General features: G+C 45.6%; 202 protein-coding genes, 1 other RNA gene, 1 pseudogene and 1 other annotated feature (2 of these 205 only partly in view). Of the genes and pseudogenes, 26 read left to right on the top strand and 178 right to left on the bottom strand.

Going from position 1 to position 230,686, the window contains the following annotated elements; all coding sequences use genetic code 11:
• From KSP24_RS02550 to KSP24_RS02400, 31 genes are all read right to left on the bottom strand, one after another.
• Window positions 1-453 carry the 5' portion of a YggS family pyridoxal phosphate-dependent enzyme gene (locus KSP24_RS02550; RefSeq protein WP_058829867.1) on the bottom strand. 249 nt of this gene lie to the left of the window's left edge, so only the first 453 of its 702 coding nucleotides appear in the window; the start codon lies at window positions 451-453; its stop codon lies beyond the left edge, outside the window.
• Between the two features lie 8 nt (window positions 454-461).
• On the bottom strand, window positions 462-1,346 hold the full coding sequence (gene pgeF / locus KSP24_RS02545) for a peptidoglycan editing factor PgeF (protein WP_013372078.1): 885 nt from the start codon (window positions 1,344-1,346) through the stop codon (window positions 462-464).
• An 82-nt stretch (window positions 1,347-1,428) separates the two neighbouring features.
• On the bottom strand, window positions 1,429-1,773 hold the full coding sequence (locus tag KSP24_RS02540; protein WP_216974465.1) for a YlmC/YmxH family sporulation protein: 345 nt from the start codon (window positions 1,771-1,773) through the stop codon (window positions 1,429-1,431).
• Between the two features lie 117 nt (window positions 1,774-1,890).
• Entirely contained in the window at window positions 1,891-2,673 is a 783-nt protein-coding gene (gene sigG / locus KSP24_RS02535) for an RNA polymerase sporulation sigma factor SigG (RefSeq protein ID WP_013372080.1), read from the bottom strand.
• A 96-nt stretch (window positions 2,674-2,769) separates the two neighbouring features.
• Window positions 2,770-3,510, bottom strand: coding sequence for an RNA polymerase sporulation sigma factor SigE (sigE, locus tag KSP24_RS02530; RefSeq protein WP_013372081.1), 741 nt, complete (start codon window positions 3,508-3,510; stop codon window positions 2,770-2,772).
• 110 nt (window positions 3,511-3,620) lie between these two features.
• A complete protein-coding gene (spoIIGA, locus tag KSP24_RS02525; RefSeq protein ID WP_013372082.1) occupies window positions 3,621-4,607 on the bottom strand; it encodes a sigma-E processing peptidase SpoIIGA in 987 nt (328 codons plus the stop codon).
• 191 nt (window positions 4,608-4,798) lie between these two features.
• A complete protein-coding gene (gene ftsZ, locus KSP24_RS02520) occupies window positions 4,799-5,923 on the bottom strand; it encodes a cell division protein FtsZ (protein ID WP_013372084.1) in 1,125 nt (374 codons plus the stop codon).
• A gap of 67 nt (window positions 5,924-5,990) precedes the next feature.
• Complete coding sequence (ftsA, locus tag KSP24_RS02515; RefSeq protein WP_040103330.1) at window positions 5,991-7,262, bottom strand: cell division protein FtsA; 1,272 nt, start codon at window positions 7,260-7,262, stop codon at window positions 5,991-5,993.
• A 199-nt stretch (window positions 7,263-7,461) separates the two neighbouring features.
• Window positions 7,462-8,226, bottom strand: a complete 765-nt coding sequence (locus KSP24_RS02510; protein ID WP_216974375.1) for a cell division protein FtsQ/DivIB — start codon at window positions 8,224-8,226, stop codon at window positions 7,462-7,464.
• 56 nt (window positions 8,227-8,282) lie between these two features.
• A complete protein-coding gene (gene murA, locus KSP24_RS02505; protein ID WP_013372087.1) occupies window positions 8,283-9,593 on the bottom strand; it encodes a UDP-N-acetylglucosamine 1-carboxyvinyltransferase in 1,311 nt (436 codons plus the stop codon).
• Complete coding sequence (gene murB, locus KSP24_RS02500; RefSeq protein ID WP_013372088.1) at window positions 9,583-10,488, bottom strand: UDP-N-acetylmuramate dehydrogenase; 906 nt, start codon at window positions 10,486-10,488, stop codon at window positions 9,583-9,585. The genes murA and murB overlap by 11 nt, the downstream gene beginning before the upstream one ends.
• 146 nt (window positions 10,489-10,634) lie before the next feature.
• On the bottom strand, window positions 10,635-11,744 hold the full coding sequence (gene murG / locus KSP24_RS02495) for an undecaprenyldiphospho-muramoylpentapeptide beta-N-acetylglucosaminyltransferase (protein ID WP_165079597.1): 1,110 nt from the start codon (window positions 11,742-11,744) through the stop codon (window positions 10,635-10,637).
• 6 nt (window positions 11,745-11,750) lie between these two features.
• Window positions 11,751-12,848 carry a stage V sporulation protein E gene (spoVE, locus tag KSP24_RS02490; protein ID WP_013372090.1) on the bottom strand — a complete coding sequence of 366 codons (1,098 nt, stop codon included), beginning with the start codon at window positions 12,846-12,848 and terminating at the stop codon, window positions 11,751-11,753.
• Between the two features lie 49 nt (window positions 12,849-12,897).
• Window positions 12,898-14,319, bottom strand: coding sequence for a UDP-N-acetylmuramoyl-L-alanine--D-glutamate ligase (gene murD, locus KSP24_RS02485; RefSeq protein WP_216974374.1), 1,422 nt, complete (start codon window positions 14,317-14,319; stop codon window positions 12,898-12,900).
• Window positions 14,320-14,323: 4 nt separating this feature from the next.
• Window positions 14,324-15,292 (bottom strand): phospho-N-acetylmuramoyl-pentapeptide-transferase, encoded by a 969-nt coding sequence (gene mraY, locus KSP24_RS02480; protein WP_013372092.1) that lies wholly within the window; start codon window positions 15,290-15,292, stop codon window positions 14,324-14,326.
• Window positions 15,293-15,314: 22 nt separating this feature from the next.
• Window positions 15,315-16,718, bottom strand: coding sequence for a UDP-N-acetylmuramoyl-tripeptide--D-alanyl-D-alanine ligase (locus KSP24_RS02475; RefSeq protein ID WP_216974464.1), 1,404 nt, complete (start codon window positions 16,716-16,718; stop codon window positions 15,315-15,317).
• Entirely contained in the window at window positions 16,718-18,205 is a 1,488-nt protein-coding gene (locus KSP24_RS02470; RefSeq protein ID WP_064962134.1) for a UDP-N-acetylmuramoyl-L-alanyl-D-glutamate--2,6-diaminopimelate ligase, read from the bottom strand. Before KSP24_RS02470 ends, KSP24_RS02475 begins: the two co-directional genes overlap by 1 nt.
• Before the next feature lie 55 nt (window positions 18,206-18,260).
• Window positions 18,261-20,177: a stage V sporulation protein D gene (locus tag KSP24_RS02465; RefSeq protein WP_064962133.1), complete on the bottom strand. Its 1,917-nt coding sequence runs from the start codon at window positions 20,175-20,177 to the stop codon at window positions 18,261-18,263.
• Window positions 20,178-20,258: 81 nt separating this feature from the next.
• Window positions 20,259-22,613 carry a penicillin-binding transpeptidase domain-containing protein gene (locus KSP24_RS02460; protein WP_216974373.1) on the bottom strand — a complete coding sequence of 785 codons (2,355 nt, stop codon included), beginning with the start codon at window positions 22,611-22,613 and terminating at the stop codon, window positions 20,259-20,261.
• A 60-nt stretch (window positions 22,614-22,673) separates the two neighbouring features.
• Entirely contained in the window at window positions 22,674-23,054 is a 381-nt protein-coding gene (locus KSP24_RS02455; RefSeq protein ID WP_216974372.1) for a type VI secretion system membrane subunit TssM, read from the bottom strand.
• A 24-nt stretch (window positions 23,055-23,078) separates the two neighbouring features.
• A complete protein-coding gene (rsmH, locus tag KSP24_RS02450; RefSeq protein WP_013372098.1) occupies window positions 23,079-24,029 on the bottom strand; it encodes a 16S rRNA (cytosine(1402)-N(4))-methyltransferase RsmH in 951 nt (316 codons plus the stop codon).
• A 17-nt stretch (window positions 24,030-24,046) separates the two neighbouring features.
• Window positions 24,047-24,484 carry a division/cell wall cluster transcriptional repressor MraZ gene (gene mraZ / locus KSP24_RS02445; RefSeq protein WP_025677696.1) on the bottom strand — a complete coding sequence of 146 codons (438 nt, stop codon included), beginning with the start codon at window positions 24,482-24,484 and terminating at the stop codon, window positions 24,047-24,049.
• Between the two features lie 331 nt (window positions 24,485-24,815).
• A complete protein-coding gene (locus KSP24_RS02440) occupies window positions 24,816-26,081 on the bottom strand; it encodes an adenosylhomocysteinase (RefSeq protein ID WP_216974371.1) in 1,266 nt (421 codons plus the stop codon).
• A 43-nt stretch (window positions 26,082-26,124) separates the two neighbouring features.
• Window positions 26,125-27,756 (bottom strand): bacillithiol biosynthesis cysteine-adding enzyme BshC, encoded by a 1,632-nt coding sequence (gene bshC, locus KSP24_RS02435; protein WP_216974370.1) that lies wholly within the window; start codon window positions 27,754-27,756, stop codon window positions 26,125-26,127.
• Window positions 27,757-27,878: 122 nt separating this feature from the next.
• The gene (locus KSP24_RS02430; RefSeq protein ID WP_016821552.1) at window positions 27,879-28,817 is read right to left on the bottom strand and encodes an ABC transporter ATP-binding protein; all 939 of its coding nucleotides are present in this window, start codon (window positions 28,815-28,817) and stop codon (window positions 27,879-27,881) included.
• A gap of 11 nt (window positions 28,818-28,828) precedes the next feature.
• Window positions 28,829-29,779 carry an ABC transporter permease gene (locus KSP24_RS02425; RefSeq protein ID WP_013372102.1) on the bottom strand — a complete coding sequence of 317 codons (951 nt, stop codon included), beginning with the start codon at window positions 29,777-29,779 and terminating at the stop codon, window positions 28,829-28,831.
• A 4-nt stretch (window positions 29,780-29,783) separates the two neighbouring features.
• Window positions 29,784-30,716 (bottom strand): ABC transporter permease, encoded by a 933-nt coding sequence (locus tag KSP24_RS02420; RefSeq protein ID WP_013372103.1) that lies wholly within the window; start codon window positions 30,714-30,716, stop codon window positions 29,784-29,786.
• A gap of 201 nt (window positions 30,717-30,917) precedes the next feature.
• Complete coding sequence (locus KSP24_RS02415; RefSeq protein ID WP_013372104.1) at window positions 30,918-32,618, bottom strand: peptide ABC transporter substrate-binding protein; 1,701 nt, start codon at window positions 32,616-32,618, stop codon at window positions 30,918-30,920.
• A 153-nt stretch (window positions 32,619-32,771) separates the two neighbouring features.
• Window positions 32,772-33,161: a DUF3397 domain-containing protein gene (locus KSP24_RS02410; RefSeq protein ID WP_129549619.1), complete on the bottom strand. Its 390-nt coding sequence runs from the start codon at window positions 33,159-33,161 to the stop codon at window positions 32,772-32,774.
• A 4-nt stretch (window positions 33,162-33,165) separates the two neighbouring features.
• On the bottom strand, window positions 33,166-34,146 hold the full coding sequence (locus tag KSP24_RS02405) for a ketopantoate reductase family protein (RefSeq protein ID WP_216974369.1): 981 nt from the start codon (window positions 34,144-34,146) through the stop codon (window positions 33,166-33,168).
• A gap of 103 nt (window positions 34,147-34,249) precedes the next feature.
• Window positions 34,250-34,900, bottom strand: a complete 651-nt coding sequence (locus KSP24_RS02400; RefSeq protein WP_013372107.1) for an RsfA family transcriptional regulator — start codon at window positions 34,898-34,900, stop codon at window positions 34,250-34,252.
• A gap of 296 nt (window positions 34,901-35,196) precedes the next feature.
• Between KSP24_RS02400 and KSP24_RS02395 the strand changes: the two genes are divergently transcribed.
• Window positions 35,197-36,282 (top strand): coiled-coil domain-containing protein, encoded by a 1,086-nt coding sequence (locus KSP24_RS02395; RefSeq protein ID WP_216974368.1) that lies wholly within the window; start codon window positions 35,197-35,199, stop codon window positions 36,280-36,282.
• Between the two features lie 58 nt (window positions 36,283-36,340).
• Here KSP24_RS02395 and KSP24_RS02390 read toward each other — a convergent pair whose 3' ends face one another.
• From KSP24_RS02390 to KSP24_RS02370, 5 genes are all read right to left on the bottom strand, one after another.
• Window positions 36,341-37,672 carry a PhoH family protein gene (locus KSP24_RS02390; RefSeq protein WP_013372109.1) on the bottom strand — a complete coding sequence of 444 codons (1,332 nt, stop codon included), beginning with the start codon at window positions 37,670-37,672 and terminating at the stop codon, window positions 36,341-36,343.
• Between the two features lie 301 nt (window positions 37,673-37,973).
• Window positions 37,974-39,035, bottom strand: a complete 1,062-nt coding sequence (locus KSP24_RS02385; RefSeq protein ID WP_013372110.1) for an LCP family protein — start codon at window positions 39,033-39,035, stop codon at window positions 37,974-37,976.
• Window positions 39,036-39,160: 125 nt separating this feature from the next.
• A complete protein-coding gene (gene typA, locus KSP24_RS02380) occupies window positions 39,161-41,002 on the bottom strand; it encodes a translational GTPase TypA (protein ID WP_013372111.1) in 1,842 nt (613 codons plus the stop codon).
• Window positions 41,003-41,295: 293 nt separating this feature from the next.
• Complete coding sequence (locus KSP24_RS02375) at window positions 41,296-41,787, bottom strand: hypothetical protein (RefSeq protein WP_013372112.1); 492 nt, start codon at window positions 41,785-41,787, stop codon at window positions 41,296-41,298.
• Between the two features lie 162 nt (window positions 41,788-41,949).
• Window positions 41,950-42,609, bottom strand: a complete 660-nt coding sequence (locus tag KSP24_RS02370; RefSeq protein ID WP_016324552.1) for a TerC family protein — start codon at window positions 42,607-42,609, stop codon at window positions 41,950-41,952.
• A 216-nt stretch (window positions 42,610-42,825) separates the two neighbouring features.
• Between KSP24_RS02370 and KSP24_RS02365 the strand changes: the two genes are divergently transcribed.
• A complete protein-coding gene (locus tag KSP24_RS02365; RefSeq protein ID WP_216974367.1) occupies window positions 42,826-43,521 on the top strand; it encodes a TerC family protein in 696 nt (231 codons plus the stop codon).
• A gap of 71 nt (window positions 43,522-43,592) precedes the next feature.
• Here the strand turns inward: KSP24_RS02365 and thiI are convergent, their stop codons facing one another.
• The 6 genes from thiI to KSP24_RS02335 all read right to left on the bottom strand — a co-directional run bounded on the left by thiI (window position 43,593) and on the right by KSP24_RS02335 (window position 48,345).
• Window positions 43,593-44,819 (bottom strand): tRNA uracil 4-sulfurtransferase ThiI, encoded by a 1,227-nt coding sequence (gene thiI / locus KSP24_RS02360; RefSeq protein ID WP_216974366.1) that lies wholly within the window; start codon window positions 44,817-44,819, stop codon window positions 43,593-43,595.
• A gap of 1 nt (window position 44,820) precedes the next feature.
• A complete protein-coding gene (locus KSP24_RS02355; protein ID WP_013372117.1) occupies window positions 44,821-45,969 on the bottom strand; it encodes a cysteine desulfurase family protein in 1,149 nt (382 codons plus the stop codon).
• 155 nt (window positions 45,970-46,124) lie between these two features.
• Window positions 46,125-46,823, bottom strand: coding sequence for a lytic transglycosylase domain-containing protein (locus KSP24_RS02350; protein ID WP_129549624.1), 699 nt, complete (start codon window positions 46,821-46,823; stop codon window positions 46,125-46,127).
• 163 nt (window positions 46,824-46,986) lie between these two features.
• Window positions 46,987-47,382, bottom strand: a complete 396-nt coding sequence (locus tag KSP24_RS02345) for a hypothetical protein (protein WP_013372119.1) — start codon at window positions 47,380-47,382, stop codon at window positions 46,987-46,989.
• Between the two features lie 41 nt (window positions 47,383-47,423).
• Window positions 47,424-47,651 carry a DUF1540 domain-containing protein gene (locus tag KSP24_RS02340; protein ID WP_013372120.1) on the bottom strand — a complete coding sequence of 76 codons (228 nt, stop codon included), beginning with the start codon at window positions 47,649-47,651 and terminating at the stop codon, window positions 47,424-47,426.
• 187 nt (window positions 47,652-47,838) lie between these two features.
• Window positions 47,839-48,345, bottom strand: coding sequence for a YpuI family protein (locus tag KSP24_RS02335; RefSeq protein ID WP_025677687.1), 507 nt, complete (start codon window positions 48,343-48,345; stop codon window positions 47,839-47,841).
• A 186-nt stretch (window positions 48,346-48,531) separates the two neighbouring features.
• Between KSP24_RS02335 and KSP24_RS02330 the strand changes: the two genes are divergently transcribed.
• Entirely contained in the window at window positions 48,532-50,412 is a 1,881-nt protein-coding gene (locus KSP24_RS02330) for a S8 family peptidase (protein ID WP_216974365.1), read from the top strand.
• 56 nt (window positions 50,413-50,468) lie between these two features.
• On the opposite strand, the gene KSP24_RS02325 is transcribed toward KSP24_RS02330, so the two are convergent.
• Both KSP24_RS02325 and pdxR read right to left on the bottom strand, forming a co-directional pair.
• Window positions 50,469-50,699 carry a hypothetical protein gene (locus KSP24_RS02325; RefSeq protein ID WP_013372124.1) on the bottom strand — a complete coding sequence of 77 codons (231 nt, stop codon included), beginning with the start codon at window positions 50,697-50,699 and terminating at the stop codon, window positions 50,469-50,471.
• 88 nt (window positions 50,700-50,787) lie between these two features.
• Window positions 50,788-52,263 carry a MocR-like pyridoxine biosynthesis transcription factor PdxR gene (gene pdxR, locus KSP24_RS02320; protein WP_216974364.1) on the bottom strand — a complete coding sequence of 492 codons (1,476 nt, stop codon included), beginning with the start codon at window positions 52,261-52,263 and terminating at the stop codon, window positions 50,788-50,790.
• A gap of 116 nt (window positions 52,264-52,379) precedes the next feature.
• On the opposite strand from pdxR, the gene KSP24_RS02315 reads away from it, so the two are divergent.
• Window positions 52,380-53,600 carry an aminotransferase-like domain-containing protein gene (locus tag KSP24_RS02315; RefSeq protein WP_216974363.1) on the top strand — a complete coding sequence of 407 codons (1,221 nt, stop codon included), beginning with the start codon at window positions 52,380-52,382 and terminating at the stop codon, window positions 53,598-53,600.
• Window positions 53,601-53,886: 286 nt separating this feature from the next.
• Here the strand turns inward: KSP24_RS02315 and rnpB are convergent.
• The 33 genes from rnpB to KSP24_RS02150 all read right to left on the bottom strand — a co-directional run bounded on the left by rnpB (window position 53,887) and on the right by KSP24_RS02150 (window position 95,877).
• Window positions 53,887-54,285, bottom strand: an RNA gene (rnpB, locus tag KSP24_RS02310) — RNase P RNA component class A.
• 79 nt (window positions 54,286-54,364) lie between these two features.
• Complete coding sequence (locus KSP24_RS02305) at window positions 54,365-54,931, bottom strand: flavin reductase family protein (protein WP_129549626.1); 567 nt, start codon at window positions 54,929-54,931, stop codon at window positions 54,365-54,367.
• Window positions 54,932-54,993: 62 nt separating this feature from the next.
• On the bottom strand, window positions 54,994-56,109 hold the full coding sequence (locus tag KSP24_RS02300) for a Nif3-like dinuclear metal center hexameric protein (RefSeq protein ID WP_090738730.1): 1,116 nt from the start codon (window positions 56,107-56,109) through the stop codon (window positions 54,994-54,996).
• On the bottom strand, window positions 56,085-56,846 hold the full coding sequence (locus KSP24_RS02295; protein WP_090738729.1) for a tRNA (adenine(22)-N(1))-methyltransferase: 762 nt from the start codon (window positions 56,844-56,846) through the stop codon (window positions 56,085-56,087). The genes KSP24_RS02300 and KSP24_RS02295 overlap by 25 nt, the downstream gene beginning before the upstream one ends.
• Window positions 56,843-57,682: a hypothetical protein gene (locus tag KSP24_RS02290; protein WP_019688048.1), complete on the bottom strand. Its 840-nt coding sequence runs from the start codon at window positions 57,680-57,682 to the stop codon at window positions 56,843-56,845. The genes KSP24_RS02295 and KSP24_RS02290 overlap by 4 nt, the downstream gene beginning before the upstream one ends.
• An 87-nt stretch (window positions 57,683-57,769) precedes the next feature.
• Window positions 57,770-58,903, bottom strand: a complete 1,134-nt coding sequence (rpoD, locus tag KSP24_RS02285) for an RNA polymerase sigma factor RpoD (protein WP_007431230.1) — start codon at window positions 58,901-58,903, stop codon at window positions 57,770-57,772.
• A gap of 42 nt (window positions 58,904-58,945) precedes the next feature.
• Entirely contained in the window at window positions 58,946-60,820 is a 1,875-nt protein-coding gene (dnaG, locus tag KSP24_RS02280; RefSeq protein WP_016324556.1) for a DNA primase, read from the bottom strand.
• The gene (locus KSP24_RS02275; RefSeq protein WP_025679644.1) at window positions 60,813-61,289 is read right to left on the bottom strand and encodes a YaiI/YqxD family protein; all 477 of its coding nucleotides are present in this window, start codon (window positions 61,287-61,289) and stop codon (window positions 60,813-60,815) included. Before KSP24_RS02275 ends, dnaG begins: the two co-directional genes overlap by 8 nt.
• A 122-nt stretch (window positions 61,290-61,411) precedes the next feature.
• Window positions 61,412-63,487, bottom strand: a complete 2,076-nt coding sequence (gene glyS, locus KSP24_RS02270; RefSeq protein WP_216974362.1) for a glycine--tRNA ligase subunit beta — start codon at window positions 63,485-63,487, stop codon at window positions 61,412-61,414.
• Window positions 63,480-64,367, bottom strand: a complete 888-nt coding sequence (glyQ, locus tag KSP24_RS02265; RefSeq protein WP_013372135.1) for a glycine--tRNA ligase subunit alpha — start codon at window positions 64,365-64,367, stop codon at window positions 63,480-63,482. Before glyQ ends, glyS begins: the two co-directional genes overlap by 8 nt.
• A 403-nt stretch (window positions 64,368-64,770) precedes the next feature.
• The gene (recO, locus tag KSP24_RS02260; RefSeq protein WP_016324557.1) at window positions 64,771-65,523 is read right to left on the bottom strand and encodes a DNA repair protein RecO; all 753 of its coding nucleotides are present in this window, start codon (window positions 65,521-65,523) and stop codon (window positions 64,771-64,773) included.
• 42 nt (window positions 65,524-65,565) lie between these two features.
• Window positions 65,566-65,703 (bottom strand): YqzL family protein, encoded by a 138-nt coding sequence (locus tag KSP24_RS02255; protein ID WP_013372137.1) that lies wholly within the window; start codon window positions 65,701-65,703, stop codon window positions 65,566-65,568.
• A 515-nt stretch (window positions 65,704-66,218) separates the two neighbouring features.
• Entirely contained in the window at window positions 66,219-67,121 is a 903-nt protein-coding gene (gene era / locus KSP24_RS02250) for a GTPase Era (protein WP_064962117.1), read from the bottom strand.
• 44 nt (window positions 67,122-67,165) lie between these two features.
• A complete protein-coding gene (locus KSP24_RS02245; RefSeq protein WP_016324558.1) occupies window positions 67,166-67,540 on the bottom strand; it encodes a diacylglycerol kinase family protein in 375 nt (124 codons plus the stop codon).
• Window positions 67,540-68,037, bottom strand: coding sequence for an rRNA maturation RNase YbeY (gene ybeY, locus KSP24_RS02240; protein ID WP_013372141.1), 498 nt, complete (start codon window positions 68,035-68,037; stop codon window positions 67,540-67,542). Before ybeY ends, KSP24_RS02245 begins: the two co-directional genes overlap by 1 nt.
• Before the next feature lie 55 nt (window positions 68,038-68,092).
• A complete protein-coding gene (locus KSP24_RS02235) occupies window positions 68,093-70,339 on the bottom strand; it encodes an HD family phosphohydrolase (protein ID WP_058711711.1) in 2,247 nt (748 codons plus the stop codon).
• A 95-nt stretch (window positions 70,340-70,434) separates the two neighbouring features.
• On the bottom strand, window positions 70,435-71,406 hold the full coding sequence (locus KSP24_RS02230) for a PhoH family protein (RefSeq protein WP_064962116.1): 972 nt from the start codon (window positions 71,404-71,406) through the stop codon (window positions 70,435-70,437).
• A 6-nt stretch (window positions 71,407-71,412) separates the two neighbouring features.
• Window positions 71,413-72,606, bottom strand: coding sequence for a sporulation protein YqfD (gene yqfD, locus KSP24_RS02225; protein WP_058711710.1), 1,194 nt, complete (start codon window positions 72,604-72,606; stop codon window positions 71,413-71,415).
• Complete coding sequence (gene yqfC, locus KSP24_RS02220; RefSeq protein WP_025679631.1) at window positions 72,603-72,896, bottom strand: sporulation protein YqfC; 294 nt, start codon at window positions 72,894-72,896, stop codon at window positions 72,603-72,605. The genes yqfD and yqfC overlap by 4 nt, the downstream gene beginning before the upstream one ends.
• Before the next feature lie 339 nt (window positions 72,897-73,235).
• Window positions 73,236-74,645 (bottom strand): branched-chain amino acid transporter BcaP, encoded by a 1,410-nt coding sequence (gene bcaP, locus KSP24_RS02215; protein WP_064962115.1) that lies wholly within the window; start codon window positions 74,643-74,645, stop codon window positions 73,236-73,238.
• A gap of 422 nt (window positions 74,646-75,067) precedes the next feature.
• Window positions 75,068-75,646, bottom strand: coding sequence for a hypothetical protein (locus tag KSP24_RS02210; protein WP_216974361.1), 579 nt, complete (start codon window positions 75,644-75,646; stop codon window positions 75,068-75,070).
• A gap of 44 nt (window positions 75,647-75,690) precedes the next feature.
• Window positions 75,691-76,692 carry a flotillin-like protein FloA gene (gene floA, locus KSP24_RS02205; RefSeq protein WP_016324559.1) on the bottom strand — a complete coding sequence of 334 codons (1,002 nt, stop codon included), beginning with the start codon at window positions 76,690-76,692 and terminating at the stop codon, window positions 75,691-75,693.
• A gap of 43 nt (window positions 76,693-76,735) precedes the next feature.
• On the bottom strand, window positions 76,736-78,103 hold the full coding sequence (locus KSP24_RS02200) for an NfeD family protein (RefSeq protein WP_216974360.1): 1,368 nt from the start codon (window positions 78,101-78,103) through the stop codon (window positions 76,736-76,738).
• A gap of 277 nt (window positions 78,104-78,380) precedes the next feature.
• Window positions 78,381-78,824, bottom strand: coding sequence for a GatB/YqeY domain-containing protein (locus KSP24_RS02195; RefSeq protein ID WP_013372151.1), 444 nt, complete (start codon window positions 78,822-78,824; stop codon window positions 78,381-78,383).
• A 16-nt stretch (window positions 78,825-78,840) separates the two neighbouring features.
• Window positions 78,841-79,014 carry a 30S ribosomal protein S21 gene (rpsU, locus tag KSP24_RS02190; RefSeq protein ID WP_005547957.1) on the bottom strand — a complete coding sequence of 58 codons (174 nt, stop codon included), beginning with the start codon at window positions 79,012-79,014 and terminating at the stop codon, window positions 78,841-78,843.
• 170 nt (window positions 79,015-79,184) lie between these two features.
• On the bottom strand, window positions 79,185-79,544 hold the full coding sequence (locus KSP24_RS02185) for a histidine triad nucleotide-binding protein (RefSeq protein ID WP_013372152.1): 360 nt from the start codon (window positions 79,542-79,544) through the stop codon (window positions 79,185-79,187).
• Window positions 79,545-79,706: 162 nt separating this feature from the next.
• Complete coding sequence (locus KSP24_RS02180) at window positions 79,707-81,050, bottom strand: aminotransferase-like domain-containing protein (RefSeq protein WP_216974359.1); 1,344 nt, start codon at window positions 81,048-81,050, stop codon at window positions 79,707-79,709.
• A gap of 348 nt (window positions 81,051-81,398) precedes the next feature.
• Window positions 81,399-81,812: a hypothetical protein gene (locus tag KSP24_RS02175; protein WP_013372154.1), complete on the bottom strand. Its 414-nt coding sequence runs from the start codon at window positions 81,810-81,812 to the stop codon at window positions 81,399-81,401.
• A 261-nt stretch (window positions 81,813-82,073) separates the two neighbouring features.
• On the bottom strand, window positions 82,074-85,463 hold the full coding sequence (locus tag KSP24_RS02170) for an AAA family ATPase (RefSeq protein WP_216974358.1): 3,390 nt from the start codon (window positions 85,461-85,463) through the stop codon (window positions 82,074-82,076).
• On the bottom strand, window positions 85,460-86,644 hold the full coding sequence (locus KSP24_RS02165; protein WP_216974357.1) for an exonuclease SbcCD subunit D: 1,185 nt from the start codon (window positions 86,642-86,644) through the stop codon (window positions 85,460-85,462). The genes KSP24_RS02170 and KSP24_RS02165 overlap by 4 nt, the downstream gene beginning before the upstream one ends.
• A gap of 30 nt (window positions 86,645-86,674) precedes the next feature.
• Window positions 86,675-90,694, bottom strand: coding sequence for a helicase-exonuclease AddAB subunit AddA (gene addA / locus KSP24_RS02160; RefSeq protein ID WP_216974356.1), 4,020 nt, complete (start codon window positions 90,692-90,694; stop codon window positions 86,675-86,677).
• The gene (gene addB / locus KSP24_RS02155; RefSeq protein ID WP_216974355.1) at window positions 90,691-94,257 is read right to left on the bottom strand and encodes a helicase-exonuclease AddAB subunit AddB; all 3,567 of its coding nucleotides are present in this window, start codon (window positions 94,255-94,257) and stop codon (window positions 90,691-90,693) included. The genes addA and addB overlap by 4 nt, the downstream gene beginning before the upstream one ends.
• 240 nt (window positions 94,258-94,497) lie before the next feature.
• On the bottom strand, window positions 94,498-95,877 hold the full coding sequence (locus KSP24_RS02150) for a class I SAM-dependent rRNA methyltransferase (protein WP_216974354.1): 1,380 nt from the start codon (window positions 95,875-95,877) through the stop codon (window positions 94,498-94,500).
• Window positions 95,878-96,166: 289 nt separating this feature from the next.
• Here KSP24_RS02150 and KSP24_RS02145 point away from each other — a divergent pair, with 289 nt between their 5' ends.
• Complete coding sequence (locus KSP24_RS02145; protein WP_216974353.1) at window positions 96,167-97,189, top strand: Na/Pi cotransporter family protein; 1,023 nt, start codon at window positions 96,167-96,169, stop codon at window positions 97,187-97,189.
• On the opposite strand, the gene KSP24_RS02140 is transcribed toward KSP24_RS02145, so the two are convergent.
• From KSP24_RS02140 to gpr, 21 genes are all read right to left on the bottom strand, one after another.
• Window positions 97,179-97,613 carry an NUDIX hydrolase gene (locus KSP24_RS02140; RefSeq protein WP_058829904.1) on the bottom strand — a complete coding sequence of 145 codons (435 nt, stop codon included), beginning with the start codon at window positions 97,611-97,613 and terminating at the stop codon, window positions 97,179-97,181. The two genes, KSP24_RS02145 and KSP24_RS02140, sit on opposite strands and share 11 nt — an antisense overlap.
• 103 nt (window positions 97,614-97,716) lie before the next feature.
• Window positions 97,717-99,060 (bottom strand): tRNA (N(6)-L-threonylcarbamoyladenosine(37)-C(2))-methylthiotransferase MtaB, encoded by a 1,344-nt coding sequence (mtaB, locus tag KSP24_RS02135; RefSeq protein ID WP_216974352.1) that lies wholly within the window; start codon window positions 99,058-99,060, stop codon window positions 97,717-97,719.
• A 1-nt stretch (window position 99,061) separates the two neighbouring features.
• Window positions 99,062-99,826: a 16S rRNA (uracil(1498)-N(3))-methyltransferase gene (locus tag KSP24_RS02130; RefSeq protein ID WP_216974351.1), complete on the bottom strand. Its 765-nt coding sequence runs from the start codon at window positions 99,824-99,826 to the stop codon at window positions 99,062-99,064.
• Between the two features lie 158 nt (window positions 99,827-99,984).
• Window positions 99,985-100,677, bottom strand: coding sequence for a site-2 protease family protein (locus KSP24_RS02125; RefSeq protein ID WP_013372166.1), 693 nt, complete (start codon window positions 100,675-100,677; stop codon window positions 99,985-99,987).
• A gap of 2 nt (window positions 100,678-100,679) precedes the next feature.
• Window positions 100,680-101,645 carry a 50S ribosomal protein L11 methyltransferase gene (prmA, locus tag KSP24_RS02120; RefSeq protein WP_064962103.1) on the bottom strand — a complete coding sequence of 322 codons (966 nt, stop codon included), beginning with the start codon at window positions 101,643-101,645 and terminating at the stop codon, window positions 100,680-100,682.
• Between the two features lie 248 nt (window positions 101,646-101,893).
• Window positions 101,894-102,079: a YfhD family protein gene (locus KSP24_RS02115; RefSeq protein ID WP_016324562.1), complete on the bottom strand. Its 186-nt coding sequence runs from the start codon at window positions 102,077-102,079 to the stop codon at window positions 101,894-101,896.
• A gap of 24 nt (window positions 102,080-102,103) precedes the next feature.
• Entirely contained in the window at window positions 102,104-102,478 is a 375-nt protein-coding gene (locus tag KSP24_RS02110; protein WP_016821610.1) for a hypothetical protein, read from the bottom strand.
• Window positions 102,479-102,657: 179 nt separating this feature from the next.
• Window positions 102,658-103,854: an NAD(P)-dependent malic enzyme gene (locus KSP24_RS02105; RefSeq protein ID WP_216974350.1), complete on the bottom strand. Its 1,197-nt coding sequence runs from the start codon at window positions 103,852-103,854 to the stop codon at window positions 102,658-102,660.
• 63 nt (window positions 103,855-103,917) lie between these two features.
• Window positions 103,918-105,264 (bottom strand): 2-hydroxycarboxylate transporter family protein, encoded by a 1,347-nt coding sequence (locus KSP24_RS02100; RefSeq protein WP_064962101.1) that lies wholly within the window; start codon window positions 105,262-105,264, stop codon window positions 103,918-103,920.
• Between the two features lie 120 nt (window positions 105,265-105,384).
• Window positions 105,385-106,092 (bottom strand): two-component system response regulator DcuR, encoded by a 708-nt coding sequence (gene dcuR, locus KSP24_RS02095; protein WP_040103295.1) that lies wholly within the window; start codon window positions 106,090-106,092, stop codon window positions 105,385-105,387.
• Window positions 106,085-107,740 carry a DcuS/MalK family sensor histidine kinase gene (dcuS, locus tag KSP24_RS02090; protein WP_216974349.1) on the bottom strand — a complete coding sequence of 552 codons (1,656 nt, stop codon included), beginning with the start codon at window positions 107,738-107,740 and terminating at the stop codon, window positions 106,085-106,087. The genes dcuR and dcuS overlap by 8 nt, the downstream gene beginning before the upstream one ends.
• A gap of 153 nt (window positions 107,741-107,893) precedes the next feature.
• Complete coding sequence (gene dnaJ / locus KSP24_RS02085; protein WP_013372174.1) at window positions 107,894-109,018, bottom strand: molecular chaperone DnaJ; 1,125 nt, start codon at window positions 109,016-109,018, stop codon at window positions 107,894-107,896.
• Between the two features lie 246 nt (window positions 109,019-109,264).
• Window positions 109,265-111,100: a molecular chaperone DnaK gene (gene dnaK, locus KSP24_RS02080; protein ID WP_013372176.1), complete on the bottom strand. Its 1,836-nt coding sequence runs from the start codon at window positions 111,098-111,100 to the stop codon at window positions 109,265-109,267.
• 87 nt (window positions 111,101-111,187) lie between these two features.
• A complete protein-coding gene (gene grpE / locus KSP24_RS02075) occupies window positions 111,188-111,760 on the bottom strand; it encodes a nucleotide exchange factor GrpE (RefSeq protein WP_013372177.1) in 573 nt (190 codons plus the stop codon).
• Between the two features lie 121 nt (window positions 111,761-111,881).
• The gene (gene hrcA / locus KSP24_RS02070) at window positions 111,882-112,913 is read right to left on the bottom strand and encodes a heat-inducible transcriptional repressor HrcA (RefSeq protein ID WP_013372178.1); all 1,032 of its coding nucleotides are present in this window, start codon (window positions 112,911-112,913) and stop codon (window positions 111,882-111,884) included.
• 977 nt (window positions 112,914-113,890) lie between these two features.
• The gene (locus tag KSP24_RS02065; RefSeq protein WP_216974348.1) at window positions 113,891-114,367 is read right to left on the bottom strand and encodes an N-acetyltransferase; all 477 of its coding nucleotides are present in this window, start codon (window positions 114,365-114,367) and stop codon (window positions 113,891-113,893) included.
• A 156-nt stretch (window positions 114,368-114,523) separates the two neighbouring features.
• On the bottom strand, window positions 114,524-115,711 hold the full coding sequence (gene hemW, locus KSP24_RS02060; RefSeq protein WP_216974347.1) for a radical SAM family heme chaperone HemW: 1,188 nt from the start codon (window positions 115,709-115,711) through the stop codon (window positions 114,524-114,526).
• 417 nt (window positions 115,712-116,128) lie between these two features.
• A complete protein-coding gene (gene lepA / locus KSP24_RS02055; RefSeq protein ID WP_013372182.1) occupies window positions 116,129-117,943 on the bottom strand; it encodes a translation elongation factor 4 in 1,815 nt (604 codons plus the stop codon).
• 71 nt (window positions 117,944-118,014) lie between these two features.
• Complete coding sequence (locus KSP24_RS02050; RefSeq protein WP_025674277.1) at window positions 118,015-118,524, bottom strand: hypothetical protein; 510 nt, start codon at window positions 118,522-118,524, stop codon at window positions 118,015-118,017.
• Between the two features lie 27 nt (window positions 118,525-118,551).
• Window positions 118,552-119,811, bottom strand: a complete 1,260-nt coding sequence (locus KSP24_RS02045) for a stage II sporulation protein P (protein WP_216974346.1) — start codon at window positions 119,809-119,811, stop codon at window positions 118,552-118,554.
• Between the two features lie 223 nt (window positions 119,812-120,034).
• Window positions 120,035-121,036, bottom strand: coding sequence for a GPR endopeptidase (gene gpr, locus KSP24_RS02040; RefSeq protein ID WP_013372185.1), 1,002 nt, complete (start codon window positions 121,034-121,036; stop codon window positions 120,035-120,037).
• Window positions 121,037-121,233: 197 nt separating this feature from the next.
• Between gpr and rpsT the strand changes: the two genes are divergently transcribed.
• A complete protein-coding gene (rpsT, locus tag KSP24_RS02035; protein ID WP_013372187.1) occupies window positions 121,234-121,506 on the top strand; it encodes a 30S ribosomal protein S20 in 273 nt (90 codons plus the stop codon).
• An 83-nt stretch (window positions 121,507-121,589) separates the two neighbouring features.
• Here rpsT and holA read toward each other — a convergent pair whose 3' ends face one another.
• The 6 genes from holA to KSP24_RS02005 form a co-directional block, all read right to left on the bottom strand.
• Window positions 121,590-122,621 (bottom strand): DNA polymerase III subunit delta, encoded by a 1,032-nt coding sequence (gene holA, locus KSP24_RS02030; RefSeq protein WP_040103290.1) that lies wholly within the window; start codon window positions 122,619-122,621, stop codon window positions 121,590-121,592.
• 212 nt (window positions 122,622-122,833) lie between these two features.
• Entirely contained in the window at window positions 122,834-124,297 is a 1,464-nt protein-coding gene (locus KSP24_RS02025; RefSeq protein ID WP_040103289.1) for an anti-sigma factor family protein, read from the bottom strand.
• Window positions 124,294-124,842 (bottom strand): RNA polymerase sigma factor, encoded by a 549-nt coding sequence (locus tag KSP24_RS02020; RefSeq protein WP_013311184.1) that lies wholly within the window; start codon window positions 124,840-124,842, stop codon window positions 124,294-124,296. Before KSP24_RS02020 ends, KSP24_RS02025 begins: the two co-directional genes overlap by 4 nt.
• 394 nt (window positions 124,843-125,236) lie before the next feature.
• Window positions 125,237-127,969 carry a ComEC/Rec2 family competence protein gene (locus KSP24_RS02015; RefSeq protein WP_081317871.1) on the bottom strand — a complete coding sequence of 911 codons (2,733 nt, stop codon included), beginning with the start codon at window positions 127,967-127,969 and terminating at the stop codon, window positions 125,237-125,239.
• An 89-nt stretch (window positions 127,970-128,058) separates the two neighbouring features.
• On the bottom strand, window positions 128,059-128,577 hold the full coding sequence (locus KSP24_RS02010; protein WP_013372191.1) for a deoxycytidylate deaminase: 519 nt from the start codon (window positions 128,575-128,577) through the stop codon (window positions 128,059-128,061).
• Between the two features lie 85 nt (window positions 128,578-128,662).
• The gene (locus tag KSP24_RS02005; protein WP_216974345.1) at window positions 128,663-129,310 is read right to left on the bottom strand and encodes a ComEA family DNA-binding protein; all 648 of its coding nucleotides are present in this window, start codon (window positions 129,308-129,310) and stop codon (window positions 128,663-128,665) included.
• 287 nt (window positions 129,311-129,597) lie between these two features.
• Here KSP24_RS02005 and comER point away from each other — a divergent pair, with 287 nt between their 5' ends.
• Entirely contained in the window at window positions 129,598-130,443 is an 846-nt protein-coding gene (gene comER / locus KSP24_RS02000) for a late competence protein ComER (protein WP_216974344.1), read from the top strand.
• Here the strand turns inward: comER and leuS are convergent.
• Complete coding sequence (leuS, locus tag KSP24_RS01995) at window positions 130,424-132,862, bottom strand: leucine--tRNA ligase (protein ID WP_058710241.1); 2,439 nt, start codon at window positions 132,860-132,862, stop codon at window positions 130,424-130,426. The two genes, comER and leuS, sit on opposite strands and share 20 nt — an antisense overlap.
• A gap of 61 nt (window positions 132,863-132,923) precedes the next feature.
• Window positions 132,924-133,181: a binding site (T-box leader), on the bottom strand.
• 179 nt (window positions 133,182-133,360) lie between these two features.
• Here leuS and KSP24_RS01990 point away from each other — a divergent pair.
• The gene (locus KSP24_RS01990; RefSeq protein ID WP_013372196.1) at window positions 133,361-133,750 is read left to right on the top strand and encodes a tautomerase family protein; all 390 of its coding nucleotides are present in this window, start codon (window positions 133,361-133,363) and stop codon (window positions 133,748-133,750) included.
• A 72-nt stretch (window positions 133,751-133,822) separates the two neighbouring features.
• Here KSP24_RS01990 and KSP24_RS01985 read toward each other — a convergent pair whose 3' ends face one another.
• The 15 genes from KSP24_RS01985 to spoVAC all read right to left on the bottom strand — a co-directional run bounded on the left by KSP24_RS01985 (window position 133,823) and on the right by spoVAC (window position 146,719).
• Entirely contained in the window at window positions 133,823-134,596 is a 774-nt protein-coding gene (locus KSP24_RS01985) for a class I SAM-dependent DNA methyltransferase (RefSeq protein ID WP_064962090.1), read from the bottom strand.
• A 5-nt stretch (window positions 134,597-134,601) separates the two neighbouring features.
• On the bottom strand, window positions 134,602-135,510 hold the full coding sequence (locus KSP24_RS01980; protein WP_013372198.1) for a CvfB family protein: 909 nt from the start codon (window positions 135,508-135,510) through the stop codon (window positions 134,602-134,604).
• A complete protein-coding gene (gene rsfS, locus KSP24_RS01975; RefSeq protein WP_013372199.1) occupies window positions 135,507-135,854 on the bottom strand; it encodes a ribosome silencing factor in 348 nt (115 codons plus the stop codon). Before rsfS ends, KSP24_RS01980 begins: the two co-directional genes overlap by 4 nt.
• Window positions 135,851-136,447 carry a bis(5'-nucleosyl)-tetraphosphatase (symmetrical) YqeK gene (gene yqeK, locus KSP24_RS01970; RefSeq protein ID WP_013372200.1) on the bottom strand — a complete coding sequence of 199 codons (597 nt, stop codon included), beginning with the start codon at window positions 136,445-136,447 and terminating at the stop codon, window positions 135,851-135,853. Before yqeK ends, rsfS begins: the two co-directional genes overlap by 4 nt.
• Window positions 136,431-137,021 (bottom strand): nicotinate-nucleotide adenylyltransferase, encoded by a 591-nt coding sequence (gene nadD, locus KSP24_RS01965; RefSeq protein ID WP_013372201.1) that lies wholly within the window; start codon window positions 137,019-137,021, stop codon window positions 136,431-136,433. Before nadD ends, yqeK begins: the two co-directional genes overlap by 17 nt.
• Before the next feature lie 17 nt (window positions 137,022-137,038).
• Window positions 137,039-137,335, bottom strand: a complete 297-nt coding sequence (gene yhbY, locus KSP24_RS01960; protein ID WP_013372202.1) for a ribosome assembly RNA-binding protein YhbY — start codon at window positions 137,333-137,335, stop codon at window positions 137,039-137,041.
• A 68-nt stretch (window positions 137,336-137,403) separates the two neighbouring features.
• Window positions 137,404-138,273, bottom strand: a complete 870-nt coding sequence (aroE, locus tag KSP24_RS01955; RefSeq protein WP_058710245.1) for a shikimate dehydrogenase — start codon at window positions 138,271-138,273, stop codon at window positions 137,404-137,406.
• Window positions 138,274-138,378: 105 nt separating this feature from the next.
• Window positions 138,379-139,506, bottom strand: a complete 1,128-nt coding sequence (yqeH, locus tag KSP24_RS01950) for a ribosome biogenesis GTPase YqeH (RefSeq protein ID WP_013372204.1) — start codon at window positions 139,504-139,506, stop codon at window positions 138,379-138,381.
• Entirely contained in the window at window positions 139,499-140,029 is a 531-nt protein-coding gene (locus KSP24_RS01945; protein WP_013372205.1) for a YqeG family HAD IIIA-type phosphatase, read from the bottom strand. The genes yqeH and KSP24_RS01945 overlap by 8 nt, the downstream gene beginning before the upstream one ends.
• A 142-nt stretch (window positions 140,030-140,171) precedes the next feature.
• Entirely contained in the window at window positions 140,172-142,418 is a 2,247-nt protein-coding gene (locus tag KSP24_RS01940) for a transglutaminase domain-containing protein (RefSeq protein ID WP_216974343.1), read from the bottom strand.
• Window positions 142,415-143,662 (bottom strand): DUF58 domain-containing protein, encoded by a 1,248-nt coding sequence (locus tag KSP24_RS01935; protein ID WP_016324568.1) that lies wholly within the window; start codon window positions 143,660-143,662, stop codon window positions 142,415-142,417. Before KSP24_RS01935 ends, KSP24_RS01940 begins: the two co-directional genes overlap by 4 nt.
• A gap of 3 nt (window positions 143,663-143,665) precedes the next feature.
• Window positions 143,666-144,625 (bottom strand): AAA family ATPase, encoded by a 960-nt coding sequence (locus KSP24_RS01930; RefSeq protein ID WP_025675587.1) that lies wholly within the window; start codon window positions 144,623-144,625, stop codon window positions 143,666-143,668.
• Window positions 144,626-144,840: 215 nt separating this feature from the next.
• Window positions 144,841-145,197 (bottom strand): stage V sporulation protein AE, encoded by a 357-nt coding sequence (gene spoVAE / locus KSP24_RS01925; RefSeq protein ID WP_013372209.1) that lies wholly within the window; start codon window positions 145,195-145,197, stop codon window positions 144,841-144,843.
• Window positions 145,194-146,216, bottom strand: a complete 1,023-nt coding sequence (gene spoVAD / locus KSP24_RS01920) for a stage V sporulation protein AD (RefSeq protein WP_013372210.1) — start codon at window positions 146,214-146,216, stop codon at window positions 145,194-145,196. Before spoVAD ends, spoVAE begins: the two co-directional genes overlap by 4 nt.
• Window positions 146,213-146,719 (bottom strand): stage V sporulation protein AC, encoded by a 507-nt coding sequence (gene spoVAC / locus KSP24_RS01915; protein ID WP_016821646.1) that lies wholly within the window; start codon window positions 146,717-146,719, stop codon window positions 146,213-146,215. Before spoVAC ends, spoVAD begins: the two co-directional genes overlap by 4 nt.
• 184 nt (window positions 146,720-146,903) lie before the next feature.
• On the opposite strand from spoVAC, the gene KSP24_RS01910 reads away from it, so the two are divergent.
• The gene (locus KSP24_RS01910) at window positions 146,904-147,983 is read left to right on the top strand and encodes a M42 family metallopeptidase (protein WP_216974342.1); all 1,080 of its coding nucleotides are present in this window, start codon (window positions 146,904-146,906) and stop codon (window positions 147,981-147,983) included.
• A 94-nt stretch (window positions 147,984-148,077) separates the two neighbouring features.
• Here KSP24_RS01910 and KSP24_RS01905 read toward each other — a convergent pair whose 3' ends face one another.
• On the bottom strand, window positions 148,078-148,794 hold the full coding sequence (locus tag KSP24_RS01905; protein WP_216974341.1) for a metal-dependent hydrolase: 717 nt from the start codon (window positions 148,792-148,794) through the stop codon (window positions 148,078-148,080).
• Between the two features lie 350 nt (window positions 148,795-149,144).
• Here KSP24_RS01905 and exlX point away from each other — a divergent pair, with 350 nt between their 5' ends.
• Together exlX and KSP24_RS01895 are read left to right on the top strand one after the other, a co-directional pair.
• Complete coding sequence (gene exlX, locus KSP24_RS01900; protein WP_216974340.1) at window positions 149,145-149,858, top strand: expansin ExlX; 714 nt, start codon at window positions 149,145-149,147, stop codon at window positions 149,856-149,858.
• Between the two features lie 230 nt (window positions 149,859-150,088).
• Complete coding sequence (locus KSP24_RS01895; protein ID WP_216974339.1) at window positions 150,089-152,350, top strand: AraC family transcriptional regulator; 2,262 nt, start codon at window positions 150,089-150,091, stop codon at window positions 152,348-152,350.
• A gap of 72 nt (window positions 152,351-152,422) precedes the next feature.
• Here KSP24_RS01895 and KSP24_RS01890 read toward each other — a convergent pair whose 3' ends face one another.
• The 5 genes from KSP24_RS01890 to KSP24_RS01870 form a co-directional block, all read right to left on the bottom strand.
• Window positions 152,423-153,964, bottom strand: coding sequence for an extracellular solute-binding protein (locus KSP24_RS01890; protein WP_025675178.1), 1,542 nt, complete (start codon window positions 153,962-153,964; stop codon window positions 152,423-152,425).
• Window positions 153,965-154,075: 111 nt separating this feature from the next.
• A complete protein-coding gene (locus KSP24_RS01885) occupies window positions 154,076-154,969 on the bottom strand; it encodes a carbohydrate ABC transporter permease (RefSeq protein WP_013372217.1) in 894 nt (297 codons plus the stop codon).
• Between the two features lie 18 nt (window positions 154,970-154,987).
• Window positions 154,988-155,980 (bottom strand): ABC transporter permease, encoded by a 993-nt coding sequence (locus KSP24_RS01880; RefSeq protein WP_040103275.1) that lies wholly within the window; start codon window positions 155,978-155,980, stop codon window positions 154,988-154,990.
• Between the two features lie 232 nt (window positions 155,981-156,212).
• Entirely contained in the window at window positions 156,213-156,989 is a 777-nt protein-coding gene (locus KSP24_RS01875) for an NAD-dependent epimerase/dehydratase family protein (protein WP_025675177.1), read from the bottom strand.
• Window positions 156,990-157,156: 167 nt separating this feature from the next.
• Window positions 157,157-158,044, bottom strand: coding sequence for a DMT family transporter (locus KSP24_RS01870; protein ID WP_013372220.1), 888 nt, complete (start codon window positions 158,042-158,044; stop codon window positions 157,157-157,159).
• A gap of 147 nt (window positions 158,045-158,191) precedes the next feature.
• On the opposite strand from KSP24_RS01870, the gene KSP24_RS01865 reads away from it, so the two are divergent.
• Window positions 158,192-158,941: a YdcF family protein gene (locus KSP24_RS01865; RefSeq protein ID WP_216974338.1), complete on the top strand. Its 750-nt coding sequence runs from the start codon at window positions 158,192-158,194 to the stop codon at window positions 158,939-158,941.
• Window positions 158,942-159,046: 105 nt separating this feature from the next.
• Here KSP24_RS01865 and KSP24_RS01860 read toward each other — a convergent pair whose 3' ends face one another.
• A complete protein-coding gene (locus KSP24_RS01860) occupies window positions 159,047-159,508 on the bottom strand; it encodes a 2-thiouracil desulfurase family protein (protein WP_216974337.1) in 462 nt (153 codons plus the stop codon).
• Between the two features lie 385 nt (window positions 159,509-159,893).
• Between KSP24_RS01860 and sigK the strand changes: the two genes are divergently transcribed.
• Window positions 159,894-160,595 (top strand): RNA polymerase sporulation sigma factor SigK, encoded by a 702-nt coding sequence (gene sigK, locus KSP24_RS01855; RefSeq protein WP_013372224.1) that lies wholly within the window; start codon window positions 159,894-159,896, stop codon window positions 160,593-160,595.
• A 108-nt stretch (window positions 160,596-160,703) separates the two neighbouring features.
• Here the strand turns inward: sigK and KSP24_RS01850 are convergent, their stop codons facing one another.
• The 3 genes from KSP24_RS01850 to KSP24_RS01840 all read right to left on the bottom strand — a co-directional run bounded on the left by KSP24_RS01850 (window position 160,704) and on the right by KSP24_RS01840 (window position 162,043).
• Window positions 160,704-161,075: a hypothetical protein gene (locus KSP24_RS01850; RefSeq protein ID WP_040103272.1), complete on the bottom strand. Its 372-nt coding sequence runs from the start codon at window positions 161,073-161,075 to the stop codon at window positions 160,704-160,706.
• Window positions 161,076-161,329: 254 nt separating this feature from the next.
• Window positions 161,330-161,695: a hypothetical protein gene (locus KSP24_RS01845; RefSeq protein ID WP_225683670.1), complete on the bottom strand. Its 366-nt coding sequence runs from the start codon at window positions 161,693-161,695 to the stop codon at window positions 161,330-161,332.
• A gap of 144 nt (window positions 161,696-161,839) precedes the next feature.
• On the bottom strand, window positions 161,840-162,043 hold the full coding sequence (locus tag KSP24_RS01840) for a hypothetical protein (RefSeq protein WP_040103860.1): 204 nt from the start codon (window positions 162,041-162,043) through the stop codon (window positions 161,840-161,842).
• A gap of 208 nt (window positions 162,044-162,251) precedes the next feature.
• Between KSP24_RS01840 and aiiA the strand changes: the two genes are divergently transcribed.
• From aiiA to KSP24_RS01815, 5 genes are all read left to right on the top strand, one after another.
• On the top strand, window positions 162,252-163,010 hold the full coding sequence (gene aiiA, locus KSP24_RS01835; RefSeq protein WP_064962077.1) for a quorum-quenching N-acyl homoserine lactonase AiiA: 759 nt from the start codon (window positions 162,252-162,254) through the stop codon (window positions 163,008-163,010).
• Window positions 163,011-163,024: 14 nt separating this feature from the next.
• Complete coding sequence (locus KSP24_RS01830) at window positions 163,025-164,347, top strand: MFS transporter (protein WP_216974336.1); 1,323 nt, start codon at window positions 163,025-163,027, stop codon at window positions 164,345-164,347.
• Between the two features lie 45 nt (window positions 164,348-164,392).
• Window positions 164,393-165,781, top strand: a complete 1,389-nt coding sequence (locus KSP24_RS01825) for an amidase (RefSeq protein WP_216974335.1) — start codon at window positions 164,393-164,395, stop codon at window positions 165,779-165,781.
• Window positions 165,782-165,810: 29 nt separating this feature from the next.
• Complete coding sequence (locus KSP24_RS01820; RefSeq protein WP_216974334.1) at window positions 165,811-165,993, top strand: hypothetical protein; 183 nt, start codon at window positions 165,811-165,813, stop codon at window positions 165,991-165,993.
• Window positions 165,994-166,152: 159 nt separating this feature from the next.
• Window positions 166,153-166,764, top strand: a complete 612-nt coding sequence (locus KSP24_RS01815) for a TetR/AcrR family transcriptional regulator (RefSeq protein ID WP_013372237.1) — start codon at window positions 166,153-166,155, stop codon at window positions 166,762-166,764.
• 1,484 nt (window positions 166,765-168,248) lie between these two features.
• Here the strand turns inward: KSP24_RS01815 and KSP24_RS01810 are convergent.
• From KSP24_RS01810 to KSP24_RS01800, 3 genes are all read right to left on the bottom strand, one after another.
• Window positions 168,249-172,841: a fibronectin type III domain-containing protein gene (locus KSP24_RS01810; protein ID WP_216974333.1), complete on the bottom strand. Its 4,593-nt coding sequence runs from the start codon at window positions 172,839-172,841 to the stop codon at window positions 168,249-168,251.
• A 232-nt stretch (window positions 172,842-173,073) separates the two neighbouring features.
• Window positions 173,074-173,952 carry a hypothetical protein gene (locus KSP24_RS01805; RefSeq protein ID WP_216974332.1) on the bottom strand — a complete coding sequence of 293 codons (879 nt, stop codon included), beginning with the start codon at window positions 173,950-173,952 and terminating at the stop codon, window positions 173,074-173,076.
• A 211-nt stretch (window positions 173,953-174,163) separates the two neighbouring features.
• Window positions 174,164-175,630 carry an Ig-like domain-containing protein gene (locus tag KSP24_RS01800; RefSeq protein WP_216974331.1) on the bottom strand — a complete coding sequence of 489 codons (1,467 nt, stop codon included), beginning with the start codon at window positions 175,628-175,630 and terminating at the stop codon, window positions 174,164-174,166.
• Window positions 175,631-175,964: 334 nt separating this feature from the next.
• Between KSP24_RS01800 and KSP24_RS01795 the strand changes: the two genes are divergently transcribed.
• Window positions 175,965-176,453 carry a hypothetical protein gene (locus KSP24_RS01795; protein ID WP_013372241.1) on the top strand — a complete coding sequence of 163 codons (489 nt, stop codon included), beginning with the start codon at window positions 175,965-175,967 and terminating at the stop codon, window positions 176,451-176,453.
• A gap of 37 nt (window positions 176,454-176,490) precedes the next feature.
• Here the strand turns inward: KSP24_RS01795 and KSP24_RS01790 are convergent, their stop codons facing one another.
• The 11 genes from KSP24_RS01790 to moaA form a co-directional block, all read right to left on the bottom strand.
• Window positions 176,491-177,321: a siderophore biosynthesis protein gene (locus KSP24_RS01790; protein WP_216974330.1), complete on the bottom strand. Its 831-nt coding sequence runs from the start codon at window positions 177,319-177,321 to the stop codon at window positions 176,491-176,493.
• A 26-nt stretch (window positions 177,322-177,347) separates the two neighbouring features.
• Window positions 177,348-177,785 (bottom strand): AAA family ATPase, encoded by a 438-nt coding sequence (locus KSP24_RS01785; RefSeq protein WP_216974329.1) that lies wholly within the window; start codon window positions 177,783-177,785, stop codon window positions 177,348-177,350.
• Window positions 177,786-177,788: 3 nt separating this feature from the next.
• On the bottom strand, window positions 177,789-178,526 hold the full coding sequence (locus KSP24_RS01780; protein WP_216974328.1) for a tRNA(His) guanylyltransferase Thg1 family protein: 738 nt from the start codon (window positions 178,524-178,526) through the stop codon (window positions 177,789-177,791).
• Window positions 178,527-178,631: 105 nt separating this feature from the next.
• Window positions 178,632-178,979 carry a Na-translocating system protein MpsC family protein gene (locus KSP24_RS01775; RefSeq protein ID WP_013372245.1) on the bottom strand — a complete coding sequence of 116 codons (348 nt, stop codon included), beginning with the start codon at window positions 178,977-178,979 and terminating at the stop codon, window positions 178,632-178,634.
• A 184-nt stretch (window positions 178,980-179,163) separates the two neighbouring features.
• Window positions 179,164-179,829, bottom strand: a complete 666-nt coding sequence (gene modB, locus KSP24_RS01770) for a molybdate ABC transporter permease subunit (RefSeq protein ID WP_090738696.1) — start codon at window positions 179,827-179,829, stop codon at window positions 179,164-179,166.
• Window positions 179,830-179,856: 27 nt separating this feature from the next.
• Window positions 179,857-180,672 carry a molybdate ABC transporter substrate-binding protein gene (modA, locus tag KSP24_RS01765; RefSeq protein WP_064962067.1) on the bottom strand — a complete coding sequence of 272 codons (816 nt, stop codon included), beginning with the start codon at window positions 180,670-180,672 and terminating at the stop codon, window positions 179,857-179,859.
• Between the two features lie 74 nt (window positions 180,673-180,746).
• Window positions 180,747-181,826 carry a thiazole biosynthesis adenylyltransferase ThiF gene (locus tag KSP24_RS01760; RefSeq protein ID WP_446724829.1) on the bottom strand — a complete coding sequence of 360 codons (1,080 nt, stop codon included), beginning with the start codon at window positions 181,824-181,826 and terminating at the stop codon, window positions 180,747-180,749.
• An 89-nt stretch (window positions 181,827-181,915) separates the two neighbouring features.
• Window positions 181,916-182,620, bottom strand: coding sequence for a molybdenum cofactor biosynthesis protein (locus KSP24_RS01755; RefSeq protein WP_025675145.1), 705 nt, complete (start codon window positions 182,618-182,620; stop codon window positions 181,916-181,918).
• 62 nt (window positions 182,621-182,682) lie between these two features.
• On the bottom strand, window positions 182,683-182,931 hold the full coding sequence (gene moaD / locus KSP24_RS01750) for a molybdopterin converting factor subunit 1 (protein ID WP_025675143.1): 249 nt from the start codon (window positions 182,929-182,931) through the stop codon (window positions 182,683-182,685).
• A 135-nt stretch (window positions 182,932-183,066) separates the two neighbouring features.
• A complete protein-coding gene (fdhD, locus tag KSP24_RS01745; protein ID WP_164964496.1) occupies window positions 183,067-183,879 on the bottom strand; it encodes a formate dehydrogenase accessory sulfurtransferase FdhD in 813 nt (270 codons plus the stop codon).
• Between the two features lie 40 nt (window positions 183,880-183,919).
• Window positions 183,920-184,933: a GTP 3',8-cyclase MoaA gene (gene moaA / locus KSP24_RS01740; protein WP_016324579.1), complete on the bottom strand. Its 1,014-nt coding sequence runs from the start codon at window positions 184,931-184,933 to the stop codon at window positions 183,920-183,922.
• A 602-nt stretch (window positions 184,934-185,535) separates the two neighbouring features.
• On the opposite strand from moaA, the gene fdhF reads away from it, so the two are divergent.
• Entirely contained in the window at window positions 185,536-188,478 is a 2,943-nt protein-coding gene (fdhF, locus tag KSP24_RS01735) for a formate dehydrogenase subunit alpha (RefSeq protein ID WP_216974327.1), read from the top strand.
• Between the two features lie 12 nt (window positions 188,479-188,490).
• Window positions 188,491-188,973 (top strand): helical membrane plugin domain-containing protein, encoded by a 483-nt coding sequence (locus tag KSP24_RS01730; protein WP_137078933.1) that lies wholly within the window; start codon window positions 188,491-188,493, stop codon window positions 188,971-188,973.
• Between the two features lie 82 nt (window positions 188,974-189,055).
• Here the strand turns inward: KSP24_RS01730 and KSP24_RS01725 are convergent, their stop codons facing one another.
• The 6 genes from KSP24_RS01725 to KSP24_RS01700 form a co-directional block, all read right to left on the bottom strand.
• Window positions 189,056-189,409 carry a hypothetical protein gene (locus KSP24_RS01725; RefSeq protein ID WP_216974326.1) on the bottom strand — a complete coding sequence of 118 codons (354 nt, stop codon included), beginning with the start codon at window positions 189,407-189,409 and terminating at the stop codon, window positions 189,056-189,058.
• A 145-nt stretch (window positions 189,410-189,554) separates the two neighbouring features.
• Entirely contained in the window at window positions 189,555-190,556 is a 1,002-nt protein-coding gene (gene kdgT, locus KSP24_RS01720; RefSeq protein WP_013372256.1) for a 2-keto-3-deoxygluconate transporter, read from the bottom strand.
• Between the two features lie 48 nt (window positions 190,557-190,604).
• Window positions 190,605-191,612 carry a tripartite tricarboxylate transporter substrate binding protein gene (locus tag KSP24_RS01715; RefSeq protein WP_216974325.1) on the bottom strand — a complete coding sequence of 336 codons (1,008 nt, stop codon included), beginning with the start codon at window positions 191,610-191,612 and terminating at the stop codon, window positions 190,605-190,607.
• A gap of 129 nt (window positions 191,613-191,741) precedes the next feature.
• The gene (locus tag KSP24_RS01710) at window positions 191,742-194,183 is read right to left on the bottom strand and encodes a helix-turn-helix domain-containing protein (RefSeq protein WP_216974324.1); all 2,442 of its coding nucleotides are present in this window, start codon (window positions 194,181-194,183) and stop codon (window positions 191,742-191,744) included.
• A gap of 205 nt (window positions 194,184-194,388) precedes the next feature.
• Window positions 194,389-196,053, bottom strand: a complete 1,665-nt coding sequence (locus tag KSP24_RS01705) for a methyl-accepting chemotaxis protein (RefSeq protein WP_216974323.1) — start codon at window positions 196,051-196,053, stop codon at window positions 194,389-194,391.
• Between the two features lie 27 nt (window positions 196,054-196,080).
• Window positions 196,081-197,085, bottom strand: coding sequence for a BMP family lipoprotein (locus KSP24_RS01700; RefSeq protein ID WP_216974322.1), 1,005 nt, complete (start codon window positions 197,083-197,085; stop codon window positions 196,081-196,083).
• 296 nt (window positions 197,086-197,381) lie between these two features.
• On the opposite strand from KSP24_RS01700, the gene KSP24_RS01695 reads away from it, so the two are divergent.
• Window positions 197,382-200,558 carry a bifunctional cytochrome P450/NADPH--P450 reductase gene (locus KSP24_RS01695; RefSeq protein ID WP_216974321.1) on the top strand — a complete coding sequence of 1,059 codons (3,177 nt, stop codon included), beginning with the start codon at window positions 197,382-197,384 and terminating at the stop codon, window positions 200,556-200,558.
• A gap of 89 nt (window positions 200,559-200,647) precedes the next feature.
• Here KSP24_RS01695 and KSP24_RS01690 read toward each other — a convergent pair whose 3' ends face one another.
• From KSP24_RS01690 to KSP24_RS01675, 4 genes are all read right to left on the bottom strand, one after another.
• On the bottom strand, window positions 200,648-201,244 hold the full coding sequence (locus KSP24_RS01690) for a restriction endonuclease (protein WP_064962057.1): 597 nt from the start codon (window positions 201,242-201,244) through the stop codon (window positions 200,648-200,650).
• A gap of 166 nt (window positions 201,245-201,410) precedes the next feature.
• Window positions 201,411-202,820 carry an aspartate ammonia-lyase gene (gene aspA / locus KSP24_RS01685; RefSeq protein WP_013372264.1) on the bottom strand — a complete coding sequence of 470 codons (1,410 nt, stop codon included), beginning with the start codon at window positions 202,818-202,820 and terminating at the stop codon, window positions 201,411-201,413.
• 198 nt (window positions 202,821-203,018) lie between these two features.
• The gene (locus tag KSP24_RS01680) at window positions 203,019-203,549 is read right to left on the bottom strand and encodes a GNAT family N-acetyltransferase (protein ID WP_216974320.1); all 531 of its coding nucleotides are present in this window, start codon (window positions 203,547-203,549) and stop codon (window positions 203,019-203,021) included.
• A gap of 109 nt (window positions 203,550-203,658) precedes the next feature.
• Complete coding sequence (locus tag KSP24_RS01675) at window positions 203,659-204,060, bottom strand: VOC family protein (RefSeq protein WP_216974319.1); 402 nt, start codon at window positions 204,058-204,060, stop codon at window positions 203,659-203,661.
• A 450-nt stretch (window positions 204,061-204,510) separates the two neighbouring features.
• Here KSP24_RS01675 and KSP24_RS01670 point away from each other — a divergent pair, with 450 nt between their 5' ends.
• Entirely contained in the window at window positions 204,511-205,665 is a 1,155-nt protein-coding gene (locus KSP24_RS01670; RefSeq protein ID WP_216974318.1) for an aminotransferase A, read from the top strand.
• Window positions 205,666-206,184: 519 nt separating this feature from the next.
• Here the strand turns inward: KSP24_RS01670 and KSP24_RS01665 are convergent.
• The 7 genes from KSP24_RS01665 to KSP24_RS01635 all read right to left on the bottom strand — a co-directional run bounded on the left by KSP24_RS01665 (window position 206,185) and on the right by KSP24_RS01635 (window position 213,203).
• Complete coding sequence (locus tag KSP24_RS01665) at window positions 206,185-207,258, bottom strand: ABC transporter substrate-binding protein (RefSeq protein WP_013372268.1); 1,074 nt, start codon at window positions 207,256-207,258, stop codon at window positions 206,185-206,187.
• Window positions 207,255-208,076 (bottom strand): ABC transporter permease, encoded by an 822-nt coding sequence (locus KSP24_RS01660; RefSeq protein WP_216974317.1) that lies wholly within the window; start codon window positions 208,074-208,076, stop codon window positions 207,255-207,257. The genes KSP24_RS01665 and KSP24_RS01660 overlap by 4 nt, the downstream gene beginning before the upstream one ends.
• Window positions 208,066-208,878: an ABC transporter permease gene (locus KSP24_RS01655; RefSeq protein ID WP_216974316.1), complete on the bottom strand. Its 813-nt coding sequence runs from the start codon at window positions 208,876-208,878 to the stop codon at window positions 208,066-208,068. The genes KSP24_RS01660 and KSP24_RS01655 overlap by 11 nt, the downstream gene beginning before the upstream one ends.
• Window positions 208,868-209,977: an ABC transporter ATP-binding protein gene (locus KSP24_RS01650; protein ID WP_216974315.1), complete on the bottom strand. Its 1,110-nt coding sequence runs from the start codon at window positions 209,975-209,977 to the stop codon at window positions 208,868-208,870. Before KSP24_RS01650 ends, KSP24_RS01655 begins: the two co-directional genes overlap by 11 nt.
• A gap of 76 nt (window positions 209,978-210,053) precedes the next feature.
• Window positions 210,054-211,190 (bottom strand): N-acetyldiaminopimelate deacetylase, encoded by a 1,137-nt coding sequence (locus tag KSP24_RS01645; protein ID WP_216974314.1) that lies wholly within the window; start codon window positions 211,188-211,190, stop codon window positions 210,054-210,056.
• 181 nt (window positions 211,191-211,371) lie between these two features.
• Window positions 211,372-212,085 carry a 2,3,4,5-tetrahydropyridine-2,6-dicarboxylate N-acetyltransferase gene (dapD, locus tag KSP24_RS01640; RefSeq protein WP_013372273.1) on the bottom strand — a complete coding sequence of 238 codons (714 nt, stop codon included), beginning with the start codon at window positions 212,083-212,085 and terminating at the stop codon, window positions 211,372-211,374.
• A gap of 212 nt (window positions 212,086-212,297) precedes the next feature.
• The gene (locus KSP24_RS01635) at window positions 212,298-213,203 is read right to left on the bottom strand and encodes a hypothetical protein (RefSeq protein WP_216974313.1); all 906 of its coding nucleotides are present in this window, start codon (window positions 213,201-213,203) and stop codon (window positions 212,298-212,300) included.
• A 232-nt stretch (window positions 213,204-213,435) separates the two neighbouring features.
• Here KSP24_RS01635 and KSP24_RS01630 point away from each other — a divergent pair, with 232 nt between their 5' ends.
• On the top strand, window positions 213,436-214,380 hold the full coding sequence (locus KSP24_RS01630; protein ID WP_216974312.1) for a DMT family transporter: 945 nt from the start codon (window positions 213,436-213,438) through the stop codon (window positions 214,378-214,380).
• 74 nt (window positions 214,381-214,454) lie between these two features.
• Window positions 214,455-215,318, top strand: a complete 864-nt coding sequence (locus KSP24_RS01625) for a sulfurtransferase (protein WP_216974311.1) — start codon at window positions 214,455-214,457, stop codon at window positions 215,316-215,318.
• A 143-nt stretch (window positions 215,319-215,461) separates the two neighbouring features.
• On the opposite strand, the gene KSP24_RS01620 is transcribed toward KSP24_RS01625, so the two are convergent.
• From KSP24_RS01620 to KSP24_RS01580, 9 genes are all read right to left on the bottom strand, one after another.
• A complete protein-coding gene (locus KSP24_RS01620) occupies window positions 215,462-216,466 on the bottom strand; it encodes a phosphotransferase enzyme family protein (RefSeq protein ID WP_216974310.1) in 1,005 nt (334 codons plus the stop codon).
• Window positions 216,467-216,537: 71 nt separating this feature from the next.
• A complete protein-coding gene (locus KSP24_RS01615; RefSeq protein WP_216974309.1) occupies window positions 216,538-217,134 on the bottom strand; it encodes a YdeI/OmpD-associated family protein in 597 nt (198 codons plus the stop codon).
• A 92-nt stretch (window positions 217,135-217,226) separates the two neighbouring features.
• Window positions 217,227-217,595, bottom strand: coding sequence for a hypothetical protein (locus KSP24_RS01610; protein WP_216974308.1), 369 nt, complete (start codon window positions 217,593-217,595; stop codon window positions 217,227-217,229).
• 137 nt (window positions 217,596-217,732) lie between these two features.
• Entirely contained in the window at window positions 217,733-218,356 is a 624-nt protein-coding gene (locus tag KSP24_RS01605; protein ID WP_216974307.1) for a class I SAM-dependent methyltransferase, read from the bottom strand.
• Window positions 218,357-218,457: 101 nt separating this feature from the next.
• Complete coding sequence (locus tag KSP24_RS01600) at window positions 218,458-218,700, bottom strand: hypothetical protein (RefSeq protein ID WP_254207544.1); 243 nt, start codon at window positions 218,698-218,700, stop codon at window positions 218,458-218,460.
• 559 nt (window positions 218,701-219,259) lie between these two features.
• A complete protein-coding gene (locus tag KSP24_RS01595) occupies window positions 219,260-219,790 on the bottom strand; it encodes a hypothetical protein (protein WP_058829959.1) in 531 nt (176 codons plus the stop codon).
• A 765-nt stretch (window positions 219,791-220,555) separates the two neighbouring features.
• On the bottom strand, window positions 220,556-220,969 hold the full coding sequence (locus KSP24_RS01590; RefSeq protein WP_216974306.1) for a GNAT family N-acetyltransferase: 414 nt from the start codon (window positions 220,967-220,969) through the stop codon (window positions 220,556-220,558).
• A gap of 89 nt (window positions 220,970-221,058) precedes the next feature.
• On the bottom strand, window positions 221,059-221,508 hold the full coding sequence (locus KSP24_RS01585) for a GNAT family N-acetyltransferase (RefSeq protein WP_216974305.1): 450 nt from the start codon (window positions 221,506-221,508) through the stop codon (window positions 221,059-221,061).
• A 523-nt stretch (window positions 221,509-222,031) separates the two neighbouring features.
• Window positions 222,032-222,601: a TetR/AcrR family transcriptional regulator gene (locus tag KSP24_RS01580; RefSeq protein WP_064962036.1), complete on the bottom strand. Its 570-nt coding sequence runs from the start codon at window positions 222,599-222,601 to the stop codon at window positions 222,032-222,034.
• Window positions 222,602-222,840: 239 nt separating this feature from the next.
• On the opposite strand from KSP24_RS01580, the gene KSP24_RS01575 reads away from it, so the two are divergent.
• Window positions 222,841-223,590, top strand: a complete 750-nt coding sequence (locus KSP24_RS01575; RefSeq protein WP_064962035.1) for an SDR family oxidoreductase — start codon at window positions 222,841-222,843, stop codon at window positions 223,588-223,590.
• 234 nt (window positions 223,591-223,824) lie between these two features.
• Here the strand turns inward: KSP24_RS01575 and KSP24_RS01570 are convergent, their stop codons facing one another.
• The 8 genes and pseudogenes from KSP24_RS01570 to KSP24_RS01535 all read right to left on the bottom strand — a co-directional run.
• On the bottom strand, window positions 223,825-224,280 hold the full coding sequence (locus KSP24_RS01570) for an NUDIX hydrolase (RefSeq protein WP_064962034.1): 456 nt from the start codon (window positions 224,278-224,280) through the stop codon (window positions 223,825-223,827).
• Window positions 224,281-224,394: 114 nt separating this feature from the next.
• Window positions 224,395-224,788, bottom strand: a pseudogene (locus KSP24_RS25540) (GNAT family N-acetyltransferase).
• Window positions 224,789-225,238: 450 nt separating this feature from the next.
• Window positions 225,239-226,294, bottom strand: a complete 1,056-nt coding sequence (locus KSP24_RS01560) for an ankyrin repeat domain-containing protein (protein ID WP_064962033.1) — start codon at window positions 226,292-226,294, stop codon at window positions 225,239-225,241.
• A 164-nt stretch (window positions 226,295-226,458) separates the two neighbouring features.
• The gene (locus KSP24_RS01555; RefSeq protein WP_064962032.1) at window positions 226,459-226,719 is read right to left on the bottom strand and encodes a hypothetical protein; all 261 of its coding nucleotides are present in this window, start codon (window positions 226,717-226,719) and stop codon (window positions 226,459-226,461) included.
• Window positions 226,720-226,966: 247 nt separating this feature from the next.
• Window positions 226,967-227,335: a hypothetical protein gene (locus KSP24_RS01550; protein WP_064962031.1), complete on the bottom strand. Its 369-nt coding sequence runs from the start codon at window positions 227,333-227,335 to the stop codon at window positions 226,967-226,969.
• A gap of 220 nt (window positions 227,336-227,555) precedes the next feature.
• On the bottom strand, window positions 227,556-227,906 hold the full coding sequence (locus KSP24_RS01545; protein WP_064962030.1) for a hypothetical protein: 351 nt from the start codon (window positions 227,904-227,906) through the stop codon (window positions 227,556-227,558).
• A gap of 770 nt (window positions 227,907-228,676) precedes the next feature.
• Complete coding sequence (locus KSP24_RS01540) at window positions 228,677-230,401, bottom strand: helix-turn-helix domain-containing protein (protein WP_064962028.1); 1,725 nt, start codon at window positions 230,399-230,401, stop codon at window positions 228,677-228,679.
• Window positions 230,402-230,509: 108 nt separating this feature from the next.
• Window positions 230,510-230,686, bottom strand: the 3' end of a protein-coding gene (locus tag KSP24_RS01535; RefSeq protein ID WP_064962027.1) for a (2Fe-2S)-binding protein. The gene runs 600 nt beyond the window's last position; 177 of the gene's 777 nt are visible here — the last part of the coding sequence; its start codon lies beyond the right edge, outside the window; it ends in the stop codon at window positions 230,510-230,512.

The following is a 230,686-nucleotide window of genomic DNA, read 5'->3' as shown; positions in this document are numbered from 1 at the left end:
TTCCAACTCGCGAATTTGTTCCAAGAAAGGGGCAACCGCCTCGGGGGATAAGCCGTATTTTGAAATTTCCCCAGAAATATTGACTTGCACAAAAGCTTTGACTCGCAGTCCCAAAGCGGCTGCCTTCTTGTCCAATTCCTGAGCGAGCGATAAGCGATCAAGCGAATGTATAAATTTAAATTTTCCAATTACATCTTTAACCTTATTCGTTTGGAGATGACCAATAAAATGCCACGTTCCCCGGTCACCCAACTTGCTCCATTTATCTGCAGCATCCTGCCAGCGATTTTCGCCCACATGCTCCAAGTCGTTATCCAATACGGATGCCATTGCCGCCGCCGAAACATATTTCGTGACAGCGATCACATTTACTTCATCACGCGAACGTCCGCTACGGGCACATGCCGCTTCGATACGGGCGTTAACTTCTTTAATTCGTTCCTCCAAAGACACGGGAGGACTCACCTCTCTTCCAGACCAATCCAACTCGCCATTCTTCCTGTAACGCCGCCTTCCTTACGATATGAAAAGAACAAATCGCTACGGCTACTCGTGCACAAGGTAGTACATTCGATATGGCTCGGCAATATTCCTGCTTTCATCATAATGTGTCGATTGCATTGTTTCAAGTCAAGTAGTGTTTTTCCGCCCGTTAAGGGGAAATAAACAGAACCTTCCCATTTATCATTACCCGGGCAATCATGCTCTAAAACCCGAATTTGGCTCATCACATGCTCATCTACCTCATAGGATTCAGGACCAATGGAAGGACCAATAGCTGCTAGTATATCGGACGGCTGAGATCCATATTCAGTTTGCATGGTCTGTACCATTTTCAACGCAATCTCCGCCACTGTTCCCTTCCAGCCTGCATGCGCCAACCCAATCACACGATGCACGGGATCACAAAAATATAGGGGTACACAGTCCGCATAAAAGGACGTCAGCAAAATGCCTGGTATATTCGTCAAAAGTCCATCTGTGTCCTGAAAAGCTGATGCACGATCCATAAAGCCTCGCCCACGATCAGCAGCCTGGACAACAGCAACATGATTACCGTGGACCTGCTCGCCGCACGTCCACGCTTCAGCAGCAAAACCAAGCTGCTCAGCAATTAATCGGCGGTTGCGAATGACTTTCTCGGGGTCATCCCCTACATGAAACGCACAGTTCAGACTATCGTATGGCGCTTCACTGACACCGCCATGACGCCCTGTAAACCCTGCTGTTAATCCCTGAACCTGTCGCTCCCAAGATTGAATATATAACAACTCCGGCACGGGACGTCTGCCATCTTGCATGGGCGTAGTCCCTGTAGCCTCGGTATTCACTATAAACGGTTCCATTTTGTTCTCACCTCTACTGCCCAGTGTACCAAAAAGCCGCCTCTGTGTCTTCACAACATACTAAATTACGTGTCCCTCCTGTTCAAAAGCCCCGTCGGTCATTCCGCTCCTGACGTTCGATATACAGCTTTTCCTCCCTTTCATCCGGTGGCTCATGCAATCCCTCCAGTCGAACAAGCACAACATCCGAACCAATTTTCACAATGTTGCGCCACGGAATAACCAATTCGCTTCCCCCTCCAAACCAGCCCATGAATCGACTGCTGCCCGGAACCACAATAGCTTCAATTTTCCCTTGTCGTACGTCAATCTCCAGATCACTGATTTGTCCCAGACGTCGTCCATCTACAATGTTAATGACATCCTTGGTTTGAAACTCGGAAATTTTCATGGCTCTTACTGACGTTTCCGGTGCATTCACACGCATCACATCCTTTATTTCACTATATGAGTGGAAGAGCCCAAAAAATGTCCTGCAAACGCAAAAACGATCCGCACGGGATCGTTTTTGTCACTGAATCATTCAAACATTTTATTCATTTCATTAGGACTTTACATGTTTTTGCATTTGCTGTATAGCCGACTTCTCTAATCTCGAAACCTGGGCTTGAGAGATACCGATTTCGTCGGCAACCTCCATTTGCGTCTTTCCTTCATAAAAACGCATAGACAATATCATCTTTTCACGCTGGCCCAGGCGATGCATCGCTTCCCGGAGAGCGATTTCCTCAATCCATGAGACGTCTTTATTTCTGTCATCACTGATCTGATCCATCACATAGATTGGGTCGCCCCCGTCGTGATATATCGGCTCGAACAGCGAAACTGGATCCTGAATCGCATCCAATGCGAACACAACATCTTCTTTAGGCACATTTAGCACTTCTGATATTTCAAAAATCGTTGGTTCCCGCGAGTTCAGATTTGTCAGACTGTCCCGCACCTGAAGCGCCTTATATGCAATATCCCGCAACGAACGGGACACACGGATCGGATTGTTATCCCGCAAATAACGGCGGATCTCTCCGATGATCATCGGCACCGCATAAGTGGAGAACTTTACGTTTTGCGAAAGGTCAAAATTATCAATCGCCTTCATCAGGCCGATGCATCCTACCTGGAACAAATCGTCCACAAACTCCCCCCGATTGTTAAAACGCTGAATCACACTCAGGACGAGCCGGAGATTGCCGTTGACCAATTTTTCTCTGGCTGATCGTTCATTATTTTGCTGAAGTGATGTGAACAGCTCGCGCATTTCTGCATTGGTTAATACCGGCAGTTTAGCGGTATCCACACCGCAAATTTCCACTTTGTTTCGGGTCATCGTGTCTTACCTCCCAAGGAGCAACATTAATGTACATTATCTCCTGAGGTCATTTTTTTATTCGCCGTTTCCATCGCTTCCGGATATCTCCAAGCATTATACCATTTTATTAAATTCCTTTCGTAAGCGCTTTATAATTCGTTTTTCCAGACGCGAAATATACGATTGCGATATACCCAACAGGTCAGCAACATCCTTCTGTGTCTTCTCTTCTCCGTCTTGTAAACCGAAGCGAAGTTCCATAATCAAACGCTCTCGATCCGTCAGCTTATCCAGTGCCTTATGCAATAATTTACGGTCTACTTGCTCCTCAATATTACGATAAATGGTATCATTTTCCGTTCCCATCACATCGGAAAGCAACAACTCATTACCATCCCAATCGATATTCAGAGGCTCATCAAAAGAAACCTCCGTTCTCGTTTTGCTATTGCGACGCAAATACATTAAAATCTCATTCTCAATGCATCGGGATGCATAGGTGGCAAGTTTGATTTTCTTCTCCGGATCAAAAGTGTTCACCGCTTTGATCAGCCCGATAGCACCGATGGATACGAGATCCTCAATGTTGATGCCCGTATTCTCAAATTTACGGGCAATATACACAACTAACCGCAAATTTCTCTCGATTAGCATCGACCGTACTGCTGCATCTCCAGAAGAAAGCTTTCCAAGCAAATACTCTTCCTCGTCTCTTGTCAATGGAGGGGGGAGCGCCTCGCTACCGCCAATATAATAAATTTCTTCACTTTTCAGCCCGAATAAAAATAAAATACGATAATATTGCAGTTGCCATGCTAGCCTAAATTTCATTTTTAAATTCATTTGCTCCCTCATATCATTCTCCCCCTTTTGAAAATAGTACAAGTTAAGTCTTACTGAGCTCCGTCCATTCCAGCATTGAATGTTTCTCCTCGTCTTTAAACCTTGTCCTGTGCTCTTCTTCATTATCCTGATTCTGTAAAATGGTCTCTAGCATATGCTTTTCGTTTTAGGTTTGTATCAGCCTCCCCCTCTTCGTGTGCCGTCACATCTGGGTGGATGATGGCACGATATTTGCCCTCTGCCGACAACTTCCCCCCGTCTAAGCCAATCAGCACTCGATGATGTACAAAATGAACCCCATTCATCACCACCTCTACTCGATCTGGTTTGAGTGCGAGCATAAAGGAATGACTTCGGTTAATTCCACGATAAGGGACGAGACGAACACGATCCTGCCAGCTGAACGATTCCTCCCCCAGATCCATCACTAGTTGATCAGCATTACCCTCAGAACATTTTTGGAGCCAGGAAGCGGGTAAATACGATTCCCACAAAGCCGCCTCCATCACCATTACTGGGGTTCGGGTCAATGGATCATGCAGTTGGTTACCTGTATCCAACAAGCCTGTACACTCAATATGATCCTGCCCAATCCACACCTGTACTTGCCCCAAAAAGCCACTCATCCTTTCTGTACGCTGCTTTGAGGACTGCACAATACGAAAGAAGAGCATCACTCCGCCAAATGCGCATAAAATAAACCAGAATGCGATTTTTAATTCAAAAGACATTCCACCTGATGCGGTATACCAGATGCCATTAAACAAATCCCCCGTATTCTGGAGAAAATAATGCATCCCCAAAATGCCACCTGCTGCTACAAAATTGATCATGTAAAAGGCACCCATTGTACGAAGATACTTTTGCATGCTGCCAAAACCAAAGGCCACTAGCAGCATAATGACCGATAAGACCAGCTTGATTAGAAACGTAAACAAAAATGACAGCTCCGGCACAAACATCATGACCACGTACATTGCGCCAATTCCAGCTGAAGTCATCAATCGCCACCACACGGGTCGGATCTTTCTCATCCAGGCGGTGACCATTAGCAACACAGCATCAATAAACAAATTGGCCAAGAAAATCAAATCGATATAAACAACCAAGGATTCACCCGCCCAGCATTTTGCAGGATAGGCTTAAGTATAGTAGTCATACGGTTCAAAGTCTGTCTAACGGTGGGGACGGTGTCCGACTAATTTTGTCGGAAAGAGGAGAAGCACTGGCCGTGTGGAATGCAGAGAAAACAGAAAGAAGCCCGCATCTCCAAGGAGGATGCGGGCTTTCTAAATTCAAACTAGTTATCGTTATTATTATTGCGTGAACGGTTACGTAAGAATGTCGGAATATCCAATTGGTCACTGCTTTGAGTGTTACCGAATGGACGCAAGTTAGGAGAGGACTTTTCCGTTGCTTCGGAAGCCGCTGGGTTAGCTGCTGGTCTACGTCCCGGTGCTGGCTGGCTCGGCTTACCTTCAAAACCAGTGGCGATCACGGTAACCTTAATCTCTTCTTTCAAGTCTTCATCAATGATGGCACCGAAAATCATGTTCACTTCCGGATCGGAAGCTGATGTTACAATTTCAGCCGCCTCATTGACCTCGTATAGAGACAAATTGGTGCCGCCAGTGATGTTCATAATGACACCACGCGCACCTTCTATGGATGTCTCCAGCAACGGACTCATGATAGCCTTACGCGCTGCTTCAGCCGCACGATTTTCACCCGTTGCTTCGCCAATCCCCATCAACGCGGAGCCACGCTCCGTCATGATCGTTTTTACGTCAGCAAAGTCAAGGTTGATCAGACCCGGTACAGCGATCAAATCCGAAATACCTTGTACGGCCTGACGTAGAACATTATCCGCTTCACGGAATGCTTCCAGCATTGGAGTTTTCTTGTCCACAATTTCAAGCAAGCGATCATTCGGGATTACAATCAAGGTGTCTACTTTTTCTTTCAATCCCTCAATGCCAAGTTCAGCTTGATTGGAGCGTTTACGCCCTTCAAATGTGAATGGTCGGGTTACCACGCCTACAGTCAGCGCACCGCATTCCTTAGCAATTTCAGCAATGACAGGGGCCGCTCCGGTTCCTGTACCGCCACCCATTCCGGCAGTTACGAATACCATATCCGCGCCTTTGAGCGTATTCATAATAAGCTCACGCGACTCTTCAGCCGCTTTTTTACCCACATCAGGGTTAGCCCCGGCACCCAGACCGCGAGTGAGCTTATCGCCAATTTGAAGCTTGTGCTCAGACTTCGCCAAGTGAAGCGCCTGGGCATCTGTATTGACTGTAATGAACTCTACACCCTGAACTCCATTTTCGATCATTCGGTTAACTGCATTGCTGCCGCCGCCTCCGACGCCGATCACTTTAATTTGAGCCAAGCTCTCCATTTCAAAATCAAATTCCAACATACTATTCCATCTCCCCCTCAATGTGCATGGATGGCCCGTCCATGATTGGCATAATTAGCAATGAACGTTATATAAATTCACTGAACATATTTTTTAAGCGTTCAATCAACCCCTGCTTTTGCTCGCCTTCCGCAACGGGACTGCTGCTCTTGGTTCGGCTAGTCGGCTTCTTGGTACTACCGCCACTGTTGCTAACACTAGTCGATCTCCCGCGATAGTAACGGATAGCATTATGCAAGATACCAACTCCGCTCGTATATCCCGGATCCCTTACACCGATAAAATCAGGTACAGCGATCCTTACGGAAGCGGCCAGTTCGCTTTGTGCCACCTGAAGTACACCAGGCATGGAGACGGTGCCTCCGGTAAGTATATAACCCCCCGGAAGCTCTGTGTAACCCAAGCGCTTAACTTCCGCCTGAATGAGTTGAAAAATTTCCTGTACTCTCGGCTCAATAATAGCAGCCAAATCCTGTTGGTTGAACTCCTTATCTACATTACTGCCGATACGGGTCACTTTAAAGACGACATCGGCTGCTGCATCATCATACCAAGCGCAGCCGTATTTGAGTTTTACTTTTTCAGCTTGATCGGTAAGGGTTCTCAGTCCATAGGCAATATCATTGGTTACAAATTCTCCGCCGATGGGGAGTGTTGATGTAGCAACAATCGTTCCTTCCTGGAAAATGGCCACATTCGTAGAACCTGCACCAATATCCACCAGCACGGAACCCATCACCTTTTCATCCTTCGAAAGAGACAACTGTCCAGCTCCAAGAGGCAACAAGACGAGATCTTTAATCCTCAGGCCGGCTTTCTCAACGCAGCGCAACAGATTATGTATTGGGGTCTTGCCTCCAGTAACAATCGTAGCCTCTACTTCGAGACGAACACCGATCATACCACGAGGGTCCTGAATTCCTTCAAGGCCATCTACGACATACTGCTTGGCTACCACGTCAATAATTTCTCTCTCCGGTGGTACGGCAATTACTTCTGCTGCCTTCAGTACACGTTCAATGTCCTCCTCGCCGATTTCACGGTCCTCGTTGGACACGGCTACTACGCCATGACTATTTTGCAGACCAATATGGTTGCCTGAAATCCCCACATACACTTCTGTTATTTGAATACCAACCATGCGTTCTGCGTGATCCACGGCGTTACGGATTGATTGCACGGTTTGATCAATGTCTACAATTGCACCTTTGCGAATCCCTTCCGAGTCGGCAGATCCAACTCCAATAATATTAAAGGTTCCATTATTCATTTCCCCAATAATAGCCCGAACTTTGGATGTACCGATGTCCAAACTAACAATGATGTCATTGTTGCTCAAGTCTGTGGCACCTCCTGACTCCAAAATGAATTTCGTTCTTTAAACACACTCTGTACATATTCAACATACTCCATGCTTTCCCTCTTTTTTCTACAAATTTTTTAGAAGCCAATTTATGGTTGCAGTCACATAAAAATTTGAAGAAAAAAGAAGGAGGCAAGTCTATTACCCATAAAATCAATTCTAGCATTTTTTCACATCACTGAGTAGTATCTTTTTCTTGGCCCTCTTCGCTCGTATCGGGTTTGAATGGAACGTAGGAATCCGCCTCCAGCATTGTGATCATACCAGGATCTTCTGTTTCTAGCACCTGGTTCAAATAGCTGATTTTAGAGTTCAACAATGAAACGGTTGTAATAACCTCAAATTGGGAACGCGTGTACATTTTTATACGGTCTGGAAAAGAAGGAATCGGTGCGGGAATGATTTCCGAAATATCAGCTGTCCATTCTCCCGGAATGCGTGATAAAGCATCACACAGCTTCGCTTTGTAGGGATCATCTGATTTCCATTTAGTCAAAATAGGCTTTTCAACCGCTATCCCACTGCTTCCTACGCCCACGCTTGTCCCATTTGCTAGAATAGCACGCAGGCTACCGTCGCTTTGCAACTCGTAAGCTACCGTAGCAAACTCTTTAATGTGAATCGTAATGATACCCGGAAACTGCTTGTCCACTGTGACTTGCTGAATTGACTGAATTTCCCGCAGCTTCTCAGAGACGTCGGATGAACTGACTCCGAAATATTGATCTCCGACAGCGAGACCACTTCGATTGAGAAGTTGCTCCCGGGTCGAAAATACATTACCATCAAAACGAATTTCAGAAACCTGACTCAACGAAGAACGGAAAAAGAGAACAGCGAGCAGTACAATAAACAACAAAATGAGAAGAATAGCAATCTTCCGGCTTGTTCTTTTTTTCGTTCTGTTCTTTTTAAGAACAGGTATTTGAGCATTTGGCATAGCTTCTCTCCACAAAAGCCCTTTGTCCCCCCGTTAACGGAGGGACATTACAGGCATTAATTTACGAAATCCAGCTGCTCGGGCACCGGAGACTGACGGCTCATTCGGGCACCCAATCCCTGGAAAAGACGTTCGATCCGGTCATATCCTCTGTCAATGTGATGAACCTGCTCGACAATGGTACGTCCTTGAGCGGCTAGACCGGCTATAACCAGTGCAGCCCCTGCCCGCAGATCGGTAGCCTCTACTGTAGCCCCGTACAAACGAGAAACCCCTCTTATAAAAGCAGCATTCGCATCGACTGTAATATCAGCACCCATTACATTCAGTTCATCTACATGCTTAAATCGGCTTTCAAAGACAGTCTCTTTCATGACACTGAAGCCGTCCGCCAAAGAAAGCAAAACCATGACCTGAGATTGCAAATCCGTCGGAAATGACGGATAAGGTGAGGTAACGATCCTCTCCACTGCTTTAGGACGGCTCATACAACTTACGGTCATTATATCATTCAAGATGCCGATTTGAACACCAGCCCGCCTGAGGACGTGAATCAGAGCAGACAAGTGGGAAGGATTGCAGTGTGTCAATGACACACTACCTCGTGTAGCTGCCGCTGCGATCATAACCGTTCCAGCTACTATGCGGTCAGGAATGACCTCATACGTACAAGGATTGAGTTGACTGACCCCCGTAATTGTAATTGTGTCTGTTCCTGCACCAATAATATGAGCTCCCATGGCATTCAGAAAGTTTTGAAGATCCTGAATCTCTGGTTCCCTCGCTGCATTGGTAATCGTTGTTCGTCCTTCGGCCAGCGCGGCAGCCATCATAATATTTTCTGTTGCCCCTACGCTCGGAAAATCCATGTGGATGTCCGAGCCGATCAGCTTGCGGGCTCGAAACGTAATTTGCTCGTCTTTCTCCTCGATCTCTGCGCCAAGGGCTTTTAAGCCCTCCAGGTGAAGATCAATTTTGCGCTCGCCTATGGCGCAGCCTCCAGGCTGGTAAATGGAAACTTCTCCGTATCTGGCGAGCAGCGGTCCCATTAGAAAGATAGATGACCGCATTTGCTTCATCAAATCCTCAGGAATTTGGAACGTTCGGACGGACGATGTATCCACATATACCGTTTCCTCTTCATGTCGGCATGTGCAACCAAGTCTTTCTAGGATATGCAGCATGACCTTAATGTCTAAAAGATGGGGGACATTCCGAATTTCCACCTTACCTTGTGCAAGCAAGCTTGCTGCAAGAATAGGTAGTGCCGCATTTTTCGCCCCATGGATACGTATGGTGCCTGACAGGGGACGGCCTCCCTCAATCACCAATTTGTCCAATGTATCACCTCCGAGTTTACCGCTCACCCACTACGAAAACCTCCGGAACTAGCTTGATGCCGGTTTGAGATGATATTGTACTTTGAATATGCTTCATTAGGGTAAGCACGTCCTCTGCTGTCGCTTGACCGGTATTTACAATGAAATTAGCATGTTGTACAGATACCTCAGCGCCTCCCGCTTTCAAACCTTTAAGACCTGCGCTTTCAATAAGCCGGGCAGCATAGTCTCCTGGTGGATTACGGAACACGCTTCCTGCACAAGCTAACTGTAGCGGCTGGGTCAGCCTACGGCGGTCTTTAAAAGCCGCAAGCGCTGCTGAGATTTCCTCTCGGTCCCCCCGCTTCATCTGGAACACTGCCTCTGTCACCATTCCACGTTGCTCATGCAGCACGGAGTGACGATAGCTAAAATGCATATCCTCGGCATTGTACACAGCCAATTCCCCTGTATCCAGCACAATCTCAGCGGACTGGAATATTTGTGACACATCAGACCCGTGGGCACCGGCGTTCATGTAGACAGCCCCACCGACCGATCCTGGAATACCACCAGCAAACTCAAGGCCTGACAGACCCTGCTTGCTAGCCATAACACATAGTTTGACCAGTGAAACGCCTCCACCAGCAACGATCTGTTCATCCTCAAAACGAACATAATCAAATCCTGGTCCCAGCTTGATCACCAGTCCCCGAATCCCTTTGTCAGAGACGAGCATGTTGGAGCCCCGCCCCAACTGCATCCAGGGAATTCCGTGCTCGCTAGCCAGCTTCAAAATCTTTGCCAATTGCTCTTTGGTATCCGGGATCACAAGAGCATCCGCAGGGCCTCCGATCTTCCAGGTCGTATACTTGGACAGCGGTTCATGCTCCAGCACTTTTCCGATATCATGCTCCGCTAATAATGGCATCCATTGCTGCATTGTACTGAAACCTCCTTGTTGCTTGCCCCGCATCGTTATAAGGCTCTCACCTAACAACCGGCAGCCTGGGTGATGGTCACAATCTATAGGGTATCCTATGTAAATACCGTCCGGTGTGTGACAACCGCCCAAATCTGCGCTGCGGACTACCTTTTATGGGCAAGACGCTCCATTTCTTTTACTAAAATATCTGCTGAGTCAGGCTTGCCAAGCGCAGATGCCAACTCCGCCATCCGGCTCCGCCTTGCCTTATCCTTCATAATTTCCGCTATAGATTGAAACAGAGCCGGGCCACTCAATTCCTTTTCTGTGATCATGACAGAAGCCCCTGCCTTTTCAAGTGTACGAGCATTAGCCTCCTGGTGGTTATTCGTCACATTGGGTGATGGAATCAGAATGGACGGAATGCCGAGCGATGTAATCTCTGCCAAGAAGGACGCACCTGCGCGATTAACAATTAAAGAGGTACAAGCCAGTACCTCAGGCATATTGTGAATATAGGGAAGCACGTGTAGATGATTGGGCAATGAGCCGATCTGATTTCGTATGCTGTCCAGCGTTTGCTCATAGTAAGATTCGCCAGTCACATATACAAAATGGACGTCTTTCAGTTGCGAAAGTTGCGGAACCATTGCAATCATGGCATCATTAATGGCCTTCGCTCCTCTGCTGCCGCCAACCACCAGGACAACTGAGCTGTTCATCGGAACCCCTATTGTAGCAAATCCCCGATCCCGGTTAGCCAAACGAACTGTTGTAGCACGAGGGTTCCCAGTGTATAGTACATTTTTAGCTTTAGGAAAAGCTCCTTCCGAGCCTTCAAAGCTAACAGCCACTGTATCCACATAGCGACTCAGAAATGCATTGGTCAACCCAGGAATTGCATTTTGTTCATGAATAATGCTGGGTATTCCCAACTTGGAAGCTGCATAAACGACAGGGCCGCATACATATCCCCCGGTGCCAATAACGATATCTGGCTTAAATTTCTTTAATAATGCTTTGGACCTGCGAACTCCTTTGAAAAAGCGCATGATTGTTTTTATATTTTCTACAGACAAGCTGCGACGAAATCCTGTGATATCAATAGCCTCAAATGGAATTTTTTCCTGAGGAACTAATTTACTTTCGAGCCCTCGTTGACCGCCAATGTATAAAAATTCAGCGTCCGGATCTATTTCTTCGCACTGTCTGGCTACGGCCAGCGCTGGATAAATATGCCCTCCAGTACCGCCGCCGCTCAACACGACGCGCATAAACGTTCACCTCGCATAACGTGATAAATTTAATAAAATGCCCAGAGCAGTTAGCATTAAGGTCAATGAAGAACCTCCATAGCTGATTAAGGGCAGTGTTATTCCTGTCACCGGCATTAGACCGATAACAACACCAATATTAATAACGACCTGTACCGCCACCATTCCGACAATACCTACCGCAAGCAAACTGCCATAGGTGTCCGGGATGGTAATAGCCACACGCATCCCTCTCCAAACAAGGACCAAAAAAAGCCCCAGCACCGTCATTCCACCGATAAAACCAAGCTCCTCCGCCAGTATGGAAAAGATAAAGTCCGTCTGTGGCTCAGGAACGTAGCTATATTTTTGCCGACTCATGCCGAGCCCCAAGCCTGCCAATCCGCCAGGACCAATAGCATATAGCGATTGAATAATTTGATAACCCGCGCCAAGTGGATCAGACCAAGGGTCCAGAAATGCGGTAATACGCTGGAGTCGATAAGGGGCAGCTGCAATCAGTGCAGCAAACCCCGCTGCTCCCGACAAGGCCAGTAGACCAAGATGCTTCATACGCGCGCCTGCCGTAAATACGATCAGCATGGATGCTCCCATCATTACCGTGCCTGTGCCCAAATCAGGCTGGAGCATGATGAGCCCAAAGGCCAGCCCCATGAGCCCAAGCGGTGGCAACAGCCCGCGCGTAAAAGAGCTAATATCATAGTCAGGACGACTGAGCCATTGAGAGAGAAAAAGAATCATACCCAGCTTCATAAACTCGGAAGGTTGAATGCCAAAAGAGCTAATACCGAGCCAGCTTCGTGCTCCGCCTCTTACTACACCAATGCCAGGGATTAAAACGGCAACCAGTAGAGCCAGACAGATCAACAATACGACCTTGGCATATTTCTGCCAAATCCGATAGTCCGTTCGGGCAGTAAAGTACATGGCTACAAGGCCGAGCCCCGCAAACAGCAATTGTCGTTTAACAAAATAGTAGGAGTCCCCGTACTCGTGAAAAGCGAGGACGGCGCCCGCGCTGTATACCATAACCATGCCGATGGCTAACAAGCTTACAATACAGACGAAAAGCCATATATCTGGCGCCGGACGAGATTGCTTCATCAGGAGGCCACCCCTTGCATAAAAGTAGGGGCTTATCCAACCCCCCTACTTACAATTTATGCGCCGCCTCTTTAAAAATACGTCCACGCTCTTCATAGGATTGGAACATATCCCAACTTGCACAAGCGGGTGAGAGTAATACCACATCTCCCGTCTCAGCAAATTGAGCTGCCTCGTTTACAGCCTCCACGAGCGTAGCGGCGGCATCCTCCCCATTATCGACGACCTTGACATGCTCTATTCCAGCCTGACGAGCCCGATCTGCCAGCTTATGCCGTGTCTCACCCAAGAGTACAACAGCTTTCACACCTTCCTGCAAGGATGGTACAAGCTCCGCATAATCAGAGCCACGATCCAATCCTCCGGCAATGAGTACGATGGGTTGCTTAAAGGAAGATAAGGCCATCATTGTCGCTTTCGAATTGGTTGCTTTGGAATTGTTGTAATAAGCTACTCCACCGTGTTCTAAAACATATTCAAGCCGATGTTCTACACCGCGAAAAGCGCTTAATGGTTCCGCTAATTTTGCTGGTTCTGCTCCTGCGGCAATGGCGATTGCACAAGCAGCTAGAGCATTTTCTACGTTAAAACGACCCGGAAGCCCAATATCGGTCACGCCTATAATGGGATGCAGTACCCCATTTCCATCACGGTATACGATGTTTCTTTCAATATCATCCGTCACATCCGGTATGTATGGCGGGTCAGCGAACACCCCTTCCTGCAAACGTTCCGTCATTGAGAAAGGAAGCAGCTTCGCTTGAATATAGGGCACAAGCTCTCGGCAGACGGGATCATCCCAGTTCACCACCGCGGTATCCGACGCTGTTTGATTGGCAAATAGACGTGCCTTTGATGCAACGTAGTCCTCCATGCCTCCGTGGTAGTCCAAATGGGTCTCAGCTACATTGAGCAAACAGGCTACAGCGGGCTTGAAATCCTTTGTTCCTTTTAACTGAAAGCTGCTCAGCTCCACAACCATCCACTCGTCCGACTTGGCGTCCACAGCCGCCTCGCATAATGGCGTACCGATATTACCAGCCACGATCGGATTCATGCCGGATCCCTCCAACAACTTGCCCACCCAAGTGGTCGTGGTCGTCTTTCCGTTGGAGCCAGTAATTCCGATAATTGGAGCTTTGCATAGATGGTAGGCGACCTCAACCTCGGTCACGACCTCAATGCCGAGCTCGACAGCTTTCTGTACGGGAGGGGCCGTGTAAGGAATTCCTGGATTTTTGACAACCAGTTTCACTCCAGGATGAATCAGCCCTTCCGGGTGACCCCCGCATAAAACGGAAATTCCCAAAGCCTCTAATTCAGAAGCTTCGGGACATTGTTCCCTATCTTTTTTATCATTGACTGTGAGCTTGACCCCGGCCTGATGTAGCACCTTGGCAACTTGTACGCCGCTTTTGGCCAGACCGATAATGACAACTTCCTGATCTCGGTATGCGTCTGGATGATTCATTTGTCTACAACCCCTTGTTGAGATAAAGTCCAAGTCCTGCCAACAGCAGTCCTACAGCCCAGAATGTAATAACTACGCGCCATTCGGACCAGCCGGACAGCTCGAAATGATGATGAATCGGGCTCATTTTGAAAATACGCTTGCCACGGGTTTTAAAGGAAGCTACCTGCAAGACCACGGACAGCATTTCAATCACGAATACACCACCGATGATGAGGAACAAAATTTCGCTTTTCGTAACAATGGCAATGGCACCAATGGCTCCGCCGATTCCCAGCGAGCCTGTGTCACCCATAAATACCTTGGCAGGATGAGCATTATATACGAGAAAACCAAGTACAGCGCCAATCATGGCCGCTGCGCAAACTGCAGCCGGAAGCGAGGTTGCTTGAATCGCCACAATGGCATAAGCAGCAAATGCAATCGCACTTGTACCAGACAGCAGCCCGTCCAGCCCATCTGTAAAATTGACAGCGTTGCTGATCGCCAGCATCATGATAATAATGAACGGATAGTAGAACCAACCTCCCCAATCAAATGACCATGAGGTGCCCGGGATGCCGATTGCCGTGCTGTGATCATTGCTAATCAGAAGCCAGCACATAATCGCGCCAAACAATAACTGCCCGAACAGCTTTTGACGCGCAGTCAGACCGAGCGAGCGTTTGAATACGATTTTAATATAGTCGTCCAAAAAGCCGATCAGCCCAAAACCGAGCGTAGCAACCAGCAGAACGTAAAAGTCCGTATTTTTAATAGCTGAAAACTTTAGAAAGGTCAGCGTAAAAGCCAGCAAGATTACGATACCGCCCATTGTAGGCGTACCTATCTTTTTAAGATGGCTTTGTGGCCCGTCATCCCGGACCTGCTGGCCGAATTTCATTCGCCGCAGCAGCGGAATGAGCAGTGGAGCGGCAATGACCGCCAGTATAAACGATACGACGATCGTCAGCAGTAATAATTGAATATCCATGGGAGTCTCCCTCTCGTCAACATCAGTTCTGTAGCGGACCGTTTTTCAGCGCATCCACAATTTCTTCTAATCGCATCCCTCTGGATGCCTTAACCAGCACAATATCATCGGCATGGAGATAAGATCGCAAATGCTGGATCAGCTTTTGCTTATCTGTATAAGCATGTACGTTAGCAGTTGGCATTGTCCCTTGCGCACCCTGCGCAATCGAAGCGCCTAATGCACCATAGGAAAACAGTGCCTCTATGTTATGCTTTGCAGCAAAACGCCCAATTTCTTCATGAAATTGCTTTTCCTCAGCGCCCAGCTCCAGCATGTCACCAAGCACGGCAATTTTACGTCCACCCGTTTTATATGCAGACAACGTCTGAATTGCAGCCTTCATTGAAGCAGGACTGGCATTGTAAGCGTCATTTAGCACCGTAAGTCCATCCGAACACTTCACGACCTCAATGCGCATGCCCGTCAGCTTTAAAGACGACAACCCTTTACGTATATGGTCTACATCCACATTGAAATGACGTGCTACCGCCAGCGCTGCCAATCCGTTTACAACATTGTGCTGTCCGAGCAAGGGAAGCCGGAAAGCCTCTTGGCCGGATTGGGCTGTTATGAATAAGCTACCTTCTCCATCCGAAGTGATTTCAGTTGGATAATCATCATTGTCCGCAGCTAACCCGAACGTGAATAATTTTAATCCTTCAGGCTTGACCGTTTCAGGTTCCGCCAACACTTGTGGAAGTAGTGGTTCATCCCCATTATAGATAAGCAATCCACCGGGTTTAATCCCACTTGCAATTTCCAGCTTTGCACGAGCAATTTCAGTGCGAGAACCAAGCTGAAGTAAATGCGATTCGCCAATGTTAGTTATGACAGCTACATCTGGTTGGGCAATATTAGCCAGCAGACGGATTTCCCCTCGTCCACTCATGCCCATCTCCAGAATCAGGATATCTGTATCCTGCGGCATGGACAGTACTGTTAAAGGCAACCCGATATGATTGTTATAATTCCCTTCGGTTTTGTGTACTTTAAAAGTCGTGCCTAATAGAGCATTTACAATATCTTTTGTCGTCGTCTTGCCGTTGCTTCCCGTGATTCCAACGACAGAAACGCCAGTTTCGCGCAAGTATGCAGCTGCTAGATGCTGAAGAGCTTCTAACGTATCCTCGACCTCAATAGCATTGACAGTCGGAGGTGCTCCATGATCCTTTTGCCATAAATATGCTGTTGCCCCTCTCTCGCTTACGATCTGCTGAACATAATGATGTCCATCAAATCGTTCACCTACGAGTGGAACGAACAGTCCCAGACTCTGCGGCCTGCGTGAGTCTGTAAAAACGCCCTCAACCATCCGTTCGGCGTCCGCCTCTGCGTGAAGTGTTCCTCCACACATGGATGCAATCTGACCGATTGTTCTTTTCATCACTTGGATAAACCCCTTATCGCTTCTTTGGCTACGATGCGATCATCGAATTCATGCACCGTTTTTCCGATCAACTGGTAAGTCTCATGACCTTTTCCCGCAATCAATACTACATCGTCAGGGCTTGCCATTTCAACAGCTTTATGAATTGCAGTTCTGCGATCCACGATCAGTTCATAACGTTCGGCAGGTACACCTTCATCAATCAACCCTTGTTCGATGTCTTTCAAAATCACTATCGGGTCCTCTGTTCGCGGATTGTCGGAAGTAATAAACGAATGATCGCTGTATCGTGCAGCAATTTTCCCCATCAACGGACGTTTTGTACGATCTCGATCCCCGCCGCAACCAAACACACACCATACTTTACCAGTCGCAAATTCCTTTACGGTGCGAAGGACATTTTCCAATCCGTCTGGCGTATGGGCATAATCAACAATTACAGCAAAGGGTTGACCCGCATCAACAGGCTCTACGCGCCCATCCACGCCTGCGATAGATTCCAGGCTCCGCTTGATATCTACCAGTGAGATTCCTTCCAGCAAAGCAGCTGAAATGGCTGCTAATGCGTTGTACACATTAAACTTGCCTACCATTCGAAGCTCAATGTCAGTATCTCCTTTAAAAGTGGATACATGGAAGGAGGTTCCCTTGGCACTTATAGTGATACGAGACGCTTGCACATCCGAATCCTTTTCTACGCCGTAGGTAATCACTTGGGCCGCAGTTTGAGCCTGCAAATAGGAAGAGGCCGGATCATCTGCATTCAGAACAGCATATTTACTATTGGATGCATCACGCGAGAAGGCATTTCCCAGTCTGGAAAACAAAAGTCCCTTGGCAGCGCGGTACTCCTCCATCGTGTTGTGATAGTCTAGATGGTCCTGCGTCAGGTTTGTAAATATAGCGGTACGAAAATCTGTTCCTTTGACCCGGCCCTGCTCCAAAGCATGTGAGGATACCTCCATGACACAGCATTGAACCCCTTGCTCTGCCATATTCCCGAGATAACGTTGCAGTTCTACTGCTTCAGGCGTAGTGCCGGACATCGGATAAGACTGGCCGTTGTAACGCATTTGAATGGTACCAATCAGCCCGGTGTTCACCCCGGCGTCCTGCATGATCTTTTCAATCAGGTATGTTATCGTTGTTTTTCCGTTTGTTCCGGTTATACCGATCATACGCATGCGTCGGCTTGGTGAATCAAACATATAATCCGCCAAAACCGCCATGGCATGTCGCGCATCCTTAACAACGAGCTGCGGAACAGGCACATCCAGTTCTCTCTCTACGACCAAAGCCGCCGCTCCTGACGCAACGGCCTGCCCAGCATAGTCATGTCCGTCTACTGTAAAACCGGGCAAGCACAGAAATAAGTCTCCCGGCTGGACACGACGTGAATCCGCCCCGATTCCTCGGCAATCCACTGTACCGTCACCCACCACTCGGGAGACGGCCAGCAGTGAAGCCAATTGTTGAAGCTGCATCTTACATTCCTCCATTGCTCTCTCGTTATTCATAGTATGGTATAAAAAGAACCTATCAATCCCCCATATATATACGGATCGTTGATCCTCGTTCCAATCGAGAGCCTGGCTTCGGTGCCTGACTTATGACCGTCTTGCCTGACCCAGATTTCACGAGCATAAAGTTCATATTCATATCTTCGTATAAATCAGCTGCAGTGGCACCTACCAGATCAGGTACCGTTTCGATCGGTTTTTCCCCATACTTGTACTCTTTGGCAATTTGATTAGTACGAGGTGGTATTTTCAAGGCAATCAGTGCATCCTTTAAAATATTTTGCACGATTGGCGCAGCAACCACACCGCCGAATTGAATTCCTTTCGGGTTATCGACAGCAGTATAGACGACGATTTGCGGATCATCCGCCGGAGCAAAACCAATAAAGGATACAATATGCTCCGAGGAAGAATAACGTCCGTTAATCACCTTTTGTGCTGTACCCGTTTTACCTCCAACCCGGTAGCCCTCAATAAAGGCAGGACGACCTGTACCTTTAGCTACAACACTTTCCAGCGCTTCCCTTACCTGTCGAGAAGTGTCCTCTGAAACAACTCTACGCACCAATTCCGGCTCCACTTTTTCTAGAACCTTGCCGGTTTCGGGCTGAATCCAGCCTTTTGTGATGTGAGGCTTATAAAGATTGCCGCCATTGATTGCTGCCGACACAGCCGTAACCTGCTGAATCGGAGTGACAGATACCCCTTGACCAAATGCCGTAGTAGCCAGCTCTACAGGTCCGACCTGAGGTAGCTTGAACAAAATGCCATTGCCCTCACCGATCATGTCAATTCCTGTTTTGCTGCCGAAGCCGAAATTGCGAATGTACTTGAACAGTGTTTCTTTGCCCAGACGTTGTCCCAACGTTACAAAACCGGGATTGCATGAATTTTCCACCACCTGAAGAAAGGTTTGGCTGCCATGCCCGCCTTTTTTCCAACACCGCAGGCGTGCTCCACCGACTTCAATATATCCCGGATCAAAGAAACGGTCATTTTTAAGATTAACCTTCTTTTCTTCCAAGGCAGCGGCCAGTGTAATAATTTTAAAAGTAGAGCCAGGTTCATATGTCATCCAAATTGGCAGATTTCGATTATAAATTTCAGGCGCATATTGCTTGTAAAGCGCTGGCTCATAGCTTGGTCGTCCAGCCATTCCCAATATTTCACCCGTCTTGGGGTTCATCGCAATAGACAGCGCGGACTTCGCCTGAAATTTGACCATGGCTTGGTCAAGCTCCCGTTCCATAATGGATTGCACCGATTTATCAATGGTTAATTGTAAATTCAGTCCATCCTTCGGTTCAATGTACTTTTCAGAAGAACCAGGCATCAGGCGGCCACCTGCGTCTGATAAATACGCGATGCTTCCATCGATTCCTCGAAGCTTGCTGTTTTGCTGCTTCTCTACACCTGTCAGCCCTTGATTATCAATTCCGGTAAATCCAAGAATATGAGCCGCTAGATCACCATAAGGATAATAACGTTTGTTGTCTTCAGCAACAACGATACCCGGCAGCTTCAAATCACGAATTTTCTGGGCTTTCTCCATCGTAATTTTTCGTCCGCCGGGCTGAAGTTTTTGGCTTGCTGTTCGTTTGGTAATCAGCTTGAGCACTTTATCCTCACTCATATCTAGCAAGGGCGCCAGCCTGCGTGCCGTTTCTTCCGGCTCCTTAATCTGTACTGGTATCGCCATGACAGTCGGCGAACTGACATTATAGGTCAGCGCAGTACCCTGCCGATCCAAAATTTCGCCACGCTTGGCGGCAAAAGGAATATTGCGGCGCCACGAATCCTCAGCCTTGGCTGAGAGCTCGCCTCCTTTACCCAATTGAACATAGGCGAGCCGGATCGACAAGGCCACAAACAATACAAACAATCCCAGTAGCCCCCATACCAGCCTACGCCGCATGGTCACGTTAGATTTTTTCAAACGCGCCCCCTCCGTTCCTCAAATACTCATGACATGTCTTACCTCATGAATATTCAAAAGAACGGACATTAGAACAAGCTATCAGTTATCTTGGCCTTTAATCGCGGCAGCACTTTTCTCATCTGCTACAGCAGATATCCCTCCCTTAGGAGTTCCCGCATTTGTTTCATTATCCGCAGTAGTATCGGTTTTGGTTTTAGTATCGGCTTCCGTTTTCGTTGCATTACCTGTCTCGTTAATTGCAACTCCAGTGGTCGAATCCTGTGTTTCCTCCGGCTTCACTCCGGTCACTGTTTCTTTGGCCGGCTGAAGCGTAACACTGACGACCCGCTTGCCATTTACCATTTGTGCCTTTTGAGAGACAACATACCCTTCACCGCTTACCTGAACACCAACCTTCATAAGCGTCAGAACTTGAAGTGTGTCACGCAACGAGACACCTGTAAAATCGGGAATCGTCATGTTGGCACTATCCTCAGTCAGCAAATAAATGCGCTGTCCTGGTTTCATTTTGACGCCTGCTTCAGGATACTGACGAACAATTTTGGAGCCTTTACCTACCGTTTCGTAAGCAATCCCCTGTTTGAGCAATGCATTTTGCGCATCCTTCTTCACTTGGCCTGTTAATTGTGGTATCGTTGGCAAATTCACCGTTTTTACTGCAGCTTCACCTGATTTATTCGTTTTGGTTCCTGTTTTGGGAACCCCCATATATTGCAGCGATTGGGACACGATTTTTTTAAACACAGGTGCTGCTGCTGTACCGCCGCCTACCGATTTGTTAGGTTCATCCATAACAACCAAGACAGCTATTTTCGGATCATTTACTGGTGCAAAACCAATAAAAGACACGACATCCTTCGAATGATCGTAAACTTTTCCGACGACTTTCGTCGCCGTCCCTGTTTTACCAGCAACACGGTACCCGTCGATATAAGCAAGACGTCCCGTACCAATTTCTTGGTCAGACACGACCTGCTCCAGATAGCTGCTTGTCTGAGCTGCAGATTCCTGAGTAATCACTCGGCGGACTTCCTTCGGTTGAATCGTCTGCACTTCGCCTGTATCTGGGTTTATAATTTCCTTCACCAGATGAGGCTGCATCAACTTCCCACCGTTAGCAATTGCCGAGATCGCTGCCACTTGCTGAATTGGCGTTACCTGAACACGTCCGTGTCCATATGCAGCTGTCGCGACTTCGGATTTGTACTGGGTATGGAATGTAATAGCTCCGGTAGACTCACTTGGAAGATCGATGCCTGTTTTCATACCGAATCCAAAGTTATTGATATATTTCTTCAGTCTTTCGCCACCCAACTTATTAAGTCCCAAATGGACGAAACCGACGTTACTCGAACGCTTGACCCCTTGAAGATAGGTTAACGTTCCCCAGTTACGGCTTACGTCACGAATATCCCAGCCTCCGACGCGAATCATACCAGATTGATAGGTCTCATTCGGATTAAATACCTTTTCTTGGACCGCAGCAGCCAAGGTTACTATCTTAAACGTGGAGCCCGGTTCGTAGATAGACTGAGTAGCATTATTACGGAAATTTTCCAAAGGCGTACTCCCATATGTATTGGGATTAAAATTCGGATAAGTCGCCATCCCGAGAACATCCATTGTTTTAGGATCGGCCGCTACCACAGTCATCGTTTTGGGATTATATTTTGCAATAGCTTCTTGCATGGCATCCTCTATATAATACTGAATCGTATCGTCAACCGTCAGCTTTAAATTTTTACCATTTTGTGCCGGCTCGTAGACACTTTCCGATCCCTGAAGAGGAACTCCCTTTCGATCCCGCTGATACAGAAGCTTTCCAGCCGTGCCAGAGAGCTCTTTATTGTAATAAGCTTCCAACCCCATACCTGCAGTACCATCTTTTCGTTGATAGCCAAGGATATGAGAAGCCAGCTTATTTTCCGGATAATAGCGTTTGGATTCCTGAACAGTGTCCACAGCTCCAACTACCTCATACTTATCCTTCAAATACTCTTTGAACGTATCGACCTGTGTCTTCACCTCAGGGTCTACCTTCCAGCCTCCATTACGAATCTCACGATTTTTTAAATAGTTACCTGCTTTATCCTTTGCAGATAGATGTCTTCTCAGCTCATCTTCAGGCGTTTTGAGTAGCTGATGCAGCTTGGCTACAACCTCATTCTCCAGATCATACTCCTGAATGATGCTAGGGTTGACAACCACCGTGTAAGCCGGTGCATCCGTAGCTAGTACATTCCCTTTACGGTCCATTATGGTTCCACGCTTGGGCTGAATCACCTGGTCTCTTTCTATCTGTGTAACTACCTGATTATGCCAGTATTCCCCGCTCACGACTTGAATCCAAAATACCTTAAGTAGCAGAACAAGAAAAAAGAGGGTAATACATCCCCCTATCAGCAGTGTGCGAAGCTTTATTCTTTTGACCATAGCTCAAACCTCTCTGCAAAAAAATATACGTCAGAGCATAGCTTGATGCTATGCTCTTAACTATTTGGCAGCCTGCTTTTCCACACGAATGGGCTCTCTTGTTGGTTCGATATATCCCTGTTCCTTCGCAGTCGGCACAATCTGATTCTCCAGACGTTCCTTCTGAATCTTCAATTGGGCGATATTTGTCTGTAATTTGGAAATGTCCTTGCTGGCTGTATTAATCGCATAATTAATTTGATAAATGTGAGCATATCTGCCAATCAACGCCCCCGCAATGACAATGCATGCTACAAGTGTCAATAGATACAGCAGCTTTTCTCGAATCGGCAGCTCTCTGCGGCGTGTAACGACTTTGGTGGTCTCACGATACCGTTGTTGCTGAACCTGTTCCTGACGGGCTCTTTCTTTTACAGCCAAATTACCGCGTGTATAAGCCATGTCGCCTCTCCTTCTCCATTAAATTTACAATTTTTCGGCAACTCTCAGCTTGGCTGACCGGGATCGTGGATTAAGCTCCAATTCCTGTTCTGATGCCACAATCGGCTTACGATTCACCAGCTTTAGATCGCCTACCATTTTGTCATCCAAAATCGGCAAATCAGACGGATAGATGCTTTTCGCTAAATACTCCTTGAAAATATGCTTGCATATCCGATCCTCCAAGGAATGAAACGTAATAACCGAAATTCTGCCCCCTGGAGCCAGACATCTTACTGCCTGATGCAAAGTATCTTCCAGTGCACCCAGCTCATCATTCACAGCAATCCGCAAAGCCTGAAAACTGCGTTTAGCCGGATGTCCCCCGGTTCTGCGTGCCGCAGCCGGAATTCCTTCTTTGATAATATCGACAAGTTCCCCCGTTGTGTGAATAGGCTTGTTCATTCTACGTTCAACCATGATCTTTGCGATCCGCCTGGAGAACTTCTCTTCTCCATATTGAAACAGGATCCGCGCAATTTCCGCTTCCGGCCATTCATTAACAATTTCGTATGCCGTAAGCGAACTGCTCTGATCCATCCGCATATCAAGCGGCGCATCATGATTGTAACTGAATCCCCGCTCCCCCTCATCGAACTGGGGCGAGGATACACCCAGGTCGAACAAAATACCCTGGACCTGCGGGACGCCGTCTTTTTCGGGCAACCCCAGTTCGGCCAGCTTGTCCTGCAAGTGGCGGAAGTTGGATTTCACTAATGAAATCTTTCCTTCATAGGCTGACAGCTTCTCTCGTGCATTGTTCAATGCCCAGTCGTCCTGATCAAAGGCAATAAGCCTCCCCTCAGGGCCAAGCTGTGACGCAATGACGGAACTGTGTCCTGCCCCTCCCAACGTGCAGTCCACATAAATCCCGTCCTGCCTGATGTTTAGTGCCTGTGTTGCTTCTTCCTTGAGTACGGTAATGTGGTGAAACAAACGGCTGACCTCCTAAATTACAATTCAAAGTTGAAATCAACCAATTTCTCAGCAATGTCGTTAAATGCTTCTTCTGATTGGTTGAAATATTGCTCCCAAGTGTGCTTGCTCCAAATCTCTACCCGGGTGGACACTCCCAATACGACGCACTCTTTTGTAAGCTTGGCGTATTCGCACAAATTCCCCGGTAAATTTACCCTGCCCTGTTTGTCCAATTCGCATTCAGTCGCGCCCGAGAAAAAAAAACGGGTAAACGCACGCGCATCAGCCTTCATCAAAGGCAGTGCTTTAAGTTTTTTCTCCATAACAGCCCACTCATCCATGGGATACACGAAGAGGCATTGATCCAGCCCGCGGGTAACCACGAACGAGGCACCAAGAAGTTCACGAAACTTGGCCGGGACAGTAAGCCGTCCCTTATCATCAATGCTATGTTGGAACTCCCCCATAAACATTGGTTTCGTCACCCCTTACCCCATTCTCCCACTTTGGCCCACTTTCCACCACCTAAGCATAATAGATTCGCTTTAAAAAATCAAAGACCTCTTTTTCATGACGAAAAAGTGATAATTTCTAGATACATGGCACGATGTCTGTTATTGTAGCCCTGCGTCATAAGATGCCAAAAAGCCCCTTATCCCACGAAGCCGAATCCCCGACAATATGCATCAGGTTTCGAAACAACATGGAATAAAGGGCTTATTCTCTATCCATTGTGTCAACCTATACAAGCACTTGCATTAAAAATGCACCACTTCTACAGCGGACATCGTGACCGAAAATAGATTACGCGTTCCAGCTGTCCAGATAGACTTTTTGGTCTTCTGTTAATGTATCAATCTTGATTCCCAGACTATCAAGCTTGAATCGAGCCACTTGCTCATCAATTTCATAAGGTACATTAATCACCGCTTTGCCCAGCTCGTTGTAACGATCATTCACATATTTCAAGCCGAGTGCCTGAAGCGCAAATGTGGTATCCATAATCTCTGCAGGATGACCGTCAGCGGCAGCCAGATTCACGAGACGCCCTTCTGCGAGCAAATACATTTTACGTCCATCTTTAAAGCGGTATTCCTCGATATTGCGACGTACCGTGCGAATGGATTCGGAGCGTTTGGCAAGCTCAGGCTTACTAACCTCCACATCAAAATGCCCTGCGTTACACAGCACAGCTCCATCCTTCATAACATCAAAGTGCTCCCCTGTAATTACAGCTTTATTTCCAGTTACTGTAATGAAGAAGTCACCCAGTTTAGCAGCTTCCACCATTGGCAATACATGAAAACCATCCATATGGGCTTCTACAGCCTTGATTGGATCAACTTCAGTTACAACAACGTTGGCTCCCAGCCCTTTTGCACGCATTGCAACCCCTTTGCCACACCATCCATAACCCACCACAACCACTGTACTTCCTGCCACAACCAGATTAGTCGTACGAATAATACCGTCGAAAGCTGACTGACCCGTACCATAGCGGTTGTCGAACAAATATTTACAGTAAGCATCATTTACAGCCACCATCGGAAAGTGAAGCTGCCCTTCTTTTTCCAAAGCCTTCAAACGAATAATCCCTGTAGTGGTCTCCTCTGCTCCTCCACGGATCGTAGAAATCAGATCAGGCCGTTCAGATTGCAACAGAGTAACCAGGTCGCCACCGTCATCTATAATGAGATCTGGCTTAGTTTCCAGTGCCTTGATTTGCAAATTCTTGAATTCCTCTGGATCTGGGTTGTATTTAGCCAATACCGTAACGCCATCTTCAACTAATGCGGCGCAAACATCATCTTGTGTTGACAAAGGGTTACTACCCGTAATGGTGACCTGTGCTCCACCTGCTTGTACCACTTTAGCCAGATAAGCCGTTTTGGCCTCCAGATGTAAACAAATCGTTACCTTCAGACCGGCAAAAGGCTGCTCTCGCTCGAATTGTTGACGTATGCGGTTCAATACCGGCATATGGGCTTCTACCCAATCAATTTTCAAATGACCTTCAGGGGCCAATTTAAGATCGTGAATAATGCTATTTTGCAGAGAATGGGAAGTCATACGTTATTTCCTCCTATATATTAGTTAAATTCATTTATAATCATTATACATAAATCACACGATGCGTCCCCGACAAATCCAAAGGTACGTTCATAATCATATCCATCAGGTCGAGACCGTAACGGTTCAGAAAATGATAGATGGTATACGCACGCTCCTGCGGCTGTCCAAATGGGAAAAGCGACCATTCGATATGATCCCAATGGCGAAGTGCTGTTCCATTTTGCCGAAGCAGCGCTTCCTGCACCTTTGCCTCCAGATAGTCAATCTGCCCCAGAATTTTCTCGCAGTTGGTTTCTCCGAGCTGTAGCAAACCTTTCTCTATCATTCCTGTCTGCTGTATAAGCGGTTTATACATACGGATAAAAGCATCCTTAGCCTCGGAAAACTGATCCTGCATTCCAAGCTGATCTTGAGTGGCAATCCATTGCTTTTTCCGTTCCTCAAGCCCGTCTCTAACTTGACCAAAAGTTAGTTCGTACTTAAGCATATGCTTCTCCACGCCTGGCTCCATCAATGTAAAAGACATACGGGGCAGCAGTATCGGCATCTGCATCCCGAGCACTCCGAAAGCGTCCCGTGTAATCGCCCAGTAGGCAATTTCTCCTAGACCCAGTACAGATGCCAGTACCGGAAACAGTGAATCCTGCATGAGCGGACGGGTTAGTACATTGTTACTAAAACGTTCGGGGTGTCTATCTATCTCTTCAAGCAGTTCATCTGCTGTAAATGTCACCGAACCACGTCGATCTGTGAATAATCCAGCTTTTTTGAAAAGCAGCAGGCGTTCCTCTTCATGAATGTAAAAAAGGTTCGCACCACCTTCATGCACATCCGCTTGTAAATGATAACCATAGTCTACGATCCGCGTAGCGGTTGTCTTATACGCTGTCTCCAACTCATCATTGTGCTGAACCAACTGTCTAAAAACGGATGCCTCCAGCTTGCGCAGTAAAGGATCTGCAGAATCCATGAGCACCAATCCATAGGCACCAAACAAACGGCCCAACAGCCTGGCAAAGGCCTCACTTAGTCCATATGACTCTGTCAAACCTTGCCCAATCATGCGCATAATATCGGTCTTATGTTCTGAATCTGGCAAGCTTTGCTCTATATCCGCCATCACTTGCTTCCACTCAACCGTATCAACTTTAATGGCACTAACTGAAGAACGGTGTTCAGGCAGCTTATTCAGCTTGATTTTAACTGCTTGCGGGTCTTTCGCCATTACGTATGTATGATTGACCTCGTCCCAGTCATGATCTTCACCAGCAATCCAGAAAATCGGAATAACCGGACGTCCAAGCCGTTCCTCAGCTTCTCTAGCTGCTTTAATAATCGTAGCAGCTTTGTAAATGACCAGCATCGGACCTGTGAATAGTCCACTTTGCTGTCCGCCAACGACTACTAAAGCATCTGGACTTTCCAAACGGTCCAATGAAGCATGAACCGCCTCATGCGAGTTGTGTTGCTCATTGTATATACGAAGACATGCTACGACATCCTTACGGTTTAATCGCAGATGCTCCGTCTTATCCATCCACTTCGCCCGTTGGGCATAAGCATCGGCGTGCAGAATATCATATTCATACAAATCGCTTGCGCGTCCTGTACCCTGTATGTAGTCTTCTGCCAAAGCCGACCCTCCGCGAAGCGTTTCCGGAACTATTTTCATGGGTCTGCCTCCTGTCTCCACCAAAACCTTACTGCTTGATTGTACCGAAAGCCCATGTCCACGTCAAAGCTTCCTATAAAAAAAACCGCCGAATAACTCGGCGGTTGGTATATAGAACAAGATCAAGCGTAAGGTTCAGCTACAAAATGTCCTTTAGACACTTCGATAAGCGTGGCATTTTCCAGGTTATAAGCCCCTGCCTTATTATCGGACGCGTTATGAATCGGTCCGCCTTGATCGTCAGGCATAATAATTCGTTTTTTGTTGGCTTCGACTTCCGGGTCAGGAAGTGGAATCGCCGACAAAAGCATTTTCGTATATGGATGAATCGGATTGGCATATAATTCAGAGCTTTCAGCAAGCTCCACCATTCTGCCTCTATACATTACAGCTACCCGATCACTAATGTGCTTGACCATCGACAGATCATGCGCAATGAACAGGTACGTCAGGCCCAGACGTTCTTGAAGCTCTTTTAACAGGTTGACAACTTGAGCCTGAATGGATACGTCAAGCGCTGAAATCGGCTCATCACAAATGATGAACTTAGGATTAACAGCCAATGCACGGGCAATACCGATCCGTTGACGTTGGCCACCAGAAAACTCATGCGGATAGCGTGTTGCATGGTCAGGGTTCAAACCAACCAGATCAAGTAACTCCTCAATCCGTTTTTTACGTTCTGCACGGCTACCTGCCATATTGTGAATATCCAGTGCCTCACCAATAATATCAGACACGGTAAAACGCGGGTTCAATGACGCATACGGATCTTGAAAGATCATCTGCATATCACGACGCATTGCTTTCATTTTACCCGGTGATAATTTGTAAATATCTGTGCCGTTAAAACGTACGCTACCTGCTGTAGGTTCATACAAGCGCAAAATAGTACGACCCGCTGTAGATTTACCACAACCGGATTCGCCAACCATACCCAGCGTTTCACCCTCACGAATATAGAAATTCAGGTTGTCCACCGCTTTGAGCACACGGTTTTTGCCAACATTAAAATACTTTTTAAGACCTTCAACCTCAATTAAATTGTTGCTACTCACCATGATCTCACCTCCTATTTCTTCAACTTCGGATCAAGCGCATCACGCAAGCCGTCGCCAAAAAGGTTGAACGCAAGCATAATCAAACTGATCAAACCTGCTGGGAAAAGCATCCGCCACGGATAATACATCCACCCGGTCAGAGCTGATTCAATCATTGAACCCAGCGATGCCTCTGGATTCGGTACCCCTAAACCGAGGAAGCTCAGGAAAGCTTCGGAAAAAATAGCGGTCGGAACGCTCAACGTCAATGTAACGATGATCGGACCTACTGCATTAGGCAAGAGGTGACGGAAAAGCAAACGACCTGCTCCAGCACCCATTGAACGGGAAGCAAGTACGAATTCTCGGTTTTTAAGTTGCAGCATTTCACCACGTACAATCCACGACATGTTAATCCACCCCGTTACACAGAGCGCAATAATAATTGTAGTGATACTTGGCTCCAGTACAACCAGCAACAGGATCGTAACAAGCAAGTAAGGAATGGAGTACAAGATTTCAGAAAATTTATTCATGATTTCATCAACGCGGCCACCAAAGTAACCCATAATTCCACCATAAATAACACCAATCAGCAAATCAATCAAAGCTGCAGCCAGGCCTATCGTCAAGGAAATCCGTGCTCCCATCCATGTACGGACAAACATATCACGTCCAAGATCATCCGTACCGAACCAATGCTCCGCAGAAGGTGGCAGATTCGTGCTCAGTAAATCATTAGAGTAATAATTATAGGGTGACAATATCGGACCTATTAAAGAAAAAAGCACAATCAGAACTAAAACAATCAAGCTAGTCATTGCAACCTTGTTTTTACGAAGTCGTTCCCAGGCATCGCGCCAAGCAGATAAGCTTTCTCGCTGAATAACTTCAGACTGCTTTTCATCGACCCCTATTTTTTGGAAATCTTCCGGTTTCACCTGAAGTTTATCCAAATTCACAGCATTGTCTTTCACAGACATAAAGTTACCCCTCCTTCCCGCCGGACAGCTTAATCCGAGGATCAATAAACCCATACGCGACATCTGTAATAAAACGCGCTAACATAAGCAAAACACCGTAAAAAATCGTTATGCCCATAATCATGGTGTAATCACGGCTTGTGATACTTTCCACAAACACTTTACCAATACCGCCAATCCCGAAAATCCGTTCAATAACCACAGATCCGGTAATAATATTCGCTGTCATTGGACCTACGTAGGTAACAACTGGCAAAATAGCATTCCGCACAACGTGTTTGAACATGATCGTAATGGATTTCAAGCCTTTAGCTTTGGCCGTCTTGATATAATCTGCATGCAGTACTTCTATCATACTGGAACGCGTCAATCGTGCAATAAATGCAATTGGTTGAGCAGACAAAGCCGCAACAGGCAGAACGTAGTCCATTGGGCCCTCGAAGCCCATAACGTTAAACAATTCCAACTTTTGAGCAAAAAAGAACTGAATTAATGATGCCAGAACGAAGCTGGGAACGGCAATACCCAGAATTGCCAATATCATCGCCACGGTATCAATGAGTCTACGATGGTACAAAGCCGCCAGCATACCTAGTAAAATACCGACAATAATGGAAACAATAATTGCGACTAGACCTAACTTTAGTGATACCATGAAGGTCTGTCCAATAATGTCGCTCACATTTTGATTCAATTTTTTCATAGAAATACCAAAATCACCCGTAACAATATCACCTAAGTATTTAAAATATTGTACATATACAGGCTTATCCAACCCATACTGTTCCATTAATCGGGCTTGAATCTCAGGAGACGTCGCTCTTTCGCTCATGAAAGGGTTACCTGGAATTGCCTTCATCAGAAAGAACGTCGCAGAGATCAGAATGAGCAAAGAAATAAGCATAAATATAAATTTACTGATCAAATAACGCGCCATCGCCCGTTTACACCTCCCATATTTTTCGACACCATTCGATTCTATAGAAATAGAGTTGGGTTATCCAATCTACTTGTATGCATGGTTAGTTTAATCATATTAAGAAGAACCCTCACACACAAAAAAAACGGGATATATATGGCAGTACCCACATATATATCCCGAAGTAACTCCTCAACTTCAGAATCAAGTATTAGCTACTTACTGTGTTATATAAGCTCTTGTAAAATCAATTGCACCACTAAAATCCAAAGCAACGCCTTTTACATTTGGTTTCGTCAAAGAAGTATTAGAGTAGTAATAAATCGGCAGTAAAACCATATCATCCTGAACAAGAAGCTTCTCTGCTTTCGCAAATATTTCCATGCGTTTTCCTGGATCAGTTTCTGTTTTAGCCGCTTTAATCAAACCATCATATTCAGGATTAGAATATCCAGAATTATTGTTGCCATTACCAGTTGTCCAGATATCCAGGAAAGTCATCGGATCATTAAAGTCAGCAGACCATCCACCACGTGCAATTTGGAAATTCAACTTGTTACGTGTTTGGATAAATACGCCCCACTCCTGGTTTTGCGTTTTCACGTCGATTCCCAGGCTTTTCTTCCACATATCTGCAACTGCCAAAGCAATTTTTTGGTGTCCTTCAGTAGAATTGTAGAGTAGAGTGATTGGAGGGAGTGAAGTTACTCCTTCTTCCTTCATACCTTCTTGAAGCAATTTCTTCGCTTCAGCTACATCTTCTTTGAAATAATCATCTTTATGTTCATTACGGTATTCCTGAGATAAGCCTTTAATTCCCGGAGGTACAAAGCCGTAGGCAGGAATCTCTCCACCCATCGTTACTCTATCAACAATCGGCTGACGTTGAATCGACATTGCAAATGCTTTACGAATTTTAAGATTATTGAACGGTTTTTCGGTGACGTTAAACAAATAGTAATAGGTGCTTGCTATACCTTTAGCCTGGAATTCGTTAGGCATTTCATTTTTCACAGCCATCATTTGGTCTGCAGGAATTTCGCCATTAGGTTTACCTGCATAATCAAGTTGTCCACTTCTGTAAGAAGCGAGTTCTGTTGCACCGCTGTTTACAAGGGACATTGTAATTTTCTTCAGTTTAATTTCGTCCTTACCCCAATAATTCTCGCTTTTGGAAACCTCGATCTTTTGACCTGTCTCCCAAGTCGACAATGTGAAAGGCCCGTTAGTGATCATGCTTTCTTTTTTAGTCGCCCATTTATCATTTCCTTCAACAGACGGATGCACCGGATAATAGGTGTAGAAAGAAGTCAATCCCAGGAAGTAAGGTGTTGCATGTTCCAGTTCTACCTGCAATGTATGATCGTCAACTGCTTTGACACCTACATCTTTGAAGTCCGTAACTTTAGTACCTTTAAAAGATTTGGAAGTGCTTAGGTTGTAACCCTCAGCATTTTTGATATAGTACAATTGGTAAGCATATGGAGGTGCAGGAGCCGTGGAAGGATCCAATACCCGTTGCCAAGCAAATACGAAGTCACTTGCTTTGACTGGGTCGCCATTACTCCATTTTGCAGTATCGCGAAGCTTGAACGTATAGGTTTTGCCGTCATCGGAAATTTTCCAAGATTCAGCTACGCCAGGAATTTCTTTACCATCAGGGCCCATGCGAACAAGACCTTCATACATTGTTTTCAAAACAGTGTTTGCTTGGGTATCTTGAGCCTGTGCCGGATCGAACGTTGGCGGCTCGGATGCAAGGTTAATGCGCAAAATTTGCTTGTCGGCCGGGGCCGGCGTAGTCGAGGTGTTTTCTTGTGCGCCCTTACCATTGGTATCATTCTTGCCGCCGCAACCTGCGAGCAGTGCGCCAACTGCAAGAACGAGTGTCAAAAGGACTAAAAAGCTTTTCCTTTTCATCTAGCGTTTTCCCCCTAGTTCTAAAGTGGTATATGTTTATAGATTATACAACCAGCGGTCAAAAAAATCTACATTACATTTCTTCAAATTGAGCTTTTTTTTCAAAAAAACATGATTAATTCATATTTTTTCATCATTTCATGTCACATTTCATCACATAGAGTTGAATATATTTTTAAATATACCAACAACAGTCAACAAAGTATACGCCAATGTCATCGCCATAAAAGTTAATCTCCAGACTGCTCTACATAATCTTTTACCATCAACCTTTCCCTTTATTCGGTTTTGAGCTCCTCCAATTAAACCCAATGCCAGTAACAAGAGCAGTAGAATCAAATAAAAACCGAATCGGGATGTAAACATGACATTAAAGAGTGCTGCAACGGAAAATATCAGAAAAAAAGTGGTAATATCCATAGAAGTAAGCAATGATTTCTTCTTTTCCATTTTAAGAATGTAGCGACAAACCGCAAACACGATCAAAAACGGAAAAAAGGGAAGAATACTGAAAGTGATAATAGTACCTTGTATAAGACTCAACTGATCACCCCTCTTTTAGCCGCATTCCTTCAATTAATTGCCACAATACCTCATGAGTTGGTGCACTAATCCCAGCTCGCTTTGCCATCTGCACCAGTTGCCCGTTAATGGAAGCAACTTCGGTCATGGACTGTGCAAGTACATCAGCTAGCATAGATGAGTGATTCTCTGCCGTTGCCCGGCAAACATCCATAATTTGATCCCACCATGAACTTTCCCAGCGGATACCATGAGCTTCATACACTTGAATGCCTTCATCATATAGCTTACGCATCATATGTATTCGAACAGGCTCCGATAGCAGCTCGCCATTTCGAACTCGCCATACGGCTGTCAGTGGATTGATCACAGCGTTAATCAACAACTTGCGATAAATCCCTTTCTCGATTTCTTTCGACAAGCAAACGTCAAATCCTGCTGCAAGCAGCCGATTTAGCACACATTGTTTGAATTGATTGTTGTGCTCCCCCTCTCCTTCCTCCGAAAATCCAATTTCAGTCATGCCCGATCCTGCATGCAAAATGGATGCTGCCCCCTGTTTCTTGGCTCCTTCGGTTGTCACAGCAGGGTATACTACAGCTTTAGGCCACGCCTGCCTGATGCGTTCTATATGACCGATTCCATTTTGCAAACAAATAATCCCTGGATCTGTTTCCATTTGAGCCGCAGGCTGGATCTGTTCCAGTACTTCTCCTATGGCCCCTTGTTTGGTCAAAAACATAATCCACCGTGCCGGAGCCTGTGAATTTAACCGTTGCCAATCTGCCAATGGCGCTACCTTTAATTGGTCCCCCGCCACATGAACAACCACCTGTCCCTCATTATCAAGCACAGTAATCCCTTCACGAGCAATGATGTGTGCCTGTTCAAGTGTTCGTGTCCACAGCCTTACTGTAGTACCCGTGGCCGATAATCTCCCGGCAAACAGCAATCCCAGCGAACCCGCTCCAATAATATCAATCACTTTGTATCGTCTCGCTTCCATCTTTTTTTCTACTATATCATATGCACTCCAATGAAATAACAAAAAACGCCAACTACGGCCAAGCGATAGTTGACGTTTTATTTAGATAGCTATTGTAATCTTGCTACTCAATGCGCTCCAGATTCCCATTAGCGTCCATTTTGAACCTGGATTTAAGCTCTTCCTCATCTTCAGTGATTAAAGCCAATCGCCGGGCACGGTCCATAATCTGAATCAGAGCTTTATAATCATCATTTACAACACGATAGTCGGTCTGCACATCATTCACTTCTTTGGACAGCCGGTCATTAATGGAGCGAAGCTGATTTAATTCTTCTTCCTTTTCCCGCAAATCTTTCTCCAGCATCTTAATCTGCCGATTCGTCTCCTGCATAGATCCCTTCCATTGACGCAAGAAGCGAATTACTGCATCAATAGATAACGTATCTTCACTCGTTCCATCTGTTCTGTATCCCCCTTCGACTGGATCGAGCGTGGCAAAGGCCGCCACCTGCGATACACCTACCGGGCTCTGCTTACGAATATAACTGCGCTTCTGGCGCTGTGCTTTGGCAATGCCAATCGCTTCATCGTAACGTTTGCGCACGCAGCTATTCCAACGAAAGCCGCATGCTGCAGAGGTTCTACCTATTTTTTGTCCAACCTCCTCAAACGCAGCGAGCTGTGTTCCACCTTCCCGGATATGCCGCAATGTCACCTCCGCCAATATCAAGTCATCTTCCGCACTCCATGCATCTTGTCTTATTGCAGTCATGCCTCTAGCCCTCCTAACAACATCCTGAAATAACCGTCTTCATGAACCGATCTTGCCGGTATTTGAATAGGGTATAAAAGCTGTTTATTCATTCCTATGCCTCTCGTAGAGTTCATAGAATCTATTTGATACTAAATTGTATTTCCATTTCTGCCAGAACTCATACGTGAAGTAAACAGTTTCGGGTTTCAAGCATGCTCTGACTGCTGTACAATAAAATGAATGGTTAAAGAATAAAAAAGGATCATATACATTACCATTAGTCTTTTTCTGGAATACATAAAAGGGGAAACTAAATGAATAAACGAATAAAAATCGCGATCTGCACCCTGCTGGCCCTCATTATGACGCTGACTACCATATATGTATGTCCTACTTTGGCCGCTCCCACTCCTGAAGAAAATCAGATTTTACAAGATAGTCTGTCTATCGTGGAGATCGACCATGAAATCGAGCGAATTAGTCGGGAGCAGCAGGCTCTTTTACAGCGTCAGCAGGAACTGCGTAGTAGTCTAGCTGATCAACAGAAGCAAATGGACCTACAACGTGAGCGTGCAGGTTCTGTGCTGCGATCTTACTATATGGGAGAAAGGGACAAGCTGCTGAGTGTAGTGCTAGGGGCTAAAAGTATAAAGCAACTTCTCTCTTTGTACGATTATTACTTATTACTGATTAGTCACGATCAGGATGTGCTTCAGGAATACGAATCCAATTATCAAATTATGCGAAAAACAGAGCAGCAAGTCGCCCAAGCAACGACGGAACTGGAGACGGTTAAAACAAACCTACTGGCACAACGTAAACGGATTCTCCAACTCCAGTCGCGTGTAGATGACGGCGTTAACGCCAGTGATAACCCTGAAACCCTACGCAAGCTAATTGGTGAAATGACAGCTTATTGGGAGAATGTAGGGGTATACGAGGTAAACAAACACTTTAAAGCATTAGCTCAAGCGATGCAGGATCTGCCCCAATTCATTCAACAACAGCAAGGAGCCATGGTTACAAATGGAAAAATCATTACGATAAGCATTCGTGAAGAGGAATTTAACCGTTTTTTAAAGTCTGAGAATGAATTGTTTAATCACTTCAACTTCTCCTTTGTGCAGGATCGGATTGTGGTAGAAGGTCAACAAGGAACGATGAAATTAAGGGTAGAAGGTCACTATACGGTAGAGAATGAACCGAAAAATGCAATTCTATTTCATGTAGATCGACTGATATTTAACGGGCTGGAACTGCCGGACACGACTCGCAACAAGCTGGAAGAAGATTTTGATCTCGGCTTCTACCCACAGCAGCTTATTTCATATGTCAAAGCCACAGAAGTACATGCTTTAAAAGGCATTCTTGAAGTTAAGCTCGAATTAAGCTTTAAGTAAAAACAAAAGACCTCGGGATGTTCCCGAGGTCTTAATTATTTGTAATAACGATCAAAAGTTATAACAGATCAGCTGCCAACTGCGCGAGTTTGGAGCGTTCTCCTTTTTCCAGCATAATATGCCCGCTAATCCCTTCTTGCTTAAAACGCTCCACCACATAGGTCAAGCCATTACTGGCTGCATCCAGGTAAGGGTGATCAATCTGCTCCGGATCTCCCATCAGAATGATTTTACTCCCCTCACCTACCCGAGACACAATTGTTTTGATCTCATGTCGGGATAAGTTTTGCGCCTCATCGACAATAATAAATTGCCCAGGTATCGAACGTCCGCGAATATAAGTGAGCGCCTCCACCTGAATACTGCCCAAGCCCATCAAAATTTTGTCGATATCGCCTGATTTTTTGGCATCAAACAGATACTCCAGATTGTCGTAGATTGGTTGCATCCAGGGGCGAAGCTTTTCATCTTTTTCTCCCGGTAAATAACCGATATCCTTGCCCATAGGAACAACAGGTCGAGCAATTAACAGTTTCTTAAATCGATGCTCATCCTCTACTTTAAGCAACCCCGCCGCTAGCGCCAGCAGCGTTTTGCCTGTACCTGCTTTTCCAGTAATGGTCACAAGTGGGATATCGTCATTAAGCAAAAGCTCCAATGCCATTCGCTGCTGAGCATTACGCGCGCTGATTCCCCACACCGATTCGTTACTTAAGTACAAAGGTTCTAATCGCTCTGCCTCCTGATTTACTTTCAACAGTGCTGATTTTCCAGTGCCCATTTCATCTTTCAAAATAACAAATTCATGTGGATACAGCGTATAAGGTAGCTTCAGTGGTTTGATTGGTAAAAAACGGTTAGAGTAAAATTCATCTATGATGGACGGATGCACCTGTATCGCCGAGTATCCGGGGTACAACTCACTTGGATCGCCTGTTCTATCGGATAGGTAGTCTTCAGTCAGCAGCCCCAATACATCTGCCTTGATTCTGACCAATACGTCTTTACTAACCAACACCACTGAACGCGGTTCAGACTGCTCCTGTTCTTCCAAGTGATAATTTAAGGCGACTGCTAAAATCCGGTTATCGTTCGAAACCTCCCCGAACATCTCCTGAACTTTCAAAAAACTCCGGTGGTTTAACTCAACCTTAAGCCTTCCCCCTTGGGGAAGTGGAACGCCGCTGTGAAGATGCCCCACTTCTCTCAACCCGTCCAACAATCGCGATACATTACGGGCATTCCGTCCAATCTCATCCGCGTTGCGTTTTTTGGAGTCGATTTCTTCCAGAACAACAGCTGGAATAACAACTTCATGTTCTTTGAAGGTAAAAATGGCTTTCGGATCATGCAGCAGCACATTCGTATCCAGCACAAAAATTTTCTTCATTAAATCCCCTCCAAAGCGGCGTGGACAATCTCATGTTTCATACCTATACCTATTCACCGGCTACTCAATACTTGCTGATTCTCTGAAAAAAGAACCCCAAAGCAGCATAATGCAACGAAAAGTGTAGCTGAAGATAGCCTCAGAGCCTGTACATTTTTAAAATTAGACACAAAAGGCCCAGTGATTGCTCACTGGACCTAGACTGGGTTCACTTTACATTTAGACATACCTCAACCCCCTTATGCTATATAAGAGCTTTACTCGCTGCGAGTATAACATAAGCGGGGAAAAAGATACATACTCAGGAATTGGAAGATGCTTCAGTGCTGTCGCTTGCTTTTTTGGCTAATTCCTCTTGTAGCGCTTGTTTGGCTAAATCGAGCTGTTGCTCATCAATGTACACATAAGGACTACGCCATGTTCCTGCTACAGGATTGTATTTTACATTTTGCTTGGAAATATTCCAATAGGTTTGTACGATATTTTTCATTTGTTGTGACTCAATATCAGTCATCATATTTTTATCAACCGATTTAATAATTGCACTAAACTTGGTCAAAGCGTTAAAGGTTTGCATTTGGTCAATTAGGGAATGAAGCACCTGATTTTGTCGACGATTGCGATCAAAGTCGTCAGATTCAGCTGTTCTCGGACGACAATTCGACTTGCGGTAGCGAACAAAATCAAGAGCTTGGTCACCATTCAAATGCTTGGCCCCAGCTGTCAGGTTAATATCGGTGCCATCAGCACGGTCTCGGTAACACATATTTTTATCAACCGTAACATCTACGCCACCTAGATTATCTACAACATCTCTAAAGCCCTGGAAGTTAATAACCGTTACATAATCAATATTAATATTTAGATATTTGCCGATCATCTTCTTCATTTGCTCTTCAGCAACTTCGCCAGACTCTTTCTCTCTAGCCTTAAACACCGGATAATACTCATTCAGCTTGCGTGGCTTATACCCATCCATTTCTAGACGCGTATCACGAGGCAAAGACACAATGGTAGACGATTTTGTATTAGGGTTCAATGTAGCTACCATAATAACGTCTGACAAATAAGTCGGATGGTCAGGGCGATAGTCGGTTCCAAGCAATAAAATAGTCAAAGGCTTAGCCTCAGCCAATTGCGTTTTGGGCACTTCCTTGTTGATTCCAGTATCCAAAACTTCCTCTACCTGATTGTAAATATAGTAGGTATAACCACCTGCTGCCAAGATACCTATAATGAGTAGAAATAAGACAAACTTCATAAACGATCTGAAAAAGCTTTTTTTCTTTTTCGTTTTTTTCGGTTTGGCGGATTTTTTCCCGCTTTGTGTCCGGGGAGGCAATCCATTCGAAAGATTACTCATGCTTCAACACCTTTTCCTGCGTTTTGAGAAATATAGCTTTCTCCAAGTTTACAATCCTAAAACACATACAGCGGCGCATCCCGTTTCCGGGCGTCGCCGCTGTGGCCGAAGACCAATCCTATGAATTACATATTTGCTTGTGCTGTTTTACGTTGTTTCTCCGCACGCTCGCGCTCACCTTTGTTCAAGATCTTTTTACGCAAACGAATGGATTTAGGAGTGATTTCACAATACTCATCATCATTCAGGTATTCAAGCGCCTGCTCCAGAGAGAAGATAACAGGTGTTTTCAATTTAACCGTATCATCTTTTGTTGCGGAGCGAACGTTCGTCAATTGTTTTTCCTTACAGATGTTAACGACAATGTCGTTATCACGTGTGTGCTCACCAACGATCATACCCTCATAAATTTCAGTCCCTGGCTCCAAGAACAAAATACCGCGATCTTCTACGCCCAGCATACCATAAAATGTAGAGGTGCCGTTTTCCGTGGACACGAGTACACCTTGATGACGTCCACCCACTTGACCGCCAACAAATGGTCCATAGCTGTCAAATGCATGGTTCATTACACCGTAGCCACGAGTCAAAGTCAGGAAGTTTGTAGTGTAACCGATCAAACCACGTGCAGGGATCAGGAATTCCAAGCGAACCTGTCCAGTACCGTTATTAATCATGTTGACCATTTCGGCTTTACGGGAGCCCAGACTTTCCATCACTGCGCCCATGCTTTCTTCCGGAATATCGATGAGAAGACGTTCGATTGGCTCCATTTTTTTACCGTCAATTTCCTTAACGATAACTTCCGGTTTGGACACTTGCAGTTCGTAACCTTCACGACGCATGTTTTCAATCAGGATTCCCAAATGCAATTCACCACGTCCAGATACAATAAAGGCATCCGGGCTATCCGTTTCATCAACACGCAAGCTGACATCTGTTTCGAGTTCTTTCAGAAGACGCTCACGCAATTTACGGGATGTTACCCACTTACCATCGCGACCTGCGAATGGACTGTTGTTAACCAAGAAGGTCATTTGCAGTGTAGGCTCATCAATTTTCAGTACAGGCAATGCTTCAGGATGATTTGGATCGGCAATGGTTTCACCAATGTTGATGTCCTTAATCCCCGCAATCGCCACAATGTCACCCGCGCCTGCTTGATCGGTTTCAATCCGTTTCAGTCCTTGGAAGCCGAACAACTTCTCAATACGCGCTGATTTACTGCTGCCATCACGTTGGATAACTGTGACCGCTTGTCCCTGCTTGATGATACCGCGGTTCACCCGACCTACTGCAATTCGGCCCAGGTATTCGTTATAGTCCATCAGTGTTACGAGGAATTGAAGAGGCTCATCTACTTTCTCAGTTGGAGCTGGAATATGCTCTACCACTGTTTCATACAATGCTTGCATGTTGTCATCTTGCTTTTCAGCATCCATGCTGGAAGTTCCGTTCAGTGCTGAAGCGTACACAACAGGGAATTCTAATTGCTCATCATTTGCACCCAGCTCGATGAACAGATCCAGTACTTCGTCAATGACTTCTGCCGGACGAGCTGCCGGACGGTCAATTTTATTTACTACAACGATAGGCGTCAAATTTTGTTCCAGCGCTTTACGCAGTACGAATTTCGTTTGCGGCATGCAGCCTTCGTAAGCATCAACGACCAGCAAAACGCCGTCAACCATTTTCATAATCCGTTCCACTTCACCACCAAAGTCGGCGTGTCCCGGTGTATCTACAATGTTAATCAGGTAATCTTTGTAAGTGATAGCTGTATTTTTAGCCAAAATCGTAATACCGCGTTCACGTTCCAGATCGTTGGAGTCCATGGCGCGCTCCTGAACAGCCTCGTGTTCTCTAAATGTTCCGGACTGTTGAAGCAACTTATCGACAAGTGTCGTTTTTCCGTGGTCGACGTGGGCAATAATCGCAATATTGCGAATGTTCTCTCTTGCATGCATGGTTTGTATCCATATCCTTTCCGTATATCAAAATAGTGTCTCTATCCTGAAGCAATGCTCATTCAAGGCTAACAATCGTTCTTTAGGCCCACTCCCTGCCAGCCTTCTATATGTTTCAGGCTTTATACAGACAGCTTCTCTCTCCGATTCGCGTGAAAACCTTAAAATAAGCGTCAGAAATCATTCCGACGCTCTTTTCATATCCATTATATTATAGTAGAAATATGTCATAAAGCAAGACATTATTGCCCGTTCCGTAATTTACCGCCATGAAATCTGCACAGCTTGTCGGTTTACCAGTTGCGTTTGCTACGGTTGTTTATGACCAACCAGATTCCAGCTCCGATCAGTAAAACGGCAATAATATACATGATACCTGTACTTAGCAAGGTAATAATCAATAATAGCACCGATATCAAGCCTAATAGTACGCTCCCTGTATATACATTACGAGAAAGCGAAATATCATTAATGGCATACTCCCATAATCCAATCGCCACACCTAGAAGAAACAAAGGCCATAAGTAGCCCATTAAATGCCATCCCCAAGTATTGCAGAGAAAAAAGAGGAAGCCATATACCGACAAAATCCCTGCCGGCAGCAACATAAAGGGTGATACTTTACGCATCATATACATTGCATGTAGCACGATTCCAGGTATTAAAATCAGCAAGGGCCAAAGGTTGCGTCCCAAGAAGGAGAACATCCCCAATTTCCCCAACAAAATAATCAGTCCTACGGCAACAATGCCTACTCCGATCATACGCTCTTTTCCGGAATTCATCGTGGTCTCCTTTGTTTGCTGGATTTGTTTTTGAGTCGTTAAATGTAGTTGTTTTTAAGTACAGTTTTATGAATATAGAATTTTTACAAAAACCGAGCTGAATCCTCGGCATCTGCAAAACCCTATGTCTAGTTTAGCCGATGTTTTCCAAAAAAACCACGTTCAAATATGACGGGGCCGTAGCTGCCGATATATTCCTGCAATGACAACTGCTGCTGCCAACAAGACCGGTAACCATGCATGTATAACCTCACCCAAGTCTGCTAACCATATGCCCAATTTGGGATCACGCAGTAGCATTTCTCCCGCCGTAAAGGCCAGGATGGCAGATCCCAGCAGAACAAGGATCGGGAACCGATGAAGCCAGATTGCTATCACGTTGCTGCCCCAGACGACAATCGGAATACTAATTGCAATACCAATGACTATAATAGCAATGTCCCCATTGGCTAGAGCTGCAATAGCTAATACGTTATCTAGACTCATCACAAAGTCTGCTAATAGTATCACTTGTATTGCCTTCCATATGGTTGTTTCCGCTCTTACTCCCACATGATCATCATTCTCATACAGCAGCTTAAACGCAATCCATAACAGAAGTAAACCGCCCGCCGCCTGAATAAAGGGTATGCCTAGCAAAATGACAGCTACAAAAGTCAACACACAGCGCAGCAGGACCGCGCCGACAGCCCCCCACCATATCGCTTGACTTCTTTGCCTTGCAGGCAAGTTTTTGCTCGCCATGGCTATAACAACTGCATTATCACCGCTTAGCACCAAATTAATCATTAATATTTTCAATAGCAAAATGACATGCTCCATATGTACAAACACCCCCATCCTACATGTATGCGAAATTGGACGAGGCTATGCTTGCAAGCTTTTCGAATAAGTCATAATTTAGTAATAACTAATGGCAATTTGATTGAGTATAAACCTTGAATTCAATAACAAACAGCAATATAATGAATCGTATTTCCGAAAAACGGGTATTAACATAAACAACATGCAATGTTTTGAGGATGTTTAATCAGGGAGATGAGAACGATTGACATGTCCGTACTTCAGTTCTTTTGGCTACTGCTTAATGTGATATTTATTGACCTTCTGCTCGCAGGAGATAATGCGATTGTAATTGGGCTTGCCGCCAGAAAGCTGCCTCCTGCAAACCAAAAAAAAGCGATACTATACGGCACCGGGGGTGCCCTGCTCATCCGCATAGCAGCCACTATTGTAGTCCTCTGGTTACTTCAAGTACCGTGGTTGTTACTCATCGGGGGTGTGATGCTAGTCTGGATCGCGTATAAGTTGCTCGTGGACCAAGAGGATCATGCCGAAGTTAAAGCAGGAACAACTCTATGGGGGGCTATCCGCACCATTATTGTCGCCGATGCAGCAATGGGTCTGGACAACGTTATTGCTGTTGCTGGCGCGGCCCAGCAGCATTTGCTACTTGTAGTGCTGGGCCTGTTAATCAGTGTGCCGATCGTTGTATGGGGAAGCACTCTTTTTATCAAGCTGATCAATAAATTCCCCTGGATTATCTATTTAGGATCGGCGGTGCTTGGTTATACGGCCTCTAATATGATCACTGAAGAACGTAAGCTGGCACCATACTTTACGGAGCATCCGGCGCTGCGTATCTTGTTTATTGCCACCGTTATGGCTGGCATTTTGCTCACAGGATATCTTCAAAATCGCAGAGCAGTATCCCGTCGAGAAAAAGCCGTCTAAAAGAGGTTTCAAAAAAGACCCCACCCAAATAAAAAGGCAGACCCCAATATTGTTGCGGGTCTGCCTTTTTATTAAAACCAATCTTCCTGTATAACTTCCTCTTTACGCCCCTCTACAGCTCCACCTGCCTCAAGGACAACCGTTTCCGTTGTAGCTACAGCCTGATCGATCAAAGCATTTAAATCCCGAATAGTGGCTTCAATCTTCTGAACTACCCACAAATTCGGATTGGTGGTGGGAGATTTAGGAACAAACAATGTACAACAATCCTCATATGGGAGAATGGATAAATCGTAGGTGCCAATTTGCTTAGCGATTTCTGTAATCTCCTGCTTATCCATCATGACGAGAGGTCGCAGCAAGGGGAGTTCCGTCGAACGACCAATCACATTCATGCTGGATAGCGTTTGACTAGCAACTTGGCCCAGACTGTCGCCCGTCACGAGTGCCAATGCTCCTTCACGCTCTGCCAGCATCGTTGCAATTCGCAGCATAGACCGTCTCATTAGCGTAATAATTAAATTATCCTGCCCAGTGCGTGTAAAGGCCGTCTGCACCTCTGTAAACGGTACGAGGTGGATTTTGATTCGGCCTGCATAGCCTGCTAATACTTTTGCCAAATCAATAACCTTTTCTTTCGCACGCTCACTTGTAAACGGATAGCTATAAAAATGTACACATTCGATTTCCAAGCCTCTACGCATGGATGACCATCCTGCTACCGGACTGTCAATTCCACCGGACAGCAGCAGCATAGCTTTGCCGTTGGTTCCTAACGGAAAGCCCCCTACAGCCATAATAACATCACTAAAAATATATGCCGCCTGCTCTCTTACCTCCACACGCAGCTCAATATCAGGTTGACGCACGTCGACCTTCAATGCCTGAAACGTCCGCAAAATAGGAGAACCAATTAAATGATTCAACTCTTGTGAAGAATGGGGGAATTCCTTCCATACCCTGCGGGCATTTACCTTGAATGTCGTTCCCTCGTCTACGTTCAGCTCATGCATTAAAGCTACAGCCGTCTCAATGATAGCATCCAGCTCAACAGGAGCCATTTTGACAGGACTAATCGTCGTGATGCCAAACACCTTTTGCAACACTTGAATGATCTGTTCATAAGGCTCTCCTCCGAGAACTACATAAATCCGTCCAAATTCCTTGCGCAACGAAGCACCTGGAAAAGGCTTAAGCAGCAGCTTTACGTGTTTTAGTACAGCCTTCTCAAAACGAGCGCGATTCTTCCCTTTTAATGTAAATTCGCCGAAGCGAAGTAAAAGCATATCATAGTGCATTTTAACGTTTCCACCTTTCAAGGGATTCCAGCTTGGCTACAGCCTGTCGAAGCGCAAGTATGAGCTCGTCGATATCCTGTTCCGTATGTTCATCACCAAAGCTGATACGTATGCCGCCGGCTGCTTCCGCCTCATTGCGGCCCATCGCCAACAGCACCCGGCTCGGCTCGGCTAATTTTGAAGAGCAAGCCGATTTGGTGGACACTGCCACACCCAATTGCTCCAGCGTATGCAGCAGTACCTCGGCCTTCATGCCCGGATACGAAAAGTGGACAATATGCGGCGCTTCTTTCCCACTGTTCAGCCGCAGTTGTGGGATTGTTTTCACTTCTGCGGCCACCCGTTCTCTCCACTCGATCATGCGCCGTGCAGTCTCTGCTTGTCGTTCGCCCGCTAGCCGTACTGCCTTGGACATACCGACAAGCAGTGGTACATTTTCGGTACCCGCACGAACCCCTTGCTCCTGAGAGCCACCACTAAGCAATGGGAAAAGCTCTACGCCTTCCCGAACGAATAGCAATCCAGCACCTTTGGGTCCACGCAGCTTATGCGCCGAAAGGCTGTACAGATCAGCCTGCCAGCCCCGGAGATCAACCGGCAACTTGCCAAATCCCTGTACACCGTCAATATGAAATAGAACACGGGGGAAGCGCTTTTTCAGCGCAACTCCAATATCTCGCAACGGTTGCACCCTTCCTGTCTCATTATTGACATGCATGATACTGACTAAAATCGTATCTTTACGAACAGCTGCGCAAACCTGTTCGGCACTAACATGACCTCCCTCATCCACAGGTAAAAAAGTAACCTCAAAACCCAAATTTGTCAGCTGTTTGCAAGCTTCATACACAGACGGGTGCTCTGTCGATACAGTCACGATATGCTTGCCTCTGGTCTGATACTGCAAAGCCGCCCCCTTAACGGCAAGATTGTTGCTTTCCGTTGCCCCGGATGTGAAGACAATCTCCGCAGGAGATACTCCCAAAGCTGCAGCGCATACTTCGCGCGAGCGCTTGATCAACTTATCCGCATTCTCTCCATACCGATGCATGGAAGACGGATTGCCATAATGTCGTCTCATTACCTCGGCAACGGTTGTAATCACCTCTTCAAAAGGCGGAGTTGTCGCGGCATAATCAAAATATTTCATTAAACTCCCCTTTCTGCCCCACAACTGTTACAACAAAAAAAGACCAAAACAGGGAAAGGCCGCTTCATTACAGCGACACCCTTTCCCCATATTGATCCTGTCTGCGGACCTAATCGAATTGAAATTACGCACTTTTATGCTATAAGCTATAGGGCTTAGATGGTATATTTTTCACGTGCATTCTGAATTTTGGAAATATATCTTTGCGTTTCTACCGGAAGCTTGTCCAGTACAGACATCAACTGCTCATCACTACTTACGCCAAGCCGCTGTACCCGTCCGGGACCTGCATTGTATGCAGCCAGCGCCATATTTTCCTGTCCGTTAAAACGTTTAATCTGGTAAGACAAATAGCGTACGCCAGCATCAATATTTTGTGCAGGATCATAGGGGTCACTAACTCCCAGACCTTGAGCTGTAGCGTCCATCAACTGCATAAGTCCTTTGGCTCCAGCCGAAGAAGTAACCGACGGATTAAACGAAGATTCCGTATCAATAACTGCTTTAATCAAAGCTACCGGAACGCCGTATTTCTGACTTGCCTCATTAATCAAACTATCGTACGCTGTAGCTTTTGTAGGTCCATCCGTTGCCATATTGGAAGAAGCAGAATAGACTGCCAATGACGAAGTCGTTCCCCTCGATGGTCCCAGTTGAAGCCAGAGCAAGCCGTTTTCATCTCTGGTAACATCGCCTGAATTTTCTCGAGTGACAGCATTATCTGTTTCCAGCTGACCTACTTGTTCCAGCAATCCAGAAAAAGCATCCGCTGTACCCGTCTGGGTCGTAGCACTCATATTATTTAACAGCTGCATGTCTAACATGGATTTGGACACGCGCGGATCAATTTGCATGTGGTGTTCCCAACTTTCTATAGTTGTTATATCCCAAATAGCTTGTCGTTATTGCTATGATACAACTTTTTACTATGTACTTCCATACTTTTTAATGAAAAAAAGCTCCGTTTCTGTCGAAAAGACAGCGGAGCTAAGATACCGGAACCTTTAACCAACAGGGTTAGCGCACAAATGGGATAAAAGCAAAATAACTCAATGTTGCTAGTGCACCAAGACCAATCGACCAAATACCGGTTGTTTTACTGCCATTTACATAAGCAAAAAATCCTAAAACTGCTGCAATGGGTCCCAGCACAATAGACCACATAAACAATGATGCGATACCTGCAGCCAGCCCAATATAGCCGGAAATACGACCACTATTGTTAATAACCTGCTCTTTACCGTTGTTCTCATGTCTGGTCACAACTGGCGAGCCAGGAGCAACCTCTGCTGCATATTCCTCACGATGATGGCGGCGCTTGGCAGAGCGTTCCTGAACATGACGAGGATAATCTACACGTTCACGGCTAACATGCTCTTCATTCTTATGCTTATCGTTTTCATGATCTTCCATAATAACTGCACCTCCAAATGGAAATGAATCGCGTTATACATTTACAGAGACTTCGGCTTAAAGGTGTGGCAACAGGTTGCAGCAGACGTTGCAGCCTTATCACGTTCATCTGAACTAAAGCTTTCCCCCGCATACTCTTCTTTGAATTTTTTTCCGGCATGACCGTCTACTTCAATCATGATCAAATCTGCCTTGCAAAAGTTGTTTTCTCCCCAATAATGGCAATTGGCTACGCTGCACTTTACGATTGGCTTGGCCTCTTGGCTCATGATCATCACCTCGGATTCATTGTCCCCCCGCTCCCCTGCACCTATGCGTTCATGGCATATGGCAGTTGGTGACATACGAAAAAAGCCGCTTCCCCTCGCCTCCTCCAAACTGGCAGGAACAAGTGAAAACGGCTTGCTTGTCTTGTTTTAGTTTTTGATTAGAAATGAATTTCTTGGATTGATTGCTTTAGGCATGAGTACGACGAGTCTGCATCCGGCGCTGTGTCAAATAATCACTTTCATAATAAGTCAGATCATCACGCAATTCTTCAAAGTTTTTCGTAATGTCCATGATCACTTCGCGGGCGGCTGGCACTGGCGTTTTACGGAAGCGGATAGCATCTTGTCCCGTATAAGCATAGCGTCCGTCCTCTGCGTAAGTTTCATTTTTGGGATAAAAAAAGCTGTTCACGCAGTCATGGTATACGTTATACAATGCCTTTTCCGCAAAATCGACGTCAAAGTTGGCACGGCGCAAAGCCACACCCAGCTTTTCATAGGATACTTCGGAAAAAACAAGGACATGGCGGAGATCCGACAAAAAACCTTTGTAAAAAAGTACGGACTCCTCATTACCATCCACAGCCAGTTGCGGCAGAGCATGCTCATTGAGGAATGTTTCCACACGTTTCACGGCAGTTTTCAGTCTTTCCTGCGCCGACTCACATAATTTTTGTACGTTGACTGCTGACATCAAGGCAGCTCCCCCTTATTTGTTGCTTGTTCATCAATTTGGTTACCCGAAAATAGTCCCTTCTAACCGAAAGAGCTGTAATTTTCAGTATTTATCCTACCACAAATAAGCATTGAAAGGTATAAAAACATGCCAATCTCCTCACGCTAAACCATAAATTTATGAATACTCAAGGAGGACGGTTTCATGTCTCGGCCAAAATGGTTAAACCCCCTGCTCGGAGCAGCTGCCGGGGTGCTTCTGATCACACTGATGCTGCCTTCACGCGATCACCGCCAAACACCACAGCCCGAATATACGACCAAGATGGTACCACAGCAGGAGAAGCAGCTTAAAAAAGGAATGTTGGCTTTGGACCTGTCCGCTACGGAAACCCTCACACGGATGGACGCAAGACAAGATATTCAATACGTAATGCGGGAGCTGAATGGTAAAACTGCCAATCGGAAAAGACAGTTCACCCACACATTGCAGCAATCACACAGTCATCTTCATACGCTCCAGTGGATTCACATTAGGGACGGAAAGACTGACACCTACACAGGCAACAAAGCACAGACAAGTCTGCTGAACCACCCTCAAATTCAAAGCAGCTTGGCTGCGGCTCGTCGTTCCGTCATGCAAAATAAATCCTATGAATCGGCTGCTTTTCAAGTTGAGGGCGGTAAATATTTCGTCATGGCTGAACCATCGGCTGATGGAACATGCGGCGTTGCCGCCCTGGTCAGTCAGCAAGTATTGCGTGACGTGGAGAAGCACCAGCGCAAAAATTTGCGTTTAATTCCCTATCCAAAAGAAGGTAGCTACAAAATCGAATCCGTACATCCCGACACATTGCACGATATCACGGTCAAAACGGGTCACGACAACGAAAATGCAAGCCATTATTTTGAAAACGAAATTGTCGTTCGCTTCCGTCACAATCCTGATTCACGACAATTGAAGGAAATTGCAGAAGATTTGCACTGTGAACCAGGCCGTAAGCTTGGTTATACTTATGTATTTCATTCGGATAAGATGAACTTTAAAGAGCTAAAGCAATACTTTTCACAAAAGTGGAACCCGCTTTATGCTGAGCCTCACTATATGTATCTGACCAATGAGAAAGCACCTATCAATGCCGACAGCTCTATTCCTAATGATCTGCTCTTTTCTCGCTATCAATGGAACCTGCCTGCTACCGAAACCAACAGAGGCTGGAAACTAAGCAAAGGCAGCAAGGATGTAATTGTCGCGGTTGTAGATACAGGAGTGGATTTGGATCACCCTGATCTAAAAGGCCAAATTCTTTCTGGGCATAACGTGGTAAACCCGTCTGAAAAGCCTTATGATGACGTCGGTCACGGAACGCATGTCGCCGGCATCATTTCTGCGCTCGTTAATAATGGTGAGGGAGTCGCCGGTATGACGTGGTACAACAAGGTCATGCCGATCAAGGTACTTGACCAATCTGGCTCCGGTACAACTTACTCGGTTGCAGAAGGTATTATATGGGCAGCTGATCACGGGGCCAAGGTCATCAATTTGAGTCTGGGCAACTATGCACAAGCTTCATTTTTACATGATGCGATCAAATATGCCTATGACAAAGATGTTGTATTAGTTGCAGCCACAGGCAATGATAATACAGAGCGACCTGGTTATCCAGCAGCGTACCCTGAAGTATTTGCCGTTTCCGCTACAGACTCTTCTATGCACCGCGCATCCTTTTCTAACTACGGCGATTATGTGGACGTCATGGCTCCAGGTGCAAGTATTGCCAGTACGTATCCTGGGAATCAATATGCTGCACTATCGGGTACTTCAATGGCCAGTCCACATGTATCAGCGTTAGCTGCCCTGATTCGATCCGTTAACCCTGATCTAACCAATAAAGAGGTAATGGATTTAATGAGAGACAGCGTAATTGATTTGGGCACACCAGGGCATGACAAATATTTTGGGTATGGTCAAATCGACGTGTATAAAGCATTGAAAGCAGCACAGCGTCCCTATGTTCCCCTGCAATTCTATCCACAGCATTTCAGTGACAAGTTGAAATCCATATTAAAGAAACTGGAAGCCTAGGATACCCCTTTTGGAAAAAGCAGCCATGTTGCTCCATGGCTGCTTTTTAGGCTTTCTTAACGCTTGGAACTGGTACGGACAGGTCGCTTTCCATGACTGCGTGTATGACAGCATGGGTCACCAGGATCCTTGACAACCACCGGAAATACGTGGTGGGGCACAGGTATAACATGCGCCTGATTGATGATCTCAATCGGATGAACAACAGGTACCACCTGTGGGTAAAATTGATGATTTACAAATTGGATCGGCGGGCACACGACCGGGTCGTAATGACAATGACTCATAATGTGCAACTCCTTTCGGTGAATTAGTACAGCATATTAAGGAGGCATATGCTGTGCTTGGATGTTTAACCCCTAATACAATTATCCCTTATAAAATAGGCTTTCGTTCCACAATGACCGAATGATCAAGAATATCGCCCAACAAATTACATAGCTTGCGCAGACCTGATTTAAGTGTTTCCTTGTCCGTATACGAAAAAGAAATACGGATATGATTACTATCCATACCACCTGCATAGCACACCGCACCAGGCAAAAAGGAAATGCCTTCACGGTCAGCTACCCGCTCCAATTCTGGAATATCCACCATAGAGGGAAGTTTAATCCATACATTGAGACCACCTTCAGGAGCATACCAGGTAACTTCTGGCGGAGCATAGCGCTGGAGTGTATTCAATGCGACAGTTAGACGATCCCGAATTTGTTCTCGCAATGAAACAAAATGCTGGTCAAGTCGATTCCTGAGAAAAGGTAGCAATGTTTTTTGCGTTAATAGAGGACTTCCCAAATCCGTAGTTGACTTGGCAGCCACCAAACGATCCATTACACTCCCAGTTGCCGCTACACAAGCTATGCGGCAACCAGGAGCAACGGTTTTGCTGAAACTTTTGATATAGACAACATGCCCGGACTGATCATGCGCCTTGATAGAGAGAGGGGGTTTAGTTTTGTAATACAGATCGGAAAATGGATCATCCTCAACAATGAGACAGTGATAACTTTGAGCCAGATCCAGTAATTGCGTGCGTCTGGCCATCGTCAAAGTTACGCCGGTAGGATTATGAAAGGTAGGTATGGTATAGATCAATTTTGGGGGATGGGTATCACAGAGACGTGTCAAAATATCAATCCGCATCCCCTCCTCGTCCATCGGAATCATAATTACTTTGGCACCACGACTAGTAAACACATCAATGGCCCCAGTATAGGTAGGAGCTTCCATGTAGACCACATCTCCCGGGCCAACAAACGTACGCGCCACCAGGTCAATCCCCTGTTGAGCTCCGCTGGTCACAAGCAGTTGCTCTGCCACTGTAGGTATACCACGTTCACTCAAGTGGTCTGCGAACACTTCTCTTAGTTCTAAATCACCTTCAAAAGTTCCATATGCAGCCATTACATCGGAATTCTCAGAGGATAAACGATGAGTATCTGCGATGATTTCGCGCGTTGGAAGAAGCTCCGGCTGTATTGCCGCTATATGAAAAGAATAGGTAGCCTTTCGGCTATGGTTAAAGTTTCTCCATAACTGTGCACGCGGCAAATAATCGATCAACGACATCTGCCAAGACAAATCCTGCGTCCCCTCATGATAAATCGGTACTGAAGCTTCCGCCACATAGCAACCTTTTCCCTGTGTACACGTAACCAGATTCATGGACTCCAGCTCGGCATACGCCTTGCTTACAGTTACAGGACTCACCGCAAGCAGACTGGACAGATGACGGATAGAGGGAAGCTTGGTACCCTGAGGTAGTAGCCCTGACTGAATGCGATCCGCTAATGTTTTGGTAATCTGTAAATATAACTTGACACTGCTGTTGCGGCTGAGATCAATATGCATCGGAACCCTTCCCTCCAAAAATCAACTGTTACATTTAGACGTTTACTGTTATACTTCATTATCGATATAATACAACAAATTTCTTAGCACAGTATAGAACACAGGAGATGATTGGATTGGAATACAAATTTTCGGTTATGGCTCGTACTCAGGGCTCGTCCATGGTAAGGGACATTTTGAAGCTGACACAGGGAACAGATGTATTATCTCTCGCAGGTGGCCTTCCGGCCGATGCCTTCTTTCCCGTCGAAGCGGTTGCTAAAGCCTATGAGCGGGTATTCCGCCTCGGCGGTACTACCGCACTTCAATACGGCCTAACCGAGGGATACATTCCTCTACGGGAACGTCTGGCAGCAATCATGTCATCCCAAGGCATCTCCGTCACCAGAGATAACATCCTCATGACAACAGGCTCGCAGCAGACCATTGATCTAGTTTCACGTGTGTTGCTTGATCCGCAGGATACAGTATTGGTGGAGTCCCCTACTTATTTGGCAGCTCTTCAGGTATTCAATTCCTATGGCGCTAACATTGTAAGTGTAAATACAGACGCTAACGGTATGCAATTAGATGATCTTGAGGCCAAGATCAAACAGCATCAGCCAAAATTCGTGTATGTCATCCCTACCTTCTCCAACCCAGCAGGAAGTGTATGGAGTATGGAACGCAGAACAGGCGTTGTTGAGCTATGCCGTAAATACGGAACTTTGATTTTTGAAGACGATCCTTACGGACGGCTCAAATTTGATGAAAACCTTAACTTCCCATCCCTATTTTCTATTGATCAACAGCTAGGTGGCGATGGTCATGTAATGTACACTTCTACATTCTCTAAAACTGTCGCTCCAGGTGTTCGCTCTGGATGGTTGGTAGCCGATCAAGCCATCGTCGTTAAGACCGCAAATGCCAAACAATCTGCCGATCTGCACTCCAGCAGTATTGACCAGCGTGCTTTGAATGAGCTGTTGGACTTCTTTGATTTGGAGGGACATATACGTACCGTGTCCGCTGAGTATCACACTCGGATGTTGCGTCTTACATCGTTAATGAGAGAACGTCAATGGGAAGGAATCACTTGGAATGATGCACTTGGTGGCATGTTTATGTGGGTTACCTTACCTGAAGGCTTCCGTTCTGATCAGTTGCTGCAACTAGCGATTCAGGAAGGGGTCGCATTTGTCCCTGGACAAGTCTTCTATGCTGACTTAAGCGGCAGTAACCATATGCGAATCAACTTCACGCATACCGATCCTGCCTTACTTCCAAAAGCAGTTGACCGATTGGATCGGGCACTGAAGCTGTATATGGAGAAAAATGTGGTAAAAAGCGTACGTTAATCTCCAGCTTCAAATGCACGCTACGCTGACTACATGCCTCGTCCTCGCACGTTTTTGCGTCAGGAGAGTGTAAATACAATAAAGCCCCCGTTGACTATGTTGGGGGCTTCATTCCATAGATATAGCGGACTGCGTAATCCGGCTGAAAATTAAAAAGGGTGCTTCATGATTCCCACAGGAATATGAAGCACCCTTTTTAATGTAATAAATACATTTGGATTAAAGGTTTCTCATGCAAACAGGTCATTAACAAAAAATAAATTCATACATTTTAAGGTGTTGCAGTGGGGAAAGTTTTCCGTAAGCCGGGTTCTGTGCTATTCGTGGTACAGACGGGAACTACCCTCCCACTAAAAGCGACAATCATCTATCTAGGCCGAACATTGCTATCCAGCTCCAGCGACCAACCTAGACACGCCTCGGGCTAAGGCTGCTTCGCGAAGAAGCTGTGTCCCTTTAGGTCTTGCTCCAGATGGGGTTTACCAGGAACGAAGTCACCAGCGTTCCTCGGGGTCTCTTACACCTCGGTTCCATCCTTGCCTGTGCCGCAAGCGGCCATCGGCGGTCCATTTCTGTGGCACTATCCTTCAACTCGCGCTGACTGGACGTTATCCAGCATCCTGCCCTATGGAGCCCGGACTTTCCTCTCGTGGCTTATGCCACCAGCGATTGTCTGTCAAACTTTCCGAACAACATTACATAGTATACAGGGAACGCGTGCATGATACAACCCTGAAAATATTGTAAATTATAGAGATCTCTCTTTACTTGTTCAAATAAAACGGATGTACCTTTCTCTGTAATGAATCATCTGCCACGTAATAAGCGGACCTTCCCACGTATAACGGAATTGAAAGCTTACTAAAATCAGGAACGTCCTCATCTAGGAATAGTTCATCATCCCGGTAGGTCTGCTGTATTTCACCGACGATCCAATCATGATCTCCATAGGTATGAATATCCACTACTTTACACTCATAAGCGAGATAAGCTTCCAGCAATATAGGCACATCCACTGAAATTCCGTCCTCATATGCAATCCCAAACTGCTGAAATTTATCTACATCTTTACCACTAAAGGTACCTACAGCCTGAATCCATTCCGATCTGTGCGCAGGCAAAAACTGAACACCAAAGCCTCCACTTTTCTTAATCAGTCCGTAAGAATACGTTTCCTTCCTCAATGAAATGCCATACATGCCCGGTGATGATCCGATATATGTATGCCAGCCTGAGGCCATGACATTATTTACTCCCTCATAGCGGGAAGTAACAACTGCAACCATCCCTGGATAGGCATGAATCACAGAATCGGCTATCAACTTTCGCATACAACCTCTCCCTACGAAAAAATGTAATAGTTCTCCTTTATTTTCTCATAGATGTGAAGGTTTTACAAAAATTGAAAAGGCTCGGTGTTCACTTCAGATACATATACTTCCGTTGAGTATCGATCTTCGGCCAAGCGTCTACGCATCCAATCTGCGGTTTTAGGCTTCATAATCTTTTCTGCGTTATGTCCAGGGTCAATAATAGCAATGCCTGCCATCAGGGCATCGTGAGCCGTGTGATAGTCGATATCCCCCGTCACTAATACGTCAGCGCCTTTAAAAAGCGACTTATTCACATAACGGCTGCCAGAGCCCCCAAGCACGGCTGCTTTTTTGATCATACGGTCCAAGTCACCCACCACACGTACATACTCAACGTTGAGACCTTTTTTCACAACATCTACAAACTCCCGTAACGTGCGGGCTTCCTTGAGCTTGCCTACTCGTCCCAAACCAAAGGTACGGCCTTTCAAATCCATAGGGTACAGGTCATAAGCCACCTCTTCATAAGGATGAGCCTTCAGCATCGCTTGGACAACTTTATTGCGTACACCCTGCGGTACAATGGTCTCAATACGAACCTCTTCACTACGTTCCATTTTACCTGGCTCACCCAAAAACGGCTGTGTACCTTCACCTGGTACAAAAGTTCCATAACCATCAATGTTAAAGCTACAATGGCTGTAGTTGCCGATATGTCCAGCTCCCGCATTCAGTACGGCATCAAGTACACGTTGATGATGTGTTTTGGGTACGAAAACGACAAGCTTGAATAATTGCTCGGTGTGAACATCCTCCAGCGTACCTTCACTTTGAATCCCCAGTGCTTCTGCCATCCAATCATTCATGCCGTCCTCAGCCGTATCCAGATTCGTATGACTGATGTAGACAGCAATATCATTCTTGATCAGCTTTTCATACAATCTGCCTGCAGGCTGGTCCGTGTTCAAAGCTTTAAGTGGGCGGAATATAATCGCATGATGCGCAATAATGAGATCAGCTTTTATGCGGATCGCTTCTTCAACAACCTCATCATTGACATCCAGGGCTACTAAAATGCTTTTTATTTCCTTTTGCAGACTACCCAGTTGAAGCCCAATTCTATCGTCTGGAACTGCCAAGTATTTCGGAGCCAATTGCTCCATGTAGCTAATTACTGTCTGTCCTTTGGCAAACATGCAAGTACCTCCTCCAGCTGTTCAATTTGCTTGCGCAATTGCTCCTGCTTATGCTGCGCAGATTCCTGATCTGACCGAGCCACTTGTGCCAGCACATCCTGAAGCTTGCGAATCTCCAATTGCCATTTCGAAAAAAAGATTTCATTTGGTGCTTTGACCAATAACGGTCCAAGTTGTATCAGCAAATCCTCTGTCAGTACCAGCGAACTACCAGAAAGTTCCCATGGCCGATACAGGTCATCCTGTTTCAGTGAACTTTCCGAAGCAGGTACTGCCGTCAGAACTTCATATATTTTACCATCTTCTTCCATAATATGTTCATTTGTTAATACCCATTGATGCTTGATTAGCCAGCGCCTTAAAATATCCTCGCCCACGTTGGGCTGTAAAACAAGCTGTTTCACTGAAACAAGCTTGTCTTTTCCTTGCTCCAAAATAGAAGCGATCAAGGCTCCGCCCATACCCGCTATCGTAATAATATCTACCTCATTGGCCTTGATTACAGCCAAGCCGTCCCCTTTTCTAACCGCAATGCGATCTGTAAGACCTGCTTCAGCCACCTGCTTTTGAGCCGCACGCAATGGTCCATCGTTGACCTCACCCGCTACAGCTTGCGATACTCTGCCGGAGCGCACTGCAGCCACAGGGAGTAGTCCGTGATCCGAGCCAATATCAGCCAGTCTGCTACCGGCAGGAATTTGTTCCAAAATATATTGTAATCGCTGAGAAAGTTTCATGACGTCACCCACGTAATCCATTTTTTTCGAGTCCAAAATAAAATTCCTACAACAAAAGCCAACTTCAATATGCTAAAAAAAATCACTTCCCCTGCTGCTTGATGGCGCAGGACGATCGTGTCTGCTTCCGCCATAAACACTAGGGTCAAGCCTATAGCAAAATAAACCAACGCGAAACGTGGAAAGCGGCGATGTACCCACCAGCTTAACCCAATCAACAATACTGCGTGTAAAATCCAAAATACCTCAAGCATCGCTAAAGTAGCTGTAGGCCAATAGCGGCCTATAAGGACCGCATACACTAAAAGCAGCCCAGCAAGACCACAGTAATGAAGCAAGCTGATGCGCAAAGTTAATCCCACAAGACACCATATCAAACCGCATAGACCCACCAGCACTAAAAACCAAACCTTAGCTTCACCTTGGTGAAGCTGAATGATCCAGACACCTGAACCCAGCATAATTGCACTGCCTAAAGTGCTCAACATTGCACTCATACTCTTTTCGGAAGACCGCCAAACCGCGGCCATCCCATAGCAAATCGCAGTAACTGCACTTGCCGAGCATATTTGCATTGCCAACGGAAAAGCGGTAAAATAAAAACCGATCAAACAAATGCAGGAAATAATGACAAAACCAAGAAGCCAGGCGATCCCATGCCCATGTCGAAGATATGTAAGCAGCCCGGTGTTGTTACGGTTCTGGCTTTGTGCCGGATTTTCATCTTCCCGATACAGGTTGGACAGAAAATCGCAATATTGCTCAGGGAGCAGCCGACTTTGCCGCCAATGCTCAATTTCATGTAACAGTATTGTCCGTTTTTTCTCCTGGTCCAAGCTTCTTCCCCTCCACCAAGGCTGCCATGAGATAAAAAAAGACCTTCTGCGCGCTTCAAGCCGCAGAAGGTCCGCAATGTTACGCTTCTATTCGAGGAAATCCTTCAGTCGCTTACTGCGGCTTGGATGGCGCAACTTACGCAGCGCTTTGGCCTCAATCTGACGAATACGTTCACGTGTAACACCGAACACTTTACCCACTTCTTCAAGAGTTCTGGTTCTTCCGTCGTCCAAACCAAAACGGAGACGCAAAACATTCTCTTCCCGTTCGGTCAACGTATCCAGTACATCCTCGAGTTGTTCCTTCAGAAGCTCATAGGCAGCTGCATCTGCAGGCGCCAATGCTTCCTGATCCTCAATGAAATCCCCTAGATGTGAGTCATCCTCTTCACCAATTGGTGTTTCCAATGAAACCGGTTCTTGGGCAATTTTCATAATTTCCCGTACTTTTTCCACGCTTAGCTCCATCTCGGCAGCCACTTCTTCCGGCGTAGGTTCACGCCCCAGCTCTTGCAACAGTTGACGCGATACGCGAATCAGCTTGTTGATCGTTTCCACCATATGCACTGGAATACGGATCGTTCTCGCCTGATCGGCAATTGCGCGCGTAATCGCCTGACGAATCCACCAGGTTGCGTACGTACTGAATTTAAAGCCTTTTTCGTAATCAAATTTTTCTACTGCCTTAATCAAACCCATATTACCTTCTTGAATTAGATCCAGGAAAAGCATGCCGCGACCAACATAACGTTTGGCAATACTTACAACCAGACGCAAGTTTGCTTCAGCCAACCGACGCTTAGCTTCTTCATCGCCGTTATTGATCCGTTTGGCAAGCTCCACCTCATCATCTGCAGAAAGCAGCGGTACACGACCAATTTCCTTCAAGTACATCCGGACCGGGTCATTAATTTTAATACCGGGAGGCAGGCTCAGATCGTCATCGAAATTAAAATCATCCCCGTCATTGTTTTCCGGGTCGTCATTTTGACGCAATCTGGTAACTTCTTCGTCGTTATCATTCACAACCTCAATCCCCAAGTCACCCAGCTGCTCATAAAACTCATCCATTTGCTCGGGGTCCTGATCAAACGGCGACAGTTTTTCCATGATATCTTTGTAGTTCAGAGAGGAACTTTTTTTACCCAACTCAATCAGTTGATCTTTAACCTGATCCAGTGTTAATTCCGTCTCCAGTTCAGTATGCTGATCATTCGCCATCTTTCGACTCCCTCCTCCTAGAAACATCCGACCTCTGTGTGTTCATTGTCTCTCTAGGGCTATAATCTCGCTTGCAATTTGTGCTGCACGCAAAAAATCACCTGAGCGCTCAGCGGTTCTCATTTCTTCCCTCTTCAAATCCAGTTGCTCCTGCAATGGAAATTTTCGCACTTGACGAATATAATCATCCAAAATGTGCGGTGCCCATACGCCTGGAGCATCCATCATCATGATCGAACTTACGTTCTTCTCCAGTCGGTCGTCTTGCAAAGATGAAATAAAACGGCTTGTATCCGGTAACTTCCCTTGCGCGTAATAGGCATATAGATAAGCAGCAATTGCTGCATGATCCTCAATATTAAAGGCGTCCCCCAGATGCTTTTCTACATACTCTGCAGCTTCTAAATCCTGCATCATCCAGTGAAGCAGCCTGCGTTCAGCCACATGGTAAGCCGGCAACAGATTGGGCGTAGAGACCTGCCCTTTTTTATGCCTACCATTATTCCACCCATTTTCGTTATTATCCCCAAAGTTCTGTTTTTTTTGCAGGGATTGACGGAGTAAATTGCATTCTTGCTTTAAGGTTTCAAAATCCACCTTGACTTCGGCAGATACTTCGCGCAGATACACTTCCCGCTCAGTCGGGGATGACAGAGGTGCAATGACATTTAATGCTTCGCGGGAATACGCGATTCTTCCTTCTTCCTCTTGCAGTATATGGTTTTTTTTCAGATATATAAGCTTAAATTTCACCGTTGAAACAGCACTTTCGATAATTTGGCGCTGAAATCGTTCGGCGCCGTATTGCCGGATAAAATCATCCGGGTCCATACCGTCGCTGACCAACGCTACTTTTACGTGAAGTCCCGCATTTTCCAACAGCGGAAAATTTTTAAGCGCTGCCGCTTGTCCTGCCCGGTCACCATCATAACAAATAATAACCTCGTCGCACAGTCCCTTTAACATCGTAGCATGATGCTCCGTTAGAGCAGTCCCCATGGCGGCCACTCCATTTTGTACGCCAGCTTCCCATGCCGAGATGACATCGCCATAACCTTCAAAAAGAACACTTTGACGAAGCTTGCGAATTGAGGTTTTAGCATGATGGAGATTGTACAGCGTTCGGCTTTTGTTAAATAGCTTGGTCTCCGGTGAGTTCAAATACTTCGGCTGCCCCTCGCCAAGTATACGGCCCGCAAAGGCAATAACTTTTCCGTTTCGATTCCAAATGGGAAACATGATACGATCTCTGAATCGATCTACATATCCGTCACCCTCATGTCGGGGAGAAATAAGCCCTCCCTTCTCCATCTCGACAGGATCAAAAGAACGCTTCTCTAGAAACTGAACGATCGTATCCCATCGGTTGGGTGCATAGCCAATTTGGAATTGGTCAATGATCTTGTCACTGAATCCCCGTGAACGTAAATATTCCATGGCTGGTTTGCCGTGCTCCGTATTTTTAAGTAAAAAATGGTACATCTTAGATGTTAGTTCATACGCTTGCAACAGCCTGTCCAACTCAGGATGCTGATGCGATGAATCACGTCCCTGCCATTCGCCGAGCGGAATATGACTTTCTTCTGCCATTGTCCTGACAGCTTCGGGAAAGGATAGTCCTTCGATTTCCATCATAAACTTGATGGCATTGCCTCCCGCGCCGCAGCCGTAGCAGTAAAAAATCTGACGATCCGGTGTCACGGTGAATGAAGGGGTTTTTTCGGAATGAAAAGGACAGAGGCCTTTCATATATTTCCCCTGCTTGGTCAAATGCACGTACTTGCTTACCGTATCTACAATATCATGATGTTGTAAAACTGACTCGATGATATCGTCCGGTATGTTACCTTGTCCGGCACTCATATTAACCACCTTCATCTCTTTAGCACGTAAATATAATTCGATACCGTTACTCATTCTCCTGCAAGCGAAGTAAAAGTTTTGTCAGTTTATGTTGAAAAACTTCACGATCCTCTAATGTAAACGGTTTAGGACCTTTTCCATAACGTCCTTTTTTCCGTTCTTTGGCAGAAGTGTGGCGTCGGTCCAGCATGAAGTCTATCGAATCGTTTCGATAAATCGTTCCGCGAAAAGACATCACTTCACAACCTTTTGCCAAGGCGAGTGCAGCAAGACCATAATCGTTGGTTGTTACAATATCTCCGCGGCGGATATGATTGGCAATATAGAGATCGGCACTCTGGTCGCTTCGGTCTACTTTAACAACGCTTACGCCTTTGCTACCCTGAATGAGATGATCATACGAAGATACCATAATAACGTCAATATGAAAACGGGAAGCTGTCTCTGCAATTTCACTTTTAACAGGACAAGCGTCCCCGTCAACAACGATCCGTACATCCGGGAAATTTCCGGACTCTCCCATGAGCATCCCCCATCTCGCATCCGCATTCGAGTAAAATACGGAACGGCTGCAAGATCACTCTTACACCGTTCCGTATATTTATACCCATTTTTTCAAGTTGTTCATACTACCACAACCGACGTTTAAACTACAAGCTTGGAAAAATCAGCAAAACGCTTCAATTCTGAGTCAATAGCAGCCAGCAATGCCAAACGATTATTACGTACAGCATCATCCTCAGCCATAACCATAACGGAATCAAAGAACGCCGTCACCGCAGGAGTAATGGATGAAGCAAGCGTCAATGCTTGTGTCGCATCACCTTCCTGTAAAGCTGTGCAATAAGACTCATAGGCGCCATACCATGCTTCGTATAGGTTTTTCTCGCCCTGTTCCGTAAATTCACCTGTATTCACTGACTTGTGAACTGCTTTAGCAGCCAAATTACCTACGCGATTAAAAGACTCCACTGTTGCCTTGAACACATCACCCGTTTGTACAGCAGTCATTAATGCAGCTCCGCGGTTAACCACAGAAGCAACATCATCATATCCAGCTGAAAGCACAGCATCTACAACGTCATAACGAAGTGTCTCGGACAATAGTTTCTTCACGCGTAATCCGAAAAACTCATGTAATTCTTTACGTATTTCATCTGTGGAGCGTTTCATATTTCCAAAGTTGCTGTGCACATCAAGCGCGATATTGAACACATCAGACAACGTAGCCGAAAGCTTACGATCCAACAGAATCTGCACGATACCTGCTGCCTGGCGACGAAGCGCGTAAGGGTCCTGTGAACCTGTCGGAATAATACCGATGGAGAAGCAGCCTGTAATGGTATCTATCTTGTCTGCGATACTTACAATCGCTCCAGCGTTCGTTGAAGGAACCGTTTCTCCTGCGAATCGCGGCTGGTAATGCTCAAACACCGCTCTTGCCACTTCTTCCTTCTCTCCAGCCTTACGGGCATAATCCTCGCCCATAACCCCTTGCAATTCCGGAAACTCATAGACCATTTGTGTTACAAGGTCAAATTTACAGATATCTGCTGCTCGGCTAACCGATTCCTGTGTATCTGGGGAAACACGTAGCTTCTCTGCCAGAGCATCAGCAATGCGGCGAATTCGACGCACTTTGTCTCCAACTGTTCCCAGCTCTTCGTGGAAAACGATACTTTCCAGCTTGGAGAGTGCATCCTTAATTTCCAGCTTCTGATCTTCTTCATAGAAGAATTTGGCATCAGACAACCGCGCGCGCAATACTTTTTCGTTTCCTTTTGCAATGACTTCCAGCGATTGACTGCCACCATTACGTACCGTAACAAAGTATGGCAGCAGCTTTCCTGTGCGATCCAGCACTGGGAAATAGCGTTGGTGTTCACGCATGGAAGTAATCAGTACATCCTTCGGAATGTTCAAGAACGCAGGGTCAAAGCCACCGAATAGTACTGTTGGAGTTTCCACCAAATACAGCACTTCTTCCAGCAAATCATCCTTGACCGCAATCGTCCAATCTTTTTCGGCTGCAAGTGCTTCAATCTGCTTCACAATAAGCGACTGACGTTCCTCAATGTCCACAATGACATGCTGCTTGCGAAGTACTTCGACATAGTCCGCTGGACTTTCTACAACGGCCTCCTGTCCAAGGAAGCGATGTCCTCTTGTCACATTCCCTGACTGTACGCCAGCAATCTCCAAATTAACAATATCGCTACCAAACAAGGCTACCAACCAGCGGATTGGACGAACAAATTTAAAGTCATAACTTGCCCAGCGCATAAATTTAGGGAATGTCATGGCATGTAAAATGTGTAGTAAACCTTCGGACAGCACATCTGCCGTTGGTACACCTATGCTGCTCTTGGTCGCGTAAATATATTCCACGCCTCCAAGTTCTTTGAACGTGAACTGTTCAGGATCAACACCTTGGCTACGGGCAAAGCCTAGAGCAGCCTTACTCCAGTTACCGGCTTCATCAAGTGCGATTTTGCGGGAAGGTCCTTTAACTTCTTCGTTAATATCTTCCTGCTTCTCCGCTACTTCCTTAACAAGTACCGCCAAACGACGAGGTGTAGCATAAGCCTCTACAGCACTGTAAGCAATACGCGAGCTGTCCAGCCACGCCGTCATACGTTCCTTCAACTGCTGAATCGCATTCGGGATAAAACGTGCAGGCACTTCTTCCAGCCCGATCTCAAACAATAGATCCTTAGACATTTGCCGCACCTCCTTTCTTCAACAGCGGGAAGCCCAGCTTCTCGCGCTCCTCCAGATAGGTCGCAGCGACCTGGCGCGCCAAATTACGCACTCGTATAATAAAACCTGTCCGTTCCGTTACACTGATGGCTCCGCGAGCGTCCAGCAAGTTGAACGTATGAGAGCATTTCAGCACATAATCATAGGCTGGAAATACAAGATGCTGCGCCATCGCTTTATTCGCCTCTTCTTCATACATGTTAAAAAGAGTAAATAGCATTTTGACATCAGATACTTCGAACGTATATTTGGAATGCTCAAATTCTGGTTGGTGGAAAACATCACCGTACGAGATTCCATTAACCCATTCCAAATCAAACACATTTTCTTTGTCCTGGATGTAGGAAGCAAGACGCTCCATACCGTACGTAATTTCAACCGCAACCGGACTGGCATCAATACCGCCCACTTGCTGGAAGTACGTGAATTGGGTAATTTCCATACCGTCCAGCCATACTTCCCAACCTAATCCCCAGGCTCCCAGCGTCGGAGCTTCCCAGTTGTCTTCAACAAAACGAATATCATGCTCCAGTGGGTTAATGCCCAAACGGCTCAAACTCTCCAGATACAACTCCTGAATGTTATCAGGTGAAGGCTTCAAAACCACTTGAAACTGATGATGCTGATACAGGCGATTCGGGTTCTCACCATAACGTCCGTCAGACGGACGGCGAGAAGGCTCAACGTAAGCTACGTTCCACGGCTCAGGTCCAATTGAACGTAAATACGTCATCGGGTTCATCGTGCCTGCCCCTTTTTCCGTATCATAAGGCTGTACAATAATGCAGTTGTGTTCAGACCAAAATTGTTGCAGCGTTAAAATCATCTGCTGAAAATTCATGGGCACACGCTTCCTTTCCAATTCCCTAAAATGTTGGTGATTTCTAATCCTTAAACTCATATGTACAGGGCTAATTTATTCCATAAGCCTTGCTAGAGACAGCAAAAAGCCCCCGCCTCTACGCCTGTACAGACGTAGGGACGAGAGCTAACTCCCGCGGTTCCACCCTACTTGATTGCGACCCTACATCACCAGTCAGATCGTAATCCTCTTTTCCGTGTCCATTCAGACGCTCCCGAGTGCCATGTTCACGAACAATTCCCGCCGGGCTTACACCATCCCCAACTCGCTAACTACAGAGAATACGTCTCGTTACTTTCTCGTTCAATGCATCTGCTCCCAAAGGAGATATATAGTAGGATATTACACGTTTTCAGTGATACAGTCAAGAGAACACCACATTTCACATGTCGTACTTGTCAAGCTGATCCAGGAAATTACGGGATTTCAGCTTGACCTCCAACTGCATATCCATGAACTGACGCATGACATGTTTGATCTCCAGCTTGGTGGAGTCCTTCACGTCGATATTGCCGAGTCGATTCAAATCTATTTGGGCGAACAAGCGCAGCAACTTCAATGTACGCGGAGCAACACTTAACGCAGCCGGATCAAAATGCTTGTAACCCCGACACAAAACCCCACCTAACCTCGGACTGATAAACATATCCTCATCAGCACATTGTTGACCGCTTGAAATACAAGCATCAAGCTGAGGTGCATATCCGGCCGCCTGCAATATTTTAAATTCATAAATACTCATGACGATCAGCGGATCTTTGCCACTCTCCAGTGCCTCCAAGCAGGCTTTAAGCTGCTTAAACCAAAATGCACCTGTTTCCTCATCCTGTAACACCCGATCGAGCAATTCACAAGCATAGGAAGCGTAAGCAGCCTTTGTAATATCCTCGCGCAGTGTATGGTGGGATTGGATAATTTCACCGGCATTCAACGTGCCTAAGCCAGTGTTGCGAAAAAAAACAAATTCACCGTACGTAAACGGCTGCGTTAAAGCGGCATGACGGCTTTTGGATTTTTTCGCGCCTCTGACTAGCACACCTACTTTGCCTCCGCTTTCGGTGCAAAGCGTAATAATTTTGTTCCCCTCACCGTAATCCATGCTGCGGATGACGATTCCTTCCATCCTGTAAAGCATGCTTCTTCCCCCAAACATTCGCGAAGAAGCCAGTGGTTCGTATTATTCACGGGCTTCTTCATGCTCGTCCGACTCTCCTTCATCCGTGTCTTGCTCCCTTGTCACGGCGCTCTCCCTGTATAACAGATACGCACCGACATCTCCAGTCATCGCAAAATACTTCCACGAAAAATCTCGCAATCGTATTCATCCTTTCTTAGGAAATGGCGTCTGCATCTCAAAAATAGGATGATGCGAATAGAGGGAAAGTATGTGATGAAATAAATGGATTACGTTGAAAAAGGCTACTGTGTACGGTCTGGACACCGCTTCGCAAATGATTTGATCTTACGATCGCTGTTACCCCTGAATTTATTTTATCCTATGAGAAAAGGAGTAAATTCAGGGGTAAAGGCGAACGCTGACGCTTCTTCAGATTCAAATCCTTCGCTCCGCTACAACGTGTACGCAGTTATAATAACTCTTTTAAAAGCACTCCTTATTTCATCACTGGAAGAAAAGGGTAGGTATAGCGAGAAGTTAAGCGCCGCACAAGAGCGGCGCTTGGAATGACCGAAAGATTTAATTCATACGTCAGTGGTAGAGTCGGACGGCTTTTTTATGATGCCTACAACAACTATACATATTGATTAATATCAATTTTAGTCTGTATAATCCTTTGACAACCAAAGTGATCGTAGATATGATATCTACTTTTAGGCGTCGCGATGGAAGCCCAAGTCACGAAGGACACGTTCCTGGTTACGCCAGTCTTTTTTGACCTTAACCCAAAGTTCCAGGAAAATTTTGGAGCCTAGCAAGTTTTGGATATCTTGACGGGCTTGTTTGCCCACCTCTTTGAGCATGGCTCCCTGTTTGCCGATAATGATTCCCTTCTGGGAATCACGCTCTACAAAAATAACCGCCATAATATGCACTACACCATTATCCTGCACTTTCATGTCTTCAATCATAACCGCAATAGAATGAGGTACTTCCTCACGTGTCATGTGCAAAATCTTTTCCCGTACCAGCTCAGCAATGACAAACTGCTCTGGATGGTCGGTAATTTGGTCATCAGGGTAATATTGCGGACCTTCTGGCAAGTATTTTTGAACCTGATCCAATAGGGTGTTTACATTATTGCCCATTTTGGCCGAGATCGGTACAATTTCCGCAAAGTCATACAACTTGCGATACTGCTCAATCAGGGGCAACAATGCCTCTGGCTCGATGCGGTCAATTTTATTCAATACCAATATAACTGGTGTTTTTACTTGTTTAAGCTGTTCCGCAATAAAACGGTCGCCTCCGCCTAAACCTTCAGCAGCATCAATAAGAAAAAGTACCGTCTCTACTTCACCCAACGTATTAAAAGCGGTCTGATTCATATAATCGCCCAGCTTTGACTGGCGCTTGTGAATTCCTGGTGTATCCAAAAATACAATTTGTGTGTCCTCTGTGGTATATACGCCGTGAATTTTATTCCGTGTCGTTTGGGGCTTGTCTGACATGATGGCAATCTTCTGCCCAATGACATGGTTCATCAATGTTGATTTTCCGACATTGGGTCTGCCAACAATTGCGACAAAGCCGGATTTAAAGTGTTTCTTAGCCATTTTATTTCCTCCAGCGCGATTAAGCACCTAAATTTTATTTTTCATTAAAGCAGCTGACTCATTAACGTCAACAAGGGTCTATAAAATACAAATATGCCAATAATTACAGCAAAAACCGCTGCCAGGAGCACGGCTCCGGCGGCGGTGTCTTTAGCCGCTTTGGCCAGCGGATGAATATCAGGTGAGATTAGATCCACCGCTGCTTCAACAGCGGTGTTGATCAGTTCGGCTACAATGACTATGGCAATGGCCAAGCACACGAATAACCAGTCGAGCCGGGAGATGCGCAGAGTTAGACCTGCTACAATGACAAGAAGCGCCACAACCACATGTATCCGCATATTTACTTGCGTACGCAGGGCGTATATCACGCCTTCTGCAGCATAGCGAAAGGTCATTCTCCAAGGCTGACGTCTCATTACCGTGTCAACCCCACTTGAGCCAGCACAGCTTCCTGCTTACCCATCATTTCAGCCTCACTTGCATCGTCCTGATGATCATAACCTAACAGATGCAGAAAACCGTGGACAAACAAAAACCCGATTTCACGCTCAATTGAATGTCCATACTCTTCGCTTTGAGCTTGCGCTGTCTGTACAGAGATAATAATATCCCCCAGAACATCGGGTACATCATTTAATGGATTATCTTCCGTCGGTTCGTAGATAATTTCAAGCTCTTCATCCAGTGTTTCCTTCATAGCAAAAGACAACACATCAGTGGGACGATCAATACCCCGATAATCCCTGTTCAACTCATGAATTTGATCATCATTCACGAAAGTAAGGGCAACCTCACCGTCTGTAACCCCTTCCGCTTTGCCAGCCTGCTCTAATAAGGTGTTCAGCAGCGTGATCAACGATTCGTTAATTACCATATCGTTTTGTTCATTATTCCAAGCTAATTGAAGGCCCATGCCAACCGCTCCTTTTAATTCTAATGCTTTAGCTGTGCTTCATGCACAAGTAATACTAAGCTTTTCCACTTTCGGGCTTAGGTCTTTCCTCTGGATATTCAATACGGGAATGAAAAATCCCCATTACTGTTTCCTTGAGAGTTTGGGCCACGATATCAAGCTCCCTCATGGTCAGCTCACAGTCGTTAAACTGGTGATCATCAAGACGGCTCTTAATAATTTTCTCAATCATAGATTCTACCTGCTCCACCGTAGGTTTTCGCAAGGAACGAACTGCCGCTTCCACGCTATCAGCAATTCCTACTACAGCAGCCTCTTTCGACTGAGCCTTCGGTCCCGGATAACGGAAATCATCCTCCGTGAAGTCAGGCTCCACTCCCCGCTCTTCCGCCTCACGCAATGCCTTGTGGTAAAAATAGTGCAGGAATGTCGTTCCGTGGTGTTGTTCGGCTATATCACGAATCGGCTTGGGTAGCTTGTAATCCAATTGCATTTCCACACCGTCACGAGCATGGGCTATAATGATGGATTTACTCAGCTTGGGCTCTATTGTATCATGCGGATTTTCCATCCCATTTTGATTTTCAATGAAGTACGAGGGCCTTTTGGTTTTACCAATATCATGATAATACGAACCAACCCGGCACAACAACCCATTTGCTCCTATAGCCTCCGCTGCAGCCTCCGACAGATTACCTACCATAACGCTATGATGATATGTGCCAGGAGTCTCGGTAAGCAGCTTGCGGAGCAATGGGTGATTGGGATTTGACAATTCAACAAGCTTCAGTGCAGACAAGATGCCAAAGGTGGATTCAAAAAATGGCATTAGCCCTATAACGAGGATCGCTGTAACCAGACCGCCTGCAAATGCAAAGGCTACCCCATAGAGTGTCGTTGTTTGAGTCCAGTTCCCTTGGTCAATCAGAGCCAGAGAAAAAACACCCAGAGCCCCGAACAGGCATACCATGATAGCTCCCTTGAACAGCGTTGAACGCTGGCTGGCCCGGTGGGTGGAAAAAATCGACGCCAAACAGACCACAAGGGCAAAAAACCCAAAATTAAAATCAAAAATCTGGCCTTGACGGACATTCAAAATAACACTTGCCAATATACTGAATATAACGGCACATACGAATGCCAGCGACATGTCAAGCAACAGCGTTACAAGCATAGCTCCAAGCGCGATAGGCGCCAGATAGCCGAGATAGGATCGTTCACTAGTCTGCAGTATAGAAATTAACAGCATGGCCCCCACTGTAATCACAAAGATTAACACCAGCATGAGCAACTGTGCATTATTATACTTGAAGTTTCGTGTTCGTGATTGAAATTGACGAATATACATAAACAGACCCAATGCCAGCATCATAGACAACATCAGCAGGCCGAATTGTGGCCAATAGTTGATTTTATCCTTGAGCAGCTCGTTCTCATCAAGCAGTGTATAGATTTCCTGGGTAATAATCTCACCCTTTTTAACGAGCACTTCACCCTGTTTAATGTAAACTGTCGGTGTATCTTCACGAGCCTGTACTTTAGCGTCCTTCGTAGCTGTATCATCATAAAACTTGTTGGCTGTAATCACAAGCCGTGCAAGTTCCTGAACAACCTCCCGGGAGGTACGTTTGGTAAGCGAGCTTGTACTCACGCGCTCAGCTACCTTGGCTCGGGCAGTCTGGGCATCCGTAATTTGATCATTCATCAACCCTGTAACAATCTCACGGGCTACGGGCCGCATTTCGGCAATATCCTCAGATGTAAGTCGCGGAATTTTGATGTATGTCTCCTCTGGGATTCGGTACGTTTGCTCTTTCGTTTTTTCCAGTACCTCATCCAGCAACTTATCTGGATAGGCATCCGCATTACGGCTGTTGTTCACAAAATTTTGCACGAATTCCCGTGCACGTTGAGGAATCTCATCCTTATAAATCGAAATCTTGTCCGCTCTGGAAACCTGATCATCCTGATTTAGCCGTTCAATTCGATCCAAAATACCGGTAATCAGGTTATCGTTGCGGATCGGTACAATGGTATACATAGGCTGCACGCGCTCAGCAGATTCCTCTTGGGCCTTCAAAGTCGCCTTACTGTTAGGAAGCTGCATTGGAGCGACAATTTCCTTTTCACTCGGTTGATTCACCCGGATGTCGTAGCGTTCGGGAAGCAGCTTGGATGCAAAACCCACATAAAAAAGAACCACCAAAAATAAAAACAGAAGATAGCGTGTCGCCACGCTATACTTCCATCCATTCATTCTATGCTGGAACGTTTTTCCTTTAGATAATTCCTTCGAGGTCATCTAAAACAATCCCTCTCCATCATCTTTTTCAAGGCAGCTATGCTGCTCATTGTATTCGTTTTCTGATCATACACACTATACTCGTGCTTAAGAGCTTAGGCTTGATTTTCAGCAATACGGTCATAAGCGACGATGATTTTTTGAACCAGGGAATGACGAACAACATCCTCTTCCGCAAACTGGACAAAGCCTATTTCGTCAATCCCTTTTAAAATCGCATTTGCTTCAATCAAACCGGATTTCTTGCCACGAGGTAAATCAATTTGCGTAACATCGCCGGTAATAACCATTTTGGAACCAAAGCCAAGTCGAGTCAAAAACATTTTCATTTGCTCCGGTGTAGTGTTTTGGGCTTCATCCAAAATAATAAATGAGTCATCCAGCGTACGACCCCGCATATAAGCCAGTGGCGCAATTTCTATCAACCCGCGCTCCAGCGCTTTCGCCGTCTGTTCTGGCCCCATCACATCGTATAGGGCATCATAAAGCGGGCGTAAATATGGATCAACCTTTTCCTGTAAATCCCCAGGCAAAAAGCCCAAGTTCTCACCAGCTTCCACCGCAGGGCGAGTCAGTACAATACGCTTGACTGAACCCTCCTTCAGAGCAGCTACGGCCAGCACTACAGCCAGATAGGTTTTACCAGTACCCGCTGGGCCAATCCCAAATACAATATCGCGTTTCTTAATCGTGGTTACATAGTGCTTCTGTCCAATTGTTTTGACACGAATCGGTTTGCCCCGAAACGTCGTCGTAATTTCTCCCTTGAACAAATCAAGCAACTGATCAGCGCGCAGATCTTTTGCCAGCTCAATCGCATAATGGACATCCCTTTCGGTCAGTATATACCCATTACGAATTAACTGGAGCAAAACATCGAACAATTGTTCGAGCACTTCTACTTCGTGAGCATCACCAAAAACATTAATTTCCGCCTCACGAGATGCTATTTTTGCAGGAATAGCTGCTTCGATCAATTTTAAAAAGGAATCCTGCGGGCCGAATAACGCCTGACCTTCTCCCGCACTGTTCAATGCAATTTGTATGCTGCGTTGTTGTTCTGCCAAATAGCCTCATTCTCCTTGGTTATGAACTAACGGAAGTTCTTCCGCAATATCCTGTTCCACTTCAAAAAGTACTTTCATATAAACTTTACCATTCTCTCTCTTCTCATGCAAAATTTTTTGGCTCATTATTTTCGTTCCTTTGCCGTATTTAGCTAAAATATCCGCGCGTGCGCCTTCTATTCCTGACATTTTGGCTTCTGTTTCCGTTAACTTCTGCTCTTGTATCTTTGTCTCCCTCACACTTTCATTCATCCAACCCATCGGAAGTTTGTAAGAACGCCATGTTAGCGGATCATGCTCAACGGTTGTTTTATGTGTAGAATAAGGTATTTTTCCATAGCCCCACAATTGTATCGCACGGTTGCCTAGCACCAGATACAAGCGATCGTGACTATTACCTGTATATGTGCTGCTGCGTCGTACCATGGGACTACTAATTTCATATTCATGCCACACAAGCCCCTTAATCTCTCCTTTGGCTACGACCTGTTGCTGATTCTCCTCATCTCCAAGCGTTCCTGAAATGAGAATAGCTCCTTTTTTGACCCGCGTATTTTTATGCACAACAGGACGACCCTGCTCGGCAAAAATTTCAGTGACCACCGCGTCCGCCTTGCTGATAAGATGACGTGGACTGTAGAGCGACGGGGGAGTAGGCTGTGAAGCTTCAACAACCTGAATTGTCACCAAGGTCCCCTGTCTTTCCACACCGATCCAGGATGCCTCTGGAAGCTTCTGCATGAGTGCCCGCGAAAGCTTGTCCTGGCTGGAAAGACGAAAGCTCCATTGAAACGGATAAAGCCCCTCCTGTCGGGCTGCTTTCAAAATGGATTCCGTTGGGAGCTTATCATTCCCCTTTACTTCAATGTCCCAGATGAGCGATGACATCAGCAGGAGACCTATCCAGAACAAGGCCAGTCCTGTGAGAAAAAATTTGCGTTTGGCGAGTCGTACTGCAGTGAAGGGAAGTCCTTGACGCTTGAGAACATGCATTTTGCAGCCTGTCCTTCTCAAAAGCGGACGCAACAGGAAGACGTGCGGCAGCAGAAGGTTCATTTCTGCATGTCTAGTACCCATTGGCCGCACGTTCCAAACAGGTATATGATGATCAGTGAGTAAATTAATGAATGCTTCCACACTTTCGCCCTCGACAGCTAGGGTAACCGTGCCACGCAGCTTTGCTAAAGCGGGATGTTTCACGAGCCTTCCTCCGTTCCTTCCATTTGAATATCCGTAATATGTCCCTCTACACTCACCTGGTCTGGCAGGATAGACGTAATGATTAGATTATGGCCTGACACCCTTAGCCTGCCTTGCGCAAGTGCAAGTACGAGTTGATCTGGCGTGAAATCCACCACACCCCGGTGATTCTCTACATAAAGCTGGCGGCTGCCGATGAGGGTTAACCGCGGCAGATCAAATAGAATGTCCTGCGGAAGCTCCAACGTCTCGCTGGCCCACTTTCGCAGTTTGCGGCTCATCCGGCTCATACGGCGAAATCTCCTTTCCTGTCATCAAAATAACTGTTATCCAACGGCAAATAATTATTTTGACGGCAGCTATGCTGCTTTTTTAATCGCTTGTTATTACCATTCGGTTTCATCCTATGTCTCAACCGTCACTAGACGCTGTTACACCAGCGTCACAGATATCTGTACTGTACATTTTATGATCTAGTCATCGCATTTATGAGGCTAAACTTACAATTCGTAGCAACTGCAATATTAAAGAGGAAAAAGACCGTACTTTCTAAAATTCACATAAAAAAAAGACAACCTCGTTTTCATATCAAAACAAGGCTGTCTTTTTAACTTCATAGTATGAAATGGTTAGTTTTCGGAATCCTGATTCAAAAGCGAGTTTTTTCTGGAGTATAAAAAGTAAACGGCAATACCAATAACAAGCCAAATGATAAAACGAATAAACGTTTGACCATTCAGATTAAGAATAAGCACCCCACATGAAATGATAGCCAGAATTGGAATAAATGGAACCCCAGGACAGCGGAAAGCTCTTGGCAAATCGGGTTGTGTTTTTCTCATCACTATGACAGCGACCGAAATCAGAATAAATGCTGATAAGGTTCCAATGTTCACCAAGCTTGCTAACTCATCCAGCGGGATCAACCCACCCATTAATGCAGATAAAGTACCAAAAAACAAGGTGTTAATATAGGGCGTTTTATATTTGGAATGAACCTTTGACAATACTTTAGGAACTAAGCCGTCACGTGACATCGCAAACATAATACGGGTTTGACCATATAGCATTACCAGCATGACCGTTGTCATCCCCAAGATAGCTCCGATATCCACAATACCCGCCACCCAGTTCTGACCGGCAACCTGCAAAACCAATGACACAGGATGGGAGATACCTTCAAATTGCATATACGGCACAATACCTGTCATAATCGCGCTAACGATCACGTACAAAAGCGTACAAATAGCAAGTGAGAAAATAATGCCACGCGGTAAATCACGAGCTGGATTTTTGGTTTCTTCAGCGGCTGATGAAACGGCATCAAAGCCAATGAAAGCAAAAAACACAAGGGCTGCGGCTCCAAACACCCCACTGAACCCAAATGGCATAAACGGTGTCCAGTTGTCTGGCTTTACATATTTAATAGCAACAATGATAAACAATAAAACGACAACAATTTTAACAATAACCATGATATTGTTAATTCGTTTGGATTCTTTTATCCCAAAATAAAGCAAGAACGTGATAGCCATCAAAATTAAAAAAGCTGGAAGATTAAAATAAGTAGTTTGGTCTTTTAAAGCTCCTGGCGCAGCAGTGAATTCAATCGGGATTTGAAGACCAATTCCTTTCAAAAAGGATACAAAATAACCCGACCAACCTGCAGAAACAGCGCTGGCGGCCAACATATATTCCAAAATTAAATCCCATCCGATAATAAAAGCCAATAGCTCTCCCATCGTAGTATATGTAAAAGTGTAAACAGAACCGGATACTGGAACAGTGGAAGCAAACTCGGCATAAGCCAGTGCTGCGAATAAACAAGCGAGCCCCGCGATCACAAAAGACAATACCAAGCCCGGTCCAGCCGTAACTGCTCCCGTACCTGTCAAAACAAAAATCCCCGTTCCAATAATGGCTCCAATCCCAAGCATTGTTAAATCGAACGCACCTAATTCCCTTTTAAGCGCCTTTTCTCCCCGTGTAGCGGCGATCAGCTGATCAATATTCTTCTTTCTGAACAAGCTATTCCCCATCCATCCCATCCTCCTAAACATAAATTTTCACTTTTTGTATAACCCTGTAATATCACCTCGATATAAATCAAATTTTAGCTAAATATGGGGTAAATTTTCATAAGTTCTATCGTTGTGAACATTATATATAAAAAAGAAAAAATAAAAACGACTTTTGGTAAGCTTCGTTCACATTGTTACATTTGATCATTTTTCACGAATATATTTTCACAAATCAGATCCCAAACTAGACAAAATGCCGTCTTTTTAGATGACAGTAAATGTGAGAAAAATGTAGCATATATGAGATCTTCACATTCGCTGTCAGGTAATTAGAGCATTTGCCGTTAAGTCTTTTTTTATTCCAGCATGTTTATGTATCGCTAAAAACATCGTAAAAAAAGATCCGCCACAGCCAAAGCCGTGACGGATCTACGATTATTTTAGCGTCTTCCTCCATCCATGTAACGCTTGGAACGCGGAGGCCCTAATATCTCTGCCCAAATTACACCTCTGCGTAGGTCAGCTGCATTCACTGTACCACTCTCTTGCGAAGTTTGCTCTAGCCCATCTGTAATTTCCTCCGAATCTCTCGCATTGGATATACGATCGAGACGGGCTAAAACCATCCTTCGCTCTTCTTCCATAATACGAATTCGATCCTCTAAAGTCGTACCGTTATCTAATGAATCCTGGTCCATCCGTTCTGCCTTTTCCAGCCCGTCTCCTACTTCTTCTATACGACGAGCTTCGATCACCGCACGTCGCTCATTAGGAAATTGACGTTGCAATTCTCCAGTAACATCTTGCTGACGTCGCTCTTGCTCAGGTTCCGTTGTGAAAGGTCTGGGCGAGGTCGAGGACCCGCGCGAACCATGATCACCACCAAAAGTAGGCATACCTTGCCGCTGGGGAGATTTCCGATCTCCGCCTTGAATGCTTTTCCCCAAGAAGGACACCAGCGCAAAGCCAATCACGATCAAGATATACAAATGGTCAAAGATCCAGCTGATAAAGTTCATTACTCACCGCCTAACTGCCTAATTCATAGGCTACGTCCCGTTAGTTAATCCCGGCTTTTGTTATCATTCCCCGAGTTCTCATTCGGTTTGCCTAAGGAACTACGCATTTGCGTATCTGCCTCAATATTTTTTAAATTCATATAGTCCATGACGCCAAGTTTACCGCTACGTAGCGCTTCAGCCATTGCCAGAGGTACTTCGGATTCGGATTCCACCACGCGTGCTCTCATTTCTACGACACGTGCCTTCATTTCCTGTTCCTGTGCTACAGCCATCGCACGCCGCTCTTCGGCTTTTGCCTGCGCAATACGTTTGTCAGCTTCCGCCTGCTCTGTTTGCAGGAAGGCACCGATATTTTTACCTACATCAACGTCTGCAATATCAATCGATAAAATTTCAAATGCTGTCCCTGCATCCAAACCTTTGGACAATACGGTTCTCGAAATGGAATCTGGATTTTCCAGCACGTCTTTATGCGAGTTACTGGAACCAACCGTTGTTACGATACCTTCACCAACCCGAGCGATAATCGTTTCTTCTCCGGCACCGCCGACGAGCCGATCAATGTTGGCACGCACCGTAACACGAGCTTTAACTTTCACTTCGATACCATCCTTGGCGACAGCAGCAACAATAGGCGTCTCAATAACACGCGGATTAACGCTCATTTGGACCGCTTGCAGAACATCCCGTCCCGCAAGATCAATCGCAGCCGCACGTTCAAATTCAAGCGGAATATTAGCCCGCTGCGCGGCAATCAACGCATTGATCACTCGGTCAACATTCCCCCCTGCGAGAAAATGACTTTCCAGCTGATTGATATTCAAGCCTAGACCAGCTTTGGTAGCCTTAATGAGGGGATTGACAATTCGGCTTGGCGTGACACGCCGCAACCGCATAGCTACCAGCGTAATGATACCGATCCGAACACCCGAAGCCAACGCCGAAATCCACAGCATCACCGGGAAGAAACTAAAAAACACGCTCAATACAATAATCGCTACTACGGCAATCAGCAAAATGCTGACAATACCCGATTCGAACACTCGCATCATCCTCCATTAATCTAATTCTTCGTTGTTAGCTTGCTTAGACACTTGCGTCTGCCTTGACCACAATTCGCCCGCCTTCTACTTTGGATACGATAATCGGCATATTCGGGGCGATAAACTCTCCATTCGTTACAACATCCACTCGCTCATCAGCGATTAGCACCGTTCCAGCTGGACGTAATGGGGTCAGACTGACACCCCTCTGACCTAGTAACGTTTCCCGATTCACAACCGAAGAAAACCCTTGGTCAGCCGTTAAACGTTCCTGAAGTATAAAACGGTTCCATATCCCTCGGTCCTTAAAGACAACTGCGATGATCGCCACCACGGCAACAGCCCCTGCAAAAGCAATCCCCAAAGATATAAACGCATGCTGCATGTTGTATGCTGCACGGACTACACCCGCGACAAGGCTGATGGAACCCAAAATACCCAGAATGCCAAAGCTTGGAATGAACATTTCAAGGATAAGCAGTGCCAGACCGATAATGAACAACAGCCACGTCTCCGAACCTGCAAAGCCAGCGATATAATTACCAAAGAAATACAAACCAAATCCAAGTACGCCCAAAATTCCCGGCACACCAAAGCCAGGTACAAGCAGCTCAATAACTACACCCGCGATACCAATAAATAAAAGCAAGGTCTGCACGATCGGATTGGTCAATATCTCGGCTGCTTTTTCAGCCCATGTGCGCTCCACACGGATTACATCATCTGTACTGTAGCCCATCCACTGAATAACTTCTTGTTCCGAAGATGCAATGTGATCCGCATACCCCAATTTCAGCGCTTCCTCACTGGTTAAAGAAATGATCTGGCCATTTTCCTTATTAAAGTTCATCTCCGGGATAGATACAGTCGTTTTGGAGTCGACCATGCCTCTAGCGATATCAGGATTGCGTCCGCCAGCTTCTGCGGCAGATGCCATGCTACTCTTCCACCAAGCTATCGTTTTGGGGTCTGTAATAGCATTCCCCCTGCCGTCTACTAACGCCGCTGCTCCGATAATACTCCCCGGTTTCATAGCAATCTTGTTAGCACTCAACGCAATATAGCTACCCGCTGAGGCCGCTTCACCCTTTATATAGGCTACGGTCGGAATAGGACTGTCTTTAATCAGTTTGCCCAGCTTTTCCGCTGTATCTACCCGTCCGCCAGGTGTGTTAATATCCAGTAAAATCAGACCTGCTTTAGAATCAACTGCTTCTGCAAATCCACGCTCCATAAATTTGCCCAGACCCTGTTCAATTTCCTGATCAACTGGTATAACAAACACAGCTCCACCCTTTGTTTGAGCCGCCGCTGATCCAGAATAAACTAAGGGTAACCACAGAACGGATATCATAATCCACAACGTTAAAAAGATCAATTTGCGGCTGGAGTGGTGATGTTCTCTATGCATTTCTTTCCCCCCTTTCAATCTCTCCTTGTTACAGCATACCAAACTTTGTTAGACAAACTATACAGTTTTCAGGATTTAATGTGAAATTATTGGGTATATTGCTAATCCTGATGCCTGTAAAATACTTTACGCCCCTAACAGGCATCACGTTTCACACAATCATAGAAAACGCCTTCACAAAGACGTCTTCCACCATTCTATTTTGGCAGGCATCACACATATAGAAATAACACCCTCTGTGAACAGAGGGTGTTGTGTTTTCCTGTTTGTCGCAGGTTTATTGCAGAAATTGCTGAACCGCTTGGTTCACGAGCTTACCGTCAGCACGACCTTTTACCTTAGGCATCAAGGCCGTCATTACTTTCCCCATCTCGGCTTTCGAAGAAGCACCGGTTTCCTGGATGGTCTGCTGTACAATAACTTTAATTTCTTCTTCAGAAAGTTGTTCAGGAAGGTACTGAGCGATGATCTCTATTTCTGCTTTAGTGCTTGTCGCAAGTTCATCACGACCGGCTTTTTCAAACTCATGGAGGGCATCTTTTCGCTGTTTGATCTCACGACTCAGAATATCAAGCACTTCGTTGTCGTCCAAATTCCGTTTCAAATCTATTTCAAGATTTTTAATCGTAGAACGAACCATTCGAATGGTGGAGAGTTTGAACTTGTCCTTACTCTTCATTGCTTGCTTCATATCTTCGTTCAATCGTTCGCTCAAATTCATGATTACTTAGATCCTCCTAGAACTTTCTCTTACGAGCAGCCTCGGACTTTTTCTTGCGCTTTACGCTTGGCTTTTCATAATGCTTGCGTTTCTTCACCTCAGCCAATACGCCATCCTTAGCAATGGAACGTTTAAAGCGACGAAGTGCAGCATCAATTGTCTCGTTTTTGCGAACTTTAGTTTCAGACACCAGTTTTCCCTCCCTCCGACCAGACCGTCCAAGAGCAATAACACGGTTCATCAAATTTTATTATAGGTGAAACGGAAACCAGGTGTCAACCTATAAGAAAAAATGAGTACATAGAAGGAACCTTTTTTCCCGTCAGTTCCGCATTACTGAAAAGACTAGCTCTGTCATTTTTAAGAATGCGAGTCCGAAATACCTGTCAAGGCACCTAATTTGGCGCCGCCCAGCAAGTGATAATGCAGATGCCCTACCGCTTGTCCACTATCCGGGCCACAGTTGTTAATCAACCGATAACCAGACTCAGCAATCCCTAACTTTTTCGCAACCTCAACCGCAACACGATGGATCTCCGCGATAAGAGGAAGATCCTCCTCCGTTACAGCATTCATTGAAGGAATGTATTTTTTTGGAATAATGAGCACGTGTACTGGCGCCGCAGGCTGGATGTCATGAAATGCGAGCACATTGTCGGTTTCCAACACCTTTTTGCTGGGGATACTTCCATCTACAATTTTCAAAAACAGATCGTCCATTCAAAACCCTCCTTTGGCAGTGAGCCGATCATCAGCAATTATACACAAGCAGTCCTTGCTGTCGGCATTCAAAGTTATGTATTTTCCACACCAAACAGAAACATAACCAATCATAATTGGTTATGCCTGTGTTTCTATATGTATCATAACGGAAAATGGGGCTTAATACCAGTTTCCCTTACTAACTTCCTCTATTATAGATTTAACCCCTTGATCAATTTGGTCTGGCTGTGCACGCGAGATACTTATGCGCAAAAATTTTTCTTGTTCCCTGTAGCTTGATAAATAAAAGCCTTTGCCAGCTACAACCTTGATGTTTCTGACGTTAAGGCTGTGTACCAAACGTTCCAAATTCACCGTCCTCGGCAGCTTAAACTGCGTATAAACGCCTGAGGTTGCAGCTGGAGTTTGGATGTACCCGGTCTGATTGTATCGCTCCACCGCCTTGTTCAAAATACGAACGCGCTCCGAATATAGTTTGGATATCGTGTGTTTATGGCGTTCATACATTCCATTTTTAATATAGATATCAAGTGCTGCCTGAGACAAAATCGATGTGTCAACATATCTTTTATAGCTACTGAACGTCCTTAATAGGCTTTCTGGCAGTACCGCAACCCCTAATCGCAAGCCAGGGAAAATGATTTTGGAGAAGCTTTTCAAGTAAATAGTATGCTCTGTCTGATCGTATGCATAAATGGGATCAACAAGATGATCAACTCCCAAATCAGCCATATAGTCATCTTCTACGATGTACACATCATATTTGGCGGCCAAGGCAGCTATCGTTTTTCGTTCCTCCATGTTATATGAGATACCTAGAGGATTATGATACCTTGACATCGTATAAAAAAATTTGATGTTCTCCTGCTTAAATTGATTCTCCAACTCATGAAAATCCAGACCTTCCGCTGTCCGTGCAATCGTATTGACGGGTATGCTCTCTTCCTCCAAAAAACGCAAATAAATATCGTAGCTGGGCTGCTCGACCAAAATCTTTTCTTTGCCATTGGGAAACGACATTTTTGCGAGTATCTCTAATGCCTGTTGAACACCTGAAGTAACGATAATCCGATCTGTTTTTGCAAATACCTGAGTATCAGCCAAATGGGAGACGAGCGTATGTCGTAATGTTTCCAATCCTTGCGAATCCCCGTAAGTGAACAGATGATATTTGTAGGTATCAATAGCCTGATTTAGACAATGCTGAAAATCCAGATAGGGAAAAACATTTAAATCCGGGGATGCTGAAGCAAAATCAACGCAGTCTGAAATATCGCTATGGTGTACGTCGCTGGGATTTTCCACTACATAGTATCCGCTTTGCGGTATGGAATAAATGGCATGCTTCCTTTCAAGTTCAGCATAAGCTCGCAGAATTGTACTTTTGCTGCACTTGTATAGCTCCGAAGCATCACGGACCGATGGTAGCTTGTAACCAGGTCTATATTGTCCCTCGCGAATTTTAAGCTCTATATCTAATAAAATTGAAACATATTTTTTCACGATATCCTCCTGTCTGTTCTGTACATCCTTTTACATGCTTATTCCTTCTTATGTTTCTGTACATGCTTGATGTTAACATGGTTTATAGATAAACAGGATACCTCTTTTCATTAAACTGTACCCATACAGTTGTCATCCATAAATCATTGTAACCTCGCCAAAGGCTGTAACCTTATAGCTCATTTGCATATTGAGACGGTAGATGTGAAAAAGAGGCTGTTTCTTCATACTGGAAGAAACAGCCTTACTTAGTGATGATGTATGGATACGCCTATCTAGCCACTTGTACTGTACAAGAGCTGTAGGCGGGAGAGAGTATACGATGGTTAGGCAACGAAGGAGATCGGATTAGTAGTAAGGCAGTAAGCTAATCGCTGTCAACGCAGCAAGCGGCAGAATCAAACGATTAAAGCGGCGACGTCCGTATGGGAATCCGTACGCATAGGCGGGTACTGGGACCGGGTAAGGGTACGGATAAGGATACGGAGGGTACGGAGGATAAGATGCATAGCCGCCATAAGCACGAGAGCCGCATCCACAATTGTTAGGCGGATAGGGGAGATTAACATTCTCCATTTCTTCTCCACCCATAGGAACAGCTAAGTATATCTTTTCATCATCCACATGCTCTACAATTCCGTCATACATTGTCCCGTCCTTTACCCATACGCATACATAACGATGCATATGCTGTTGACATAGTGTTTTAGCATCCATCTGTTGCGATGCTGTAACATTTTCGGTTGTCATGCTTTTTTCCATGGTTGTTTCCTCCTAGGCTCTTGCATGTATACCGTATGTTATTCAAAAACGGGCTATGTGCTACATCAAATTGGGCGAATTCCGGCTTACAAAAAAAAGAAGCACCCCGGGAGCTCTTGGCAGAGCCCCTCTGAACGGACGTATGACGGGAAGATTTCTTCCGCAGCATACGTTCGCCGGGGTGCTGTATGATTAACTTGTCGGCTTAGCTGTATTATAACAACAGTTTGAAACTGTATCTGTGATCCGTATCACATTGCTTCAAAATGTTTCCATAACCACACGAGAGCCTCCACCAGCCTGCTCTGCGGGAAGAACAACTAGCTTGCGTGGGAGCCGGGCCCGCAATTCAGGCACATGACTAATCACACCAACAGATAATTGATCGTGATGTAGCTTTTCTAGCGAGGTAATTACTGTGTCAAGCAGTTCAGGGTCCAACGTTCCAAAGCCTTCATCCAGAAAGAAAAATTGAAGAGGGTATTGGCCCCGCAACTGAATTTGAGCTGACAGCGCAAGCGCAAGCGACAAAGAGGTCAGGAACGTTTCGCCGCCGGACAAGGTCGATACCGGACGTTTGACTCCACCGTTGGCATCATCACTAATAACAAAACCACCGCTGGAATCTACTTCTAGCGCATAGCGCTGCTTAGTCAGAAAACGCAGGCGGCGTGAAGCAGATTGGCTGACCTGCATGAGCTGCTCTTCGGCAATATATTCAACGAAGGCATTACCTCGAAAAACAGACTGGAGCTTGGACATTTTTTCCGCCTCACTACGCAGATGCAAACGATTGGACTCCAGCTCCATCCAGCGGACGTTCCGACGCTGCAAGTCCTCTAAATCACGCTCAGCCTTGGCGCGATTCTGAAGCGCCTCTTCGTCGCGTGCACGGCAATCACGCAGCCTCGCAGTGGTCGTTTCCCACTGTTCCTCTGTTACTGTTGCTCCATTCAACTGCTCTTCGACATGCTTTAAGCGGGAAGACAGCTCCTTCTCCCGTTCTCGGTGCAAACTCACTTCACGCTCATAACGTGTGGCTTCTTCCGGTCCCAAGCAGCATTCCATGACCTCTGCTTCCGTAGCAAAAGAGGAAGCTTCCAGACGGATACCCCAACGGGATTCTGCCGTCTGCCGTCTTTCTTCTGCCGAGTCGGAGGCCTGCCGCGCTATCAGTGAAGCATGAACGGCCTGCTGCTTACGTTCTTCCGCTTCGGTACGGCGACGTGCAGCGGCTTCGGCTCCGTTTTTCAGTCCCAACAAGCGTGAGGTCGCTTCTTCCAGCAATGAGGCTGCTTGGCCTTCTCCAACCCACTTCCGTAGCTGTTCTAGCTTTTCACGCAGCAAATCATCTTTACTTTGGAGCCCTGTACGACGGGCAATAATAATTTTGTCTTCCTCGATGATGCTTTGCTGTATCTGATGTACACGCGCTGCCTTTTCTTCGAGGAAGGTCACGCTTGTCTCTAGCCGGGATCGCAACTCTTCCGCACGCCGGTCGCGCTCCTGCATAGCGCGACAACGCTCCGCAGCTTGGTCCGGGCCGACATCCGGCAGCTGCGCCGCCCATTTGGCGCGCAGCCCTTCGCTGCGTGTGGTGCATACCTCACGCTTGCTGCGCGCCTGCGCCAGTGCTGCAACCGCCGCCTCCTGCTCGGCGGCTGCACGGATACGCCGCTGCTGTCCGGCGGCGTCCGCCTCACGCAGTGCCTGTGCCTCGGCAGGCAGCGTATGCGCACGCGCTGCCAGCTCAGCCGCTGTACGCTCCAGCGCTGCACAGCGCTCCGCCCATACGGCGACACCACGAGGCACAGCAGCCGCAGGCGTAAAAGGCTCGCCTGTGGCGGCAGCACCGCTGTCTGCGGCGGCGGGCTGCGCCAGCAGGCTGCGCTGCTCGTGCAACTGCTGACGCAGCGTGAGGCGCAGCTCCTGTAGGCCGAGCCGCAGGCGATGCAGCTCATCCGGCGCAGCGGAATCCGCGCCATGGGCCGCAACAGTGGCAGGCGCGGGGTGATGCAGAGAGCCACACACTGCGCATGGCTCTCCTTCACGCAGCTCGGCAGCGAGGTGCTGCGCGAGACGTCCGAGCTCCTCGGCACGGAGCTCGTGACGCAGCTGCTCCTCCTCGGCAGCCAGTGCCGACACGTCGGCTGTAATTTCCGCCTCCAGCGCCAGCAACGCCTCAATGCCTTCAGCCACTTGTGCAGCAAGAATAGAACGCCGTGCCTCCGTCTCCTGTGTCTCCTGCTCCATTAGCTTTAAACGTTCGTCTGCTAGCGCAAGCCGTTTCTCCTGAGTGGAATACTCCTGTTCAGCTTCACGCCATTGCTCATTCGCTGTCTCCAGCTGTTGCAGCCGCTGCACAGCCTCTTGTAGCATACGCCGCTCATCTGCCCGCACTTCATTTTGCTTCAACTCCTGTTGAAGCTCCTGCTGCCGCTTCAAACCTCGTGTCTGTAACTCTTGTTCCTTTACGAGACCTGCGGCATGCTCAGCAAGGGTTTGTTCGCTATGCGCCAGCTCGACCGCCAAACGTTCCCGTTCAGTCCGCAGCACTTCCGTATCACGTTCCAGTTGAAGTGCCTGCTCCAGTTGGTCGATCCGAAGCAACAGCTTTGGTTCTTCCGCACTGAGTGCTTGCCGAGCCTGCTCGTCTGCTTGCACAGATACAAGCGCCGCCTCCGCTGCGGAGGCAGCCAGGACTGCCATTTGTTCAGCATTCTTCTGTCGTTTTTCTGCTTCGGCAACGGCTTCTTTCCAATCCGTCAGTGCAGGCAGCAACGCCTCCGCTGCAGATGCTTGCCGCAGCTTGCGCTCCAGCAAAGCAATGCCTGGTTCCTGTCTTGCCATCTCCTCCAGCTCGTTCACTCTTTGGCGAAGCTCGATGACCAGTTCCCGTGTTTTGTTCAGCGCCTCCGCTTCCCGTGAAACACGCTCTAGCTCGCGGCGCGAAGCCTCTGCATGGTCAATCGCTTCTTTAAGACGCAGCTTTACAAGCTCAAGCGCTTCAGCACTCGCATCTCCCAGCCCTTGCTGCTCCGCTTCCAACGATTTCAGGGCGATGTCGTTGTCCTTCACACGGCGGCTCAGCTTCTGTGCAAGTTGATCTCCGTACTTCTCCAGATGGAACAAACGCTGCAGCATCTGTCTGCGTTCACTGCCCTTTAAGGATAAAAACTCCGCAAACTTCCCCTGCGGTAATACGACAGCGCGCGTAAAATCGTCCATTTTCAGGCCGATATACTCCTCCACACAGCGTGTCACATCCTGTACCTTGTCGGCAAGCACTTCCTCGCCGTCTTCTGTATACGCAATAAAACGGCTAAGCGTATTATTAACCGATACGCCTCCTGCACGTTTGAAACGTCGTTCTACACGGTAACGGCGAGGTCCTTGAGCTGACATTAATTCAAACGTAAATGCTACAGACAACGTATCCTCGGCATGATTCATAATGCCTTGTGTACCATTCACCGCCCGCTCCACTTTACCGTACATAGCCAACGTAATGGCATCCAGCAACGTTGATTTACCACTACCCGTTGGACCAAAAATTCCGAACAGTCCCGTTTCGGTCAAATCGTCAAAGCGAATTTCCTGCGACTCCCGGTAGCTTTGCAATCCTGCCAGTTTCAGAAGGATCGGCTTCATACCTCATCCTCCTCAGCTTGGTCTCTTGCATCATCCTGTTCTACCAATTCCAGAAACAACTGTACTAATCCGTCATCCGGCTGTGCTCCGCCCGTCTGTCGTTGGTAAAACGCCCGGAACAGCTCATGAACCGGCAGTTCTGAACGTTGCTGTTCCAACTGTGCCGCAGCCATTTCTGGGTACACGGGGCGAATATGAATGATGCCTTCACGGCTTTTGCGCAACCGTTGAATATCTCCCATTGACATCGCTTCATCCAGCGTAATTTCCAGGTCAATAAAGGCATCAGCATCCAGTCCTTCGTCCAGCCAGCGATATACCTCTTCCAGACCTCCCCGTGCTCGCCACCTCACTAATGGGCGTCCACTGGTAATATACAATTCCTCAACCTGTGCTGGCTTGCCGGCAATCACGTCAATTAACGTAACCGATTTGGCTTGTCCAGCTTCGGAAAAGCTATAAGCCAGCGGAGAGCCACTATAACGCATCAGCCCATCGCCCTTCACATATTGGGGACGATGCAAATGACCCAGAGCCGTATACTGCGCTCCAATGCTCAAAGCAGACGGATCTACGGTATAAGCTCCCCCGACCTGAATCGGGCGTTCCGAATCCGACTCCAGCCCGCCAAGCACATAAATATGGCTCATCGACAAATTAACAGTATCGGGCTGAAACGCTGTACCTAGCTGCGACATCAGCATTCCTACACGGCAGCTATATGCCTCGCGTAGTATGGTTTCATCCCCGTCTTCAGACAATAGCTCATTCAGACGAGACTCGGAGGGATAAGGCAAGGCCGCAATACATGCCATTTCGCCCGTTCGCGGTGTACGAACGTGTACTGCTTCCCCATGAGGCAGTCCCAGCAATGTAATTCCACGCCCGCTCACCAGCGGGGTGACCGAGGCTACCCTTTCCGGCTGATCATGATTGCCGGCAATGACGACTAGCGGTCTTCCTCCAGCCGTAAGACGCGCAGATGCTTCATAAAACAATTGCTCTGCGGCGGCCGAAGGATTGACTGAGTCGTACACATCTCCAGCCATCATAATCAAATCAGCCTGCTGGTCGTCAGCCATTTTCACTAATTCTTCCAAAAACGCCTCCTGCTCCTTCAGGCGGCTTCGCCCTTCCAACGTGCGACCCAAATGCCAATCACCTGTATGCAAAATCCGCATGCTATTCCCCCTCTCCTTATCTATATATAACTACAACCGCACACTCTCTTCAGCTTCTATAAAATACAACCATTTCTCAGCAACCTTATTGCCTGTAATCTCTTCAATCACACGGGCATACAGCTCCAATTGAAAACGATATTGGTCCGTTAAATGTGACAGCGTACGATATTCGGAGACCCGGTCTGTTTTATAATCCAGCAGCACCAGTCCTTCGGGAGTTTCGAACAGACAATCAATGATCCCGTTCATCAGCACTTTATCGTCCTGCCCGCCTTCCGTAACTGTCTTCTGTTCTGGCAGCATCACAGGTAAACTGTGATTCCAGTAATCGGTTGCCCGCATGGTATAAGTAAACGGAAGCTCACGCTGAATACGGGATGAACGCAACATTCTGCTCCCCAGCTCACTTGAGAAAAATCTTAATATTTTATCCGTATCCAGCGCCTCTGCATGAACATCCAGTAAAATGCGTTGATTCAGCAAACGAGCCTTTGTTTCCTCAATAATTTCAGCGCTCATTACTCCATCTAAGGGCAGATGCAGCATCAACGTATGATAGACCGTCCCTCGTTCCGTAGGAGTCAGTCGCTGATTCCCCATAAACTTAGGTCTGCGCAAGTGTAATTGACTGCCCCCAGTGTCAGAATTTTCACAATCTTCTGGTAAGTCTGCTTGTTGGGAGATAGAAGATAGATTCAGCCAATCGTCCGATCCAATCTCCTGCATCTCCAGCCATCTTTTCATCTCTGTGACCGATGTATTGGCTGCTGTCTTGCCCGCCCGTTCATACGGGTAGGTCCAAGAAAGAGCCGCAGCAATATCCGTTTCACTTTCTTCGTCTAATTCGATTAGCTCAACATTTCTCAGTGCTTCAGTTTTCTTTTGGCGTTCTTCGGCCGATACCTCTTCTTCACGATCCGAGTTCACACGAGAGCCAGAAAGTGTTTCTGAGGCTACGATTTTAAATGACCAGTCTGCCCCCGGCATGTGTTCCAGTCTGTGATAATACCCATCCTGATCACCTGCCGCTTCCCTCAGCGAAATCGCAGAAGGATGCCGAATCAATGCAGGACCTACCCAGTCCAGATAGCTGCGACCTGCCGCCAGTATATAGTCTGGTAATACTGTTTCCGTATGCTCCTTGGCACGTGCCCAACCCGCTGCGCGGGAAGCGAGATCCTTCACGGTTCCGGTCATAATCAGCTTTTCACGCGGACGCGTAAGCGCTACGTATAGCACACGCATTTCTTCAGCCAACAGCTCCAGCTGTGAGCGTCGACGGATCGCTAAATTAGGCAGCGTAGGGTAGCTGACACGGTTTTGTTCCTCCACATATTTAGGACCAAATCCCAACTCCTTGTGCATTAGAAACGGCGCATTCAGATCCTGCTGATTAAACATTTTTGCCGTCCCCGCAATAAACACAACAGGAAATTCAAGTCCTTTACTTTTATGAATGGTCATAATGCGGACAGCCTGATCGGGTTCAGTCCCCCCACTGATCGATCCTAAATCACCGCCCCGCTCCCGCAGACGGGAAATAAAGGTCAGGAATCGGAACAAGCCACGGTTGGACGTAGAAGTCTCATACTGTCTCGCTCGGTCATATAAGGCCCGTAGGTTGCTTTGACGCTGTGAGCCGCCAGGCAATCCACCCACCCAATCCAGATATCCTGTTTCCTCCAGCACATTCCAAATCAATGCACTTAAGCTGCCTTGTCTGGCTTCCTGCCGCCATGCGTCCAAATTACGCAAAAATGAGCGTAGTCGGGCAGACAACGTATTGCCGTCGTCCCTATGGACAGAGTGGGGTGGAGATAGCGAGTCCTCAGTGAAAAGATCCATCTCCAATACGTCAGCAGAGGTCCCTTTTACGCTCTGATCGACTTGTTCAGTCTCTGCTGCCGCCAGCAATGCATCATAAAATAATCCATCCGGCTTCTCTAGCCGAATTTGTGCCAGTTCATCTTCGGTCAAGCCGACAATTGGCGAACGAAGCACGGATGCAAGCGGGATGTCCTGCTGCGGATTATCAATAATGTGCAGGAGGGACAACATCACTTCAACTTCCGTTGCCTTAAAAAAGCCTGTCGTCTGCTCTCCAGAGGCTGGAATGCCCTCAAGCCGCAGTTCCTCGACAATTAAGGGAGCCCATACGCTTGCTGAACGAAGCAAAATGACAATATCACCGTAGACTGCTGGACGCATGGCTTTTAATCCCCTATCGTAAATCAACAGTGGTTGTCCAGTATCTCCAGTCAGCTCCTTAATCCGTTGCGCGATCGCACGAGCCTCCAACTGTGCCGTTTCGAGCTCCGCAAGCTCGGCCAGTTCACTTTCCTGTAAAGCCGATTCGTCCCCCATTTCAGGTAGCTCCAAAGTCTCGGAAAGACCACGTCCACCTTTATCAACTAACAGCAGCTCAGGTGCGTATGCAGACGCAGCTTCCTGCTCTGTCTTCTCGGGATAGGACGCGCCGTGCACCAGCCATGCTCGTTCATCGTATTCAATTTCCGCTACATCCACACTCATAATCTGGCGGAACACCAAATTAACCGCATCGACAACTTCCTCCCGACTGCGAAAATTACGCGCCAGATCAATCAAAAAGCCATCTTCCTGCTCCTGCATACCGTACCGTTGATACTTATTCAAAAACAGCCCTGGCTCGGCCAGTCGAAACCGATAAATACTCTGTTTCACGTCTCCCACCATAAAACGGTTACCCGGTTCCTCGCGTGATACCAGTCTAACGATATCTTCCTGTACGGTATTCGTATCTTGATACTCATCCAGCAACACCTCGTCGAACTGTGCCTTGTATTCAAGTGCAGCATCAGAAGGGAGCAGCTTGTACGGAGTGGAGTCGGGATGTCTTAATATTTTGAGACAATAATGCTCCAAATCACCGAAATCCACCAGTCCTTTTGACTGCTTGTGCTGTTGAAATCGTTCCCCGAAAGCAATCACGGTCTCCACCAGTTCGTCCATCAGAGGAGCCGTCGCATGCAGTTCCTCCAAATAAGCTTCTGCTCTCCTACCGAACAGGGAAGCCTTCATATCTGTAATCATTTTCTTGGCAGCCTCGCGTAGCGTCTTAACCCGTTCCTGCAATGCAGGCTCGGTTTGATCTTTTTTGACTGGCTTGAGCTTACCAAAGGACGCTGCCTGAAAATGATCATACAAGGATGCCCACGGCTGTGTCTCCAGCTCCTGCAGCAATTCCTTCACCATCGCCGCATCTTCTTGCAGCGTCATGGCATAGGGTGCAGGACCGCCAGGCTGTATAGCTGTTTCATGCGCCTGTTCCAGCAAACTCGCGGCTCCGCGCAACGAAAGTGCAGCATCCGCCAAAATACTGCGAACCCAGGGCGTCTCCCCCAACGCAGCTACATCCTGTACACGAAATGCTGCTGCCGTCTCCCGCAGCCAATGCTCCGGCCAAGGATGACTTTGCGAAAAGTCATACAACCGCTGAACAAGCACATACATTGCATCATCGGTGCGTTCTCCACTAAACCAGTCGACCAGTCTGCGGAATGTGCTGCCTTCATCATGGGCCTCATATTTCTCCTCAAACAGTTCTTCTAATAGTTCTTGGCGCAGCAATTCTGTTTCATGCTCATTCATAATCCGAAAGCCGGGATCAAGAGGAATGGCCTGATAATGCCTGCGGATGACCTCCATACAAAAAGAGTGAAGTGTCGTAATTGAGGCGCGATTCAACAACGGTAGCTGTCGGCGCACATGTTCACTTTCCGGTTCCTGTTCCAGCACACGTTCCAGGGCTTCGCGTATCCGTTGACGCATTTCAGCGGCTGCAGCCTTCGTAAAGGTCGCCACCAGTAACCGATCCACACTGAAGCCGAGCCGGGGATCGACAATTTTGCGAATAATACGCTCTACCAGCACTGCTGTTTTACCAGAACCCGCCGCTGCCGCGACCAGCATGTTGTTACCAGACTCCGAAATGGCACGCCACTGATCATCACTCCACATACTTCCTTCCGGCTTCGGCAAGCCTTTAGCGTTTGACGTGCCTATCATTGCTTCATTCCTCCTTTCCCTTCCTGTGTATGACCGAGCAGATCCCAGACCTGATCCTTACCCGGTTTCCCCCATTGGTTGTAATCACTGCCTTCCAGACTGTCATCAAATTGACAAACAGGCTTAAAAGAACAGAAGGTACATGCCGTTTCTTGCTGAATGCGATAAGGTTCAATGGCAACATCGCCCTCTGTCATCCGTGTGCCAATCGTCCGAATGTTGTTGCGCACCGAAGCTAACAGGCTATCCCACTGTTCAGGCGAAGCAACGGAAGCACTGCTATAAAAACTGCCGTCTGCTTTCACCGCAACAGGTAAAATAGAGGAATATCCCTTGTCCAATGCTGTATCCATTTGCCCAACTACATCCCGATCCGCGAGCAACAATCCCTTCATCTTAAAGCGTTTCAAAAGCTCCTGACGAGCCTGTTCTGCGCTAAGGCCATTAGGTGATTGCAGCATCGGATTGTGGACGTGAAAATACAGTGTACCCGCCGGATAAGCAGTCTCGCCCAACCATTCCTCCGCCGCATTCAACAGCACATCCAGGTACGTGAGCATTTGCAGGGACAAGCCGTAATACACCTCATGTAGCTTAAGATCCTTTTGGCTGGACTTGTAATCAATGACACGCAGAAGTAATCCTTTTTCTCCTTCTGCCACATCCACACGGTCAATCCGTCCGACAATTTCCATCACAACGCCGTTATCTAGTCGGAAGCTTAACGGAGGAAGCAGCTGACCTGGTCCAAAGTCCAACTCCAGCCCAATCGGCTCAAAGCTACCTCTCCGTGCATGTTCACCCAAAATTAGCGAAGCACGGCTCACGATGTCTTTTAACTTGCGCAAAATATAGCCATACCGCTTGGAGCTCATTAAAATCTCGCCTTGCAGACGAGGTGCCAAACGCTCAACCGTACTTTCCGCCTCTTGGCGACATTCCTCGGTGCTGAGACTTCCCCAGCTGACATTGCGTTCACGCAGATTGATCGCCATCTCACCAAGCGCTGCGTGGAATAATTGTCCGATATCCGGAGCCTTCAGACGATACATTTGACGTTCCTTCAAACGAAGACCGTGAGAGGCAAAGTGAGAAAATGGACATGCGACAAAACGTTCCATACGAGATACGCTGGTGCGCAGCTTGCTGCCATATAGACGGCGACTCGTTTCCTTCTGCATTTCGGCATGATTTTCGTAAAAAAGTGAGGTCAACAGCTGACGCAGCTTGTCCTTCTCACGCCCCTGCTGGCTGGCATACCAGTTATACACCTCCCACCAGGGAGATAAAATATCACCGCCACGCCGCCAATGCCGTAATTGCGCAATGAGCTGCGGCAAAGCCTCGGACGGATGGGAAGCATACTCCCATTGCGTCGTCCAAGCGTCTCCAGGCAAAGGGTATCCGGCCAGTGGACGTTCATCCAGACCAGGAAGCAGTTGCCGCACATGTCGCACTAACTCTGACGGTAGCAATGGCTTGCCTTCTTCATCAGTCACCGCATAGCTCATCCATAGGCTTTTACCGGCTGAGGTAAGGGCCGTATAAGCGAGAAAGCGTTCGTCCAACAGACGTCTTGTCATATCTGGTGCCAGGTCTACGCCTTGTTCGTTCAATGCCGTACGTTCCTGCTCATTCAGCACACCATCCTCATGGAACACAGCCGGCATTACTCCTTCGTTCATCCCTAGCACAAAGGCATGTTGAATACCCGATACACGTGTACGGTCCGTATTTCCGACCAGTACCTGATCCAGAGCCGGTGGAACAAGCCCCATACGGAACTCAGCCAATCCCGTTTCCAGCACACCCGCAAACAAAGCAGTATCCAGTCTCTCATCACCCATCATTTCGACGATTTGATCCAGCAATTCAAGCACCGCATCCCATACCTGGCGGTGCTCCTTCGCCTGCTCAGGATTTCCTGATTCCTCTGCCTGATGAATGAAGGCGTCCAGCTTGTGACCAATTTCTGCATCCTCCAGCAACAGATACACGGCTTCACACTTCTCAAGCGCCGTTCGTGCCTTACCCATACGCTTCTCAAAAGCATGTAAAGGCGTCACAATCACATCTCGGCACAACTCCATCAAATCCAGCGTTTCATCCCGTTGACGGTTCCGTTCCTGTTCCTCCAGCTCCAGTGACAAGCTGGGTACAGCCTGCCATGGTCGGCCATCTGTCCAACGGCTGCCTTGTATTCCACAGGCCAGCACATAGTTTTCCAGACGGTCCATCTGCTCGCGGCTCACTCGACCGTCCAGCGGCAATAGAAGGTCTGTTTTGACCGCACGAAATACATCCTCATATCGCCAGCGTCGCTGCACGATATCCAGTGAAGCCCGAATCAATTCCACTAAGGGATGATGAAGTATACTTCTCCGCTGATCCAAAAATACCGGGACCTGATATTGCTTGAATATCGGTTCCACCCATGGCTCATAATCTTCAATATGACGCACAAACAAGGCCATCTCCCGATAACGCGCGCCCTCTTCACGGGCCAAGCGGCGCATTTCGCGTACGGCTCCTTCCAGCTCGGCACGGCGATTTGCTGCAGCATACAGCTTTATACCCTCCGGTTGTGTATCTGCCCATTGCTCTCGTAGCTGCTGTAGCCGCATCCGCTGTTCCTGATTCCGCAGCCCTGTACGATGTTCGAAATTAGCCTCCAAATACGCCAACGCTGGACGCTCCTTAAATCTCGGCATCGGATCAGGACGTAATAACTGTGTCTGCGTTTCAATCATCAGCTCGTCTGCCATTCCTTTAAGCTTGACGTAGGTAGCCGCCGAAGGATGAAACAAATCCAGCTCATGCGGAAGCTGGCCACTTTCGTAGCTGCGGTTACAGGTCAACGCCACCGTCAGCGAGGAGGCGTGCAGCATAAGTTGCTCCACCACCTTATATTCATGCGGTGTAAACCTTCGGTAGCCATCCATCCAAATGTCTGCTCCGCGTATAAGTGAAGACTGTGCAATCTGTTCTGTTAGCATGCGAAGCGTATCTTCACCATCGATATATTTAAGCGTCAGCTCCCGTTCAAAATCCTCATAGATTAGGCTGATATCCTTCAGCTTGCCTCTTAATATCGGGGCGGACTCCCCCGCAGCATGCATTCTCTCCAGTTGTTCCGGTACAGACCGAGCATCATTTCCGTACTGCTTTAACTCTGTAAACAACGTATTCAACCGATCCACAAAACCGAGTTGATCTCCCGAATCCTTAAACAAACTCAGTTCATCCTTGCGACGACGAATAATTTTATATAAAAGCATCTTCTTGCCTTCTTCTGTTACAGGCACCAGGGCTGAACCCCCTGTTTCCTGCATGACTAAATAGGCAAGACGATGGAATCCCATCACCTGGGCGCGCATCGACCCCTGAATACCGTTTCCGGCTTCTGTAAGCAACGCATGCTCTGAAGCAAATGACGATTGCTCGGGCACAAGTAACAGCATAGGTTTACCTAGCGGCTCCTCGCGTAACATAGACGTCATTTCATTGCGGATTAACGTGCTTTTACCACTACCAGAGCGGCCAATCAATAAGCGGACCGACATGATGCGGCCTCCTTTCCAACCAAAAACATTCTATTAAACAGTATAGCATATCAGGCAAAGGAGAAAAGAACGTACGTTTGCCATGTTGTAGCAATTGATCCCTTCTCAAAAACAAACAGTCCCGCAGGATGGCTTGGTGCAAGCCTTCTCTACAGGACTGATTTATACTAAAAATGAGTTTGTTTCACCTAGTTATCTTTATCGCCTAAAAATAGATTAACTTTGACAAGGGTATGAAGTCTACAGCCGCGTCCGACTGCGCACTTCAAAGATGGCAAATTTCAAATAATGACCTTCCTCCACACCTAAAATTTGAGGATGGTCCTTCCCTGCCGCTCTCCAATCTACCAGTCGGAGGGTTTTACCGGCATCTGCCGCCGCTTCCTGAATCGTGTCCAAAAACAGCTCTGGCCGCATATGGAACGAACAACTCGCCGTTACCAAATAACCGCCCTCATTGACAAGCTTCATCCCATGAAGGTTGATATCTTTATATCCACGTGTAGCTCCTTTGACAGCACTCTTCGTTTTGGCAAAAGCTGGCGGATCCAGAATAACTACGTCAAAGGTGCGTCCGCCACCCGCAGTCAGCGGCTTGGTTGTATCTCCTTTGCCCCCCGCTCGCGCGGTGCGCTCCTCTACACCTTTAACCTGATTACGTAAATATTGAAAAGCATCGTCGACGACAAACTCGACGCGATCCTCAAAACCGTTCAGCTTCACATTATCCCTTGCACTTTCAATCGCATGTTCAGAAATATCCAGACAAGTTACTTTTTTCGCACCATGTTTACACGCATTGAGCGTAAAGCTACCTGTATGTGAAAAACATTCCAATACAGTTGCACCGTCCCAAAATGGGAATTCAACCACCTTACCACTTTTATTCACAGGCTTCATGACCGTTGTGGCCTCATCACCTGGGGTTGCAGCTACTTCTTGTAACGTAATTCCGCTACGCGCTCCCCAACCTGTCATCAACGGCGCGATGGCTGCGCGATTTTCACGCTGGTCAAAGAAATAGCCAGTCTTTTGGCCCTCTTCGATATCGACCTTGATTTGTAAGCCATTTTCCGTCACCACCACATGGCGCGGGCAATCGCCGTACAAAGGACCTTTCGTCTGTTCCAACCCTTCCAGCTCGCGGATGGATACATCACTACGCTCATATATACCAACTGGCCCCATGACTTCAACAAGCGCATCTCTGATTTCTTCCCTGCGCCGATCCATGCCAAGCGTTAACAGCTGAACGACCAACACATCGCCAAAACGGTCTACAATCAGCCCAGGCAAAAAATCAGCCTCGCCGTACACCAAACGGTAAGCGTTCCCCCCAGTCACAAAGCGTTCACGATGCTCCAAGCAATTGCGGAAACGTTGGGCGAAGAAGCTTTGGTCCATCACTTCCAGCGGCTCATAGGACATCACACGCACTGTAATTTGCGAAGCAGGATTATAGTAACCTGTCGCCAAATAACGTCCTTGATGGTTAAGGATGTTGACCAAATCACCTGCTTCTGGATCACCCTCAATCTTGGCTATTTCATTTTTAAACACCCAAGGGTGTGCTTGCTCCAGCCTTTTTTTGCGGCTACGTTCTAATATTACTGAAGGCAAAATCCTTCACTCCTATTCTTGGATTACTTAAAGTCCTTAAAAGTGTGGTGTTCGATGGGACGCAGCTCCGCGGTTCATTTGTTCTTACGATCACTGGCGCTTCTCTAGATTCAAATGAACCGCTTCGCTACTGCCCGCCTGTATATCGACGTCACGCTTTTAAAGCTTGTGAAGATACTTCAAAATTATTGTTCCGTGAAAAACTGCTCAACCATGCTTGTCATGGCTGTCCTTGACAGATCATAGGCTGTTACATAAGTATTTTCACCTAGAAAAGGGGGCTATGGCCGTGTTCATACATGTTATACTCCCACTGTGCGGTGGGCTGCTTATTTTTTTAGGCGGAATGAAGCTGATGGAAGCTGCCCTCCGGCATTTGGCTGGCCCCTTCCTTACCCGCTGGCTGAACCGGGCTACGATTTCCCCTTGGCGGGGAATGCTGTTCAGCTCAGGCATTACCGCCCTACTGCAAAGCAGCACCGCCGTAACGGTGCTGACGATCGGACTGGTCAACGCCGGGCTGTTGACCTACGGCCGCACGCTCGGCATCATTCTCGGCACCAATATTGGCACCTGTCTGACGACCGAGCTGATGGGCCTCCAGCTCGGCAAGCTGGCTGTTCCGTTGCTATGCGGTTCACTGCTCTGCTGGGGCACTGCCGTTCTGTGGGGAGAAACGGTCGCTGGCCGCCAGTATGCAGCTGCCGGAGCTTCCCCCAGCTCCAATGGGCTCAGCCGCCCACAGGCTGTACAATTTATCAGCCTCGTCTTTGCCGGATTTTCGCTGATTCTGGCAGGTATCCGTGTGATGCAAGCCGTCGGCCCCTGGATTGAACAGGCCGGACTATTCCGCTGGTTTCTTGATCATGCTGCAGCCAACATGTGGTGGGCCTTCGCTGCTGGAGCCTGCCTGACCGCACTGGTTCACAGCAGCGCAGCCGTCATTGGTATGGCGATTAGCCTGGCTGCTGCGGGTGCCTTACCAGTCGATGTAGGGATCGCCATCGTCATTGGCTCCAATGTAGGCACCTGCGTGACTGCCCTGATTGCCGCTGTTGGCGGCAGCGTGTCTGGAAAATTTGTGGCCTGGTCCCACGTATTACTGAACGTAGGCGGGGCATTGCTCTTTATGCCGTTAATCCCCGGGCTGGATATGGCCGCTGCCTGGATATCTACTGAACCTGGGGCCAAGGTAGCGCATGCCCAAACCCTGTTTAACGTCATCAGTTCTCTGCTTGCCTTGCCTCTCTGTTATTTACCTATATGGACACGTATAGAGGAGCGTATGTCCCTCCATAGAACTAAACGTTAATTCCTAACATGGACAGCGCCTTGCTTAGAATGACATCATTGTTGTCATATCCACCCTGGCGCTGAAGACGCCAAGCTTCTTCGGGCGTATGCCATGCGACGCCTTTGATTTCTTCAATCTGTGCCTGTAAATTCCCATCCAGTGCCTCTACGAGATAATAATGAACTTCCTTGTCCACTTCCCCATATTCAGGGTGCTGATACGTATAAGCAATCATATCCACATGCTGAATAATTCGCCCGTTCAGCCCTGTTTCCTCACGAATTTCACGTAGAGCTGTTTGTTCGATTGTTTCACCTGGTTCCATTTTGCCTTTAGCCAAAGATATCTTGCCATATCGGTCAGTAATCAGCTGAATTTCAAGTTGCTCCTCCTGTTTGCGGAACACTACGCCACCTGCGGAAATTTCCTTTCTTGCTGCCATCCTGTAATCTCCTTTCCTTGCGCAACAAGGATTCCGTCCTCTCTGTAAGGAAAGGCGAAATCCTTGTTGGCCATCGCTATTGCCTGTTCAGGCTCTTTTTGTTTTACAAAGCTGTTTGCAGCCCATTCTCCAATACGCGGACCAATTGGCCTTCACTTTCATTAACGCCTGCCTTCGTCAGCTTCACGCGGCACACCTTACCAACCAGCTCCTTATTACCTTCAAACACCAGTTGAATGTAGTTGTCACTATAACCGTAGAGTATGCCGCTATCTTCTGTCCCTTTAGGGGCTACTTCAGGAATAACTTCCAGCACCTGACCAACAAACTTCTCAGCATATGCCAGCTGCATTTGCTCAGACAGTTCAATCAGCTCACGCACACGCGCATTTTTCACGTCCTCGTCAACCTGATCCTCCATACGCGCCGCAGGCGTTCCAGTACGCTTGGAATACGGGAACACGTGCATTTCCGAGAAACCGATTTTTTTCATCAGCTCATAGCCATTGCGGAACATTTCGTCCGTTTCTCCAGGGAAGCCGACAATTATATCTGTTGTAATCGCTACATCTGGCATTGCTTTTCGAATCATAAGCATTTTGTTATAAAACTCTTCTGTCGTGTACTTGCGGCGCATCCGTTTCAGCACGGTATCGTCCCCTGCTTGAAGCGGTATGTGGAAATGGCGAACCAGCTTATTGGAGCGTTTCAGCACGTCCAGCATTTTTTCATCAATCTGGCTTGCTTCAATCGAGCTGATACGAATACGTTCCAGCCCTTCCACTTTCTCCAGGTCCCACAGCAGATCGGATAGGTCATAATTATCCATATCGTCGCCATAACCACCCGTATGGATACCCGTGAGTACGATTTCCTTGTAGCCTGCGTGCACCAGTTGACGCGCCTGTGTGATAATGCTCGCCGCATCACGGCTGCGGGATAAGCCCCGCGACCACGGGATAATACAGAAGGTGCAGAAGTTATTGCAGCCATCCTGAATTTTTAGAAACGCGCGGGTATGATGAGCAAAATCAGGTACATCCATTTCCTCAAACACACGGGTCTTCATTATATTACGCACCGCGTTTACGGGTTGACGCGACTCTTGTATCTCCTTTACAAACGGAATAATCTTATCTCGGTCCTGCGTACCAATAACAAGATCAACACCTGGAATATCCATAATTTCAGCTGGAGAAGTTTGAGCGTAACAGCCCGTCACTGCCACAATGGCATCTGGATTTCGGCGAATCGCGCGACGAATGATCTGACGGCTTTTTTTATCACCGGTGTTCGTAACCGTACATGTATTAATTAAATAGACATCAGCAGTCTGCTCGTCAAAATCCACCTGCTCATAACCTTCTTTTTTGAACAGCTGCCAGATTGCTTCTGTATCATAAAAGTTTACCTTACAACCTAATGTGTAAAATGCCACTGATGGCATATTAAACCCCTCCCATTTCTCCTGTCTCATATAAAATGCATGCCAATGCAACCATACCTGCGGTCTCCGCACGCAAAATACGTCTTCCCAGTCCTGTAGACTGTGCCCCGGCCTGCTCGGCCTCTAGGCTTTCCGCTTCAGTAAAGCCGCCTTCCGGGCCCACAACTACCAGCACACGCGGCTTGTCTGTGGACGCCCAGCGTCCTGCGAAAGGCTGGATTACATCCCGTAGCTGCCGACCCTGCTCTTTTTCATAACAATAACATATCAAATCATACCCAGCAAAAGAAGCCAGAAGTTCTTTCCACGTCAGGGGTGCGCTAATTTCCGGAATCCGATTGCGATGGCTTTGCTCAGCCGCTTCCTTCACAATTTTGCGCCAACGCTCCAGTCGCTTGCCTTCCTTTTTGGCATCATACTGTACGACCGTACGCTCGGATAAAAACGGTACGAAACCGGTGGCTCCGATTTCCGTACATTTTTGCATCACCGTCTCCATCTTGTCCCCTTTAGGAAGACTCTGCGCGATAGTGATCTGAACATACGGTTCAGAGGTCATCTCCAGCGGTTCAATAATCGTCGCTTTCACATGATCCTGCTCAATCGTATCCAATGCAGCCAGCGCTTCCCTGGATCCCCCGTCACTGACTATAATTTTGTCGCCACTACGGCCGCGCATGACTTTGGCAATATGCCGTGCGTCCTCACCCGTAACAATGACGTGATCTTCTAGAAATTGCTCTGCCGGAATAAAATAACGCTGCATTCTCTCACACCTATTCTAAAAATAACTATTATCCACTAACGTTCCGTACAAATTCCGAATAAATCACCAAGCACCATCATATCATCTTTTGCTCCTCTATGACCAGTCTGTTCCCTCTTCCATTCACGTTATACCGATTCTCGTAAAAAAAGGAGCCCTTAGGCTCCGAACAGTCCGGTAATGTAAAAAGAGAACTGCAAAAACTGTATATAAATCATCTGAGACAGCGTGTAAAGAGGTTCAATCGTTACAGCTCGTACCTGCGGAATTATCAGTATAAGCAGAAAAATAAAGATCGACCATTGCTCAAACTGCTGAAGCTTGCGGCGCACAGGAGTGGGAGCCACATCCTCCACAATCCGGTAGCCATCGAGTGGAGGCAGTGGAATTAGATTAAAAATAAACAAAAACAGATTCAAATTGATCAGTGCATTGATAAACAAATAGATTGCCTGTGCCACCCGCTGGTTCTCCATTCCCGGCAATACTTGAAAATGAAGCAGCACAGCATAGATCAGCGTAGTCACAAATGCAAGCAGGAGATTGCTCAGCGGACCAGCAGCCGATACAATAATGCCCATGAGGCGCGGACGGCTAAAATTGTCACGATTGACCGGGACTGGCTTGGCCCAGCCAAAGCCTCCGATCAACAGTAACAGCGTACCCAGCAGATCAATATGCACTGCCGGATTTAAAGTCACGCGCCCAAGTAGCTTGGCCGTAGGATCGCCAAATTTATTGGCATAATACGCATGAGCAAACTCATGCACCGTAAACGATATGATCACAGCCAGCAAGTAAAATGGAAGGACATTTAAATTTACCCGAAAAATACTTTGTAAAAAATCCATGCTTACCTCTTTCTCGCCACAAACGCCAGCCAATCTTCATCCCGGTTGATTTCGGCAATCTCAAAGCCAGCTGCTTTCAACGCAGATTCGACAACCTCTTCTTTGTTCTTCCAAATCCCTGAAGCAATATAAATGCCACCTGGCTCCAAGGCTTTATATACATCATCAATGAACAGCAAAATGATCTCAGCTAAAATATTAGCTACCACCAGCTTGACTGGCAGCTGGATCCCCAGCGTTGGATCGCTTGCATTAAGCACAGAGAGCAAATCGCTTTCTTTAATGGTGATGTGTTCCTCCAGTCCGTTCAAACGCGTATTTTCACGCGCACTCGATACCGCCACCGGGTCGAGATCCAAGGCAAGTATATGCTTTGCTCCCAGCTTTATCGCTCCAATGGCTAAGATACCGGAGCCTGTACCAACATCAATGACTTCTTCTCCACCCTGAATCACGGATTCCAGCGTTCTCAGGCAAAGGGATGTCGTCGGATGTGTACCAGTGCCGAAGGCCATACCAGGATCGAGCTCAATGATTTTTTCATCTTCACTCGCAGGCTCATACTCTTCCCAAGTCGGTTTGATTGTCAAATGATCCGATACACGCAAAGGCTTGAAATATTGTTTCCAGGCATTAGCCCAGTCATCCTCGTTGACCGTTTTCAGCTCATACCGAACCTCGCCAGGGTCAATATCAAATGTTCTCAATTGTTCAACCCGCGGCTCAATTTGTGCACGCACGCTGTCCATGTCTATTTCTTCAGCAAAATAGCCCTTGATGATCGCTTGTCCTTCAGGAATATCGTTCAAAGGGCGATCGTACCACTGTCCATAAGACGTATCCCGAGGCTTGTTGAGCGAACCGGATTCTTCAATGGAAACCCCTCCCGCACCTGCTTCGTGCAGAAAATTCGAAATCATTTCGATAGCTTCCTCGCTTGTATGTATTGTAATTTCATTCCACAACATGGTTTACATTTCCTCCTCATTTCACATGCATACATTACATTGTACTATATACTCGCATAGGAGTTCAAAAAAGCAGATGGACTCATTATTGAAAATCAAACACCTGCGACTACTGCCTTTATCTTTAGCCCTCTAGTTTTTAGCGCAACAGCATGTAGCGGATAATGAATAGAACAAGGGGAAAACACAAATAAGACGGGCTATCCCGCAAATCACCTTTTTAGATGGGATACCCGCCTTATTGTATTCTACTCGTTGTCGTTTATGATACGTTGCTGACGGCGGTCAGCTACTTCACTACGCCGGATCGCTTCCAGATCCTCAGCATCTGCCAGCTCTGCCGAGAACTCAACATCCTCGTTTTTGGCAGATTGCATGCGTTTGATTTTCTCGGTTTTGGTCAGCACTTTATCGAACCGTTTGTTTTTAGACATCGGTCACTGCTCCTTCCAAACTTGTCACAGCATTCCACCCGCTTGTTCCACAATAGACATCGCCTGATGATGAATGGATTCATCCACCACCGCAGTCAACAAAATATCGCGGCCGGTCGGTCCACCTTGTCCTCCATCACTCATGCCACTGGCAGCAGGATCAGCCGCAGCCAGTATTGCAGGAGACGCATCTGTAAAATCCACGCCCTGTGTGAGTGAGGACAAGCTGCTAATCTGTCCCGAGAACACAGGCAGTCCGGCGTTGCCCGTAGACTGCCGCGGATACCGGCTAAAACGATCTATCGACATATCCGTTACCCGGAGAGCCTCCAATTTTCTCGCGGCTCCCTGTGCTTCCTCAGGACTTTTGAAATACGCCAAAATATTTTTTTCGCCCATCCCAAAATCTCCCTGTGTAGTATTGAGCGTAACCTTGGTTGAGAACATAGACCGTTACGCTTTGTTATATCCTGCTCATTGGCAAGACTTTATATTCTCCACGAAAGCTAAACGGATACAGACACTATCAAGAACAGCAGGCCAAGACCGTGAACTAAAGTTTGTGAAGAACATAACTTTTACGGATGTAAAGTAGCTGCCGGAGCTTCTCCTGACATGGCTACTCCTGTCTCCCAGGCTGCGCGAATAACAGCATCCCGTACCTTCTGAACCACCTTCGCATTAAAAACATTCGGTATGATATAAGTTTCACTTAGCTCCTCAGGGCAAATGGCATCAGCGATGGCAAGCCCGGCAGCCAGTTTCATCTCCTCGTTAATCGTCTTGGCATGGCAATCCAAAGCGCCCCGGAAAATACCCGGGAAGCACAGCACGTTATTAATCTGGTTAGGAAAATCGGAGCGGCCGGTAGCAAGCACACGCACATAAGGTAAGGCTACGGTCGGATCAATTTCTGGGTTCGGATTCGCCATAGCAAACACGATAGGATCAGTTGCCATGCTCTGTATGTCTTCCACAGTCAGTATATCTGGACCAGATACACCGATGAACACATCAGCTCCCACAATTACCTCAGATAAGCTTCCACTTAAATTATGCGGGTTAGTCATGTTCGCATACTCTGTCCAATGCGGGTTACTGTATTCTACACCACGGTGAATGGCTCCTTGCCGATCCACGCCAATCAGATTGCGTACCCCTGCCTTGAGCAGCATACGGGAGCAGGCCATACCTGCCGCACCGATCCCGGCAAATACGACTTTGACATCTTCCATTTTTTTGCCGCATACCTTTAGTGCATTGACCAACCCTGCTAATACAACAACTGCCGTACCATGCTGATCATCATGAAATACTGGGATGTCGAGTTCCTGCTTCAACCGTCTTTCAATCTCAAAACAGCGTGGCGAAGATATATCTTCCAAGTTAATGCCGCCAAAGGCAGGAGCGATCATTTTGACAATTTGAACAATCTCATCAGGGTCCTTCGTATTGAGACAGATGGGGAATGCATCGACACCTGCAAATTGTTTGAATAGTATTGCTTTACCCTCCATCACAGGCATAGCAGCCTCTGGCCCGATATCTCCCAATCCAAGTACCGCGGTTCCATCTGATACGACCGCTACTGTATTTTTTTTGATCGTTAATTGATATGCTTTGGCTGGGTCATTGGCGATTTCCATGCAAATTTCAGCTACACCTGGCGTATAAACTTTGGATAACCCCTCCATCGTTTCAATTGGCTTCTTGGGTAAGGTCTCCATTTTGCCACCTGCATGTAATTCTCTAATCTCATCTATTAAACTGCTCATATTTTTCTCCGTCCTTTCATGCCTCTATTTGGATATGAAACTCAGTCCTGTGTATAAATCTCATCAGCTCCATAATTGGAGTAACAAGGTGGCTAAAATGACCGTGCCCGCCCCGCCAATCCGTGTAGCAATTTGGGCAAAAGGCATCAGTTCCATCCGATTGGATGCAGACAAAATGGCTACATCGCCCGTGCCCCCTAATCCGCCGCGACAACTGGTCACCAAAGCAGCTTCTACGGGATACATGTGAATCCATTTTCCTGTGAAATATCCAGTAACAATCAATGCAACCACTACAGATGCACAGGTAATCGCATAAGGAACCGTTAGAATCCCAACTACACTATCTAATGGCACATACAAAATACCTAACCCCACCATCAAGGGCCACGTCAGACTAGCAGTTATACATTTGTACAAATGAAAAGCTCCCTGCTCCAATGTGTTCGGCATGATCTGAACACACTTAATTAATGCCGCCGCCAGAATCATGAGAATCGGTCCTGGAATATGGAGATACGGCTCCAGCAGCTTACCCACAATAAAGAAAGTACAGGCCAACAGCAGACCACCACCCATTAATGGAAAAGAAACGGATTGTCCCAAGTTTACCGGAGCTAACTCACCTTTGTCTTTTTCGAGTTTTAACAACCTTCCGTTACCAGAAGTTTTTGGTTTTTTCTCCGCTAATCTCTTCAAGACGCCTGCCCCTATAATTGCAACAATGTTACCGATAATTGCAGCCGGGATAAACTGGGATACGAATACTGCAGAATCCTTGCCCAGTACCATTCCATACGAAATGGACAACGGTAAGATGCCTTCTCCAATCCCGCCGGAAATAATCGGAATGATGATGAAAAAAAATGTATGATAAGCACTATAGCCAAAAGCCATACCCACCAGCATACCGACGGCAACAGCAGCAATAGATCCTATGATAATGGGGGCAAAAATTTTGACAATTCCATTCATTAGCATTTTGCGATCCATACCAAGAATACTGCCGGTTACTAGACATGCGATGTAAAAATAAAGAAAATTCGAGGTTTTCATAAGCGTGTGCACAGCCCCCATCGCAGATGGACTGAACATATTCCAAAATACCATTAACGATGGAACCATAAGGGATAAGATGGCTGGCCCGCCTATATGTTTAAGCAGCGGAAGTTTGGCTCCCAGATCACTGAGCAATATACCTAAAATCATGATGACGGCAAACCCGCCTAATAGATCGTTCGGAAGTCTTTCTGTAATTGCAGCCGCATAAACAATTAGCGCGATCACGGCATATAGCGGAAGAGGAATCACTCCCACCTTTATCCTCCCCAGCATCCTAAACCCATCTACAGTATTTTTACTCCATCTTTGCCCCTTTTGAATGACAGGCTGGTTCGTAGCATTTTCCATAAATCTCCCTCCATAAAGTGAAGAATGATGATCATGTTCCCATTCTACACCTTGGAAAACGCTTTATTTGGTTTTAAAACTAAGAACTAACTTTTGTAACTAAAGTAATCAGAAATAAGGCTAAATATAACTATTGATGATTCCTTCTGCCTGCGGTAAAACTTGATATTGGTAAACAGGGCGTCCAATGGTACCATATATAGTTTCCATAGAAAGTACTTCAATCTCTGTCATAAAAGCCAAATACTTGCGCATCGACACCCTGGAGATTCCTGCACTCTCCGCAATATCCTCCGTGGAAAATAGAACCTTATGATGCTGCTGGATACAATTCCATATCATAGCCAGCGTGGATTTCGTTATCCCCTTGGGCAACCGTGCCAAGTCTTTAGTCAAGCTTTTATGATAAATCAGTCGATCCAGCTCCTCCTGCGATAGTAGACTGCGCTCACGCACAATACTAATGTGCTCTCGATACCCGGTAAGTGCCTCTAGAAAACGGTTAAAGTGGAAAGGCTTGATCAAATAATCCACAGCGCCAAAATTCATCGCCTTTTTGACACTGCTCATGTCACTTGCAGCTGAGATGACAATAACATCCACATTCACTCCAGCCTCCCGTATGAATGACAGTAAATCGAGGCCATTACTTTCTTGCATATACACATCCAGCAATATTAGATCAATGGCTTGTTCAGCTAAATATTTCTTAGCCTCTTCCACCGAAGAAGCCCAACCGCCACATTGGAAACCCTCTACCTGCTCCATATATTTGCGGTTAAATTCTGCAACCATCGGATCATCTTCTACAATCAGGACATTAATCATGTTCATCATTCCCCGCTATAATGTATGGAATCTTAATCTGAAAACAGCACCCCTGCTCGACTGGGATCAACTTTACACTACCTTGTAGCCTCTTCACGCTTTGCGCCACTAGATAAAGTCCCATCCCTCGTGACTCTCCCTTGGTCGAAAAACCTTTTTCAAAAATAGCCTTCACAAGATCCTCCGTTATACCCGGACCATTGTCGCACATGATACAGGTCAGACAGCCATGCTTCTGGTTTTCCTCATAATAAAGTGAAAGGGTAATCCGCTTGTGCTCCAGAGATTCCATCGCCTCCACCGCATTATCAAACAGATTGCCAAGAATAGTAATCAGTTCGTGAGTCGTTTGAGTTTGACTGGATTCAGGCAAGTGACTACCCGGAGTCAGTTCAAAACTTACCCCTGCCTCTCTGGCCCGGCTTAATTTTCCTAACACAAACCCCGCCATAACTGGGTCCTTAAGCTGCCGAGTAATGGAACCTATCTCTACTTGATGATGCTCGACGGCATCCATAATATAGTGCTCCAGTTTATCATACATTCGCAAGTGCACCATCCCCATAATGACATGCAGCTTGTTCATAAATTCATGAGCCTGTGCGCGTAGTGCTTCCGTGTACAAAGAAACTCCGGTCAAACGTTCCGCAAGCTGGTTCATCTCCGTCTTATCCCGAAAGGTTACAATGGCTCCGACAATTTTTCCTTTGACCCGTATCGGAACACTGGTGGTCAGCAAGGTGATCCCACCCAGCTCCATCTCCTCATCCATCAGTGGAGTGCTTACTTCCAAGACCTCTTGTAATCGGAAAGCAGATAAATAAACAGTAATTTCCTGTCCAGAGAATGAGAAGTCTTCAATCCCCGCTTGCCTCAGTAGACGGATCGCTTCTGCATTCATCAGCATGATACGACCGCATTCATCCACTGCAATGACTCCTTCCTTGATGGACTGCAACATCGCGCTGCGTTCCTCCAGCAAACGTGCGATTTCCGGCGGTTCCAGACCGACCAGCATATTTTTGATTTTACGGGCCAATACAACCGCTCCTCCTGTGCCAATCAACATTCCGATACCAATGGCGATAGCAATAAGACGGGTGTTGCCTTCCTGGGCCCGCTGTATATCTTGCATGGATATACCAACAACAATTGCCCCTACCTGCTTTCCCGTCACACTGAATACGGGGGAAAAGGCTCGCATGGACATGCCTAATGTCCCCTTTGCAACGGACACGCTCTCCTGACCATGAAGTGCAGTATACTCGTCTCCTCCGACAAAGGCTTTGCCAATTCTCCTAGCATCGGGGTGCGTTTTACGAATTCCCTTCATATCCATAACCACGACGAATTGGATATGATTCGCTGTTGAGACCTTCTTCACATACTCCTGCATGGAAGGAGAAGAACCCGTCTGTTGCAATTGCTCGATAATAAGCGGTGTATGGGCGAGTGTACGCGCAATGGACATTGCCTTTTCCTCAAGCCCCCTCTCCGTTTCAAGCTCAACTCTCTCCGCAAATAACAGTGTTACTGGCAGGAGCACAAGTGCCATAACCAGACATACGAGCAGCGTTATTAGACCTCTGAGCTTTAAAAGCGGCTTACCTCGACGCAGACTTGTCCGTATTTTTTCGATGGAACTCACCCCTTTCTAGTTGATAGAAGCTCAATAGTTAACTTTGGTTATACAAAAATGGCTATGTATGTGTTTACGTGAATATAAAAAAAGGGACTATCCCGCAATTGCGGAATAGTCCCCTCGGATTCATGATTGAAGCTCCGCGATTTAGACTTTGGCTTAGTCGCCTCGGAAAGCCCGCTTCACACGATCAAAAAAGGACTGCTCATTCTCATGTGTCTGCTCTCCACTAAGCGAAGAGAACTGACGCAGCAAATCCTTCTGTTCCTCACTCAGCTTGCTAGGCGTTACCACAACTACCTTAATATGCTGGTCACCTTGACCTACGCCGCGCAGTTTTGGCACACCCTTTCCTTTAAGACGGAAATAAGTGCCTGTTTGTGTGCCTGCTGGAACTTTCAGCTTCACTTTCTCGGTCAACGTAGGGATCTCCACCTCATCTCCCAATGCTGCCTGTGAAAACGTCAGCGGAATTTCACAGTAGATATCGTCTCCCTCACGCTCAAAGAAGTCGTGCGACTTCACACGGAATACGACGTACAAGTCACCAGCCGGTCCTCCGTTGACACCGCCTTCGCCTTCCCCGTTGATACGCATTTGTGCGCCGTCATCCACACCCGCCGGAATGCGAATATGAATTTTACGTTTCTTGCGGACACGGCCTGATCCGCTACAAGTCGTACATTTTTCCTTGATAATTTTTCCGGAACCGCCGCAATTGGAACAAGCGCGTCGATTAACCATGCGGCCAAACGGTGTATTCTGTACCACTTCTTCTTGTCCACTGCCATGGCAGACGGAACAGGTCTGTGGTTGAGTGCCCGCCTTGGCTCCTGTACCATGACACGTATCGCATGTTTCCGTGCGTTCAATTTGAATGTCGGTTTCTTTACCAAACACCGCTTCTTTGAATTCAATCGTCATCGTATATTGAAGATCGTTCCCTCGTTGCGGTGCATTCGGATCACGCCGACCGTTGCCGCCACCAAAGAACATATCAAAAATATCACCAAACCCGCCACCGAAGTCGGCACCACCAAAGCCGCCTCCCATGCCCTGATTTGGGTCTACATGACCGTATTGGTCGTATCTTGCCCGCTTCTGACCATCGCTGAGAACATCGTAAGCTTCTTTTACTTCTTTAAATTTAGCTTCTGCGTCCGCAGCCTTGTTCACGTCCGGATGATACTGACGCGCAAGCTTGCGGTAAGCCTTTTTGACTTCTTCATCCGAAGCGCCTTTTGCGACACCTAGCACCTCATAATAATCACGCTTATCAGCCAATGTTCCACCCCCATGCCTACAACGTGTCTGCACTACATATAAAAGGAAAGCCAAAGGCGCGGGATGACCCGGCTCTGACCTTCCCATCATTTCAAGGCAGTACAACCCGTAATATGCTTATTTATCTTGGAAATAACGGTTACCCTTAGGCTAATTGTTATTTATCAAGGCAGCTACGCTGCAATTACTGTTCAGTATATCATAACGTACCGGTATACCGTAAAGTTACACTACCCGATCCGTTGCTTAGTCTTTCTTCTGATCTTCATCAACAACTTCATAGTCCGCATCAACAACATTGTCACGGCCTTTGCTGTCTGCTGCTCCGTCTTGAGCTTGTGCTGCTTGAGCAGCTTGCTCATACAATTTCACAGACAATTGCTGAACGATTTCAGTCAGTTCTTCAGTAGCTTTTTTGATGTCTTCCAGGTTGTCGGATTCCAGCGTTTTTTGCAGATTTTCTTTAGCTGCATTTGCTTTTTCGACTTCACCTGCATCCGCTTTTTCGCCCAGATCTTTAATCGTTTTGTCTACGGAGTAGATCAGTTGGTCCGCAGCGTTTTTCGCTTCTACCAACTCTTTGCGTTTCTTATCTTCTTCCGCATGCAACTCGGCATCCTTCATCATACGTTCTACTTCTTCGTCACTCAAGCCGCTAGAAGATGTGATCGTAATTTTTTGGCTTTTACCTGTGCCTTTATCTGTAGCAGATACGTTCACGATACCGTTCGCATCGAGGTCGAAAGTAACTTCGATTTGCGGTACACCACGTGGTGCTGGAGGGATATCTCCCAATTGGAAACGGCCCAGTGTTTTGTTGCCTGCTGCCATTTCGCGTTCACCTTGCAGTACGTGAATTTCTACGCTAGGCTGATTGTCGGCATACGTCGAGAATACCTGCGATTTGCTCGTAGGGATTGTCGTGTTACGATCAATCATTTTTGTGAATACGCCACCTGCGGTTTCAATACCGAGGGACAGTGGAGTTACGTCAAGGAGAACGACGTCTTTCACATCACCTGTCAATACACCTGCTTGAACTGCTGCGCCCAAAGCCACTACTTCATCAGGGTTTACGCCTTTATGAGGCTCTTTACCTGTCAGCTTTTTGATTGCTTCTTGTACAGCTGGAATACGTGTAGAGCCGCCGACCAAAACGATTTTATCGATGTCGCTAGCACTCATGCCTGCATCTTTCATCGCTTGACGAGTAGGTCCCAAAGTACGTTCAACCAGACCTGCAGACAATTCTTCAAACTTCGCACGAGTCAGGTTCAACTCCAAATGCTGTGGAACGCCATCAGCTACTGTGATAAACGGCAAGGAAATTGTCGTTGTCAGCACGCCGGACAGTTCTTTTTTCGCTTTTTCTGCTGCGTCTTTCAGACGTTGTACAGCTGCTTTATCTTTGCTCAGGTCAATACCTTGATCTTTCTTGAACTCATTTACGAGGTAATCAATAATCACTTGGTCAAAGTCATCGCCACCCAGCTTGTTATCGCCGCTTGTTGCTTTAACTTCGAAGAAACCATCGCCCAGTTCCAAAATGGATACGTCGAATGTACCGCCGCCCAAGTCATATACGAGGATCGTTTGGTCTTCGGATTTTTCCATACCATATGCCAATGCAGCTGCTGTTGGCTCATTGACAATCCGCAGAACTTCCAGACCGGCAATTTTGCCTGCGTCCTTAGTGGCTTGACGTTGACCATCATTGAAGTAAGCTGGAACAGTGATAACCGCTTGAGAAACCGTTTGGCCCAGATAAGCTTCAGCGTCAGCTTTCAGCTTTTGCAAAATCATAGCGGAAATTTCCTGTGCGGAATATTCCTTACCATCGATGTTTTCTTTATGATTTGTACCCATGTGGCGCTTGATGGACATGATTGTACGATCCGGGTTCGTAATTGCTTGGCGTTTTGCCGTTTCCCCCACAGTACGCTCCCCATCTTTTTTGAAACCGACAACGGAAGGGGTTGTGCGCGCGCCTTCCGGATTTGGAATAACGACGGCTTCGCCGCCCTCCATAACAGCCACACAAGAGTTGGTTGTACCTAAGTCAATACCGATTACTTTGCTCATCGGACAATTCCTCCTTCTGTATATACGAGGCCCTCAGGCCAGAATGGTTGAATCAAAATGATGTAATTCTAATGTATATAGAAAAAGTTACATGCTAACTTTTACCATCGCTGGACGAAGCACCTTGTCCTTCAGCATGTATCCTTTTTGTACCTCTTCAACGACGATGCCTTCATCATGCTCTTCGCTCTCTACCTGCATAATAGCCTGGTGGAAATCAGGATTAAACGGTTGTCCCACTGCATTCATGGCCGTCACTCCCTCTGCCTGAAGCACACTCTCAAACTGGCGGAAAATCATTTCCACGCCTTTGGTGAATGACTCAGACTCCGCTCCTTGCGATGCTGTTGCCAGCGCTCGCTCGAAGTTATCCAGAACAGGCACCAACTCGGTAACAAGCTTCATAGACGCATATTTAGCAAGGTCTTCCTTTTCTTTCAGTGTACGGCGGCGAAAATTATCAAAATCCGCCTGTGCGCGCAAAAACCGCTGCTGATGCTCCTCAGCCTCTGCACGAAGTTTTGCCACCTCTGTGTTTTCTTCCTCGGCTTCCAGTGCTGCCGCTTCATTCACCGGCTCTTCCTGCTGGCTCGTTTCGGCAGCTTCCTCTGTGCTTACATTTTGTTGTTTTTCATCTTGGAACGCTTGTTCTTCCTTCAAAATGTTTCACCTCCTTCAAGTCATAACTACCCATACAAAAGCACGCAACAATGCACCCGCGCAGGATACAAACCGTATCCCGGCGCGGAACATGTAGGACCGCAACCTGTGCGATCTTGTTCTATTTAAACCGTTGCGTTAGCATTGCGGTCAAATCCTTAGACAGGATACCCAAAATATTAATAACTCTCGCATACTCCATCCGCGTCGGACCCAATATACCTATCGTACCCAACGCTTCTCCGTCTACTGCATATGTAGCAGTAATCAGGCTGCAATTGGCAAATGCTTCATGATCATTTTCTGTACCGATGCGGACTTGAATTTCAGGGGCTCCGGCTACAGGAGTCATCAGTTTAAGCAGCGTTGGTGTTTCCTCCAGCAGATCGAGAATATGTTTAACCTTTTCTACATCTTTAAATTCAGGTTGATTCAGCATGTTCGTCGCACCGCTCAAATACAAGCGCTGATCCGATTCATTATCGAGTGCTTTATCCAGCACCTTCATAGCGTCCTCAAAATGAGACACATGCTTCTCCATTTCCTGACCAAGCGCGGTGTAAAGGCGTGATTTAAGCTGATAAATCGGCACACCGACCAGCTTGCTGTTCAGTAAATTCACAACCTTTTCCATCTCGGAAATTGAAATTCCAGGTGGAATATCCACCGTTTTATTCTCCACCTGACCGGTATTGGTCACGATAATCGCCACAGCCGTCGTTTCGTTGAGCGGCAACAGCTGAAAATGACGCAACGAAGTATGAAACACCTCCGGCCCAAGCAAGATGGAAGTATAATTGGTCATATGGGACAAAATGCCTGATGCATGCTGAATCACTTGCTCCATTACATTCAGCTTTTCGGCGTAAAAGGCTTTTAGTTCCCGCATTTCCATAGGCTTCAGTGTATTTAGTGGCACCAAATGGTCCACATAATAACGATAACCTTTATGAGACGGGATGCGTCCCGCAGAAGTATGGGGTTGCTCCAGATAGCCCTGTTCCTCCAAATCCGACATTTCATTACGGATCGTGGCTGGGCTGAATCCGACATCCTGCCTTTTGGATATGCTGCGGGAACCCACTGGCTCAGCCGAACGAATGTAGTCATCAATAATCGCATTCAAAATGAGTCTCTGACGTTCGGTTAACAAGCGAATCCCCCCTTATCGTTTATCCATAATAGCATGATTGTTAAATGGAATCATTAGCACTCGTTCGCGATGAGTGCTAACTGATAATACAAAAATACCAAACCGACCTGATCATTGTCAAGTCAGATCAGTATTTTCAATAAACGAGATTTATTACATCCATTTTGATTATTGATATGGAAACAGAGCGTTTACACTTTTTCACATAAACCCTCATTATTCATCATATCCAAACCGTATTTATGTATAGGGATACAGAATGCAAAAAATTGAGACTGTGTCTCCAAACTGTTGTAACTTTATTGTCTTTGAGGAGGAATAGGATCTGAGAAGCCAGCGCCGCAACCTTTTATACGCATTAATCGCTCTTTCACCTACAATTTGTATGTTTTACATTTTAATCGAATTGTTTCCGTACACAGGCCTAGGAAGAATCCTTGCTTTGCCACTAGTTTTTATTCTGAACGCTGCCCTTATGATTTCAGTGATCCATTTAATTCGTAAATTAAGACCCTTGTGGTGTGCCTTAATCTTGATCCCTACAATACTGTTAAGCATATGGAATACCATTTTATTTTACCCACAAGAATTCAGTCCAAGCATTCCCAAGCAAATAAAATATAGTGTCACTGCTATATTACATTATGATGATTTAACACCAGCTGATTGGGAAGAGTACACATATCGTCCAAGCCGAACTGGAGAGTCTGAAAAATATATTGTCGCCTTGTATAAATACAAAGGTCAAGTCCCGTTAGATGGCACTACATACTTTTATAATGATACGGATTACCATAAGGACCATCCCATAAGAAGCCTGAGTGATATACCTTCGGAACTGGAGCCTCATCATCAATTTATTTGGTGGTTACTCCAAACATTTGAGAAACGAACAAGGGCACAATAATGTAAGCTGTAACACATACGCAAGGCTGCGTCCTGATAAAAAAACACTGAACTGCCTCATTATTGACAGGTCAGTTCAGTACTTTCAACACTGCGATTTCATCACAATTGTTTTGTTTACTGCAATGAATGCAGTCAGTCCATACCTTTTCAGGGAAAATCTCTTTGCTAACTACATCAAAACCGTTTTTTATAAAAAAGGATACCTCGTAGGTTAGTGCCATAATTTTAGGAATATGTTGCCGCCGTGCTTCTCTAATAAGGCCTTCCACAAGCTTGGAGCCGATTCCCATTCCTTTATGCCCCTCAGAGATACCAAGGGAGCGAATCTCTACCAAATCAGCCCCCAATTTGCATAAAGAACCACAACCAACGACTTCGCCGTCCACCTCTGCAACAATAAACAGCTCCAGTTGGCGCGTAAGCACTTCCCTTGAACGTGGCAGCATAATCCCCCGCTCTGCATAGCCGCTAATCATTTGATATAAAGGCTCCACATCCTCAGGAACCGCATTTCTGAACAATACATCTTTACACACTGAAGCCATTTTGCTCTCCTCCTGCCGCTTGCCGCATATAATGAATAAATATACAACATTACGCATAGAATCGCAATACTCCATTTACCCTGCTGTGGCAGAATGGTGTAATAAAATGATGGCCCAGCTTACGAAGTCAAAATGTACTGTATTGAAGCTTGCAACTTATGAATTTACCGTGATCGAACCGATGAACTCTGCAAATACGTCATTTCCGAATAAAATACCGCGTTCGCTCAAACGATACCCATCCTCGATTGATTCGATTAACCCTGCATTCAGCATTTTTCTAAGAGGAACTGTAAACGTGTCTTCCAATGTCTGACCGAATTGAGCTTCAAAGCGGGATTTGGACACACCCTCCAGCATTCTCAAACCGACCATGAGAAAGTCCTCCATAGCTTCCGCCGTCGGCACCTCAAAGCTGTCCAAACGCGGTAGGCCATTCCGAGTAGCCTCCACATAAGGGTTAATGCCCTTAATGTTCATATGACGCTCTCTGTCAACATAACCATGTGCCCCAGCGCCAAGACCATAATAATCCTCATTCCGCCAATAAGTCATATTGTGCTTACTACCCAAACCTGGTTTAGCGAAATTGCTAATTTCATACTGTTCATAACCCGCTTCTTTCATGCGACGCATAAGGAGCAAATACATTTCCAGTTCGTCATCTTCATGTGGAAGTGGCAGCTGATTTTTCTGGTATAACGTGTGGAAGAGCGTGTTCTCTTCAACCTTCAAACTGTAGATAGAGTAATGAGGAAGATCCAGCTCCAGCGCTCTACTGACGCTTTCATCCAGCATGTCGACCGTTTGGTTCGGCAAACCGAACATCAGGTCAATCGACAGATTGTCCAAGCCGGCCTTACGTGCGTTTTCCAAACTACGATAGACGTCATCTGTACTATGAATACGACCTATGCCTGTAAGCAGATCATTCTGGAAAGCCTGCACACCAAAACTGAGTCGATTGACGCCGCCCTCTTTCATCACAGAAAGTTTTTCAAAATCAGTTGTGCCTGGATTGGCTTCCATGGAAAACTCAATATCTTCCGCCCAGTTTGGAAAATAGGTACGAACGCTCCTCAGGAAATATTCCATTTCCTTCGGATTGAGGGTTGTTGGTGTTCCTCCCCCGACAAAAATGGTCTTTATCTCTCCTGGCGGGTGAAGTTTGACCGTATGTTCCATCTCCCGTTCTAAGGCATACAGATATTCCATAACAGGCTGATCCTTGAGCACATAAGAGTTGAAGTCACAGTAAAAGCATTTATTCGTGCAAAAAGGTATATGCAGATAAACCGCTTGAGGCGCGGATGAATATTCATGTTTTTGTATGGATGCGGTCATACCGATCCTCCTTGTCGATTCAGGGTATAGTGAGAAAATGAGCCGAGGTCGAGACCAACCGCTTCGTGTTCCATTTGATCTTCTGATCGCTGTTACTCCCCAATTTTCCATTATATAAGCACTCTTAGGGATAAAATTGGGGAGTAAAGGCGAGCGCTACGCTTCTCCAGATTCAAATGGCCCACTCCGCTGCTGCCCACCACGAATCGGTCATTTTTTGTGGTGTAGGTGTTGCAGTAAAAGAAAAACATCTTTATACATACTCTAAAGATTGATTTAAAAATATAGTTGCCATATTACTCTAAATCAGAACTTGAACGAGCTCTCTGTCCTGAATAGCTTGCTCAAATAAAGAACGTCCATTCTCCATGCATGGCAAATGCCTCATGAAAGAATGGACGAATACTTCAAACTGCTTTACTCATCTATCTTCAGTACCGCCATAAATGCTTCCTGTGGTACTTCTACGTTACCGACCTGCTTCATACGCTTCTTGCCCTCTTTTTGCTTCTCAAGCAGCTTCCGTTTACGGGAAATATCTCCGCCATAACATTTGGCCAAGACGTTTTTACGCATAGCCTTAACAGTTTCACGCGCAACAACCTTTGTTCCTACAGATGCCTGGATTGGCACCTCGAACATTTGCCGTGGAATCAACTCGCGCAGCTTCTCACAAATGATACGTCCGCGGTGGTAAGCTCGATCTCTATGCACGATGAATGACAATGCATCGACCTGCTCACCATTCAACAGAATATCCATCTTCACCAGATTAGATTGGCGATAGCCTGAAATCTCATAGTCAAAGGAAGCATAACCTTTGGTGCTGGATTTAAGCTGATCAAAGAAATCATATACGATTTCAGACAAAGGAATCTGGTACGTAATCGTTACCCGTGTTGTATCCAGGTACTCCATGTTCACGTATTCACCACGCTTGCTCTGACAAAGCTCCATAACCGTACCTACATAATCATTTGGCACGATGATGCCTGCCTTAACATATGGCTCTTCTACATGTTCAATACGTCCTACTTCCGGGTAGTTGGATGGGTTATCAATTTCAATCGTTTCCCCGTTAGTCAATTGTACACGGTAAATTACGCTTGGTGCCGTTGTAATCAGCGGAATATTGAATTCACGTTCAATACGTTCCTGAATAACGTCCATATGAAGCAGACCAAGGAAACCGCAACGGAAGCCGAAGCCCAACGCACTGGATGTTTCCGGTTCAAAGCTGAGCGAAGCATCGTTCAGTTGCAGCTTTTCAAGCGCCTCACGCAAATCGTTATATTCCGATGTTTCAATCGGGTACAGACCGCAATACACCATTGGATTAATTTTCCGATAGCCTGGCATCGGTTCTGGTGTTGGATTTTTGGCATCCGTTACCGTATCCCCGACACGAGTGTCGCCCACATGCTTGATTCCGGCAACGATAAAACCAACATCACCGATATTTAGCTCATCCACGATCGTCATACGTGGCATGAAAGCTCCAACCTCGATAACCTCAAACGTTTTGTCAGTGGCCATCATCTTAATTTTCGAACCCGCACGGATACTGCCATCTACAACACGTACATATACGATAACGCCTTTATAAGGATCATAATGCGAATCGAAAATAAGCGCCTTGAGCGGATTATCCGGATTTCCTTGCGGAGCAGGCACACTTCTGACCACCTGTTCCAAAATTTCCTTGATACCGATTCCAGCTTTGGCTGAAGCATGTACGGTTTCGCTCGTGTCCAAACCGATAACATCCTCGATTTCCTGCTTTACCCGTTCAGGATCAGCACTTGGCAAATCAATCTTGTTAAGCACTGGCAAAATCTCCAGATTGTTGTCCAACGCCAAATAAACGTTAGCCAATGTCTGCGCCTCAATCCCCTGCGCTGCGTCTACTACCAGCAAAGCACCTTCGCAGGCTGCCAAACTACGAGATACCTCATAGGTAAAATCGACGTGTCCCGGTGTATCAATCAAGTTCAAAATGTACTCTTCGCCGTCATCGGCCTTATAAGTGAGTCGCACTGCCTGGAGCTTAATCGTAATCCCGCGCTCCCGCTCCAGTTCCATCTGGTCAAGCACTTGCTCCTGCATTTCGCGGGAAGTGAGTGCACCGGTGTACTCCAAGATCCGGTCAGCCAGCGTAGATTTACCATGGTCTATATGTGCAATGATACTAAAGTTCCGAATTTTACGTTGTCTTGCCAAAATGTCAGTCATGCCTTACCCCCACACAATGCCTAGTATCAATCAGCTTATTATAGCAGTTGTAAGGGGGGTCAGCAATATTTCTATTCTGTTACCCCGTCAAATACAGATACAACCCAGCGAATGCCCTGTCTTGACAGGTTTTGAAGCAGTCCAGCCGTTTTGTCAGCCATGGTATCCACCGAAGCCTGCTGCGCCTTTACGGCTAGTAGCTCACGAGGAGTCTCTAGGCCCTGCCGAGTATTGTCATCTTGTGCAGCCTTCATATCCCATTCATGTGTCCAGCGCGCGGTCTGTTCCTCACTTCGTTCGTTTGTATTCCCTTCGTTCGTGTTCGTTTGTGGCTCAAACTCGACCTTTCTATTTGTATTATACGTACGATTATGCACTTGGGCATCAGCTGCCGGGGTATCCTCAATCACCGTCTGCTCATATTCAACTTTCTGTTGATTTACTGATGAAACTGGATTCTCGTCCCATTCCGGGCCATAGACTGAGCGCAGACCAGAACCTGCCAGCTGCATGCCAAGTAACACGCCCGCTCCGATCAGAAGCACAAATCCAAGCGCTTTTTTACGAAAATGTCCGGTCATTATATCCCCCCCTAACTGCTACCTTATTTAATTGCCGCTATTGCTCTTTTTGGTGTCAGATACGTTGGTGCCCGCCTTCTGGGCTTTCTGATCCTCCCAATACACTTCACTGATCATGTCCGCCAAAACGTCAGAAGTTCGTTTTAACTCCTCCTCCGTGTTGTCAATCCCACCGATTTCGATCAAAATGCTATGCGAAGACAAGCTTTGATTATATTCACCGTTGTTTCCTTTGCCGCCATCTTTTCCCCATACACCTCGTGATACGCCGTGATAGGATTTTTCCAGCTTTTCATGAATACGAGCAGCAAAAGCTTCATTTTTACGCCAATTTTTGTTGTCATGTCCGATGATAAAATACACTTTGGCATAAGAAAGTCCATTAATGGTGGCTGTTGTTTTTCCATGACGTTGCGAATCACGATGAATATCAAGCAGATAAGTCAAACCTTTATTTTGAGCCAAAGCCTCCTTGACTGTTGCGCGTGAATATTTATAGGAGTAGTTCCAATTGTAATTTTGAACTGTGGTGGCATAATCCTTGTTTACATGCAGTGTAGATATCCCTTGCTTTTCCAGTCTCTTCTTTACGAAGTCACCTACCCTTGATACATTAGCTGACTTAGAGCCTGAATTGGGGTTAGAGCTGGTTTTGCTCAGTAATGGATTATATGCTTCTCTGGGATGAGAATGGTAGATTAATATACGCTTCTCCCCTTTGGCAGCATCCCCTGGATCATCCTCACGTGCAGAGTCTGTTTCCGGTGTTGTCGGAATACCCGGCGTAGTAGACGGCGGGTTCTCAGCTGCGTCTGAACCCCCAGGGGTATCTGTCGTTCCCTGATCAGGCTGATAATCCGTAGGACCCTCTACCTTGTCGTTCCCCGAACCCTTGCGCAGCAAGACAGGCGCACCAGCAGACATGCCAGGAATTTCACGAGAAATGAGACTTTTGGGATCCTGCGGATTAATACCTGTAAGCATTTGAAAAACAAATGGCGACCATTGTTCACCCGACAACGAAGAATGCTGCTTCTTTTGTGCCAAATGAGGTACCTCCATACCTAGCATATCCGCGAAAAAACCGCTGGACACCGAGCCTGCCAATCCTTTCATCGAAGAAACAGGAGAGGTTTGCAAACGATTTTCTGCCAACCCTCCTAGTCCCAAAACGACAAATAAAAGCGCCGAGCCCATGATAAGCAGCACAAGCGTATGTCCCATTGCCAAAATTTCGATACCTTTTCTTCTCCATCTTCCGACGTTCCAGGTCTGAATTTTTTTCATGTGAGCCTTGTCCTCCTTCGTCCCGTCGAAACCCGCTTATTACATTCGGGAACACAGGGTTCCTATCTGTTGCGGAAATCTCTTATACTTCAACTCTATGAACGGAGAACAATTACTAGAACACAAAAATCTCTATCACAGGTCCAGCCCGAAAGAGATAGGCTACCTGTTAAATAGAGATTTTTGTGTCGTGTCTTAGAAAGATGGTTTTGCTAGCCTTTCATTAATGCGTATAAGCGGCGACATTGTCGGGATCAACAGCCTCATGTAGAGCAGCGTTCAATCCGGTCGCAATGATATTTGCGATATCTTCAATGAATTCATCAATCTCTTTTGGAGTCACAATCAAATCATGCCCTAGTGGTTGGAGCACCTCTTTCACTAGCCCAAGTCTCTCAGGTTCTGATATTTCATCCAACATTCCGAGAATTACTTTGGTAGAAGCTTTTTCTTTGGTAAAATGTGTTTTCATCAGTTCGATTACATTGTTGACGATGGTCGAAGCATAGCATACCGTTGGAACGCCGATAGCGATACACGGAACCCCCATAATATCCTTGGTGATACCACGCCGCTTGTTGCCAATACCTGAACCTGGATGTATTCCGATATCCGCCACTTGAATAGTCGTATTGACACGCTCCAGTGAACGTGACGCCAAAGCATCAATAGCAATAATCAGTTCTGGTTTTGTGCGATCCACAATGCCTTGAACGATCTCACTGGATTCGATTCCCGTGATACCAAGAACACCCGGCGCAATTGCACTCACATCCCGATATCCAGGGTTGATCTGATCAGGTGTCAGTTCAAAATATTGACGGGTGACCATTAAATTTTCAACGACAAGCGGACCCAGAGAATCAGGAGTAACATTCCAATTTCCCAGCCCTACCACCAGCACTCTTGCCACCTTAGAAATCCCTATTTTTTGTATAAAATGCTCCATTTCTTTGGCAAAGGCAATAGCTACCCGTTGCTGAAGTCCAGTGTCGCCTTCACGCAAGCCAGGTACTTCGAGCGTAACGTAATGCCCTTGTACCCGACCAATACGGTTAGCTCCTTCTTCATTTAATACATCCAGCCGCGTAATTTTAATACCGTTATCTTCCTCCACATTCTCATTTATACCCGCCAGTGGTACAGGCTGATTCCGTTCTGCCAGCTCTCTTGCCTCTAATGCCAAATCCGTGCGTACCGCATACTTCTGCAAATCCAGATCCATCTTTAAACCTCCTTGTATACCATCTCTGGCTATAGTGTGCGAGACACCCAGCAGGTTTATGCACATCCATTTTCATCCTGTAATTTGCATCGTCTTAGAATGTTTTCTTATTGCAATTTGAGGTGTGGCGTGCTAAAATATTTTAAGTTGTGAAACGTTTGTGTTCATAAGTAATGCCTTTACAGGAGGTGAATGTAATGCCAAACATCAAATCCGCTATCAAACGCGTTAAAACTAGCGACAAACGCCGTGCGTTGAACGCTTCCCAAAAATCCGCGCTTCGTACAGCAGTAAAAGCTGCCGATACAGCGTTGGTAGGTAACGAAGCTGAAGCTGCTGCTGCTGCTTTCAAAGTGGCTTCCCAAAAGCTGGACAAGGCTGTAACTAAAGGTCTGATCCACAAAAATGCAGCTGCTCGCAAGAAATCCCGCTTGGCGAAAAAACTTAACGCTCTTACAGCTCAAGCGTAAGCAAGAGCTACTTTTATACGTTAATGAAAAAATCCTGACCAGCCTTGGCTGATCAGGATTTTTTAGTTTATAACTTTATGAGATTAGATTGAAGCACCTGCTCCCATTTTCATCAAAAATAGTTCGAGTCCCAGCACCTTGTCAACAACACCTGTTTTCATATGATAGTCCAGCTCGCCCAGTTCATAGAGAAGCTGGCGCAGCTGCTCAGGACGGAAGCGTCGCGCTTGATCCCCTGCAACTTTCACCCCATAAGGATGCAAGCTGAGCTGACTCGCAATTTGTTGCTGAGAATAGCTTTGACCTGCCAGCTCTTTGACCTGCAACATAATACGAAACTGCCGTGTGATCAAAGCTGCAATCTTGATTGGTTCCTCTTTTTGCTTAAGCAATTCATAAAAAATACTGAGCGCCTTATCCAGCCGCAAATTAGCCAGATCCTCAACCATCGCAAATACGTTTTGCTCTGTATTACGAGGCACAAGGGATTCAATGTCAGCGGATGAAATCGTTCCCTGCGCTCCTGCGTATAAGCACAGCTTATCTATCTCGGCAGCCAAGGATTGAAGCCCGGTACCCGTGTATTGAATGAGTCTCTCAGCCGCTCCTGCTGCCAACTGCACTTCTCTTTCTGCTGCACGCTTATGGACCCAAGCTACAAGATCATCTCCACCCATAGGGGCGAAAGCAATAACTGAGGCATCACTTTTCAGTTTCTTGACGATCTTTTTCCGTTCGTCCAGCTTTTCAGCCTGAACCGTAAAAACGATGACGCTATAGTCAGTCGGGTTATCCATATAAGTCAACAGAGTCTCAAGACGGTGCTCTATTTTGCCATTATCTTTGCCTGCTGCAAATACACTGGTATCCCGTACAATAATTAGCTTTTTCGGCACCAGAAAAGGCGCTGTCTCCGCATCCTCCACAACCACCTCAATTGGCGTCTCGGTTAAATCATAAGAAATAATGGCGAAGTCACGATGCTCCTCCTCCACCACCTTCTCTTTTAGCATATCAACAAACTGCTTCATTTGATATTTTTCACTGCCATATAGCAGATACACTGGCGAAATATCACCTTTGCGAATAGCCCTAGAGGCTGTTTTTACATCCATTTTCCGTTCCCCCCACCCACTGATCGTACCTGACATCCGACCGGAAGGCAAGTCATGACACAACAAAGGGACCCCGCCTTTAGGCAGAATCCCTTCACCACCATCTATATCAACACGGCAGCAGAAAGCTCTAGAAACTTTCAACCGTCGGGATACGACGTCGGTTCATATAGTTTATTCTCTGTTTCTAAAAGTGTGCCAACTTACGGAAACTATTTTCCAGTGCTACGCGGGACGGTGTACGTATATTTACTTGCAGTCCCATCCTGCTCCGTCTCATACATAAAGGTCTGGCTGTCATCTGACCAGCTTCCTTTGACCCAAGCACCCTTCAGAGTACGGACTTCCAGTGTTGTTCGGTCTACACCGTTATCGGAAAGTTTATACACTTTCAGCTTTTTGCCTTCAATAGCCACTGCATAGCTACCATCAGGCGAGTTGAACTGATCTGTAGAGGCGGACTGGGCACCATAGGTGGAAGCATTATTGCTGTCCGGAGAGACCAGCGAATTAGATACAAAACCTTCTCTACGAACCGGGTCTTGTGACACGGATGATTGCTCATCATTAGAAGCTGCATTGCTGCTATCCGCTCCTAAGGAGTTGCCCGCATCCTTGGTGACACTTTTGGATGTCGTATCTTTCGACGTTTCATTTGAAGCAATTCGACTCTGTACCTTCAATTCCTGACTAAGCGACGAAGATGCATCATTTGTACTTGTATCATCGCTATTATCCTCCTGAGCGGTACCCGTATCTGCTAATGGTGCCTTTTCCATTTTCGGATCCAGCTGTTCATCAGGAGCAATCGTAGGTTGATCAGATTTTTTCTGTTTTAACTGTTTGTCATCGGATTGAGGAGCATCTGCAGATGAGTCATCCTTTGAGGCCTGACGATCGACGTTTGGCTGTCCCTGCTTTTCATCCTGACGGGAAGAATGTTTAGTCGGTGCAGACTTTGTTAAAGGTTCCTCGCCAGCTTGCTGATCATCCACCTTCCCAGCATCCGGTTTGGAAGGATACTTTTTGTCATCTGAACTGTTTATTCCCTGGTCGCCCAAGTCAGGTTCCTTATCTGCAGGTGTCAGAGAGGAATCGGCTCCTTGTCCCTGTTCAGATGGCGGCTTGGTCGATTCCGCTCCAATGGTTGCATCACGTCCTCCACTCCCATTGGTCGTACCTGGGATTTCCGTCTGATTCTGCTGACTTGTCACCTCGGGCGACTGGGATGTAAGTATGCCTTCCGCATCCTGCACTGTTTTAGGCTCGAAGTTGAATACTACAATCCCCAGTACAACGGCAGCGGCAGCCACGCCCATGGCAGCACGCCCTCCCACCCGGTTCCACCAAGGCACAGGCTGAGTACGTTGTCCAAGCCCTGTTCCAGGCTCAGGATCAGCAGCTACAGGCTGCATTTCCTGAAGCGCGCTTCCCTGCTCTTCACGTGCGCGGTCAATGGCATCAAGCTGAGGCATGATGGAATCCACCAGGCTGAACGCCGGGGAAACCGCAGGCAATTCCTCCAGCTCGCGAGAGAGTGTCTGAAGAATATGAAATTTTTCCGCACAGTCCGGGCAAGTCGCAATATGGTTCATTAATTGGGACGTCTCTTCTTCACCCAGTTCATGATCCACATAACGCTGCATCCAATCCATCACCTCTTCTCCACACTTCATCCTGATACACCACCTTTCTGATACTCCTGAAGTAGCCCTTGCAATTGTTGTCTTGCACGATACAAGTATGACTTGACCGTATTTAGCGGCAAATCCAGAGAATCGGCAATCTCGTTATAAGAGAAATCCTGCAAATATCTCAGGACAATTACCGTCCGGTGGTGTTCCGGGAGCTGTTGTATAGCCTCACGAACATCCTGTGCCATGTAAGAGGTTAACACCTCGACCTCCACGTTTTGGGGGTCGTTAAATATCATGTCATGCTCGTCAATGGAAACCGAAGGCTTCGTTCTTCTGAATTTGTCGATGCATATGTTCGTTACAATGCGTTGGACCCAGGTTTTAAACTGCGCTTTTTCCTCATAAGAGTTAATTTTGGAATATATTCGTATGAGGGCTTCTTGTGAAGCGTCCATGGCGTCCTGCTCATTATTTAGAATGTAATATGCCGTACGGTACACATGCTGTTCTATCTCTCTTAATAGGGTAATGAGAGCGTCGCGATCGCCCGATTGAGCGGCTCGGATGAGTCCCTGCTCTACCACAAAGGATCCCCCTCTCCCTGCAATATTACAGACGTATCCCTTTTGCAAATTGTTGCAGGATAGACGTCTGACGCTAATTTTATTTTTTTAATAAAAAAAATTATAACAAAATGCCCAGAATCCCCATTGTATCCTCCCTTAGAATAACAGAAAAAGGGAAGGTAGTCACCTTCCCTCAGCCCCTACATATATCTAGATACTGAACCTATTGAATTGCATGAAACGTTTTGTGATTTATTGGAAATCAGAAAATCAGATATAAGTTCTAATTGATAAGACAGAGCAATCGGATCTTGAAAATAAAAATCGTCGATTGAGTATTGGTATCCCTTATCTGATATAACGGCAGGCAAATTATTGGCTGTTATAAGCCTGTTTTTTTGTATAATCAAAATCATTTTGTATCTATTTGTTCACGTTTGCGTTGATACCGCACACTCAGCTTCCCTTGCTGCGCACGAATCTGTACCTCTCCCATTGTGTCTGTTCGATATATGGCAGAACCAACTTCCGCCAAACGTTCCAATACCGCTTTATTCGGATGTCCATATGTGTTGCTTGCACCAACTGAAATGACGGATACTTTCGGCTGCCAGTAGGACAACCACTCTTCCGAGGTGGAATACTTACTTCCGTGATGTGCCACTTTCATAACGTCGACAGCTTTCCTTGCATCTCCTATTCCCTCCTGAGCTTTCACACGAGATGGAGAACGGGTTAATTCAGAAAGCAACAGCGACTCTGCAGCATCATCCATATCTCCTGTGAATAAAAACGAGGCCCCCTCCATCTCTAAAATCATGGCAACAGAATAATGATTCTGTTCCTTCATCACAGGCAACTGCTCAGATTCGTTCTCCTCCAGCTTAAACGGATAGAGAAAGCGAATTTTCGTATCCCTGTCCGGTCCCCACTCCATGCTATGATGTGCACCGTACAGCTTGATCTGCTTGTCCAAAGCCGTGTTTAACAACTTCCGGAATGGGGCTTTGTCTGTTAGGGTACCGTTAAAAAATAAGGTGGATACGGGAATTTGGTCAAATACAGCCTGTAGACCTCCGGCATGATCATGATCTCCATGCGTCAAAATGACAGCGTCCAGCCGGTGCACCCCACGTTGCTTTAGCAAGGGCACAATCGTATCCGCGCCTACCTCGTAGGGATCTGTACGCTTGCGCCAAGCGTTTTTTCCTGTTGCAAAGTCCATTGTACCCCCGCCATCCACCAAAATATGTTTCCCTCCCGGCGTTGTAATTAAAATGCTATCACCTTGGCCCACATCCAGATACTGAACAACTCCCGTGTTTCTTTCACTAGGAGATTGGTACCCTATACATAGTATGCCAAGCCAGGCAATACCACTTAAAGCCAGTGCCACATGACGATATCCATTCCACTGTCGACGCGCAAATTTCCCTGCACCCTCGGGTTCATGAGCCGTTTGCAAAATAGCAGCCCACTCAGCAGCAGCCTCTAATCCTGTATACATAGGTGATGTTATGGTAGTAGAATTCACAACGGAAATGTCGCCCGTTTTCCTTCGGGATGTCAACCACGTTTTGAGCCAGTACAAAACACTGTACAAAGCTGCATAATACGCCAGAACCCACAGAATAGAAGAAGACGGCCAAATACTCACATAAGCATCATCTACATTCAGCCATTTCACAAGCCAAAAGGTCAGATCGTTCAATTGCTCTGCCGGCCACGCAAGGATACGAGCACCATCCCCCCATAAAAAGGCCATTCCCATGGCTACCGTACCCAGTGGAAGCACGATATATGTAATTAGGGGGACAAGTACAAAATTAGCCGCAAATGATAATAACGAAAATTGATTAAAGTAGAATACCGTCATTGGAAACGAAACAAGCTGTGCCGTGACTGTAATCGCAACTTCACCACCGATCAGGAGGGGCCATTTGGCGAAAAACGGCTTCATAAGCGGCATATATATGAGCAACCCACCTGTTACCAAAAAGGACAGCTGAAAGCTGACGCTAAGCAGGTAGTATGGATTCCATAGCAGCATAAGCAACGCAGATATACTTAAAATATTAAGTCCGTCTTTGAGCAGCCCTCGTCGGGCTGCAAACAAGCCAATCATCGCCATAATTCCCGCTCTTACAACAGAGGGAGAAGCACCTGTCAGCAGGACATAAGCCGGAATCAGTACCATCACAATCGTAAGAGAGGTTTCACGGCTAACTCGTAATAACTTGAGTAAATATAATAATGTGGCCGCATATACCGCCACATGCATACCTGATATCGCCAAAATATGCGTTAAACCAAGCTGCGTAAATTCATTATACGTTGCTGGGTCCAGCTCATCTGTAACCCCAAGTACCAGGCCTTTCATATATCCTGCCTGAAGAAGTGATGTAAAAGCAGATTCCATTTTTTGACCTAGCTGCTCTCTAAGCTGATCATTCCATCTGAATAATATGTAGCGGTTCCACTGTGAAGCCTCCTGCCTCTGTAACGAGGCGGCTCCAGCCCCCTTGAAAAGCCAGTGAATTTCCTGCGTGTGCAGATATTTACTGTAATCAAAGCTACCAAAATTACCCGCTTTTGCTGGTGCCTTTAAGTTGCCACGCAGCAGGATTGCATCCCCACGCTGCCATGCTGCCGCAAGTTGCTGTTCCTGCTTCGCAGCCAACTTGATATGAACAATGACCTGTTCAGAAATAGATCCTCGATGTTCAACCTTATTGGATTGACTTGCAAAGTGATGGATTGAAGTAACTCTCATCTCAAACTGCGCACGATCCCCATCAATCTCAACTTCTGAAGCAATAAACCCTGCTGCTTGAACAGGCATGTCTTCTATGACAGAAGACGATACATGAAGAGCACCAGGAATACTGCTTACATTATGCGTATCATGCCAAAACCAATGAAATCCACCACCACTTAATGCAATCCATAGCAATACCATATGTCGGATGGGAATTTTCATCAGTAAAGCTATAAGTGGGGAAATCAGGGTAACTCCCGCCCACAGTAATAAAAGTATCCGTCCCGAATACAGACACGCTCCTGCACTTCCTATAATCCAACAAACAGTGAGACTTAATATAGGCCTAGTAAACACAAGTTGGGTTTGAATACAATCACCTTCCATTAGCAAACATTGCTTTCTGTCCAACTCACAAAACAAAAAAAGAACCCCTGACAAAATAGCATTGTCAGAGGTTCTTCCTCGTTTATTGATTAATCTTTAACATCCATCAGCGTTTCCTGTGGTGGATGATATGTCTCCAGCATACGAAAGGCGATCCCCTTTTCCTCCATCATAGCACGAACCTTATCGGCATCTTTTGGATAAGGTCGGTGATATACAATCTCCACAATACCGCTGTTCGCCAACATATTGGCACACGTCCAGCACGGCTGGTCGGTGACATATACGGAGGAGCCTTCACGGTCAATCCGGTCAGTAAACAGCAACAGGTTCTGCTCCGCATGAATAGTGCGAATACAACGCTGCTTCTTAACCATTTCCTCCCGTCCATCACGGTGAACGACCTCATATTCCTCCGAGATCATACAGCCTGCCTCAGAACAGTCAGGCACCCCGGATGGTGCGCCATTATAGGCCGTCCCCAATAGCTTCTTACCTTGTACAAGTACGGCTCCAACATGACGCCGCGCGCAGCGCGAACGGGTGGATACCATATAAGCGATATCCATGAAGTAGGTGTCCCAGTCCTTGCGTACATCTGCACTCATTTCCATCTCTCCCATATAAACAAGTTAAACGTAAAACATATCCGTTACAGCCACTCTCAAAGCCTATACCGTAAACTTAAATAAGTTATAAGCTGACATACGGCTTCATTTTCGCTAACATTTTAGCTCCGATTCCTTTTACACGATCCAAATCGTTCACACGTTTGAACAGCCCGTGCTGATTACGATAGTTCAAAATAGCCTCGGCCTTTTTAGCCCCAACCCCCGGAAGTTCCATTAACTCGGCAGCAGTCGCTGTGTTAATGTTTACCTTTTTTTCACCGGAAACGGATGGAATAACCGAATCATTCACCGTATTTGTCCTACTCGTCGTTACAGCATTCGAACTGGCAACAGCTGTGTCTGATCTCGAATCCGCAGCATCTGACTGCTTTACGGTACTTGAATTCCCCGCCATGGAGTTTTCACTCATAACAGCAGATACACCAGTAGAACTCTGCTTAGTATTATGCTTCACATTGTCAACAGCTTCGACATTCGCTCTGCGTTCAGCTTGGTCTGAAGCCTCTTTTACAGCATGCTTTCCTTGGGCATAGTCACTGCTTCGCTGCGACTCAATTGACTCCGACTCTATCGCCAAAGCCTTCTCCACCTTATGGTTAAGCAAACTCCACTCTTCTTGTGGCTCAGAGCGCTGCCCTCCGGCAAACAAAATAAGTCCACTCCCGATTACAGCAAGCGTTATTGCCGTTCCTGTCCATACGCGTTTCATTTTTCGTATCGTCCCCTACTCCACATGGATTTCGGAATTGAAGCGACTGAAAACCAGCGTCTCAATCTAACAGAGCAAATCTGTCCAATTTCCGTCAAACCGGAGGTTTATAAACACCTCCATACGGTCTCGCTGTGAGCATTTATACAAAGAGTGGTGCGGCCCCAAGCATGATCTAATGTGTTCAGACATAAAATTCGTCATGTCGGCCAAGACCAAGTGCATACACTAAGAAGAATGACAGCACAGCGTCTATACCGCAAAGTATGAAAGGAGGACGTTGAACAATGAAAGTTGGATTTATCGGGACTGGCAGCATGGGAAGTCTGCTAATTGAATCTTTTATTCATTCGGACGCACTCAAACCGCAGCAAATATTAGCAAGCAACCGAACGTATTCCAAGGTAGCCGAGCTAGCCCGTCGTTATCCAGGTTTGCATGCAGCTCAAAGCAACCGTGAGACGGCAGCGGAAAGCGATATTCTATTTATCTGCGTGAAGCCGCTGGAATCAAAAACCGTAACGGATGAAATACGCAACGTCATTACAGAAGAGCAGATCGTCGTTTCTATCACAAGTCCAGTACAGATCCGTATTTTGGAGCATGCACTGAAAGCCAAAGTGTCCAAAATTATTCCGAGTATCACTCACCAGATTGGAAGCGGAGCCTCACTATGCATCCATGGAAACCGGATTACAGAGGAGGATCGCTCCCTTCTGGAAGAGCTTATGTCCCACATCAGCAGGCCAATTCGGGTTAAAGAGTCTCATACACGGATCACATCGGATTTTTCGAGTTGCGGCCCTGCTTTCTTGGCCTTTTTTATGGACCAGTGGATTCAAGCCGCAGTTCAAGCTACGGGTATAGACCGTACGGAACTATGCGCATTGGCCGGTGAAATGATCATCGGTACTGGAAAGCTGCTCACGGAAGGCGGGATGACACCAGCCGAGTTACAAGCAAGAGTAGCGGTTCCCGGAGGGATCACCGCCGAAGCTCTCGCATTGTTGGACATCAGCCTGCATAGTGTCTTCCCTGAGCTAATACGGGCCACGCACAACAAGTATGAAGAGGACATGCAAAAGATAGATGTCTCCTTCGGCCTAAAGCCGCTTAACCGGCAACAATATTAACCAGCTTACCAGGAACAGCAATTACCTTGCGAACCGTTTTACCAGTCAGTGCTTCCTGAACGCTGTCCAGCGACAAAGCAAAGGCTTCCATTGCTTTGGCATCAAGATCTTTGGCAATCGTTGCACGCTGTACAATTTTACCATTCATCTGGATGACAATTTCCACTTCAGCGTCCACCGTCCATGCTTCATCATAGGCAGGCCAAGCCGCGTACGTAATGCTCTCGTTGTGTCCCAGCAGCTGCCACAGTTCCTCGGCCAGATGCGGTGCAAGCGGAGACAGCATTTGCACGAAGTTTTCCATCGCTGCACGCGGCAGAAGGTCTGCTTTGTATGCATCATTGGTGAAGATCATCAGCTGGCTGATTGCTGTATTGAAACGCAATGCGTCCAGGTCCTCAGTTACCTTTTTCAGTGTTTTATGCCAGGTGCGTTTGAACTCGTCACTACCGCCGTCATTTTTAATTTTTTCGTTCAGGCTACCATCCTCGGAAACAAACAGGCGCCATACGCGGGACAGAAAACGATGCGCTCCCTCAACGCCATTCTCATTCCATGGCTTGGTCGCTTCCAGCGGCCCCATAAACATCTCATAAATACGCAGCGTATCGGCGCCAAACGTATTTACAATATCGTCAGGATTGATGACATTACCGCGTGATTTACTCATTTTTTCATTGTTGTTGCCCAAAATCATACCCTGGTTGACCAGCTTATAGAAAGGCTCTTTAGTTTCCACTACGCCGATATCATACAGTACTTTGTGCCAGAAACGGGCATACAGCAAGTGAAGAACCGCATGTTCCGCTCCGCCAATATACAGATCAACAGGCATCCATTCGCGCTGTTTCTCTTTGGATACAAGCTCTTTATCATTTTTTGGATCAATAAAGCGCAGGTAGTACCAGCAGCTTCCTGCCCATTGCGGCATCGTATTTGTCTCACGACGTGCTTTCATACCTGTCTCAGGATCAACGATTTCTACCCAATCTGTCGCATTCGCCAGCGGGGATTCACCTGTACCTGAAGGCTTGATATTGTCCATCTCTGGCAGTACGAGCGGCAGTTGATCCTCAGGAACCGTTTTGATCGTTCCATCTTCTAGATGAATTACTGGAATCGGCTCGCCCCAATAGCGTTGGCGGCTGAACAGCCAGTCACGCAGACGATAGGTAACTTTGCCCTGTCCTTTACCCTCAGCTTCGAGCCATTCGATCATTTTCGGAATAGCTTCCTCATTGGTAAGTCCATTCAGCAAGCCTGAATTGACATGCGGGCCATCCTCGGTGTATGGCTCTTTGTCCACGTCTCCACCTTGAACGACCTCAGTAATTTTCAATCCGAACTTCTTAGCAAATTCCCAGTCACGTGTATCATGACCCGGTACTGCCATAATTGCACCTGTTCCGTAGCCAGCTAGTACATAGTCAGCAATCCAGATTGGCAGCTTTTCGCCGTTCACCGGATTCACTGCATAAGCTCCTGTGAATACGCCTGTTTTATCTTTGGCCAGATCCGTACGCTCCAGGTCGCTTTTCCGAGCAGCTTGTTCACGATACTGTTGTACAGCGTCCTTTTGCTCAGGTGTAGTAATCATATCCACCAATTCCTGCTCAGGGGCCAGCACACAGTAGCTTGCGCCGAACAGCGTATCTGGACGGGTTGTAAATACTGTGAGTTGCTCGTCATATCCTTCAATTGGGAAATGAACCTCTGCACCGGTAGACTTACCAATCCAGTTCCGCTGCATATCCTTAATACTCTCGGACCAGTCCAGCTCCTCCAAATCATCCAGCAAACGATCCGCGTATTCCGTAATTTTCAGCATCCATTGACGCATTGGTTTGCGGATAACCGGATGGCCGCCACGCTCACTCTTACCGTCAATAACTTCTTCATTCGCCAGTACTGTTCCCAGTGCTGGACACCAGTTAACAGGCACTTCAGCTACATAAGCGAGACCGCGCTTATACAGCTGGATGAAGATCCACTGTGTCCATTTGTAATAATCAGGATCAGTTGTACTGATTTCACGGTCCCAGTCATATGAAAAGCCAAGTGATTTGATTTGACGGCGGAAGTTGTTTACGTTCTTTACCGTAATTTCGCGTGGGTGCTCACCTGTATCCAAAGCATGCTGCTCGGCAGGCAGACCAAAGGCGTCCCAACCCATCGGATGCAGCACGTTGTAGCCACGCATTCTTTTATAACGTGAAACAATATCTGTAGCTGTGTATCCCTCCGGATGGCCTACATGCAGACCAGCTCCAGACGGGTACGGAAACATATCCAAAGCATAAAACTTCGGTTTGCCCGGCTCTTCCCCAGTGCGGAACGTCTTGTTCTCATCCCAATATTTTTGCCATTTTGGTTCAATACTTTGCGGTTGATAGCCGTGCTTCGGCTGTGTGTCTGTCATTGTCTTTTCCTCCTCAAACGGTATGCAACAAAAAAACCTCTGCATCCCGTAGCGTGTCAGCGCTAGGGACGAGAGGTTATATTCCCGTGGTACCACCCTAGTTAGCAGAAAGCGTTCTTCGCATTCTACTCCCTTTGCACCTGATAACGGAGGTGATCCGATGCGTGTTAATAACAGAATGCTAACACCTATATAGTGCTTTCCTGCGTTGGACGCATATCTCCGAGGTGAGTTCGCTTTGCACTGTCAACCGGCTTGCACCACCCGCCGGCTCTCTACATGTCCAGTCAAAACTACTATTCCTCATCAGCGATTGTTTAACCGTTAATAATGGCACTATTATATTGAAAACCGCGAAAAAAGTCAAATAAAGACTGCATTTGATACTAAACCCCATCTTCATACTAGTTGTCCATGACACACGAATACGAATGTTTTATAATAACTCCAAGTTACAATGATTCAAGTTGAGATGAGATAAGAAAGGTGAGCTGAGACATGGCACAGATTAAAATTTTCGGAATCAAAGAAAAGCTAAATCCGATCAAAAAGCAACTTTCAGAGGTAATTCACTCTGCCGTGGTGGATGCGTTCAACTATCCTCCAAACAAAAGGTTTCATCGTTTCTTCCCTATGAATCATGAAGACTTTATATACGCCGATGGTCGCTCCGAGGCGTACACCATTATTGAGATCAGTATCTTTGAAGGCAGAACGACAGAAGCTAAGAAGCAACTCATCAACCTGTTATTTCAAAGAATTAACGAACTTTTGGGGATTTCTCCACAGGATCTTGAGATTACGATATTTGAAACCCCGAAACAGAATTGGGGAATTCGGGGTGTACCAGGTGATGAACTTCAGCTGAACTATAAAGTGAATATATGAGTGCAAAAAGACGCCCTTCATGACTTCATGAAAAGCGTCTTTCTTTTTCTATATTAGCTCAATGATTCCTGGCTATTTTACAGCGACATAAAAAAGTCTCGCCGCGTCATCTTCTGCTTCTATCCATTCAAAATCTGCATATACCTTCACATCACGAAAACCCGCTTTGGACAATTCTGCCTTCATCCAGTCTGGATCATAAGCACGCTGTACATGAATTTCCTCAAAACGCTGGTACAGATCGCGTCCTTCATGTTCTGCTCTCGCAAAGATACTGAGATGATGCTCAATTTCACAACGTGGAGTGTCCAATGCGCATGTCCAGATATACGAGATAGAGCGTTCATCCAGTACGAATGGTTGTTCTTCATCATAACGCAAAAAAGTCTGGGGGTGATGTACATCAAACAGAAAGGTTCCACCAGGCTTCAGACCAGCATACGTTCTGCGGAAAGTAGAAATGATATCTTCTTCCTCAAGTAAATAATTCAGGCAATCGCAAAAAGAAATGACAGAATCCACGGGCTCCGGTAAAATCCATTCTCGCATATCCTGCTGTATCCAGCGAACGCTTCCCTCACGAAACAATCGCTGTCCTTGAGGAGTGGTTTCCATTTTGCGACGGGCTACTGCCAGCATGTCAGAGGATAAATCGATGCCAGCCACCTCGAAGCCCGAGTTAACCAGTGGAATCGTAATTGAGCCCGTTCCGCAGCCCAGCTCGGCCACTGTATGTGGCATACCGTATCGATCCCAAGCCTGCCGTGCAAAGCGCAACCAGTCCGGGTACGGCATGTCCTGCATTAGCTCATCATACACATAGGCAAACTTGCGGTAAGAAGCCATCTTTTTTATTCCCCATTCCCGTCCTTCGGTTTAGGCATTGTCTCCACCAGGTAGGTCCAGTTTTCTTTTTGTGTAACCAGTCCTTCCTTCATCAGCTTGCCCATCGCACGCTTGAAGGCGGATTTACTGATACCAAACCGTTGTTTGATAATATCCGGCGGCGTTGCGTCAGAATATGGCATGCCGCCACCCGGACGTTCCTTCAGAAATGCAATTAACCGATCCGCATCCTCATCACGGCCTACTTCCTTGCGTGGCGACATCGCCAGATTGACCCGACCATCTTCGCGAACAAGCGTGACCCGTACCTTAACCTCCTCGCCCAAGCGAAGCATGCGGTTACGTTCCGAGGAATGAATCATCCCTATTGCACCAAAACCAAGCACACCCCCGTCCACCAGGACGAATGTGCCCATCTGAAGCGGCTTGTACACCGTCGCCTGCACCCATGTATTAAGCCACGAACTAGGAGCATGGAAGCACAATGGAGCCAGTTCCTGCTCCCCTGCCAGCTTAGCTCGCAGTCTGCCTTGTTTGTCATGCTCCATAATGGCATACACGTAGTCACCCACACGAGGATGCAGATCCCGGTTTTCTGGCAACTCACGAATCGGCAGCAAAAGTTGACGACCCAGTCCCATCTCCAGGAAACATCCCAAACGCGGATGGACATCGGCCACCTCGAGCTTTGCCATTTCTCCCAAAGACAAGAACGGTTTTTTCATAGTTGCAGCCAAACGGTCCTCTGTATCGTGGAAGATAAATACCTCCAGCCGTTCACCCACCTCGATTTCACGAGTCAGCTCCGTATAATGCAGCAACACATCCTGCTCGCCGACGGTAAGGAAATAGCCGAAAGGCGATACTTCACGATCCACCATAATGGTGACATAAGTACCAGCGATCAAACTCATACCTTCTCCACAACCTTAGCATCCGACCAGAGTCGTTCAATGTTGTAATATTCGCGTTCGTCGCGATGGAAGACATGCACTACAACATCTCCCAAATCCATTAGAACCCAGCGAGCGGAATCCATTCCTTCGATCCCTTTGATGGCTACACCTTCATCATGAGCGCGTTTGCGAATTTCGGTTACAATCGCCTGTACTTGTGTATCCGAATTACCGTGGCAGATTACAAAATAATCCGCGACTAGCGATACTCCACGCAAATCCAATGCGACAATATTCATTGCCTTTTTATCATTAGCGGCCTCAACCGCCGTTTGCATTAATTTCTCATTCGTTAGGGTCATTCATGAACCTCCGTTTTTTTCTGTTTTAGCTGTTGAATCAAGTCATTGCGCGACAAGACCGTCAGCGGAAAAATAACCTTTTGCTTCTCCAGTAACAATGAAATTGTAGAGTCAAATCCAGCAATAAGGCCCTGCTCCAAACTTTTCTTTGCCTGTTTGCGGATATGTTCAACCCCAGGGAAATCCCGCCCTGGTTCGATGTAATCAGCCAAACACACGACTTTGTCCAGCAGGCTCATACCTACACGTCCTGATGTATGCCAGCGGATCGCATTCCTTATTTCCGGATCATCCACTCCGTAATCTCTTGCTGCAACGCAGTACCCTACCTCTGAATGCCAGAGCTGCTTGTCATGCTCCAATAGCTCCTGATCACATTCAGGATAGTTACGAATCACTTCTTCCATCTGTTGAACAGGCCAATATTTCGCCACATCATGCAAAATAGCCGCCAGTTCCGCCTTATCCGGGTCTGCTCCATAACGTTTTGCAAGCTCCACAGAGGTATGCATAACACCCAGCGTGTGTTTCCAGCGTTTTTCAGGCATCTGACCAGATACGGCTTCCATTAGCTGCTCACGGCTGTACTTCATACAAACCGCCCCTTGTAATATAGTCATGTACACGATCAGGCACAAGATAACGAATGGTACGGCCTTCTGCAGCACGCTCCCGTATATCCGTCGAAGAAATGTCCACCACTGGCATATCTGCCAGCAGTACCTTGTCCTGCAAATAATGTGGCAACTCATCCAACGCAAGCTGGAAGCCTGGTCGCCGCACCCCAATAAAACAAATCCGCTGCGCCAATTCCTCAATTCCCTGCCAATGAGGCAAGTAGTTCACCATATCCGCACCAATAATAAAATAAAAATCTACAGCAGGATGCAGCTCCTGAAGCTTCTTGATCGTGTCAATGGTATAGGATACCCCCCCGCGAAGCACTTCAATATCCAGCACTTCAAAAGCAGGATGACCCGCCACCGCTTCACTTGTCATCTCCAGACGCTCCTTGCCGCTTGCCCCCGCTTGATGCTTGTGCGGAGGAATATGAGAAGGCATAAACCATACTTGATCCAGCTCATAGGCATCTCTTGCCGCTTCTCCAGCCAGCAGATGTCCAATATGAATCGGGTCAAATGTACCACCCATAATACCGATTTTCATAATTTTCTCCCCGCGTATTATCCTCTAGGCAACTCGATTTGCTTATGATCACGAGATTCCTTGTACAAAATAATGGTGCTTCCAATAAGCTGTACAAGCTCGGAACCCGTCTCTGCTGCCAGTTCTTCCGCAATTTCATGTTTGTCGTCCAAACAGTTGTTCAAAATTTGTACTTTCATCAGCTCACGCTTTTCAATCGCATCATTGATGTGACGCATAAGATGCTCATTCGTACCGTTTTTACCTACTTGAAAAACCGGGTCCAAATGATGCGCCATCGAGCGCAGATATCTTTTTTGTTTACCTGTTAACATGTATATTTAACCCCTTCGTCGCCACATATGCAATGCGGCATTTCCATAATTTTAATGTATAATCCGACTTACGACAGGCTTCTCAGCACAGCCGCTCTCATTTGGTCTACTGCAGGGGCCACCCCCGTAAAATACTCAAAAGCCACTGCCCCTTGGTACACAAACATGCCCAAACCTCCATGTACAGTGCAGCCACGCTGTTCACGGCTTTCGCGTAAAAGTCTCGTTTCCAGCGGGTTATAGATCAAATCACTCACAATGATTCCTTCCGGAATCAGACTCGTTTCCACTGGAAGCTCATCAGATAAAGGAGACATTCCCACCGAGGTTGTATTAATCAACACATCCACTGTCGTGAGCACATTCCTAGCTTCCTCGTTGGAATAGCCCATTACTGGAATTGCTTCTGTCGCCCACTCCAATGCCAGTTGTTCAGCTTTGTCACGTGTTCGGTTCAGAATAATGACCGATTCAGGTTGCTCCTCCAACAGGGCATGAATCACGCCCCGAGCAGCCCCACCGGCTCCTAAAACAGCAATTCTTGCACCCTTTAACTCGACAGAAGTCTCTTCTTTAAGGGAACGCACGTAGCCAATTCCGTCCGTATTATAGCCCTTGAGCCGCCCATTGTCATTCACTATCGTATTGACAGCGCCAATGAGCCTGGCCCCTTCATCAATCTCATCCAGATATTTCATAATCTCAACCTTATGGGGAATCGTCACATTGACTCCGCGGAAATGCAAAGCACGAATCCCCTTCACGGCATCCTCCAGCTGATCCGGTGTGACATGAAGAGGTACAAAATCTCCATCAATCCCCGCTGCCTGTAAAGCTATTTTATGCATAAGGGGCGATTTGGAGTGCTTGATCGGATCACCCAATACGCCCAATAGTACAAGATCTCGTTCGATCGCTCCAGACTCCCCGCTGCTCATCGTTGTTCTCCCCCATATTGCAAAATATTAGGCCGCTCAAATACATGAATGGCGGCAGGAACCAGGTTGTGTTCCTTGCCGCCCTATCACTTGGTTACAGCATTGTTAAATCAACGCAGGCCGCAAAAGCACACGGACTCCCCGAGGAGCATGAACCGCTACCAGAGCTCCGTTCTCGCTATTTACCCTAATCCATCCCAAACCGGATATATAGATGTCCGATGGAGATTTGCGTGGAACACGGAACTCATGTCTGGTCCATTCCGGCATCTCTGCCAATTGATCGCGTGTTGGCGGAGACAATAACTCCCCGGCATGATCAGCGAACAACTGATCAGCTCGCTCCAGCTTCGTACGATGTATTTTAAGACCACCGTTAATGTAGCAGGTAAATGATTGGTGCTGACCATCTACAAAATCAAATCGGGCCATACCGCCGAAAAACAATGTTTGTCCGGCATCAAGCTGATATGCAGCAGGCTTCAGCGGCTTGTCCGGCATAATTGCGCTCAAGTCCTGGCGGGAGACGATTTCACTGAACCGCCAAGGGTACACAATACCCGGAGTATCAATAATGTGCTTGCCGTCGTCGAGCGGAATATTCACCATATCGAGTGTAGTTCCTGGGTAACGGGATGTTGTGAGTTCCTGCTCCATATCGCTGTAATCACGAATCAAGCGGTTAATGAGCGTGGATTTACCCACATTTGTGGCTCCGACCACATATACATCGCGGTTACCACGCAGTTCAGATACCACATCCAGCAGACGGTCAAAGCCCTGATTTTTTTTAGCTGAGCACAGTACGATTTCTTCCGTACGTAGCCCTTGCTCCTTCGCTTGCTTTTGTACCCAGTTACGTACCTTGTTCCAGTTTGTCACCTTAGGCAACAAATCGGTCTTATTAACTGCCAGTACAACCGGATTCGAGCCTACAAAACGCTGTAGACCGGAAATCAAGCTACCTTCAAAGTCAAAAATATCTACAATGTGGATGACGAGCGCATCCTTGTCCCCAATCTGACTAAGCAGCTTCAAAAATTCATCTTGATCTACCGTCACCGAAGACGTTTCATTATAGTTTTTGATCCGGAAGCAACGCTGACAGATGACTGGTTCGCGAGTTAATAATTTTTCCGGAATATATCCCGGAAGGTCCGGGCCAGTGGTCTGCATGACGATACCGCAACCACTACATTTGACGGCAGTTCCGCCGTCAGGTCTTTCAGTCATTCTTCTTTTCCTCCTCAAGCCATAAGCCTTTCTTACGTAACCTTGTGAGCGCGATTCGCTCCAACCGTCGATTAAATCGGGTCATGACTCCTTCATCATGAATGGATATCGGTAGTACCAGAACGGTATGCAATCCCATTCGGTTGCCTCCCAACACGTCCGTCAACATTTGATCCCCGACCATAATAGTCTCTTCCGGAGTAAGCCCCATCATACGAATGGCTCTACGAAAGGACGAGTTGGATGGCTTCCGGGCGGCATGTATAAATTCAATGTCCAAAGGCGTAGCAAACACGGATACACGGTCCATATTGTTATTAGACACGATGACAAGCTTAAAACCCGCCTGTTTGACCTTTTCAAACCAGGCCACCAGCTCGGGAGTTGCGTTCGGCGCTTTTGCACCAACCAGCGTGTTATCTAGATCCGTAATAATGCCGCGATATCCTTGAGCATACAAGCCTTCAAGATCAATATCAAAGACGGTATTCACCCGTAATTTGGGCATCAGCATTTCAAACAACGTCGGTCACCTCAGTTTCATACGACAAACTATACCATATTACTATGGCTTAGTAAAAAGCTATCCGCAACAAACGGACAGCTTTTTACTAAACATATAGATTAAGATTAAAAATTGCGGCATCAAACCCAGTAAAAACAGACTAGCCTTCATCCTTCTGATCAGGCTTTGCTCTTCGTCCAGCCCATCGTTTCATCCAGGGTCCCTTCTGCAATAGGGAGGCTTGCTGGCGAACACTACGCCAATCCTCCGCGGTTACCGACGAAGGACTATAACGCGCTTGTTCAAAGCGTCCTAGCAACTGATGTAAAATCGCAGCGCGTTCCGGTGCTTCTTGTGACCATCTATCGACTGATTCCCTTAGTGTCTCATGGCTGGCACGGACAAAGCCTTTCCTTCGCATGTACCGTAACCAGTGTTCAGTTTCGACGACCACCTTTTCATCCGGGGTCAGCGGCTTACCTGTCCGTAAACGCAGCAGGTAAAAGTGAATGTCTGCCCGATTACGCCAGATGATATAAGCTACCCACAGCAGAAGAATGGCAACAGCAGAGCCTATGATTACAGGATGAATCTTAAATCCTTCCCCTGGATCCATCTGCGGGGCCTGCTCAGGCTGCTCTGGTTCTGGTTGATCTTTGACCTCTGGGGCGTCTGGAGTGTTTGAATCCTCCTGCTCCGTAAGCAACGGCATATCAAAGCCGGGCGTAGCTTCTACCGGAACCCAGCCATATTCGCCTAAATATACTTCTGCCCAGGAGTGAGCATCCGCATTTGTCACGGAGTAAGAGGACATACTTTCGTCACCATCGCCCGTTGTTGCATCATCGGAAAATGTCTGCTGGCCAGGTGCATACCCTTTGACCCAACGAGCTGGAACCCCAACGGAGCGAGCCATCATGACTAATGAAGTGGAATAATAATCGCAGTAGCCCTCCCGAATCTCAAACAGAAAGGCATCCACGAAATCCCTGCTTCTTTTCCGCGAAAGATCCGGATTATTCGTATAGGCATAATTTTGCTGTAAATACTGCTGTAGCAATCCGACTTTTTCATACGGCGTTTTGGCCGTTGACGTTACGTTCCGAGCCAAATCACGAACCCGCTGCGGCAATTCGTCTGGAATTTGCAAATAGGCTTCCTGTTTGCTTTTTCCGTACAACTCATTAAAACTTTTTGTACGCAGTTCTTTCTCAGGGATTACAGGAACATGAGATACCAAGGTATACGTTTTAGGATAAGCAGTTCTTCGTGAGGATGGATTCCAAAGAAGTTCTGCCTGTTGCGGGTTCCAACGCAACCCGTTTGCCCGTGAATCTCTATCCACCGATTGGACACGATGCACCGAATAGGCACCAAACAGAACCGGGTAGCTCTGATCATTTTGCATTGTAACGGTCTGTACGACTTGTTCAGTAGAATGCCGCGTTTCTTGTGTGTTTTCAAGCTCAGCGGTCATCGGCACCTCATTTGGCGTTAGATTATCGTTCCCACCGTCACTCCAGCCTGTACCGGAATAGATTCGTTTTGTTTCTCCCCGCCAATAGCTTCGCTGATTAGTTGTGATGGTCATAACGGGCGAATAATCAAAATTAAAACCTCCACCCAACCGATTATCCTGGCGACTATAACCCGATGCAGTGTTCATGCGCTGATTAAGCGCCCCAGATCCATTGGTGGTTCCGGCGGTGGTTGAGCTGATACGCTGGGTCCACGCTGTATAGGGGTCCGTCAAAGCAGGCTGCACCTCGGGCATATTCACACCCGCCATAATAATAAGCGCAAAAATGACAGCAATATTGGCCGCAATTTTATACGGATAACGCCGAATATGCTTCCATCCTTGAGGATAATGCTGACGAAAATACTGCAAATGCTGTGTCACTAGCCATCCCATACCAGCAAAGACGATCCAGGCAACCTCCTCCCACAGCACAGTTGGTGTGAAGGAATCAAGCACCGCCAGAGCTGCGATATTAATGCCCACAAAAACTAGAATCCGCTGCTTCGTTGTAACGATGAGCGGCACCATTTCAATAACTAACCAAGCAATGAGTGAAAACCAAACATAAGGAGACATGTTAGATATAAATTGATCCAGACGATTGGCTACCCCACCGAAGGGGATAATGATGGAGTAAGACACTAATGTCCGATACAAAATAAAAAACAGCGTTACCGCCTTAACGACAAATTCAATCCATGGACGGAATGGTAGTAAAATCTTCACCAGCGCCAGCATTGTAATGGTCGTCAGTACAAGTGCTCTTGTCTCTTCCAGCCACAATTCGGAAGCAAAAGACACCCATTGCATGGCAATAATAATAATCCACAAGAAAGTAAAGGCGAGGGCCCAGGAGCTCTTTAACGATTGTAACCAGGTTTTCATTGTGTCCCTCCCCCCATTACAGCCGGGAGCTCTTCGAGGCTCTCAACATCGTAGCCCTTAATTCCCCTTGCACGAAGCATGCTCATCCACTTTTCAGCTTCTCCCTGGGCAGAGCCTTCCCCGATATAGACGTGGCACGGGGTCATCCCCCGCGTATCAGCCCAACGAAGAAGTTCCAGTGCCTGATGATCCTTCAGCGGACTAATCAGTATAAAATAACAGCCTTGCGGAAATTGGCGCACACAGCTTTCTACAGCGGTCATCAAGCTGCCTTGCGAAGTGGTGTGGATGTCTACCAAGTGATGCATCATTCGTTGTCGTTCCATCGTCTGCTCACTTGGCTGAAAAACAGTCCCCTTCTCTCCAGCTGTACACAGTCCGACCCCCATCCGCTCCCGTCCACCATATTCCAGCAATGAAGCAGTAGAAGATACAGCTAGCTCAAACTGATCGGCGTTTACATAATGGTTTGTTTGTACGTCGAGCACAAGCATCGTTTTGGGAACGGTCTCATGCTCAAATTCCTTGGATTTCCAACTGCCTGTACGAGCCGTCGCATTCCAATGGATGCGTGAAAACCGATCTCCATATACATAATCCCGCACGCCGTTGATTTGTGTCGTTTCACGACGCGTTCGAGTTTGAACGGTCTGCGGTCCAGACATCCTTGAACGGCGATCATTGATCTGCCAGTAGGGGATAAATACCGTTCGGGGGAGCACCCGAAATTCACCACGTGCATTCAACCTGCCCTTGTGCTCCAACAGGCCAAAGATGTCCTCGCTCACACATTCGGTTTCCTCAAAATAGTAGCTTCCTCGTTCTAAAGCAGGGGTTTGAAATGTAAGCTGGCCGCCCCCTTTCATACTGGGGATGACACTGTCTTCAAACGACCAGGATTCCCCCGTATGCCGCTTGAGCACCTCGCGAACAATGACATAGGGTAACGGAAGAAAGCCCGGAATGCTCAGACTGAGCTTTACGTGTACCTGATCTCCCGCATGCAGTAGTTCCCCGAACTCCGAGCCTTGCGAAAGCTGCCGATGGCCCTGAACGCGACGAACTCCACTCAGACCAACCATCCACAGATAAACGATTAACAGCGTAACCATTGACAACAGCATGACCGATGTTTTGCCACCCTGAAACAACAAATAAAGCAGGCACACCACCCATATAAGCAACATAAGCCAGATGCGACCTGATAGCCGGGGAAGCCTGCGCTTCCTTTTGACCATGTTCATTCCCTAAGAACGCTCCATTCGTACGGGTACATGAACCTGTCGGAGAACGGACTGCAGCACGGACTGGGCGTTGGAGCTATCGAGGCGTGCTTCGGGACGAAGCAGCAAACGGTGCGTCAGCACATAAGGTGCCAGTGCCTTCACATCATCAGGCAGCACATAGTCACGGTTATCCTGAAAAGCGTATGCCTTGGCAGCCATTACAAAAGCAAGTGCGGCGCGTGGACTAGCTCCGAGCAACACGGATGGATGTTCCCTCGTCGCACGCACAATATCGAGTAAATAGGACGTCACCGCTTCATCCATATAGATATCTCTGATTTCCTGCTGGATGTCAGCAATCTGTTCCATATGCGCTACAGCCTCCAGACGGTCTGCTGGCTGGCCCGTCTGATGATGAAGCAGCATGTTTCGCTCCGTCTCCAAATCAGGATAGCCCAAGCTGATTTTGAGCATAAAACGATCTAATTGTGCTTCCGGCAGCATATAAGTACCTTCAAAATCAATTGGATTTTGAGTGGCACACAGCATAAAAGGATGAGGCAACATATGAGTGTCCCCATCCACCGTCACACTTCGTTCTTCCATAACCTCCAGCAGAGCTGACTGGGTTTTCGTCGTCGCCCGGTTAATTTCGTCTGCCAGTAAAATGTTAGTCATAACTGGACCCGGACGGAAATAAAAACGCTCGTCCCGTGGATGAAATATAGATACCCCTGTAATATCGCTCGGTAGAATATCAGGATTACATTGAACGCGGCGATAATCACCACGCATGGATTTAGCAAGAGCCTTGATCATTTGCGTTTTCCCCGTACCCGGAACGTCCTCGATCAGAATGTGTCCACCGGCCAGCATAGCCGTAAGCAGTAATTTTATTTCAAAGGATTTCCCTAATATGCATGATTCCAGATTAGAACGTATTGCAGATACAATCTGCACAGATTCTTGACGCACGGGCATAACTCTGTAAACCTCCTAGATAGCAACATGTTTCCTATTATTGTACATGAAGGTGGACATAGAGTACACTTAACTCCCTGCCCATATTATTCAAGCTCCATCTTCTCTTGCACGTACATGTTTTTCGGAACAGTCAAAAACCCTTCGGCTATCAAATCCGAAGGGTTGATTGTATACAGTTTATTTTACTTTTGTCCTATTGTAGCACCCTGTTTTTATATGCTTCCTTTTGGACGAACAAACAAACATGCCAGAAAAGAGAAAATAATCGCCGAGGAAATCCCTGCACTGGTCAGACTAAAGATCCCTGTAATGACACCAAGCCATCCGTCCTTTTCCAATTCGGTTAATGCACCGTGTACGAGTGAGTTACCAAAGCTGGTAATTGGAATCGTCGCACCCGCTCCGGCAAATTTGATAAGCGGATCATATATTCCGACAGCGTCCGCAATTGCACCTGCTACCACCAACGTACTCATTGTGTGTGCCGGAGTCATTTTGATAACATCCATCATCAACTGACCCACGACACAAATGGCACCGCCTACTAAAAAAGCCCATAGAAATATCATACTTTTCCTCCCGCTTCAAAAGCTACAGCATGTGCAACACAAGGAATGCTTTCACCCTGCTGTGTAGTCAAAGGAGATAATAACGCCCCGGTCGCCACGACCAGCACCTTTTGTAGTTCTCCCTTTTCGATCCGCTTTAACAGATGCCCATAGGTTACAACAGCCGAGCATCCACAACCACTTCCACCTGCAATGACCTTCTTTTGCTTATTGATGTCGTAAATCAGTAAACCGCAATCATTAAATTCCGTTTGATTCATATCGAATCCATCTTTTTTGAGCAGCTCTTTGGCAATCGGCAGCCCTACAGAGGCTAAATCCCCTGTTACAATAAGATCATAGTAGCCTGGGTCCCTGCCTGTATCTCGAAAATGAGACAAAAGCGTGTCCGCCGCCGCTGGAGCCATGGCTCCGCCCATATTAAAGGGATCTTTAATGCCCATATCCATTACACGCCCAATGGTAGCACAATCCACCACCGTCCCTGACTTCGCATGTCCCACAATGGCCGCACCGGAACCGGTAACCGTATACTGGGCTGTGGGGGGCTTTTGTGCTCCATATTCATTAGGATAGCGGAATTGCTTTTCCACGGTACAGTTATGGCTGGTTGTACCCGCCATTACGTAGTCGCCCGCCTCTGAATCCACAATAAGTGCTGCTAAAGCCAAGCTTTCCATCGACGTTGAACAGGCTCCAAAAACGCCTAAATAGGGAATAGCCAGCTTGCTAGCCGAAAATGAGCTGCTGACAATCTGATTCATCAGATCACCACTGATGAAAAATTGCACTTCCTCTTTGTTTAAATTGGAATTAATTAACGCAAGCTCTGTAGAATGCTCAATTAATCTTCGTTCCGCCTTTTCCCATGTTTTCTCGTTTATTTCGATATTGTCATAAATATAATCGAAATCTGTGGACAACGGCCCCTCTCCTTCATCCGGGCCTACAACAGTTGCACTACCAATGATGCGCGGTCTCGACTCAAACTTCCAGGTTTGTCCTCCCTGTCTTCTCATAAGTGGTTGCCCCCCACACCGAGGATCGCGTATATAACGCCTACGATAAATGCGGCCACAACACCGAATACGACAACTGAGCCTGCCAGCTTGAACATATTTGCGCCCACTCCAAGTACCAATCCCTCGGAACGATACTCCAATGCAGCTGAACACATCGAGTTCGCAAAACCTGTAATCGGTACAGCGGTTCCCGCTCCTGCCCATTGGGCAATCTTATCGTAGACCCCGATGCAAGTTAATATAACAGACAACAAGATCATCATGGATGCAGTCGGTGCCGCAGCCTCTTTGGCGGGAATATGCATACCTGCCATAAAGGCTTCCTGGATCGCCTGCCCAATCACACAGATGACGCCTCCAACCAGGAAAGCACGCACACAATTGGCAAATACTTTTCTGGAAGGTTCATGCTTTTGGGAAACACTTTGATAGTCTTTCTCATTTATGGACAACGGCGACGAATTGGTACGAAAACCGCGCTGTCCTGACTTAGCTGGCATCATTCACCACCCCTTATTCGTAAGTTCCGCGCTTGGCGGTTCAGATTGCTTGGCTCCTTAACATTATGAGCTTTTAGGGGAAATGTTATGTCAGGAAAATGATATCGTGGACATTCCGTACAAATCCATTCATACTGAATACATGACGACCACTGGTTAATTAATAAGGAGTGAGGTATACATCATGGAAGCAAAAACATTGGAATTGTTTAAAACCTTAACAGAGTTCCCTTCTATTCCTGGACATGAGCGAGAGCTGCGGGCATGGGTTAAAGAACGAATATCCGGTTATACGGATGAAATCGTGCAGGACCGTTTGGGCAGTCTTTTTGGTGTGCTACGTGGGCAAGAAAGTGGACCACGTGTAATGGTCGCAGGACATCTGGATGAAGTTGGTTTTATTGTGAATGGCATTACGGAAAATGGAATGATTCGTTTTCAGCCGGTTGGAGGCTGGTGGAGCCAAGCCATCATGTCACAACGTCTTCAAGTATTGACCCCAAATGGTCCAATCATTGGTGTAGTTGGATCTGTCTCACCACATTTGCTCGATGAAGCGCAACGCAGCAAGCCGATGGACATCAAGCATATGTACCTGGATATCGGCGTAGACAGCAGACTGGAGGCGCAAGATCTGGGGATTGTGCCCGGAACGGCTATTGCCCCGATCTGTGACTTCACTCCACTTGCGAATCCCAAAAAAATCATGGCTAAAGCATGGGACAATCGATATGGTGTAGGCCTGGCGCTTGAGCTGTTGGAGGCATTACATAAGGAAAAGGACCAGCTTCCCAATACATTGTATGCAGGAGCTACTGTTCAGGAGGAAGTGGGACTGCGCGGTGCGCGCACAGCTGCCAATCTGATTCAGCCGGATATTTTCTTCGCACTGGATTGCAGTGCTGCCAACGATATGGGTGGAGATCCGAATGCATACGGACAGCTTGGTAAAGGAGCACTGTTGCGGGTATTTGATCCAGGTATGATTACACACCGCGGGATTGTGGAGTATGTGCAAGATATGGCGGATACCCACAAAATCAAGTACCAATATTTTATCTCCACTGGGGGAACGGATGCTGGTCAAGTGCACTTGAGCGGAATTGGTGTGCCATCCACCGTCATCGGCATATGTGGACGGTACATCCATACTTCCTCGTCCATTATTCATACTGATGATTATGATGCGGCCAAGGAACTGATCATTAAGCTGGTTCAAAATCTGGATCGCACAACGCTCAATACCATTATTGAACGAGCTTAAGAAGTAACAGAGAATAGGAAGCTATAAAAAAACAGTCAAGACACATACAACGTGTACTTGACTGTTTTTTTAATAGAAGAAAAAATAGAAGATCTCAAATTAAATGTTTGTACCGAAGTAAAGCAATCACTACAAGTACAGCTGTTAAAGTAATACAGATATTTTCTACCCTTGTTCCCTTCCGGGTTCCGGTACTCATTAATCTAAATCGTAGCTTCCATTTGAATGGTGGCAAAGGCTTAATCCCGTTATTCGTCAAGGAATCTGCCAATAAATGCAGTAAGTACGCTATCCCTCCAGCCAGCCATATGCTATCGCCATGCAAACGTGTCGTACCATAAAGCAGCGCGGTCCATGCTACTGTGCCATACACCGTGTGCGTCAATCCTCGGTGCGGAACAAGCGTACATATGATCAGCAGACACCCGGCGATATAATTCCACGGTGCATATGATTCCCCATACCAGGCTAGGCCGATACCAATTAGAAAAATGATAACTTTACGCATAGACCGTGAAGGCATAAAAGAAGCGCTGATCATCAGCAAAGCCAAAACAAGATTCCAGGGCGGCGGAGCCAAACGGGTGAAAAACACCCACCCCGCAGCCCCAATCATTAGAAGCTGTACGAGTCTAAGCATTTTGTTCGGTAACGCACGGCTAACAAGCATGGAGTTAGGCTCGTCAATATCCGGTAGCAATGAACCAACCACAGCGGCTGCCACGGCAGCCGGAGTCACTTCGTATCCACTTAAGGCTAATACCGACAGGGAGACCCCGGTTCCAATAATTAAATGGGCTCTTCCCATCATGATGCATAACATCCTTTCGTTGCAGCATACACAGAGTCGACATCACTCTATTTGAATCAGCATGATTCGATTGTATACGACAATCAAAACGAGAACAATAGTTCGCTTATTCTATTTAAAAGACTTCATCCAAAAGTCCTAGTTTCGCCCCTATTACTTAACTCTCCCCTTATTTTTTATCTGTACAGCCATTTCTTAAAAAACACCCCATATGGCCTATAGGTAGATCGACAAATATTTCCAACATTTTCTTTTTGCCTCAAAGTCCTATTGTACAATTTGGAATATTAGGTAATATAGTGTTTATATTTACTATATAAATCTATTAAATGAACAAGGAGGAAATGATTATGCGAGAAAAATCTCTGTTTCGAAAGTTCAAAACTATCGGTCTGACATCGTTGCTAAGTGTCGTATTGTTCGCCCTGCCCGCTTCAGCTGCTTGGAATGATACATACACCGGGTACGCCACATATACAGGATCAGGTTACTCTGGAGGAGCATTACTGCTTGACCCTATCCCTTCTGATGCCAAAATTACAGCGCTTAACCCCACACAACTGAATTATAACGGAATCAAAGCCGCATTAGCTGGAGCTTATCTGGAAGTTCAAGGCCCCAAAGGAAAAACGACAGTCTATGTAACAGATTTATATCCTGAGGGTCCGAGTGGCGCACTTGATCTATCTCCGAATGCCTTCAACCTGATCGGCAATCAAAAGGATGGAAAAATCAATATTTCATGGAAAGTTGTCAAAGCTCCGGTTAGCGGCAATGTCTTCTACCGCATTAAAGAAGGCAGTAGCCAATGGTGGGCAGCCATTCAAGTACGCAATCATAAATATCCGGTCTTAAAAATGGAAGTCCAACAAAACGGACAATGGCTCAATCTCGAAAAACAGGATTACAACCACTTTCTGGGCACTAACTTAGGAAAACAGCCTCTGAAAATACGGATTACGGACATTCGTGGTGTCGTACTGAACGATAGCATCCCAGCTCTAGCCGAAAATGGCACAGGCCAAGCCTATATCGTTAAAGGTAATGTTCAATTTCCAGACTGATTGAATTGCCGCCTCATCTTTGCTTCTTTTCATTTGAACCAATAAAAACGGCCGGGAACCGACGCAATCCAGTTTGCGTATACGTGTTCTCGGTCTTTTTACGGAAAAATCATTATTTTTCACAAAGAATCGGTTTGTTCACTGTCCTGTTCATAAGATCATACGTATAATGAATACATAAATAGGGTGTACTTTACAGCTACGTGCACACAGACAGGAGGCCTGTTCATATGAGCAATTTCAAAAAGCATCATAAGCTACACAGCAAATTGCTGGTCAGCATTACGTTATGTATAACACTAACATTGTTGGTATCCACCACTGTATATTATTTCTACTATATCCGCGTGGAAAAGGAGCAGGCGTTCGAAGCCAATCACAATAGCTTGACGTTGAGAAGCAAAGAGGTCATCAACATGACATCTATTGCTCAATCGTTGGCATTCCAAATGTACCGCAGCAGTACCCTATCCAAGCTGTTGTATTATCCCAAACCCAATGTATATGATGTAACCGCTGCCATGACCGAATTAAATAATTATCTTAACTCCATGCCGTATATTGAATCCATTTATGTGTATAACCCTAAAAGTGACACTTTCTACATTGCGTCATCACAAGGCCAAAACGGGTTATTCAGCAAACATGAACTGGCTGATACAGATATCATTCGCGTGCTCGATCATTATCAGGACTACAAACCCTTTACGCCTATCCCACGTACGTATCCGTTGCTGTCTGCCTCAGACTCCGGGGCTGGCCTAGAGCAAGCAAGCCCAGACATCGCAGCCTATACGTATTTATGTTATGACGCAATCAACTCGAACGAAGCGATAAATTCGGCAGTGATTGTGAATGTATCGGCGGCCTGGATGAACAAGGAAATGGCGGCGAGCCCCATCTCAGGCGGGACCGCTTATATTTTAGACGATCAAGGCAGACTGTTATCTGGGACGACGTTGACAGACGAAGCTTTGAACGAAAAAGAACAGCTATGGCTGCATACCAGAGTCAAAAAACAGGAAACAGGCTATTTTGTAGAAGAATTTCATGGTAAAAGATCACTGATTTCCTATACTTCCCCGGATGGACTAGGTTGGCAGTATATTAGTGTCACACCGTATGAAAGCGTTATCAAAATGGCGAGTGTTATTCGTAATGCCATGGTACTGATCGCAGCCATCATCGGAATGGCAGGATTTGTGGCTTCCTGGCTGCTGTCCAAAATGTTGTATACGCCTATTGGCCAAATTGTTGTGCATATGAATTCACTGGAATCGGAAAAACGCAACAGTATGTATACGATCCGGCAAAACATTTTACGGAATGTGATTAGGGGAATCCGAAATCTTCCTGCTGGTGAAGAACCGGAACGACTGCGCGAGCTCGGGATTACGTTCCAGTTCGACAAAGACTATCGCCTTGTACTCCTGCGCATAGATGAATATGCCCGATGGCAAAGCGAGCGTGGACCTGATCTGCTACCCTACAAGTTTGCAATCATGAATATCGCTTCCGAAATATGCGGGCAGACATACCGGGTGGAAACCGTTGATATGGATGAGGATAGCGTCCTGCTGATGCTCAACATTCTAGACCCTGCGGAACATACAGACACGGTACTACTGGAGACCCTATTACGCCAAATACGTGAAGCTTGTTTTGAATATTTGAAGCTGAGTGTATCACTAACGTACAGCGCGATTACCAGTCAACCAGAACGGCTACATCTGCTGTACCGCCAGGTAGAGAACGCATCTATGCACCGTTTTTTTCAGGGTCATGGCTGTATTATTAATGCGCGAGACACTACAGATGAAGATTTCCAAAATACTTATGTGTATCCATCGGATAAAGAAAAAAAATTGCTGGATACGCTGCTATCTGGTCATACGGAGGATGCGCACCGGATGTTCAAAGATCTGTTGATGCATATGGAGAAATATCCGTTTTCCTCTGTTCGGGTGGCAATATCCCGGCTCATCATGAGTGTGAATAATGCCGTTCGGCATATAAGTGAACTCAATGGATTTGCTATCGAATCTAAACCTGAATTACCATCCGCAGATCGATTAGAGACCGCCGAGGATCTTATTGATCATTACCAATTAGTCTTTGATCAGATTCGCTCCAGTCTAGCGGAAAAACGAAATACGAAGCAAGAACGCTTGGTGCAACAGATCAATGAGCGAATGGAACAGGCCTATACAGATCCTAATTTCTGTCTCAATCAGATTGCGGAAGAGTTGGATTTGTCTCCAATTTATGTCAGCAGGCTTTATAAGCAACAAACCATGTCTACCATCGTGGACGTCATCCAGCAGCTCCGTATTCGCAAGGCCTGTGAGCTGCTGGAACAGACCGACTGGTCAGTGGCTGACGTGGCAGAACAAACCGGGTTTGCGAGTAGCTCTTATTTCCACCGTATGTTCAAACGTAGCTTGGGCGTGACGCCCACAGATTTTCGCCGTTCTAAAGCGAATGCGCAATAGGTAACATCAAAAAAGCAAGCCTCCAATTTTCTGGAGACTTGCTTTTCTGCTTTGTATCACTGCTCTTATGTTTTACTTGATCCCCTTCTCCTTCACATAGGCTTTCCATTGTTTTGTATATTCGGTTTGAATTTTCTCTAAGCCAGCTTGGTTCGCCTTTTGCATGAAGGTCTCAAGACCTTGATCAACGTTGTCGATCAGTCCAGCTTGGAGCGGGTACAGGTATTGCTTCTCAACCTGTTCCAACGCTGCTTTTTCTGCTTGGTAGGTCGTATAATCCTCTGCAAAGCCGGTAAACAGGTCAGGCTTCTGGATTTTATCCAGCTCAGCAAAAATCTTCTTCACACGGTCAAAACCTGAATCAAATAACATGTATTCCGGGTTACGCCAAGCCCAGCTGTTCATACCTTCCCGTGAAAATCCATTCGTACTACCGCTACCTATCATTTGATAGTAACCATCTTTGACTTCGTAGTTTTTGCCTTCGATACCATATTGCGTAAGCAGGTTATAGCGTTTGTCTGTCACCAGCTTCTCATAAAAGGCCAATGCGCGGGCTGGGTTCGGGCTGCTTTTTGGAATTGCAAAGCCATTATGAATCGGATGCACCGGAGTTGCATAACCCGTTGTCAGCGGGAATGGATAGTACTCAAGCTTCCAGTCCGGGTGGGATGCTTTGAGCTTAATGACCATGTCATTAAAGCGGGTTGGATTGTCGCCGAAAATACTCGCTGCTTTACCAGAAGTGACTTGATCCTGAAGCGTATCTTTTACGTTTAATACGTTTTTAGGAATGAATCCTTTATCAGCCCAGCGTTTGTAAGTATTCAGCTCTTCTTTTTGTTCATCTGAGCCCCAATACTTATATACCTCTGTTGGTTTTTCATATTTGATACCAATGCCATAAGGCAAAGCACCCACACTCTTTGTTACTAATTCGGTATATCGATCATGCAGATTTCCCTTGATATCGCTGTTCAGAGATACGGTTTTCATATTTGGCTCATGCTGACGTATCCCATCCATATAAGCCTCGTAACTTTTGATATCGGTCGGTTTAGGCAAATTGTACTTTTCGCGTAAATCCTCACGCCATACAAAACCGTTTGTGACATATTCTTTATACGTGCCAGGTACAGTATAAATTTTGCCTCCGATTTTAACCCCATCCCACATATCCTGAGGTACAAATTTTTGCAAGGCAGGTGCGGCCTTAGGCAGCAGATCGTCTAACGGCAGGAAAGCGCCCTTCTTGGCATAGGCCTGATACTGCGTCCAATCTGCAGTGAAGATCAGGTCGATAGGCTGACCCGAAGACAATAACAGCTTATATTTTTGATCCCAGTCGGTCCACGTCGTATAGTTAAATTTGACGGTGGCATTCAGATCTTTTTCTGCCAACTTATTGATCTCTGCCTCAATGGTAGGCAGATCCTTAGGAGCATCACCCAACATATAAAATTGCAGCTGTACTTTTTGGGATTTATCATCCTCTCCATTTGCTTTTTGTGCGCTGTTTCCGCTACCGCCTCCACATCCAGCTAAGAGCGCCATGATGACCATTACTGCAATCAGGATGGACATGCGTTGTTTTCTTTTCTTTGTGAATGTCATGTGAATCCTCCCTTTGAAATGGTAGTCTGTTTTAATAAAACCCTTACAAAAAGTGCTGCTTGGATGGCACGCCGTCAGCACGTCATGCCATCCCAGCTCTGTAGTGCCGCTTTATCCTTTTACCGCACCAATGGTCAATCCCTTGACAAAGTAACGCTGAATGAACGGATACAGTAGTAAAATAGGACCCGTAACCACGATCGCCATTGCCATTTTGGTCGACTCTGTCGGCATATCGTTGGAAAGGGACACGCCGGTACCTGCACCCATTTGAGCGATAAATTGCATGGAGTTAATTACATTGTACAGATAATATTGCAACTGGTATTTATGCGGGTCATTAATAAAGAGTGAGGATGAGAACCAGTCATTCCAGTAAGCCAAGGCCAGAAACAGCCCCACAGTGGCAATACCCGGTGTAGATAAAGGCAGTACAATTCGATAATATATTTTAAAATCACCCGCACCATCAATTTTAGCAGACTCGAACAGCTCTTCCGGCATGGAGGAACGAATGAAGTTTTTCATCAAAATGATCAGAAATGGAGTCATTAATCCTGGGAAAATCAACACTGTGTACGTATCTAGCAGCCCTAAATACTTCGTCAGCATAATGTACCAAGGTACCAAGCCGCCTCCGAACAACGTCGTAAAGTAAATATAGAATGAAAACGCATTGCGGTATTTAAAATCTTTACGCGCCAGCACATATCCGGCCATCGTCATCAGGAACAGGCCCAATGTCGTGCCTACAACCGTGGTAAAAATCGTCACCCCGTACGCCCTTAACACCTCTTCAGGAAAGGTGAACACCGTCCGGTATCCTTCCAGCGAGAATTGCTGTGGAATAAAGTGATAACCATCCCTGATAATCGATTCATTACTGGTTAGTGAAGCCGAGATAATAAGTAGGAACGGAAGTAAACAAGCAATGGATGCCACAATGATAACCACATAAGAAATGACTTTAAAAATCCGAGTGTATACATCCTCTTTGATCGCCATCCGTTTCGGTCCTCCTTTCTAGAATAAGGCATATTCGTCGTTCAGCTTGCGGATGATATAGTTCACGGTCATGATCAGTACAAATCCGAACAAGGATTGGTACACGCCTGCCGCCGAAGCCATACCCACATCAAAAGTCACTTTCAAGGAACGATACACATAAGTGTCCAAAATATCTGTCGTATTGTACAGCACTCCGTTATTACCAATTAACTGATAGAATAGATCAAATTGTCCTTTCATAATACTACCCAGCGCAAATAACAACAGCACAACGAATGTTGACTTGAGCATAGGAACGGTAATGTACCAGATTCGTTGAAAAATGTTAGCTCCGTCTATTTTAGCTGCCTCATAATATTCGTCACTGATCCCTGTAATCGCTGCTAGGTAGATTACCATACTGTAGCCGAGATTTTTCCACAAATAGAACAGGATAATCAAGAAAATCCACACCCATGGTTTGTTATACACATCCACGCGTTCACCGCCGAATTGCAGCAGCAGCGTGTTCAGAAAACCATTATCATAATTAAATATGTTATACACGATGACACTTAGAATAACGAAGGAAACAAAATATGGCAGAAACATCACAGATTGAGTGATCTTTTTAAAGTAGCGACCTCGCAACTCATTCAGTAAAATGGCAAGGACAATCGCTAACACGTTGCCGAGTAAGATAAAAGCCGCGTTGTATCCAACCGTATTCAATGTCAATTTTGTCAGCGTGCCGGATTGCCATAGAAAGCGAAAATTCTGGAGTCCGACGAACTGGGCCTCAAAAAGGCTGGTATTGAAGTCGAACTGGGTAAATGCATAATAGATGCCGACCATAGGAATGTATGAATTTATGAAGAAAAAGATTAAAGTGGGCAACAACATCAGAAATAATACTCGATTGCGGATCAGTTCATAGAAGAAACCGTGTTTCCTACCTGTTCCCAGCCTACCGTTCAAGCGGGAATCCGTCGTAAGCAGTGCAGAATTTTTGGGCATAGGCTGATTCAATGTGAGTCACTCCCCCTCTATATACATTACCGACTGCAAGGTTTGTAGCATCGCCGCCGTATAACTATATAGTATGTAAGCGCATTCAAATGAAAAGTGAAGCCTCTCATGCTTCATGAACAAAGGAGTGTCTAGAGGAGTGAACAATTCGGATATTTGTGAAGTTTTGTGTAATAAGAGGCGCCTGATCGACGCCTTAAGCCTATTATAAAGCACATTTGGACAATCTGCTCTATTCCTTTTGTCCACCCTGAAAAGTGGTTTCATCTTGTTTCACATGAAATCCAATTTTCTTGGCCTGCTCCAGCAACTCAGCAGCATTATCCTGCGGCTTATATCCGATTCGTTCTTCCAAGTAGCCAATATCATAATAATTATCCGTATTGGCTGATGTCCCATACAAATTAAGATAATTCATCTCTGAAGGGGCCTCGATACAGCAGACGGTCAGATGGATCATATCGCGCTCAGAGATCCAAATATGAGCAGCGCGCTCCGAATGCGGTCGATCATCCCCAGGAAAATTACCGATACGGATATTAATTGAAGATATTTTGCCCTGATCGGCATACAGCCGTCCTAGCAGTTCAATATAGCACTTACTCAATCCATAAAAACTATCTGGTCGGTAGGGATCTTCTACATCTATGGTTTCGCCTACTCTATAAAACCCCGTGGCATGATTGGAACTGGCAAAAATAATGCGTTTTACCCCATTTTTAACCGCAGCTTCATACAGCTTATAAGCTCCGCTTACATTGCCAGACAGCACTTTGCCGAGAAAGTCCCCTTCATCCTTAATCCATGCAAAATGTAGTACCGTATCCACTCCGTGTGTAAGCTCAGCCAATCTTGCAGCATCATGTATATCCAGTTCGACAATCCCTGCTTCTTCATCCCTCCTTACATCTGCGGCGGTTATTTTATATCTTCCTTCCGCTTTTAGCCCTTCATAGAGTACTTTCCCAATTGTGCCCGCCGCTCCTGTAATCAACAATTTCCGTGCCATCGTCCGCATCTCCCTTCTTCTTTGACAGTGTGCCGTCATCCATAGCTTAACCAACTACCTAGAGAGGGAACCTTGTTACTATCATTCACTGCATTCTGTTACCTATAAAAAAGGACCCTGCTACCTGAGCAGAGTCCTTACTTGTTGCTTTTTTTAAGATATTAATTTCAAGCTTGCCGTACTACCCTCACTCTGCGATTAACCAGATAAATGCTAAAGCCGATTAATACCAGACCGATTAGCAGAAAAGCCGTAATCGATTCGTGAAGCAGCATAGAACTGACAAATACTGAAATCACAGGCACCAAAAACGTATAGGAAGCGACCTTACTGGCATCCCCCGAATTGACCAACGTGAAATACAGCAGCCAGGATAGTGAAATTCCCAGCACAGTTCCGAATACCAGCCCTGACACATACGGAACATTCCACACGATGTCCGACCAGCTTTCCGTAACCGATCCAGCTCCTGTTAACACGATGCCTCCAAGTGTACATTGAAATGCGACCAGCCACAACGAATCCACACGCTGGTTGACCTTTTTCACATATACGGTTCCCAATGCCCAGCTCACTGCTGTAATAATGGCGATAATTACACCTGCGATAGCCACATGTCCTGAAAACCCTCCGACACTGACAGCTGCCACACCTAGAAAGCCAATGATCAATCCAATCACCTTGAGTTTGGACATTGATTCTCCCAGCCACATCCATGCAAAAATGCCGACTAGCACCGGCTGAAGATATACCAACACAGAGAACAAGCCAGATGGAACATACATCAGACCCACTGTTTGCAAACCATAAAATAGGACTACGTTAAAAATACCTGAAATAGCATACACCCGCCAATTTTCTTTCCAGCGAATACGATTCCATCTCGGTGCTAAAATCGCTCCCAATAGCAGTCCACCCAACAGTGTACGTAGCCCTGCAAACAAAAGGGGCGGCGTGTATTCCAGTGCAACTTTATAGATGGGCCAAGAAATGCCCCACAATACAACCAGTAGCGCGATCATCATTATCCGCTTGGCTGTCGTTAACTCTCCCATGATGCTCTCGCTCCTCTATGAAAAAAATCACTAGATTTTATATATTACGCCTACAAGACAACTTTATCAACAGAGGAATCCAGTCAATTGCCTATGTTACAATGTATCCAATAGATAGAACTTATAAGGATAGGAGGTTATCAGCACTTGATTTATTTCATCAAATTTCTATACAGCTTCGTGCTTCCTCCCGGTTTGTTTATCCTCGTGATGGCAGGGCTTGTAATCTGGCTATGGAAACGGGCGCGTAAACCTGCGATTGTACTGCTCCTTGTCACATTGCTGCTGTATATTTCATCGACCAATTTGGCTGGAGATGTGTTAATTCGTAGCCTAGAAAAGCAGTACCCACAGCCCCTTACTGTTCAAGGGGATGTTATTGTCGTACTTGGGGGCGGAGCTACAGAGGGAACTCCCGACATCAATGGACAAGGTAATCTGCTAGGGTCTGCGGCCAACCGACTGCTCACTGCGGCTAGACTGCATGAAGCAACAGGTCTACCTATCCTTTTTTCCGGTGGACAAGTGTTTGGAGACAGTGGTAATGAAGCGAATATTGCGCAGAGGCAGCTATTAGGACTGGGTATTCCGGCAAAGGATATCTTCATCGAAAATCGTTCCTTGAATACACAGCAAAATGCCGTATATACCTCCAAAATCCTAAAACAGCACCAGCTCACAAAACCTATTCTGGTGACCTCCGCATTCCATATGCCACGTGCTGCAATGGAATTTCAGCGCGCAGGTATGCAAACGACAGCTTATCCAACCGACTATCTGGCAAGTGAAAAATTGTCACTGTATGCTGCCAAGCTCTCACCGTCTGCTGGGGCCATATCTACAACCGGGACAGCCCTCAAAGAGTATTTAGGAATTTTGGCATTAAAGCTTAAATAATGTTGATACACAGGTGTAAAACGGACACAGCACAAAACAAGCGTCTTGCGCCCGCAGTTTATAAGCTAGTAAGCGATCAAGACGCTTGATCTACCATTACATATTCTAATGCAAGAAAATTTCCGATATTTGTTCTTCTGAAATAACTTTAAAGCCTTCCCTTTTTAACAAAGCCGAGGTTACCCCGTTGCCTGCGATTTTACGGTTTTCGAATGCCCCATTATAGATCGCTGCCGACCCACAGGACGGACTATTTTCTTTTAAAACAATAAGTGACGCGTTAACCTCTCTGGCTATATGCAGAGCTTCGTACGCACCTCTAATGTACTTATCACTGACATCATTGCCTGAAAACTCGATCACCTTAGCTGTGCCACTCAGCACATCCTCCCCTGTCCCTCCAACAATCTCAGCAGGCTCTCTCGGCGTCATAAAGCCCCCAAGTAGCTCGGGGCAGATCGTCATTGCCTTTTTTTCCTCTACCAACTTCTGAATATGTACATCCAGGCTATCCGTCCCGTTATATCGCACCTTCATGCCTGCCAAACATGAACTTACCAGAATCATTAGTTCACCTCATATCCATTGCTTTCATATTAAGTAATTAAAGTATAAACAAATTTCCTCGTAGAGTCATCGTTCAAAATGTAGACTTGATGTCTCTCTCTAACGGTTGTTGCTTCTGCGGGCATCCAATAAACCAAGTGAAATCTTTCCTTAGATAAGGATGTCGTGCAATTGATGACACACTCATGATCCTGCATATTGATAATGCTCCTGACGTTTTGAATTATGTATTAATGCTGCTCAAGAAAGATATCCGTCAATTTGTTACGAAGCAGTTTTCGGAGTACAGGCACGGATGGGCACCTGCCTACATACAATAAACAGACCGCAAGCCTGGTAAGTAACAAAGGTCGTAAGTTCGCAACTACCTCAGGAGGTGTCATCCGTGCCCGGACTATTTAGTGCTATCGCTCTGTTCATCAAGGAATTGACGCTACTCGTTTCCTACGTGAAAAACAACGCCTTTCCGCAGCCATTGACTGAGAAAGAGGAAGCTCGACACCTAAAGCTGTTTGCCGAAGGCAACGCACATTCCCGTAACACACTTATTGAACATAACCTAAGGCTGGTGGCCCATATTGTGAAAAAATTTGACAACACCGGCGAAGATTTGGAGGATCTTATATCCATCGGCACCATTGGACTGATCAAAGCTATTGAAAGCTTTCAGACCGGGAAAGGAACAAAACTGGCAACATTTGCAGCCCGTTGTATAGAAAATGAGATCCTGATGCATTTAAGATCCCTGAAAAAAACACGTAAAGACGTATCTCTCCACGATCCTATTGGGACTGACAAGGAAGGCAACGAGATTACTTTAATTGATATCCTCGGTTCCGAGGCGGACGATATTGTAGATAAGGTACAGCTCAAAATCGAGAAGAGCAAAATCTATCGCAATCTGGATATTTTAGATGAACGTGAAAAAGAAGTGGTAATTGGCCGATTCGGCCTGGAAGCCGGAGGAGAAGAACGAACACAGCGGGAAATTGCACGAGAACTGGGAATTTCTCGCTCGTATGTATCACGAATTGAAAAGCGTGCGTTGATGAAGTTATACCATGAATTTTACAAGCAGAAGGGATAATGAATAAACAGATACCTACCTAGAACTTTTGACTATTTGGAGGCCCTATAAAGGGCCTTTTTTCATGATTTGAATTTCAATTTGTTTTCCTTTTTTCTTAAATAAGTACTAACTTTTTTCTAAATATGACAATGGAAGTGGGGAATAGACTATCGTATCTCCATCCTCATCTCGTTTTAAAATAATAGCGAACTCAGCACCATTACTCTCATCGCCTCTTGGCAACGGGAAGATCATTGCGGGACAACGCAACTCATAATTATGAGGAAATTCTTTTTGAAAATCCTCTAAAGCATAATTCAGAATTGCATCTATTTTATCGGTAAGCACATGAAATCCACCTATTACAAAATCATTGGACTCTTGGGAAGCGGTATACTTCTCAAATAATTTGGTTTTGTATTCCTCAACAGTATTAAAACAAACTTCCCAATCCAAAGGGAATACGCCATCTGCTAAATAATAAGAGTATATTTTCATATTCCATACATTCTCCTTCTCGCACCTAAAATAGTTATTTATATTGTTTCTCTCAATCTTTTTCGATATAAATTAGCCTAGCCTTGAGAATGAGCTTGTTAAAGACCCGAAAATAGCACCCTTTTCTTATTTCCTCCTATATCGTTTGAATTTTTTAATTACGTAGGTTCTTATCCCGTCCATTGCTAGTATAGTTCATGAAATAACTGGTTGCTATTATAATGTTTGGCCACTCATTTATGATTATGCCTTTTTTAATTAAGGAATACATTCATTGAGAGTTTCATATAGATCATATACAACAACATATTTAGCAAATTAGAAATAATAACCAGTGTGATTCCGAAGTTATCCGCTGTAAATAGTATTCTAAGCTGACTAAAAGAGGGCACTGTCACAATTTCCTCTCCTACTTCGGGGTACCGTCGTAAGATTAAATCGGACCACACTTCAGATACAAATTCATCGTTGCTTTTCAATTCAAATCGTGGCAGATGACTAATCGACTCAGATCGCTTTTTGCCAACTGCCTCTGCATCTTCTTCTTGCTTCCGGGATGCGTAAGGGTAGAGCAGATACATACCAAAATGATATAGATGAATATCTATCTTATTGTCCATGAGCTCGTCCACCAGGTACTTGAGCATTATGAGACGGTCAGGCTTCTTTTCGGCATTCAAAAAGATATCATATCTGTGTCTCAGGTTTCGAAAGAATCTTTCCAGGTATTGGTATACATATAAAAAATCCCCCTTTTTAAGTCCTCAATTATTGGCATACATATCGACCTGCACCCGGCTGCAGGCTAGCCACTTCTCCAATCGATCAAAAACCTTAATTTCAAATCCCGATTCATTTCTCCATACTTCAAACCGGATGTTCTCCTCTACCGCCGGCCCTCCAATTGTAACTTGATCTCCTATCAGCATACCTTCAAGATTAGCTTTTCGACTTAGGCTTAGTTTCATAAAACTCATCCTTTCCTTATTAATTAAGTCCAACTGATCGACTCCACAGCCCGTAGCAGTTATTCAATCAATCTTTACTTGTTGCAGGTGTAAGGCTTTTGCCGAAGCCCAACCGCCGATGACAAATTGACATCGGACAATTTGTCCGATATAATCAAAACAAAACGGACAAACTGTCCGAATTTATAATATGAAGGGTGAAACTGGGATGTATATCAAAAGGTTGTATTTTTTACCTGTAGGTGAATGTTTCCTAGATCAATCGGCAGTTAATCGAACCCTTGCCCCCGGGAAATTAGTCGGAATGCCTGTGTGGTCTTTTCTATTGGAAACGACCAGCGGGCCGATACTCATCGATACGGGAATGCCCGACGCTTTTATCAACAATCCCGATTACTACAAGGGGACTAGACGTGAAGGGCGCGTCGTCCCCAGCATGTCTGACGGCGACTCGATCGTAAATGTGTTAAAGCGTGTCGGTTATCGACCTGACGATATTCAAATGGTCATTAGCTCCCATTTACACTTGGATCATTCTGGGGGAAACGGGCATTTCCGCAATACGCCGATCCTTATTCAAAGGGCAGAGTATGATGCGGCCATAAACAATGAGGATTACTCTCCATTAGAGTGCAGGCTGCCCGATTTACAATATCAAATCATTGAGGGTGACCATGAATTGATTCCGGGGGTTCAAATTTTATTCACTCCGGGTCATTCCCCTGGCCATCAATCAGTCCTTGTCACAACGGAAAAGTCGGGTCCAGTGCTACTGACAATTGATGTTGCTTATACTCGGGAGAACTTCGAGAATAGCGTACCGTTCTTGACATTCGATCAAGAGATGGCTGCCAAATCGATTACTCGCATGCAGGAGTTAATTCAGGATGTTCGGCCGTCCTATGTTTTCTTGGGACACGATAGAGATCAGGCGCAAAAATGCCGCACCTTTCCTGACTTCCTGTAATGGAGGAACAGGCTATGGATACTCAATCAATGGCTTTATCCGGCAATGAGCGGAAATTAATGGGGACACTTTGCTTGCTCATTATTTTCGGAAACATCAATATGACCATGTTTAATTTGTCTATACCTTCGATTTCCGCTGACTTTGCCCTGACCTCCTCGCAGGTGAGCTGGGTTATGGTCGGTTACAGCATTTTGATGGCTATCGGCGCCGGTACTTACGGCAAGTTAACGGAGTCCTTTTCCTTTCGCCAGCTGTATGTCATTGGTTTAATCCTTTTAGCTTTCGGCTCTATGATCGGCTTTTTTGCAGCTTCATATTTGCAAGTCATCATTGGAAGACTGCTGCAGGCAGCAGGGGCCTCATCCATCTCTCCCCTGTCTTATGCGGCAGTAACCCTGTATTTTAAGCCTACAGTCAAGGGACGGGTGCTGGGAACCTTATCCGCCACAATCGCCTTTGCTTCCGGCTTCGGGCCTGTGTTCGGCGGTTTCGTGGAGCAATACTTTGGCTGGCGTGCTTTGTTCATCGTGTCCAGTCTGAGCCTATTTGTTATCCCTTTGATATTCAAGTATGTTCCTGACAAGAAACACGCCCGCGGTTCATTCGATTTTCTCGGAGCTGTTTTGTTCTCCGCGGGACTGGCGTTGGTGTTGCTAGGGGTTACGAACTATTGGTTTATGCTCATTGCAGGAGCAGCAGTTCTTCTATGGTTCGGTACTCATATTCAGAAAAAAGAACATCCATTTATCGATGCATCTTTCATGAAAAATGCTCCTTACCGACGAATTCTAGGGATTGGATTCCTTACCTTCGTATGCAACACGGGGTTAACCTTTACTCTTCCTGTCATGATGAAGAATTCCTTTCATCTACCAACTAGTAAAATCGGTCTGCTGATGCTTCCCGGTGCCGTCTGTGCAGCCTTGCTCGGATCCCGGATCGGAGGTTGGACAGATCGTTTCGGAAGCTCCCGCGTGCTTGTCATATCGCAAAGTCTCGTCATCAGCGGATTTATACTACTGGGGGTATCCGTACATTTGCCGCCATGGATCGACGCTATATTGATCATTATCCTTATGATTGGATTCAACGGTGTCCTCACCTCTAGCAGCAATTTAGTTTCGACGACACTCCGTTCGGCTGAGCTGGGTGTGGGGATGGGTATTTTCACACTGGCCTATCTCCTAGGCGGAGCATTCGGCCCTGCGCTGGTCGGCCGACTGATTGATCTAAAGATGCCTTTTTTTGTTGTTTATTTTACCATTTCCCTGTTGGCAATCCTGACATACTTATTCGCAAGAAAAGCAAATCCTAGCGGAAGCTATGGTAATTAGTTTGGTAGACTTACGACATGTCCGAAAGATATGGAGGATGAATAGATGAGTAAATTAAATTCCCAACTGTCCTTTGCTGCTATTCATGAGCTGGCCGAGGGGATCCGAACAAGGAAAATATCCCCGGTAGAGATTACAGAACATGCGCTTCACCGCATCGAACGTTTGAATCCGAAACTGAACGTTTTCGTTACCCAAACGTCCGAACTGGCGATTGAACAAGCGAAGCAATCGGAACGCGATATTATGCATGGTCGGTACAAAGGGCCCCTTCACGGGATTCCCATCGTTCATAAGGATCTATATTACACTAAAGGGATCCGAACAACTGCCGGTTCAAAAATATTGAACAGCTTCGTCCCCGATTACGATTCGACGGTTGCAGCTAAGCTACATGAGGCTGGAACAGTTCTGCTAGGCAAAGTACAGACTCACGAGTTCGCTGCGGGATTGACAACAACTAGCCCGCACTTCGGTCCTTGCCTCAATCCGTGGAACACTGAACTTGTAACGGGAGGTTCAAGCGGCGGTTCGGCTTCTGCTTTAGCGGCTGGACTTACTTATCTGGGCACAGGCTCGGATACCGGAGGTTCGATCCGCATACCCGCTGCTTTGTGCGGTGTCGTAGGGATGAAGCCGACGTACGGTCGGGTCAGTCGGTATGGTATCATTCCAATGGCCTGGTCATTGGACCACCCGGGTCCGTTAACCCGCTGTGTCATGGATGCGTCCCTGTGCTTGGATGTGATGTCTGGCTTCGATCCAAAGGATGAATCGACTGTCGATCTGCCTGCGCCAGGTATCAAGATGTATCCGAATGGTCTCAGGGGTGTGCGTATCGGATTGCCGACAAGCTACTATTACGAGGATTTGATGCCGGAAGTGGAAGCTGCGATGAAGGCCGCTATCAATAAATTCCGAGAACTGGGAGCAGAAATCATCGAAGTTAGCCTGCCCCTGATCAAACATGTTAGAAGTGCGACGATGGCCATTATGATGACGGAAATGTACTCGTACCACGAGAAGTGGCTTGAGACAGAATTGGAACAGTATGGACCGGACGTCCGAATGTTTCTTGAAAGCAGTAGAGATATTCCGGCTTCCATTTACCTTCAGTCTCAGCGGGCCCGGCAACTAATTGTCAATGATTTTTTGAATGCATTGTCCGGAATCGACATCTTGTTGACGCCAGCAACACCGATCACTGCGCCGCGTGCAGATGATGATGCTAGTGTATTCAGATTGAACTCATTTACGCTTCCGACCAATTTGACTGGCTTGCCTAGCCTGAGCATGCCTTGCGGCTTCTCACCTTCCGGTCTGCCGATTAATATGCAATTGATTGGCCGCCCCTTCGAAGAAGCAACAGTACTAGGTATCGGCAATACTTATGAAATGAATACAGACTGGCACAAGAGACATCCGGATTTGTAAGCCTGACTATATTTGATGGAGGGTAATCTATGGATCAAAAGCAATTTAACTCTGAAGTTAGCAGGACCGAAACCGGAACAGATACGACGAGCGACAAGAAAAAAGCATACGAGCAGTTTATTCATACGATCGCAAGTTTAAAGGAACTGGACCTATCGGGCATTGAACCACATTTGCCTCCAATTTACAAAAAGCACTATACCAAGAAATAAAAAAAAGCTCATCGGTCACCCAAATGAATGTATTTTTAATTTTTCACGAAATGTATTATAATTATGAAGACGGACAACATGTCCTATACACGAAAAACGGACATATTGTCCGTTTTTCGTGTTAAATAACAGTTAAATTAATGACGAAGGGAGATGTTTATGGTGAATTCAGAATCGCAATCTGTCTCTCTGAAAATTCCCAGAGAGGAGTTAAACCGAAGACGAATTTTGGCGGCGGCTAGAGAACTTTTCATCAAAAACGGTGTTTACAATGTCAATATGCATCAGATTGCGAAGACTGCTGGAGTAGGACAAGCAAGCCTATACCGCCGCTACTCGGATAAGGGCGACATATGTCAGGAGATCGCGTATGAAGAATACCAACCTTTGTTTGATGAAGTTCAAGCATTTCTTGATCAATCCCCAGAAACCGCTGCCTTGGACCGGCTTTACCATGTAATCGTAAGATATGTCTCTTTTTTAGAAGCGAAAGTTCCTTGGCTCTGTGAGGTCAGCCGGGCCTCAACCGGGCATCGTCCGTTACAATCTCCGTTATGTCAATGGATGCGCAATATAAGCAGAAATCTGCTAAATGAGGCCGTTGAACAGGGAGACGTATCCGGGGTGGACATTTCATATACTATTGAAGCCCTGCTGGCCGTGCTTCACAATATCGATTACCATCTCCAAGATGAAGGCTTTACAAGCCAACGAGTTCTTGATGGATTACACCGCATATTTATTGAAGGTTTAAGAGCTAATAGACATTAATTGAGGGGCCACAAAGCCACATAACATGGATGAGGGATAGTCCTGCGTAACTCCTCTTTTTATCTCATAATGGTATATTGAATGTACAAAGAAACCATATCCTTTCAAATGGTCGGGTGGTACCTCCATTTTACCCAGGAACGGTTTCTTATTGTTTTACAATTGGAGAATAGGACGTCCCTAGTCATTTTTATGACTTATGGGACAACCCTTTTTTTCTGCCAATGACTGCTATGCGAGTTGAAGAGATTTGTACAGCACTTGGGGATTTTATTAAAATTTAGTCTATCTTTCTCCTTACGGATATACAGTAATACTTCGGGCATAGATTTATATAAAGTATGGTAAGATACCCCCGTGTATTCTAATACTGTACAAACTGTTATCCGGCCGGCTTTTTGGAGCAAATCGGAAATCACGAAGTCTACATCAGCCTTATATTTATTGATTCTTTCCTGTCTTAGTTTCTCTTTAGTTTCTTCTATTTTTGAAGTTATTTTATTGTTTAATTCGTTATAATTCGTGATTATATTGCTATAAGACATCCCTAAAAATGTGACTACATCCCTTAATGTAATTTGTTCATGATCGTGTGTTTTGATGTACTCATTTGCAAGTGACCAAAGATATTTTTCCTTTAACTTTTTCTTATTGTGGTTTTGCTTTCTAATTGCTTTAGAGATTCTATTACCCAGTCCGTACTCCCAAGGCAGAAAATGGAATTTTTAGATATCGAGCAATTGCCTTATGAGATATTTTAAGATTTTCATACACAAATGTTTGAAGAGCTTTCTCCAATTGATCTACAAGTTCAGCACTGTTATAATTCTGACGTTCTATTGTTTTCCTTTGATAATGTTCTTTATCTAATAGGGCATTAAATATAAAATACCGTTGCACAGCAGGATCAAATAAATAATAGTAGAACGTTAATATTCCAACCTAAAATCGCTCTTGAGTTCTGTAGTAATCCGAGTTTACCCTCCCAATTTAAAAGCTCTCTAAAAATCTGTACCAAATCACTACTACATGTTCTGGTTGGACCGAATTTTTTAGATAACTCCCTTGACAAAAGCTTATTTTTATTTAAATATCCCATGATCTTGTACACAGTATTATTGGACCTTCCTAGTCGACGTGCTATTTCACTCACCGATTGTGTATTCTTTAGAATCTCCCGTGTTCTCTCAATCATACCAACCCAGTCATTAATTGATTTCCACATGTTATCTGAGGTATCAATCCCTTATTCTTATCCAACATACTGTACAGACGGAATGCCTATTATATTTCTGACCTTGTACCATATGTTAGCATATATAGAATATATATAGTAAATAGAAACACAAAAAACCAATAGAAACAAGGGGTTTTGTTTCTACTGGTTTAAAAATGTCTCAAACATATACCCAAAAATGTCTCAGTTATCAACCAAATCAGTCTCAATTATTACCGTTACTCACAGCCCCCCTCCCTAATTTTGGTTATTTCATTTGAAGCATATTATAAATCATCTCAGCAGCTTCCGCACGCGTAACTTCCTGTTTGGCACGGAAGCTGCCATCTGGATATCCTTGCACTAAATTAATCTCGGTTAGGCCAAGCACATCCTTTCTGGCCCACTCAACAATTTGAGAAGAATCTGAGTATACATTGCTTTCTTGCTGTGGTGTAGCCTTAATAATATTATTCACCATTTTAGCAGCCTGCTCCCGGTTTATGACCCGATCTGGACCAAATACTTTGCTACTAAAACCTCGAGCGACTTGATCCTTAATTGCTGTTTTGAGTAGATCAACGTACCACGCCGATGGATTAATATCCTCGAATTCTAGAGCCATATCCGTTTCGAGCGGTAATTTTAGAGAACGAACAAGCATCGAAGTGAATTCCATACGTGTTACAGGTCTGTTTGGTTCAAAAAGCGTGCTGGATGTCCCCTTCACTACGCCCAAATCGGCAAGCGCATTTATTTTCTCTCTATTAAATACCCGCTCGATGTCACTAAAATGATTTGGCTTCGTCTCGATTGGTAAGCCTTGAAAGAACTCTGTTTTTGTTTCTGTCGGCTCCTCTACAACAGTCTGAATCGGTTTTGCACTCCCTGCGCCTCCTGCTCCACCACCTGTATCCACAGTGTTCCCTGTAGTTTTGCCGTTTGCTTGTTTTGCCTCCGTGCGTTTTCCTTGACTATTTTCTGCCCAAAGTTGAACGGTATACAATTGCTTCTCTCTCAGTTGTCTCCAGATAAAACCTCGATCCTTGCCACGATATAGCTCAGTTCCTTCTTCACTGGCGAGGACGAAAATATCATTTTCATGTTCTGACTCCCAATGGATGATAAATTCTCTATTGGTTGTTTCAATCTTCGAAAACGCAAATGCTGGAGACGGTAGCGTCTCCACCTCACCTTCTGTTCGCTTACCTTCACCGCTTGTGTTCACTGGCTTAACAGTAATACGAGACAATGTAGAACTGTCTAAACCGTCTACTTTAAACTCGTGAGCAATCGTATGACCAATAAGCATCTCATTTTTATAGACATTATAAGCATCTGCACCTGGAGCTTCTTGCCACGTAATAAGCAGATCGGTATCCGTTACGCTTTTAACAACCAAGCTACGATCTGCTATTTGACCTGGCAACGCGCGATACGTAAGAGGAGTTATGCCGCCTTCTCCCGTTGTATTCATCGCCTGTATACTAAACGAGTAAATTATACCGGGCTGGATGTCTGAAAGTATAATATTAGCCTTTCTAGTGTCAAAAATTTCTCCTGTATCTTTGCGGATTACAGCATATTGTGAAGTGCTCTTGATTTCATCCCAGGTCAGTGAAATCCTTCCATTCCCAAGTTCCGTGACTTTTACATTTTGTACCTGAGGCGGAAGCGTCAGCAGTTGACCCAACGCTGGTGGGCTGTAACCACTGCTGTTCCCACTGCTCACTTGAAAATCGTAGTTTTTCCCACCTGCTAAACCAGATACAACTACCCGTGCTTCCGTACTATAATAATTTTGACCGTTGATTGTTACCTTATATTGAGTTGCCCCATCAACCGGAGCCCATATCAATGTGGCATTATGCTCGCGAACATCTACAGCTGCAAGTTGTATAGGTGAATTAGGTAGTGTTAATACGTTGATAGATGTATCCCGACCCGTACCACTTCGATTGTAAGCCCGAATTTTAATATTGGCAGATCTGCCTGCTGGCAAGCCCTCAAAAGTATATGAACGGATACCACGCGGAATCTGCACCTTTGGTTCATCGTTAACATTCAAGATGTACCCTTCAGCCCCCTGCACATCTTGCCACGCTACACCGACAGAATATACATCCTTGGTTACACTTGAAAGTGTAGTTACCCGATCTGGCAATGTCATAACGCCGAGATGAGCGTAGTCTCCAAATCCTGTTGCATTTTCGGCAGATATACGATAGCTATACTCCGTTCCCGCCTGAAGCTCAGTATCGGTAAATTCTGTATACACATCGTTATAAACCGAGACCTCGTCTCGCTCAAGGGCGTAGTAGGTGGCAGTGATTACAGAATTCCACTTCAAGTCGATTCCATCTTCTCTTACGGTTACATTTCGGAATCCGCTTGGGCTGTCTGGTAGACTTAAAAAAGATACATGCTTTGCTGCCCCCTCTCCCGTGTCGTTTATAGCGGATACAGAAACTTCGTAATACTTACCAGGCTCCATTCCCTTAATTGAGTTATACACATCCTGTGTAACCGTATCCTTAAATATGATTTCTCCCGTACTTGCGTCCGCTGCTGTAATACTATATTTATTAGCTGAAAATACTGGCGTAAAGTCGGCCATAATTTCTGCTGAATGACGAGAGACTGGTCGCAACTGGACGTGATCTGGGGCATCAGGTAACGTTAATACATGCACTCGATTGGAATACGCATTGCCACCTACATGATTACTACAACGCACTTCATACTCATATTCATGTCCTCCTAGTAGCCCTCTATCTGTAAAAGAATTGGTGGGATGGCTAACATCCCAAACCTCATTTGTCGTTACATTCCGGACTGTATAGACATAACCATCGTTAAGACCAGAGGGTAGAGTCCAATGCAAATCAACCTCTGTGTTGCGTACAGATGTTGCCGAAAGCACAACCGACTGCGGTTGCTTTTGAATGCGAAGTGCACTGCTGACCGTTTCGTAGATGTTTCCTGCCTGGTCTTTCACCTTCGCATGGACATACCATTCACCTTCATTTGAAAGATCCAGCTGGACTATGGGATCGGCTGCAGTCTCCCAGTTTTCTGGTGAATCGGGACTGTTCGTGACTTTATACTGCATTGTCGATGGTTCAATCCCCGAATGCTGGTCAGCATATTGTATCTTCACGTCAATAGGGGTATCCTTCCATTCACGCGAGTTGGGTGTCAGTTGGATGCTCGGCTGTTCCAAATCGATATAAGTTTTTGCAGTCACCGGAACGCTTCGATTTCCAGCTGCATCTACAGCCTGAGCAGTTACTTCTACAATCCCCGAACTATTTAATATTCCCGATGAACCAGGCACATAAGCGCCAGAGCCCAATTGATATTCATAATGTACGGCTGTAGTATCCGTTGCACCTGAGAGCGTAAATTGTACTGGCTTATTGATATATCGGGTAGGATTCGTTACCTCAGAAAACGCAACTTTCGGAGGGGTTGGTTTGGTACGATCAATCAGGGCCGATTGAGTTACAATTAGACTAGACACATCAAGATTATTGATCGTCCGCGCTGATAGCTCATAACTCCCTTCTGCATTCAATGTAAAAGTGCTATTGTATGTCAGCCACTCCCCTGTTGGACTCAAACGATACTGCGTCATCTTAATTCCATTTGTAGAGTCACTCCCTGACTCAATGGTAATATTCACATCACGGTTTGTTGGACCTGTTTCGCTAGCCCGTATAAGAGGAGCCGTCGGCCCCTTTTTATCAATCGTGACTTCTTTGCTTACCTCCCGGCTCACATTACCGACGCTATCGATGGAACGAGCATATATCGTGCTTTTGCCGTCTTGATTCACATGAAACACTCCACCGTAATCCTGCCAATCCTGATTCACAACGCCGGTCAAACGAAATTGAGTATGAGCTAGTCCAGAATAATCGTCTGCACCCGGTTGTAATAAAACGGCATATTCATTACTGTTTCCTGTTACGTCTATATTGGGGGGAGTGGGTGGCATCCTGTCTATCCGGGCATTCGCGGAAGAAAGACCACTATACTGGTTATTCACATCCACTGTACGAGCATAAATTGTATTTACACCATGGTCATAAACAGTGAAAGGCCCGATAAATTGCTGAAATGCTCCTCCATTCAGGCTATATTCATAGTGTTTTAATCCTTCAGGAGCTACATCTCCATCGATCCACACGGTTACAGGCTTTTTGGTCCACCCTGTAACAGCTTGTCCCCCTGCGTCTGCGTGAATCTGGGGTGGTTTAGGCATCAAGTCTGATTTGGGAATAATACGGATTCCAAACCTGGATATTTCATTACTTGTCTGTTGACTAGTTCCCATCGCTCTGAAATATCGAACATCCCTTAATGTAATAGAGTCGGTGATATCTATCCATTTTCCCTGGTAATCGCTATTGGCATAGAATTTCGTTACATTAGTCCATGTATATAAATTCGTTCCGTTAGGTCTCCAACTGTCGCCTGCTGCGGCATTTGATGTATATATATCGGTATGATAAGACCCCTCAATGTAAACAAAAACCCTGTAATCAGAAGTCTTAATAGATCTTCCAATATCAATAAAACGATTTGTCGGCTGTGTAGTCCCATCACATTTATACCTTGCCGAACCCATGCCAGTGTATACTTCCGTTGCTCCTATCCCACTTCCTGACCAAGAGCCCCAACTGTCGCCCCCATCTGGCAAATTGTTTTGGCAAAAAGGGCCTCCAATGATTTCTTGGGTAGCAGCTGATACCCTTTCCGGGAATATAGGAATGATCATCAATAAGAGGAGTAAAGCCAGTGCTCCATACACCCATTTACCGTGCTTCCTAACCCTTCGTTTATTTTTTCGATACATATCACTTCTCCTTACTTTATTTTATTTTCAAAGATTTCTACGTACTCGCTTTGACTAAAATAGAAAAAGCACCCCAAACCAAGGCAATAATGCCTGAGTTTGAGGTGCTTCCTCAAGTTCACGAGTATGTTTTGAAGCTATTATACTTCGTTCCAAGCAGGATGTAAACAGAACAGCAAAATGAACTGTAATAAATTTTCGAATTTCTCATCTCAGCGATCGTTTTGAAGTTTTAATCAACCTGAACACCCAAGTTTCGAAAAAATCCCCGCATATTCTGCATGTAAGAGTCCTGAGCAGGAGAAGATTCCTTAAGAAGATTTTGCATACTGTTCATAAACGCAGAAGCTGAGGATGTATCCGCTTTGTCAAACTGATTCGTTAATTGTGGTTTATTTAACAGCTCTTCAGTCTGTTCTGTACGCTCTTTGTATTTATTAATCCAATCGGGGTTTTGAGGAACCTTTTGTGCAAAACTCAACAGCTGGCTTAATCCATTTCCTCCACCTTTGATGTCATTCATGAACGCAGTATATTTTTGAGGATCTACCTGTTTCATCACTTCCGATAGTTTAACGTAATCCTCAGGGGCACCTATCGGACGATCTATTGGAGTCGTGTAGCTAATATCCCCGGTCTCTGAATCAATGGTTCGTGTCAAGGCAATACCAGCTATCTGGTTCATGGTTTTCATAAATTCCTTGGCTTTATCGCCTTCCATGTAACGATCTGCAATATACTTGGATTGGGAAACTCCCATTTCCAGCAGCACCGCGCGCTGCTTCTCATCCGTTACCGTTCCGTCGACGATTAAATTGGATTGAATCATGTTGTATACTGCATTGGACACTTCTTCCGGCTGATCTTCCAAAACTCGGTTTAATGCATCATTGATCTGTGTTGTGCCAAAATACTTGGCAGCATGCGACACGATGGCCCCTTCAGCCAATTGTCTGCCGGCTTCACTAATCTCTACAGAATCCTGAACGACGAACCTGGAGAGTTTTTCTTCATGTAGCTGGGGGGATGGAACTTGCTTGCTTGCCGGATTGATCCGTAAGCTACTAGAGCTAAGAACCGCTTGTTGTGCTCTAAGAGGTTCAAAATTCATCCTGTTTCCTCCTGTCATGTTTGTAACAGGCAATCTAAGGCGTATGTACAATCTAATGTAACCCTGTCGCTATATATATCGGACAAAGCATATATGGAATGAATATATGCTTTGTCCTAAAAATGAACAATTTTTGAAGCAAGCTCCTGACTCTGAATGTGAATTGTTAAACAAACAAGCTGACGCTGTCACTGCTTAATAGAACAGTACATCAACCGCCATAAATGCTATAAGCAAAGTGATATACAATATCTGTGGCTGTAAGCGAAGTACCTGACACCTGGGCAGCTACACCTGAAAGATCATAGTAATGTGTAAAGCTTATGGGGCCAGACAAGTATTCCGCAATACTTCCCGTAGAATGCGGTAGAGAAAGGGTCACACTAAAGGCTCCATTTTGATCCGTATAGCCAGTGCTTGTACGAGTTCGATTCCCGCTGCTTTCAGTCCAGTTCTGGTTCAACCATGTCACATTAACTGGCGCATTTGCTACTGGATAATTATCCGTTGTAGTAACGACACCCTTTACAGTCAGGTTGGTATTTCCATTAACCCGATAATGGCGACCGTAAGAGTAGGATGGATAGTCATTCGGACCGTTTTTAGAGTCGTATCCGTTAATTACAATTTTACCAGCCCGAAGTACTGGTTTAAGTGTCAGTGCATATAAGTGATCAGCTGAAAACTGATTTGTGGTGTACACTCGCACATAGTAGGTTCCCGTATTCAAGGTAACATTATGATTGGTTTGCGGTAAAAGTACCATTTGGTTGCCACTAAGAGCCCCGTAAACTTCCGCTTTGTAACCGTAGCTTTCCGAAGTGCTGTCTAATTTGACATTCAGAGCATCATAATTGCGATTCGCAGGAATTGTAACTTGATACCAATCGTTGTCAATTCCTGAATGAATGGAGCGTGAATTAAGGGTAGATCCCCCTGTACTAAATGTAAAGTTATAGGCATGAAAAGCACTCTCATCTGGTTCATAGGCATCATATTGGGAGTTTACATCCACGGTTAAATAGAAAGGATCATTTATGCTCGATCCCTTTTTGGAATGGACTGCAATTGCGTAAGCTTTCTCAGATCCGGTAGCATTACGGCTTCCTACGTTTTCAGGAAGTGATGCAGACCCATGTTCATACTTGTTAAAATAGGTCCCGTAGGTGGAGGCATCAATAGCATTGGGGTTAATATCCCCTGTCGTCATATCAAATTCGTACAAATATAAGTCATAGTCAAGCTGTTCTGAAAATGGACCATCCAACTGTGCCTGCAACAATTCACCTGGCTTCACATAAATCGGATATAAAAACTGCGTGCCTCCCTCTTCTGTAATCGTACCGGAGTACGTAGCAGAGGAAGCTGTAGCTACCGTTGGACTTGCTTTCAGGGAAGGAAGGGTCTCCTTTTTCAAAGAGAATGTCTCTGGTGCTTTGAAATTGATATTTTCCTGCATGTTATAAACTGAGGATGTAATACCTTCAGGCTTGTCCACCCGGGTTAGATGCTCAATAACATCTTCGTTATTCGTTGTTAGCTGAAAACTGGAATCAGCTTCAACAGCTTGTTTTTCCTTGTTCATCTCTGTTCCTTGACTCGCGTTTGCAGTCATCCCAAAAGCAAACAGGAGCATCAAGCTGAGCATAACTGAAATAGCCTTTCTGAACCTCTTCATACTGAAATCCCCTCTCAAATGGTTTAAGGAATTCCCGCTATTCCCTGGAGAACCAGGGCAATTCTAGGCTGTTGTCTCTATCATAAAACATTCTTGGTTCTAATGGAATATATTGTGTAAATATTTTTTAGTCTTCATTCCCTAAAATAGAACCCCCTAGAATCAATAGATTATATGATAATTCTGGGACAATAAACTTATTTTAGACACTATTTTACCATAAAAACCCTACCAATCTCTTGTTTATACGATATAATAAATAGATATGGGTAGTACTTTTAGCCTATATCAGCGTCGAATTACCCATAAACATACATAAAAAAGGGGAATACAGATGAAAAAACTCACCGTATTTATGCTAGTATTGTGTTGCTTTTCAATTTTGTCAGCTTGCTCTACCGATCCAGTAAAAAAAGATTTAATTACCTATGTGAATGACGGAATGCTTCCGTTAGCACAAGATGAAAAAGCAGTAACTGAAAAATATGAATCCGTGACAGGGGATAACTTCACAGATGATGAAACACTATATAATACGTTACGAGATGATATTATCCCAGAATACACCAAATACCTGGATAAGGTTGAAGCAGTAAAGACGGAAACTCCTGAGGTACGAGCTGTCCACGAAACCTACATCAAGGCAGTTAGCACTCAAAAGGAAGCACTCATTACGATGGTCGATGCGTTGGAAAAAGGGGATCTGAACTTAATTAATGAGGGTAATACCAAGCTAAGCGAGGGTAAAAAGCTATTCAGAGATTTTGGTGAACAGGTTAACACACTTGCCAAAGAGCACGACGTGAAGATCAATAAGAAATAAATTTTAAAGCTCCCGTCTGGGGAGCTTTTTCTATATGCTAGGAATACTCGAAGCAAATTACCGCTTTCTTTAATTCTCGATCATAAAATAAGTAAACCGTATCAGCTCCAAACGCTTGAAAATAATACCCGGTGAAAGAACCGATATATGTAAATGTCTCACCATTGGTACGTTTAGGCACATGAAGCAAGTTAGTTTGCTCGAACTTAAGCATCTCTTCCAAGGATTCGTCATATTCCTTGATGTAGCTTTGAGCCTCATCAGACTGAAATGCGATATCATCCAGAATACCGTTGACTTCGGGAAAGCTTAGCCCCCAACCACTGGATTGCTTTTCCTCAAAATCGTGGGTGAGCTCTTCCACAGACTTTTTGGCCTCTCCAAAGGAGGAATAAGGATAGATTTTATTATTTTCTAAGAAAAATGCTTTGCGAGCTTCGTAATCTTGTTCATTAGCTGTGTACACCTGATCCAGTCCGTCCAACGCTATGACTTCTCTCTTCATACGTAGGTACGCTTTATCCCCGGTAGATTTCAGCGCTTCATAGGTAGCTTCCAGCTGCACTTTCTGATGAAGACTAAAATAATTCCAGTCTGCTTCGAATTTGTATTTGCCGTCAATTACATCGAATCCCAGCATATCTTCCTTGGTATATAAGGTATGAAATTGCTGAGTATTTTCACCCACACAGCCTTCGTGGATTTCTTTTACGGAAACAAAATGAAGCCACTCGTCCTGCTCTGGAAATAAAAATTGAAGATTAATCGAGCAAATTGGCAGAAAGTGCTTACGGTGATGTTCAAGATCGCTGGCAAATACGTCCTCGTATGCTGGAAAACGTTTGATAAATCTCTCTGGTATGTTCATGGATGCTCCTCCTAAATTGTACGGTTCTATGGTTGCTTTTCGATCCGAAACGTCCCCTCACTCGAAATCACGCTGTAAATTTCATCAAATCCTTCTTCGTAACTTGGGACCTCTAGTTTACTCATTACACTTTTAATACCGATTTCAGGAATATACTCTTTGCCTGTGCGCTGCTCATTACGCTTAAAAGATTCAGCATAATCAGGTTCAAAGTAGTAGCCAATGATTTTAAATCCCTTGTTTTTACAAGCATCTATATATTTCTTTCGTTCTTCGACTGTGGGATTTGTATTGTCCACTACAAAACGCTGCATCGTTTCGATGGAGGTCTGAAGGTACATATTTTCCCTATTTCGTGTTTTAAGCATATCAAGATTTATTCGCATATGTGTTTTGAAGAATCGTTCTTTATAAAAAGTCGATTTGCCCGAAGCCTGAATTCCTATAAAAATGACACACTCCAAACCTCACACATCCTTGTCCAGGTATACATATTGGTTAATATAATCTCTATTTTGTGAAAAGATTGGCGTGTCATGATCAACATCCCACTTGCTTCTGACGGCTTCTCCTTTGTTATACTGTTGTTTGGTAATACAGATTCCCCGCTTTTGCCAGACTGGAAGGTCGTTCCAGTTCAGTCCTTTTTCCACAAAAAGCTTGTCTTGGAGCTGACTTCCGTTCAATCCTTGTAGTTCTGAATGCTTAAAATGAGCTTGAGCTACCATAGAAATGCTGTTTTTAGTAGCATCTTGTTGTCTCCATAGAAAGTAGTTGGCAACCTCATCGTGAGGTAAAACCCATGCTCTTGCATCAAAAGTGGCTAGAGGCTTATCCGGATAAACTTTCTGGATTTCCTCATTAAATTTGGCAGTAGCCAAAGAGGCAGATATAGACACCATCTTTTGAAGATTATTTTCAAACCATGATTGTGTCGTTAATTTGTCATAATTCGTAAGAAGCAGAGAGATTTCATCACTCTGATGGTACACCAGTTTACAGCCCATAATATTATAGGCCAAATATTTGCACGTCTCCCATAATGCAAAGATTAACTTTTCATCAAAAGGTTTCGTCATCCCACGTGTAAAAGTATGAAAATGAGCACCATCGATTCTGATAATTACGGGTAAACGGCGGGGCAGACTTAATCTATAAGCATTTTCATATTCCTTCATTCTATTTCCAAAATCATCTTTTTTCATAAACTATGTAGCTCCTTCACTTTTCATTGCATCCAAACATCGAAATCAATCAAAGGTGCAGCCGAACTCTCCAACAATATGGATATTGTGGGTTCCAATTTCTTTTTATTTCACAGCAATATTATCCTCGAACACAAAAACGGAGATGGCTATATCCTCCTCCACTTTAATATCTGAAAAAAGATGCAGTAAGCGGGAATCCATATACTCCTCCAGTTCTTTATTGAACTGTACAGGATAGATTTTTTGTACCATTTTGGTTCGAGCTGCATGCACCATCTCTCTTCCTGCAACCTCTTGTGCAAGAAATTTTTCGGATGGAGTTAAATTGCCGTATAGCATTGTGATGGCCATATTATCTACAAAGGTTGTATGTATGCGTTCCGGGCCTTTTCCAAATAGCTCTTTACGTACTTTTCGAATAATTTCGTTAAAACCCGTTTCCTTTCTCATATCGCACCGCTCTCCTAAATCTACTAAAATCCTTGTTACTATTTCCATCATAACCGATTCCTATCATATAAAACAGAGATTAAGCGAAAGTGATTCTTGGAACATGCTTACCATTGGACGCATAGAAAAGAAAACACAGCCCGCCCGATCGGACAGACTGCGTATATTACTGAATCCAAACAGACTAATCTTTCACCAATCGATTCGACAGCATCAACATGATAAAAGAGAATAAAATAATGACGGCTACCCAACTCCAAGAGAGTGTCATATTTCCGACCTCGGACGCGGTGTAAATCGCCGTAGGCAGGGTTTGAGTCTGTTCAGGAATATTACCCGCAAGCATCAGCGTAGCTCCAAACTCCCCTAACCCTCGGGCAAATCCGAGAATGTATCCTGAAATGAGCGGTCGGTAGGCAAGAGGCATCGTAATATGGCGAAACACTTGCCATTCATTGGCACCTTGCGCACGTGCAGCCTGCTCTACCTCGGGATCTACAGCTTCAAAGCCTGCTTTGATCGTCCGATAAGCCAGTGGAAAAGCAACAACTACGGCCGCCACCACTGCGGCTCCCCACGTAAATACAATGGTCTGCTGGAACAGGCTTTCAAAGGCAGTGCCAATCCAGCTTTTCCTTCCCAGCAAGATGAGCAATATAAAGCCGACAACAGTGGGCGGCAAAACGAGCGGAAGAAGTAGGACGGTCTCAATCACGCTGGTTCCTCTCCGCAGCGAGCAGTTCGCCATCATCCGAGCTACCACAGTAGCTAATAAAAAGACAATAATGCTGGCAACGACAGCGACTTTGACAGATACGATAACCGGAGGAAGAAAAGCCGACCAATCCAACGGGACCCCCTCCTTTATCTGTGAATTCTATTTCTTTTCTGTTGGAGCTGAAAATCCATCTTTACTGAATACGCTCATGGCTTCATCTGTACGCAGAAAATCGACAAACTCGCCTGCTTCCTTGCTGTGTTTGGTTGCTTTTACAATACCTTCTGGATACAGGATAGGTGCATGCAATTCCTCAGGTACTTCTAGTGCTACGACTGTTTTATCGGATGATTTGGCATCTGTCAAATAAACGAGTCCAGCATCGGCATTGCCTGTTTCAACATAGTTTAATACCTGTCTTACGTCTTTGGCGAATACCATCTTCGGTTCCAGCTTGTCCCACAATCCGGCCTTTGTCAGCGATTCTTTGGAATATTGTCCGGCTGGAACGGTAGTAGGCTCCCCAACAGCAAGCTTTAGGAAAGAAGGATTTGTCAGATCATTGAGTGTAATACTTTTGTTATACGTGCTGTTCGCCTTATCTTGCGGAACAACCACAACCAGTTTATTTTGAAGCAGTACGCTATCTTTTTCCATTAATGAAGCATCGGTTAAAGCCTTCATTTGCTTCATGCCTGCCGATATAAATACGTCAGCGGGTGCACCCTGCTCAATTTGTTTTTGTAAAGTACCGGATGAAGCATAGTTAAAGGTAAGCTTGATATCTGGGTGCTGCTTTTCATATTGATCCTTGAGCGTATTCAGACTATCTTGAAGACTCGCAGCGGCAGATACAATCAACTCTGTTTTGGGTGCGGACGGTGTCGACTGTACAGCAGCCGGAGACGAACACCCAGCCAGAACCCATGCCAACAATCCAACAAACATGAATATGTACCCGAATCTCTTTTTCAATTTGTTTTTCCCCTGTCCTCTAAATTCCGGAATGAGTTGACAATGCAATCTCATAACGGTCCAAATCTATTGGGTCAACCCAAATATTTGTGATAAATAGATCTTGCCTCGGCGATATCCTTGGTGCCATGGATCAGAACACGTCCATCCTGAAAAAGAACCAACCGATGCGATCCAATGACAACGGATACTAGATATGGATTATGCTCCACTTTGCCCCCTTGGCGGGATAGCAGGCGTGCCGCTTCGTTCAGATCACGTACAGCACCCGTGACTGGTCGGATCTGAACCGTATCACGTCCGCACAGTACAGCCGTTTTAGCCTGATGCTCCGATTGTAGAAATGGATACACTGGATGCTCACCACATGTCGGACAATCAATTTTTTTCATGGCGCTGATCTGGATCGCCTGATGTTGATTATTCCATAGATCGAAGGAAATCAGCTTGCCTTGTAAGGCTGAATTGTCCCCAGTCAGCAGCTTCAATGCTTCGGCACTTTGGTAAGCTGCCACCATTTGTACAGCTGGACTAATGATACCGACCGTATCACAGGTGGCACCGCCGAGCGGTACAGTTCCGAGCAGACAATGCAGACAGGGTGTCTGTCCTGGAACGATCGTAAAGGTTGTCCCGTAGCTACCAACACACGCTCCATAAATCCAGGGGATTTGGTGCTTTACAGCGTAATCGTTCAAAAGCAGACGTGTATCGAAATTATCAGTGGCATCTACGATGAGGTCCACCCCTGTCGCAATATCGCCGATTTCCTCCAGTGATACATCTTGAACTAGTGCACGGATGTCCACGTCCGAATTGATTTGCTGCAATCGCCTCTGGGCGGCCACTGCCTTGGGTATCTGTTCATGGGCATCCGCTTCGTCGTAGAGCTGCTGGCGTTGCAGGTTGCTCCAGTCTACATAATCTCGGTCTACCAACGTCAACCGTCCGATGCCCGCTCGCACCAGCATGTCCGCGTTCGCAGTTCCCAGTGCTCCAGCACCTACCATTAATACATGCTTGCTGCGGATATTTTTTTGTCCTGTCGGCCCGATTTTTCCGAATAATTCCTGCCTTGAATATCGGGTGTGAGACGCCTGCGTGTGTGCTTTTGCATCAGCATCTGTTATTGGTTCCTTTTTCATTTCAGACATGTTAATTTACGCCCCCATACTTCTTATCCATTAATTGCTGCAAGTTGATCAGACAAGATAAAAGCCCAGATGTCCCGCCTAACTCGAAGTTATGGGGTGTTATGAGGATTCCAGCCACCTAGCTGGTGCCCCTTCCACTCCGAGCCGTCTTCCCACACTTCCTTTTTCCAAATCGGTACGATTTGCTTCAAGCGTTCAATGGCATGGCGACTGGCCTCGTAGCAAGCATCACGGTGCGCAGCAGAAACAGCAATCACGACACTGGTCTCTCCAATCCTTACCGTACCAAGCCGATGTGTAATAGCAGTGCGCGTTGACGGCCAACGATCTGCAATTTCGTCACCTATCTGCTTCATCGTGTTCATGGCCATCGGCACATATGCTTCATATTCAAGCAGCACCGTTCGCTGACCTTGTGTAAATTCCCGAGTCGTACCATTAAAGGTCAATGAAGCCCCATGTGAAGGGTCGTGTACCTTGGAGGTTACCTCATCGGCATCAATCAGATCGTAGGTAATAGCGTATAAGCCACATTTTGAAACGACCGTCTCCATTCCGGGTGCTGACTGATGAAGAGCAATTGCGTCTGATGGAAGCACAAGTTCATCTGGAGAAGCCAACTTCTTATGATGGGTAAAAAAAGAACCTGACAGTTGTGAAGCTATCTCCGGGTACAGCTCATTCAGCCTTGTTCGAATGTCTGCAATGGTCACCGTTTCCTGTGAAAGTTCCATAGTGATCACGTCACCAAATTGTTCCGCCATACCTGCGAATAATTGAATATGATATTGCATTATGCACCCGCCCCCCTTTAATACACCCTATCTATCGAATTCACCTAGTCTGTTATTGAAACTCATCCTCCTGAAACCGGAGGAATAATCGCAATCTCATCATGTATACTAACCAGATCCTCAGGAGCGGCGTAGGCTTGATTTCTGGCAACAAAAGCCCCCTGCAACTGGGCCGCTGCTTCAGGGAAATATTTGGACAGCAAGTCTTTTAATTCGTTGACGGTCATCGTTTCCTGATCAGCAGACACCGTGATCATAGGCTTTCCCATCAGTTCTGCAAGTCCGGCAAATACTTGAATATGATAGTTCATTAAGTAGGTTCCCCCCTTTCAGTACAAGGACTGACCATCGCATATACACCAAGAAAAACCAACATGAACTAATACCTCGAAAGGTTTTATTCCATGCTGGTTAACGATGATGGTCTACATTGATTATTTTTTATATTATATTTTAGATTCTACCAGTTCATCAATCCGCTCCGTGTGCGTGTACACGTTCAAAGAACGACTTCGTATAAAACCGACGGTAGTAATCCCGAGATCCTCTGCCAATTCAAGTGCAAGCTCTGTGGGAGCTGACTTGGACAAAACAACCTCACAACCAATTTTCGCAACCTTCAACAAAATTTCAGACGAGATGCGCCCACTGAATACGATGATTTTATCTTGTAATATAATATCATGCTTTAGGCAGTACCCATAGATTTTATCGAGCGCATTGTGTCGGCCGATATCCATTCTGGACAGGATTATTCCGTCTTTATCACACAGCGCAGCATTGTGAACGCCACCAGTCTCCTGAAACGTATGTGCCGAGGTTTGCATCAAATTCATCAGGCGGAAACAGTCATCAAAAGATACCTTAACATGGGCATCATTCATTCTTTTTGCCACTTTGGCATCATTTATAAAGTAAAATCCCTGTCTACTTTTTCCGCAGCAGGAGGTAATGTATCGTTTGGAATGAAAGTTTTGATAAAACTCATTCATCCGACGGGTTTTAATATGAACAAATCCTTCTTTTTCCTGAACCCAAATTTCTTCGATATCATCATACCGTTGAATGACGCCTTCAGAGGCCAAAAAGCCTACTGCCATATCCTCTACATACTCTGGTGTACAAACCATGGTGGCAAATTCCTGCTGATTGATTTTAATGGTCACCGGATACTCCGTCACCACTGTGTCTTCAAAACGCTTGATCTGACCGTCCCGGTAACGCAGGATCTCGCGTTTTACCTCAGCCGGCTTTTCCATGTGCTCAACTCCCTTGTTTCTGACAGGCTGGCTCTTTGGTTCACCCGCCGATATGTGACATTTCAATTTTGGACGATGCTTGCTTTGTATGAGTCAACCGTTCCTCTGAATAGCGGTCGGTACGTCCTCTCCAAACACGCTCAATGTAAGATCTAATCTCATCATCGGATTGCTCGGACCGCAGCATCGTGCGAAGCTTGTACCCTTTAGACGCAAACAGGCATGTGTACAAGGAGCCCTCAGCAGAAATTCTCGCCCGTGTACATGTGGAGCAGAAAGCGTCCGTAACGGATGAAATAATGCCAATTTCCCCGTCTCTGTCCAGATACCTATAGCGCGTCGCCACCTCACCTTTGTACTGGGGTGGAACAGGTTCTAACGGCATGTGCTCGTGGATCGTTTCGATGATCTGTTGCTTGGAAACAACCTGATCCAATTTCCAGCCATTGGTGTTGCCTACATCCATAAATTCAACAAAGCGCAAAATATGCTTTTTCTTTTGAAAATAGTCGGCCATGGGCACGATATCCTGATCGTTAAAGCCCTTTTGCACGACCATATTTATTTTCACCTGCATTCCCGCTTGAGCTGCAGCCTCAATACCTTCCAGCACCGCCTTTACACTGCTTCTCCCCCCGTTCATTCGGCGGAATCGATCATCATCAAGCGAATCCAGACTAACTGTCACTCTCTTCAGCCCCGCCTCTCGCAGTGACGCTGCATACTTAGGCAAAAAGACACCGTTCGTCGTCATAGCAATATCTTCAACCCCATCGAGTTGAGTTAACGAATGAATGAGCGAGGACAGATCTTTTCTCAGCAACGGCTCACCACCAGTAATGCGAAGCTTTGTAACACCTAGCGAGACAAAGATACGAGAGAGGCGGGTAATTTCCGCAAAGGTCAATATTTTTTCTTTTGGCAAAAACGGATAGTCATGGCCAAATATTTCTTCAGGCATACAATATCGGCACCGAAAATTACATCGGTCTATGACGGATATTCTCAAGTCCCGTAACGGACGATTCCATTGATCGTCGCTGCGGTTCGCCATCCCGTTCACCTCAATCCGTCTTCATTAATAAACCTCTTTAAACTCTGAACTGAACCAAAAAACCGGCATCACAACAACTTCTTCGCTTATGAATACCGAAGAATCTGCTAAATGCCGGTTAATTTATCTACATCAGGATTTTACGAATCCTCACATCATGTGATATAGAAAAATCAAACTAACAAGCGCTGCGCCAAATAAAATATACGCGATTCTCACGTACACTCCATTCACGAATGCTCTCAAATAGATACATCCCTATTGTTAGCAATCCTGGAACGTTTGTCAATGATTTTTCGTTTTCTCAATTGATAATCATTATCGATTAAAAATTTTAATAAATCACCGTTGAACTATCTTAAATTTTACGCTATAGTTACACCAGATGACATGCAGAAAATGACATATTCAATTTATTGATATACAGACGGTGCGTACTGTCTGGTATTAATACATACTCCTATGGCGGATTGGCCTCCAGGACCTAGAGCTTGGTCACTACTCCACCATAAACACAAGTGCTTAAACACGAGCACTTGTGTTTATGGTGGAGTTTTTTTGTTCCCAATTTTAAAATTCAAAATCTGAAAGGAGCCTGAACCGTGACGGATAGTACGATCAAAATTACATTAAACGGACAGGAACTGAAAACGAATAGCAGTGCAACCATTCTTGAAGTAATCAACGAAAACAATATTGCCCATCCCCAACTGTGTTACGTTCCCGAAGTGGATCCGATCCGCACCTGTGACACATGTATCGTGGAAGTAGACGGAAAGCTTGTACGCTCCTGTTCAACACTTGCTACGAATGGAATGAATATTCATCTACATTCAGATCGCGCAAAAGCAGCTCAAACCGAGGCTATGGATCGTTTGCTGGAAAATCACCTCCTCTACTGTACAGTGTGCGATAACAACAACGGTAATTGTAAACTGCATAACACCGCAGAGCTTATGGAAATTGAACATCAAAAATATCCGTATCGACCGAAGGTTGATCCCACAGAAGTGGATATGTCCCACCCTTTTTACCGTTATGATCCCAATCAATGTATTGCATGCGGCCAATGCGTAGAGGTATGTCAGAACCTTCAGGTCAATGAAACACTGTCCCTCGACTGGGAGGCTGAACGCCCTCGCGTGATCTGGGACGATGGGGTTGCAATTAACGATTCCTCTTGCGTCAGCTGCGGTCAGTGTGTAACGGTCTGCCCATGTAACGCCTTAATGGAAAAATCCATGCTGGGAGAGGCCGGCTTCATGAGCGGCATAAATAAGGATTTATTAAATCCAATGGTTGATCTAATTAAGGAAGTGGAGCCAGGCTACAGCGGTATTTTTGCAATTTCGGAAGCTGAAGCAGCGATGCGTGAAACCCGTACGAAAAAAACAAAAACCGTCTGCACGTTTTGTGGTGTAGGTTGCAGCTTTGAAGTTTGGACCAAAGGCCGCAAAATTTTGAAGGTACAACCTACCTCTGAGGGGCCTGTTAACGGCATTTCGACCTGCGTCAAAGGGAAATTCGGTTGGGATTTTGTGAATAGCGATCAGCGTTTGACCTCGCCTTTAATTCGTCAAGGAGACGAATTCGTGGAAACAACCTGGGAAGAAGCCTTGAGCCTGATGGCCAGCAAAATGGGAGCGATCAAAGAAACCTACGGCGGCGAGGCACTCGGCTTTATTTCTTCGTCCAAATTTACCAATGAAGAAAATTATCTGATGCAAAAGCTGGCTCGTCAGGTGTTCCAAACGAATAACGTTGATAACTGCTCACGGTATTGCCAATCTCCTGCATCATGGGGTCTACAATACACCGGAGGCATCGGCGGAGACAGCGGTACGATTAAAGACATTGCCTCAGCAGGTTTGGTCATACTGGTCGGCTGTGCGCCGGGAGAAGGACATCCTGTGCTGGCTACCCGCATCAAACGTGCGCATAAGCTGCATGGTCAAAAGCTGATCTCGGTGGACCTGCGCAAACATGAAATGGCAGAACGCGCAGATCTGTTCATGCGTCCGAAGCAAGGTACGGATTATGTATGGTTATCCGCTGTAGCCAAATACATCATTGAGCAAAACTGGCATGATGCTAAATTCATTAAGGAACATGTAAATTTCTATCCTGAATATTTGAAATTGCTGGAGAACTTCACCTTGGAATTCGCCGAACAGGAAACTGGCATCTCCAAAGAGACGCTGATTCAGGTAGCAACCATAATTCACGAAGCGGATGGCACGGCCATTTGCTGGGGTATGGGCGTGACACAAAACATCGCAGGCTCCTACACTTCGATTGCAATTGCCAACCTGCTGCTGGTGACTGGCAACTTTATGCGTCCGGGTGCAGGCGCATATCCGCTTCGTGGTCATAACAATGTGCAGGGCGCTGCCGATATGGGTACGATGCCAGATATTTTCCCTGGCTATCAGCCCGTAACGAACGATGCCATTCGTTCCAAGTTCGAAGCGGCCTACGGCGTACAAATTCCAAGCCAACGCGGACTGGATAACATTCAAATGCTGGAAGCCATTGAGACGGGTAAGCTCAAAGGTATGTATATCGCTGGAGAAGAAATGGCATGGGTGGATGCGGACTCCAACCATACCCAAGAAATGCTGGCGAATTTGGATTTCCTTGTCGTTCAGGATGTATTTCTGAGCAAGACAGCTGAATTCGCTGATGTCATTTTGCCAGCCGTACCTTCACTCGAAAAGGACGGTACCTTTACGAACACCGAACGTCGCGTACAGCGTTTATACGAGGCGCTCCGCCCTATAGGAGACAGCAAACCGGATTGGTGGATTTTCAGCCAATTTGCCAAGCACATGGGATTTGATTGGGATTACAGTCATCCGAGTGAAATTTTTGAGGAAATGGCGGCGCTCACTCCATTTTTCTCCCAATGTAATTATGACGTATTGGAAGGCTGGAACAGCTTCCATTGGGGATCGCCGGATGGTAGCAACACACCGCTTCTGCATACCAACGGCTTTAACTTTCCAGATAAAAAAGCACGCTTGGGACTTTTCGAATATATACCACCAAAAGAGTATCCTGCTGAATTCGATCTGACCTTAAATAATGGTCGACTGCTCGAACAATTTCATGAAGGAAATATGACGACAAAGTCAACAGGCCTTCAGCTCAAACTTCCAAAAGTATTTGTGGAAGTGTCCCCTGAGTTGGCTGAGGAGCGTGGAGTTACAGACGGATCGCTGGTTCGGCTGGAATCTCCCTATGGTGCGGTCAAGCTACGTGTTCTGGTGACGGACCGGGTACAGGGAACTGAAATTTATGTGCCAATGCACTCTACCAGCCATGAGGGTGCTGTCAATCTATTAACTGGTGGAGCATTTGATGTCATCACCCGTACACCAGCCTATAAACAAACCAAAGTACGGATGCAAATTTTGGAGATCGATGGCCAAAATCCACTGCCACATATCAATCCACGTTATAAAAAGCGGCATCCGCAAAATGGGGTTGAAGTGAACCGTAAGTGGAGTCGTCCCGGTTACGTCGATTTGGTAGATCAAAAATAAGGAGGTCGAACCATGGCTAAGCCTATTTCAATTGTGAGAAAACGTATTTTGACAGCAGAAGAACGGCAAAAACAATCCCTGGATCAACTGACTGCCGATCTGGCGGACAATGGGGCGGCATTGCAGAAGACACTTGAGATTGTACGGGAGCTGCATGACAGCGGTCTTCTCGAAGCAGCCCAGTCTATGCTAAAAGCCAAAGAAACCATCGCCAAAATCGCTGTAGGACAAGCGACGCGCAAGCCTGTGACGAACATGATCAATAATCTGATGGGTGCAGCAGGGATGCTGTCCGAGGTAGACCCCGAGCTGATGAAAAAACTGGCAAGCAGCGTCACTACGGGCCTGAATGAAGCCGAAGAGCATCTAAAGCAGAATAAAAAGACTCGCCTGCGTGATCTTATGAAGGCCATGAATGATCCGGATGTAAACCGGGCTATGGGGTTCGGTATTCATTTTCTCAAAGGCATGGGAAAAGGTTTGTCTGATAAATAGCTTAATAGATATGATAGTGGAAGACTGCTAACCACAGATAATAAAAAGAGCTGCCCCCGTTTTCGGAGCCAGCTCTTTTTATTTATTTTTTATCCACCTGTAACAACGTCACCGTTTTAAGAGAAACAGCATCTTTTATTTGCTCCTCCGCGATAACCTTAAGTTTTAGCAAGCTGGAAATTTTTGAAGTGTCCGGCTTGGAAAATAAACGCCATAATTGAGGATCAGGCAATGCATCATACAATTTCGCATGATCGTATTCCTTGCGCTGCTGCTGTACAATCCTGACTCTGTAGTTGCCAATTTCCCAATCGGATACTTCCTGCTCTGCACAATGAGCGGTAATGTCATTACGCAAATCAGCCAGTTCGCCTTCAATTTCTTTTTGCTTTTGCTTTAACTGGTAATAGCGACGCACCTTGTTTTCCAATTCCATCACGCTCCTCTGCTTACATATGTATGTTGGCAGAAGCGTTTTAGGACAAGTTTTATCATGTCAGGATATAAGGTGTAACTGCAACTGACACAACATTTCCCGGGTAATGGTAACGTCGTTGAATTGAGCCCTCATTATTCAAACTTTATTTAGGTACATTCGCCCCAGGAGTTACAGGTCCCGCTCCTTTGGACTCCCCCTTGCGCTTCATATAATTGGCCCAGTATGCCGTCAGAATTGGCACCAAAATAGAGGTCACTATGACCGAAGCGGCTACTAATGCTGTGGCAGATTGTGCAACAGGCAAAAATTCAGGTTTGATATTGGCAACAATGACTGGATTGGCTACCGCTGCACCTGCTGTGCTGGAGGCTGCAATTCCTGCCGTACCATTGCCACCACCAATATATTTGTCCGCCAGAATCAGCGGAATACCTGTAATGATAATGACAAAAATGCCCAACAAAATACCTAGTACGCCTGTCTGAACAATAACACTCAGGTCAATAGAACACCCCAGTGCAAAACCAAAAAATGGAATCAGAGCCTGTGTCGCGTTTCCAAAATATTTACGGAAATCATGATCCAGATTGCCCAACATAAAGCCGACCAAAAATGGTAATACGGCACCGACAAATGTTTGCGGTTCAAAAACGGCCAGTCCGGTACTACCTAGAATAAGCATGGTCACCAACGGGCCCGATTCCAGTGACATCAGCACAAATGCTCCTGCCTCTTCCTTGGAGCCATACTGCTGCATAATGGAGGCATAGAGCCCGCCGTTCGTCATATCCATAGCCGAGATCAGCGCCAGCACCGACAAACCTGCAAATAGCCCACTTTCTACGCCGCCAACAGGCAGCAATCTGGACGCTATGATCGCCACGACCCAGGCGACCGCGATTTTAGTCAATACGAGCGTTCCCGATTTACGCAATACAGTGCCTGTCGCTCGCACATCTATGGAAGCACCCATACAAAAAAACCACACTGCCAAAATGGGCACCGTACCGGTCATCAATCCCTTGGTAAAAGATCCAAAATAGTCGCCTGCCCATGGAGTAAACGTATGAAAAAGTGCGCCAATAAACAGCGGCACCAGCATAATGCCCCCAGGAATTTTATCGATATTTTGTTTGATTTTCATAACTTCATTCAACCCTTTCGTTTTTGCCAATGCAAAAACAAGGCCGTTTTACTTGCGACTTAAGCCGAGTTCAGGAATTAATTTGGCGAAAGTATCATGACTATCCTTCAGTTGACGTGCGAATGCCTCTGCATCCTGGACACGCAACCCTAACCCATGCTTCCGCATTTCCTCCCTGAATTGCTCGTCTTTCGTCCCCTTGATCAGTGCATCCGCTAACGTTCGAGCCACCTCATTCGGTGTATCCTTGGGTACAGCCAGCCCTCTCCAAGTGCCGATAAAATGGACACGTAACCCAGTCGCCTGCTGAAGTGTCGGCACCTTTGGAAACGATTCCGAAACAGTGTCTGCTTGGATCGCCAGTATGCGAAGCTTCCCATCGTCCACGTATTTCTTTACTTCTGCGGGGCTGACGGGTACAGCATCCACGAAACCACTCATTAAAGCAGAAACTGCTGGGCCTGCTCCCTCATAAGGAATATGGGTAAAGCGGACTCCGCTTTTCTGCTCCAGCATCGCGGCAGCGAGGTGCCAGATGCTTCCTGTGCCTGCATTACCCATTTTCAGCTTGCCTGGATGGACCCTAGCATCCTCCAGAAATGCCTCCGCTGTCTTCCAAGGCGCATCCGCCCGAACCGTAATGGCAGAAGGGTCCATATTGGTTTGAAGCAGCGGCTTAAAACGCTCGTAGGTGATTGGTAGCAGTCCCAAATGTGGTAATGTAGTCAGTTCAGCGACCAGATACGTTACGGTATAACCGTCCGCCTGCGCCTCAGCTCCCTCCATCAGCCCGACAGAACCGCCGCCTCCTGTTCGATTAACGACGATGATCGGCTGCCCGAGATGCTTTTCGGCGGCTTTAGCCAACGCTCTTGCGGTAATATCTGTACCGCCCCCCGCCGCATATGGAACGACAAGCGTTACTGGCTTCGCAGGAAATATACGACTGTGATCCTGCAGGGTACGGTGATCCACATATTCACTGATACTCAAGGCAGAAAGCATAGCCACTCCTGCCGCAACCAGCACATATTTTTGCCATGGCTTTTTCTTCATTACGCTTCCTCTTCTCCAAAAATGAACTGGGCCCATCTTGCACCCGTTGTCACCTCCAACCTTTACGGACATATTGTTCACGCTTACATGAAGTCAATGTACCGCACCGTGGAAGTCCACATCTATCGCCTAATCCTCGTATTTATCTTCGATTTCACCAAAGCGCCGATCTTTTGACCGATCTGCATATTCATTAGAAGATTTGTTGATTTGTCTGAATTTCCCTGGGGTCACTTGTTTATACTTGCGGAATACACGAATAAAGCTGTTCTCATTTCGGTACCCGACCTGTTCTGCAATTTCACCAATTTTCAAATGCGTTTCACATAGCAATATGCATGCCTTTTTGACACGTAATCCAGTCAAATAATCGTAAACGGTACTCCCCGTTTCCTCCTTGAACATACTGCTCACCGAGGACACGCTCATGTGAACATGATCCGCAATTTCCTGAAGCCCGATGTTCAAATGCAGATAGTTTTCCATATAGTCGATCATCTCTTGTACGCGTACAAAATCTTTGGACTGTTGGCGTCCATGCCATTTTTCTTCAATATCATTCAACATAATGGCCAGCAAAAGCTCAATGTCTTGAAGGTCTAGCGTCAGAATCTGATTCCAATGATAATCAGCGAGCTGATCTGGCGGTGTCACACTCTGAGTGGCACACCATTTTAGCAAATCTTCCAGCAGTTCATGAACAAATAGGTAGACCTGGTTTGGAGATGTCCTATAGTGTCGAAGTTCTTCTACCCACTGGCTGACTAGCTTTGCACTTGCACCAGGCTCCTGTGACTCCACAGCACGAATCAGATCCACACGCCGATGGTCCAGTAATCTTGCATCCTGAGCCTGATCCTGTGATTGCACATCCCCTATGCAATCCCATCTCACATTTATGTTGCTGCTCATATTCATATGTGAACGTCCATACCCCTCGTATAAACGTAAATTAAGCGCCTCTTTTCCTTGTATAAAAGACGCCCGTACCTCTTGAATATCTGTGACCTTATGGCCGATTCCTACCGAAATAGTCATGGGAAGATACTCCCCAACAACCTGAATTAGCCTGTCAACGCTCTTACGAAGCCATGTTCTCTCTTTGGCTACTCCCTCTGCTCCAACTTCATATACACTCTCCCTGAGCTGCAGCAGGACAACCAGACCATTCTCCTCCTCCGGCGCACTGACTGCTTTCCACTGAGGCTCAAGCATCTCCAGCAAAATATTGTTCAGCGCATATTTGAGCAGCATTTTGTCCTCTTCTGGAAAGCTTGCGGTCCACATAGAATACCGATCAATCGACACGACCATAACAACCAAAGAATTACGGTCCCAATCGGAAAAATACTGTTCCCATTTCGTACGCATTTCCTGTATACCCATTCTACGCTGGATGACATCTTCTATATATTTGGATCGCAGCTCCGGCAAGCTTCGCTCTACCACCAAAGATTTGCGGTGAAATTCTCCAACCAACTTGCTAATCACGGGTTCCAAATCATACAATCCTCCCTGGCGTGTTCCCTTATTGCCTGAATTCAGGAGGCTATTAATTTTTTTCATGGGGCGAAAAGCGGCATAACTGTAATAGTAAACCGCTGAGCACCCAGCCAGGATAGAGATCAAGGCCAGCCACAGCATCATATTGCGCGCCAGCTTGACATTTTTCAGCAGCTTGTCCATCGGCACGAGTGATACTAGACGCCACCCTGTGACATCGGAGAATGTCTGGTTCGCCATATATTCCATATCTCCAATTTCTACATAAGCGTAAGGATTCACATCCAGCTCTTTCAAAACCCTGCCCATCTCATTTAAGGGTAAGGACGATCTCAGCTTGGGATAGATCAGCTCGCCCTCCAGATCATAGACGTATTGCGAGTTGGATAAATGAATATACAGTTTGGAGAAAAAACAGTCGTAATCCAGATTGATTAACACTGCACCCATGACCTGTCCATTCTCGACTATAGGCCTAGCCAGCGAGAGCAGTTCTATCGTGCCATGCTGTTGATCCGTGCCATACCATCTTCGCTTAATCAGTAGCGGCTTTTTTTGAATGTTCTGAATCCAGGGAACCCAGGTTGTATCCGGTGCCTGGTTCCAATCGGGCAAATAACCATAATTGCTGGAGATGAGAGCATGATTCTCCAAAGAAATGACTTCAACCGAATAAATTTCTTCGCTCGAAGAAAGGGTTTTCAAATATTTCTGAAGCCGATCTATAACGGAAGCTTTGTTGGATACCGACTTTCCGTCCGTATGAATACGTATAAAAGGCTCTACATCCGGATGATAAGCCGCATCCAGCGCCTTGTTATCCGACTCACGGAAAGCCCGATTGGTCACATCCAGATTGATTTGCAACAATTCTATATTAGGTGTGTTCAGCTCGGTATCCAAACCTTCACGGTATCTTGAATACGATAGCAAGCCGATCACGCTGATCACGAGCGACACGCACAGCGTGAGCAGCAGGATCAGTCTTGTCTGCTTATTTTTCAGTATCAATCGAAGCTTAAGTCGCAACATTCCTGTAACTTCATCCTTCCGGACTACGTTGTCCATCTTCCTCTTACTCTATATTAGATGACATATTACCTCTACATCTATTTGACGCATGAAGTGGAATTTCCTGCCTTTACAAATCAAACTTAACAGAAGTCACATCATAAAAAATAAAAAGAAGAAGTCTCCCTGTACAAGGTAGAACTTCTTCTTACGTGCTGCCTGCCTTCATTGGTCAGCAGCATAGGTATTCGTATTACAGTGTTTAGCTCGTCTTTTCCACCTGAAAACGATTCAGTTCCCGCTGCATCTCCTCGCGAATCTGGCGAAGCTCCTTTACCTTCTCAGCCGATTCCTCGAAGGAACGCTTCTGCTCCACCGTGGAAGCCGTAATCTCTTCACTGCCTGCGGCGGACTGCTGAGTGATTGCGCTAATATTCTCAATAGCTTGCTGCACCTGTACACTCAGTTCTCGCGATACATTCATGTCTATGGATAACTTGCTGACTTGGCCGGCAATTTGCTGCACTTTGCCACTAATCTCTCTAAACGATTCTCCGGTGGAGGAGGTTGCCTTCTCCTGCTCGCGGAACAGCTCCTGACTTTGCTCCACAGAAGCCTTCACCTTATCCATAGCCTGCGTGATCCCCTCAACAGCGGTATAAATTTTCTTTACAGCAGATTCAGATTGACTCGCCAGCTTTTTCACTTCATTGGCAACAACAGCAAAGCCTTTTCCCGCTTCACCCGCACGTGCAGCCTCAATCGACGCATTCAAGGATAAGAGCGACGTCTGGCTGGCAATTTCAGATACATAACCGGTCATAGTTGTGATCTCGGCTGCATTAGACTCCAGCTCTCTGACTGTTTGCTCCACTTCGGACATTGCTGAACGATTCTCCGCAACGATTCGCATTTGATCACTCATGACACGCGCACCCTGCTCAATGACACGCAAAGCATCCTCACTATACGCGGTGGATTGCGTGGTCTCCAGCAGATTTGATTCAAACTTCTGCTGCATATCATCCACCACGCCAACCGTCGTTGACAGGTCCTCAGCAATTTTCTGACTACCTATCGCAAGTTCCTCTGTTGATGTGCTGACTTGTGTCACAATTTCCTTCATGGCCTCATTGTGCTGATCAATATCCCGAGCCATCAGATCGACACGATTCCCCGCCTGATCAATGGAGAGTACAATGCTGCGCAAGTTCCCAATCATAACACGGAAAGATTCATTGAGCTCGTCCAGTTCATCTGCGCCCTTTGTTTGAGGAAGTTGAACGGTTAAATTCCCCTCGGCAATTTGCTTCGCTGCATCCGTTAACTTGCGGGTTCTAAGGGCAAGCTGCCTGGAGGTATATGTATTATATAGCCCAACCGCCACTAGAAGTAGAACTGCGCCTGTCAAGGCTAATTGCCAAGTAAAACGAATACTCTTGGTCAACTCTTCTGTGTATTGGTCGTAACGCGCCTTGGTCAGTAGATCCAGCATAAATACATCATTCTGAATCCCCTGGGCACGCATGGCCTCTCGTTTGGATTCTGGGCTGTTCTGAGCACTCATCGCTTTTTCCGTTGCTGCTTTCAATTGGTTAAATTTTGTTTTAATCGTATCCAGTCGCTTTTGCTGTGCTTCGGTCTGCATCATGCCCTGTGAAAGCAAAGTAATCGTTTTTTCAGACTGAGTTAGCTGATTTTGCACATCGGCTTTGTTGCTCTCCGTCATGGAAGTAGAATAATTTTGCAGCGCCTGCCCCGACTGAATCAAATAGGCATTAAGCTGCTGTACATTCAACATAGCTGGAACCAGATTACTGCTTTGAGCGTTAATACGTAACAATTCAAAAATGATATAAGCTACTAAAGCCAGGCAAGCGATCAGGGAAATCATCGCGTTAAGCACCAGTTTACCTTGCAGTTTCATCAGTATTCATCCTCCATTTGCGAAAATTTATTGGGTGGGTACAGTAAGTGTGCCGGATTTGATTTTTTCCATTAAATCATCCATCACCTTTTGCTGATCCGGATTCAGTGTCACGACACGAATAGGCGCCAAGCCTATACCTTCTTCCGCAAGTCCAAACACCATATCCTTCTCCGTAAATTTTCTTTGATGATCTGCAAAACCTTTGACTACTGTATAAATTGCAGTGTCTACATTTTTAATCATTGAGGTCACTACCGCTTTTTCCGCAATAAAAAACTGGTCGCTATCGACCCCGATGGCGAATTTATGCTGCTTCTGCGCTTCCTGTAATGCACCTACACCGGTTAGCCCTGCTGCTGCAAAAATGACATCAATCTGATTCTGGTTGATCATGTCATCTGCAATTTTCGTACCCAGCTCCGGCTTGCCAAAATCTCCTGCATACGTTGCCGTAACTTTCGCATTAGGTTTGACTGATTGCACCCCTGCACGATACCCAATTTCAAACTTTTTCAGCAGAGGAGATTCCGCACCTCCAAGAAAACCCACCTGTTCCGTACGACTCGTCAAACCGGCAACAACTCCGGCCATAAAACTGCCCTCTTCTGCTTTGAACGTAATGGAGGCCACATTCGGCAATTCCGATGTTTCATCCACGATTAAAAATTTACGGTCTGGATTCTTTTTGGCAACGGCCTCCAAACTGTCCTTCACCATATAACCCAACCCAATGATTAAATCTGCTTTTTCTTGAACAAGCTGATTAAAAGCAGCATCATACGTCTTGGTCTCAGTTATTTCCCGGTATTCAAAAACAATCTTCCCCTCATCCCGTGCCTTGACTAAACTTCGAAAAGCCGCGTCGCTGTAAGATTGGTCACCCAGACCAATATCTGACAGTACGATTCCCACCTTAATGGGTTCGGCCTTGGTTTGTACGTCTGATTGCCCACATGCACTTAGCAATAATGCAAAGATCGTGACAATGGGAATCCACCTAAAAGTTAATAATAGAGCTCGTTTCTTCATGACATATCACCTCAACATAAAATGCAAATCCCCAACATCTTTATATCGGTTATAAAAGCATATTTTTTCATAAGAATTTCTGTAAATTCATTGTTAATAGAAGTGTGATAAGTGTGATGTCTTTGTTTATTATGTAAAAAATGTATATTTTTCATTGTTTTTATTATACGAACTGTCTAAATTCATTTATCTCCGTTTATCTCGAAAGATTAAAGTGTAATTTCCATTGAAAAACCTAGGTATTTTGAAACTGAAACCATCACTCTATGTTGAAACTGAAAGGAGCTACATTTAGAATGACTTCAACAAATTCAATTCCGCAGCCTAAAACATATGGTCCCTTAGGAAATCTGCCCTTGATCGATACACATGCCCCTGTCCAGTCTCTGGTTAAGCTTGCTAATGAGCACGGTCCCATCTTTCGCATGGATCTGCCTGAAGGAACGAACATTTATATTTCCGGTCATAAGCTGGTCGCAGATGCTTGTGATGAATCCCGTTTCGACAAACAGGTGTGGGCTCCCTTACAAAAAGTACGAGCTTTTGCCGGAGACGGACTATTCACAAGCTGGACTGAGGAACCGAACTGGCGCAAGGCCCACCAAATATTGCTACCAAGCTTCAGTCAGCGGGCTATGAAGGGTTACCACAATATGATGCTTGATCTTGCTGTTCAGCTGGTACAGAAATGGTCTCGGCTCAATCCAGATGAAAGTGTAGAGGTACCGGAAGATATGACCCGGCTGACTTTGGATACCATCGGATTATGCGGCTTTAATTATCGTTTTAACAGCTTTTACCGCGACCAGCCCCATCCGTTCGTGACCAGTATGACACGCGCACTGGATGAAGCAATGGGTCAGTTGCAACGCCTCAATTTGCAAAACAGGTTGATGTTATCGAAGAAAAAACAGTTTAAACACGACATCGAAACGATGTTCTCTCTAGTGGACAGCATTATTCAAGAACGCAAAACCGTGGGCAACCAAGGTGAAGAGGATTTACTGGCACGTATGCTGGAAGGCAAGGACCCGGAAACAGGTGAAACGCTGGATGATGAAAATATCCGTTATCAGATCATCACCTTTCTCATCGCCGGTCATGAAACGACCAGTGGGCTTTTATCCTTTGCCATTTACTATTTGCTTAAAAATCCACGAACGCTAACTAAAGCCTATGAAGAAGTAGATCGCGTGCTGACCGATTCGCTGCCTTCCTATACTCAGGTGCGTGAGCTCAAGTACATAAGGATGATACTGAATGAAGCCCTGCGGCTATGGCCGACAGCGCCCGCCTTCTCTCTCTTTGCCAAAGAAGATACACTGCTCGACGGAACCTATCCGCTTAAAAAAGGCGACAGCGTCAATGTACTCATCCCGAAACTGCACCGTGATACCGAGGCTTGGGGCGAAGATGTTGAGGAATTTCGACCGGAACGCTTCGAGGACCCTTCCGCCATTCCGCAAGATGCCTACAAACCCTTTGGCAACGGTCAACGAGCCTGTATTGGACAACAGTTCGCCTTACAGGAGGCCACCCTTGTGCTGGGGATGGTACTGAAACATTTTGAGCTGATTGATCATACTCATTATGAGTTGAAAGTCAAAGAAACGCTTACGCTCAAGCCGGAAGGCTTCACCATTCAAGTACGTCCGCGCAGCACACAGACTACCATCATGTTGCCAGGTGCCGCTCAAGAACTTCATGAAAAGGAGGAACAAAAAGTTGCAGCCCCCCATGCCGAAAAGCATGATACTTCTTTGTTGTCTTTATACGGCTCGAATCTGGGTACAGCTGAGGGACTTGCAGGTGAACTAGCCGATTTAGGTCGGAAATGGGGTTTCAACAGCAGCATAGCAACTCTGAATGATCATGTGGACCATTTGCCTAAAGAAGGCGTGGTACTTATTACGACCGCATCTTATAACGGGCATCCGCCGGATAATGCTGATGCCTTCGTAGAATGGTTGAAGGAGGTAGATGAGGGACAATTGGCAGGCATAAGCTACGCTGTCTTTGGTTGCGGTGACCGGAATTGGGCCAGCACGTATCAGCGTATTCCAAGGATGATCGATGAACTGATGGCTGCCAAAGGGGCAAAACGACTGTATGATCGCGGCGAGGGCGACGCTAGTGGTGACTTCGAGAAGGATTGGGAAGTCTGGAACCACGGCTTATGGCCGGAATTGCTGAATGCTTTCGGGATAGAGCACAGTGATACAGAACCACAGGACACCAGCAGTCTGAGCATAGAGTTTGTAAGCGACGTACTTAGCGCTCCTCTGGCGGCCAACTATGAGGCAGCTACTGCCGTTGTTACTGTGAATCGTGAACTGCACGCTGCTGAAAGTGAACGCAGTACTCGGCATCTGGAGATCCAATTACCAAGCGGAATGTCCTATCGCGAGGGTGATCATCTGGGTGTTTTGCCGCGTAATCCTGCTTTGCTGGTGAATAGGGTAATGCAACGCTTTAAGTTACAGGATCAAAACTACATCGTATTGAGAGGCAGTGACCGGGATGCGGCACATCTCCCCTTAGATCGGCCTGTCAGTGTAGGAGATTTGCTCACTCTCAGTGTGGAACTGCAAGAACCGGCGACCAGAGCCCAGCTACGGCAACTGGCATCCTTTACAGTGTGTCCTCCGCACAAGAAAGAAATCGAAGCTTTGCTGGAGGATACTGCCTTTGATCAAGAGATACGAAAGAAGCGTGTCACGATGCTAGATATTCTGGAGAAGTATCCAGCCTGTGAGCTGCCATTTGATAACTTCATCTCGCTGTTACCACCACTCAAGCCTAGATACTACTCCATCTCCAGTTCTCCGCTTGAATCGGAGAATTCAGCGAGTATAACTGTGAGCGTTGTGCGTGGACCAGCACGTAGCGGACAGGGCGAATACCTCGGTATTGCTTCCAATTATTTGGCACAGCTCCAACCAGATGATCCGGTTGTCATTTTTGTGCGAAAGCCTCAGTCTGGCTTCCGTTTGCCGGAAGACCCGACCGTGCCTGTCATCATGGTCGGTCCGGGTACTGGTGTTGCCCCATTCCGCGGATTTCTCCAAACACGCCATGTGCTTAAGGAGAGAGGAGAACAGCTCGGCGAGGCTCATTTATACTATGGCTGCCGTGATCCAAAGCTCGATTATCTATACAAGCAAGAGCTGCAAGCCTGGGAGCAGGAAGGAATCGTTACGGTTCATACAGCCTTTTCACGTCTGCCTGGTCAACCTAAAAGGTATGTACAGCACGTTATGAATGAAGATGCAGACACTCTGATTCACTTGCTTGATGAAGGAGCGCATCTGTATGTATGCGGTGATGGTAGCCGGATGGCCCCCGACGTTGAAGACACGCTCTGTGCGGCCTACGCGGATATACACCATACAAGTAAAGAAGAAGCGCAGCAATGGTTGGATCATCTCCAACAGGAAAAACGCTATGCCAAGGATGTCTGGACAGGCATCTGATGATAACGGTATATAAAGATCCATCATGTTAAAAATAAAAGGGACTGACTACCAGGCATCGATCTCGTTGGCTAGTAGTTCAGTCCCTTTTATGATTTGCTCTTGCTCCACCATTTGGAGGCAACCACGTCGGTTTTACTTTCTATACGTTCCATGACCTCCTCACGACGTTTGGCTTTAAACAGGTCAATCATATCCACCAAATCATTGCGGTCCAATAATTTAACCCCGTTGACAGCAGCAAGTGTTTTACAGGATTCCGTGTAACGTCCGGAGGTGATGACAACAGACTTATCGGCCGCATAATAACGCATGGAAGTGTAAATTTCCTGTACAGCCCCCAAGCCTACTGGATGTTGTACAGCATAACGCTTGGCCTGAATTACGACTCTGGCGCCTTCTCGGTCTGTAAATACCAGATCTGCTCCAAAATCCCGGCTGCTGGTTGTTTTATAAATGTCCTTATAGCCAAGTGCGGATAATAGCCGCTGCAAATAAAGCTCAAATTCCGAGCCGTCTTCCATACGATCTATATCCTGAATTCCAATTTTACGCGGGTCCAGATCACGTAAAATCCGATTCCGACGACCACGTATCATCCCCCTGATGGTGAGCACAAGCAGTAATAGTAATACAATAAGTCCTATTCCTAATTCCTTATATGCCGATAATTGCTCCAGCAGCATTCCTCTTCCCCTTTTCTACAGCAGGTATGCAAGCGGTATATTCCTTAGTAGGCTTACCGTTACCACCTATCACACTGACACAGTTTTACACAAAGCAACCCCGCCGAATTCGACGGGGCTGCCTTCATTTTATCTCAAAGTTGCCTACATTCTAAACTCCGCAATATTATTCACGATTCAGCAAAGATTCTCCTGCAATACCAGGCTGAGTCATCTGGTACGGGTCCAATATAATGTCCAATTCTTCCTCAGTCAGTACATTATACAGCAGACACAATTCACGTACCGATTTGCCAGTCGTAATTGCTTCGCGGGCAATGCGTGATACTACCTCATATCCGAGGTGCGGATTGAGCGCTGTAATAATACCTACGCTGTTCTCTACATATTCACGGCACCGCTCCACATTTGCTTCAATTCCTTCCACACAATGAACACGGAAAACGTGGAAGCCCTGCTTCATAATTTCCAGCGATTGCAGCAAATTATAGACAAGTACAGGCTCCATCACGTTCAGCTCCAGTTGGCCCGCCTCCGAAGCCAAGCAGATTGTATGATCATTACCAATGACCTGAAAAGCAATTTGGTTAATGACCTCACACATGACTGGATTTACCTTGCCCGGCATAATGGATGATCCTGGCTGACGAGCAGGCAGACTCAATTCTCCCAGACCAGCACGAGGTCCAGAAGCCATCAAGCGGATGTCATTAGCCACCTTGGACATATTCATCATACAAATCTTTAAGGCAGCAGACACTTCGGTATAGGCATCCGTATTTTGTGTGGCATCTACGAGATGTTCATCTGCTTCCACAGGAAAGCCACTGACCTCAGCCAGTACCTCAGCGACACGCTGAATATATCGGCGGTCTGCGTTCAAGCCAGTACCCACCGCTGTTGCACCCATATTAATCGTTAGCAGGTGCTCCTTGGTCGCACGGACACGTCCGATATCACGGCCCAGTACACGCGCATAAGCCTGAAACTCCTGCCCTAATCGGATCGGTACTGCATCCTGCAAGTGAGTTCTACCCATTTTGATCACACTATCAAACTCATTGGCCTTGCGGGAAAATGCTTCCTGAAGCTCACTCATGGTGACTAACAGCTTATCAATCATACTTAATACAGCCAAATGTACGGCCGTAGGAAAAGCATCGTTTGTCGATTGCGCCATATTAACGTGATTATTAGGACTGATTTCCTGATAGTCTCCTCGCTGCTTGCCGATCAGCTCCAGCGCGCGGTTCGCAATCACTTCATTTGTATTCATATTAATGGACGTGCCTGCGCCGCCCTGAATCGGATCGACGATAAAATGATCATGCAACTGTCCTTGAATAATCTCGTCAGCAGCCTGAATAATGGCCTCTGCTTTGGAGCGATGTAGACGGGTTAGTTCCATGTTTACCGTCGCTGCTCCCTTTTTTACAATCGCCATGGCTTTAATCAACTCAGGATGCAATCGTTGGCCTGTAATTGGAAAATTTTCTTTTGCTCTTAGAGTTTGTACACCGTAATAAGCATCTGACGGCACTTCCTTGGTTCCTAAAAAATCATGCTCCAGCCTCATATTCTTTGATTCCTCCGCTGTGTTTGCTACGTTCTTCAATTCAGTACAGTCAAATGACAAAAAAGACCTTTTCTGATCTCCTCTTCATTATACGTTCCAATTCCCGTGCTTTACCAGTCGAATAAACGCGGAAAAAGGTTATGTAATCCTATGACAAGTTATGATTACCCGTAAATACCACGGTTATTCGACCAATGCTCAGCAATGACTGGAATACGGATTTAAAGGCTTATAATAATATCGAGTGGCGTGCAGCTGACCATCGGCTGATTGAGCGTAGTTCGGAATAACACCAGCTTCCACAAACCTGATCGACTCGTATAATCTATTAGAAGGATCTCCCACCCGCGTATCCAGTACCAGTAGAGTTCTATTCTGACGCACTGCCTCTTCTTCGGCTGCCTTCATTAACTGTCGTGCGATCCCAAGCCTGCGTCCAGACGGATGCACCATAAGCTTTGCAATTTCCGCACGATGTGTAGCGTTTGCTTTTTGGGCTAACTGAAGCTGAACCGTCCCAACAGGTACTCCGTCCTTCTCGGCAATCCACAGTACTACACCGTCCTCAAGCACACTGTTCCAATAAGCTGCTGCCTCCTGATACCCTAGGGGTGGTAAGAAACCTATAGATGCACCATCAGCAACCACGTCAATCAACAGCCGGCTTAGTGAATCTGACAATGTTTCGCTGAGCACTTGAACAGGGTATATTCTCACTTCGTTAGACATTGTAATTCCTCCTGATGAGTTCGATAACATGCAAGAAAGAAAGTAAACTATCTTTTTAGGACAGATTACTTACCATCATACTTCGTTTACTTAATCACCCTTACTTCTATTACTGCTCTGCCATATAAAAGAACTCCCACAGATGACCATCCAAATCCTGAAAGCTCCATCCATACATAAAACCATGATCTTGAGGCTCATTTGAGGGTTTGCCGCCTGCTTCCAAAGCTTTGCGGACGATCTCGTCTACCTTTTCTCGGCTCTCCACCGAAAGAGCAACAATCGCTTCTGTGCTTTTCATGGCATCTGAAATTTCCTTTGTAGTGAACGCTTTAAAACGTTCTTCAACCAATAGCATGACAAAAATATGCTCACTAACAATCATGCAGGTTGCATGTTCATCCGTGAACTGAGCGTTGAATTCAAATCCGATGGTAGTGAAAAAATCAATGGAGTGTTGCAGGTTTTTAACTGGTAAATTCACAAAGATTTGTTTAGCTGTTACTCCCACGATGCTTCACCTCTTCCTTCTACTTTATCATACGACTTCTCCACAAAAGATAACTTAACTATCTCACAAAGTCAATCAATCTGACATTTACATAGTTCTATGGTCGATAAGTCAATTGGCTTGCTTGCTACGCTCTTTCCGAGTGTTTTTCACCGAACTACCAATGCTTACCTTATCTCCTAGCTTTACACCATGACCAGGCTAGTACATCAAAATGGCTTCAGATGTTTTTTCATCCTGATCCACTCGATCATCCAACTCTTGAATATAGAAGCTACTCCCTCCCCATTCTCCATATGATTGCGCTTACAAACTTATCCTATAATTAAGATACCACAAATTAGCCAATTTAGTACCTTAAATATGTAAAATGAATTCTTCTTGCCGTAGCATAATCAGATCATATTATTGTAAACTTGTTCTAATACAGAAAAAGGTGGCACACACGCTATGGAGCATTTGCTTAACGACCAGGTCAAAAATATTCAAATCAGCGGCATCCGCAAAATCGCCAACAAAGTTGCCGCATTACCCGGAACTCTGTCATTAACGATTGGGCAGCCGGATTTCCCTACCCCTACGCATATTATGGAAGCTGCCCATCGGGCGATTGATGAAGACCGAACCACTTATACACCTAATCCGGGACTGCCGGAATTACGAGAAGCTGCAGCAGCGTTTGTAGCCCGTAAATACGGTCTGAATTACCGTGGACTGGATGAGGTTATCGTGACGAACGGAGCCAGTGAAGCCCTGGATATTACCCTGCGCACAATTTTGTCACCCGGAGACGAAGTTGTTCTACCTGTGCCGATTTACCCAGGATATGAGCCATTGATCCGTTTGTCAGGTGGCATTCCAGTGTTGGCTGACACCCGCGACAGCGGATTCAAGCTAACGGCAGAGGTACTGGAGCCTTATCTGACTGAGCGGACAAAAGCAGTCATTCTCGGCTATCCTTCGAATCCGACCGGACGGGTGATGAGTCACCAAGAACTGGAAGCAGTCGCGGATTTACTCAAAGAACGCGATCTGTTTATCATTTCAGATGAAATATACAGCGAACTGATTTACGATACACCGCACGTATCTATTGCAACTCTTCCAGGTATGCGGGAGCGTACCATCGTCATTAACGGTCTCTCCAAATCACATTCCATGACAGGATGGCGCATTGGTTTTACACTTGCACCTGCTGAAATCACACAGCACATGGTCAAAGTGCATCAATATAACGTGACCTGTGCTAGCTCAATTAGCCAATATGCAGCACTAGAAGCCCTGACCGCTGGGGTGGATGATGCACTTCCGATGCGCGATGAGTACCGCAAACGTCGTGACTATGTACACGGAAGACTGGCTGATATGGGAATTCCACTGGAGAAGCCCGAAGGAGCCTTCTATCTCTTCCCTTCCATCGCCCATTTTGGATTAAGCTCAATGGACTTCACCTTAAAGCTGCTGGAAGAGCAAGGAGTGGCTGTCGTGCCGGGAGATGCCTTTTCTTCCTATGGCGAAGGTTACATTCGCTTATCTTACGCCTACGGACAGGATGTGCTGGAGCAAGGGTTGGATAAAATAGAGAGGTTTGTTAGAGGGTTGTAGGGAGTTAAGGTGGTTAGAGGCGCTACGCAGTCCATTTGATCTTCCGATCGCTGTTGCGGTGGGATTCTTGAATGAATAAAACACTTATAGGTAAGAATCCCACCGCAAAAGCGAACGCTGCCGCTTCTACAGATTCAAATGGCCCGCTTCCCTTCACTGTCCGCCTTAAAGTCCCACAATTATCTAACGTGTGTGGAGTGGTAGGGTTAAAAACATTACTCACCCGCCTCACGCGGTGAGTAAACAAAACAGGCCCTTGAATCACCTACACGGGTGGTTCAAGGGCCTGTTTGCTTTCACTACTCCCTCACCGTCGGCGTGGGATTCAGGGGTACGTTGCTTTAAGCACGGCACAGCGAAGGGGGCGGAATGGTGCTGGACAAGCGAAGCGGCGCCTTTAAATCCCGATTTTCACCTTTATGCGGTAATCATAAAAATCGGAATTTAACAGCGATGGTAAGCACCATCCGCCTCCGCAGCGGCCTTTAAAGCACCACCCCGTATCCACACGCCACTCTCCTACTTTAAATGCATTTTGAATTGCAGGAACAATTCGTTATAATGAGCGAGCATTCGCTTGCCTAGGTTATCGTATACTTCAAGCTTATCTGTAATTTCAGATGGAGGATAGAACCGCTCATCGCCAGAAATATCTTCAGGCAGCAATTTCTTTGCATCCTTGTTTGGTGTGGAATACCCCACAAATTCAGCATTTTGAGCGGCTACATCGGGCTGCATCATAAAATTGATAAATTTATGAGCCGCATCCACATGGGTAGCCGTTTTTGGAATAACTATATTATCAAACCACAGGTTGGACCCTTCATCTGGCACGACGTAATCCAGCTTATCGTTCTGATCCATGATTTCAGACGCATCACCGGACCATACAACTCCAGCAGCAGCTTCCTCGTTGGCTAGCAGCATTTTAATCTCGTCGCCAACCACAGCCTTGACGTTAGGTGCTAGCTTTTCCAGCTTCGTCAAAGCTTGCTGCAAATGCGCCTTGTTTGTATCATTCAAGGAATAGTGGAGACTGTTCAGCGACATGCCCATAATCTCCCTAGCTCCATCAACCAGCAACAGGTTATTACGCAGCTTCGGGTCCCACAGGCCATCCCAGCTATGAAAATCAATGCCTTTGGTCAGCTCCGGGTTAAACACAATCCCGACTGTACCCCAAAAATACGGAACCGAATATTGGTTATTTGGGTCAAACGAAAGGTTTAGATAATGAGAATCTACATGCTTCAAATTCGGTAGCTTGCTATGGTCCAACGGGAGCAACAAGTGCTCCTGCTTCATTTTAGCCAAAGCGTATTCCGAGGGAACCGCTACATCAAACGAAGTGCCTCCCTGCTCGATTTTCGTCAGCATCGCCTCATTGGAATCAAATGTCTGATAAATGACGGTAATCCCCGTCTCCTTCTGAAACCGTTCCAGCAGCTCAGGATCAATGTAGTCTCCCCAGTTGTACACTGTCAGTGTGTTACCACCGGAGTAGCCTTGACTGGAGTTCAACCAGGCTGCCACGCCCATCAGACCAAACGAGATGATGAAAATGGACAGAAACACGCGCACAAGCGACTTCATCTAGGCACCCCCATTTCCGCCGCAGGCTCTTTTTTACCATTACGATTCGCCTTGCGCATAATAAAGTAATAGCCCACCACCAGCAGCACAGTAAACAGGAATATGAGCGTGGACAGCGCATTGATGGACAAGGAAACCCCTTGACGGGCCCGTGAGTATATTTCCACCGATAAGGTCGAATAGCCACTGCCTGTCACAAAAAAGGTCACCGCAAAATCATCCAGCGAGTACGTTAACGCCATAAAAAAGCCCGCATAAATCCCTGGCTTGATAAAGGGCAAAATCACCTTGGTCAGCACATCCAGCCGGCTGGCACCCAAATCACGCGCAGCGTCCACCAGGGATGGGCTCATTTCCTGAAGCCGCGGCAAAATCATAATGACCGCAATCGGCACACTAAACGCAATATGGGATAACAAAACAGAGTAAAAACCCAGCTTAATGCCAACCATCGTGAACAAAATGAGGAAGGAAGCGCCAATAATGACGTCCGGATTCACGATCAGTACATTGTTGAGCGACAACAACGTATTTTTGACTCGACGGTTCTGCATCTGATGAATAGCCAGCGCACCTATGATACCAATAATCGTAGCCAACGCAGACGACAGCAAAGCGATTACTAAGGTGTTAATAACAATAATGATCAAGCGGGTGTCTGCAAACACCTCTTTGTAATATTGAAGTGTAAAGCCTTCAAACTCGTGCATGGTCCCGCCGCTGTTGAAGGAATAGTACATCAAATACAAGATAGGCGCATACAACACGAGAAAAACAATCACCAAATATATATTCCCGAATCGGTTTTTATTTACCATGCCGCACCCTCCGTTTCGTTCGCGAGGTGAGCAGCATAATGATCGCCATCGCCAAAATCAGGAACACAGCCACTGTTGAGCCCATACCCCAGTCCTGAGTAACTAGAAAATGCTGCTCTATCGCCGTCCCCAGCGTAATCACACGGTTACCTGCAATCAGACGGGTAATCATAAACAGCGACAACGCTGGAATAAACACAGCCATACAACCAGACCGCACACCCGAAAGTGTTAACGGAAAAATAACCCTGCGAAATGCGGTCCATTTGGAGGCCCCCAAATCACGGGCTGCGTCCAGCAGTGAAGGATTCAAACCTTCCAACGCATTATAGATGGGCAAAATCATAAAAGGCACAAAAATATAAACAGATACAAACACAAAGCTGGAGCTGGTAAACAATATTTGCTGACCGCCCAACCCAACCATGCCTAATACCGCATTTACCGGACCATAAGTCCCGAAAATCCCGATAAAAGCATACGTTTTGAGCAACAGGTTAATCCAGGTTGGCAAAATAATGAGCAACAGCCACAGTTGCTTATGCTTGGTGCGAGTAAGCAAATATGCCGCCGGATACGCCACGAGCAGTGAAAATACAGTGATCAGAAATGCATACCAAAACGAGCTAAGCGTCATGCTTAAATAAACAGGTGTCAGAAACTGAGCGTAGTTGCTGAATGTGAGATGACCATCCACATCAAACAGTGAATAGTAAAATACAAGTACAACTGGAGCTGCCACGAACAGCAAAATCCATAAATAGTAAGGCAGCAGATACGCTGCTCTTGCATTACCGGACATGCTGATCCACCTCTTCATAGGCTTCCAGACGCCGATCGAATTCTTCCTCTGTTTCCCCGAACCGCATGACATGAATGGCTTCCGGGTCAAATTTCAGGCCGATTTCACTTCCCAGCTCCGCCTTTTTGGTAGAATGCACGAGCCATTCCTGTCCTGAATCATCATAGCAGCTTATTTCATAGTGAACCCCACGGAACAATTGAGTATCCACCTTTACCCGCAGCTTGCCTTCAGCAACACTCGTAATCTCCAAATCCTCGGGCCGGATCACAATTTCAATCAGTTCGTTCGGACGCAATCCTCCGTCGACACATTCAAACTGTCGGCCGTTGAATTCCACTTGGTAATCCGCGATCATACGTCCAGGAACAATATTAGATTCGCCGATAAAATCAGCAACAAACCGATTAATCGGCTCATCATAGATATCATTTGGTGTCCCACTCTGCTCGATCTTGCCCTTGTTCATGACAAAAATTTCGTCTGACATGGCCAGTGCTTCCTCCTGATCATGCGTAACAAATATAAAAGTGATTCCAAGTCGCTGCTGCATTTCACGCAAAATATACTGCATTTCTGTCCGCAGCTTTAAATCCAGTGCCGACAATGGTTCATCCAGCAAGAGAACATCAGGCTCATTGACGATAGCCCGTGCAATAGCTACACGCTGACGCTGTCCCCCGGACATTTCAGAAATTTCCCGTTCGCCGTAGCCTTCCAGATTGACAAAGGACAACGCCTGTGTCACCTTCTCCTGAATGTCCTTTTTGTTCATCTTTTTAATCCGCAGACCAAAAGCGACATTTTCAAACACATTCAGATGTGGAAATAGCGCATAATCCTGAAAAACCGTATTGACCTGCCGCTCGTTGGCTGGAACACGATTAATGAGTTTTCCATTCAAATAAATAGAGCCCTCTGTCGGCTCTGCAAAACCTGCAATCATACGCAGAATCGTCGTTTTACCACAGCCGGAAGGACCCAGCAGTGTATAGAATTTGCCACGCTCAATCTCAAAGCTGACATCCGCCAGCACTGGGGGATCGTTGTCATATTGTTTGGTCACCCGTTCAAATCGGATGATGGTTTGCTCTCCCATAACACCCTCCTTCAAAAAATTCGACTTCATTCCATTACATTCTCTACATTAAAAATAATTATTCAGGCTGTATCATTCACCCTTGTGACTTCCATGTAAAATAGTCTGTCAGCACTCGGATAGCTACCTCGATGGCTTCCTCTGCAGGCTCCAGCTTAGCATGGTGCAAGCCATAAGGCGTATCCACGCCAAGCCAGAACATCAGGCCAGGAATTCGCTCCAGAAAATACCCGAAGTCCTCTCCGGTCATCGCTTCTCCGCATTCAACAAGCTGCACATCCTGCCGATTACTAACCCATTTCATGAATTCCTCAGTCACCTTGGCTTCATTGTATACTTGCAAATAATTGGAGCCGTAATGAATCTTCGCTTGGCATTCAAATCCAGCTTCCACACCACGCACCAGCGCCTCAATCCGCGATTTAACCAGCGTCATCGTATCGGCAGACAACGTTCGGATCGTACCTTCCAAACGGGCGGTTTCCGCGATAATATTCTGCTTCGTGCCTCCGCTAACCTTACCAACCGTAATGACCGCTGCATCCAGTGGATTCACATTACGGGCTACCACCGTCTGTAATTGTCCCACTAGCTGACAAGCAGCCACTACCATATCATTCGCCTTGTGTGGATACGCCGCATGCCCCCCCGTACCCTTGAGGTCGATGAAAAGCTCCGATGTATTGGCAAATAGGATGCCCGGGCGAGTGGCTATGGTGCCTACAGGATATTCTGGTGCAACATGCAATGCGACAATTTCATCCGGCATCCAGTCGGCCAGTTCCGTGCTGTCCCGCATAGGCAAGGCTCCACCAGGTCCTTCCTCAGCTGGTTGAAACAACACGACCAGATCATCCTTAATCGGATGGCTCGCAAAGTGAGTAACAATTCCCAATCCAATCGTCATATGTAAGTCGTGTCCGCAAGCATGCATGTAGCCGGGATGAGTCGAACGGAAATCGTAACCCGTCTCTTCCTCAATCGGTAAACCATCCATATCACAACGATATCCATAGCGGCGCTCAGGAGCCGTTCCATGAATAAGTACTAACACGCCCGTACGCCACGTACGAATGTCCAGCCGCTCCTGAGGGAGCGTTTCCAAGTAGTTCAGCAAGTATTGTTGTGTTTTATATTCCTCAAACCCTGGCTCGGGAATTTGATGCAGATCCCTTCGTATTTGAACAAAAGAACGATCATCGGCTGTGCTCATTTTGCTGCTACGCCTCCTTTTTATAGCTCATCAGCTCTTATCGGGCAAAAGAATAAAAGGACAAAAGCCCGGCGCAGCCGCCGAGCCTTGTCCGTTGTGCTTCGTCCCTATGTTATGCTGTCAGTGTATTATGCTCCTGACAAGGAATCGTTCACCTTTGGTACCTAAAAACGTTGCCTTCTTACAGAACGCGCAGTTCTTTCAAAATCTCAGTTTTGGATTTGGTCTTGTCATCGACCTGTTTGATTACACGTGCAGGTGTACCAGCTACTACGGAGTATGGAGGCACATCTTCAGTTACAACCGCTCCGGCTGCAACAACTGCACCTTTACCAATGCGTACGCCTTCCAGTACAACCGAGTTCGCACCGATCAATACTTCGTCTTCTACGATAACAGGCTGTGCGGACGGTGGCTCAATGACACCTGCAAGGACAACGCCTGCACCGATGTGGCACATGTTGCCAACTTTAACACGACCGCCCAGTACAGCATTCATATCAATCATGGTGCCTTCACCAATCGTAACGCCAATGTTAATCACTGCGCCCATCATAATGACGGCGTTGTTACCAATGCCCACCATATCGCGGATATAGGCGCCTGGCTCAATGCGTGCATTAATGCCTTTCAGATCCAACATTGGAACAGCAGAGTTACGGCGGTCATTTTCCACCACATAATCTTCTTCTTTCGCGTTTGCGCTATCCAGTACAGGCTTGATATCAGCCCAATCACCAAATACCACACCGCTGTCTCCAGAAATAAAAGCTTGAACATTCTCGCCAAAAGATGCGGAAGCCAAAGCCCCTTTTACATATACTTTAACAGGCGTCTTTTTCTTGCTGTTTTTAATCACGTTGATGACTTCTTGTGTATTCATTTCGATGGACATATTAAATCTAACAACTCCTTCATCGCTTCATACGACTTCGCAAGCCGGAATGATCTTATTCTCTCATCCTTTATAGCACAAAAGTGCAGGTCTCGCAATTACAGATTAGACCTTCGAATCGCTAATCCAGTACGTAAAACAACAAATCTCAGCAGTTTGACTGCCTTAAATTCATGATTATAAGCCAGCGACCACCTTAATTTTAAACAGGATTATTTATTAGCTTGCAGGCTCTCCAGCGATGTATAAATGAAGGATTCGAATCCTTCAGCAGGTTCACCATGTGGAATGTTCACTTTCACGCTGAAAGCGCCCGTAGTATTTTCCACAACAATATATTGTTGGGTGATCTTCGAACCGTTCGCTTGCAAGAACAGACGGCTGCTGGTCAGCGCTTGAGGCACGGCTGCTTTGTCCAGCTTTTGTACCTTGCCTATGGAAGCCAGGTCCTTCTCGCCATCTTTTTGAAGCTCATCTAAATTAAAGTTGGAGGGCAGCTTCGTAATTTCGGCGTAGTAGTTATCATCTACCGCTAAAGCGACACGGTTTTGATCGGGAAACAGGGACATCGGATCAAACACATACAACGAATAGCCCTCTCCCTTTGCCAAAGTTGCTGTCTGCTTTTCCTTTTTCCCTTCAAGGTTAAGCTCAAAAGTTTGAGTTTTCGCGCGATCCCCGCCTACTTGTTGACCAGAGCTTCCGTTTTGATTGCTATCTGTTGAAGCCTCTGTCTTTTGTATTTTCGTTAAAGTCAGTTGCTTCGCTGTCGCGTCGCCCTCTACTACTTTTTCGGTATATTCAAACGCTACTGGATCACCTTCTTTAAGCCCAGCTATTACCGTGTCTAGGCCTTCTCCTAGCTGGAAGGATTGGGCTTCGCCATTGGTTTCAATCTCTACCGTATGCGGGTCAGCAGCTCCGTTGTATACACCTGTGCCTTTTTTAACCTGCGGCTCAGCGACCGGATCCGGAGTGGCTTGCGGCTGTTGCGTTTGCGGTTGGTCTGCCCCTTGAGGTGCATTGTTATTGGTTTGCGGTTTCGTACCACAGGCTGATAGAGCCAGCACTGCCACGACAGTCAGTAGTATGATTGAAAATGTGTTATGTTTTTTCATAAAATCCACCTCCACGATGTTATACAAGCTTATGCAGCAAAAGTTCTATGCAGCATCTCACTTAAAATCCTTCCTCTCGCTCCCGTTGATTATATTCTCAGGATTTTGCAAAATCCTAATACCATGGGGATGCCAGGTACGGTATAATAGGCTACATTAAACCTCATTTTCGAGATACCGTTAGAAGGAATATGAACGTATTTCATTTCTTTCATACGGATGGAGCTGCCACATGAATCAAGCACACAAACCGTCGTTTTCCTTTGAATTATTGTACATCATAGGTATTATTGCTATTTCGTTCTCCTCGATCTTCGTCAGATGGTCTGAAGCCGAGGTGTCCGTCATCGCTATGTACCGTTTGTACTTGACCAATCTGCTGATGCTGCCATTGGTCTGGAAATATCGCACCGAGCTATTCAGCCTCACTCGCAAGCAGTGGACGCTGATCCTCTGGTCCGGTATCGCGCTAGGGCTGCATTTCTTGCTGTGGATGGGCTCGCTGCGACTGACCACCGTTGCAAGCTCTACTGTTATTATGACATTGGAACCGATCCTTGTCATGCTCGGTTCTTTTTTGTTTTTCCGGACAGGCACAAATCGCGCTATGCTCTTTGGAATGGGCATGGCCTTTGTCGGCTCACTGGCCATTGGCGCAGGGGATTTTCATGTCTCAGGACAAGCTCTGCTCGGAGATGCGCTGTCCTTCTTGGGTATGGTAGCCGTGTCCATCCATATGCTGATGGGCAAGCATCTACGCGAGCATTTGAGCGCTTTTGTCTATAATTTTTGGGTTTTTATCATCGCAGCCACATCGCTTGCGCTGTATAATGTGGTCAATGCCATACCTTTTACTGGATATGCCCCACGCGAATGGGGACTGTTCCTGCTGCTTGCCATTGTGCCTACACTGTTCGGACACTATCTGTTTAACTGGCTACTCAAATACATTAACGCCACCGCGGTGTCGATGGCGGTACTCGGTGAGCCCGTTATTTCCTCCCTGCTGGCTTGGGTGCTGCTCGGGGAAAGGCTGTCTACCTTACAATTTGGTGCAGGCTTTTTTATCCTGTTCGGGGTATGGGTTTTTATCCGATACGGAACAGATTTTAAAAAGCAAGTTGTCCATGAAAGTGAAATACCCGACAATGAGCGCTCCCTGAAGGCTAGCTCTTAGCTCATTACCCCATTTTCATAAACCATACTCAATGGATTAAATTTACTGTTAAAAAAAGGAAGGCGGAATCCTCTATGAAATCCATCGTATCTAAGCGCTGGCTGTTGGCCCGATTGTATGAACCCGACATAATCATTGCCGACTGCCGTTCCGTGCTCGGACAAGCCGGGGCTGGACGGACCGAATTTAATGAAGACCACATTCCTGGGGCGATTCACTTCGATTTGGAAGAAGACCTTACCGCTCCTCTAGGCGAGCATGGTGGTCGCCATCCACTACCTGATGTAGATACACTTGCTGCACGTCTGAGCCGTGCCGGGATCAATGCAGGTTCACGCATCGTCGCTTATGATGACCAAGGGGGGATGATGGCCTCCCGCTTCTGGTGGCTGCTGCGCTACCTTGGTCATGAGCAGGTATACGTACTGGAAGAAAGCTACAGCGCTTGGAAGGAAGCAAAATTCCCCGTTACGGCAGACCAGCCGATTCGCATTCCCTCGACCTTTGTGGCAAATATTCAGCCACAAATGCTCACAAGTATGAAAGAAGTACAACGTATATCCGAAGCTTCTGTTCCTGTTGGCTCCTATATCGGTTTTTCACCTATATTGATCGACTCCAGAGAACGACCGCGCTACCTGGGACTGGAAGAGCCTATAGATCAAGCAGCGGGGCATATCCCCGGTGCGGTGAATTTCTTCTGGAAAGAGGTCTTGGATGAAAAGGGGTCATTTAAAAACGCAGAGCAGTTAAAACAGCATTTCTCAGACCTTGATCAGAACGCTGAGATCATCGTATATTGCGGATCAGGCGTATCTGCCTGTCCAAATGTCCTGGCCTTGAATGAGGCAGGATTTAGTAATGTGAGACTCTATCCGGGGAGCTGGAGCGATTGGATCAGCTATGAGGAAAATCCGGTGGCGACTGGACAGGAATGATCCATTTTTAACAGATATACAGGTTCTAAAGACAAACACACTGCCTTAAGCGAATAGGCGCTTACGGCAGTGTGTTTACTTAATTTTGCAATAGGTCTCTGGGTTGATTTCCGAATATGGTTACCATTAACTTATCGTACTAATTAAAATATAGGGTTTAATTCCAGCCACTTTTGAAGCAGTTTAATATCTTCATCAACATTTTTGATGACAGCAGAGTCTCCCCAAGTATTTGGAAGATAAGAAATGTATAGAGTGCCAATATTAAATATTCTTCTGAAGGGAATAAAGATGGCAATAGAATCTACTTCACTTTGGCTCATAGCTCTAACCTTGTTATATCCATTTAAGAATTGATATTTTCGTTCTTCTCTCTTTTTTAATTTCGTTTCGTCACATCCCATGCCAAATGGGAAAGCATACATAGATATGTCATATGCTCTCCATCCATTTCCACAGAAATCAAAATCAAAAAGGATAGGATTGCTGTTAGCGTCAACTCGGATATTCCCACTATATATGTCGCCGTGACATATACCATATTGCGGTCTTTCAACAGTCAAACACTCTAGTTTATCGCTCACATTCTTTGCAACTTCCTCTAAAAAATGCAGGTCAAAATCATGAATGGTTGAGAACTGCCTTATAGCATCCATAGAATTATCTATAAATGAGTCAGCATCTAGATTCCATCGTTTTTTTCCAAGCTCACATTTGTCCCAAGCATTATGAATTGTAGCAATATAACTACCTAGTCTCTCGTTTAATTCAGCAGTTTCCTCAATTTGATTAAACTCATGTTTTCCAACAGACGTATATAGTACTCCATACCTTATCCCATTTGCAGTGTTAAACTGTGAAATAAATTTTCCATCATGTCTTGTAACTGGTGTAGTAATTTCAATGTCTGATAATTTTAGGTGATTGAGCAAATCTACCTCTGTTTGTATTTCTTCCATGCTTCTTATTCCTTTACGGTATACCTTAAAGAAATACTCTTTTTCGTCTGCATTAACTCTATATATGTCATGTATGCCTCTATAAAATAACCGGCATTTAAGTAAGGCATAAGAAAAATATTCTCTTGAAATGTACTCACGGAGTGCATCTGCAGATAGTACAGATATCTCCAACGGAAAAATATCCAAATGAATATCTCCCTTCAACATTATTCATTCGATGTACCCAGCTGCATATGATCCGGTATCAACTGACTCTATCAATCGTTTAATCCCTTTCCATTGAGAATGTCCTGCATACATTTTTCAATCCTTGATTCCCGAGTTTTAGATTGCTTGGGCGCAGAAAAATGCATAACGTATGCTCTTTGTCGTCCCGGCGTCAATGCAGCAAAAGCAGTTTTCAAGGCAGGATCTTCATCTAATTTAGCCTGAAATTCCTCAGGAAATATGAGTTCTGTATTCTTTTTGAAATCCACTTTCAAACCGGCTTTTTCCACTTCAATGGCTTCATTAATATAGTCCTTTAAGATGGCTTCCATCTCAACAATTCCTTCAACATTAGTGAACCGAATCTGGCGCCCCGCCTGCGTATCCTCCCCAGGTTTGATTAGAATACCATTGGGGTCATTTAACAAAGCACCTTTGAAAAACATAAGCGCACAGTGTTCTTTAAAGCCTTGTATTATAGCTATGTTACTATTCTGAAACATGTAACATGGTTTACCCCACTTCAATTCTTCAGTGAGCTGGCAGTCAAGCATGATCGCTCTCAACTTCTCCATTTCTGCCTTCCATTTTTTCACTTTATCTAAATATGCATCAACTTTAGGATTTATTTCCTCTCTGCTTGTCATGTTAGCTCTCCCCTTATTTGTTTTTGCTCATCCTGTTTATGTATATATATTTACAGAAAATCTATAGAATAGCCGTCACATTGCTATATTTATTATACGTTCACCTCATCCCATCTATAAATTACATAACCCAATTGACATATAACTAGCAATAAATAAACTACGTTTATGCATAGATATATTTTAATTTTTTTCTTGTATTTATCTAAATCTACTTCTTCGTTCACTTCTCTTTCTTTTATTTTCTCACTCCAACTCATTATTCTTGAGAATTCTACCGCACCCAATACTCCCCATAGCAATGTAAAGACTAGAAATATGGCATTTACATGAGACAATAATATACCCATCTCTACATCATCCATTGTTCTTATTGATTTAAAACAAATGTGCACCACTAGTGACAGACTAAATAATCCCAAGCCTATAACACTTACTATCGGTTTGTCTTGCATTCTCATTTTTTTATTCCCTTCGGTTCCAATTAAATATAACGATCTGTATTCATGATGTCCCAGCGCTTTAGGACTAATAGTCCGTCTGTTACTTGCGGCAGTTAAGCGGTTGATGTATCTGTTGAATTGCTTCCCCGCAATAGCTATCCAATACTTTGAACAACTACATATCTTAATTCATATTCTTGTTGTTTTTCTGTATATGTCAGACATTCTCTTATGGAACCCATTTCTAATATATTCAAATTATTAAAATGTTCTATTAAATTTTCTTCAGTAAAGAAGTGAGCATATTTCCCTTTCTTGTATTCATATGTTCCTTCCTCAACGTTCCTACCCACACCATTATTAAAATCGCTATCAGAAAAACACGTAAAATACATCACTCCCTGTTCCTTCAAATGCATCACACAATTCTGTATCAGTTTTTTTCGGTCTTCTAACAAAAATAAATGTAATAAATCATAACAATATATGCCGTCATACCTTTTGCTTGTACGAAACTCTAACACCGATTCTTGAATAAAATTCGTTTTTAAATCCCATTCTTTTGCTAGATTTATAGCTGAACTAGATATCTCAATTCCATCAACCTCAAAATAAGAAGAGAACATCTTGGTATTTCTCCCATACCCAGCACCAGGAACCAAAATATGATGTGCATTATTCTTTTTGAACAAATCTATAGCCTGCGTTACAGTTTGACTTTGTTCACAACCCCAAATCATTCCTTCTTCAGCAAACCTTTTGTTCCAATAATCTCTCATATTATTCACCTGCCTATATACTCACATAGCTCTTCTTTTAAGGTCATCAATCTGTCTTATATGATGTTGATCATGCCAGATAAAATCTTTTAAATATGATATTACAGTAAACTCCCCGTCAGCATATTCTTTAGTAAACTTGTCGTCTTCAAAGGTATATTATTTAATATCGGATTTATGGCTGCTTCAAAAAAATATTTATCCCACAGCAGTATATGACTTACGATATCGTGAACTGACCATTTATCTTCGGCAATCTTTATTTGCCAATCCATTTCACGAATCTCAGAAACAAAACATATCCATTCCTTGAACTCCTCTAGTAACTGCGACTTCTCATTCATGGTTTCAGACCCCTCTTTTCAGATTTGAGTTAGTTAGAATAATGTATTTGTATTCATGAACCCCAAAAGTGGGGTTTGCTAAAAATTTTTTTATGAATTCTATAATGATTACATCTTTCAGCATCTATTTTTATCTCTCCTACAAACTTAAAATTACTTTTTTGAATAACTTTATTGGATGCTGCATTCTCAAGTGATGCAATTGAATTGCGTTTATATATAAAGCTATCCTCCAATTAATAACATGGACCATTCGCCCAGAATGTCTTGTTATATTTTTGTATTCTTTTCTTATGTCAATTTCCATATCTACTGACAGCACATCAAGTCTATTTTCATCTACTTTATTTAAGGATATTTTCATGGTTTCTCCCTGAACTTGTTGTATGACCACCATATTTCACCTAACATTTCTGTATTCATGTCCCCCTCAGGGGTCGCTGTCTGCTCTGGCTTCTTTAAAATCTCTCTGGCAAACCAAGAGCTCTGCATGACCCAAAGCATGAATATTATGTTATATGATTGTTACCATCTTCATGAAATACCTACAGTCCTTAATTCAGCTTCCATTATTGCAAAGTATACATCCATGACAATTTAAATAGATATCATGTTTTTCGCATTTAGGATACCCTCTTGGAATTGTAGGGTTATCATCCCCCTCTTCAATCTCTGACCATTCTGTATAATTATTTATGTCAACATCTTCTTTATTGAATGCATTAATCATTAAGCCAAATTGATTCAAACAATTAACAACCCAATCTTGCCGTGGTTTATAGCTTAATTTCTCCCACCCTAAGCCATCTGCTGCGTTTGAAATAGTATCTAGTATAAAATCTTTCTCACTTTCAAAAGAGTCTATAGTCCAAGGCATTTCATCAATATCAAAACCAACTGTTCCTATTCCAACTACAGACTGGTCCCTTTGTGCTAGCCAAATAATTAATTCTTTTTCTCGATTCGTTTTAGCTAGTAGTGATCCACTAATAGCTAGAACTTCAATAAAGACTGATGTTAATCCATTTGACATACCTATGGGCTCAACTACATCATTTAATTGTTTTGGTAATGAAATGGTGTTCGCCATACTATCCTCCAACACTTTTCAACTTACAAAATCAGCCCTTTATGATCCTCGCCTTAGAGCTGTTTAAAATTCTCAATCAACTATCTATAAGCAATTCTCTTAATCATAGACAAAATTGCTTCGCATGAAAATGCCAACATTTATTTGTAATCATAATCCCTTAATGATAGTTCTTGAACAATTTTTCTACTGTCCTTTATTCTTAGAATTTGCTTCGGTTTATCATATATCCAACCAAGCTTTATACAATATTCAATTAATATGGATTTTATTAAAGGTCTATATAAGTTAGTCTAATAACATTCTTTCCAGTCGAAACAATACCTCATAAGGTTTCTCGTCAACAATGCAAATGAATTGATAATGTCTAACAATGATTGGGATTGCTTTTTTTCGAAATGCTTTCATCATTCACCTCAACATTACTTTATCGGCAATTATGTCTAATAGGGTTCTTGTGTTCCTGAACTCGAGAAGCTTAAAGAAGCGTAGCGACTGGCTAGCTTCGGTTCTTAGCCTCGCAGGATTGTCCACCTGACTTTCACTTTCAGAAAAACGATGTTATGTGATACCTCTAGTTCTTATTTAATATATTCTTCAATTCTTGTTTAATATTATTTGATCTCGTCTATTCTGGATTACTCTATTAAAAAATCTCTGTAGTATTTTAAAGTCAATGCCTTTTTTAGTTCTATATTGGAAGAAATACACCACATATATTAGCACTCTCTTCTTAAAATGCTTTTTACATTGATTTCCTCAACGTTAATTTTTGTTCAACTCCTTTGTCAATATTATTTCTAGAGGTTCATTCTCAAGCATTAAGCATCCAGCATCTCTATATCTAAGCTTCCTATAAAAATGTTGAGCTCCTTCATTCGATTGTGTTGAGGTCATAACCATTTCAAATCCTTTTTGTTTCATTAATTCTTCCCAATACTGGACAACTTTTTTACCAATACCTGTTCCTCTATACTCCTCATCTATCCATATCATATTCATAAATGGTGTGTTGTCCCAGAAAAATCCGTATCTCATCCAACCTATTTCTTGATTGTATTTTCTGATTATTAGGATTTCATTTTCTTTTATTTTGGGTCTTATCAGTGTCTTATGTATGTGCTTGTCTCTTAACGAGATATACTCATAATCTGATTCAATTGCAAAATCAATCTGCATTGTAAGTCCTCCCTTTCACACTTTTCATTGAATATCTTCTTGGTAACCCTTAGCACTGATGTATCATAACGTTTGTACATTACATAAGTTTATAAAGTCTTTTTAAAAATGTATAAGTCACCTTCTTCTCTAACCTTAGTAAACCCACAATTTGAATAAAAGTGATGATTCTTCACACTCCAGCTAGGAGTATCCAGCCACCATTCAGTGCTATCTGGAAATTCACTTTCAATTTTCTCCATCATCTTCGTTCCGATTCCTTGATTTTTAAAATTTGGATCAATAAAGATCCTTCCTAGATTATGCACTTGATTACATTCTACAAATATCATAGCTCCCCCGATTATTTCTCCATTAAAGAGTACCTTGAAGTATTCGCAATTTTGCATCATCTCTTCTTGCCAACTTATGGAGTCATATCCTATAGGCCCAACGGTTCCGTTAGTATTAAAATACTTTGATTCATCCTCAAAACTGGCCTTTTGTATTTCAGCAAGTTTTTGAGCATCATTTTTTCTAGCTTTTTCTAATGTCAGCACCCAACATACCTCCATTGTCTTTTTATTTTTTCCAGGGTTGTCTGTTGAAACGCCTCCTCGAACTCCATCCCAGCAGGTCAAGGCTTCGTGAGGATTCTTATGCTTGAATATTATGTTATCAGAAGTTACCGAACTTCTTCACTATGCATTCAAAATCAATCTGCAATTTTTTTATTAGCGAAATTTCTTATATGGTCTTTTTTCATTTTGTAGTTTGATTATTAGTCATATGCATCTCTTCGAATTATATTAATCCCATAATTGGCAAAGAGTATATTCATAAAATGACCTCAGATCTTTCGTGTTCTTTATACTATAGTTTTTAGTACTTTTGAGATCTAATTATTATGTTTTTAGTAATTCAAGAATTTCTGATAGCGTTTCTGTATTCATGAACCCAAAGGGTCTGTCTGCTGAAATCCCTCTTCGAAACCCAACTCGCAGACCGAGGCTCCATTAGAGATGCAACTTGAATTCGCTTCATTATGGGTGCCAGTCTCAAAAAAGCCTCAAATTTAGAGACTCAAATGGACGATGTTGGTTCGTTTCCCTCGACACCACAATTCAGCAATTTCCAAAATTGTTCAACTATGACCGATGCCGGATACGGCATCGAACGGGTAATCCACCATTCCAATACTCCCACTGCCGCTGAAATTAAAAATTGCACCGTAATGTCCCTGTTCATATCCTGATCGAGGTTGATCGAATCCAGATGCTCGCACAGACTTTGCCGGAACATTGTCTCTATTTGGTTTCGAAAAACCGTACTTCCCTTGTTCGTCAGCATTATAGAGTAGAATGAAGCATGCTGCTCCAAATATTCAAACGTACGCAGTAGTGCGGTTTTGGAAGGGAGATGAAAGAAGTTATCTTCAGACATACAATTGCGTAGTAACTCTTTAATTTGAGCTTCCATGCATTGATCGCGCAGATCGTACTTATCAGCGAAATGCAAATAAACCGTTCCGCGATTGATATTCGCTTCCTCCGCAATTTGATTGATCGTAATTCTCTCGAATTCCTTTTCTGACATCAGCCTCATAAAAGCATCAATAATGGCTTGCCTCGATTTTTGAATACGCCTGTCCATATCCTTCTCCCCTTTGTACCATCCGAAAAAATGAACATTTCGAAGTCCTCTGTTGAAAAATCAACAACCACGCTTGTTTTAACCATTGAACCCCACATACCGCTCTGATACATTCACTTTATAAAATTTATGTTGATGATTCAACATATGTTCAATTCTAGAGGAGCTGTAATCATGAAATCTATTGTTGTACAATCTTTTGAATGATTTAAATCATATTGAATTAGGAGGTTTAAAAATTGAAACTTACAGGAAACACGATTTTTATTACAGGCGGCGGTTCGGGAATTGGACGTGCGTTAGCAGAAGCTCTCCACAATCTTGGAAATAAAGTTATTATCTCCGGTCGACGTAAAGAGCGTCTGGAGGAGACGATTAAAGCGAATCCCGGCATGTCCGCAGTGGAATTGAATGTACAAGATCCTGCCAGCATAAAGGCGACCGCCAAGCAGTTAATCGAAGAATACCCGGATGTTAATGTCTTGATTAACAACGCCGGCATCATACAGTCCGATGACGCGGCGGGCGTGATCGATGAGGATGTTTTGATTTCGACTGTCACTACAAACTTGCTAGGTCCCATTCGGTTGACTTCTGCATTCATCGAGCATTTGAAGGCCAAAGAAGAAGCGGTTGTCATCAACACGACTTCGATACTTGGATTTGTACCATTAGCGACAACTGCTATATACTCCGCGACGAAGGCAGCACTTCATACCTATACGCTGTCCCAAAGGTACATGCTTAAAGACACATCGGTAAAAGTAATAGAAATTGTGCCCCCATGGGTTCAAAGCAACAACGTTGAACCGCGTGCGATGCCACTTGATTCATTCATTGATGCAACAATAAAGATACTTGGCAAGGATACAGACGAAGTTCTGGTGGAAGAAGCGAAAATGTTTCGAAATAACCCTGGCCCGAACGAAGGTGTTTTTGTGACCCAGCTTAACGATACGATGAATTCTGAACCTCCAAAGATCCATTGATCCATCTGTAATTCAATTCTCAAAAATTTAGGCGAACATGAGGTAAACACTCAGTTCCGTCTACTTCATGTTCATTTTTATTGCAACTTGCTCGTGAAGTAAGAAAAAACGCCAAGCAGTCCCACCCATGTTTACCTCTTAAATAATTTTGTTGATTTCACATAATGTTGGGTATTCCCGAAGTTCAAGCAGCCCTTTGTTAGGTGATGTCGGGGACATCCTCGATTTATATTTTCATGATCTTACTTCATTTAAAAATCTTGTTATTATCGGTAGGTCAGGAGGACTTATTTGATTGGGTATCTTGTTTAAATCAAAAAATTGTACATCTTGTACTTCATTTCCATCACCTCTAATTATTCCACTGTATTCTTTACATATATAAGCTGCAACTACGTTATATACTTCATCTCCATGAGGATATCGATAGTAAAGTTCCGGGCCTGAAAATATATCAAGTAATTCTAACTCTTCAGCTTCTAAGCCTACCTCTTCAAAAAGTTCCCGGCTTGCAACCTCCTTCATACTCTCACCAGGCTCCATTGAACCTCCTGGTAATCCCCATAGACCATTATCAGTTCTTTGTTGCAATAGTAATCGTCCCACATCATCTATGAGTATCACACATGCTCCTGCCATAATTATAGGTCGGGTACCTACTAACTCTCTTAATTCTTTTATGTAATTCAATATCTTCACGCCCCTTTGAGATCCTTCAACAGACCAAGGCTCCGTTAGGAGCCACTGCTTGAATTTAACGTTATATGATAATTGTGAATCTCTGATTAAGTCACAAAAATAAGTTTATAGAGTCTTTTTAAAAATATATAAGTTACCTTCTTCTCTAACCTTAGTAAACCCACACTTTGAATAGAAGTGATGATTCTTCATACTCCAGCTAGGAGTATCCAGCCACCATTCAGTGCTGTCTGGAAATTTACTTTCAATTTTCTCCATCACCTTTGTTCCGATTCCTTGATTTTTAAAATTGGGATCAATAAAGATCCTTTCTAGATTATGCACTTGATTACATTCTACAAATATCATAGCCCCCTATTATTTCTCCATTAAAGAGTACCTTGAAATATTCGCAATTTTGCATCATGTCTTCTTGCCAACTTAAGTCATATTCTATTGGCTCAACGGTTTCATTATTATTAAAATGCTTTGATTCATCCTCAAAACTGGCCTTTTGTATTTCAGCAAGTTTTTGTGCATCATTTTTTCTAGTTTTCTCTAGCTTTTCCTAATGTCAGCACCAAACATACCTCCATTTTTTTTCTTGCACGGGTTTCGTCTAACGATCTTGTATTCACGAATCCTCAACACCTTAAAGGAGAAGAGCGACTGGCTGCGATGCAGCTAAGTGGTGCAGGGTTGTCAGCCTGATACGATTTTCTTCGAAATGTCTCCAGCAGACCAAGGGGCCTAAGCCTCGAAGCGTGAACATATTGTTATCAGATAATGATTGCCTTCTTCGAGTTACTCTACAACGCACTTCATTAATTACTTTATTTACTTGGTTCTTTACATTTCTTATTGTATTGAATTAAAATAATATCCCTCTTTCTTAGTTAGAAAGTGCTTAGAAAAAGGGAATGTATTTGCGTAAAAAAGCTTATTATATACGGTGATAATTCGAACTATATTATCGCTTATATTCAGGCTCTTCCAAAGTAATAGGATTCGGATTGCTGAGTACCCAATGCACTGCCAGTTCACACAGTCTCGCAGGTTCATCACTACCATTTCCGTTATGAAGTTCTTTCACTAATGTTACTGCTTCCTTAAGTGAAGCGGGATTTAATGGTGTACCCAAGCTAAAGTAATGTATCAAACTATTGAGCATTTTACGATATTGGTTATCCCAGTTAATACCACTATTATCTAAAATTTCGTATGACACTTTACCAGTAATACGGATAACCTCACCTTGTACGGTTTTCGCATGTCCCTTTGAAGGAATTAGTAAACTCCAGAGTTCATTATGTTGCGCCTGCCATCCTTTTGTTGATACTATTATTGAAGAGACGCCGTCGTGCGTCTTTCGCTTCTCTACTGGGGGAACATCAAATAGCTCATATAGACGTAAAAGTGCCTCATCGGTTTGATTCAAATATTCTTTATTAAAGCCTTCTCTGTGAAATTCAAAGTTATTTCCGATTCGCTTAATAGAATCTTTCATTTCCGGCGTTACAGTTGTTCCAGCGTTAAGCAAAATATCGGCAACTTCCGCCGTATTGACAATATCCGCGTTTTTGCACAATGCCAAAGCTTTCTCTAATGGAGTCTGTCCCATCTTATTTTTTGCGCTGATATTTGCGCCTTTAGTAACCAACGTGTAAACCACCTTTGGTTTAAATGAACCTGCAGCGGCAAATAAAGGAGTCTCGTTTTGATAATCAACGGCTTCTACATCTGCACCCAAATCAAGCAGCAACTCAGTATTACCACACCAACTCATTACATGTTTGTGCAAAGGCGTTTTTCCGTAATTGTCTCTAGCATTTATATCAGCACCCTGTTCCACGAGCCAGCGAACCAATTCATTCGGTACTTGGTAAAAGCACAAGGCTGTTGATTTACTAGAACCGCCACGGGCATCCAATTCGCATCGGGTAAATACCTCTTTTAGTGCTGATATGTCACCTACATTAATTAGTTCATCAAAATTTTTCGGTAGGTTTTTTTTCTTCTTACCCATATGTATTTTCTCTCCTTATGTCAGAGTTTATAAATTTTCTTCATCACCATGCAAACTCCACATTTTACCATCTTTTTTTTAATTTCTGTAGTATTAATAAAAATTGCGCTCTGAAATCCATCTCGTAGACCAAGGCTCCGAAGGAGTCGTGCTTGAATATTATGTTATACGACGGAATTACTTAAGACTTCAATAAAACTAATTGCTGCATCTATATAGTCATCTGATGAGAAAACATCTTCATCTAGAAATCCACTTAAGAGTGCTGCATCTCCTTTATATTTCAAACAAAGATAGCCATACCCAGGGTCAATTATGTCATCTTCTTCTTGTTCTTTGGAGCTATCGAAAAATCTAACTATTATGTCCTTATCTTTGTAATAAATCTCAGTGTCACAGGAGAAATTCTTATAGCTAAACTTCATTGTACTATCCCCCCTCTTTTGGATTTTTTTAGCTGTTTTAAAAACTGATTTTTGCTTCCCTTTCACATAACGTTCTTGTATCTACGAATCCGAGAGGCTTAAGGCGCAAAGTGCCGGTTCCAACGGACTTAGCTTCGCAGGGTTGTGAGTTGATCCCGGCTTCTCTGCTTTCCACTTCTAGTGAATCAAGGGCAACGCCCGCAGCGTAGATGCGATGTTATATGAGGTCAGTTCTTCTTCGAGCCAACTAATAATTATGCTTCCTTGCTAGTTCCCACTTCATGAATAAATTTATATCACTTATAGCATCTAATATTATTCCTTTATGTTCTATATTATTTTTTAATTCTTTCAAAATGATTGGTTTTACTAGTCTTTTATCTAACTGTTTTTTAGTTCTTGCTATATGTGCTAATCCCAATACAGAATTCGCTCTTACATTTGGATTATCATGTTGTGCTGATTTAAGACATATATCTTGAGCAAACTTCCAATTGTGATGATACATTCCAACTGAAAGTGGTAAATATAGAAGTTCTTCTACTTCTTGACGAGTTAAAATATCTTTTATTTCCTGATCTGTGTATTCCTTGATATGCTTGTAAATTCGCTCCATAGTACTTGCTCCTAAATATAATCTTTTATACCTAGCTGATTTCACGTAACGTTTCTGAATTCAAGACGTCCGGCGTATGCCGGATAGGTTCGGCTGATTCTACTTCATGGCTTCTCAACTTCTGCCGACCAAGGAGCGAATGCGACGATGCTTGAATGTGATGTTATGCAAAGTACCATTACTTCATTGAATCTACTTAAAAATCCTGTATAATTCACCATCACCATTCTCTCCATTCTTCTGTAATATCTTGATCCTCCTCAATTTCTAATCCAGCTAGTCTTGCTGCCTTGTCTATAAATTCAGCCAGTTCTTCACGTTCCATCGTTTCAATAAAATAGTCGTTCTTTCCATTCAATTCATTAAACGTAATTACAATTTCTTCTACAGCCTTCATAATACTTTCAGGATGTTTAGTTTCTTGTAATAATATTAATTGGTTTAGATAGTTATCCAGGACTTTATCACACATTAATAATCTCTCTTCCGTAAAAAGGTCATCTCCGTATTCAACCATTCTTTTGTTCCACAATTGAGTTGGTTTTTCATTAAATAAGTCCTGTAATGTCATTGGGCATATCCCTCATTTTCTTATCTTTGTTTTAATAGATTTTTAAAATTGTTGCATAGTATTTCGCATATGAGTTTGCTTACTAACTTGCTTTTCACTTCACTTATCTAATTTTTTCTTTGATTCATCTTTTTTCATCTGTTAGTACACCCTTAATGAAAGACCAAGTACGGTCAACATCTAGTCAGTACAATTGGCTTGGAGGGTTTATTCCCTTCTAAGTCTCATGTAATCCCCCCCTTCGGCTCTTAACCTTTAGGTGATTTTTTACCTTCTCTTGTCGTTATTGATGCATGTTAAAAATGCAAGAATAGATGTCCAAAATAGTAACATTAGAGTCATCGCATCTTTTACTTCCATGGTCTCACTTTTCGAAGGAAAACCATACCCACCCAAGAGTCAATTGTATCTATATTTTACCTGTGTTCACTTTCACAAACAAGCGTTCTCATTTATTTTCTTGCATTTTTCTTTTATTCTATTTGTTGTCCATCATTTCTAGCATATAACGCTTCTGTGTTCACGATGTCCCTCTGACTTATGCGAACGAAATGAGCGGCCGCCGTGCGTATGTGTCCGCCTGCCCCTCCCTGGCAATCCTCTTTGCCGGACCGAGGAACCGCCAGGCTCCGATGCGTGGATATGATGTTATCTGATGGATTGGCCATAAAAAAACAGTTCAACTTTCCCTCTATGACATAAGGCAAAGATGAACTGTCTTTAGTTCCTGTTAAAATCTCTATGCGCACAAGTAGCAACTTCTTCTCCCATCAAGCCAACAAAGCCTGAGCGATCTGATCCACAATGCCATTGATGCCTGTGGGTCCATAACAGCCGATCCATGTCGCGGCATCGACCGAGTGTATGTGCTGGCGCTCAACGGTATCAAGCATTCCCCAGACACATTGCTCTGTTGCGGATATTCCCTCCTGCATGAGTTCATGGCTAAGCAAGAAGTAATGGCTAGCATGTACAGCCGGTAGTCTGTCAACTGAGATGTGATAGGCCGTGTCGGAGGTATCTGCCACAAATGACGGGACAGGCAGACCTAGATCATGGTACAGCACAGCCCCTGTACGATGAGAGGCAGAATGCACGCGAACCAGAGAATCCAGCGGACGGATCAGTGCCACGCTCTTGCCTGCCAGAACGGGAGCAAGTTCTTCGGACAGCAATGTGGTTCGTCGGTGATAATCCGCTATAATACGCTTTGCCTCTTCTCGTTTGCCTGTCAGTTCACCGAACAGAGTCAGAATAGTCTGCCAGTTTTCATTGCGCTTAAACATGAGAACTGGAGCGATCCGGCTTAACTGTTCATAGTGCGGCTCATGCACCTCGGTGCAAATAATTAGATCCGGAGACAGTCGTTCCACTGCAAGCAGGTCGGGGTACTCATATGTTCCGAGTAATTCAGTATTCTGAAGTCCTGCCCTGATCGTTTGAGGGAAATGTAACACTGCATTGCCTAGTCCTACACTACCTGCTGGAGAGAGCCCCAGCGCAAGCAAATGATCGGCATATTGCACATCGAGTACAGCGATACGCTTCGGAGATTCGATAACATAGTATTCCCCTCGCATATGGCATATCACCGAGCCTTGGGCCGACTCATATGAAGAAGCTGTGCGGTTCCGCTGAAATAAGGAATGAGCATAGTCTATATCTGTTTTCGAAGCGGCATCAAGCCTATAACGCAGCGGAGGGACGCCATAATATTTCTTAAACGCCCTACTGAAATAATACATGTCGCGATAGCCCATTCTGTCGGCAATTTCACCGATGGGAGCATCCGTGTGACGCAGCATCCGCGATGCACTCTCCATGCGCAACTGAATGACATACTCAGTCAGTCCGAGCTGCTTCTCTTGTTTAAATCGTCGCTGCAGCTGTCTTAAGCTGCATCCAGCAAGGGCTGCCAGCTCTTTAAGCTCCAGATTCCGGCGATAATGCGCCGCTATATATGAAGCGACAACATCCACCATGTCAGACGCTTCTCCTCCCTGACCACGTTCGTAATCCATGATCAGTTCGTAGATCATACCCTGAAGCAACGCATTGGCATGAAAACGTTCCATCCCTTCGCCACGACGCCATTTGGCAACGATTTTTTCTGCATTCTCGATCCATTCTGCTTGGGTTACCGAATTTTGCACAAATGAAGTGCGTAACGGGTGTTTGCGATATGAAGGCAAAACAAGAGAGGCTCCCTCCATAGAAGAAGCCTTGTACATGATCACGATATAATAAATGTCGTCTGATCTGGCCGTCAGCGTTAAGGATGTCCCCTTAACAACATGACCAGCAAAAGAAGCTCCAATGTGGCAAACCTCACCATTCATTGCAAGCTCCCCTTCCCCTCCATATGCCAGCAACAACACATTCGAAGTTAATTCCGTTTCGCGAAGAACACTGCCTGTCTGCAAAGTACCGCTATACTCGTCAAGCATCTTGATCGTTGTATCACTCCATAGACTTGTCTGTTCTTGTAGCGGCATTTCTCTCATCTCCTGACAATAGCATCCTTTGCTAGAGTGACTCGCATGACTGGGCTTAACCAATTAACTACAACCAGGCCTGTTAGCAAAGTAAAATTGTTGCTGTTGTCATTTTAATTGAGATTTATTCTCATTGTCAATTTTCGGACATTTTCTGCAATATTCCCCTGACATCTGGTAATAAAAACAACAGGTGGTACGCTTGCTTTTCACGGCTGGAATGCTGTCCTTATTTTTTGTGAACCGGGTGAACGGATTTCTTTTTACACCGAACAAATGCCCGGG

The organism is Paenibacillus sp. AK121, assembly GCF_019042715.1.
Lineage (GTDB): Bacteria > Bacillota > Bacilli > Paenibacillales > Paenibacillaceae > Paenibacillus > Paenibacillus polymyxa_C.
The sequence above is the reverse complement of the archived record's forward strand: the minus strand, read 5'-3'. Positions and strand labels throughout refer to the sequence as shown.

Bases quoted from the DNA above. Each gene is read 5' to 3' on its own strand.
- KSP24_RS01825 (WP_216974335.1), top strand. From the start codon at position 164,393: ATGAGTAAATTAAATTCCCAACTGTCCTTTGCTGCTATTCATGAGCTG.
- KSP24_RS01605 (WP_216974307.1), bottom strand. From the start codon at position 218,356: ATGAGAGATTATTGGAACAAAAGGTTTGCTGAAGAAGGAATGATTTGG.
- KSP24_RS01610 (WP_216974308.1), bottom strand. From the start codon at position 217,595: ATGAGAATGCAAGACAAACCGATAGTAAGTGTTATAGGCTTGGGATTA.
- prmA (WP_064962103.1), bottom strand. From the start codon at position 101,645: ATGTTGTGGAATGAAATTACAATACATACAAGCGAGGAAGCTATCGAA.
- KSP24_RS01930 (WP_025675587.1), bottom strand. From the start codon at position 144,625: ATGCCCGTGCGTCAAGAATCTGTGCAGATTGTATCTGCAATACGTTCT.
- KSP24_RS02105 (WP_216974350.1), bottom strand. From the start codon at position 103,854: ATGAGCAGTTTAATAGATGAGATTAGAGAATTACATGCAGGTGGCAAA.
- dcuR (WP_040103295.1), bottom strand. From the start codon at position 106,092: ATGATTAATGTCCTGATTGTAGAAGATGATCCGATGGTTGCAGAATTT.
- dnaG (WP_016324556.1), bottom strand. From the start codon at position 60,820: ATGAGTAACGGTATCGAATTATATTTACGTGCTAAAGAGATGAAGGTG.
- KSP24_RS01870 (WP_013372220.1), bottom strand. From the start codon at position 158,044: ATGGGAGAGTTAACGACAGCCAAGCGGATAATGATGATCGCGCTACTG.
- KSP24_RS01935 (WP_016324568.1), bottom strand. From the start codon at position 143,662: ATGAACATGGTCAAAAGGAAGCGCAGGCTTCCCCGGCTATCAGGTCGC.
- KSP24_RS02130 (WP_216974351.1), bottom strand. From the start codon at position 99,826: ATGCAGCGTTATTTTATTCCGGCAGAGCAATTTCTAGAAGATCACGTC.
- bcaP (WP_064962115.1), bottom strand. From the start codon at position 74,645: ATGGGGAATAGCTTGTTCAGAAAGAAGAATATTGATCAGCTGATCGCC.
- KSP24_RS02390 (WP_013372109.1), bottom strand. From the start codon at position 37,672: ATGAAGAAAATTTTTGTGCTGGATACGAATGTGCTGCTGCATGATCCG.
- KSP24_RS01625 (WP_216974311.1), top strand. From the start codon at position 214,455: ATGAAATCCATCGTATCTAAGCGCTGGCTGTTGGCCCGATTGTATGAA.
- KSP24_RS02475 (WP_216974464.1), bottom strand. From the start codon at position 16,718: ATGAAAAGAACAATCGGTCAGATTGCATCCATGTGTGGAGGAACACTT.
- dapD (WP_013372273.1), bottom strand. From the start codon at position 212,085: ATGTCCATCGAAATGAATACACAAGAAGTCATCAACGTGATTAAAAAC.
- addA (WP_216974356.1), bottom strand. From the start codon at position 90,694: ATGATAGGCACGTCAAACGCTAAAGGCTTGCCGAAGCCGGAAGGAAGT.
- KSP24_RS01980 (WP_013372198.1), bottom strand. From the start codon at position 135,510: ATGAGTTTGATCGCTGGTACTTATGTCACCATTATGGTGGATCGTGAA.
- KSP24_RS01715 (WP_216974325.1), bottom strand. From the start codon at position 191,612: ATGAAGAAAAAGCCATGGCAAAAATATGTGCTGGTTGCGGCAGGAGTG.
- KSP24_RS02025 (WP_040103289.1), bottom strand. From the start codon at position 124,297: ATGAAGTGTGGAGAAGAGGTGATGGATTGGATGCAGCGTTATGTGGAT.
- KSP24_RS02170 (WP_216974358.1), bottom strand. From the start codon at position 85,463: ATGAAGCCGATCCTTCTGAAACTGGCAGGATTGCAAAGCTACCGGGAG.
- KSP24_RS02430 (WP_016821552.1), bottom strand. From the start codon at position 28,817: ATGGTGAGTAGCAACAATTTAATTGAGGTTGAAGGTCTTAAAAAGTAT.
- KSP24_RS02325 (WP_013372124.1), bottom strand. From the start codon at position 50,699: ATGAGTCATTGTCATTACGACCCGGTCGTGTGCCCGCCGATCCAATTT.
- KSP24_RS01845 (WP_225683670.1), bottom strand. From the start codon at position 161,695: ATGGACAATAAGATAGATATTCATCTATATCATTTTGGTATGTATCTG.
- addB (WP_216974355.1), bottom strand. From the start codon at position 94,257: ATGTCGGTCCGCTTATTGATTGGCCGCTCTGGTAGTGGTAAAAGCACG.
- KSP24_RS01630 (WP_216974312.1), top strand. From the start codon at position 213,436: ATGAATCAAGCACACAAACCGTCGTTTTCCTTTGAATTATTGTACATC.
- KSP24_RS02385 (WP_013372110.1), bottom strand. From the start codon at position 39,035: ATGAGTAATCTTTCGAATGGATTGCCTCCCCGGACACAAAGCGGGAAA.
- KSP24_RS02510 (WP_216974375.1), bottom strand. From the start codon at position 8,226: ATGCCAAATGCTCAAATACCTGTTCTTAAAAAGAACAGAACGAAAAAA.
- KSP24_RS01550 (WP_064962031.1), bottom strand. From the start codon at position 227,335: ATGGAGCGAATTTACAAGCATATCAAGGAATACACAGATCAGGAAATA.
- KSP24_RS01595 (WP_058829959.1), bottom strand. From the start codon at position 219,790: ATGGCGAACACCATTTCATTACCAAAACAATTAAATGATGTAGTTGAG.
- KSP24_RS02110 (WP_016821610.1), bottom strand. From the start codon at position 102,478: ATGGGCGAAAAAAATATTTTGGCGTATTTCAAAAGTCCTGAGGAAGCA.
- KSP24_RS02345 (WP_013372119.1), bottom strand. From the start codon at position 47,382: ATGGAAGATCATGAAAACGATAAGCATAAGAATGAAGAGCATGTTAGC.
- KSP24_RS01645 (WP_216974314.1), bottom strand. From the start codon at position 211,190: ATGAGCACAGCCGATGATCGTTCTTTTGTTCAAATACGAAGGGATCTG.
- fdhD (WP_164964496.1), bottom strand. From the start codon at position 183,879: ATGGAAAAGCCGGCTGAGGTAAAACGCGAGATCCTGCGTTACCGGGAC.
- KSP24_RS01860 (WP_216974337.1), bottom strand. From the start codon at position 159,508: ATGATTCTGGTAAGTTCATGTTTGGCAGGCATGAAGGTGCGATATAAC.
- thiI (WP_216974366.1), bottom strand. From the start codon at position 44,819: ATGCACTATGATATGCTTTTACTTCGCTTCGGCGAATTTACATTAAAA.
- KSP24_RS02275 (WP_025679644.1), bottom strand. From the start codon at position 61,289: ATGGGAGAGTCCGGAAATTTCCCGGATGTACGGATCGTTGTTGACGGG.
- KSP24_RS01760 (WP_446724829.1), bottom strand. From the start codon at position 181,826: ATGTCTGAAATGAAAAAGGAACCAATAACAGATGCTGATGCAAAAGCA.
- KSP24_RS02340 (WP_013372120.1), bottom strand. From the start codon at position 47,651: ATGAGCCAAGAGGCCAAGCCAATCGTAAAGTGCAGCGTAGCCAATTGC.
- KSP24_RS02365 (WP_216974367.1), top strand. From the start codon at position 42,826: ATGAGAACGATTGACATGTCCGTACTTCAGTTCTTTTGGCTACTGCTT.
- pgeF (WP_013372078.1), bottom strand. From the start codon at position 1,346: ATGGAACCGTTTATAGTGAATACCGAGGCTACAGGGACTACGCCCATG.
- KSP24_RS02115 (WP_016324562.1), bottom strand. From the start codon at position 102,079: ATGTCTAAAAACAAACGGTTCGATAAAGTGCTGACCAAAACCGAGAAA.
- spoVAC (WP_016821646.1), bottom strand. From the start codon at position 146,719: ATGCCAGCTAAGTCAGGACAGCGCGGTTTTCGTACCAATTCGTCGCCG.
- spoVE (WP_013372090.1), bottom strand. From the start codon at position 12,848: ATGAAGCAATCTCGTCCGGCGCCAGATATATGGCTTTTCGTCTGTATT.
- KSP24_RS01775 (WP_013372245.1), bottom strand. From the start codon at position 178,979: ATGAGAAAGGAAACGGGTTTTAACGAAATTATTCGAAAAGTACGTAAA.
- lepA (WP_013372182.1), bottom strand. From the start codon at position 117,943: ATGACTGACATTTTGGCAAGACAACGTAAAATTCGGAACTTTAGTATC.
- mraZ (WP_025677696.1), bottom strand. From the start codon at position 24,484: ATGTTTATGGGGGAGTTCCAACATAGCATTGATGATAAGGGACGGCTT.
- KSP24_RS01690 (WP_064962057.1), bottom strand. From the start codon at position 201,244: ATGCTGCTGGAGCAATTATCGGCATATAAGGAATTAGGAATAGGACTT.
- KSP24_RS02415 (WP_013372104.1), bottom strand. From the start codon at position 32,618: ATGAAAAGGAAAAGCTTTTTAGTCCTTTTGACACTCGTTCTTGCAGTT.
- KSP24_RS02370 (WP_016324552.1), bottom strand. From the start codon at position 42,609: ATGGAGCATGTCATTTTGCTATTGAAAATATTAATGATTAATTTGGTG.
- KSP24_RS01725 (WP_216974326.1), bottom strand. From the start codon at position 189,409: ATGGAATTGGAAAACAAGGTGCGTCGCTATTACCAGTTAAAGCAAAAG.
- KSP24_RS01705 (WP_216974323.1), bottom strand. From the start codon at position 196,053: ATGAAACTGCAAGGTAAACTGGTGCTTAACGCGATGATTTCCCTGATC.
- KSP24_RS02405 (WP_216974369.1), bottom strand. From the start codon at position 34,146: ATGGAAGCGAGACGATACAAAGTGATTGATATTATTGGAGCGGGTTCG.
- KSP24_RS02245 (WP_016324558.1), bottom strand. From the start codon at position 67,540: ATGAGACGTCAGCCTTGGAGAATGACCTTTCGCTATGCTGCAGAAGGC.
- KSP24_RS02195 (WP_013372151.1), bottom strand. From the start codon at position 78,824: ATGAATTTGAGCGAACGATTGAACGAAGATATGAAGCAAGCAATGAAG.
- KSP24_RS02305 (WP_129549626.1), bottom strand. From the start codon at position 54,931: ATGCGAAAGTTGATAGCCGATTCTGTGATTCATGCCTATCCAGGGATG.
- typA (WP_013372111.1), bottom strand. From the start codon at position 41,002: ATGCATGCAAGAGAGAACATTCGCAATATTGCGATTATTGCCCACGTC.
- rsfS (WP_013372199.1), bottom strand. From the start codon at position 135,854: ATGACCCTAACGAATGAGAAATTAATGCAAACGGCGGTTGAGGCCGCT.
- KSP24_RS01875 (WP_025675177.1), bottom strand. From the start codon at position 156,989: ATGGCACGGAAATTGTTGATTACAGGAGCGGCGGGCACAATTGGGAAA.
- KSP24_RS01665 (WP_013372268.1), bottom strand. From the start codon at position 207,258: ATGAAGTCGCTTGTGCGCGTGTTTCTGTCCATTTTCATCATCTCGTTT.
- KSP24_RS02400 (WP_013372107.1), bottom strand. From the start codon at position 34,900: ATGACTGCAATAAGACAAGATGCATGGAGTGCGGAAGATGACTTGATA.
- KSP24_RS01650 (WP_216974315.1), bottom strand. From the start codon at position 209,977: ATGGGAGAGCAAACCATCATCCGATTTGAACGGGTGACCAAACAATAT.
- moaD (WP_025675143.1), bottom strand. From the start codon at position 182,931: ATGAACTATCATATTCAAGTATTTGCCGGACTTGCAGAACTGATGGGA.
- KSP24_RS01670 (WP_216974318.1), top strand. From the start codon at position 204,511: ATGGAGCATTTGCTTAACGACCAGGTCAAAAATATTCAAATCAGCGGC.
- KSP24_RS02425 (WP_013372102.1), bottom strand. From the start codon at position 29,779: ATGTCTGTGAAAGACAATGCTGTGAATTTGGATAAACTTCAGGTGAAA.
- recO (WP_016324557.1), bottom strand. From the start codon at position 65,523: ATGCTTTACAGGATGGAAGGAATCGTCATCCGCAGCATGGATTACGGT.
- KSP24_RS01895 (WP_216974339.1), top strand. From the start codon at position 150,089: ATGAGCAATTTCAAAAAGCATCATAAGCTACACAGCAAATTGCTGGTC.
- KSP24_RS02470 (WP_064962134.1), bottom strand. From the start codon at position 18,205: ATGCAGCTTCAACAATTGGCTTCACTGCTGGCCGTCTCCCGAGTGGTG.
- comER (WP_216974344.1), top strand. From the start codon at position 129,598: ATGAAAGTTGGATTTATCGGGACTGGCAGCATGGGAAGTCTGCTAATT.
- KSP24_RS02185 (WP_013372152.1), bottom strand. From the start codon at position 79,544: ATGGACGATCTGTTTTTGAAAATTGTAGATGGAAGTATCCCCAGCAAA.
- KSP24_RS02010 (WP_013372191.1), bottom strand. From the start codon at position 128,577: ATGAGTGCAGATGTACGCAAGGACTGGGACACCTACTTCATGGATATC.
- murD (WP_216974374.1), bottom strand. From the start codon at position 14,319: ATGAATCATCCAGACGCATACCGAGATCAGGAAGTTGTCATTATCGGT.
- KSP24_RS02350 (WP_129549624.1), bottom strand. From the start codon at position 46,823: ATGCAAATTGATCCGCGCGTGTCCAAATCCATGTTAGACATGCAGCTG.
- exlX (WP_216974340.1), top strand. From the start codon at position 149,145: ATGCGAGAAAAATCTCTGTTTCGAAAGTTCAAAACTATCGGTCTGACA.
- KSP24_RS02300 (WP_090738730.1), bottom strand. From the start codon at position 56,109: ATGTTTGCCAAAGGACAGACAGTAATTAGCTACATGGAGCAATTGGCT.
- KSP24_RS01660 (WP_216974317.1), bottom strand. From the start codon at position 208,076: ATGGTAAATAAAAACCGATTCGGGAATATATATTTGGTGATTGTTTTT.
- KSP24_RS02440 (WP_216974371.1), bottom strand. From the start codon at position 26,081: ATGACTTCCCATTCTCTGCAAAATAGCATTATTCACGATCTTAAATTG.
- KSP24_RS01910 (WP_216974342.1), top strand. From the start codon at position 146,904: ATGGAAGCAAAAACATTGGAATTGTTTAAAACCTTAACAGAGTTCCCT.
- KSP24_RS02455 (WP_216974372.1), bottom strand. From the start codon at position 23,054: ATGGCTTATACACGCGGTAATTTGGCTGTAAAAGAAAGAGCCCGTCAG.
- KSP24_RS02140 (WP_058829904.1), bottom strand. From the start codon at position 97,613: ATGGCAGCAAGAAAGGAAATTTCCGCAGGTGGCGTAGTGTTCCGCAAA.
- bshC (WP_216974370.1), bottom strand. From the start codon at position 27,756: ATGAAAATAGTTCCGGAAACGCTTCGCGGAGGGTCGGCTTTGGCAGAA.
- KSP24_RS01580 (WP_064962036.1), bottom strand. From the start codon at position 222,601: ATGGACAGGCGTATTCAAAAATCGAGGCAAGCCATTATTGATGCTTTT.
- yqeH (WP_013372204.1), bottom strand. From the start codon at position 139,506: ATGACTGAAAGACCTGACGGCGGAACTGCCGTCAAATGTAGTGGTTGC.
- KSP24_RS01590 (WP_216974306.1), bottom strand. From the start codon at position 220,969: ATGCAGATTGATTTTGCAATTGAATCAGATTATGAGTATATCTCGTTA.
- ftsZ (WP_013372084.1), bottom strand. From the start codon at position 5,923: ATGTTGGAATTTGATTTTGAAATGGAGAGCTTGGCTCAAATTAAAGTG.
- KSP24_RS01815 (WP_013372237.1), top strand. From the start codon at position 166,153: ATGGTGAATTCAGAATCGCAATCTGTCTCTCTGAAAATTCCCAGAGAG.
- KSP24_RS02165 (WP_216974357.1), bottom strand. From the start codon at position 86,644: ATGCGGATTTTGCATACAGGTGATTGGCATTTGGGTCGCACGTTGGAA.
- KSP24_RS01730 (WP_137078933.1), top strand. From the start codon at position 188,491: ATGGCTAAGCCTATTTCAATTGTGAGAAAACGTATTTTGACAGCAGAA.
- KSP24_RS02460 (WP_216974373.1), bottom strand. From the start codon at position 22,613: ATGGTCAAAAGAATAAAGCTTCGCACACTGCTGATAGGGGGATGTATT.
- glyQ (WP_013372135.1), bottom strand. From the start codon at position 64,367: ATGAATTTTCAGCAGATGATTTTAACGCTGCAACAATTTTGGTCTGAA.
- moaA (WP_016324579.1), bottom strand. From the start codon at position 184,933: ATGGCGAACCGCAGCGACGATCAATGGAATCGTCCGTTACGGGACTTG.
- KSP24_RS01990 (WP_013372196.1), top strand. From the start codon at position 133,361: ATGGCACAGATTAAAATTTTCGGAATCAAAGAAAAGCTAAATCCGATC.
- KSP24_RS01560 (WP_064962033.1), bottom strand. From the start codon at position 226,294: ATGGGTAAGAAGAAAAAAAACCTACCGAAAAATTTTGATGAACTAATT.
- KSP24_RS01780 (WP_216974328.1), bottom strand. From the start codon at position 178,526: ATGAAAAAAGATGATTTTGGAAATAGAATGAAGGAATATGAAAATGCT.
- sigE (WP_013372081.1), bottom strand. From the start codon at position 3,510: ATGAGGGAGCAAATGAATTTAAAAATGAAATTTAGGCTAGCATGGCAA.
- KSP24_RS01830 (WP_216974336.1), top strand. From the start codon at position 163,025: ATGGATACTCAATCAATGGCTTTATCCGGCAATGAGCGGAAATTAATG.
- KSP24_RS01840 (WP_040103860.1), bottom strand. From the start codon at position 162,043: ATGAAACTAAGCCTAAGTCGAAAAGCTAATCTTGAAGGTATGCTGATA.
- KSP24_RS02100 (WP_064962101.1), bottom strand. From the start codon at position 105,264: ATGGAAAATGCTACGAACCAGCCTGTCATTCAAAAGGGGCAAAGATGG.
- holA (WP_040103290.1), bottom strand. From the start codon at position 122,621: ATGGATGTAAAAACAGCCTCTAGGGCTATTCGCAAAGGTGATATTTCG.
- KSP24_RS01885 (WP_013372217.1), bottom strand. From the start codon at position 154,969: ATGGCGATCAAAGAGGATGTATACACTCGGATTTTTAAAGTCATTTCT.
- aiiA (WP_064962077.1), top strand. From the start codon at position 162,252: ATGTATATCAAAAGGTTGTATTTTTTACCTGTAGGTGAATGTTTCCTA.
- KSP24_RS02065 (WP_216974348.1), bottom strand. From the start codon at position 114,367: ATGGCTTCAGTGTGTAAAGATGTATTGTTCAGAAATGCGGTTCCTGAG.
- ybeY (WP_013372141.1), bottom strand. From the start codon at position 68,037: ATGGGCCTTCAATTAGCTTGGAATAATGAACAAAACGATATGGTAATT.
- aspA (WP_013372264.1), bottom strand. From the start codon at position 202,820: ATGAGGCTGGAGCATGATTTTTTAGGAACCAAGGAAGTGCCGTCAGAT.
- rpoD (WP_007431230.1), bottom strand. From the start codon at position 58,903: ATGGCGAATGATCAGCATACTGAACTGGAGACGGAATTAACACTGGAT.
- aroE (WP_058710245.1), bottom strand. From the start codon at position 138,273: ATGAGCAGCGGGGAGTCTGGAGCGATCGAACGAGATCTTGTACTATTG.
- KSP24_RS01545 (WP_064962030.1), bottom strand. From the start codon at position 227,906: ATGACATTACAGGACTTATTTAATGAAAAACCAACTCAATTGTGGAAC.
- KSP24_RS02355 (WP_013372117.1), bottom strand. From the start codon at position 45,969: ATGAAATATTTTGATTATGCCGCGACAACTCCGCCTTTTGAAGAGGTG.
- KSP24_RS01540 (WP_064962028.1), bottom strand. From the start codon at position 230,401: ATGCCGCTACAAGAACAGACAAGTCTATGGAGTGATACAACGATCAAG.
- murG (WP_165079597.1), bottom strand. From the start codon at position 11,744: ATGCGCGTCGTGTTGAGCGGCGGCGGTACTGGAGGGCATATTTATCCA.
- sigG (WP_013372080.1), bottom strand. From the start codon at position 2,673: ATGACCCGAAACAAAGTGGAAATTTGCGGTGTGGATACCGCTAAACTG.
- KSP24_RS01850 (WP_040103272.1), bottom strand. From the start codon at position 161,075: ATGAAAATATACTCTTATTATTTAGCAGATGGCGTATTCCCTTTGGAT.
- pdxR (WP_216974364.1), bottom strand. From the start codon at position 52,263: ATGCATATTGATCTCAGCCGCAACAGCAGTGTCAAGTTATATTTACAG.
- KSP24_RS01790 (WP_216974330.1), bottom strand. From the start codon at position 177,321: ATGAACATACCAGAGAGATTTATCAAACGTTTTCCAGCATACGAGGAC.
- KSP24_RS02235 (WP_058711711.1), bottom strand. From the start codon at position 70,339: ATGACCTCGAAGGAATTATCTAAAGGAAAAACGTTCCAGCATAGAATG.
- KSP24_RS02420 (WP_013372103.1), bottom strand. From the start codon at position 30,716: ATGGCGCGTTATTTGATCAGTAAATTTATATTTATGCTTATTTCTTTG.
- yqfC (WP_025679631.1), bottom strand. From the start codon at position 72,896: ATGAGCCGGATGAGCCGCAAACTGCGAAAGTGGGCCAGCGAGACGTTG.
- era (WP_064962117.1), bottom strand. From the start codon at position 67,121: ATGGCTAAGAAACACTTTAAATCCGGCTTTGTCGCAATTGTTGGCAGA.
- KSP24_RS01810 (WP_216974333.1), bottom strand. From the start codon at position 172,841: ATGTATCGAAAAAATAAACGAAGGGTTAGGAAGCACGGTAAATGGGTG.
- KSP24_RS01700 (WP_216974322.1), bottom strand. From the start codon at position 197,085: ATGAAGAAACGAGCTCTATTATTAACTTTTAGGTGGATTCCCATTGTC.
- glyS (WP_216974362.1), bottom strand. From the start codon at position 63,487: ATGTCTAAGGATCTATTGTTTGAGATCGGGCTGGAAGAAGTGCCTGCA.
- KSP24_RS01555 (WP_064962032.1), bottom strand. From the start codon at position 226,719: ATGAAGTTTAGCTATAAGAATTTCTCCTGTGACACTGAGATTTATTAC.
- KSP24_RS02295 (WP_090738729.1), bottom strand. From the start codon at position 56,846: ATGAAACTTTCTCAGCGATTACAATATATTTTGGAACAAATTCCTGCC.
- KSP24_RS01795 (WP_013372241.1), top strand. From the start codon at position 175,965: ATGAAAAAACTCACCGTATTTATGCTAGTATTGTGTTGCTTTTCAATT.
- KSP24_RS01680 (WP_216974320.1), bottom strand. From the start codon at position 203,549: ATGTCTAACGAAGTGAGAATATACCCTGTTCAAGTGCTCAGCGAAACA.
- hemW (WP_216974347.1), bottom strand. From the start codon at position 115,711: ATGACCGCATCCATACAAAAACATGAATATTCATCCGCGCCTCAAGCG.
- KSP24_RS01755 (WP_025675145.1), bottom strand. From the start codon at position 182,620: ATGCAATATCATATTCAATTATTCGCAGGTATGGCGGAACAATTTGGT.
- KSP24_RS02050 (WP_025674277.1), bottom strand. From the start codon at position 118,524: ATGACCGGACATTTTCGTAAAAAAGCGCTTGGATTTGTGCTTCTGATC.
- KSP24_RS02175 (WP_013372154.1), bottom strand. From the start codon at position 81,812: ATGGAAAAAAGCATGACAACCGAAAATGTTACAGCATCGCAACAGATG.
- KSP24_RS01890 (WP_025675178.1), bottom strand. From the start codon at position 153,964: ATGACATTCACAAAGAAAAGAAAACAACGCATGTCCATCCTGATTGCA.
- KSP24_RS01655 (WP_216974316.1), bottom strand. From the start codon at position 208,878: ATGTCCGGTAATGCAAGAGCAGCGTATCTGCTGCCTTACTATTTATGG.
- kdgT (WP_013372256.1), bottom strand. From the start codon at position 190,556: ATGAAAATCAAACAAAATATCGATAAAATTCCTGGGGGCATTATGCTG.
- KSP24_RS01615 (WP_216974309.1), bottom strand. From the start codon at position 217,134: ATGACAAGCAGAGAGGAAATAAATCCTAAAGTTGATGCATATTTAGAT.
- KSP24_RS01820 (WP_216974334.1), top strand. From the start codon at position 165,811: ATGGATCAAAAGCAATTTAACTCTGAAGTTAGCAGGACCGAAACCGGA.
- gpr (WP_013372185.1), bottom strand. From the start codon at position 121,036: ATGGATCTGGATTTGCAGAAGTATGCGGTACGCACGGATTTGGCATTA.
- mtaB (WP_216974352.1), bottom strand. From the start codon at position 99,060: ATGCCATCAGTGGCATTTTACACATTAGGTTGTAAGGTAAACTTTTAT.
- KSP24_RS01710 (WP_216974324.1), bottom strand. From the start codon at position 194,183: ATGGACAACGTAGTCCGGAAGGATGAAGTTACAGGAATGTTGCGACTT.
- leuS (WP_058710241.1), bottom strand. From the start codon at position 132,862: ATGACAGACACACAGCCGAAGCACGGCTATCAACCGCAAAGTATTGAA.
- KSP24_RS01805 (WP_216974332.1), bottom strand. From the start codon at position 173,952: ATGAATTTTGAACCTCTTAGAGCACAACAAGCGGTTCTTAGCTCTAGT.
- nadD (WP_013372201.1), bottom strand. From the start codon at position 137,021: ATGAAAATCGGTATTATGGGTGGTACATTTGACCCGATTCATATTGGA.
- KSP24_RS01695 (WP_216974321.1), top strand. From the start codon at position 197,382: ATGACTTCAACAAATTCAATTCCGCAGCCTAAAACATATGGTCCCTTA.
- KSP24_RS01635 (WP_216974313.1), bottom strand. From the start codon at position 213,203: ATGAAAAAACATAACACATTTTCAATCATACTACTGACTGTCGTGGCA.
- yqeK (WP_013372200.1), bottom strand. From the start codon at position 136,447: ATGAAGTACAGCCGTGAGCAGCTAATGGAAGCCGTATCTGGTCAGATG.
- KSP24_RS01940 (WP_216974343.1), bottom strand. From the start codon at position 142,418: ATGAAAACCTGGTTACAATCGTTAAAGAGCTCCTGGGCCCTCGCCTTT.
- mraY (WP_013372092.1), bottom strand. From the start codon at position 15,292: ATGGATATTCAATTATTACTGCTGACGATCGTCGTATCGTTTATACTG.
- KSP24_RS02125 (WP_013372166.1), bottom strand. From the start codon at position 100,677: ATGGATTTTTTACAAAGTATTTTTCGGGTAAATTTAAATGTCCTTCCA.
- rpsT (WP_013372187.1), top strand. From the start codon at position 121,234: ATGCCAAACATCAAATCCGCTATCAAACGCGTTAAAACTAGCGACAAA.
- KSP24_RS02375 (WP_013372112.1), bottom strand. From the start codon at position 41,787: ATGAATTCCGGAAAAGAGCGTATGATCGGAGTAGGCATTGTTGCCGTA.
- KSP24_RS02210 (WP_216974361.1), bottom strand. From the start codon at position 75,646: ATGAACTTTATCAGCTGGATCTTTGACCATTTGTATATCTTGATCGTG.
- KSP24_RS02045 (WP_216974346.1), bottom strand. From the start codon at position 119,811: ATGAAAAAAATTCAGACCTGGAACGTCGGAAGATGGAGAAGAAAAGGT.
- KSP24_RS02200 (WP_216974360.1), bottom strand. From the start codon at position 78,103: ATGCATAGAGAACATCACCACTCCAGCCGCAAATTGATCTTTTTAACG.
- KSP24_RS02330 (WP_216974365.1), top strand. From the start codon at position 48,532: ATGTCTCGGCCAAAATGGTTAAACCCCCTGCTCGGAGCAGCTGCCGGG.
- KSP24_RS02005 (WP_216974345.1), bottom strand. From the start codon at position 129,310: ATGAAACGCGTATGGACAGGAACGGCAATAACGCTTGCTGTAATCGGG.
- KSP24_RS01985 (WP_064962090.1), bottom strand. From the start codon at position 134,596: ATGGCTTCTTACCGCAAGTTTGCCTATGTGTATGATGAGCTAATGCAG.
- KSP24_RS01800 (WP_216974331.1), bottom strand. From the start codon at position 175,630: ATGAAGAGGTTCAGAAAGGCTATTTCAGTTATGCTCAGCTTGATGCTC.
- KSP24_RS02335 (WP_025677687.1), bottom strand. From the start codon at position 48,345: ATGTCAGCAGTCAACGTACAAAAATTATGTGAGTCGGCGCAGGAAAGA.
- KSP24_RS02540 (WP_216974465.1), bottom strand. From the start codon at position 1,773: ATGCGTGTGAATGCACCGGAAACGTCAGTAAGAGCCATGAAAATTTCC.
- KSP24_RS02015 (WP_081317871.1), bottom strand. From the start codon at position 127,969: ATGGAAGGTGATTGTATTCAAACCCAACTTGTGTTTACTAGGCCTATA.
- KSP24_RS01600 (WP_254207544.1), bottom strand. From the start codon at position 218,700: ATGAATGAGAAGTCGCAGTTACTAGAGGAGTTCAAGGAATGGATATGT.
- KSP24_RS01905 (WP_216974341.1), bottom strand. From the start codon at position 148,794: ATGATGGGAAGAGCCCATTTAATTATTGGAACCGGGGTCTCCCTGTCG.
- spoVAE (WP_013372209.1), bottom strand. From the start codon at position 145,197: ATGATATTTCTATGGGCTTTTTTAGTAGGCGGTGCCATTTGTGTCGTG.
- murB (WP_013372088.1), bottom strand. From the start codon at position 10,488: ATGCAGCAATGGATGCCATTATTAGCGGAGCATGATATCGGAAAAGTG.
- yhbY (WP_013372202.1), bottom strand. From the start codon at position 137,335: ATGTTAACAGGTAAACAAAAAAGATATCTGCGCTCGATGGCGCATCAT.
- spoVAD (WP_013372210.1), bottom strand. From the start codon at position 146,216: ATGAGAAGACAGGGAGGACAAACCTGGAAGTTTGAGTCGAGACCGCGC.
- KSP24_RS02395 (WP_216974368.1), top strand. From the start codon at position 35,197: ATGAATAAACGAATAAAAATCGCGATCTGCACCCTGCTGGCCCTCATT.
- dnaK (WP_013372176.1), bottom strand. From the start codon at position 111,100: ATGAGCAAAGTAATCGGTATTGACTTAGGTACAACCAACTCTTGTGTG.